Origin of the sequence: Phascolarctobacterium succinatutens, assembly GCF_023497905.1 — a bacterium.
Classification (GTDB): Bacteria; Bacillota; Negativicutes; order Acidaminococcales; family Acidaminococcaceae; genus Phascolarctobacterium_A; species Phascolarctobacterium_A succinatutens.
The window spans coordinates 766,029-996,714 of record NZ_CP097284.1; the positions used below are offsets into that span (position 1 = coordinate 766,029).

At 46.8% G+C, this 230,686-nt stretch carries 190 protein-coding genes, 14 tRNA genes, 3 rRNA genes, 1 other RNA gene, 4 pseudogenes and 1 riboswitch (1 of these 213 running past the window's edge); of the genes and pseudogenes, 176 read left to right on the top strand and 36 right to left on the bottom strand.

Annotated elements, in window-relative coordinates; all coding sequences use genetic code 11:
- The 3 genes from M5E81_RS03665 to M5E81_RS03675 form a co-directional block, all read left to right on the top strand.
- On the top strand, positions 1-139 hold the end of the coding sequence (locus tag M5E81_RS03665) for an IS30 family transposase (protein WP_249746999.1). Its footprint begins 902 nt before the window's first position; only the last 139 of its 1,041 coding nucleotides appear in the window; its start codon lies beyond the left edge, outside the window; it ends in the stop codon at positions 137-139.
- 633 nt (positions 140-772) lie between these two features.
- Entirely contained in the window at positions 773-1,186 is a 414-nt protein-coding gene (locus M5E81_RS03670) for an HTH domain-containing protein (RefSeq protein WP_009144403.1), read from the top strand.
- Entirely contained in the window at positions 1,162-2,130 is a 969-nt protein-coding gene (locus M5E81_RS03675; RefSeq protein WP_050787068.1) for an IS3 family transposase, read from the top strand. Before M5E81_RS03670 ends, M5E81_RS03675 begins: the two co-directional genes overlap by 25 nt.
- 215 nt (positions 2,131-2,345) lie before the next feature.
- Here M5E81_RS03675 and M5E81_RS03680 read toward each other — a convergent pair whose 3' ends face one another.
- A complete protein-coding gene (locus M5E81_RS03680) occupies positions 2,346-3,065 on the bottom strand; it encodes an RNA polymerase sigma factor (RefSeq protein WP_249747895.1) in 720 nt (239 codons plus the stop codon).
- Between the two features lie 134 nt (positions 3,066-3,199).
- On the opposite strand from M5E81_RS03680, the gene M5E81_RS03685 reads away from it, so the two are divergent.
- The 4 genes from M5E81_RS03685 to ileS all read left to right on the top strand — a co-directional run bounded on the left by M5E81_RS03685 (position 3,200) and on the right by ileS (position 8,615).
- A complete protein-coding gene (locus M5E81_RS03685) occupies positions 3,200-3,505 on the top strand; it encodes a helix-turn-helix transcriptional regulator (protein ID WP_210684105.1) in 306 nt (101 codons plus the stop codon).
- 180 nt (positions 3,506-3,685) lie between these two features.
- Positions 3,686-4,546, top strand: coding sequence for a zinc-ribbon domain-containing protein (locus M5E81_RS03690; RefSeq protein ID WP_009145828.1), 861 nt, complete (start codon positions 3,686-3,688; stop codon positions 4,544-4,546).
- A gap of 20 nt (positions 4,547-4,566) precedes the next feature.
- Positions 4,567-5,097, top strand: coding sequence for a hypothetical protein (locus tag M5E81_RS03695; protein WP_009145829.1), 531 nt, complete (start codon positions 4,567-4,569; stop codon positions 5,095-5,097).
- A 728-nt stretch (positions 5,098-5,825) separates the two neighbouring features.
- Complete coding sequence (gene ileS / locus M5E81_RS03700; RefSeq protein ID WP_249747896.1) at positions 5,826-8,615, top strand: isoleucine--tRNA ligase; 2,790 nt, start codon at positions 5,826-5,828, stop codon at positions 8,613-8,615.
- Between the two features lie 242 nt (positions 8,616-8,857).
- On the opposite strand, the gene M5E81_RS03705 is transcribed toward ileS, so the two are convergent.
- Positions 8,858-9,931: an ISL3 family transposase gene (locus M5E81_RS03705; protein ID WP_249747897.1), complete on the bottom strand. Its 1,074-nt coding sequence runs from the start codon at positions 9,929-9,931 to the stop codon at positions 8,858-8,860.
- A 410-nt stretch (positions 9,932-10,341) separates the two neighbouring features.
- Here M5E81_RS03705 and M5E81_RS03710 point away from each other — a divergent pair, with 410 nt between their 5' ends.
- Positions 10,342-11,694, top strand: a complete 1,353-nt coding sequence (locus tag M5E81_RS03710; protein WP_249747898.1) for a hemolysin family protein — start codon at positions 10,342-10,344, stop codon at positions 11,692-11,694.
- Between the two features lie 61 nt (positions 11,695-11,755).
- Here the strand turns inward: M5E81_RS03710 and M5E81_RS03715 are convergent, their stop codons facing one another.
- Positions 11,756-13,126 (bottom strand): pyruvate carboxylase subunit B, encoded by a 1,371-nt coding sequence (locus M5E81_RS03715; protein WP_249747899.1) that lies wholly within the window; start codon positions 13,124-13,126, stop codon positions 11,756-11,758.
- 150 nt (positions 13,127-13,276) lie between these two features.
- Positions 13,277-15,328, bottom strand: coding sequence for a transglycosylase domain-containing protein (locus tag M5E81_RS03720; protein ID WP_249747900.1), 2,052 nt, complete (start codon positions 15,326-15,328; stop codon positions 13,277-13,279).
- 624 nt (positions 15,329-15,952) lie between these two features.
- Between M5E81_RS03720 and M5E81_RS03725 the strand changes: the two genes are divergently transcribed.
- The 5 genes from M5E81_RS03725 to rrf all read left to right on the top strand — a co-directional run bounded on the left by M5E81_RS03725 (position 15,953) and on the right by rrf (position 21,224).
- Positions 15,953-17,610 (top strand): 16S ribosomal RNA (locus M5E81_RS03725).
- A gap of 101 nt (positions 17,611-17,711) precedes the next feature.
- Positions 17,712-17,787, top strand: a tRNA-Ala gene (locus tag M5E81_RS03730).
- A 6-nt stretch (positions 17,788-17,793) separates the two neighbouring features.
- Positions 17,794-17,870 (top strand) — tRNA-Ile (locus M5E81_RS03735).
- A 142-nt stretch (positions 17,871-18,012) separates the two neighbouring features.
- Positions 18,013-20,918 (top strand): 23S ribosomal RNA (locus tag M5E81_RS03740).
- Between the two features lie 189 nt (positions 20,919-21,107).
- Positions 21,108-21,224 (top strand): 5S ribosomal RNA (gene rrf, locus M5E81_RS03745).
- The 16S, 23S and 5S rRNA genes sit together here with 2 tRNA genes alongside, the layout of an rRNA operon.
- Before the next feature lie 838 nt (positions 21,225-22,062).
- Here the strand turns inward: rrf and M5E81_RS03750 are convergent.
- On the bottom strand, positions 22,063-23,805 hold the full coding sequence (locus tag M5E81_RS03750; protein ID WP_249747901.1) for an Rqc2 family fibronectin-binding protein: 1,743 nt from the start codon (positions 23,803-23,805) through the stop codon (positions 22,063-22,065).
- A gap of 279 nt (positions 23,806-24,084) precedes the next feature.
- Between M5E81_RS03750 and M5E81_RS03755 the strand changes: the two genes are divergently transcribed.
- The 12 genes from M5E81_RS03755 (at position 24,085) to M5E81_RS03810 (ending at position 37,921) form a co-directional block, all read left to right on the top strand.
- Positions 24,085-24,984: a YicC/YloC family endoribonuclease gene (locus M5E81_RS03755; protein WP_021719981.1), complete on the top strand. Its 900-nt coding sequence runs from the start codon at positions 24,085-24,087 to the stop codon at positions 24,982-24,984.
- 14 nt (positions 24,985-24,998) lie between these two features.
- Entirely contained in the window at positions 24,999-25,265 is a 267-nt protein-coding gene (gene remA / locus M5E81_RS03760; protein WP_009146168.1) for an extracellular matrix/biofilm regulator RemA, read from the top strand.
- A 7-nt stretch (positions 25,266-25,272) separates the two neighbouring features.
- The gene (gene gmk, locus M5E81_RS03765; protein ID WP_009146169.1) at positions 25,273-25,908 is read left to right on the top strand and encodes a guanylate kinase; all 636 of its coding nucleotides are present in this window, start codon (positions 25,273-25,275) and stop codon (positions 25,906-25,908) included.
- Between the two features lie 67 nt (positions 25,909-25,975).
- The gene (gene rpoZ, locus M5E81_RS03770; RefSeq protein ID WP_148495367.1) at positions 25,976-26,164 is read left to right on the top strand and encodes a DNA-directed RNA polymerase subunit omega; all 189 of its coding nucleotides are present in this window, start codon (positions 25,976-25,978) and stop codon (positions 26,162-26,164) included.
- An 18-nt stretch (positions 26,165-26,182) separates the two neighbouring features.
- Positions 26,183-27,391 carry a bifunctional phosphopantothenoylcysteine decarboxylase/phosphopantothenate--cysteine ligase CoaBC gene (gene coaBC, locus M5E81_RS03775; RefSeq protein ID WP_249747902.1) on the top strand — a complete coding sequence of 403 codons (1,209 nt, stop codon included), beginning with the start codon at positions 26,183-26,185 and terminating at the stop codon, positions 27,389-27,391.
- Positions 27,392-27,667: 276 nt separating this feature from the next.
- Positions 27,668-27,776: riboswitch (SAM riboswitch) on the top strand.
- Between the two features lie 102 nt (positions 27,777-27,878).
- Positions 27,879-29,057, top strand: a complete 1,179-nt coding sequence (metK, locus tag M5E81_RS03780; RefSeq protein ID WP_009146173.1) for a methionine adenosyltransferase — start codon at positions 27,879-27,881, stop codon at positions 29,055-29,057.
- A 203-nt stretch (positions 29,058-29,260) separates the two neighbouring features.
- Positions 29,261-30,379 (top strand): efflux RND transporter periplasmic adaptor subunit, encoded by a 1,119-nt coding sequence (locus M5E81_RS03785; protein WP_187363717.1) that lies wholly within the window; start codon positions 29,261-29,263, stop codon positions 30,377-30,379.
- Between the two features lie 2 nt (positions 30,380-30,381).
- Positions 30,382-33,465 carry an efflux RND transporter permease subunit gene (locus tag M5E81_RS03790; RefSeq protein WP_009146175.1) on the top strand — a complete coding sequence of 1,028 codons (3,084 nt, stop codon included), beginning with the start codon at positions 30,382-30,384 and terminating at the stop codon, positions 33,463-33,465.
- A 2-nt stretch (positions 33,466-33,467) separates the two neighbouring features.
- Positions 33,468-34,403, top strand: coding sequence for a ribonuclease HIII (rnhC, locus tag M5E81_RS03795; protein WP_249747903.1), 936 nt, complete (start codon positions 33,468-33,470; stop codon positions 34,401-34,403).
- Between the two features lie 5 nt (positions 34,404-34,408).
- Positions 34,409-35,257: a ChbG/HpnK family deacetylase gene (locus tag M5E81_RS03800; protein ID WP_009146177.1), complete on the top strand. Its 849-nt coding sequence runs from the start codon at positions 34,409-34,411 to the stop codon at positions 35,255-35,257.
- A gap of 42 nt (positions 35,258-35,299) precedes the next feature.
- Positions 35,300-36,319, top strand: coding sequence for a lysylphosphatidylglycerol synthase transmembrane domain-containing protein (locus tag M5E81_RS03805; protein ID WP_009146178.1), 1,020 nt, complete (start codon positions 35,300-35,302; stop codon positions 36,317-36,319).
- Positions 36,320-36,361: 42 nt separating this feature from the next.
- Entirely contained in the window at positions 36,362-37,921 is a 1,560-nt protein-coding gene (locus M5E81_RS03810; protein WP_249747904.1) for an ArnT family glycosyltransferase, read from the top strand.
- Positions 37,922-38,166: 245 nt separating this feature from the next.
- Here M5E81_RS03810 and ilvD read toward each other — a convergent pair whose 3' ends face one another.
- Positions 38,167-39,843, bottom strand: a complete 1,677-nt coding sequence (gene ilvD, locus M5E81_RS03815; RefSeq protein WP_040565360.1) for a dihydroxy-acid dehydratase — start codon at positions 39,841-39,843, stop codon at positions 38,167-38,169.
- Between the two features lie 471 nt (positions 39,844-40,314).
- Between ilvD and M5E81_RS03820 the strand changes: the two genes are divergently transcribed.
- Positions 40,315-41,259 carry a nitronate monooxygenase gene (locus M5E81_RS03820; RefSeq protein WP_249747905.1) on the top strand — a complete coding sequence of 315 codons (945 nt, stop codon included), beginning with the start codon at positions 40,315-40,317 and terminating at the stop codon, positions 41,257-41,259.
- 76 nt (positions 41,260-41,335) lie between these two features.
- Here M5E81_RS03820 and pdxR read toward each other — a convergent pair whose 3' ends face one another.
- Positions 41,336-42,745, bottom strand: a complete 1,410-nt coding sequence (gene pdxR / locus M5E81_RS03825) for a MocR-like pyridoxine biosynthesis transcription factor PdxR (protein ID WP_040565362.1) — start codon at positions 42,743-42,745, stop codon at positions 41,336-41,338.
- A 149-nt stretch (positions 42,746-42,894) separates the two neighbouring features.
- Here pdxR and M5E81_RS03830 point away from each other — a divergent pair, with 149 nt between their 5' ends.
- The 21 genes and pseudogenes from M5E81_RS03830 to M5E81_RS03935 all read left to right on the top strand — a co-directional run bounded on the left by M5E81_RS03830 (position 42,895) and on the right by M5E81_RS03935 (position 65,513).
- Positions 42,895-44,382 (top strand): aldehyde dehydrogenase family protein, encoded by a 1,488-nt coding sequence (locus M5E81_RS03830; protein WP_249747906.1) that lies wholly within the window; start codon positions 42,895-42,897, stop codon positions 44,380-44,382.
- Positions 44,383-44,728: 346 nt separating this feature from the next.
- Positions 44,729-46,147 carry an undecaprenyl-phosphate galactose phosphotransferase WbaP gene (gene wbaP / locus M5E81_RS03835; RefSeq protein WP_419720843.1) on the top strand — a complete coding sequence of 473 codons (1,419 nt, stop codon included), beginning with the start codon at positions 44,729-44,731 and terminating at the stop codon, positions 46,145-46,147.
- A gap of 170 nt (positions 46,148-46,317) precedes the next feature.
- Entirely contained in the window at positions 46,318-46,956 is a 639-nt protein-coding gene (locus M5E81_RS03840; protein ID WP_249747908.1) for an acyltransferase family protein, read from the top strand.
- Between the two features lie 387 nt (positions 46,957-47,343).
- Positions 47,344-47,805, top strand: a complete 462-nt coding sequence (locus tag M5E81_RS03845; protein WP_249747909.1) for a hypothetical protein — start codon at positions 47,344-47,346, stop codon at positions 47,803-47,805.
- Between the two features lie 92 nt (positions 47,806-47,897).
- On the top strand, positions 47,898-48,935 hold the full coding sequence (locus M5E81_RS03850; protein ID WP_002837184.1) for an IS1595-like element ISSag10 family transposase: 1,038 nt from the start codon (positions 47,898-47,900) through the stop codon (positions 48,933-48,935).
- A 23-nt stretch (positions 48,936-48,958) separates the two neighbouring features.
- Positions 48,959-49,453 carry a lincosamide nucleotidyltransferase Lnu(C) gene (gene lnu(C) / locus M5E81_RS03855; RefSeq protein WP_019543803.1) on the top strand — a complete coding sequence of 165 codons (495 nt, stop codon included), beginning with the start codon at positions 48,959-48,961 and terminating at the stop codon, positions 49,451-49,453.
- A gap of 173 nt (positions 49,454-49,626) precedes the next feature.
- Positions 49,627-50,667: an IS30 family transposase gene (locus M5E81_RS03860; protein WP_249746999.1), complete on the top strand. Its 1,041-nt coding sequence runs from the start codon at positions 49,627-49,629 to the stop codon at positions 50,665-50,667.
- A 126-nt stretch (positions 50,668-50,793) separates the two neighbouring features.
- Entirely contained in the window at positions 50,794-51,516 is a 723-nt protein-coding gene (locus tag M5E81_RS03865; protein ID WP_272881137.1) for a PHP domain-containing protein, read from the top strand.
- Positions 51,479-52,081, top strand: a complete 603-nt coding sequence (locus M5E81_RS03870; RefSeq protein WP_249747911.1) for a phosphoribosyltransferase family protein — start codon at positions 51,479-51,481, stop codon at positions 52,079-52,081. The genes M5E81_RS03865 and M5E81_RS03870 overlap by 38 nt, the downstream gene beginning before the upstream one ends.
- 5 nt (positions 52,082-52,086) lie before the next feature.
- Complete coding sequence (locus M5E81_RS03875; protein WP_249747912.1) at positions 52,087-52,941, top strand: LicD family protein; 855 nt, start codon at positions 52,087-52,089, stop codon at positions 52,939-52,941.
- Between the two features lie 2 nt (positions 52,942-52,943).
- Positions 52,944-54,008: a pyridoxal phosphate-dependent aminotransferase gene (locus tag M5E81_RS03880; RefSeq protein WP_249747913.1), complete on the top strand. Its 1,065-nt coding sequence runs from the start codon at positions 52,944-52,946 to the stop codon at positions 54,006-54,008.
- Positions 54,009-54,027: 19 nt separating this feature from the next.
- Positions 54,028-55,344, top strand: coding sequence for an adenylyltransferase/cytidyltransferase family protein (locus M5E81_RS03890; protein ID WP_272881138.1), 1,317 nt, complete (start codon positions 54,028-54,030; stop codon positions 55,342-55,344).
- A 15-nt stretch (positions 55,345-55,359) separates the two neighbouring features.
- Complete coding sequence (locus tag M5E81_RS03895; protein ID WP_249747914.1) at positions 55,360-56,073, top strand: LicD family protein; 714 nt, start codon at positions 55,360-55,362, stop codon at positions 56,071-56,073.
- A 102-nt stretch (positions 56,074-56,175) separates the two neighbouring features.
- Positions 56,176-57,165: a glycosyltransferase family 2 protein gene (locus M5E81_RS03900; RefSeq protein WP_249747915.1), complete on the top strand. Its 990-nt coding sequence runs from the start codon at positions 56,176-56,178 to the stop codon at positions 57,163-57,165.
- Positions 57,166-57,625: 460 nt separating this feature from the next.
- Positions 57,626-57,889, top strand: a pseudogene (locus M5E81_RS03905) (BCCT family transporter); the annotation flags it as partial.
- A gap of 63 nt (positions 57,890-57,952) precedes the next feature.
- Entirely contained in the window at positions 57,953-58,990 is a 1,038-nt protein-coding gene (locus M5E81_RS03910; RefSeq protein WP_249747917.1) for a glycosyltransferase family 2 protein, read from the top strand.
- Positions 58,984-59,961 carry a glycosyltransferase family 2 protein gene (locus tag M5E81_RS03915; RefSeq protein ID WP_249747918.1) on the top strand — a complete coding sequence of 326 codons (978 nt, stop codon included), beginning with the start codon at positions 58,984-58,986 and terminating at the stop codon, positions 59,959-59,961. The genes M5E81_RS03910 and M5E81_RS03915 overlap by 7 nt, the downstream gene beginning before the upstream one ends.
- A gap of 182 nt (positions 59,962-60,143) precedes the next feature.
- Entirely contained in the window at positions 60,144-61,700 is a 1,557-nt protein-coding gene (locus M5E81_RS03920; RefSeq protein WP_249747919.1) for an O-antigen ligase family protein, read from the top strand.
- The gene (locus tag M5E81_RS03925; protein WP_249747920.1) at positions 61,687-63,183 is read left to right on the top strand and encodes an oligosaccharide flippase family protein; all 1,497 of its coding nucleotides are present in this window, start codon (positions 61,687-61,689) and stop codon (positions 63,181-63,183) included. Before M5E81_RS03920 ends, M5E81_RS03925 begins: the two co-directional genes overlap by 14 nt.
- Before the next feature lie 74 nt (positions 63,184-63,257).
- A complete protein-coding gene (galU, locus tag M5E81_RS03930; RefSeq protein WP_249747921.1) occupies positions 63,258-64,127 on the top strand; it encodes a UTP--glucose-1-phosphate uridylyltransferase GalU in 870 nt (289 codons plus the stop codon).
- Positions 64,128-64,322: 195 nt separating this feature from the next.
- Entirely contained in the window at positions 64,323-65,513 is a 1,191-nt protein-coding gene (locus tag M5E81_RS03935) for an O-antigen ligase family protein (protein WP_249747922.1), read from the top strand.
- A 110-nt stretch (positions 65,514-65,623) separates the two neighbouring features.
- On the opposite strand, the gene M5E81_RS03940 is transcribed toward M5E81_RS03935, so the two are convergent.
- The 3 genes from M5E81_RS03940 to M5E81_RS03950 all read right to left on the bottom strand — a co-directional run bounded on the left by M5E81_RS03940 (position 65,624) and on the right by M5E81_RS03950 (position 67,649).
- Complete coding sequence (locus M5E81_RS03940; protein ID WP_249747923.1) at positions 65,624-66,376, bottom strand: pentapeptide repeat-containing protein; 753 nt, start codon at positions 66,374-66,376, stop codon at positions 65,624-65,626.
- Entirely contained in the window at positions 66,369-67,088 is a 720-nt protein-coding gene (locus M5E81_RS03945; protein ID WP_249747924.1) for an HAD family hydrolase, read from the bottom strand. The genes M5E81_RS03940 and M5E81_RS03945 overlap by 8 nt, the downstream gene beginning before the upstream one ends.
- Positions 67,089-67,166: 78 nt before the next feature.
- Positions 67,167-67,649 carry an S-adenosylmethionine decarboxylase family protein gene (locus M5E81_RS03950; protein WP_009146188.1) on the bottom strand — a complete coding sequence of 161 codons (483 nt, stop codon included), beginning with the start codon at positions 67,647-67,649 and terminating at the stop codon, positions 67,167-67,169.
- 210 nt (positions 67,650-67,859) lie between these two features.
- Here M5E81_RS03950 and recD2 point away from each other — a divergent pair, with 210 nt between their 5' ends.
- The 16 genes from recD2 to rd all read left to right on the top strand — a co-directional run bounded on the left by recD2 (position 67,860) and on the right by rd (position 84,490).
- Positions 67,860-70,025 (top strand): SF1B family DNA helicase RecD2, encoded by a 2,166-nt coding sequence (gene recD2, locus M5E81_RS03955; protein WP_249747925.1) that lies wholly within the window; start codon positions 67,860-67,862, stop codon positions 70,023-70,025.
- A complete protein-coding gene (locus tag M5E81_RS03960) occupies positions 70,025-70,750 on the top strand; it encodes a ComF family protein (protein ID WP_009146190.1) in 726 nt (241 codons plus the stop codon). The genes recD2 and M5E81_RS03960 overlap by 1 nt, the downstream gene beginning before the upstream one ends.
- 10 nt (positions 70,751-70,760) lie before the next feature.
- On the top strand, positions 70,761-71,858 hold the full coding sequence (locus tag M5E81_RS03965) for an SLC13 family permease (protein WP_249748090.1): 1,098 nt from the start codon (positions 70,761-70,763) through the stop codon (positions 71,856-71,858).
- 144 nt (positions 71,859-72,002) lie between these two features.
- Positions 72,003-72,542, top strand: coding sequence for a hotdog family protein (locus M5E81_RS03970; protein ID WP_249747926.1), 540 nt, complete (start codon positions 72,003-72,005; stop codon positions 72,540-72,542).
- A gap of 18 nt (positions 72,543-72,560) precedes the next feature.
- Positions 72,561-73,142: a biotin transporter BioY gene (locus M5E81_RS03975; RefSeq protein ID WP_419720855.1), complete on the top strand. Its 582-nt coding sequence runs from the start codon at positions 72,561-72,563 to the stop codon at positions 73,140-73,142.
- 81 nt (positions 73,143-73,223) lie between these two features.
- Positions 73,224-74,360 carry a thiolase family protein gene (locus M5E81_RS03980; RefSeq protein ID WP_249747928.1) on the top strand — a complete coding sequence of 379 codons (1,137 nt, stop codon included), beginning with the start codon at positions 73,224-73,226 and terminating at the stop codon, positions 74,358-74,360.
- Between the two features lie 5 nt (positions 74,361-74,365).
- Positions 74,366-75,583, top strand: coding sequence for an AMP-binding protein (locus M5E81_RS03985; RefSeq protein ID WP_249747929.1), 1,218 nt, complete (start codon positions 74,366-74,368; stop codon positions 75,581-75,583).
- 75 nt (positions 75,584-75,658) lie between these two features.
- Positions 75,659-75,735: transfer RNA gene (locus tag M5E81_RS03990), tRNA-Asp, on the top strand.
- 2 nt (positions 75,736-75,737) lie between these two features.
- Positions 75,738-75,812: transfer RNA gene (locus M5E81_RS03995), tRNA-Gly, on the top strand.
- A gap of 1 nt (position 75,813) precedes the next feature.
- A tRNA-Trp gene (locus tag M5E81_RS04000) sits at positions 75,814-75,887 on the top strand.
- Positions 75,888-76,154: 267 nt separating this feature from the next.
- On the top strand, positions 76,155-77,981 hold the full coding sequence (gene typA, locus M5E81_RS04005; protein WP_040565367.1) for a translational GTPase TypA: 1,827 nt from the start codon (positions 76,155-76,157) through the stop codon (positions 77,979-77,981).
- A 112-nt stretch (positions 77,982-78,093) separates the two neighbouring features.
- On the top strand, positions 78,094-78,468 hold the full coding sequence (sepF, locus tag M5E81_RS04010; protein ID WP_249747930.1) for a cell division protein SepF: 375 nt from the start codon (positions 78,094-78,096) through the stop codon (positions 78,466-78,468).
- 165 nt (positions 78,469-78,633) lie between these two features.
- On the top strand, positions 78,634-79,356 hold the full coding sequence (locus tag M5E81_RS04015) for an aspartate/glutamate racemase family protein (RefSeq protein WP_009146198.1): 723 nt from the start codon (positions 78,634-78,636) through the stop codon (positions 79,354-79,356).
- A gap of 146 nt (positions 79,357-79,502) precedes the next feature.
- Positions 79,503-82,352, top strand: a complete 2,850-nt coding sequence (gene uvrA, locus M5E81_RS04020) for an excinuclease ABC subunit UvrA (protein WP_009146199.1) — start codon at positions 79,503-79,505, stop codon at positions 82,350-82,352.
- The gene (gene uvrC, locus M5E81_RS04025; protein ID WP_249747931.1) at positions 82,349-84,196 is read left to right on the top strand and encodes an excinuclease ABC subunit UvrC; all 1,848 of its coding nucleotides are present in this window, start codon (positions 82,349-82,351) and stop codon (positions 84,194-84,196) included. Before uvrA ends, uvrC begins: the two co-directional genes overlap by 4 nt.
- Before the next feature lie 135 nt (positions 84,197-84,331).
- Complete coding sequence (gene rd, locus M5E81_RS04030; protein ID WP_009146201.1) at positions 84,332-84,490, top strand: rubredoxin; 159 nt, start codon at positions 84,332-84,334, stop codon at positions 84,488-84,490.
- Positions 84,491-84,565: 75 nt separating this feature from the next.
- On the opposite strand, the gene M5E81_RS04035 is transcribed toward rd, so the two are convergent.
- Entirely contained in the window at positions 84,566-85,660 is a 1,095-nt protein-coding gene (locus M5E81_RS04035; RefSeq protein WP_249747932.1) for a type II secretion system protein GspD, read from the bottom strand.
- Positions 85,661-85,866: 206 nt separating this feature from the next.
- On the opposite strand from M5E81_RS04035, the gene M5E81_RS04040 reads away from it, so the two are divergent.
- The 3 genes and pseudogenes from M5E81_RS04040 to M5E81_RS04050 all read left to right on the top strand — a co-directional run.
- Entirely contained in the window at positions 85,867-87,036 is a 1,170-nt protein-coding gene (locus M5E81_RS04040; RefSeq protein WP_249747933.1) for a GspE/PulE family protein, read from the top strand.
- On the top strand, positions 87,029-88,015 hold the full coding sequence (locus M5E81_RS04045) for a type IV pilus twitching motility protein PilT (protein ID WP_249747934.1): 987 nt from the start codon (positions 87,029-87,031) through the stop codon (positions 88,013-88,015). The genes M5E81_RS04040 and M5E81_RS04045 overlap by 8 nt, the downstream gene beginning before the upstream one ends.
- Before the next feature lie 164 nt (positions 88,016-88,179).
- A pseudogene (locus M5E81_RS04050) lies at positions 88,180-89,731 on the top strand (IS1182 family transposase); the annotation flags it as partial.
- Positions 89,732-89,874: 143 nt separating this feature from the next.
- Here the strand turns inward: M5E81_RS04050 and M5E81_RS04055 are convergent.
- A complete protein-coding gene (locus M5E81_RS04055) occupies positions 89,875-92,178 on the bottom strand; it encodes a monovalent cation:proton antiporter family protein (protein ID WP_249747935.1) in 2,304 nt (767 codons plus the stop codon).
- Between the two features lie 206 nt (positions 92,179-92,384).
- Here M5E81_RS04055 and M5E81_RS04060 point away from each other — a divergent pair, with 206 nt between their 5' ends.
- The 4 genes from M5E81_RS04060 (at position 92,385) to M5E81_RS04075 (ending at position 96,194) form a co-directional block, all read left to right on the top strand.
- Positions 92,385-93,269, top strand: a complete 885-nt coding sequence (locus tag M5E81_RS04060; RefSeq protein ID WP_249747936.1) for an aminotransferase class IV — start codon at positions 92,385-92,387, stop codon at positions 93,267-93,269.
- Positions 93,262-93,768, top strand: coding sequence for a hypothetical protein (locus tag M5E81_RS04065; RefSeq protein ID WP_009146207.1), 507 nt, complete (start codon positions 93,262-93,264; stop codon positions 93,766-93,768). The genes M5E81_RS04060 and M5E81_RS04065 overlap by 8 nt, the downstream gene beginning before the upstream one ends.
- A 348-nt stretch (positions 93,769-94,116) precedes the next feature.
- Entirely contained in the window at positions 94,117-94,962 is an 846-nt protein-coding gene (locus M5E81_RS04070) for a DUF2156 domain-containing protein (RefSeq protein WP_249747937.1), read from the top strand.
- An 8-nt stretch (positions 94,963-94,970) separates the two neighbouring features.
- Positions 94,971-96,194 carry a GNAT family N-acetyltransferase gene (locus tag M5E81_RS04075; RefSeq protein WP_249747938.1) on the top strand — a complete coding sequence of 408 codons (1,224 nt, stop codon included), beginning with the start codon at positions 94,971-94,973 and terminating at the stop codon, positions 96,192-96,194.
- A gap of 106 nt (positions 96,195-96,300) precedes the next feature.
- Here M5E81_RS04075 and M5E81_RS04080 read toward each other — a convergent pair whose 3' ends face one another.
- On the bottom strand, positions 96,301-96,780 hold the full coding sequence (locus M5E81_RS04080) for an OstA-like protein (protein ID WP_009146212.1): 480 nt from the start codon (positions 96,778-96,780) through the stop codon (positions 96,301-96,303).
- Between the two features lie 180 nt (positions 96,781-96,960).
- Between M5E81_RS04080 and dnaG the strand changes: the two genes are divergently transcribed.
- The 14 genes from dnaG (at position 96,961) to M5E81_RS04155 (ending at position 110,401) form a co-directional block, all read left to right on the top strand.
- Positions 96,961-98,742 (top strand): DNA primase, encoded by a 1,782-nt coding sequence (gene dnaG / locus M5E81_RS04085; RefSeq protein ID WP_249747939.1) that lies wholly within the window; start codon positions 96,961-96,963, stop codon positions 98,740-98,742.
- A gap of 16 nt (positions 98,743-98,758) precedes the next feature.
- A complete protein-coding gene (gene rpoD / locus M5E81_RS11350) occupies positions 98,759-100,363 on the top strand; it encodes an RNA polymerase sigma factor RpoD (protein ID WP_040565375.1) in 1,605 nt (534 codons plus the stop codon).
- 54 nt (positions 100,364-100,417) lie between these two features.
- Positions 100,418-100,492 (top strand) — tRNA-Ile (locus M5E81_RS04100).
- A 161-nt stretch (positions 100,493-100,653) separates the two neighbouring features.
- Positions 100,654-101,511 carry a polysaccharide deacetylase family protein gene (locus tag M5E81_RS04105; protein ID WP_009146216.1) on the top strand — a complete coding sequence of 286 codons (858 nt, stop codon included), beginning with the start codon at positions 100,654-100,656 and terminating at the stop codon, positions 101,509-101,511.
- Positions 101,508-102,344, top strand: coding sequence for a polysaccharide deacetylase family protein (locus tag M5E81_RS04110; protein WP_249747940.1), 837 nt, complete (start codon positions 101,508-101,510; stop codon positions 102,342-102,344). Before M5E81_RS04105 ends, M5E81_RS04110 begins: the two co-directional genes overlap by 4 nt.
- A gap of 120 nt (positions 102,345-102,464) precedes the next feature.
- Positions 102,465-103,301 carry an ABC transporter substrate-binding protein gene (locus M5E81_RS04115; protein ID WP_249747941.1) on the top strand — a complete coding sequence of 279 codons (837 nt, stop codon included), beginning with the start codon at positions 102,465-102,467 and terminating at the stop codon, positions 103,299-103,301.
- A gap of 16 nt (positions 103,302-103,317) precedes the next feature.
- Positions 103,318-103,974: an amino acid ABC transporter permease gene (locus tag M5E81_RS04120; protein WP_249747942.1), complete on the top strand. Its 657-nt coding sequence runs from the start codon at positions 103,318-103,320 to the stop codon at positions 103,972-103,974.
- Positions 103,967-104,692: an amino acid ABC transporter ATP-binding protein gene (locus M5E81_RS04125; RefSeq protein ID WP_009146220.1), complete on the top strand. Its 726-nt coding sequence runs from the start codon at positions 103,967-103,969 to the stop codon at positions 104,690-104,692. The genes M5E81_RS04120 and M5E81_RS04125 overlap by 8 nt, the downstream gene beginning before the upstream one ends.
- 10 nt (positions 104,693-104,702) lie before the next feature.
- Positions 104,703-105,434 (top strand): aspartate/glutamate racemase family protein, encoded by a 732-nt coding sequence (locus M5E81_RS04130; RefSeq protein WP_009146221.1) that lies wholly within the window; start codon positions 104,703-104,705, stop codon positions 105,432-105,434.
- Positions 105,435-105,510: 76 nt separating this feature from the next.
- Entirely contained in the window at positions 105,511-105,930 is a 420-nt protein-coding gene (locus M5E81_RS04135) for an OmpH/Skp family outer membrane protein (RefSeq protein ID WP_249747943.1), read from the top strand.
- Positions 105,931-106,023: 93 nt separating this feature from the next.
- The gene (gene yqeC / locus M5E81_RS04140) at positions 106,024-106,734 is read left to right on the top strand and encodes a selenium cofactor biosynthesis protein YqeC (protein WP_249747944.1); all 711 of its coding nucleotides are present in this window, start codon (positions 106,024-106,026) and stop codon (positions 106,732-106,734) included.
- The gene (gene yqeB / locus M5E81_RS04145) at positions 106,728-107,534 is read left to right on the top strand and encodes a selenium-dependent molybdenum cofactor biosynthesis protein YqeB (RefSeq protein ID WP_249747945.1); all 807 of its coding nucleotides are present in this window, start codon (positions 106,728-106,730) and stop codon (positions 107,532-107,534) included. Before yqeC ends, yqeB begins: the two co-directional genes overlap by 7 nt.
- Positions 107,535-107,536: 2 nt before the next feature.
- Positions 107,537-108,493 carry an XdhC family protein gene (locus M5E81_RS04150; RefSeq protein ID WP_249747946.1) on the top strand — a complete coding sequence of 319 codons (957 nt, stop codon included), beginning with the start codon at positions 107,537-107,539 and terminating at the stop codon, positions 108,491-108,493.
- A 501-nt stretch (positions 108,494-108,994) separates the two neighbouring features.
- Positions 108,995-110,401, top strand: coding sequence for a uracil-xanthine permease family protein (locus M5E81_RS04155; RefSeq protein ID WP_009146226.1), 1,407 nt, complete (start codon positions 108,995-108,997; stop codon positions 110,399-110,401).
- Here M5E81_RS04155 and M5E81_RS04160 read toward each other — a convergent pair.
- The 3 genes from M5E81_RS04160 to lgt form a co-directional block, all read right to left on the bottom strand.
- The gene (locus M5E81_RS04160) at positions 110,367-110,975 is read right to left on the bottom strand and encodes a nucleotidyltransferase family protein (RefSeq protein ID WP_009146227.1); all 609 of its coding nucleotides are present in this window, start codon (positions 110,973-110,975) and stop codon (positions 110,367-110,369) included. The two genes, M5E81_RS04155 and M5E81_RS04160, sit on opposite strands and share 35 nt — an antisense overlap.
- A gap of 150 nt (positions 110,976-111,125) precedes the next feature.
- Positions 111,126-111,202, bottom strand: a tRNA-Arg gene (locus M5E81_RS04165).
- Between the two features lie 77 nt (positions 111,203-111,279).
- Positions 111,280-112,095, bottom strand: coding sequence for a prolipoprotein diacylglyceryl transferase (lgt, locus tag M5E81_RS04170; RefSeq protein WP_009146228.1), 816 nt, complete (start codon positions 112,093-112,095; stop codon positions 111,280-111,282).
- 233 nt (positions 112,096-112,328) lie between these two features.
- On the opposite strand from lgt, the pseudogene M5E81_RS11410 reads away from it, so the two are divergent.
- The 5 genes and pseudogenes from M5E81_RS11410 (at position 112,329) to M5E81_RS04200 (ending at position 117,734) form a co-directional block, all read left to right on the top strand.
- Positions 112,329-113,363, top strand: a pseudogene (locus tag M5E81_RS11410) (alcohol dehydrogenase).
- Positions 113,364-113,400: 37 nt separating this feature from the next.
- Positions 113,401-113,973, top strand: a complete 573-nt coding sequence (locus M5E81_RS04185; protein WP_249747948.1) for a carbonic anhydrase — start codon at positions 113,401-113,403, stop codon at positions 113,971-113,973.
- 184 nt (positions 113,974-114,157) lie between these two features.
- On the top strand, positions 114,158-115,591 hold the full coding sequence (locus tag M5E81_RS04190) for an aspartate ammonia-lyase (protein WP_009146231.1): 1,434 nt from the start codon (positions 114,158-114,160) through the stop codon (positions 115,589-115,591).
- 230 nt (positions 115,592-115,821) lie between these two features.
- Positions 115,822-116,433, top strand: a complete 612-nt coding sequence (locus M5E81_RS04195; protein WP_249747949.1) for a hypothetical protein — start codon at positions 115,822-115,824, stop codon at positions 116,431-116,433.
- 101 nt (positions 116,434-116,534) lie between these two features.
- On the top strand, positions 116,535-117,734 hold the full coding sequence (locus tag M5E81_RS04200) for an IS256 family transposase (RefSeq protein ID WP_249747429.1): 1,200 nt from the start codon (positions 116,535-116,537) through the stop codon (positions 117,732-117,734).
- Positions 117,735-117,822: 88 nt separating this feature from the next.
- Here the strand turns inward: M5E81_RS04200 and M5E81_RS04205 are convergent, their stop codons facing one another.
- The 5 genes from M5E81_RS04205 to M5E81_RS04225 all read right to left on the bottom strand — a co-directional run bounded on the left by M5E81_RS04205 (position 117,823) and on the right by M5E81_RS04225 (position 124,845).
- Positions 117,823-119,010, bottom strand: coding sequence for a transposase (locus M5E81_RS04205; protein WP_249747950.1), 1,188 nt, complete (start codon positions 119,008-119,010; stop codon positions 117,823-117,825).
- Positions 119,011-119,349: 339 nt separating this feature from the next.
- Positions 119,350-120,636: a hypothetical protein gene (locus M5E81_RS04210; protein WP_249747951.1), complete on the bottom strand. Its 1,287-nt coding sequence runs from the start codon at positions 120,634-120,636 to the stop codon at positions 119,350-119,352.
- Positions 120,637-122,022 carry an IS4 family transposase gene (locus M5E81_RS04215; protein ID WP_249747153.1) on the bottom strand — a complete coding sequence of 462 codons (1,386 nt, stop codon included), beginning with the start codon at positions 122,020-122,022 and terminating at the stop codon, positions 120,637-120,639.
- Positions 122,023-122,138: 116 nt separating this feature from the next.
- Positions 122,139-123,524 carry an IS4 family transposase gene (locus M5E81_RS04220; RefSeq protein WP_249747014.1) on the bottom strand — a complete coding sequence of 462 codons (1,386 nt, stop codon included), beginning with the start codon at positions 123,522-123,524 and terminating at the stop codon, positions 122,139-122,141.
- A 97-nt stretch (positions 123,525-123,621) separates the two neighbouring features.
- Positions 123,622-124,845, bottom strand: a complete 1,224-nt coding sequence (locus M5E81_RS04225; protein ID WP_249747952.1) for a helix-turn-helix domain-containing protein — start codon at positions 124,843-124,845, stop codon at positions 123,622-123,624.
- Between the two features lie 299 nt (positions 124,846-125,144).
- Here M5E81_RS04225 and M5E81_RS04230 point away from each other — a divergent pair, with 299 nt between their 5' ends.
- Positions 125,145-126,722, top strand: coding sequence for an IS1182 family transposase (locus M5E81_RS04230; RefSeq protein ID WP_249747953.1), 1,578 nt, complete (start codon positions 125,145-125,147; stop codon positions 126,720-126,722).
- 117 nt (positions 126,723-126,839) lie between these two features.
- On the opposite strand, the gene M5E81_RS04235 is transcribed toward M5E81_RS04230, so the two are convergent.
- The 4 genes from M5E81_RS04235 to M5E81_RS04250 form a co-directional block, all read right to left on the bottom strand.
- Positions 126,840-127,646 carry an acetamidase/formamidase family protein gene (locus M5E81_RS04235; protein ID WP_249747954.1) on the bottom strand — a complete coding sequence of 269 codons (807 nt, stop codon included), beginning with the start codon at positions 127,644-127,646 and terminating at the stop codon, positions 126,840-126,842.
- A 108-nt stretch (positions 127,647-127,754) separates the two neighbouring features.
- Positions 127,755-128,972, bottom strand: a complete 1,218-nt coding sequence (locus M5E81_RS04240; protein ID WP_249747955.1) for an aromatic amino acid transport family protein — start codon at positions 128,970-128,972, stop codon at positions 127,755-127,757.
- 483 nt (positions 128,973-129,455) lie between these two features.
- Positions 129,456-130,337: an IS3 family transposase gene (locus tag M5E81_RS04245; RefSeq protein WP_249747005.1), complete on the bottom strand. Its 882-nt coding sequence runs from the start codon at positions 130,335-130,337 to the stop codon at positions 129,456-129,458.
- A complete protein-coding gene (locus M5E81_RS04250; protein WP_249747006.1) occupies positions 130,268-130,831 on the bottom strand; it encodes a transposase in 564 nt (187 codons plus the stop codon). The genes M5E81_RS04245 and M5E81_RS04250 overlap by 70 nt, the downstream gene beginning before the upstream one ends.
- Before the next feature lie 289 nt (positions 130,832-131,120).
- Here M5E81_RS04250 and M5E81_RS04255 point away from each other — a divergent pair, with 289 nt between their 5' ends.
- Positions 131,121-132,899: a TonB-dependent receptor plug domain-containing protein gene (locus M5E81_RS04255; protein WP_249747956.1), complete on the top strand. Its 1,779-nt coding sequence runs from the start codon at positions 131,121-131,123 to the stop codon at positions 132,897-132,899.
- A gap of 95 nt (positions 132,900-132,994) precedes the next feature.
- A complete protein-coding gene (locus tag M5E81_RS04260) occupies positions 132,995-133,807 on the top strand; it encodes a DUF4198 domain-containing protein (RefSeq protein WP_249747957.1) in 813 nt (270 codons plus the stop codon).
- 261 nt (positions 133,808-134,068) lie between these two features.
- Here M5E81_RS04260 and M5E81_RS04265 read toward each other — a convergent pair whose 3' ends face one another.
- The 3 genes from M5E81_RS04265 to M5E81_RS04275 form a co-directional block, all read right to left on the bottom strand.
- Positions 134,069-135,268 (bottom strand): IS256 family transposase, encoded by a 1,200-nt coding sequence (locus tag M5E81_RS04265; protein ID WP_249747429.1) that lies wholly within the window; start codon positions 135,266-135,268, stop codon positions 134,069-134,071.
- A gap of 513 nt (positions 135,269-135,781) precedes the next feature.
- Positions 135,782-135,856 (bottom strand) — tRNA-Glu (locus tag M5E81_RS04270).
- Between the two features lie 3 nt (positions 135,857-135,859).
- A tRNA-Gln gene (locus M5E81_RS04275) sits at positions 135,860-135,933 on the bottom strand.
- Between the two features lie 231 nt (positions 135,934-136,164).
- Between M5E81_RS04275 and M5E81_RS04280 the strand changes: the two genes are divergently transcribed.
- From M5E81_RS04280 to M5E81_RS04350, 15 genes are all read left to right on the top strand, one after another.
- Positions 136,165-137,331: an exonuclease SbcCD subunit D gene (locus tag M5E81_RS04280; RefSeq protein WP_249747958.1), complete on the top strand. Its 1,167-nt coding sequence runs from the start codon at positions 136,165-136,167 to the stop codon at positions 137,329-137,331.
- Positions 137,328-139,781 carry an AAA family ATPase gene (locus M5E81_RS04285; RefSeq protein ID WP_009145204.1) on the top strand — a complete coding sequence of 818 codons (2,454 nt, stop codon included), beginning with the start codon at positions 137,328-137,330 and terminating at the stop codon, positions 139,779-139,781. The genes M5E81_RS04280 and M5E81_RS04285 overlap by 4 nt, the downstream gene beginning before the upstream one ends.
- 144 nt (positions 139,782-139,925) lie before the next feature.
- Positions 139,926-140,513 (top strand): xanthine phosphoribosyltransferase, encoded by a 588-nt coding sequence (locus tag M5E81_RS04290; RefSeq protein ID WP_040565016.1) that lies wholly within the window; start codon positions 139,926-139,928, stop codon positions 140,511-140,513.
- On the top strand, positions 140,513-141,823 hold the full coding sequence (locus M5E81_RS04295) for a uracil-xanthine permease family protein (RefSeq protein WP_249747959.1): 1,311 nt from the start codon (positions 140,513-140,515) through the stop codon (positions 141,821-141,823). Before M5E81_RS04290 ends, M5E81_RS04295 begins: the two co-directional genes overlap by 1 nt.
- Before the next feature lie 33 nt (positions 141,824-141,856).
- Positions 141,857-142,747, top strand: coding sequence for an amidohydrolase family protein (locus tag M5E81_RS04300; RefSeq protein WP_249747960.1), 891 nt, complete (start codon positions 141,857-141,859; stop codon positions 142,745-142,747).
- A gap of 1 nt (position 142,748) precedes the next feature.
- Entirely contained in the window at positions 142,749-143,429 is a 681-nt protein-coding gene (locus tag M5E81_RS04305; RefSeq protein WP_009145200.1) for a hypothetical protein, read from the top strand.
- A gap of 65 nt (positions 143,430-143,494) precedes the next feature.
- Positions 143,495-143,571, top strand: a tRNA-Asp gene (locus M5E81_RS04310).
- Between the two features lie 5 nt (positions 143,572-143,576).
- Positions 143,577-143,652 (top strand) — tRNA-Phe (locus tag M5E81_RS04315).
- 4 nt (positions 143,653-143,656) lie between these two features.
- A tRNA-Gly gene (locus M5E81_RS04320) sits at positions 143,657-143,731 on the top strand.
- Between the two features lie 8 nt (positions 143,732-143,739).
- Positions 143,740-143,813 (top strand) — tRNA-Cys (locus M5E81_RS04325).
- 36 nt (positions 143,814-143,849) lie between these two features.
- Positions 143,850-143,938, top strand: a tRNA-Leu gene (locus tag M5E81_RS04330).
- Positions 143,939-144,052: 114 nt separating this feature from the next.
- Positions 144,053-144,658, top strand: coding sequence for a protein adenylyltransferase Fic (gene fic, locus M5E81_RS04335; RefSeq protein ID WP_249747961.1), 606 nt, complete (start codon positions 144,053-144,055; stop codon positions 144,656-144,658).
- Positions 144,659-144,828: 170 nt separating this feature from the next.
- Positions 144,829-145,521 carry a DUF3990 domain-containing protein gene (locus M5E81_RS04340; protein WP_249747962.1) on the top strand — a complete coding sequence of 231 codons (693 nt, stop codon included), beginning with the start codon at positions 144,829-144,831 and terminating at the stop codon, positions 145,519-145,521.
- Positions 145,484-146,125: a helix-turn-helix domain-containing protein gene (locus M5E81_RS04345; protein ID WP_249747963.1), complete on the top strand. Its 642-nt coding sequence runs from the start codon at positions 145,484-145,486 to the stop codon at positions 146,123-146,125. Before M5E81_RS04340 ends, M5E81_RS04345 begins: the two co-directional genes overlap by 38 nt.
- Positions 146,126-146,537: 412 nt before the next feature.
- Positions 146,538-147,578 carry an IS30 family transposase gene (locus tag M5E81_RS04350; protein WP_249746999.1) on the top strand — a complete coding sequence of 347 codons (1,041 nt, stop codon included), beginning with the start codon at positions 146,538-146,540 and terminating at the stop codon, positions 147,576-147,578.
- 3 nt (positions 147,579-147,581) lie between these two features.
- On the opposite strand, the gene M5E81_RS04355 is transcribed toward M5E81_RS04350, so the two are convergent.
- The 3 genes and pseudogenes from M5E81_RS04355 to M5E81_RS04365 form a co-directional block, all read right to left on the bottom strand.
- Positions 147,582-148,769, bottom strand: coding sequence for a recombinase family protein (locus tag M5E81_RS04355; protein WP_249747964.1), 1,188 nt, complete (start codon positions 148,767-148,769; stop codon positions 147,582-147,584).
- The gene (locus tag M5E81_RS04360; protein ID WP_249747153.1) at positions 148,766-150,151 is read right to left on the bottom strand and encodes an IS4 family transposase; all 1,386 of its coding nucleotides are present in this window, start codon (positions 150,149-150,151) and stop codon (positions 148,766-148,768) included. The genes M5E81_RS04355 and M5E81_RS04360 overlap by 4 nt, the downstream gene beginning before the upstream one ends.
- A 116-nt stretch (positions 150,152-150,267) precedes the next feature.
- Positions 150,268-151,652: pseudogene (locus M5E81_RS04365) on the bottom strand (IS4 family transposase).
- 163 nt (positions 151,653-151,815) lie between these two features.
- On the opposite strand from M5E81_RS04365, the gene queA reads away from it, so the two are divergent.
- The 26 genes from queA to M5E81_RS04495 all read left to right on the top strand — a co-directional run bounded on the left by queA (position 151,816) and on the right by M5E81_RS04495 (position 180,970).
- Complete coding sequence (gene queA / locus M5E81_RS04370) at positions 151,816-152,844, top strand: tRNA preQ1(34) S-adenosylmethionine ribosyltransferase-isomerase QueA (RefSeq protein WP_249747966.1); 1,029 nt, start codon at positions 151,816-151,818, stop codon at positions 152,842-152,844.
- Between the two features lie 58 nt (positions 152,845-152,902).
- A complete protein-coding gene (gene tgt / locus M5E81_RS04375; RefSeq protein WP_009146260.1) occupies positions 152,903-154,018 on the top strand; it encodes a tRNA guanosine(34) transglycosylase Tgt in 1,116 nt (371 codons plus the stop codon).
- Between the two features lie 159 nt (positions 154,019-154,177).
- Positions 154,178-154,450: a preprotein translocase subunit YajC gene (gene yajC, locus M5E81_RS04380; RefSeq protein WP_148495370.1), complete on the top strand. Its 273-nt coding sequence runs from the start codon at positions 154,178-154,180 to the stop codon at positions 154,448-154,450.
- A complete protein-coding gene (locus tag M5E81_RS04385; RefSeq protein WP_009146262.1) occupies positions 154,450-155,034 on the top strand; it encodes a 5-formyltetrahydrofolate cyclo-ligase in 585 nt (194 codons plus the stop codon). The genes yajC and M5E81_RS04385 overlap by 1 nt, the downstream gene beginning before the upstream one ends.
- Positions 155,035-155,078: 44 nt before the next feature.
- Positions 155,079-156,317, top strand: a complete 1,239-nt coding sequence (gene secD / locus M5E81_RS04390; RefSeq protein ID WP_009146263.1) for a protein translocase subunit SecD — start codon at positions 155,079-155,081, stop codon at positions 156,315-156,317.
- Complete coding sequence (secF, locus tag M5E81_RS04395) at positions 156,317-157,201, top strand: protein translocase subunit SecF (RefSeq protein WP_249747967.1); 885 nt, start codon at positions 156,317-156,319, stop codon at positions 157,199-157,201. Before secD ends, secF begins: the two co-directional genes overlap by 1 nt.
- Positions 157,202-157,345: 144 nt before the next feature.
- Entirely contained in the window at positions 157,346-158,122 is a 777-nt protein-coding gene (locus M5E81_RS04400; protein WP_249747968.1) for a YdcF family protein, read from the top strand.
- 106 nt (positions 158,123-158,228) lie between these two features.
- Entirely contained in the window at positions 158,229-159,164 is a 936-nt protein-coding gene (locus M5E81_RS04405; RefSeq protein ID WP_009146266.1) for an ABC transporter substrate-binding protein, read from the top strand.
- An 18-nt stretch (positions 159,165-159,182) separates the two neighbouring features.
- A complete protein-coding gene (locus M5E81_RS04410; RefSeq protein ID WP_009146267.1) occupies positions 159,183-159,914 on the top strand; it encodes a hypothetical protein in 732 nt (243 codons plus the stop codon).
- Between the two features lie 156 nt (positions 159,915-160,070).
- Positions 160,071-160,454, top strand: a complete 384-nt coding sequence (locus M5E81_RS04415) for a LapA family protein (protein WP_009146268.1) — start codon at positions 160,071-160,073, stop codon at positions 160,452-160,454.
- On the top strand, positions 160,451-162,805 hold the full coding sequence (gene recJ / locus M5E81_RS04420) for a single-stranded-DNA-specific exonuclease RecJ (protein ID WP_249747969.1): 2,355 nt from the start codon (positions 160,451-160,453) through the stop codon (positions 162,803-162,805). The genes M5E81_RS04415 and recJ overlap by 4 nt, the downstream gene beginning before the upstream one ends.
- Before the next feature lie 25 nt (positions 162,806-162,830).
- Positions 162,831-165,080, top strand: a complete 2,250-nt coding sequence (locus M5E81_RS04425; protein WP_249747970.1) for a RelA/SpoT family protein — start codon at positions 162,831-162,833, stop codon at positions 165,078-165,080.
- Positions 165,077-165,526: a D-aminoacyl-tRNA deacylase gene (dtd, locus tag M5E81_RS04430; RefSeq protein WP_009146271.1), complete on the top strand. Its 450-nt coding sequence runs from the start codon at positions 165,077-165,079 to the stop codon at positions 165,524-165,526. Before M5E81_RS04425 ends, dtd begins: the two co-directional genes overlap by 4 nt.
- A 37-nt stretch (positions 165,527-165,563) precedes the next feature.
- On the top strand, positions 165,564-166,190 hold the full coding sequence (locus tag M5E81_RS04435) for an MBL fold metallo-hydrolase (RefSeq protein WP_249747971.1): 627 nt from the start codon (positions 165,564-165,566) through the stop codon (positions 166,188-166,190).
- Positions 166,191-166,196: 6 nt separating this feature from the next.
- Positions 166,197-167,267 (top strand): AI-2E family transporter, encoded by a 1,071-nt coding sequence (locus M5E81_RS04440; RefSeq protein WP_009146273.1) that lies wholly within the window; start codon positions 166,197-166,199, stop codon positions 167,265-167,267.
- The gene (gene hemZ / locus M5E81_RS04445) at positions 167,268-168,734 is read left to right on the top strand and encodes a coproporphyrinogen dehydrogenase HemZ (protein ID WP_249747972.1); all 1,467 of its coding nucleotides are present in this window, start codon (positions 167,268-167,270) and stop codon (positions 168,732-168,734) included.
- 32 nt (positions 168,735-168,766) lie between these two features.
- Positions 168,767-170,026: a histidine--tRNA ligase gene (gene hisS, locus M5E81_RS04450; protein ID WP_009146275.1), complete on the top strand. Its 1,260-nt coding sequence runs from the start codon at positions 168,767-168,769 to the stop codon at positions 170,024-170,026.
- A gap of 15 nt (positions 170,027-170,041) precedes the next feature.
- Positions 170,042-171,838 (top strand): aspartate--tRNA ligase, encoded by a 1,797-nt coding sequence (aspS, locus tag M5E81_RS04455; protein ID WP_009146276.1) that lies wholly within the window; start codon positions 170,042-170,044, stop codon positions 171,836-171,838.
- A gap of 143 nt (positions 171,839-171,981) precedes the next feature.
- Positions 171,982-172,165: non-coding RNA, 6S RNA (gene ssrS / locus M5E81_RS04460), on the top strand.
- 48 nt (positions 172,166-172,213) lie between these two features.
- Entirely contained in the window at positions 172,214-173,500 is a 1,287-nt protein-coding gene (locus tag M5E81_RS04465; protein ID WP_009146277.1) for a replication-associated recombination protein A, read from the top strand.
- Positions 173,501-173,633: 133 nt separating this feature from the next.
- Positions 173,634-174,302: a transcriptional regulator CcpN gene (locus tag M5E81_RS04470; RefSeq protein WP_009146278.1), complete on the top strand. Its 669-nt coding sequence runs from the start codon at positions 173,634-173,636 to the stop codon at positions 174,300-174,302.
- The gene (locus M5E81_RS04475; RefSeq protein WP_040565411.1) at positions 174,283-175,119 is read left to right on the top strand and encodes a pyruvate, phosphate dikinase/phosphoenolpyruvate synthase regulator; all 837 of its coding nucleotides are present in this window, start codon (positions 174,283-174,285) and stop codon (positions 175,117-175,119) included. The genes M5E81_RS04470 and M5E81_RS04475 overlap by 20 nt, the downstream gene beginning before the upstream one ends.
- Before the next feature lie 115 nt (positions 175,120-175,234).
- On the top strand, positions 175,235-175,525 hold the full coding sequence (locus tag M5E81_RS04480) for a hypothetical protein (protein WP_249747973.1): 291 nt from the start codon (positions 175,235-175,237) through the stop codon (positions 175,523-175,525).
- A gap of 134 nt (positions 175,526-175,659) precedes the next feature.
- Complete coding sequence (locus M5E81_RS04485; protein WP_249747974.1) at positions 175,660-178,041, top strand: endonuclease MutS2; 2,382 nt, start codon at positions 175,660-175,662, stop codon at positions 178,039-178,041.
- A gap of 21 nt (positions 178,042-178,062) precedes the next feature.
- Complete coding sequence (locus M5E81_RS04490) at positions 178,063-179,307, top strand: pyridoxal phosphate-dependent aminotransferase (RefSeq protein WP_009146282.1); 1,245 nt, start codon at positions 178,063-178,065, stop codon at positions 179,305-179,307.
- Between the two features lies 1 nt (position 179,308).
- Complete coding sequence (locus tag M5E81_RS04495) at positions 179,309-180,970, top strand: nucleoside kinase (protein ID WP_009146283.1); 1,662 nt, start codon at positions 179,309-179,311, stop codon at positions 180,968-180,970.
- A gap of 121 nt (positions 180,971-181,091) precedes the next feature.
- Here the strand turns inward: M5E81_RS04495 and M5E81_RS04500 are convergent, their stop codons facing one another.
- Entirely contained in the window at positions 181,092-181,625 is a 534-nt protein-coding gene (locus M5E81_RS04500) for an ECF transporter S component (RefSeq protein ID WP_009146284.1), read from the bottom strand.
- A 215-nt stretch (positions 181,626-181,840) separates the two neighbouring features.
- On the opposite strand from M5E81_RS04500, the gene pyrH reads away from it, so the two are divergent.
- The 30 genes from pyrH to M5E81_RS04645 all read left to right on the top strand — a co-directional run bounded on the left by pyrH (position 181,841) and on the right by M5E81_RS04645 (position 210,888).
- Positions 181,841-182,569 (top strand): UMP kinase, encoded by a 729-nt coding sequence (gene pyrH, locus M5E81_RS04505; protein ID WP_009146286.1) that lies wholly within the window; start codon positions 181,841-181,843, stop codon positions 182,567-182,569.
- A complete protein-coding gene (gene frr, locus M5E81_RS04510) occupies positions 182,569-183,132 on the top strand; it encodes a ribosome recycling factor (protein ID WP_009146287.1) in 564 nt (187 codons plus the stop codon). The genes pyrH and frr overlap by 1 nt, the downstream gene beginning before the upstream one ends.
- Entirely contained in the window at positions 183,132-183,335 is a 204-nt protein-coding gene (locus M5E81_RS04515; RefSeq protein ID WP_009146288.1) for a hypothetical protein, read from the top strand. Before frr ends, M5E81_RS04515 begins: the two co-directional genes overlap by 1 nt.
- Before the next feature lie 17 nt (positions 183,336-183,352).
- Positions 183,353-183,517, top strand: a complete 165-nt coding sequence (locus tag M5E81_RS04520; RefSeq protein ID WP_009146289.1) for a 4Fe-4S binding protein — start codon at positions 183,353-183,355, stop codon at positions 183,515-183,517.
- A gap of 122 nt (positions 183,518-183,639) precedes the next feature.
- Positions 183,640-184,428 (top strand): isoprenyl transferase, encoded by a 789-nt coding sequence (locus M5E81_RS04525; RefSeq protein ID WP_009146290.1) that lies wholly within the window; start codon positions 183,640-183,642, stop codon positions 184,426-184,428.
- A gap of 175 nt (positions 184,429-184,603) precedes the next feature.
- Positions 184,604-185,482, top strand: a complete 879-nt coding sequence (locus M5E81_RS04530) for a phosphatidate cytidylyltransferase (protein WP_249747975.1) — start codon at positions 184,604-184,606, stop codon at positions 185,480-185,482.
- 10 nt (positions 185,483-185,492) lie between these two features.
- The gene (locus M5E81_RS04535; protein ID WP_249747976.1) at positions 185,493-186,644 is read left to right on the top strand and encodes a 1-deoxy-D-xylulose-5-phosphate reductoisomerase; all 1,152 of its coding nucleotides are present in this window, start codon (positions 185,493-185,495) and stop codon (positions 186,642-186,644) included.
- A gap of 43 nt (positions 186,645-186,687) precedes the next feature.
- Positions 186,688-187,704, top strand: coding sequence for an RIP metalloprotease RseP (gene rseP / locus M5E81_RS04540; RefSeq protein ID WP_249747977.1), 1,017 nt, complete (start codon positions 186,688-186,690; stop codon positions 187,702-187,704).
- Positions 187,705-187,720: 16 nt separating this feature from the next.
- Positions 187,721-188,794 (top strand): flavodoxin-dependent (E)-4-hydroxy-3-methylbut-2-enyl-diphosphate synthase, encoded by a 1,074-nt coding sequence (gene ispG / locus M5E81_RS04545; RefSeq protein ID WP_087942322.1) that lies wholly within the window; start codon positions 187,721-187,723, stop codon positions 188,792-188,794.
- Complete coding sequence (locus M5E81_RS04550; protein ID WP_009146295.1) at positions 188,794-190,503, top strand: proline--tRNA ligase; 1,710 nt, start codon at positions 188,794-188,796, stop codon at positions 190,501-190,503. Before ispG ends, M5E81_RS04550 begins: the two co-directional genes overlap by 1 nt.
- Positions 190,504-190,572: 69 nt before the next feature.
- Positions 190,573-191,304: an MgtC/SapB family protein gene (locus M5E81_RS04555; protein WP_249747978.1), complete on the top strand. Its 732-nt coding sequence runs from the start codon at positions 190,573-190,575 to the stop codon at positions 191,302-191,304.
- A 410-nt stretch (positions 191,305-191,714) separates the two neighbouring features.
- On the top strand, positions 191,715-195,440 hold the full coding sequence (locus M5E81_RS04560) for a PolC-type DNA polymerase III (RefSeq protein WP_249747979.1): 3,726 nt from the start codon (positions 191,715-191,717) through the stop codon (positions 195,438-195,440).
- 14 nt (positions 195,441-195,454) lie between these two features.
- Positions 195,455-195,841, top strand: coding sequence for a DUF3783 domain-containing protein (locus M5E81_RS04565; RefSeq protein WP_249747980.1), 387 nt, complete (start codon positions 195,455-195,457; stop codon positions 195,839-195,841).
- Positions 195,842-195,940: 99 nt separating this feature from the next.
- Positions 195,941-196,432 carry a YajQ family cyclic di-GMP-binding protein gene (locus tag M5E81_RS04570; RefSeq protein WP_009146299.1) on the top strand — a complete coding sequence of 164 codons (492 nt, stop codon included), beginning with the start codon at positions 195,941-195,943 and terminating at the stop codon, positions 196,430-196,432.
- Between the two features lie 35 nt (positions 196,433-196,467).
- Entirely contained in the window at positions 196,468-196,869 is a 402-nt protein-coding gene (locus M5E81_RS04575; RefSeq protein WP_009146300.1) for a YkvA family protein, read from the top strand.
- A gap of 194 nt (positions 196,870-197,063) precedes the next feature.
- Positions 197,064-197,324 carry an IreB family regulatory phosphoprotein gene (locus M5E81_RS04580; RefSeq protein WP_009146301.1) on the top strand — a complete coding sequence of 87 codons (261 nt, stop codon included), beginning with the start codon at positions 197,064-197,066 and terminating at the stop codon, positions 197,322-197,324.
- A gap of 17 nt (positions 197,325-197,341) precedes the next feature.
- Positions 197,342-197,764 carry a Holliday junction resolvase RuvX gene (ruvX, locus tag M5E81_RS04585; RefSeq protein ID WP_009146302.1) on the top strand — a complete coding sequence of 141 codons (423 nt, stop codon included), beginning with the start codon at positions 197,342-197,344 and terminating at the stop codon, positions 197,762-197,764.
- A gap of 83 nt (positions 197,765-197,847) precedes the next feature.
- The gene (locus M5E81_RS04590) at positions 197,848-198,195 is read left to right on the top strand and encodes a DUF1292 domain-containing protein (protein WP_009146303.1); all 348 of its coding nucleotides are present in this window, start codon (positions 197,848-197,850) and stop codon (positions 198,193-198,195) included.
- A gap of 65 nt (positions 198,196-198,260) precedes the next feature.
- A complete protein-coding gene (mltG, locus tag M5E81_RS04595) occupies positions 198,261-199,304 on the top strand; it encodes an endolytic transglycosylase MltG (RefSeq protein ID WP_009146304.1) in 1,044 nt (347 codons plus the stop codon).
- A gap of 67 nt (positions 199,305-199,371) precedes the next feature.
- The gene (locus M5E81_RS04600; RefSeq protein ID WP_009146305.1) at positions 199,372-200,619 is read left to right on the top strand and encodes a peptidase U32 family protein; all 1,248 of its coding nucleotides are present in this window, start codon (positions 199,372-199,374) and stop codon (positions 200,617-200,619) included.
- Positions 200,616-200,879 carry a DUF4911 domain-containing protein gene (locus M5E81_RS04605; protein ID WP_009146306.1) on the top strand — a complete coding sequence of 88 codons (264 nt, stop codon included), beginning with the start codon at positions 200,616-200,618 and terminating at the stop codon, positions 200,877-200,879. Before M5E81_RS04600 ends, M5E81_RS04605 begins: the two co-directional genes overlap by 4 nt.
- Positions 200,880-201,061: 182 nt before the next feature.
- Positions 201,062-201,697 carry a helix-turn-helix domain-containing protein gene (locus M5E81_RS04610; protein ID WP_249747981.1) on the top strand — a complete coding sequence of 212 codons (636 nt, stop codon included), beginning with the start codon at positions 201,062-201,064 and terminating at the stop codon, positions 201,695-201,697.
- 58 nt (positions 201,698-201,755) lie between these two features.
- The gene (locus tag M5E81_RS11415) at positions 201,756-201,923 is read left to right on the top strand and encodes a nucleotidyl transferase AbiEii/AbiGii toxin family protein (protein WP_302291567.1); all 168 of its coding nucleotides are present in this window, start codon (positions 201,756-201,758) and stop codon (positions 201,921-201,923) included.
- A gap of 146 nt (positions 201,924-202,069) precedes the next feature.
- On the top strand, positions 202,070-202,270 hold the full coding sequence (locus M5E81_RS04615; RefSeq protein WP_249747982.1) for a hypothetical protein: 201 nt from the start codon (positions 202,070-202,072) through the stop codon (positions 202,268-202,270).
- A gap of 176 nt (positions 202,271-202,446) precedes the next feature.
- Entirely contained in the window at positions 202,447-203,133 is a 687-nt protein-coding gene (locus tag M5E81_RS04620) for a winged helix-turn-helix domain-containing protein (RefSeq protein WP_249747983.1), read from the top strand.
- Positions 203,130-204,809: a sensor histidine kinase gene (locus tag M5E81_RS04625; protein ID WP_249747984.1), complete on the top strand. Its 1,680-nt coding sequence runs from the start codon at positions 203,130-203,132 to the stop codon at positions 204,807-204,809. Before M5E81_RS04620 ends, M5E81_RS04625 begins: the two co-directional genes overlap by 4 nt.
- Positions 204,810-204,910: 101 nt before the next feature.
- Positions 204,911-205,180: an ACT domain-containing protein gene (locus M5E81_RS04630; protein ID WP_249747985.1), complete on the top strand. Its 270-nt coding sequence runs from the start codon at positions 204,911-204,913 to the stop codon at positions 205,178-205,180.
- Between the two features lie 9 nt (positions 205,181-205,189).
- Complete coding sequence (locus tag M5E81_RS04635) at positions 205,190-206,551, top strand: PFL family protein (protein WP_249747986.1); 1,362 nt, start codon at positions 205,190-205,192, stop codon at positions 206,549-206,551.
- Entirely contained in the window at positions 206,551-207,186 is a 636-nt protein-coding gene (gene nth, locus M5E81_RS04640; RefSeq protein ID WP_249747987.1) for an endonuclease III, read from the top strand. Before M5E81_RS04635 ends, nth begins: the two co-directional genes overlap by 1 nt.
- 606 nt (positions 207,187-207,792) lie before the next feature.
- Entirely contained in the window at positions 207,793-210,888 is a 3,096-nt protein-coding gene (locus M5E81_RS04645) for a YadA-like family protein (RefSeq protein WP_249747988.1), read from the top strand.
- Positions 210,889-211,019: 131 nt separating this feature from the next.
- On the opposite strand, the gene M5E81_RS04650 is transcribed toward M5E81_RS04645, so the two are convergent.
- From M5E81_RS04650 to M5E81_RS04660, 3 genes are all read right to left on the bottom strand, one after another.
- Positions 211,020-211,235 (bottom strand): hypothetical protein, encoded by a 216-nt coding sequence (locus M5E81_RS04650; protein WP_249747989.1) that lies wholly within the window; start codon positions 211,233-211,235, stop codon positions 211,020-211,022.
- 276 nt (positions 211,236-211,511) lie between these two features.
- On the bottom strand, positions 211,512-213,236 hold the full coding sequence (locus M5E81_RS04655; RefSeq protein WP_249747990.1) for a [FeFe] hydrogenase, group A: 1,725 nt from the start codon (positions 213,234-213,236) through the stop codon (positions 211,512-211,514).
- Positions 213,230-215,080: an NAD(P)-binding protein gene (locus tag M5E81_RS04660; protein ID WP_040565416.1), complete on the bottom strand. Its 1,851-nt coding sequence runs from the start codon at positions 215,078-215,080 to the stop codon at positions 213,230-213,232. The genes M5E81_RS04655 and M5E81_RS04660 overlap by 7 nt, the downstream gene beginning before the upstream one ends.
- A gap of 283 nt (positions 215,081-215,363) precedes the next feature.
- On the opposite strand from M5E81_RS04660, the gene M5E81_RS04665 reads away from it, so the two are divergent.
- Positions 215,364-216,743, top strand: a complete 1,380-nt coding sequence (locus tag M5E81_RS04665) for a sodium:solute symporter family protein (protein ID WP_249747991.1) — start codon at positions 215,364-215,366, stop codon at positions 216,741-216,743.
- Between the two features lie 170 nt (positions 216,744-216,913).
- On the opposite strand, the gene M5E81_RS11305 is transcribed toward M5E81_RS04665, so the two are convergent.
- Positions 216,914-217,042, bottom strand: coding sequence for a hypothetical protein (locus M5E81_RS11305; protein WP_268257878.1), 129 nt, complete (start codon positions 217,040-217,042; stop codon positions 216,914-216,916).
- A gap of 194 nt (positions 217,043-217,236) precedes the next feature.
- Between M5E81_RS11305 and M5E81_RS04670 the strand changes: the two genes are divergently transcribed.
- The 12 genes from M5E81_RS04670 (at position 217,237) to rbsB (ending at position 230,487) form a co-directional block, all read left to right on the top strand.
- Complete coding sequence (locus M5E81_RS04670) at positions 217,237-220,644, top strand: DNA polymerase III subunit alpha (RefSeq protein WP_249747992.1); 3,408 nt, start codon at positions 217,237-217,239, stop codon at positions 220,642-220,644.
- Positions 220,645-220,778: 134 nt separating this feature from the next.
- Positions 220,779-221,573, top strand: a complete 795-nt coding sequence (locus tag M5E81_RS04675; RefSeq protein WP_009146322.1) for an electron transfer flavoprotein subunit beta/FixA family protein — start codon at positions 220,779-220,781, stop codon at positions 221,571-221,573.
- 8 nt (positions 221,574-221,581) lie between these two features.
- Positions 221,582-221,782: a 4Fe-4S dicluster domain-containing protein gene (locus tag M5E81_RS04680; protein ID WP_210684594.1), complete on the top strand. Its 201-nt coding sequence runs from the start codon at positions 221,582-221,584 to the stop codon at positions 221,780-221,782.
- Positions 221,783-221,794: 12 nt separating this feature from the next.
- Positions 221,795-222,775 carry an electron transfer flavoprotein subunit alpha/FixB family protein gene (locus M5E81_RS04685; protein ID WP_249747993.1) on the top strand — a complete coding sequence of 327 codons (981 nt, stop codon included), beginning with the start codon at positions 221,795-221,797 and terminating at the stop codon, positions 222,773-222,775.
- Between the two features lie 33 nt (positions 222,776-222,808).
- A complete protein-coding gene (locus tag M5E81_RS04690; protein WP_009146325.1) occupies positions 222,809-223,003 on the top strand; it encodes a hypothetical protein in 195 nt (64 codons plus the stop codon).
- A gap of 15 nt (positions 223,004-223,018) precedes the next feature.
- Entirely contained in the window at positions 223,019-224,770 is a 1,752-nt protein-coding gene (gene pyk, locus M5E81_RS04695; RefSeq protein WP_249747994.1) for a pyruvate kinase, read from the top strand.
- 4 nt (positions 224,771-224,774) lie between these two features.
- The gene (locus M5E81_RS04700) at positions 224,775-225,713 is read left to right on the top strand and encodes a hypothetical protein (RefSeq protein WP_009146327.1); all 939 of its coding nucleotides are present in this window, start codon (positions 224,775-224,777) and stop codon (positions 225,711-225,713) included.
- A 25-nt stretch (positions 225,714-225,738) separates the two neighbouring features.
- Positions 225,739-226,620, top strand: a complete 882-nt coding sequence (gene rbsK / locus M5E81_RS04705; RefSeq protein WP_009146328.1) for a ribokinase — start codon at positions 225,739-225,741, stop codon at positions 226,618-226,620.
- Positions 226,620-227,018, top strand: a complete 399-nt coding sequence (gene rbsD / locus M5E81_RS04710; RefSeq protein ID WP_009146329.1) for a D-ribose pyranase — start codon at positions 226,620-226,622, stop codon at positions 227,016-227,018. Before rbsK ends, rbsD begins: the two co-directional genes overlap by 1 nt.
- A gap of 31 nt (positions 227,019-227,049) precedes the next feature.
- Positions 227,050-228,531: a sugar ABC transporter ATP-binding protein gene (locus M5E81_RS04715; RefSeq protein ID WP_249747995.1), complete on the top strand. Its 1,482-nt coding sequence runs from the start codon at positions 227,050-227,052 to the stop codon at positions 228,529-228,531.
- 5 nt (positions 228,532-228,536) lie between these two features.
- Positions 228,537-229,466 carry an ABC transporter permease subunit gene (locus tag M5E81_RS04720; RefSeq protein WP_009146331.1) on the top strand — a complete coding sequence of 310 codons (930 nt, stop codon included), beginning with the start codon at positions 228,537-228,539 and terminating at the stop codon, positions 229,464-229,466.
- 106 nt (positions 229,467-229,572) lie between these two features.
- Positions 229,573-230,487: a ribose ABC transporter substrate-binding protein RbsB gene (gene rbsB / locus M5E81_RS04725; protein WP_009146332.1), complete on the top strand. Its 915-nt coding sequence runs from the start codon at positions 229,573-229,575 to the stop codon at positions 230,485-230,487.
- Positions 230,488-230,686: the final 199 nt, after the last annotated feature.

A 230,686-nucleotide genomic window follows, 5' to 3' on the forward strand; every position in this document is an offset into this window, starting at 1 on the left:
AAAGAGGATGGACAATTATAGCTACGAAGATATTATGTTTATCGCTGATTGGTGTAATTCACTTCCAAGGAAGATTCTGGGATATAAAACTCCAGATGAACTGTTTGACTTTGAGTTGGATAAGATCTATGCATCTTAATTTTCAAAAAGTGTGCAACTTCTTATTGCAATTTAGATTTAAAAAATTTTTTAGATTTTTTTTCTTTGTCTGACTTTTGATTGTTTTTTAGCCATTAATACATTGAGTTTTCTTTTTTCTCTCTTTCTTTTTTATAATTTTTTCTTTCTGTCTTTATTTCTTTTGGCTGTGATAAAAACTACTAGCGTAAGCTAGTAGTAACCTTGTTCTTTAGAGTACTACCTAAAGCATAGACGTAAAGTACGGTCGAAGTAGAGCGTAGGCAAAAGGCGCTCTACCTATACTGCGGTAGAACTATAATGTACTATATATAATGTACCCATAGTCATGGACAGTTTGGTAGGTAGTATAGAAAGCGATATGGGCATTAAAGCAACATAGTCTACATGAATTATATTTGCATTTATGACTTAAGTGTCCCTTTAACTTATTGTTTAAATCTGGACACTAAGAGAGAACGAAAAGAGAGTTACTTTGGACAGTTTTCAAGAAAAATACTAGAATTGGACAGCTTTCTTTTGGTCAATCCCTAAAAATGGACACTTTTTTCTTTTCCTTGGTCTTAAATCGTTTTTGAGCGACTTTTTCCCAAACTGTATGTTATACTATGGATAAAAGGCGGAGGTGCTCAAAATGGCTGTAAAGCGCTTTACTGAAGAGGAAATGGAGCTGTTACGTAAGAATCCATACACCTACAGAGTAACTTATAACATGTTATTATTGACGGTAGAGTTTAAGGAGAAATTTTGGAAACTTTACCTTCAAGGTTTTTCACCAGTGTCTATTTTTAAGGAGTTAGGATATGACCCTAATATTTTAGGTGCTTACAGAATAAACAACTTCACTTTTAAGCTAAAGAAGGCAATGGAATCTGGAAAACCTCTCACTCAGGGAGTTGGTGGTGAAGTAAAGCCTCCACCTAAGAATAAAAATTATAGCGATTTGCCATTCGAGGCAGCGATAGCATCTATGCAGTACGAACTCTCATATCTTAGACAGGAGGTAGATTTCTTAAAAAAGCTGTGCTCTTTGGACAAATCAGACTAGCACGTGAAATATCTCTTGGGTTGTCGAATAGAAAATTTCAATTGATTCATGATTTAGTATCTAAGCCAGATAATCAATTGAAAGTGTCCCATTTATGTAAACTCGCTCATGTTACTAGATCTGGATACTATAATTGGTTAAGCAATATGGATTCCCGTAATGAACATGAACAGAAGGATAGAGCAGATTTTAGTAAAATTCTTGAGGCATATAAATTTAAGGGCTATGACAAAGGCATTCGCGGCATCCATATGAGGTTGTTACATTTGGAGAAGCCAGTGCTGATGAATCTTAAAAAGATAAGGCGGCTAATGGTAAAGTACAATTTGAGATGCCCAATTAGAAAGCCAAATCCATACAGGCAAATGGTAAGAGCTTTGAGAACCAATAAGGTTGCTCCTAATCTTTTGAACCGGGAATTTAAAGAACATGGACCTAGAAAAGTATTGTTAACAGATATAACTTACATACCATTAAATGATAAATACTGTTATTTATCTACAATTCTAGACTCCTATACAATGCAAGTATTAGGATATTGTCTGAGTGATTCTCTGGCAATAGATTTTGTGTTGGAAACTGTTAATATGGTACTAGCAAAGCATGGTAATGAAATCTCTAGTGAAACTATAATTCATTCCGACCAGGGTTCACACTATACAAGTTATAAATTTATGCAGTTAGTCCATGATGCTAATCTTAGGCAATCCATGTCAAGAAGAGGAAATTGTTGGGATAACGCACCACAAGAGAGCTTTTATGGACACATGAAGGACGAAATACATATATCTAAATGCAAAGACTTTGAGGCCTTAAGAGCTGAAATAGATAGGTGGATGGATTACTACAATAACGATAGGTACCAGTGGAAGTTAGCCAAGCTATCCCCAAACGAGTATTATGAGTATGTAAAAACAGGCCTTTACCCATTGAGGATATTTTAATAAAAACTAAGAAGCAGCGGTTCCGGCAGGAACTGCTGCTTCTCTCTTTCTCTTAAAAATGTCCTTGACAAAGGGTACGGTTTAACTTGAAAAAGGAGATTTTCTTGATCCTTGACAAAAGAAAATATTGAATCCCGTTTACTTGACACTCTTGTTTTTATACTAGCGTAGAAATACAAAAACGTTCTGCTGAACTGGCAGCAGAACGCTTGTGTTTAACTTACTAAGACTTGTTTTATTTTTTTTAGCGCACGTTCTTTGTGAACATAGCCTGATTGCTTAGTTATTCCATATTTTTTACAATAGGATTGCATAGTTTTATCTTCAAAGAAAACTGTTTTGATAATATTTCTTTGTGCATCTGTAAGTTTTTTCATTGCTTCGGACAATAGCTGATTATGCACCAACTGGTCAATATAATTCTTTTCGTCAGCAATCTGTGTTTCTTCGCCTTCTTCCTCTGCGTCCAGATAATAGCAATCCTTGACAGATTTCCCGCGCGTAAACTTGTGCAGCAGTCCGTAATGGATATAGTATTGCAATAGTCCGGGCAGATGCCCGAAGTCGCGTCCGTCATACTTCTTGATTTGCTCTAAAAAGATTAACCAGGCAGTATTGACGGCATCCTCGCCCAAGGCTTCACGCACTTCGTAGCGATAGGCCTCCTTGTAGATTAAGGGCTTAAAGGCTGTGCATAATACATTGATAGCCTCGCGGTCACCCTTTTGGGCGCTGTGCACCAGCTCTTTAAATTCTGTGAGAGTGAAGGTTGTTTTTTCCTCCGTGCAGTCCTGCGGTTCGGTGCCTTCCGGCACGCAGCAGATTACCTGTTCGGTATTTTCCTGCTCAGGGCAGTTTTTTGTTGTTATGTTGTCCAGTTCCTTTCTGTGGCGGTCGCAATGCCGCGTATGGCAGAATTCTGTGCTGTACTGCATCAAGTCTTGATGGGGTTATTATAGCACAGAAAATTTAAAAGATTCGTATATGTATCAGATATGCTACATATACGTTTTCACCGTTCTTTTTGTAATAATCTGTTAGCAAAATAGTAATATTTTGAGGTGACAGTATGAGAAAAAGACTTAGAAATTTGTATTCTGAAGAGCTGGTGGATTCGGATTATTTGCCAGAACTGGTTGAACTGGGAGTGCTTATAGGATCGCATAGAACGGCATCAGGGATAAATCAGGAAGAGTTTGCCAGGATGATCGGGGTGTCGCGACGGACGATGACTAAGATTGAAAATGGCAGGCAGTCTTTGAGTTTTGTTGCTTTTTTGAGAATTGCTGCTGTGCTGGAGATGCGACCGGAGTATTTGCTGCAGGAGCTGACGCGGGTGACGCAGAGGAAGTGGAGTACGAAGGGGGAGGATTGAGAGAGAGGTGGCTTGTTAGAACATAAGTTAAACTGATAATTTAGGTTGAGTGCTTTTGACAGAGCACTATTATTTTTTAATTCGCAACCAAATGGATATTTGGTTGCGGGGGGGGGGACAAGATGATATAATAACGTTATAGCTATTCTTAAAATTTTATTAGGATAGGAGAGTGTGTTTATGTATTGTAAAGTTTGTGGAGAGAATCTTAAACCAGATGCTAAATTTTGTGAAAATTGCGGAACGAAAGTAGTAAAAGAGGCTGAAGCTGGTTCTAAGGGTGATATAAAAAATTGTGCTGAACCAATAAATAAAAAAGTAGAAATTGAAGAAACGAAAACTTCAAAAAAGAAAATTATTGTCGGAGTAGTTGTTGCTTTAGCAATTGTTGGAATGATATTTTCTCCTACGAGTAAAGTCACAACTGCTATACCAAAAGAGCATAGGGAGTTTTTAGCTAAAATTGGCTTAAAAGTTCCTGCTGATAATCAAATTAGCTTTACTGATGAAAATGGTAAATTACATTGCTATAAAATTTTATATCAAGATGGTGAGCAAGGGGATACTACTGTATTTGTTGATAATAAAGGAGCCATTGATAAAGTAAACGTATCCCATAAAGCTGAAAATTGCAATGGGTCGTTTAATTTAGTGGAAAATGGAAATGTTCTTGGCTCTTATAACGATATGTTAGCTAAGCATAAATTAGCAGATGCGCAGGCTGAACAAGAAGCTAAAGCAAAAGCAGTTAAAAGAGAAGCAACCGCAAGAGAAAATGCTAAGGATTTAGGGTGTACTTTAGAAGAATATAAAGAACATTTTGGTCCTATGCTCAGTGCTGGTTTTGACAAGGGAAGACTAGATGTATGGTATAGTGATAGCTCTTCAACTTCAGTTAATACATATGGAAAGCATATACAATATGTTCTCTATTTGGTTGGCCGTGGTAAAAATGGCAAGAGAGTTTATGTGAGTGTATATGAGTATTCAGACAAACCTGGAGATTATCAGATTGATGTTATGAATGCTCCTAATGAATAATTTTACAAGGGGGAATATATATGCCGTTTTGGGATACTGATTACAAAAAAGAAGCGATGAAAACTAAGGCTGCAAAGGAAGCTGCCGAACAAAAAGCAGCTGAGGCTAAGCAAAAAGCTCTTGAAGCTAAACAAAGAGCAGCTGAGTATCGGCAAAAAGTAAATGCCATAATTGTTACAACTGGTGACTTAAAAGAGGATTATGAAATTATTGGTCCGGTGTTCTTTCAGGTTTCTAATAAAGGATTGTTTAGCAGTACGTTAAGTGAACTCATAAATAAGTATAGCGCGGAAATTGAAGAGATGAGAAATAGTGCTTTAATAAATAAAGAAAGAATAGACTGGGGCGGTTTGTGGGGACAACGTTCTGTCGGGCAGAATGATTTCGAAAAAGCATTTTTTGTTGCTGTACAAGAATTAAAGAAAAGAGCAGTAGTGCTTGGAGGAGATGCTATCGTTTCTATGCGTCAGGATATAGATCTTGATACTAATGGGGTTCAATTTTTTTATTTGCAGATATATGGAACTGTTGTAAAAAGAATAAATAAGTAAAATTTTCCAGCTCCCCTGCTCTACGCTCGCGTAAGGCTGGGGAGATTTTTGTAAAAACAAAAAACATACAACACAAACTTCACAGTTTGTTCGTTGTATGTTTAGATTCGGTATGATAAAATACTATGCAAGACGACCGTGTTGCAGGGTGGCATTGCCGAAATTCTTAGGAATGGAGGTGATGTCTATGGTATATTTCAGTTTTCAGGACTTAATGTCCTTTGGAATTTTTATCGTAGTGTTGCTGACGTTCATTTGGATTGTTAACATATGACTTTAGCAGTAAGAAGTCTGAAGATGTGTATTATAAAATTTTGGCAGTGCAAGGCTCGTCACTCCTTGACTTATCACATTGTCTAATGTATAATATTAGCGTTTATTGATATTTGCTAACGCGATGAAAAAGACAGTAGCTTGCGGCGCAGGTTAAGCGAGCCGGGGTATGGTGCAAGCCCGGACGAAGTAAAGCAGGTGAAAATCACTTTGGAGTGGATGCGGCGAACCTGAGTAGCTGCATACGGGAGCGCCCGATATTGCGCACACGAGTGGCGTGCGGCAAAGGCTGTCGTCATGAGGGTGGTACCACGGAGTACACGTTTTGTTAATGATGCATGATACGCATGCGTATTAATCGTTGTTAGTCTACAGCTTCGTCCCTTATCTGAGGGACGAAGCTTTTTTTATTATTGCTATATTTTTTTGTTTAATAAAATTGGAGGTTATTAGTAATGGACTATGGTAAAACACTGAATCTGCCCGAAACAGAGTTCCCTATGCGTGCAGGTCTGCCGCAACGCGAACCTGATTTTCTGAAATTCTGGGAAGAAAACGATATTTATGGCAAAAAGCAGGCTCTGCATGCAGGCCACAAGAAATTTGTTCTGCATGACGGCCCTCCGTATGCAAACGGCAAAATCCACATGGGTCATGCCCTGAACAAAATCTTAAAAGATATCATTATGAAATACAAATATGCTCGCGGCTTCGATACCCCGTATGTTCCCGGCTGGGATACTCACGGCATGCCGATTGAGCACGCTGCTATCAAAGAGCTGGGCCTGAACCGCAATGAGCTGGATCCGCTGACTCTGCGCCGCAAATGCCACGACTTCGCTCTGCAATGGGTTGATATTCAACGCGAAGACTTCAAACGTCTGGGCGTTCTGGGTGATTGGGAAAATCCGTACATCACTCTGCATCACAGCTTTGAAGCTGAGCAGATCCGTGTATTCGGTACTATGGCTAACAAAGGCTATATCTATAAAGGCAAAAAGACCGTTTACTGGTGCCCGCACTGCGAAACCGCTCTGGCTGAAGCAGAAATCGAATATGGCGAGCAAAAAACTCCTACTATCTTCGTAAAAATGCCGCTGGTAAAAGACAACGGCCAAACTCCGGAAGCTGCTAAAGGCAAAAAGGCTTACATGGTAATTTGGACCACCACTCCTTGGACCATGCCTGCCAACGTTGCTGTTGCTCTGAACCCTGCTCTGGAATATGCCTGGGTTGAATGCGAAGGCGAAGTTCTCTTCATGGCAAAGGACCTGCTGGCTCAGGTTGGCGCTGTCTGCCATAAGGACCTCAGCAATATCCTCGGCACTACTCTTGGTAAAGATATGGAATTCGCTGAATGCGTGCATCCGTTCCCTGAATACAACAACCGCCGTTCTCTCGTAGTTATGGCTGACTATGTAACTACCGAAGCCGGTACCGGCTGCGTACATACCGCTCCCGGTCATGGCGATGTCGACTTTGAAACCGGCCTGAAATACAAGCTGCCGATTCTCTGCCCGGTTGATTCCCAAGGCAAGCTGACCGAAGAAGCCGGCGAACGCTTCAAGGGCATGTTTGTATTCGACGCTAATATCCCGGTACTGAAATATCTGGCTGAGCTGAACTGCTTGCTGGGCAAAGAAAACATTAAGCACCAATACGCACACTGCTGGCGCTGCAAAAACCCGATTATTTTCCGCGCAACCTCTCAATGGTTCGCTTCTATCGACGGCTTCCGTGATGAAGCACTGAAATCTATCGACGATGTACAGTGGATTCCTTCCTGGGGCCAACAACGTATCCACAACATGGTAAGCGACCGTCACGACTGGTGCATCAGCCGTCAGCGTGTATGGGGCGTTCCTATCCCGGTATTCTACTGCGATAACTGCGGCGAGCATCTGATCAACGAAGCTACCATCGATTCCGTTGCCAACTGGTTCGAAAAAGAAGGCAGTGATGCATGGTGGGCTCACACTGCAGAAGAGCTGCTGCCGGAAGGCACTGTCTGCCCGAAATGCGGCGGTAAGCACTTCCATAAGGAAAGCGATATCATGGACGTATGGTTCGACAGCGGTTCCTCTCACATGGCTGTTGCCGCAAAACGTCCGGAGCTGTCCTGGCCGGTTGCTATGTACCTCGAAGGCAGTGACCAGCATCGTGGCTGGTTCCAGTCCTCTCTGCTGACTTCCGTTGCTGTTGCAGGCCGTGCTCCGTACGAATCCGTACTGACTCATGGTTATGTAGTTGACGGCGATGGCCGCAAGATGTCTAAATCCGTAGGTAACGTTATCGTTCCGCAGGACGTAATCAAACAATACGGCGCTGATATCATCCGCCTGTGGACTGCTTCCTCCGATTACAAGGCAGATATCCGTATCTCCCCGAAAATCCTGAAGCAGCTGGCTGAGGTATACCGCAAAATCCGTAACACCATCCGTTACATCCTGGGCAACACCAACGATTTCAACTACGAAACAGATGCAGTTCCGTTCAACGAAATGCTGGAGCTTGACCAATGGGCTCTGATGCATCTGCAGCTGCTGAAGAAGGAAGTTACCGCTGCTTACGAAAGCTATGATTTCCATGTACTGTATCATGCAATCCACAACTTCTGCACCGTTGAAATGTCCAGCTTCTATCTGGATATCCTCAAAGACCGCCTGTATGCTTACAAGGCTGACAGCAAAGAGCGTCGCAGTGCACAAACCGCTATGCATGAAATCCTCATGGACCTCATCGTTATGCTGTCCCCGGTACTGAGCTTCACTATGGAAGAAGTATGGCAGTTCATGAAGAAACCTGCTAATGCTCCGGAATCCGTACAAATGCTGCCCTGGCCGGAAGTTAAGGAAGAATACATCAACGAAGAGCTGGAAACTAAATGGGATAACTTCATTGAAATTCGCAGCGAAATCACCAAGGTGCTGGAGCTGGCTCGTCGTAACAAACAAATCGGTCACTCCCTGGACGCTAAGGTTGAGCTGCATGCCGAAGGCGAAGCTCTTGCTATCCTGAAATCCGTAGAAAAAGACCTGGCAACTCTGCTGATTGTTTCTCAGGCTATTATTGTTGAAGGCGCTGCCGAAGGTGCCGAAGCAACCGGCCGCGAGGACCTGAAGGTTACCGTTGCTGCTGCCGAAGGCCACAAGTGCGAGCGTTGCTGGATTTACAGTGACGAGGTTGGTCAGGACGCTGAGCATCCGACTCTGTGCAAACGCTGCGCTGAAGCAGTTAAAGATTGAGTATAAGGCATCGTCTTTGCATAAAGTTGTAGCTGACATAAAATAAATACTTAAAGCCGTCGTATCATGTGAATTTTGCGGTTCTTTGTCAAGTTTTGGGGTATTCAAGACTTTAACATCATAGACCTAGACAACACATAATTATTTTTGCAATTCAACTAGCCTCTAGTATATTTATATTGGAGGCTGGTTTTATTTTTCTAAAATAAGACATAGTTATCCTAATGCATTTTCACAATATTTTATTGCAGATACAGTATTCTGTTACAAAACCTATCGAAATTCTGCACACCATAGCTGATTCGCTTCAATACTTTTATTTTATTATTACTGCCTTCAATAAAACCATTAGAAACTCTTTCGCCAATTATATTTGCGATTTCAGTTTTCCAATTACTAAAAGTCGTAATGCAATGCCTGAATTCAGGAAGTGATAAATCCGCAGCCAACAATAACCACTTTCCCAGTTCTTTTTTTGCTTCAGTTCTTGTTTGTTTCCTGAACACTTCATAAAAACGTTCTTTCAAAACATATGCTTTTTCAAGATCGTAGGATGAGTTAAGCATCCGAGCTAACTCTATTTTATCTTCATCTGTCAGCTTGTATTCCGGCTTAAGCAAAAGATAAAGACTTCGCTTGAACCATTTCCTTTTTGTTGCATGAAATTCTTTCTGGATGCGTTTTCTAACGTTTTCCAGGCTGTTTATAACTGCTCTGATAACATGAAACTTATCTGCTACTATCTTGGCTTCTGGAAACATGGACTTGGCAACAGAGCTGAACAAAGTACTTAAGTCCATAATTATCTTCTTGACCGCAGCACGTTCTTTATATGGATATTCCAAGAAATGTTTACAAAGATTCTCCATATTGCGACTCGGCAGAATATCTATTACTCGATGTTTTACAGGATCTGCAATATTGCACTGGAATTTTTCACCACCGGCATTACCTCTTAATTCATCTATTGCTATGCATTCCGGTAACTTAGGATGAGGGTAATTGAGATTGTCGAACCATCTTATTATACTGGTTACAGATACGCCAAATCTCTTAGCTATTGATGAAAAGCTCTGCAAGCAGAAAGTTTCTTTGATTGATTCAAGATAAAGCCTGTCTGGAAAATGGCAATATCTTTTTATATATGGATTTTCTTCAGTAAAAGTAGTATTGCAGTTTTTACAAATATAACGTCTTTTTCTTATTGTGACAATTAACGGCTTGCCTAAAACAACTAAATCTCTAACCGTTTGAAGTCTGTAATCCTTAATATAAGTAGTACTATTACCGCAGTGAGGACAACGATGTTCTTTCACAGGCATCTCTATAAAGGCTTTATATGATCCTGTTGATTAATCTTCCTCAAAGTATTTTGTGTTTACCCCTTTAAAAAAAGGAATGGATTGTGTATAATTGTCATGAAGCATAAGGTGTCTGGTCTCCTTTGTAGATTGTATTGTTTTGGTCGATGATATTTTACTACAATTCCAGCATTTTATGCTTTATTTTTTGCCTAAAAAATAAGTGTTGGAAGTATTGACTTAATTCAAGCCAATACCCCAACACTTATTATAGAACCAATTTTGCTGATACGGCGGCTTTTTTGCTACAAATTTTACAAAAAAATATTTTGCTTTATCGCCTATGTATGGTACAATACTGTTAATATTATATATTTTACGGAGGTGAAACTGTTTTTCTGCAATCTGCAGGATTACAGAGATTTTTGGACTATCTCATATGTTTGTTTAATGTTATAGCGATTTTATTTTTGGTGGCGCTGAACGGCTTTTTCGTTGCTTCGGAGTTTTCTATTGTCAAGGGGCGTCCTTCGCGTCTTGATGCGCTGATTAAAGAAGGCAATACTAGGGCAGAAAGCGCTAAGCAGGTAACGGAGCATCTTGATGCCTATCTTTCGGTTACGCAGCTTGGTATAACTATTGCTTCGCTGGGCTTAGGCTGGATCGGTGAACCGACAGTGGCTAAGCTGATGCATCCTGTATTTAATCTGCTGCAGCTGCCGCCGCAAGTTGAGCATACAATAGCCTTTGTTGTCGGCTTTGGTGTTATCACTGCTTTGCATATTGTTTTAGGCGAGCTGGTGCCTAAATCATTGTCTATTCAAAAGACAGAGCAGATTGTTCTGTTTGTGGCAGCTCCGCTGATTCTGTTTGATAAGCTGATGTATCCGGCAGTATGGTTCCTCAATCACGTTGCCAACTGGGTACTGCACAAATTGGGCGTTGAGGCTGCAAGCGAAGCAGAAGAGGCACACAATGAGGACGAAATCCGCATACTGATGGAAGAAAGCCATAAGCATGGCTATATTGATAAAACAGAGCTTACTTATCTGGACAATGTCTTTGACTTTTCCGACCGTCGTGCCAGCGATATCATGGTGCCGCGTACCGATATGATCTGCCTGTATCTGGAGGATTCCTGGGAGGATAACATCAAGACGGCGCTGGAGGAGCGCATGACACGTTATCCTATATGTGATGAGGACAAGGACCACATTATCGGCTTTTTGCATATCAAGGATTTGCTGCGCAGCTTAAATGCCGGCGAGCGTCCTGATTTGCGCAGTCTGGCGCGTAAGGTGCTGCTGGTGCCGGAATCTCTGCCTATCAGCAAGCTGCTGCGCATTTTGCAGAAGCATCGCAGCCAGCTGGCAATTCTGGTTGACGAGTACGGCGGTACTGCAGGTATGGTTACCGTTGAGGATATTCTGGAGGAAATCGTAGGCGAAATCCAGGACGAGTTTGACGAGGAACGTCCGGAGGTAGAAGAAAAGGGCAGTAAAACCTATTCTGTCGATGGCAAAATGCTGCTGGAGGATGTTAACGATACCTTTGAGCTGGCCTTAGATACCGAAAACTGTGATACTATCGGCGGCTGGGTTTACTCTCAGCTTGATTATCCGCCTAAGGTGGGGCAGAAGGTGCAGACACCTGCTGCAGCCTTTACGGTAGAGGAGATTGACAAGATGCGTATTGTGCGTGTCGGTATCCAGCTTTTGCATGAGCCGGAAAAGATTCACGAGGAGCTTCAGGAAGAACACCTGGAGGATGTAAAATAATATCTGCATAAAAAGAGAGCACGCTGAGATTGATTTCTCAGCGTGCTCTTTAGCGTTGTGCTTATAAATCGTGGAATTTCATACCGATGTTGCTGTGACGCAGGAAGTTAAGAGTTACCTCAGGGAAGGAGGCATAGCTTAAAACGTCTTCAATCGGTGCGTTGGGGAAGCCTTCCTCAGCCAGCTTTTCGCGCAGCTTTTTCATTTGCGGCGGAATATCGTCGGCAGGACGGTGGTCGATTTGCGGTGCGTCACCGATGGCCAGGCGTTTAACCTCAGGGTCAATCGGTCCCGGAGTACGGCCGTATTTGCCAAGGATTAAATCTTTAACCTCGCGGGGAATCATCTTATAGCGTCCAAGTGCAACGTTCAATACGGACATAGAGCCTACAATCTGGCTTGTAGGAGTAACCAGCGGCGGATAACCGAGCTCGGCACGCACGCGCGGCATTTCCTCAAGCAGCTGCGGATATTTGTCGGCAACGCCCATTTCCTTCATCTGGTTCAGCAGGTTGGAAAGCATACCGCCCGGAATTTGGAAGGTGAGCACCTTGGGATCGATGGGGATGTTGGCGTTCAGGTTGAAATCATGGATAAGGTTCTTGCGTACATCCTTGAAATAATCTGCCAAGCTGTTGAGCTCTGCAAGCTTGAGGCCTGTATCGTAGGGAGTGCCCTCCAACGTTGCTACCAGAGATTCGGTGCAGGGCTGGCTAGTAGATTCGGAGAACGGAGAAAGTGCGGTATCAATCATGTCCGCACCGGCTTCAACAGCCTTCAGGTAGGTCATATCGCCCATACCGCTGGTGAAGTGTGTGTGCAGGTCGATAGGCAGGTCAAGCTCCGCCTTCAGTCTGCGGATAAGGCTTTCGGCAGCGTAGGGACGCAGCAGGCCTGCCATATCCTTAATGCAGATGGAATCTGCGCCCATCTGCGCCAGTTCCTTACCTAATTGAACAAAGTCCTTGTCCTGATGGTAGGGACTGATGGTATATACAATACAGCCCTGAACGTGTGCGCCTGCTTCTTTAGCGGCACGCATTGCGCATTCCAGGTTGCGGGTATCGTTAAGAGCATCGAAAATACGGATAATAGATACGCCGTTGTCAACAGAGCGGTTTACAAATTCGCGTACAACATCATCGGCATAATGGTTATAGCCCAAAATGTTCTGACCGCGCAGCAGCATTTGAATCGGGGTTTTGCGCAGATGCTTTTTAAGCGTGCGCAGACGTTGCCAGGGATCCTCGTTAAGGAAGCGCAGGCAGGAGTCAAAGGTGGCGCCGCCCCAAGCCTCTAAAGCATAGTAGCCGGCATTATCCAGCTGTTCCAGAGCCGGCAGCATGTCGCTGATGCGCATTCTGGTGGCAGCAAGAGACTGGTGGCCGTCACGCAGGACGGTTTCAACTATTTTTACGGGTTTCTTCTCCATGGCAGTACTCCTTTTATTAGTATAGTTAGTTAATTAAAGCTGATTTATAGCTGTAATTATTATAGCATAAATCTGTATTCATGTATACAATATACGGAAGTCTGAAAATAAAAAATGGTGGGCACACTTGGTGACCACCATAAAAGTGAATTAGTTACGAGGAGTAGGCTGGTTGCTGACAACAGGCTTGCCCATGATTTCGTTAACGCGGTCCTTCATGCTGCGTTTCTTTTTAGTTGGCTGGCTGCTTACTACAGGTGCCTGGTTGGCATTGCCTTCGGTTGTTACCGTAGCGGGAGCCTGTTTGTCTTTGTCCTTATCTTTATCCTTGTCTTTATCTTTGTCCTTGTCATCCTGCTTGATTTCAGGTTCCGGCGGAACTGCTACGCCAGGATTGCTGAAGCCGGTGCGCGGAGTGGAGGCCAGAGCGTTGACCATGAAATCATGCCAGATAGAAAGCGGAGCGCCGCTGCCGTACATGCGGTTCATGGATTTATTGTTGTCATCGCCAACCCATACAGCAGTACTGAGGTCGGGAGTGTAACCAACAAACCAGGCATCGATGTAGGTATCGGTAGTACCGGTTTTACCTGCTGCCGGACGGCCGATTCCCATGCCGCCTGCAGTGCCGCTGATAAGAACATCCTGCAGCATATTAGTAGTCAGGTAAGCGGCTTCGGCATCAATAACACGTTTGGCTTCAGGCTTAGCTTCGTACAGAACCTTGCCCTCGCGGTCAACAATTTTTAGCAGAGCAATAGGCTTGCAATACATACCGTTGCTTGCCAGAACGCCGTAGGCTGCAGCCATTTCCAGGGGATTAACGCCCTTGCTGAGACCGCCGAGTGCCATAGCAAGGTTTGCATCGCTGTAAGCACCGGAATCAACCAGAGTAGTAATACCCATTTTCTCGGCATTGCTGATAATTTTGCTTACGCCAACCTCTTGGGCTAGCTTAACGGTAGGCACGTTAATAGAACGTGCCAGAGCAGTACGCAGGCTTACCTTACCATGCCATGCTCTGTCGGAGTTCTGCGGCTTCCAGCCGGGAGAGAATTCTTCTTCCTTATCTTCAATAACGCTGGCCGGAGAATAACCGTTCTGCATTGCAGTCAGGTAGACAAAAGGCTTGAAGGCAGAACCGGGCTGACGTACTGCAAGAGTAGCACGGTTGAATTTATCCTGGCCGCGGCCGCCGATCATAGCTTTAACGTAACCGTTATGCGGGTCAACTGCAACCAGAGCCATTTGCGGCTGAGTCAGCTTCTTGCCGTCTGTATAATAGCCCGGCAGATGCTTCATGGCATTTTCTGCAGCTTTCTGCATATCCGGGTCTAAAGTGGTGTAAATCTTAAGACCGCCCTTATAGAGAGCATCTGCACCAACCTCTTCGATAACCTTTTGGGTAATCATATCGAAGAAATAGGAGCGAGGATCGGAATTGGTTTTATGTGTTGTGCTGAAGACAAGCTTTTCTGCTTTGGCAGCATTACCGTCGGCAGCAGAGATAAAACCGTATTTAACCATCTGGTCGATAACAAGCTCCTGACGTTTTTTACTTTCCTGCGGATTTTCGAAAGGATTAAAATAGTTAGGGCTTTTGGGGATAGCTGCCAGAGTAGCAGCTTCAGCGATATCCAGATTCTGAACATGCTTATTGAAGTAATACATAGAAGCACTTTCAATACCGTATGCACCCTGACCGAAGTAAATCTGGTTCAGATACATAGTGAGGATTTCATCCTTAGTATATTTGTGCTCAAGCTCCTTAGCGATAAAAGCTTCCTTAATTTTACGGATGATGGAACGTTCCTGGGTAAGGAAAGCATTCTTTGCCAGCTGCTGGGTAATGGTACTGCCACCCTGTACTTCGTGACCGCTTAATGTAGAAAGCAGAGCACGTGCAGTACCGCGGTAGTCAATACCGCCGTGTTCATAGAAGCGATTATCTTCAATAGCAATAAAGGCACGCTGCACATGCTTAGGAATCTTATCAATAGTAACAGGTATTCTGCGTTCTTCCGAAAGCGTAGTATAGATTGCGTTACCATTGATATCATAGAACTGTGAAGCAGCGTCCGGAATCAGTGTTTCATCCATATTAGGAGGTGCAAAAAGACTGGAGAAGCCATAAAGCACTGATGCTCCCATTATAATGAGGCAAACAACACTGATGACAATGAATTTTAGTACTTTAAACATTTTCTACCTCTTCTTCATTATATTGACTGCGCAGCCAATACCAAAGGCTGCAAATAGAAGTCATCTTATTATAGCATTTTCAGACAACTTTGTCATAGAATTATTGAAAACTCAGCGTATTTATTTTAAAGGAAAGTATGTAAAAGCATGCTCCGGAAGAATATGTGATGAATCGGCAGCGTTCGGATAATGAAGCCGGAAAGAAAAACAAGCAATAATTTAAGAAAAAATCTGCGGAACAAAGAAAAAATTTGCTGATTTTCAGCGTTTTTTATGGAAAAAACAGCTAAAAATCCTACTTTTTTTGAGATTTTTTGAAGAAATTTTAATGCCGATAAAGGCTATAATCAAGCATGCTTCTTTTTCCACGAATCCTAGTGTTTCACAAAAAATCTTAAAAAAGTAACAAAAAAGGTGTTGACATAATGCGGGTCACATGGTATTATATACAAGTCGACGCGATACGGCAACAAAACAAAAGCCAAAATCGCTAGGCACTGAACCTTGAAAACTGAACATTGAACCTAGAAAAAGCGAATGTGCGGGTCGAGCGTGAAAACGCAAGACCAAGTCAAATAACTTCTTTTTTAAATAATAAGAGCTAGATTAGTTCTTCAATAAACTTTATTGGAGAGTTTGATCCTGGCTCAGGACGAACGCTGGCGGCATGCCTAACACATGCAAGTCGAACGGAGAAAGTTCAACACCAAGTATTTCATCCGCTGAAGTATAGCGGTAAAAATTGCGAAGCAATTTTTACTACGCATTAAAAGCATGAACTAACACGGTGGTTGAAGTATTAGGTGTTGAACTTTCTTAGTGGCGAACGGGTGAGTAACGCGTGGGCAACCTGCCCTCTAGATGGGGACAACATCCCGAAAGGGGTGCTAATACCGAATGTGACAGCAATCTCGCATGAGGATGCTGTGAAAGATGGCCTCTATTTATAAGCTATCGCTAGAGGATGGGCCTGCGTCTGATTAGCTAGTTGGTGGGGTAACGGCCTACCAAGGCGATGATCAGTAGCCGGTCTGAGAGGATGAACGGCCACATTGGGACTGAGACACGGCCCAGACTCCTACGGGAGGCAGCAGTGGGGAATCTTCCGCAATGGGCGAAAGCCTGACGGAGCAATGCCGCGTGAGTGATGAAGGAATTCGTTCCGTAAAGCTCTTTTGTTTATGACGAATGTGCAGGTTGTGAATAATGACTTGTAATGACGGTAGTAAACGAATAAGCCACGGCTAACTACGTGCCAGCAGCCGCGGTAATACGTAGGTGGCGAGCGTTGTCCGGAATTATTGGGCGTAAAGAGCATGTAGGCGGTTTTTTAAGTCTGGAGTGAAAATGCGGGGCTCAACCCCGTATGGCTCTGGATACTGGAAGACTTGAGTGCAGGAGAGGAAAGGGGAATTCCCAGTGTAGCGGTGAAATGCGTAGATATTGGGAGGAACACCAGTGGCGAAGGCGCCTTTCTGGACTGTGTCTGACGCTGAGATGCGAAAGCCAGGGTAGCGAACGGGATTAGATACCCCGGTAGTCCTGGCCGTAAACGATGGGTACTAGGTGTAGGAGGTATCGACCCCTTCTGTGCCGGAGTTAACGCAATAAGTACCCCGCCTGGGGAGTACGTCCGCAAGGATGAAACTCAAAGGAATTGACGGGGGCCCGCACAAGCGGTGGAGTATGTGGTTTAATTCGACGCAACGCGAAGAACCTTACCAAGGCTTGACATTGAATGACCGCTCCAGAGATGGAGCTTTCCCTTCGGGGACATGAAAACAGGTGGTGCATGGCTGTCGTCAGCTCGTGTCGTGAGATGTTGGGTTAAGTCCCGCAACGAGCGCAACCCCTATCCTATGTTACCAGCGGGTAATGCCGGGGACTCATAGGAGACTGCCAAGGACAACTTGGAGGAAGGCGGGGATGACGTCAAGTCATCATGCCCCTTATGTCTTGGGCTACACACGTACTACAATGGTCGGCAACAGAGGGAAGCGAAGCCGTGAGGCAGAGCAAACCCCAGAAACCCGATCCCAGTTCGGATTGCAGGCTGCAACTCGCCTGCATGAAGTCGGAATCGCTAGTAATCGCAGGTCAGCATACTGCGGTGAATACGTTCCCGGGCCTTGTACACACCGCCCGTCACACCACGAAAGTTGGTAACACCCGAAGCCGGTGGGGTAACCGTAAGGAGCCAGCCGTCTAAGGTGGGGCCGATGATTGGGGTGAAGTCGTAACAAGGTAGCCGTATCGGAAGGTGCGGCTGGATCACCTCCTTTCTATGGAGTACATGAGCAAGGAAACTTGTTCGTACGACAAGTCGACGCACATTCGCTTAGGTTAATGTTTAGTTTTGAAGGTTCAAATCCTTCTAAAAGTTGGGGGCGTAGCTCAGCTGGGAGAGCACCTGCCTTGCAAGCAGGGGGTCAGGAGTTCGATTCTCCTCGTCTCCACCAACTTTCGGGCCTATAGCTCAGCTGGTTAGAGCGCACGCCTGATAAGCGTGAGGTCAGTGGTTCAAGTCCACTTAGGCCCACCAAATATTGTACCTTGAAAACTTCAAACAGAAGAATAAAAAGTCCTTGTTATTGATGAGATGACAAGGCACCTCTAATCAATGCGAAAGCAAAGAAAATGAGTTAACGAGATCTAGGAACGCAAAGTTCTTAGTAAGCTGAAAAAGTCAAGCTACTAAGGGCATACGGCGGATGCCTAGGCGCCATCAGCCGATGAAGGACGCGGTAAGCTGCGAAAAGCTACGGGGAACTGCAAGCAAGTATTGATCCGTAGATGTCCGAATGGGGAAACCCACCTGCCGTCATGGGCAGGTATCCGAAAGGAAGGGAACCCGGGGAACTGAAACATCTAAGTACCCGGAGGAAGAGAAATCAAACGAGATGCCCACAGTAGCGGCGAGCGAAGAGGGCAGAGGGCAAACCGGTGAGCTACGGCTCGCCGGGGTTGAGGACTGCATTTAGTCTCAATGGTCTATCCGAACTACCTGGAAAGGTAGGCAATACAGTGTAAAAGCCACGTAGGTTAAAGACCGGAGAGATGAGCAGTATCCAGAGTACCACGAGGCACGAGGAATCTTGTGGGAAGCCGGGGGGACCACCCTCCAACCCTAAACACTGAATGGCGACCGATAGCGCATAGTACCGTGAGGGAAAGGTGAAAAGAACCCCGGGAGGGGAGTGAAAGAGAACCTGAAACCGTATGTCTACAAGCAGTCGGAGCGAAAGCGACGGCGTGCCTATTGAAGAATGAACCAACGAGTTACGTGCACTAGCGAGGTTAAGTGGAAGACACGGAGCCGAAGCGAAAGCGAGTCTTAAGAGGGCGGATAGTTAGTGTACGTAGACCCGAAACCGCAGTGATCTACCCATGTCCAGGTTGAAGCGCAGGTAAAATTGCGTGGAGGACCGAACCTGTGAGCGTTGAAAAGCTTTAGGATGAGATGTGGGTAGAGGTGAAATTCCAATCGAACGCGGAGATAGCTGGTTCTCCCCGAAATAGCTTTAGGGCTAGCCTCAAGTAGTAAGTATAGGCGGTAGAGCACTGATCGGGCTAGGGGCCATAAAGGTTACCGAACCCTGTCAAACTCCGAATGGTTATACTGTAGAGCTTGGGAGTCAGACTACGAGTGATAAGATCCGTGGTCAAAAGGGAAACAGCCCAGACCACCAGCTAAGGTCCCCAATGTCGTACTAAGTGGAAAAGGATGTGGGGTCTCTAAAACAACCAGGATGTTGGCTTAGAAGCAGCCACCATTTAAAGAGTGCGTAATAGCTCACTGGTCGAGAGACCCTGCGCCGAAGATTACCGGGGCTAAAGTACGAAACCGAAGCTGTGGCTACGACATATGTCGTGGGGTAGGGGAGCGTTCTGTGAGGGCTGAAGTCGTTCTGTAAGGAACGGTGGACTTCACAGAAGTGAGAATGTTGGTATGAGTAGCGAAAAGAATGGTGAGAATCCATTCCACCGAAAGCATAAGGATTCCTGGGCAACGATCGTCGTCCCAGGGTAAGTCGGGACCTAATCCGAGGCATGGAGCGTAGGAGATGGACAACTGGCAGATATTCCAGTACCGGTAATGATTGTTTGAGCGATGGAGTGACACAGGAGGGCAGGCAGGCAGGAGATTGGTTGTTCCTGTACAAGCGTGTAGGATGGGACGCAGGCAAATCCGCGTCCTGTGAGTCTGAGGCGTGATGTGGAGGTTCCGGAAACGGAACTGAAGCTGCTGACCCCACACTGTCGAGAAAAGCTTCTAGTTAGAGAATTACCGCCCGTACCGTAAACCGACACAGGTATGCGGGGAGAGAATCCTAAGGTGCGCGGGAGAACCCTCGTTAAGGAACTCGGCAAAATGTACCCGTAACTTCGGGATAAGGGTAGCCGCTGTTGTGAAGTCTGAACAGACGGAGCATGAGGCGGTCGCAGAGAAGAGGCCCAAGCGACTGTTTACCACAAACACAGGTGCCTGCTAAAGAGAAATCTGACGTATAGGTGCTGACACCTGCCCAGTGCCGGAAGGTTAAGGAAGGATGTCCGGAGCAATCCAAAGCATTCGACCGAAGCCCCGGTGAACGGCGGCCGTAACTATAACGGTCCTAAGGTAGCGAAATTCCTTGTCGGGTAAGTTCCGACCCGCACGAAAGGTGTAACGATTTGGGCACTGTCTCAACGAGGGACCCGGTGAAATTGAAGTACCTGTGAAGATGCAGGTTACCCGCGACTGGACAGAAAGACCCCATGGAGCTTTACTGTAACCTGACATTGGGTTCTGATACATCACGTACAGGATAGGTGGGAGGCATGGAAGCGAGGACGCTAGTCTTCGTGGAGCCGCCGTTGGGATACCACCCTTGATGTATCGGAATTCTAACCGTAGGAGTAACGAAACTCGGGACAGTGTCAGGCGGGCAGTTTGACTGGGGCGGTCGCCTCCCAAAGAGTAACGGAGGCGCCCAAAGGTTCCCTCAGCGCGGCCGGAAATCGCGCGAAGAGTGTAAAGGCAGAAGGGAGCTTGACTGAGAGCCAAACACGGCAATCAGGTACGAAAGTAGGGCTTAGTGATCCGGTGGCATCCAAGTGGAAGGGCCATCGCTCAACGGATAAAAGCTACCCTGGGGATAACAGGCTAATCTCTCCCAAGAGTCCATATCGACGGGGAGGTTTGGCACCTCGATGTCGGCTCATCACATCCTGGGGCTGAAGTCGGTCCCAAGGGTTGGGCTGTTCGCCCATTAAAGTGGTACGTGAGCTGGGTTCAGAACGTCGTGAGACAGTTCGGTCCCTATCCATCGCGGGCGCAAGAGATTTGAAGGGGGCTGCTCCTAGTACGAGAGGACCGGAGTGGACGAACCAATGGTGTACCAATTATCTCGCCAGAGGTATAGTTGGGTAGCTACGTTCGGAAAGGATAAACGCTGAAAGCATCTAAGCGTGAAACCAGCCTTAAGATGAGATCTCTCATAGAGCAATCTAGTAAGACACCTTGGAGAAGACGAGGTTGATAGGTCGGGAGTGTAAGTACAGTAATGTATTCAGCGGACCGATACTAATATGTCGAGGGCTTGACTTGAAGCAAGGACCCGATTTGTCGCAAGCAAAGCGAAGCGAGAAATCGAAAAGGTCGTGCAAACATCGAAAACAGCGACTGAATAAGGAGCGGTTTTCGATGAAGAAGTCAGCTTAAACAAAACGTTAAAAAGAACTTAACGGTTCATTCTTCTGTTGAAGTTTTGAGGGTACAAACCTCAAAATTAAATAATCCGGTGGTGATGGCTAAGGGGATCCACCTGTTCCCATCCCGAACACAGTAGTTAAGCCCTTATACGTCGAAAGTACTTGGCTGGAAGCGGCCTGGGAGGATAGATAGCTGCCGGTTAGAAAAAAGACATGTCATGTGACATGTCTTTTTTCTTTTACCGTCAGCTATCTTATGACCAGCAGCGGGCCTGGCTGACCAGCCACCGCATTTGAAGAAGCAACGCGACGAGCAAATGCGTTTGTGGCGAGGCGTATCGACGAGCTGATGTAATCAGCTTGTCGATTGAGGATAGAATCTACGATTATGCAGTAAAGTCGGCAGCGGGAGCTTCTTAATGAAGTATTGCTGCAAGGAGTATTTTTGGAGGGATAGATAGCCATGCTTGAAGGAGCGAAGCGACGCGCAAGCATGTGTCAGGCTTTCTACCAAACTTTCTATATTCGCGAGAGATATATCGTTCCGGTCAGGAGCAATTTTCCAGTGCCCAAAGGGCACAACGCAAATTTCGCATGGAATCAAGACGAAGTGTCGCAAAACTCGCGCTATGCAAAGAGATTTTATTATAGTAGATAGCTTAGCGCTCAGACAATGCAACACTTAGCGGTTCGTGTCAAACCAATCAGCTTCGATCTTCTAGCTTGCTGCTTGGGACACTATCGCATGGCGCGCATGAGCCAATCAGCATCGCCCTGCGGACTCGCTTCTTGGATGCGCCCGCAGATGATTCCGGACACTCATTCGCTAAAATTGCTATTCCTTGCACGATATTACCTCTCGCTCGATTTACTTGCCTTCTTATCAATCAGCATTGTTCTGCAGATTTGCTTTGACAAAAAAGATTGATACAACTATCTACACTCAAAAAACTTCCCATAAACTTCAACGCGCCCCGCTTCATATTTCTATGAATCAGGGCGCGTTTTATATACAGACGGATGAAGTTCTGACTAAATCCTTACTTTAAATATTTTTGGATTAACTCCATATCAGGTGTTGTGTAATAAGTATTCTGGTTTGTAAAAACAACAAAGCCGGGTTTGCTGCCTGCAGGCTTCTTTACATAGCGTCTTTGTACGCAGTCGACCGGAACATTGCTGCCGTCGCGCGCTTTGCTGAAATATGCTGCCAGCTGCACAGCAAGATTAATATCCTCCTGACGTGCTTCCGGCAGTGACGTTTTCAAAATAACGTGCGAGCCGGGGATATCTTTAGTATGGAACCATAAATCTTTAGGATTGCCCAAGGTAAAGGTAACATAATCGTTCTGCTTATTATTCTTACCGATATACAAATCTGCTTCAGGATTTAAACGGATATGCAGAGGCTGAGATTTTTGCAGTCCGGCATTTTTCTTCTTTTTATTCGTGTCCTTAAGCAAACCGCTGCCAAGCATTTCCTGATTAATCTCTTCAATTTCTTCCTTCGTTGTAGCGGTGAGCAGTGAAGCGTCCAGGCTTTCCAGATAAGCAAGCATTTCTTCCGTAGATTCCTGCTGGATACGTACTTCGGTTTGAGCGCGCTTGTACTTATTATAGCGCTTGTAATAGGCCTGTGCGTTTTCCGTAGGCGAAAGGATGGGGGAAAGGCTGACCGTAACCGGCTCGCCGTCATAAATATTGATCAGCTCGGCGCTTGTCTGGCCTTTTTTTATCTGGTAGATATTGGCCATGATAGTATCTGCCAGCATACGCTGTTCCTCGGCATTGGCTGCATGAGCTAAATCCTCTTGCAGGGCCTGTAGCTTTTTCTTGAGTTTGGCAGTTTCGCAGTTCACCAGCTTTTGCAGCTGTTCGTGACGCGGAAGCTGGATAGGCTTCAGGCTGACAGCAAAATTGAGCGCACTGTTGATATCGGTAAATTCTTTAACCTGCATGCCCTCCTGCACATTCTGCGGAGGCAATACTAGCAAGGTTTTTACCTGATTAGTACGGCTGATGAGCGCATAGACAGGATGCTTGGCGGCCTGCATCTGCATATCTGCCTGCAGCTTGCCGATAACCTGCGCTAGGGACTGGCAGGCGGAGCTTTCCAGACGCACCTCCTGCGGCAGGATATCCGCAGCGGCTAAAAGCTCCAGTGTTGTCATTTTGCCGACACCGGTGGTAGCACTGATAAAGGCCTTGGCGAAGTTGGCTGCAGGCAGACTGTTGGCAGTCTGCACAATTTTTGCCGGGTCATCAGTCAAAAGGTTAAGACCTTCCTGCGGCGGGGGCGCAATATAGGCTTTGCCAGGAAGGATAGTGCGATAGCTGCTCTGGGCTGCGCTTACATGCTTCAAAGAGTCGATAATAACATCATCCTGCGTAAGAATGATATTGCTGTTTTTACCGGTAAGCTCAAAAATCAGCTTTTTGGTAATAATTTTACTGGAGGCACCTAAAAGATCTATTTCCAGTGTAATAATGCGGTCCAGGCCGCTTTGGCTGATTTTCGTGATACGTCCTTCTTCCAGATGCTTGCGCAGAAGCATACAGAAGGTGGGAGGAGTTTCCGGGTTTTCCGGCAGCTGCTGCGGCAGATAAAGCACACAGCTGCCGTTATGCATATCCGCCAACAGACTGCTTGTATCGCGTGTTCTGCGGACGAGCAGCAGCAGTGACTGCGGATTAGGCATATATACCTTATATATTTTGCTGCCCAGCAGTTCTTCATTTAATGTATCTGTAAGAAGCTTTAAAGTTAAGCCTTCAATGTTCATAGGGACTCCTTTCGGTGCAGGCTCGGCAAAGTTTTTTGAACCTGCGAGAATACAATGCAATTTATTAATTTATCATATTATACTCCATTACCTGCAACAAGTATAGCAAAACAAAAATGGGCCATTTCTTTATCTAAGCGACGAAAAACGAAGAAAAATGCTGAAATCATTAGAGAAATATGGTATAATAAATTTTCAAGATAAGATTGAAGCAAAAAATACTTATCTTTTAAGCTGAAATAATATCACCTTTGCTGGTGAGGATGAAGGAGGAAGCCTGTGTTAAAAAGTATGACCGGTTTCGGCCGTGGTTCCTACGAGGATGCAGATTTTTCTGTTAACATTGAAATGAAAACCGTGAACCACCGGTATAACGAGGTTGCTATCCGTTTACCGCGATTTTTGAATCCTTTGGAGGATAAAATCCGCAAAACTATTTTAAAAACCGTTAGCCGTGGACGTATTGATGTGTTTATTACTGCTGATTATAATGTCAGCGGCAACTGTACTCTGAAGGTTGATAAAAACCTTGCTGCTGCCTATCATAAGGCATTGCAGGAGGTAGGCGTTGCTATCGGAGCCGACGCTGCAGGCATTAACGCTGCTGCAGAAATTCTCTATTTATCAAAATGCCCTGACGTGATTAACGTTAAGGAAGGCTTTTTTGATGTAGAAAGCGTTTGGCCCAAGGTTGAGCAGGCTGTTGAGCAGGCTGTTGCTAATTTGGTAGCTATGCGTGAAACAGAGGGTGGCAATATCTACGGTGATTTTATTTACCGTGCAGATCTGATTGCCGAAAAGCTGGCACAGATTGAGGAGCGTTCTCCCTTAGTTGTGGAAGAATACCAGGCTAAGCTGCAGGAGCGTCTGACTAATCTTCTGGCTGACAATAATATCAAGGTTGAGCCGGAGCGCTTGCTGCAGGAGGTAGCAATTTTTGCTGACCGCACCAGCATTACGGAAGAAATAGTCCGCTTGAAGAGCCATATCAAGCAATTCAAGACTATCATTGCTTCCGACCAGCCGGTAGGACGCAAGCTGGACTTCCTTATTCAGGAATTCAACCGTGAAGCAAATACTATTGCTTCCAAAGCCAACGATTATACTATGGCGCAGATAGTCGTAGAAATTAAGGCGGAAATAGAAAAAATCCGTGAGCAGATTCAGAACATCGAATAAAACTGGAGGAAGTTATGGATATAAAGCTAGTTAATATCGGCTTTGGCAACATTGTTGCAGCCAACCGCATTATTTCTATTATCAGTCCGGAATCGGCACCGATTAAACGTATTATCCAGGAAGCCCGCGATAAGGGCATGCTTGTGGATGCAACCTACGGACGTCGTACTCGTGCTGTAGTTGTTGTGGACAGCGGTCACATCATCCTGTCTGCGGTACAGCCGGAAACTGTAGCCAACCGTCTGGTAGCACAAACTGCTGATTCTGAAGAAGAGGAGTAATTGGATCATGAGCAACGATATTGATAATGTTACTCCTAAGGGAGTACTTCTTGTAGTATCCGGTCCGTCGGGAGCAGGCAAAGGAACTATTTGCCAGATGCTGAGAGACCAGCTGCCGGATTTAGGTTATTCTATTTCTGTTACTACACGCGCACCGCGCACGGGTGAGGTTGACGGAGAAAGCTATTTCTTCAAAACAATTCCCGATGTTAAGCAGATGATTGAAAAGGGCGAGCTGCTGGAATATGCCGAAGTATACGGCAATTATTACGGCACACCGCGCAAATACGTGGAAGAGCAGTTGGAATCCGGCCGTGACGTACTGTTGGAGATTGATATTCAGGGCGCTTTGCAGATTAAAAAGCGCTTCCCTGAAGGCGTATTTGTTTTCATCGTACCGCCTTCCTTAGATGAGCTTTCCGCACGTATTTATAAACGTGGTACAGACAGCGAGGATGTTATTAAGCGCCGTATGGCTTCCGCAGCCAGCGAGCTGACCTACGCAGCGGAATATGACTATATCATCGTTAATGATATTGCGGAAAAGGCAGCGCAAAAGGTACTTACAATTATGGAGGCTGAGCGTTACCGCGTAGCCAGAACATATTTTATTGTTGATAAGATTTGTAAAGCTAAAAAATAAATTTACATTATGCAGCAGTCTGCTGTGTGAAACATGAAATACTTAAAGGAGTGATTCTATAATGTCTATGGTAGATCCGTCTATTGACTATTTGGCAGAAAAAGTAGATAGCAAATACACTTTGGTTATTTTGGCAGCAAAAAGAGCACGCGAGCTCACTATTCCCGGTGTAAATTCCGCGGAAAAAGAGGTCAGCGCTGCGCTGAAGGAAATTGCTAACGATACTATTACCTACGAGCGTACTAAAAACGTATAACAGCGGGAGGGTAAAACCTTGTTAAAGGGCAAAAAAATTGTTTTGGGAGTAACCGGCGGTATTGCCGTTTATAAAGCTGTAGATCTTGTAAGCCGTCTGCGTAAGCAGGGCTGCGAGGTGCGTGTGGTCATGACCGAGCATGCGCAGCAGTTTGTTACTCCGTTAACCTTCAAGGAAATCAGCGGTAATGCTGTTGCTACCAGCATGTGGAACAGCAACCAGGAATTTAATGTTGAGCATATTGCTTTGGCAAATTGGGCAGATGCTTTCTTAGTTGCGCCTGCTACCGCTAATATTCTGGCTAAAATGACATATGGCATTGCGGATGATCTGCTGAGCACTACGCTTTTGGCAGCTCAGGCACCGATAGTTGTCTGCCCCGCAATGAATACCGGTATGTATCTTAATGCTGCAACTCAGGAAAATATCGCTAAGCTGCAAAGCCGCGGTATTACTGTAATGCCGCCTGCTTCCGGACATCTTGCCTGCGGCACCAGCGGCCATGGCCGTCTGCCTGAACCGCAGCAGATTGTGGAGTTCATGAGCAGCTTTTTTGCCGGCCGTGAGGGCGATCTGCGTGGCCTGAAGGTACTCGTTACCGCAGCAGGTACACGTGAACCGATTGACCCCGTTCGCTTTGTCGGCAACCGTTCCAGCGGTAAGATGGGCTATGCCGTAGCTCAGATGGCTGCCGAGCGCGGTGCAGAGGTATTGCTTATCAGCGGTCCGTCTGCGCTTGCCGTACCGCCTAATGTGAAGGCTGTGCAGGTTGAATCGACCAATGAAATGCTGGAGGCCTGCCTGGCAGCCTACGATGCAGTTGATATCGTTATTAAGGCAGCGGCTGTTGCCGATTACCGTCCGCGTGATGTGGCAGACCAAAAGATTAAGAAGAAAACAGACGATGCTCTGACTGTAGTTATGGATAAAAATCCGGATATCCTCAAAACCTTGGGTGCGAAGAAAACGCATCAGGTATTGGTTGGCTTTGCTGCAGAAACGCAAAACCTGTTGGCTAACGCCCGCGAAAAGGTAGTCAAGAAGAATCTTGATATGATTGTAGCTAACGATGTTACGGCTGCCGGTGCCGGATTTAACTCCGATACCAATATCGTTAAGTTCCTTTACGCCAACGGCGATGTATGCGAGCTGGAGCAGATGCCGAAGGTTGATGTGGCGAACCGTATTTTGGACGAGGCGTTGCGTATTCGTAGAGAGCGCGCTTGATAGAGCGCGTATAAGACCGCATCTGCGTCATGACCGCTCCTCGACGTACTAGAAGTACGTCGTCGTCGCAATCATTTAGCATCTGCAGCCTTCTCCGCGTTCTTTGGAGTAGGGATTGCAAGGATACGTATGCATTATGAATCCCTGTATAATAGAATTAAATTCTATTTAGTATCGGCCATTACGGAAAAGGCGTTTTCACATATTTTTCGTAAAAAAAGTACTTGTCATTATCTTGATTTTGTTATATAATGGCATCTGTAACCAATTTAATACAACTCATCAAGAGCGATGGAGGGAATGGCCCTGTGAAGTCGCAGCAACCATTGCAGCGTGACAGCTGTAAAACGGTGCTAAGTCCTGCAGTTTATCTGTAAGATGAGAATGCTAAGAGTAATAATTTAAGGCGTTCTCATAATGAGAACGCCTTTTCTTATACCATCTAAACACTCTCAACAACGTTTTTTATTTATGAAAGGAGCTACCAATGAGAAAATTATTTACTTCCGAATCCGTTACCGAAGGTCATCCTGATAAAATAGCAGACCAAATTTCCGATGCTGTGCTTGATGCCATCCTGGCTCAAGATCCTAAAGGCCGTGTTGCTTGCGAAACTATCGTTACTACCGGTCAGGTTCACATTTTCGGCGAAATTTCTACCCAATGCTATGTTGATATCGCACACATTGCTCGCGAAACTATCAACAATATCGGTTACAACCGTGCAAAATTCGGTTTTGACGGCAACACCTGCGGTGTGCTGATTTCCATCGACGAGCAGTCCCCTGATATCGCTATGGGCGTTGACAAAGCGCTGGAAGCTAAGGAAGGCCAGGCTGCTGAGGAAGAAACCGGTGCCGGCGACCAAGGTATGATGTTCGGTTATGCAACCAACGAAACCGAAAGCTACATGCCGATGCCTGCATATCTGGCTAACAAGCTGGCTCTGCAGCTGACCAAGGTTCGTAAGGAAGGCGTGCTGCCTTACCTGCGTCCGGACGGCAAAACTCAGGTTACCGTTGAATATGACGACGGCAAACCTGTTCGTGTAGATACTATCGTTATTTCTTCCCAACATGCACCGGAAGTTTCCAACGAGCAGATTCGCAAAGATATTATCGAAAAGGTTATTGCACCGATTGTTCCCGCAGAAATGCTGGATGCGGAAACTAAATACTACATCAATCCGACCGGCCGTTTTGTTATCGGCGGTCCTCAGGGTGATGCTGGTCTGACCGGCCGTAAAATCATCGTTGACACCTATGGCGGTATGGCTCGTCATGGCGGCGGTGCTTTCAGCGGCAAGGACCCCTCTAAGGTTGACCGCAGTGCTGCTTATGCTGCACGTCACGTTGCTAAAAATATCGTTGCCGCAGGTTTGGCAGATAAATGCGAAATCCAGCTGGCATACGCTATCGGCGTAGCACATCCGGTTTCCGTTCTGGTTGAAACCTTCGGCACCGGCAAAATCAGCGAGGACAAGATTGTTGAGCTGGTTCGTAAAAACTTCTCCCTGAGCCCGACCGGCATTATCCGTGAGCTGGATTTGCTGCGTCCTATCTACAAGCAGACTGCTGCTTATGGTCATTTCGGACGTACCGATGTAGATCTGCCGTGGGAGCATACTGAAAAGGCTGCTGCACTGCGCGAGCAGGCAGGCCTGTAAGATTAATTTAAAACTGTCGAAAGCACGCTGCTTGCAGCGTGCTTTTTCTATGCCTGCCTGTGGCTTTGCTCTTGCTAACTTATCTTGATAAGGGGTATAATATTATTATCTATAACTATAATTACTCCGTAATAAACTAAGCTAAAATTAAACTTACCCCATTATAATTTACCCCCAAGGGAATGGTGCAGGGAGGAAAGAAAGTGAATTTACAGAATCGCAAGGTTAAGATAGCATTTGGCCTGATGCTGGCGGTATGCGTAATTATCGGCTACCGTATTTACAGCAATATTCAGGCTGATAAGGCGCGTGCTGCCAGACTGTCGCAGGTACGCAATGTGGCGGTCGTTACTGCTCACCCCATAAGGCAGACGATTGTTCCCAGTCTGAGCTTTTCCGGCAGTTTGGACCCGGAATGGCAGGCAGAGGTTGCCGCTAAGGTGGACGGACGCTTGGAAAAGGTTTATGTCCGTGAAGGCGACCGTGTGAGCCGTGGGCAGGTGTTGGCAATTTTGGAGCAAGCTGATACCGATGCCAATCTGTTGAGCGCCAAGGGCAGCTTTTTGGATGCACAGACAAGCTTGCACAAGGCGGAAACAGATTTGCAGCGCTATGAAAAGCTATATGCTACGGGTGCTGTTTCGCAGCAGGTGGTGGATGATTACCGCTTTGCGCGTGATAATGCTGCAGCTAAGCTGGAGGCTGCCAGAGGCAGTCTGCGGGCGATGGAGTCTAAGTCTGAGGGCACGGTGCTGACAGCGCCGGCTGATGGCATTATTTCTAAGCGTTATTATCAGGAGGGCTATTACGCAAAGGCAGGTACGCCTATTTTTGCCGTTGCTGATATCTCTATGCTGAAAACTACGATTCATATTCCCGAAGGACAGATTGCCGGTGTACATGTCGGCAATGAAGCAAGTATTACCCTGCCTGCTTATCCCGGTAAAAAGCTGATAGGCAAAATTACCCGCATCGCTCCGGTTGCGGATTTGCCGGCGCATACTTTTGCGGCAGAGGTGAGCGTGGATAACAGCGAAGGTCTTTTGGCCGGCGTCTATGCCAACGTTACGCTTACAGCTTCACCTAAAGCTGATGTGCTGACTATTCCGGTGCAGGCTATTGTGATGCGTGATGACCAGCAGACGGTGTTTGTTGTTGATGATAAAGGCGTTGTACAGCGCCGTGTGCTGAATGTCGGCTATACGAATGATAAGCTTGCTGAAATAGTGAGCGGACTGGATGAAAAGGATACTATTGTTACCGAAGGACATAACAAGCTGCGTGAAGGCAGCAAGATAGATTTGAAAAAGGCTGGTAAATAACGATGATTGGAACATTTATCAAGCGGCCGGTATTTACCACCATGTTTATTTTGCTGTTGGTGGTGTTCGGTATCCGCTGCTATCCGGAAATCGGCGTTGATTTGAATCCTGATGTTGATTTGCCTATTGTCAGCGTGCGTGTTACTTATAGCGGTGCTTCGCCGCAGGAAATGGAAACGCTGGTTACCAAGCCGATTGAGAACCGCGTCAGTCAGGTTTCGGGTATCAAGACGCTGTCTTCAACTGTGCTGGAAGGCTACAGTGAAACAGTTCTGGAATTTAATATCGGTGTCGACCCGCAGGTTAAGGCCAGTGAGGTGCGTGAAAAGGTTGCCAGTGTGCGCAAGGCTCTGCCTGATGATATCGACGAGCCGGTAACGCAGACTGTTGACATCAACTCCCGCGCGATTGTGGCCTATACCTTTGCTTCGCCTTCGCGCAGCCGTGGTGAAATCCGCCGCATTGTGGAGGATAATATTAAGGATGAGCTGCAGATGGTGGAGGGTGTTTCCGAGGTTACTGTTGTCGGTGCCAGCCAGCGTGCTATCCGCATTGTGCTGAAGCCGGAAAAGCTGGCGGAATACGGTATTGCCTATCAGACAGTGCGCAGTAAGCTGAACGCCAATAACTATAATACTCCCGGCGGTAAGGCGAAAAATGACGCTATGGAAATCACTGTGCGTACCTTAGGCAAGTATAACAATATTAATGATATCAAGCAGGTGGTAGTTGCTAATCATACCGGCCGTCCTGTTTATATCAGTGAAATTGCCGATGTGCTTGATTCCTGGGAGGATGAGGATACCTTTGCCAGTGCTAACGGTGTTCCTTGCGTTATGACCTTTGTGCGCAAGCAGTCCAAAACCAATACTGTTGATGTTACCGATAATGTCAATGCCAAGATGGAGGAGCTGAAGCACAGCAATCTGCCGCCCGATATCATTGTTGATAAGGTGCGCGACCAGTCCAACTATATACGCGACAATATTGCGGATGTCTGGAATGCGATTCTTTTCGGCGGGTTTCTGGCGCTTTTGATAACATATTTATTCCTGCGCAATTTCCGTGCGACTATTATCGGCGGTCTGTGTATTCCTACGTCTATTATCGCCACCTTCTTTATGATGAAGGTTATGGGCTTTACATTGAATAATATGTCGCTGATGGCTTTGAGCCTGGCAGTCGGCATTTTGATTGATGATGCGATTGTAGTAATTGAAAATATTTTCCGCCATATTGAGATGGGACAGACGCCGTTTGTGGCAGCCAAGGAAGCGACGGAGGAGCTGACGCTGGCGATTTTGGCGACGTCCCTGAGCTTAATGGCTGTATTTGTGCCTATCGGCAATATGGGTGAAACCATCGGCCAGTTCTTCAAGCAGTTCGGTCTGACGGTTGCTTTTGCGGTAGCGTTCTCTACTATTGTAGCCTTTTCGCTTACGCCAATGGTTTCGGCGTACTGGATTAAGGCAGAAACCGAGGAGCAGAGCAGCAAGGAGCGCACGCATTTTGTGCAGAGGGCTCTCGATAAATTTGAAGCAGGCTTCCAGTCCGTGCGTGAAATGTATGACAGCTTAATGGCCTGGGCTTTGGAAAGACCTAAGAAGGTTGTTGCCGTAGGTATCATTTCGCTGTTGCTGAATTTGCTGCTGCTTCCATTTGTGGGTACGGAATTCCAACCTACATATGATTCGGGTGAATTCAGCGTCAATGTTAAAGCGCCCATCGGCACCAGTTTGCAGAAAACTGTAGAGCTGGCCAAGCCGTTGCAGCAGGAGATTTCGCAGTTGCCGGAGGTCAAAATCGTGGCGCTTAATATCGGCAACGGCCGCAATCCTGTTAACCAGGGTTCTCTGGATATCCGCCTGAAGCCAAGCAATGAGCGTGAACGCAGCATGCAGCAGATAATGGATGATTTGCGCGGACGCTTCCAAAATGTTGAAGGCCTGAAGGTTACCGTTGTATCAAACCAGGGCGGTGGCCGTGGTGACAGCCGTCCGGTGCAGATTGGTCTGCGCGGCAGCAATATCAAGGAGCTGAAAAATTACGCTCAGCAGTTGGCAGATATGATACGCCGGACTGAGGGTGCGACCGACGTTGATATATCCGATTCGGAAGAGCAGCCGGAAATCGTGGTCAAACTGGACCACGCCAAGGCCAGTGAATTCGGTCTTGATGCTACGGAGGTTGGCAAGGTTATCGAAATGGCTATTATGGGCAAAAGCACCAGCAACAGCTATACCATCGGTGACAATGACTATGATATTATTTTGCAGCTGGAGCAAAGTCAGCGCACTAATATCAATGATGTTATGAACCTGCGCATTTCTTCTTCCGCAGGTCAGTTCATCCGCTTGGGGGATATCGCAGATGTGCGCTACGGCAGCGGTCCTACACGCATTGAGCGTGAGGATAAGCAGCGTCAGATCGTTGTTTATGCCAACACAGTAGGTATTTCGCCCGGTGATTTAATCGGCAAGGTGCGCGATGAATATATTCCTGAGCTGAATTTGCCGCCGGGATATAACTATAAGATGATTGGTCAGGCCGATAACATGGCACGCTCCTTTAAAGAGGTTTATAAGGCCGTTATTCTGGCCATAGTTGTAGTATACATGGTGCTGGCGGCGCAGTTCGAAAGCTTTTCGCAGCCGCTGATTATCATGGTATCATTGCCGTTTGCGATTATCGGCGCTATCCTGGGCCTGCTTGTTGCAGGACAGACGGCGAACATGATGAGCATGATTGGCTTTACCATGCTTCTGGGTCTTGTTACCAAAAATGCTATTTTGCTGATTGACTATGCCAACCAGGAGCGTGAAAAGGGCATGTCTATCCGTGAAGCAGTGCTCTTGGCCTGCTCGCTGCGTCTGCGTCCTATTCTTATGACAACATTGTCTACGATACTTGGTATGCTGCCGATTGCTCTCGGCATCGGCGAGGGTGCGGAGCTGCGCCAGTCTATGGGCGTGGTGCTGATAGGCGGCTTAACAACCTCCACCTTACTGACGTTGGTGGTTGTTCCGTTGATTTATCTGCTCTTTGAGGAGTGGAAGGCGAAAAACTATGTGCAAAGAGGAGAATAGGAGTGAAACAGTTGACACCGAAGGCCTTTGCCGATTATCTGGCAGAGGCTGCAGAAAAAATCCGTCAGGATGGTTTCAGTATTGTTAAGGATAAGCCGATAAATTATGGCCAGCAGATTGCAGTACAGTTTTGTGAGGCTAAGGCATCCGTGAATATATATAACGGCAAAAAAGGACTGACGCATGTTTATAACGGTGACAGTGCCTTAAAGCAAAGATTAATGCTGGTGCTGGAGGGAGTGCAGAATGCGTCTGAGGAGCTGCAGCCTGCAGCCGCAGGAGCAACAGTAAGCAACGGCCTGTGGGCAGGCAGTGATGAATCCGGCAAGGGTGATTTCTTCGGCAGCCTGGTTGTGGCGGCCACAGTAGTGGACAACACAACGGCAGCTAAGCTGCAGGCTGCAGGCGTTAAGGACTGTAAGCTGCTGACTGATAAAAAAATCCTTGAGCTGGGGGATGTTATCAAGGCAACCGTTGTTGATTATAGTGTGCTGGAGCTGAAGCCCAAGATTTATAATCTGCGCTATGAGCAGGTAGCGGCTGCCGGAGGCAAGCTCAACCAGCTTTTAGGCTACGGACATGTGGCGGCGCTCAGTCAGGTGCTGGAGCGGCAAAAGGATTGCCACAGCGCTTTGATTGACCAGTTTACCCAGTCTACGGTAAATTTAAAGGCTTTGCAGCAGCGCTTCCCCGGCTGCAGCGTGCGCCAGCAGCCTAAGGCAGAAAGCAACCTGGCGGTTGCCGCTGCCTCGGTGCTGGCCCGCGCCCGCTTCTTGCGGACGATGGACGAGCTGGCGCAGCAGGCCGGCGTAGGCGAGCTGCCGAAGGGCGGCGGCGAGCAGGCAACGGCATGTGCCCGCCGCTTAGCAGAAAAATATGGCAAAGATGCTTTGCGTGAATATGTAAAGCTGCACTTTGCCAATTACAAAAGAGTGTAGAGATTATGAAAAAACTAATTGTTAACGCAGATGATTTCGGTCTGCATCCTTTGATTAACGCAGGTATTATTAAGGGCTATCGGGAGGGCTTTATTACCAGCACCTCGTTGATGCCCAGTGCTCCCTGCTGGCAGGAGGCGGTGCAGCTGGCGCAGGAAAATCCTCAGCTCGGTATAGGTGTGCATCTGACGCTTGTCGGCAGCGTGGCACCTGTACTTCCTGCAGGCAAGGTCAGCAGCCTTTTGGATGAGCAGGGATTGTTTTTGGCGGATTACGTTGCCTTTGCCAAGCGCTTTTACAGCGGCAGCGTCAAGCGCAGCGAGCTGGAAGCGGAGCTACGCGCGCAAATCGAAAGGGCGTTGGAAGCTAAAATAAACATTACGCATATCGACAGCCATCAGCATACGCATGTGCTGCCGGGAATTAATGCACTTGTATTAAAGCTCTGTAATGAGTATAATATTATAAGGGTACGTATACCTAAGGAAGCCTATACCTTTACCGGAGGTTTTCATACAGGTATCGGCAGAATGATCGGTCGCAGCGGGCTCAGCTTTTGTGCTCAAATGGCGGCGCAGCGCGCTGACAGCCTTGGGCTAAAGCATCCGCAGCATTTCTTCGGCATGCTGGCAGGCGGTCATCTGAATGCGGAGCTTGTAGGCAATATCCTGCATCAGCTTCCGGATGGCGTCAGCGAACTGATGACGCATCCCGGTCTTGATTCTGCTGCCTTGGGAAAAATATTTCCCTGGCAATATCATTGGCAGGAGGAAATGCAGGCGTACCTTGACAGCGGCAATAAAAAGCTGCTGCAGCAGGAGCATATTCAGCCTGTTAATTTTACGGCCTGCTAAAGCTCTTGTACTAAAAAAATAAGCTCATTTGGAGTCTGCTAGATGAATAAAAAATTATTGTTCCGCTTAGGTCTGCTTTTTGGCTTTGTCCTGTTGATTTCGGCGGCGGTTATTTATTTTACATTTGATATACGGACCTTGGAATACCTTACGATGTTCGAGCCTCGCTGTATTCTGCTGGCTTTGTCATGTCTTGCGATAGGCTTGATTTTTGACGGCCTGCGCCTGATAACCTTGGCTTCGGTGACAGACGAGAAGCTGACCTTTCATCAGATAGTGAATGTAGTTCTGAGCAACTACTTTTTGGCGTTGGTAACGCCGGGTGCCAGCGGCGGCGCCATTGCTCAGGTTATGTTTATGCGTAAGGCCGGGGTGCCTGTCGCCAAATCTACGGTAGTAGTTTTGGTGCGCACCGTTATGTCCATTATCTTCCTTATTCTGCTGGTGCCGGTGGTTCTGCACAGCGATGCGGATATAGTAAAATGGATGCCTGCGTCTGTACTGACAATTCTTTCGGTGCTGTTTATATCACTGCCGATCATCGTAATTTCCTTGCTGCAAACACGTTATCCCGAGAAGGCGATTATGTGGTTTACCCGTAAGCTTTCATTTACTACGCAGCGCAATTGCTTTATCTGGTATAACGAGTTTAAGAACGCCGTTGTAGTTATGGGCAAGCATCCGAAGATGGTTTTCCGTGCGTTTATCGAATCCGGTGTGAGCCTGCTCTTTATTTATGCCACTGTGCCTGCTTATTTTACCGGTCTGAATATTGATTTTGACCTGGGGCAGGTTATGGGACGCATGGTACTGCTGAATTTAATACTGTATTTTTCGCCTACACCCGGTGGCAGCGGTGTAGCGGAGGCAGGCTTCTTGGTGCTGTTTTCCAATATTTTGCCTAACGGTGTTGAAGGCATTATGGCAGTTCTCTGGCGCTTTACGGCAGAATATCTGCCCTTTATGCTGGGTGCGGTAGTAACAATCAGAGCCTTTGGCAGTGATGTGCTGAATATGGCTTCGATTAAGAGCAAAACTACCGAGGGCAAGAAAAATGAGTAGTTGGCATATGAATTTTGGAATTATTTTGAGGGATGGAAACTGATGAATCAGATTGAAAAAAACAGCCTGCTGATTGTAGCAGGCACTGCGTTATTTATGATTATGTTCGGTATCGGCAGCATTCCGCTGCTGGATCCGGATGAACCGGTATATGCGGAAACAGCTAGAGAAATGCTGGCTGCCGGTGATTTTTTGTCACCGAGAATTTTTGGTAATTTCTGGTATGATAAGCCGCCAATGTATTATTGGCTGGTTGCTGTTGCGCAATTTATTTTTGGTGACGGAGAGTTTGCGGCCCGCTTTCCTGCGGCTCTGATGGCCTGCGGTACTTCCGTTATGATGTATGTAGCTATTACCAGGCTGTTTAATGAACGTGCAGGCTTCTGGTCTGCGATGATTCTTACAAGCTGTGTAGAATTTTTCTATATGGGCAAGGCGGCGGTGACAGATACAACGCTGCTCTTTTTTATGACAGGTGCGCTGCTGAGCTTTATCCATAAGCGTTATTGGCTGATGTATGTGTGCATGGCGCTGGCTACTGTTACCAAAGGTCCTATCGGTATCGTCTTCCCGGGTGCGATAATTTTTCTGTATCTGGTGGTTATGGGCCAGCTGCGTGAGATTTTGCGCATGCATGTTATCCGTGGTCTGCTGCTGTATTTTCTCATTGCATCACCCTGGTATTACGCTATGTATACTGTGCATGGCATGGAATTTATCAATACCTTCCTGGGCTTTCACAATATAACGCGCTTTACGACGGCTGAACATGCTAACCGCGTTACCTTCTGGTATTATTTTCCTGTAATAATCTTAGGCTTGTTCCCCTGGACAGGTATGCTGTGGCAGGCTGCTAAAGCATCTGTAAGCGAAAGCCGTATAGATGATATGCGCAAGCTGCTGTTCTTCCACGTTTGGTGGATTTTCGTGCTGCTGTTCTTTACTATCTGCAAAACAAAGCTTGTATCCTATATTCTGCCGTTGTTCCCTGCTATGGCGGTAATTATCGGCTGGAATATAGCGAGAATGCAAAGCAGACTGCGCCATAATACAACCTTTTACGGTTGGGCGGCAGGCAGCGGTATTATGTTTGTACTGCTTGGCGTGGGCTGGATTATCGGTGCGCAGTATCTGCCGGAGGCTGACTTCAGCCTGGTGATGCTGGGTGTGCTGACCTTGCTTTTGGGTGCAGCGGCAGTTTTCGCTCTGCTGTATTATCGCGATATCGAGCTGGCATCCTGGCTGCATGTGATGATTGGCGCTGTGACGATGTGTGTTGCCTTTGCTTTTGTTTTGCCGGTAATTGCCGACCGATTCAGTGTAAAAACTATGAGCAGCGTGTATAAGGAACAATGTGAGCAGCAGACGCCTGTTTATGTAGACAAGTTCCTGCGCCCCGGCTTCATGTATTATGCAGGCAAACCCGGTATCGAAATGATTCCGCAGACAGGTGCTTTGACAGATGCTTTGCGTGACGGCAGCAAAAAATATCTATTGGTGCGCGGTTTGGAATACCGTCGCGTGCAGAAGGCGGGTCCGTTGCCGAATAATGTGCGCACAGTAAAGGAAATCAGCGATATCTATCTGCTGGAGCAAAATTGAGTATTAATAATCAATTGTTGAGATGCCGTGATAAAACCTAGCCTTTAACAGAAAAAACAGTGGAGGTTTACCGTCAGGTAAATTCCCACTGTTTTTTAGTGTAAAAAAATTTCTTAAACTTTAGCGATTCTATAATTTGTGAGGTTGGTTTTATCTCAGCCTCTTTTCTTATGCAAAAACTCCCCATCCGTCTTACCTTGCGGTAAGAAAGATGGGGAGTTGCTTTTTCAGCTTATATAATTCTTTTAGTCCTGACCGGGAACCTTCAGCACAGCACCGGTAGCAGCGGAGGTAACCAAAGCAGCATAACGTGCCAGGTAACCGCTCTTAACCTTCGGCGGCGGGCATACCCAGTTCTTACGGCGTTCAGCCAGCTCTTCGTCGCTCAGCTTAACATTCAGGGTACGGTTCGGAATATCAATTTCAATGATATCGCCGTTTTCAATCAATGCGATGTTACCACCCTCGCGTGCTTCCGGAGAAATGTGACCGATGCAGGCACCGCGGGTAGCACCGCTGAAACGTCCGTCGGTAAGCAGTGCAACGTCCTTGTCGTGGCCCATGCCTGCCAGTACGGAGGTCGGGTTCAGCATCTCACGCATGCCGGGGCCACCCTTCGGGCCTTCGTAACGGATAACGACAACGTCACCGGAAACAACCTTTTGTGCGCAAATTGCAGCAATAGCTTCATCCTCGGAATTATAAACCTTAGCCGGACCGCTGAAGACCTTCATGGAAGGATCAACAGCACTTTCCTTGACAACGCTGCATTCCGGAGCGATATTGCCCTTCAGAACAGCGATGCCGCCGGTTTTGTTGTACGGATTTTCTACGCTGTGAATAACTTCAGGACGCAGGATTTCCGCATTTTTGATAATCTGACCGACAGTTTTGCCGCTGACAGTCTGGCAGGATTTTTTAATCAGCTTCAGACGGTCAAGCTCGTGCATAACGGCAGGGATGCCGCCGGCTTCGTTCAAATCAACGATGTGGTGGCTGCCACCAGGGCTCATCTTAGTGAGGTACGGAGTTTTCTTGGAGATTTTATCGAACAGCTCCAGCGGCAGGTCGATGCCTGCTTCGTGAGCGATTGCCGGCAGATGCAGTGCGGTGTTGGAGCTGCCGCCGATAGCCATATCAACAGTAATAGCGTTCTTGAAGGCATTGAGCGTCATGATGTCGCGAGGCAGAACGTTTTCCTCCAGCAGACGCATAACAGCCATGCCTGCGTGCTTAGCCAAAGCAATACGCTTGCCGTTATAAGCAGCGGGGATAGTGCCGTTGCCAGGCAGGCCCATGCCAAGAACCTCAGTCAGGCAGTTCATGGTATTTGCAGTGAACAGACCGGAGCAGCTGCCGCAGCCCGGGCATGCACAATGCTCGATTTCTCTGAGCTCTGCTTTATCAATCTGACCGGACTCAAAACGGCCGGCAGCTTCAAATACAGTAGATACGCTGATATCTTTGCCATGGTAACGACCGGGCAGCATCGGACCGCCGCTGACAACAACGGTCGGGATGTTCAGACGAGCTGCTGCCATCAGCATGCCGGGAACAATTTTATCACAGTTCGGAATCAGGATTAAGCCGTCAAACGCATGGCCGTTAGCAACAGCTTCGATGCTGTCCGCAACCAGCTCACGGCTTGCCAGCGGATATTTCATACCGTCATGGCCCATGGCAATGCCATCGCAGATGCCGATAGCCGGGAACTCAATCGGAGTACCGCCAGCTTCCAGCACACCGTATTTGGCTGCCTTAGCGATGGTATCCAGATGCATATGCCCCGGAATGATTTCGTTAGCGGCACAGCAGATGCCGATTAACGGTTTCTTTAATTCTTCTTCAGTATAACCCATTGCATAGAACAGAGAGCGATGGGCTGCGCGGGTTGAACCTTTTTTTACTTGTGTACTGCGCATGTTTCTTTGACCTCTTTCCCTTAAGTAATAACTACTACCGTACTGGCTACTGATAAAGCACCGTATACTTCATCAGGTTTTCCTCGACGTACAGAATGTACGCCATCGTCAACCTTCTTCGTCTCCGGCACTTTCTGAGCAGCCTGCGTGGAATGAACTTAGCAAGCTGCTGATAAAGCACCATATACATCAAGTCGCCTCGACCTTAATGCTTTTTATTGCAGCCAATACGGTTAAAAATAAAAAACAACAGTCCTGAAGTCTTTCAGGGTACTCATAAAATTTTACAATTTTTATAGCCTGATGTCAAATTTTATGGACAAAAAACTACAATTAAGTGTAAGCTTGCACCTTAAAAACTGCATCTTAGTTACATTCTTTACAAACTTGGTAAAATTTAAAAATAATTCACGATTACTGCGTGGAGAATAGTATATAATAGGCGTGTAAAATTGTTGCGAGGTGATTATCATGAAAACTAAATTAACTGAGCTCTTAGGTATAAAATATCCTGTTATCCAGGGTGGTATGGCGTGGACGAGTGACGCTGTGCTGGCTGCGGCAGTTTCCAACGCCGGTGGTGCCGGTATCATCGGCAGCGGCGGCCGTACTGTGGAATGGACACGTGACGAGGTGCGCAAGGCAAAATCTCTGACCGACAAGCCCTTCGGCGTTAACGTTATGCTGATGGCTCCTAACATTGCGGAAATCATTGCTATGCTGTGCGAAGAAAAGGTAGCCTTTGTTACCTTGGGTGCAGGCAACCCTGTACCGCACATTCCTGCTTTTCATGCTGCAGGCATCAAGGTTATTCCGGTAGTGCCTAATGTTAAGCTGGCAAAGCGTATTGAAGCTGCAGGCGCTGACGCTATGGTTATTGAAGGTATGGAGGCCGGTGGTCACATCGGCAAGCAGACTACTATGGCGCTGATGGAAAACGTACTGCCGCAGATTAAATCTGTTCCGGTGCTTGTTGCAGGCGGTATCAGCGACGGTCGTGCGCTGGCTGCAGCTTTGCTGATGGGCGCTGCAGGTGTGCAGATGGGCAGCCGTTTCCTGCTGACTGAGGAATGCCCGGCAAATCCTGCTGCTAAGGAAGCAATTGTCAAAGCAACCGATACTGACAGTGTAGCAACAGGCTATAGCCGTAATCTTGGTGTACGCTGCCTGGCGAACGCTTTTACCGATGCGTATACTGCACGTGAAATTGCCGGTGCTCCCAAAGAGGAGCTGATGGCGATGGGTACAGGCACCAACCGCAGAGGTCTTGTGGAAGGTGATGTTACCAACGGTACCGTTATGTGCGGTCAGAGCCTGAACGTGCTGAATAATATTCTGCCCTGCAAGGATGTTATGGAGCGTATTATTGCTGAAGCCAAAGAGGCTATTGCCAACGTACAGAAAATCGAGCTGTAAGAATTAAAGCAAAAAGCATGCATTGCTGTGAGAAGCGGTGCATGCTTTTTTGCGTTTAAATCTGGTCTGTAATTATTCAGCTTATCTGGTTGCATTCGGGGAACAGGCTGCTTAATCGTTCTATTACTGCGGCAATTTTATCTGCCTCGATGGCAGCGTAATTGATAACAAGCGTGCAGCCGTTATTTTCTTCGGTATTATGACTGTAATCGGAATAGAAGGAAAGGCACATATCTGCTGCCAGTGCTGCCTTGCGTACTTCTGCTTCCGTCAGTTTGGTGTTGATATGCAGTACAAAATGCGTACCGGCGTTGCGTTCGGTTATCTGCGAAACAGCGGCTAGCGGCGAGGAGTGGATGGCAGCCAGAATTTTGTGGCGCTGCTCGCGGTAGTAGTTTTTCATTTTGTTGATATGGCGTTCAAAATAGCCTTCGGAAATGAAGCGTGCCAGCGTATACTGCTCAAAGCTGGATACGGTGCAGCTGTAAAAACTCATGGTCTGCTCATAGCGCTCCAGCAGACGCGGCGGCAGCACCATGTAGCTGATGCGCAGCGAGGGAACCAGGCTTTTGGAGAAGGTGTTCATGTAGATTACGCGGCTTTGCGTATCCTGCGCGTACAGCGGCAGGATAAAGCGACCGGTGTAACGGAATTCGCTGTCGTAATCATCTTCAATTATATAGCGCTTGCGGATACGGTTAACCCATTCAAACAGCTCCAGCCTGCGTGTTACGGGCATGACAATACCGGTAGGGAAATGGTTGGCTGGGGAAAGATGTACTACGTCGGCACCGCTTTCCTCCAGCTTGTCAATCATCAGGCCGTTGTCATCAATGGGGATGTACTTCCAGGGATTGCCGAAGCTGGCGGAGATGGAGGCGAATTTTTTATAGCCCGGTTCTTCGATGGCGAAGGTGCAGGCATGGCCGAACATCTGCAGCAGGCGGCCGTAAAGATATTCCGTACCGGCGCCGATGATAATTTGCGAAGGATCAACCTGCATAGCGCGGTTATGTGCCAGATAGTCGGCAATAGCCTTACGCAGTTCGTAGACGCCCTTGTAGGGAACGGTTTTGAGCAGCTCTTCGTTGTGCACGGAAAGTGTTTCGCGCATCAGGCGTGTCCATGTAGCGAGTGGGAAGTTTTGCAGGCTGATGCGGTTGGCCTTGAAGTCGGCAAAGTATTCACGCTCTGCTGCCTCCGGCAGCATCGCTGCTGCAGCCTTGCGGCGCACGCGGTAGCTGCTGACGTCTTCTACGAAGTAGCCTTTCTTTTCGCGCGAGGTGATGTAGCCTTCTACCGCCAGTTGGGCGTAGGCGTTGGCCACGGTGATGATGCCCACGCTCAGATGCTGTGCCAGCGTGCGCTTGGAGGGCAAGCGTTCGCCTGCCTGCAGCCTGCCGCTGATGATATCCTGACGGATGCATTGGTATAAGTAATCATAGAGCGGTGTGCTGCCGCGTTTATCCAAATCATATGTTAACATGAGTGATATTTCTCCTTGGTTCTAAAATATTTTTGCTTTTTGATTCTTTTAATAGGACCATTTTGATTATACAATAGTGACATCAAAAAAACAAGTCCCGTCACAATGGTGTGAAGGGCAAGAGCCAAATGAGGAGGTTTATCATTATTATGGAAAAAGTAAAATTACAAGCACAATATGGTTTATATATTAACGGAGAGTGGCGCAATGCATCCGACGGCGCAACCTATAATGCAGAAAGCCCTGCCGACGGCAGCCATCTGGCAGTTTGCGCCCAAGGCAGCCGTGAGGATGTAGAGGCAGCCTCCGCAGCAGCTTGGGAAGCGTTTAAAACCTGGAAAAAGACTACCCCGGCACAGCGTGCCGCTTTGCTGAATAAAATTGCCGATATTATTGATGCTAACAAAGAACATCTGGCAATGGTAGAAAGCATGGATAACGGCAAGCCGATTCGTGAAACCATGAACGTGGATATTCCGATGGCGGCGGAGCATTTCCGTTATTTTGCCGGCTGCATCCTGGCGGAGGAAGGTCAGGCTTCCGTACTTAACGAACAGTTCCTGTCTATCATCCTGCGTGAGCCTATCGGCGTAGTCGGTCAGATTATTCCCTGGAATTTCCCGTTCCTGATGGCAGCGTGGAAGCTGGCGCCGGTGTTGGCAGCAGGCGACTGCACCGTACTGAAGCCTTCCAAGGAAGCAAGCCTTTCTATTTTGGAATTTGCACGTCTGATTGACGGCGTATTGCCAGCAGGTGTTTTCAATGTTATTACCGGCGCGGGAAGCAAAACCGGTCAATATATGCTGGAGCACAAAGGCTTTGCCAAGCTGGCCTTCACCGGCAGTACCGAGGTTGGCCGCAATGTAGGTTTGGCGGCGGCAGAACGCATTATCCCGGCAACATTGGAGCTGGGCGGTAAAAGTGCCAACATTTATTTTGATGACTGCGATTTTGATCAGGCCATCGACGGTGCTCAATTAGGTATTCTCTTTAACCAAGGTCAGGTTTGCTGTGCCGGCAGCCGTATCTTCGTGCAGGATACCATTTATGATAAATTCGTACCGGCTTTAGTACAAGCTTTCAATAAGGTTAAGGTGGGCCTGCCGTGGAATGATGATACTCAGATGGGTTCTCAAATCAACGAAACCCAAATCAAGAAAATCCTGAGCTATGTTGAAATTGCTAAGCAGGAGGGCGCTACTATTGCCTGCGGCGGTGAACGCTTTACCGAGGGCGAGCTGGCCAAGGGTGCATTTATGAAGCCGACGCTGATTACCAATGTAACCAACGATATGCGTGTGGCGCAGGAGGAAATCTTCGGACCTGTTGCCGTAGTTATCAAATTCCACGATGAGGATGAGGTTGTGGCTATGGCTAATGACAGTGAATACGGCCTCGGCGGTGCTGTCTGGACTAAGGATATTAACAAGGCTATCCGTGTGGCACGCAACGTGGAAACCGGTCGTATGTGGGTGAACACCTACAATCAGATTCCGGAACATTCTCCCTTCGGCGGCTACAAAACCTCCGGTATCGGCCGTGAAACTCACAAGATGATTTTGAACCACTATACACAAGTGAAAAATATTATGATTAATCTCAGTTATGCTCCTTCTGGGTTTTATCCTCAGGACTGACGATTAATAAACAGGATTATTCCTGAATAGTTGCGCAAAAAAAGCTCCGGCGGTTGCCGGAGCTTTTTTGCTGGAAGACATTGCCGAAGGGCGCTGAAATTTTGATATAACAGGTGTTGCTAAATAATAAAAAACAAGAAGCCAGTTTTTCGATGCATAATAATGTTATAAATGAAATAGTATAAAGGTTTAACCTTGCAGTTGATTGACTATACAAGTACGTGAGTGTATAATAAATATTGGATAAATGGTTGTTAGATAAGTGTGCGGATAGCATGCCTTAAATAACAATCAAATTTATTTGCGCAAGGAATAGCAGATTTATCGATATTGAAAATAGGGGAGTATGGATGTGTATAAGAATAACCAAAAAATCGTTTTAATATTTTTATTTGTATTATTGGATTATCTGGCAATTGTAGCAGCGGAGCAGAGCGCAGTTTTTTTGCGCAATTTTTTCTTTAACGCAACAAGTTTGCATATTTCCTGGTTGAATTTCTGGGTAGTATTCCCAGTTCTTTATATGGTATTTTTTAATATGCGTCAGCTTTACAGCCGACGGATGCCTTTTTACAAAGAGGTTGAGCAGATTTTTCATTCCTGCCTGTATGGTACGGCAGCATTGGTATTTGTGCTTTATGTAGCGCAAATTGCGGAAAGGACCAGCAGGCTTTTTGTATTGCTTTTTGCCGTTTTGGTTTTCCTGTTTATTGCTATCCTGCGTTATGCAACTAAGAAGTACCTGATAAAAAAACAGCTGTTGCAGATTCCGGTGCTGATTATAGGCGCCGGCAAAACGGCAGAGCTGCTTGCGCAGGCAATTAGCAGTGACGTTGGCATGGGTTATAAGATTGTCGGCCTGTTAGAGGATAACAAGGTACAGCATGGTATTTTGGACCGATATCCGGTATTGGGAGGCTTTGCTGATGCCGAAAAGGTTATTGCCCAAACCGGTGTGAAGCGCGTGTTTATTGCTGCGCCGGGTTTGCGGGATGAGGCTTTGGGTTTGCTGATTTACCGAATTCAGCCTTTAGTGGAAAACATCGGTGTAGTTCCGAACTTTGTTGGTATACCGACGGGCGGTTTGGAAATTGAGAGCCTGTTTAATGAGAAGCTGGTTGTGCTGCGCTTGAAGAATAATTTGGCAAGACCGTTTAACAGAATGCTGAAAACTGTATTTGACTATACGCTGACAATTATCGGTACAATTGCGATTTCACCGATTTTGCTGTTTATCGCTGTTTGGATTTATAAGGACAGCCCCGGCCCCATAATTTTTAAGCATATCCGTATCGGTAAGGACGGCAAGCCGTTTCCTTGCTACAAATTCCGCAGTATGTGTGTGGATGCCAAAGAAAAGCTGGCAGAGCTTTTGGCTAATGATCCTGCGGCGCGTGAAGAATGGGAACGTGATTTTAAGCTTAAAAATGACCCGCGTATTACAAAAAGCGGTGCTTTCCTGCGTAAGACCAGCCTTGATGAGCTGCCGCAGATTTTTAACGTGCTGAAGGGTGAAATGAGCCTTGTCGGACCAAGGCCTATTATTCAGGAGGAGTTGGAGCGTTACGGCGAATATGTGGGCGATTACCTGATGGTGAAGCCTGGTATTACCGGCATGTGGCAGGTGAGCGGACGCAGTGATATCGAATATCACGAGCGCGTGCTGCTTGACAGCTGGTATGTGCGCAATTGGAGCGTGTGGATTGATATTGTGATGCTGTTTAAGACTTTTGCTGTTGTGGCGATGAGAAAGGGTGCGTATTAACTGTATATGTTTAACAAAATGAGGGAATTTAATACTGTAGAAGGCTGAATGATGAAAAACATAAATACAATTATGTGTTACGTAACAGAAGTAGTATTTGGATTCTTATTATGACATGAACTGTGTAATTTAAAGTGAGCTGAAATTTGCGGAAAGGGAATTGTGCTAAATTGAATAACAGAATTGAGTGGATAGATGCTTTAAAGGGATTTGCGATATTGACTGTCGTTATAGGTCATTGCGCTGACGGTATATTATCTGCAGGAATGTATAGTCAGTATAAATTTGAATTGCAGGCGCTTTATGATGCAATTTATTCATTTCATATGCCGTTGTTTTTTATAGTCAGCGGTTTTGTTTTTTGGCTTAGCAAAAGCTATAATAAATATAAATCTAAGGTTCTTGATTTTGTGATTGTTTATCTGATCTGGGATTTTTTGACATGGTTGGTGAAGTTTTTACTTGGTGCTAAAGTAAATAAGCAGGTTGGATTTGAGGAGCTTTTGGGTATTTTTTATCACCCTATTGCTCCAATGTGGTATCTTTATGTACTTATAATCTTTTATCTGATTTTTTCTGTTTTAAATATAAAAAAGGTTACGTTTCCTGTGGTTGCTTTATGTGGAGTTGTTGCAATTACTTCTAAAATCATGAATTTAAATATAGGAGTTATAAATCAACTTCTCTATCACGCATACTTTTTTATCATGGGGGTATATTGTTCAAACAAAATTATATACGAAGCTAAAAACACCGCATGTTTGTATGTCTTGTATGGTTTTGGCGTTCAATATATATCTGTACTTTAATCATTTCATGATAGGTGTCTATGTAAATGCATTTGAAATATTTGTCGTAGCCAATATAGCTTCGCTTATTTGTTTTTATACGATAGCTAAAATGAAAGTATATGAAGTACTGAAAGTAATAGGGGAGAACACTTTACAGATTTATGTAATTCACTGCTTTGTTACTGCAGGTTTGAGGTTGGTATTTAAGGTTGCGGGTATAAACAGTTTACTCTTATATATGGTTGTCGGAACTATTTTAGGCGTGCTTATTCCTGTGTTTATTGCTAAATTTTGTACAAGGATTTATTGCCTTAACTTTGTTTTTCAACCGACTAAAACTATACAATATATAAAGCGATAAAGTATTAATGAATTGGCATTGTTAGCCAGAAAGGGTGCGTATTGATGAGTGAAGTATTGCCTTGTAATGAATCTTTAAGAGAATTCAAGATTGCTTCAACAAAAGCTACACAAGACGCATATTTGAAATACAAGGAAAGTGAGAATAACAAGCTTATTCAGATATCACATATTACAACTTTGGTTATAATTGCTTTGCTTGCTGTAACAAAAGGGCATAAAATAGCAGCTTTATTGTTAATATTTAGTTTGATATCGGTATTTAGCTCATATATTTGTTTCTATTTTTATGACTTTCATAATGCTAATGTCAACACATATGCTATGTTGCAAGCTTATGCTGAAGCCTATGGTGTAAATGGGTTAAGCGAAAAAGATATCGTATTTTTTAGAGAAGAACAGAAGAGCTTTATTAAATATCGTACTATATACTGTTGTTTAATAGGATTTAGTTTTATCTTTATAGTATTAGCTACTATCTCTATTTATGATATTTTACCTGTTTAAATTAGGCTCTGTCACAACAAATGGTTGATTTTTGACGAGAAATAGCGTATAATAATAGTAAGAAACAGTACCACCGAAGGAGGTAATTGGATATGCCTACTATCAAAGACGCATTAGATATTATCGGTAAGTTGACTGTCGCAGAGCAGGAAAGCCTTAAAACAATGCTTTTAAGTCCTGCCTTTGTAAAGTCTTTGAATATTGAAGATTTCGTAGCAAAGGAACGCTTTGCAAATGGTCGTGTATGCCCTCTTTGTGGCTGTATCCATGTGGTTCGCAATGGTCATCGTAAAGATGGCACACAGCGATATGTATGTAAGGATTGTGGCAAGTCCTTCGTGATTGCTACGAACTCCATTGTGTCTGGTACAAGAAAAGACTTGTCCGTGTGGGAGCAGTACATTGATTGTATGATGAATGGCTTATCCATTCGTAAGACTGCTGTTGCTTGTGGGATTCACAGAAACACCGCATTCCTTTGGAGACACAAGATTTTGGATGCACTTCAGAATATGGCAGACGATGTTACCCTTGACGGCATTATTGAGGCTGACGAAACTTTTTTCGCCATCTCGTACAAGGGCAATCATAGCAAGAGTAAGACATTTGCTATGCCACGCAAGGCTCATAAGCGTGGTCATTCTACACATATCAGAGGCTTGTCCCAAGAAAAGGTATGTGTTCCTTGTGCGGTTAATAGGAATGGCTTGTCTATCTCCAAGATTACGAATACTGGTAGAGTTTCTACAAGAGATTTACATCATATTTATGATGGTAGGATTAAGACCAATTCCACTCTTGTTACGGACAAGATGAACTCCTATGTGAGATTTACAAATGCCAATGGCATTGACCTTGTGCAGTTAAAGACTGGCAAAGCCAAGAAAGGCATTTATAATATCCAACATATCAATAGCTACCATAGCCAGCTAAAGAGGTTTATGCGTGGCTTTAACGGTGTTTCTACCAAGTATCTGAACAACTATCTTGTGTGGAATAACCTTGTAAATTACGCCAAAGAAAGCGACATGGAGAAAAGGAACATCTTCTTAACTTTTGTTTTGGCAACATTGAAAACTGCTAAATGCAGAGATTTATCAAACAGACCAGCAGTTCCTCTGGTCGCCTAATTAGAATTTGTGGAGATGATAAGATGGTCAATATAACAGATGTAAAACAGATTCTTCAATTTGCAATAGATGCGGAGATTAAAGTCTTTCTTGATGGTGGATGGGGTGTAGATGCTCTTCTTGGATATCAGTCAAGAGCCCATAATGATATTGACATTTTTGTAGAAAAGAACGATTATCAGAACTTTATAGAAATAATGAAAGCTAATGGCTTTTATGAGATTAAGATGGAATATACAACATTGAACCATACTGTATGGGAAGATTTGAAAAACAGAATTATTGATTTGCATTGTTTTGAATATACGGACGAAGGTGAAATTCTTTATGATGGGGATTGTTTTCCGGTAGAAACTTTTTCGGGTAAAGGAAGAATTGAGGAAATAGAGGTTTCCTGTATTGAACCATATAGTCAAGTAATGTTCCATCTGGGATACGAGTTTGATGAAAATGATGCACATGATGTGAAGTTATTGTGTGAGACACTTCATATCGAAATTCCAAATGAGTATAGATAACTGCAAATAACAGTTTGTAGGGGAGTTCTGATACTCCCCTATAAAAATGGCTATTTATGGCTCATTGTATAATGAAATTGCACACCTGAAAAATTGAATAAAAAATAGTCCATTGTGATACCTTTGTGTTAAGATTAAGTTGCTACACAAAAACTAACTAAGGAGTAATCACAATGGACTACACCAAAGATATCACAAATCATCAAAAAGGTAAACACTTTTCTTTAGGAGACCGCAGGGAATTACAAGGAATTCTGTCTGACAGCTCTAAACAGTATTCTCTTCGTCAGCTGGCAAAGTATTTTAACTGTGCTCCAAATACTATCAGGAATGAACTCAAGCGTGGTGCTCATCCTCATACCGGTAGATATGGAGCTGCTCGTGCTCAACGTGCCTATATTGCTAGCCATAGCAACAGTATTTGCAAGTCTAAAAGATTTCTTACAAGTAATTTTGTTACTTGGACTGTTCGAAAAGTATTGCAAGAACACTGGTCTTTGGATGCCTGCCATGGCTATGCCCTAGACAATCATCTATTTCCTCTCAAAGAAATTGTGTGCGTAAAGACTCTCTATAACTATGTAGATTCCATGCTGCTTAGATTGCGCAACATTGACCTTCCATTAAAGGTAAGAAGACGTAGAACAACCCGCAGCATAAAGAAAAATCTGAAGCATATGGGTCGCAGCATAGACGAGAGGGATTCTAATGTGGATGAACGCAATGAATTCGGTCATTGGGAAATAGATACTGTTATAGGAAGTAAAAGCAAGAGTGACAACGTGGTGTTGACTCTTGTGGAACGTATAACACGCAAGTATATCGCACTGAAAATAACTAGTAAAACATCCTTTGCTGTTAACGAAGGCATTGCTTACCTAAAGGAATACTATGGTACTAAATTCAGTCAGGTGTTTAAGACAATTACTAGCGATAATGGAAGCGAGTTTGCAGAACTCTCGCAAATAGAGAATGACACTTCTATAAAAATATACTTCGCACATCCTTACAGTTCTTGGGAAAGAGGCAGTAATGAGCGCCATAATGGTTTGCTCAGAAGATTCATCCGAAAAGGAAAGAGGATGGACAATTATAGCTACGAAGATATTATGTTTATCGCTGATTGGTGTAATTCACTTCCAAGGAAGATTCTGGGATATAAAACTCCAGATGAACTGTTTGACTTTGAGTTGGATAAGATCTATGCATCTTAATTTTCAAAAAGTGTGCAACTTCTTATTGCAATTTAGAAAATGGCTATTTATCAACTGTTTGTTGTGACATAGCCTTAAATTATTATCAATTGTAACGTGTCATGAAAGGATATATTTTAATTAACTATGAGACAGTATAGATTAGAGTTGCACGTACACACGACATATTCACATGATAGCATAATGCCGTTTTGGTTGTTATACATGAAATGTAGGTTTTTAGGAATAACTCATGTAGCTATTACAGAACATAATAATATAAAAGGTGCATTAGCATTTAGAGATTATTGTCGTTCAAAAGGTGATTTTGTAAAAGTAATTATTGGTGAAGAAATTATGACTGATAAAGGTGAGATTATAGGTTTGTTTCTAAACAAAGAAATTAAGCCTATGCAATCACCGAAGGAAACAATAAATGCAATTTTAAAGCAGAAAGGCATCGTATATATACCTCATCCGTTTGATAAGAAACGCTATAAAACAGTTTTGGATGAGCAGTCTATTTCAGATAACTGTAAATACATTGATTGCATTGAGTGCCATAATGGGCGGAATATTGCTGATGAATACAGTATAAAGCAAGAAGAAATTGCTGATAGGTATGGCCTACAAAAGGTTATTGGCTCTGATGCGCATACTATTTTTGAAGTTGGGCGTAACTTTATGGATGTATTAATTGATCCTAAAGATGCTGAAAGCTTTAGATGTGCAATAAAATCAGCGACGTTTAATAAAAAAAAATGCTTGCGCTTTTGCCATATATTTACGAAAATAGATAGAGCAATAAAGTTTTTGAGAAAAGGAGATATCAATGGATTGTATAGAATTATCAATAAAAAAATTAGATGAAGTTTGTTGTAATTTTGCGCATGAAATAAAAAAAGAATATCAACCTGATATGGTTATATATCTTGCGAAAGGAGCATATCTTATTGGCAAGTCAATGAGTGATGTATTCGGTGTTCCTCTTATAGCAGTTGGCTCAACTAGAGATGGAAATGAATTAAAAGAAAAATTGGCTTTGTTATTAGGAGTGCTACCAAGATGGTTATGTAATTTTTTACGTCGAATAGAGTTAAAAAGTAATGTGCATGGGCATAAAAAAGAACGACATATTAAATTTTTAGATAATGTAGCATTTTTGAATATACAAAATAGTAACTTGAAAATTTTACTCGTAGATGATTCTGTTGATACTGGAAGTTCTATTTTAGCTGCAAAAAAACTCATAAAAAGTAATTTTTCTAACTATGTAATTAGGGTTGCAGCATTAAATGTTATGTCACAGAGTAGAGAAAATGTAAAAGTAGATTACTATTTATATACTGATAAAATGCTTAGAACGCCTATGTCTAAGGATTCTAGGGAGTATAGAAAATTTTTAGAAATGTATTCAAATAAGGCAAGGGAGTAATTTTGATGATTGAATTAAGTAATGAAGAACTTAAAGCGATAGAATTAGGAATTCTAAAAGATGTAGCTGCATTTTGCGATGAAAAAGGTATAAAGTATTTTTTGTGTGGTGGAACTTTATTAGGGGCAGTCAGGCATAAGGGATTTATTCCTTGGGATGATGATGTTGATATAGCTATGCCTAGAGATGATTATGATAGATTTTTAAGAGAATACAATAAAAAAGAATCTATATACAGGGTAAATTCAATTGAAAATAATTGCAAATGGCATATGTCATTTGCAAGAGTGGAAGACTATACAACTACATTAATTGAAGGGACTTTGAAAAAGAAGTATAGGAATTGTCATGCTTTCGTTGATGTTTTCCCTATAGATGGAATACCGGCTAATAAATTAAAAGAAAAAATATTTATGATTAAACAGAAAATTTGGGGTATCATTATTAATGCCTCTGCATTTTGCTTTTTGCCGAGTAAACATTATTCTGATTCCAAAGATAGTAATGTTTCGCTCAAAAATACGATTAGAACGTGTTTGAAGTTTGTTGCAATTTGCTTATTTTCAATGATAAATACGCAGTTTATTGCCAAAATCATTAATAAAAATTCTAGAAAATATAAATATAATGAAAGTGATTATATCGGCTTAACAGTTTTTGTATGGAATTGGAAGTTTGAGAAAGCTAAAGCTGTGTCTTTCGAAGAACGAATAAAATTTAAATTTGAGGATTGTGAGTTTTGGGGTCCAAAAGGTTATGATGAATACTTAACATCAACTTATGGTGATTATATGGTTCCACCGCCAGTTGAATGCCAAGTATCACATCATTCTTTCAAAGTATATAAAAACGAGGTGTGAAAATGGAATTATATGTTGATGAAAATATAAAAAATACAGAAAGAGTTTTTCCACAGCAAGGTAGATATGGGTATAAACGCTATGATATGAATGAAAATCCAGAAGGATTGCCTAAAGACTTTGTTGATAGCGTGTTAAAAGAGATAACACCTGAATTTTTAGCTGTATACCCTGAGCCAGACAGATTTTTAAATAAATATGCCGATTTTATTGGAGTTCAATATGAAAATGTATTAGCCACCAATGGTTCGGATATGGCAATACGCTATATTTTAGAAACTTTTGGAGAACAAGGGAAAGAGGTAATTACTGTAGCGCCATCTTTTGAAATGTATTGGGTTAATTGTTGTATTTTAGGGTTAAAACACGTTCCAATATCATATGAAGAAGATTTAAGTATGGATGTAAATAAAATTATTAATGCAATTAATCCAGATACGAGGATTGTAGTTTTATTGAATCCTAATAATCCTGTAGGAAATGTTTATACTGAAAAAGAAATACAATTAATTATCAATAAAGCTAAATCAATGAATGCTATTGTAATAATCGATGAAGCCTACCACTATTTTTATCCTAATACATTTTTACAATATGCTTTGCAAGAAAATAATGTAATTGTATTGAGAACTTTTTCTAAGTTATTTTCTCTTGCTGCATGTCGCTTGGGTGTAGTTATTAGTAATCCGGAGATCATTCATTATATAAAAAATGCCAAATTGACGTTTGATGTAAACTCTTTTGCATTATTATTTGGCGAAAAAATAATAGACAATCCGCAATTAATAGATAATCTGATTTCTACAGAGAAAGAGGGAAAAGATTTTACTTTAAAATCTTTAAAAGAAAAAAAATATGATTGTAAAGATTGTAGAGGTAATTTTATATTTGTAAAACCTAAACATGATGCTAGTATTATTGCTCAAAAATTAGAAACGGAAAAAAATATATTAGTACATCCATATTCTAATCCTCTTTTAAAAGAGTTTATTCGTGTTTCAACTGGATCAAAAAAATCTATGCAAGCTTTTTTAGATGCATTTTTTGAAGTAGATAGCAAAGATTAAAAGAAAAGGCGTGATAACTATGACAAAGGTAATCACATATGGAACTTTTGACCTTTTTCATGAAGGTCATTACAAATTGTTGCAAAGGGCAAAGGCTTTAGGTGATTACCTAATTGTTGCTGTCACCTCCGATTATTTTGATAAGTGCAGAGGTAAATTTAATGTTCATGATTCCTTAATGGCAAGAGTAAAAAATGTTGAAAAAACAGGATTTGCTGATGAAATTATCATTGAGGAGTATTTTGGTCAAAAGATAGATGATATAAAAAAATATGGAGTAGATATTTTTACAGTTGGCTCAGACTGGGTAGGTCATTTTGATTACTTGTCTGAATATTGTAAAGTGGTTTATCTTGATAGGACACAAGGTATTTCCAGTACTCAGATTAGAAACTCTCACAATATTAAATTAGGAATTATTGGTAATGAAGATATCTTAAAACGATTTTTAGATGAATTTAATTATGTTAGTGGTATGGAGATAGCAGGTATTTACTGCAATAACAAAGCAAAGCCTAAAAGTGAATTAAAACAGTTTATTGATGTGGTATCATTATTCGAAGAAGTTGATGCTGTATATATTAATCTTCCTTTAAAAGAGCGCTTTGATTTTATGAAAAAAGCGTTGTTGGCAGGAAAACATGTACTTACTGAATTCCCATTTTGTAATAATATTGAACAAGCTAAAGAATTGCTTGATATTGCAAGTTCAAAAAAACTTGTGTTAATGGAAGGATTGAAGACCGCTTATTGTCCGGCGTTCGGTAAACTGATTTCTTTAGCAAAAAGTGGTGTTATAGGTAACATTCTTAATGTAGAGGCTAGGTTTACACAGATTTTAGGAGAACACCTGCAAGAGCAGGTAAGAATAGCTGGTGGCAGTATAGAATCATTAGCAGCATATCCTTTGCTAGTCATTTTTAAATTATTAGGAACTAAGTATAAAGATATAAAATTTGCTTCTCATTATGAAAATGGTGTAGATGTTTTTTCAAAAATAGATTTTATATTTGATGGAGCAATTGCTAATGCTACAGTTGCAATTAATGCAAAAGCTGAAGGTAATTTGGTTATAACCGGTACCAAGGGTTATATTTATGTTCCTGCTCCTTGGTGGAAGACAGATTACTTTGAAGTTAGGTATGAAGATATAAACAAAAATACGAAATATTTTTACAAATTTGAGGGAGAGGGTTTGCGCTATGAGCTTGTTGAGTTTGTCAGAAGTATTCAAGATGGAAGGTTGGACAATATTATTTTAACAAGAGATGAAATATTTAGTGAGTGCATGGTTATAAGTAGATATAATGAACAAAGTGGAGTACAAGCTTTTTAACTGTGGGGTGAATTTATGAGCAAGCAGAGATTCTTAAAAGGCGAGGAAGTAGATGGATACTATATTGACGAAAATATGAAAAAATTTTGGTTAAGTGAACATGATATTTTAGAGAAGTTGATCGCAGTTTGTAAAAAATACAATTTAAAATATTTTTTAGCTAGAGGCACATTATTAGGATGTATTAGGCATAAAGAATTTACTGGGAAGTTTTTTTCCCAAACTGTGGATACTGATAAAAATTATTATAGACCGCATGTACAGATTAGAAACTCAGAAACTACAGCAATAGTTGAGCATGAAAAAGGACTAGAATTCAATCAAGGAATTTTTATTGATATTTTTCCTCTTGATGCTGCACCTAATAATAGAGTAAAATGGTTCTTTCATTCAAGATTGACATATTTAGTTAATGGTATAGGGTATGCTGCTGTTATGATAAATCCCAAGGTAAATGAAAGCATACTTAAGATTATAGCACATTATTTAGCTAAACCGATTTTCTGGTTTATAGATTATCATACATACTTTAATTGGTTTGAAAAAATCATAGCAAAGTATAATAATGAAAAGTATTTAGATATAGGAGAGATATCTTTTGACTACCATGACAAATGCATCTGGAAACGCGAATGGTTTAACGAAACAGTAGAGTTAGATTTCGAGTATATAAAAGCGTCATGTCCGGTAGGGTATGATTTAGTTTTAAGTAAGACTTTTGGTGATTAATTATATGACACCTGTAAAAGAACAATCATATCATGGAAATGTTATTTTTGATACGGAAAAGTCATATAGAGCGTATATAGTATCGTCAGAAAGGAAAAATCAATGATACAAAAGCCATTAATTAGTATAATTGTACCAGTATATAATGTTGAAAATTATATAAACAAATGTGTCGATTCAATAAAAAATCAAAGTTATTCAAATTTAGAAATAATATTGGTCGATGATGGATCTACAGACAGATCTGGAGAGATTTGCGATGAGTTAGCTATTAACGATAATAGAATAATAGTAATTCATAAGAAGAATGGTGGCTTAAGTGATGCTCGTAATAGTGGACTAAAAATAATGAAAGGAGAGTATATAGGATTTGTTGACAGTGATGATTATATAGATTCTAATATGTATGAACATATGTTGCGTTATATGTTAGATAATCAATTAGACGTTGTGATGTGCGGTACAAGTAGCGTTTTTGGAGAAAAAGAAGTAACTAGTAAAAAATTTGATTCATATATTTTAACTGATAAAGAAGATATTATAGAAGACGTATATGCTAAGTCTTATGAGGGTTCTACGACAACAGTTTGGAATAAGTTATTTAAAAGAAAAATTTTTAGCAAGTTATACTTCAAATTGAATACCACATTTGAAGATGATGAAATTGTTCTATCTTGGATTAATAGAGTTTCTCGTTATGGAAGAATTTCTAATCCGTTTTACAAATATGTTCAACGTGATGGATCGATAACACATAGAAAAAAATATAAATCATCTATCTTTGATGTGATTAATATTTATGAAAAAAGTCGTTCTATAATTTATAGAGATTATAGAAAAGTATCAGAATCAGTTAATTACAGATATTGGTGGGCGCATAGGTGTGCCTTAGATATGTTATTAGGATGCGTAGATTATAGAGAGCATATAAATGATGCATATCAAATACAATCAAGAATTAGAAAAAATATTATTAGCATTATTAACAATAAATACAATTCAGAAAAACAGTTACTTGCATATGTTTTAATAGCATTAAATTTAAATATTTACAAAAAAGCAAAAGATATATATGATAAAAACAGTGTATAATAATCATAGAGGTGTATCATAAAAATAAGTATAATGTCAATGCAAAGAGTCATAAACAATAGAACTCTACTTAGAACTTATGCTTTAAAAAGAATAATAGAAAGCTTAGGACATTTAGTTGAATTTTTTGATTTAGAGTAGAATCTTAAGGATTATCTAAGGAAGGCTTTAAAGATATGTTACGATCTTCCTTTCCTAATATATATATGGCGCTTTCAGAAAAACATTATGAAATTAAATTTAAAAAAGCAAATTAATTTTATTAATAAATAATATGAAGTGTAAAATTAAAAATAACTATATGAGTGTTTTGAAGTTATCACATAATTATAGTCCTGTATTAGACATATTAGTATTTGGAAGTGATGAAGTGTTTAATATGGTTCAGTATGTAAATTTATACAATGCCCATGTTTGGGAGTTGTATGGGGCTAATAACCAAGCTCAAAAACTTGTTAGTTATGCTACATCATTTGATTCCATAGCTTTAACGGCTTCCTGCTATAGCTATCATAAGTTAGCTGAAAATGAAATGCCCCATAAGTGTATTCAACTGATGTGGTGTGTGCTACTTATTTTATTACCCATAGCATTATTGTTCGCAGAAAGCTCAATGAGCAATTTACAGAGTGTGAGTATAATTGCTGCATTTCCAATAGGCATTGTTATTTTGGTGATAGCATGGAGTTTTTTGAAGGATGCTAGAGAGTATACAAATAAATAAAAATGAATTAATAGTTATACTGATACTGATACTGATACTGATACTCTAATCGGAGGTGAACTAATGCTCTTATCAATCATAATCCCCATATATAATTCAAAACTGTATTTAAATAAATGCATTTCGTCAATTGTAAGCCAACTTGATACTGATGCTGAAATCATCTGCGTTGATGATGGTAGTACAGATGGAAGCGAAGTAATATGCGATGAATTTGCTGCTAATTATGATAACGTAAAGGTTTTTCATAAGCCTAACGGTGGTGTGAGCAGCGCACGCAATCTTGGCTTAGAAAATGCCAGTGGAAAATACATTGCCTGGGTTGATTCTGACGATTATGTTGCTGATAATTGGTATTTAGCAATCAAGGAAATACTTTTGCAAGACTATGACATTGTGTGCTTTGATTATTTTCGTGTTGAAAATGACAGGTCTAAAAAGATGGCTTATGGTGGGAAATCCCGCATCCTGAATAAAGCAGCGTATATAGCGGAATTAACTCTTGACGAGAAAGTGCTTAGTTATCTTCCCACTCGTGTTTTTAAGAAGGTTTTGTTTACTGAGCTTAAGTTTCCAAGAGATATTTCCTTGATGGAAGATTACTCGATTATACATAAGCTATTTTATGATGCTGAGAAGATATACTATCTTGCAGAGCCATTATATTTTTATATTATAAGAAATGACAGTGTTTCTCATTCTGTTCATCTGGGCAATTGCTTTAAGGCTATGTTCATAGCTAAAGAACGCTATCAATGGCTTACTGCCAGAGGAGTAAAAGTATCTGATGTAGCTTATTTAAAGCACTATATTTATTTTGTAGTCGCAGTAATAAAAGAGCAGGAATGTGATAGCTGGAAAAAGGAACTGGAGCTTTGTCATCAGGAAATTTCTCTTAATATAAAAGCCTTGCTGCTTAGTAAAGATGTTAGCATAAAAAATAAAGTAAAATATGTCATGGAATATACTAACACACTAAATATAGCTTATAAAATATTATCTTTTGTAAAATTCGGGGGGGTAAACCATAAGAGTTTATCCTTTAACAGTTATGTGAGTAGTTATACATTTGTGGCAAGGTCTGGTGCTTTGCCATGCTGATAAGTGTAATTGTGCCTGTATATAACGTTGAAGCTTATCTAGAAAAATGCGTAAATTCTATTTTGCATCAGACTTATGAAAATATTGAAGTTATTCTCATTGATGATGGCAGCACAGATAATAGTGGAGCGATATGCGACGCGTTAGCTGCAGATGATTTACGTATAAAAGTTTTGCATAAGTCTAATGGTGGCGTGAGCAGTGCCCGTAATCTGGGGATTTCAGTAGCTTCTGGTGCTTATATTTGCTTTGTTGATAGTGACGATTGGCTTGATATAGATTATTTCGAGCTTGTTGCCCCTATATTAATCAAGCAAAAACCAATACTGTTGCAGAACAATTATGTTAAGGATGATGGCGAAGGAAAGATAACCTGTAAGTTTTTACCATCGGAAGATTTTAACTGTACTGCAAAACAGGCTTTTTACGAAATGGCAACTGGTTGTCATTATGGATGGGAACCGGTTGCTTCATTTTATGAAGCAACTGCCTGTAAAAAGGTTAAGTTTGATACAAATATTGTTTATGGTGAGGATTTACTGTTCAGGTTCCAATTTTGCCAATTGAATGATGGCCGGTATATTTATCATTATCTGCCCAAGTATCATTATTTTATTCGTGAAAATAGTGCTGTTAATAGCTATAGCATATATAAGAAGGTTAATGATTTAAAAGTATTTGAACGGATTATGCCTCAGGTGGAGAAGTCTACTAAAAAAATCTTACTAGAAGAAAGTTATATCCCAAGGCTTGTCGGCTATTATCGGTTAGGTATCAACAGCAATGAGCCTAAGGATATAGCAGCAGCGAAGATTATTAGAAATAAGATTAAGAAAAATGTTTTAACATATTGTAAAGATAACAATCTTAGTGCTGTATTGAAAATAAAGCTGATAGCTTCTTTACTGCCTAAAAGAGTGCTTGGTTTTATTTATTACTTGTACAAAGTAATAAATAAAGCAGCTCACTAAAGTAGTATGTAATAATACAAAAAACATCCATGTACTTGAGTGCGCAGGCGGAGGCAGAAAACTAAATCTTATATGCCTGTAGCACTAAGCTATGTAGTTATATTAAATAATATATTGATGTGTATAGAGGAGATTTATCGATTAGTTAATAAAATTCTGAAAAAGGTAGTGGTTTAATACATATGAACAAAAAAATCTGTAACGTTATTTTTGGGGTGCTGGTGTTTTCTCTCATATTCAACAACATCCCTAAACCAGTTCAGCTAAATTTCCTAGGCGGGCCAGTAGGCAGTAAGCTGGTTGTTTATCCTCTTATTGCAGCCTTTACTTATACATTCTATTGCCAATATAAGTATAAAAATGTATTTGTAGATACTAAACCGTTTCTAAAGTACATTCTTGCTTTTATCTCAATAATGCTTTGTTCTACCGTAGTAGGCTTATTTAACTATCCCTACTACGATTTAGTTCTCAATGGTCCGGTAAACCAAATTGAAAAGTTACCGAAAGTATTAGCCTTCTGCCATGCACATGGTTTTGACGTAGATAGTAAGCTGCTTATGCAGGCGTGGATTATTGCTCGTCAGCTTAAGAGTGTACTGATGGAAGCATTTTGGTGCTTTGGTGGTGCGTATATTATTTATTGCTGGTATAAAGATGATTGGCAACAAGCTGTAGATATTTTAATAAAAAGCCTAATAGCATCGTTTACAGTTTTGTTTTTGTATGCAGTTGTAGAAGTTGCATATCTCGGTGGAAACCTTACTAGCAGGAGCATATTAACAGCAATCAATCCTTACATTCATACAATAGTAACCAATCATGGTTGGTGGCCGCCATTGTTATGGAAAGATCAATTACGCTTAGTATTTCCTGAACCATCCCACGTTGGCAATTTTATTGCTTTAGGTCTACCTGTGATATGGTACAAGTATTTTAATAAAAACGAGAAAATATGGGTGATAAGTTTATTAATTACAATAATTATGTCATTCCTCGTGTTTATGACTAAGGCTAGAACAGCATACGCTATGTTGTTTGGTATGACTATTTTGTTGCTAGCACTTATTGTATTAGGCAAACAATGGAAGTTAATAAAACAATATATTGTTTTATGTGTTTGTATAGCTATTGGCTTTGGTTGCTTTGTAGGCTTTTCGTCTATAAAATCAAATAATGTTGCTAAGCCTAAAGATAATATTGCTGTAGAAGCGATTGAGAATAATTTTACCAGTCTGGCCTCAAGTAACAAGCGAAGCAATGGCGCACGTTATGCGCTTTTAAAATCACATTTCAGAACAGGTTTGCAGCATCCGGTTTTAGGTGTAGGTCAAGGCTTAACTAGTGCTTATGTTGAACATAACTTTACACCTGAAGAAGCAAAAAATATTGAAGTTGCCCAATGGATAAAATATCAACAGGAAAGAGGAGCGATGGCAGATGGTTATTCTATTCCTGATGCTATGAATGAATTTGTAACAAGATTTTCTACTAGCGGAATTTTAGGCTTTATAGTTTTCTTCTTCCCCTTTGCATATGTATTATTACGTTTATTAAAACAATGGCGTAATGATAAACAGCTTGCATCAATGTTTATGGCGTTTGCTTTAATATCTTCATTAGTGGCAGGTTGTAACGGTAGCGTAAATCTGCTTTATGCTATCTGGATTTTATTAGGCATTGCTTATGCTATGGCTTTAGGAAAACAAAAAGAAAAGGAATCTAATGAATCAGCGTAAATTAGGAATCTTAATCAGTTATCTGAATATCGTTCTCCAGGCGGTAATAGGCTTTGCCTATGTGCCCATCCTTTTGCACTTCATTGGCAAAAGTGAGTATGGCCTGTACCAGCTCATAGGATCTTTTATTGCATATTTTTCTGTCATGGATTTTGGCCTGACGGCTGCTGTAGTGCGCTTTTATACCAAATACAAGACCTTGCAGGATAAGGTTAACATGGAAAACATCTTGGCAATCGCCATGCGTGCTTATGCGGTAATTACGGTGTTTTTATTTATCCTTGGCTGTGCCTTTTATGCCTTTATTCCGGAAATGTTTGCCAACAGTATGACCGCAGCGGAAATATCCTCGGCACAAAAGCTGTTTATCCTGTTGCTGTTTAACATGGTGATAACCATTTCCACCATGATTTTCAGAGCAGTAATTAACGCCCATGAACGTTTCCTCTTCCTTAAGGGCTTGGAAACGGTGCAGCTTGTTTTGCAGCCTGTATTAGTTGTATTGGTGTTGCAAAGCCTGCCCAATGCATTGGCTGTCGCAGGGGTGCAAACTGTGCTGAATATATTTTTAATCATAGCACGCATATACTATTGTTTTGCAAAGCTGCGTATCAGAATTCACTATCACTTCTGGGACAAGGAAATGTTCAATGGCTTTAAAAAGCTGGCATTGAGTGTATTTGCTGTAACCATAATAGACCAGGTGTTTTTTAAAACCAATCAGGTAATATTGGGCGTAGTCAGTGGAACGGGCGCAGTAGCGGTATATTCTGTTGCCTCGCTTATTTACATGAACTACATGGCACTCTCTACAGCAATCTCCGGCGTATATCTGCCGCATGTGACGGAGCTTATTGCTAAGAATGAGCCGGGTAGCAAGCTTACGGATTTATTCGTAAGAATAGGACGTCTGCAGTATTTTTTACTGGCGTTAGTTGCTAGCGGGTTTATCATTTTCGGCAGGAAGTTTGTTCATATATGGGCCGGGGATAGCTTCGACGAAGCATATTATATTACGCTTTTGATTATCCTTCCGTTCACCATTGATCTTATCCAGAATATCGGTCTCGCAATTTTGCAGGCGCAGAACAAATATGATTTCAGAGCAAAGGTATACTTTGTTATGGGTATATTTAATTTGTGTCTGGCTATACCGTTGGCAATTAAATATGGCGGCGTTGGCTGTGCGTTTGCAACCGGTTTGTCTATGTTCATTGGCAATGGTTTAATTATGAACTGGTATTATCTGAAAATCACTAAATTAGATATTGCTAGATTTTGGTGTGAAATAGGCAGGATAAGCCTTCCGGTAGCGGTACTGACTGTTATAGGCTGGCTGTTGAACTTCCTGCTGTCGGCAAATAGCAAATTGCTTTTTGCGGCAAGTATAGCAGTATATATATTGTTGTATGTAATTATAACTTACATGTTTGCTATGAATGATGAAGAAAAAAGCAAGCTGCGCAGAGTACTTCGAAGATAATGAAGCCTTTGACAACAAATCATGTAATAGTTTTGTGCAAGGCTATAGAAAATAAAAGTTAGGAGAGAATGGAAATGAAACCAATCACTAAAGCAGTCATCCCCGCTGCAGGCTTAGGCACCCGTTTTTTGCCTGCCACCAAAGCTTGTCCAAAGGAAATGCTTCCTATTGTAGACAAGCCGACAATTCAATATATTATTGAAGAAGCACTTGCTTCCGGTATCAATGATATTCTTATTATTAGCGGTCACAACAAGCGTTCTATTGAAGATCATTTCGACCGCAATCCGGAATTAGAGTTAAACCTGGAAGAACATGGTAAAGCTGACTTGCTGGAGCAGGTGAAAGCTATAGCTGATATTAATATACACTATATTCGCCAAAAAGAACCTAAAGGCTTAGGACATGCTATTTTGTGTGCTAAATCCTTCGTGGGTGATGAGCCTTTTGCGGTGCTTCTGGGTGATGATGTTGTGTATAATGACGAAAACCCTTGTCTTAAACAGCTGATTGATGTTTATAATACATATGGCGGCAGTGTACTTGGCTGCCAGACTGTACCGCAAGAAAAGGTTTCTTCGTATGGTATTGTTGCAAGTGAAGATACCGCTGCTGAGCGTATTTTCAAAGTAACCGACATGGTAGAAAAGCCTGCAGTGGATGAAGCTCCCAGTCGTTTAGCTGTGCTTGGTCGTTATGTTATTACTCCGGAGATCTTTTCCATTTTGGAGCATACTGAACCTGGCCGCGGCGGTGAAATTCAACTGACAGACGCATTAAAGGTGCTTGCAAAACAGCAAAATATGTATGCGTATGATTTTATTGGCAGACGCTATGATGTTGGCGACAAGCAAGGATATCTGGAAGCGACTGTGGAGTATGCGCTGAGAAGAGAAGATTTAAAGGACAAGTTTTTGGATTATTTGAAGAAGGTAGTAAAATAAGGCAATGGTCCAAGTTTGGGGAATTGGTTCTAATTTGCGGGTTGGGATAGTCCAATGACTGAATTTAGTACCATAGTATTCCTCTAGGTAAGCAATGCCTTCTTTAACAGCAATGGACTATTTTTATTCAAATTTTCAAACGTGCGATTTCATGATATAATGAGACAGAGTTTTTTACACAAGAGGGGTGTTTTTTTGTTAACAAAATCTGATAAATACTGTGGTATCGCTATAACAGTTTTTGCGTTGATATCTTATGTTTCCATTGCTGCAGGGAATGTGATGCTTGGTATAGCGACGTTATGCTTTTTTCTTTATTTGTTAAAGCATAGAAAGACAATATATATAATAGATAAAAAATATTATCTTGCTATTGCTGCTTTCGTATTTACTATGTTTGTTTCAGCACTTGCTAGCGGAGATATTGGCAAAGGCTTAAAGGTATGGAGCGATTTATGGTTATGGCGTCTGATGCCGTTTTTTATTGTTACTTTGGCAATAAAAGAAGCAGAGACTGCTAAAAAAATATTAGTCTTTTCAATTATTGGTATTACAGTCGGCGGATTGTATTTGATATATCAAGGACTTGTGGATCATATTCGTGCTGCCGGTTTTTTTGGGCATCCCATGACATTTGCCGGTTATTTTTGCATATATCTGCCAATACTTTTTATAAGTTTTCTGGAAAAGAATATATCTGGAAGATGGCAGTGGTTAGCAGGGTGTTTGATTATTTTGAATTCTGTTGCTCTGATGTTTAACTTAACAAGAGGAGCTTGGTTGGCAGTAGCTTCTGTTGTTTTGCTAATATTAATATATTACATCTTAAAAGGCAATAAATTAGCGGTGCTTAGTTTAATAGTATTAATTGCTTTTGGCGCAAGCATAAGTTCCTATCCCCCATTTATCAAACGTCTTGGTTCAATTACCGATGCAAATTATCAGTCGAATACTGAGCGTATTTTAATATGGCACAGTGCGTTTAATATGTTTAAAGATCATCCTGTAACCGGTGTTGGTTTAGGACAGTATAAAGATAATTATCAGCATAAGTATATTTCTCATAAGGCAAAAGAGCCTAAGCTTAGCCATGCACACAATAATTTTATGCAAATGCTTGCAGAAAACGGCATTATTGGATTCGCAGGTTTTCTTACATTAATTTTCTGCTTTATATTTTATTCCTTTAAACGCTTTATTGAAGAAAATAATCCGTATGCTTTAATGATGTGTGTTTCCAGTTTAGCTTTAGTTTTACAAGGAATGACAGAATATAACTTTGGTAATTCTGCTGTTATGAAAAGCTTTTGGTTGGTACAGGGATGTTTGTTGGTATTGAGTGCGAATTGGAAGAAATCGCAAATTGCAAGAAATGAAGATTTTTGAGGCTGGGACAAAACTCAGCCTTAAACAGAAAAACCAGTGGAGTTTTACCGTTAGGTAATTTCCACTGGTTTTTTATGTACGGCAGATTTGACGCTTACATGTATTACGCTTTATTTATCCAATTTTGCATTATCCAAAAATGCTGTGCCGAACTGAGTATAGTTCATGTCCGCACCGCGCAGGTCAGCGTATTCCAAAAATGCTTTGTCCAGCAGCGCCTTGTCCAGCTTGCTGTTGTTCAAATTGCTGTGGCTCAGCTTGCTGCTGCGCAGGTCTGCTTCCGTCAGGTCGCTGCGCTCCAGATGGGCACTGTACAAGTTTGCTCCATGAAAAATTGTGTTTTTCAGACTAGCACGGCGGAGCCAGCTGTAGGGCAGGTTGGCAAAGCTGAAGTCGGCGTAATCGGCCTGTACGCCATCCATAGAAGCCTCTTGCGCTTTGACCTGCTGCAGATTAGCGTTCAGCAGATGTGCGCCACGCAGCTGGCAGCGGTTGAGATATGCTCCCTGCAGGCTGGCGTTGGTAAAATCACTGCCGGAGGCATTGGCATAGCGGAAGTTGGCATATGCCAAATTGGCACCGCGCAGGCTGGCGTTGGGCAGCAGAGCGCTTTGAAAGCAGGCATCCTGCAGCTTGGCTTTGTCCAGCTTGGTAGCATCAAGGCGTGCTTCCGTAAAATCGGTGTTGGTAAAATCGCGGCCGGATAAATCCATTCCCGATAAATCGGCACCGGAAAGGTCGCCGCCAGGGCAGCTTGCTCCGTTCAGTACCGCATTTAAATCACTGTTACTGTAAGCAAGGCATGTGCTGCTTAAGCCGAGCGCCAGGAGAGTAAGCACAGTCTTGAAAATATTCTTACGCATTTTGCCCTCCTGTATAGTTTTCTACTTCGTCCAGCAGAAGCTCCAGCTGTTTGGGATCATCCGGCAGACAGTCGATAATCTTCCAAGGCTTAACCTCGGCAAAATCCTCAGGCTTATAGCCGGAGCCTTCCAAAATAATCAGGCAGGGTGCGCCGATGGCATTGGCACAGCGCACGTCATTAGGCGTATCGCCGATGAAAATCAGCTCGTTCGGCTTAGCTTCTTCATTTTGCATATACAGACGGTGGAAGGCAACCTTAGCAAGCATTTCGCGGTTTTCGCTTATTTCGCCGAAGACGCTGTGTTCGTGGTTAAAATATTGGTCCAGATCGAAATGCTGCAGTTTGAGATGGGCACCGGTGCTGGTGTTGCCGGTGAGCAGGCAGTTGCAGTAACGGCTATCAGGCCGGCAGAAGTATTGCAGCGTTTTCTCCACGTTTTTCAAAACACGGCCCTTATGCAGCGGCAGCTGTTTGGGAAGCTCCATATGGTAACGTATAAGCAGGCCTGCTGCTTCCGCACTGTTGCAGCGTCCGCGCAGACGGGTAACAACGCTTTTGATGATATCCGAGTCAGTGCGTCCTGCCAGCGATTTGTTGAAATCGAAGGCATCCAGAAAATAATAATCCTTGATAACCTTAATCATGGCATCCTTGCCGGCACCGCCGGACAGAATGAGGGTGCCGTCTACATCCCACATTAAATATTTCATGTGAAAAATCTCCTTTGGTTTAAGAAAAAACAGGGGCTGTTCATACAACCCCTGGAAAAGTTTATCTTATAGTCCCGCTTAGATGCCACGGGGCTTGAGCATCATTTTTTTCAGTTGAGCGCCGACGTTTTTGGTAACGTTCTGGGTACGGCGGATGAATTTGATGTTGGAGCGGTGGTTAGGCTTCATATCGTATTTGCTGCCGAAATCGCCACGGTCCAGCAGGGTAATCTTGGCTTTGTCGCAGTCAAAAGCGCTGCGCAGATAGCGTGCCATGCCCGCAGGGTCGGCATCGTCGTAGCAGCTGAAAATATCCGCAGCAATAAAACCGAGCTTAGGATATACATGCAGAGTTACATGACCTTGTTTGCAGAGTGCGGAGATGGAATATTCGCTCTGGCCTTCTTCCTGACAAACAAGCAGCTCGCGGCTGTTCATCTGGTATTTGTCACAGCCTTCCTGCAACAGAGTCTTTGCCTTTTCGGTGTCGTTGACTTCGTTTACGCCGCAGTTATACATATCTATGGCTATTAATTTTCCTGTAAATTTTTTGGGTTGCATGTGTAAAACTCCTCATGTTTATAGTTACAATAATACAAAGCCGGTTCAGGCGCAGGGCGCTGATTTGCCGGAGACAATATATAGTGCATATCTCATTTAATTATAGCGAAAATTATAATACTTGTAAAGTCAAATTACTATCCTAATTGAGAAAACTATGTTATAATAATAGCTATAGTTAAAACATTTGTTTTGTGTGGCGGTGAGAAAATGGAAAAGCTGGAAGCGATAGTTGATGATATAGTGTTTCAAAGCGATGACGGCATGTTCAGCGTGCTGCGTATGGAAAGCAAGGCGCAGGGACGATTTACTGCCGTTTATCATGGCAATGCGCCGTACATGGGCGAAAATGTGGCTATGGAAGGCAACTGGATTGAGCATGCCAGATTCGGCAGACAATTTGATATACAGGCACTGCAGGTTTTGCAGCCAACTTCGGTAGCAGGCATTGAACGCTTTCTGGCTTCCGGCGCTGTGAAGGGTGTAGGGCCGGTGACGGCGGCAAGAATTGTGGAGGCCTTTGGAACGGATACGCTGGAGATTTTGGGAAGCTATCCCGAGCGCCTGGCACAGGTACGCGGCATCAGCGCCAAAAAGGCTGCCGCTATCGGTGAATCGTACAGCCAGCTTTCCGGTCTGCGCGAGCTGATGGTGTTTTTGGAAGCGCACGGCGTGAGCAGCGGTTACGCAGCTCGCCTGCAGGCAACCTACGGCGCTACGGCGATTACCCGCATTAAGGAGAATCCCTATAGCCTGGCGGAGGATATTACCGGCATAGGTTTTAAAACTGCGGACAGAATTGCTATGGCTATGGGCATGGAGCATGACTGCGAGGAACGCTTGCGCGCAGGCATTGCTTATGCGTTGACGCAGGCCGCAGGCGTGGGACACACCTGCGTGCCGGAGGAGCTGCTGGTGCGCGAAACGGCAAGAGCGTTGGCGGTAGATACTTCCATGGTGCAGGATGTTTTCAGCAGCCTGCTGGAGCAGGATTTGCTGCGCACTGAAGAAATGGGCGGTATTCGCCTGATATATCCGGAATATCTGTATACGGCTGAGGTGCAGACTGCGCGCCGTCTGCTGAAGCTGCGCGATCAGGCAAAGCCGGTGACGCGCGTGAATGCGGATGAGGTTATTGCCAAGTGGGAGCGTGATGCCGGTATTACGCTGGCGGAGGCACAGCGTCAGGCAATTTATGCTTCGCTGGAGCATGGTGTCTTTGTGCTCACCGGCGGTCCCGGTACAGGTAAAACAACTGTTGTCAAAGGCATTCTGAATGTGCTGGAGCAGGCTGGCTGCCGCATTCTGCTGGCTGCGCCTACCGGTCGCGCTGCACGCAGGCTGGCTGATTCTGCCGGTCATCCGGCGGCAACGGTGCATCGTCTGCTGGAATACCAGCCTACGGGTGACGGCCTGTGCTTCGGCAAGGATGACAGCGATCCTTTGGATGCGGAAGCAATTATTATCGATGAGGCTTCGATGCTCGATATCAGCCTGACCTATCATCTGCTTAAGGCAATTCCCGGCGGCTGCCGTCTGATTTTCGTCGGTGACGTGGACCAGCTGCCGTCCGTGGGTGCAGGCTCGGTGCTTAAGGATATGATCCGTTCGGGCAGAATGCCTGTTGTACGTCTGGAAAATGTTTTCCGTCAGGCAGAGGTCAGCCCGATTGTCCGTAATGCGCATAAGATTAACCGTGGCCAGATGCCGGAGTTTCTTGCCGGTGCCGACAGCGAGTTTGCGCTGGAGGAGTTTGCCAATGAGCAGGATGCTGCGGAATTCGTAGCGCGTACCTATGCCCAGCTTACGTCCGGCGGTGACTGGCGCAGGGTGCAGGTGTTGACGCCGATGCATAAGAATCCCTGCGGCGTGCAGAATCTGAATAAGCTGCTGCAGAAATATCTTAATCCGCCGTCTGCTGTCAAGCCTGAGGTTAACATACCCGGCAACGTGCTGCGTATTGGCGACAAGGTTATGCAGATTCGCAATAACTACGAAAAAGATGTTTTCAACGGCGACATCGGCCGTGTAATTAAGATAGACGGGAAAAATGTTACGGTAGCCTTTCCGGAGCGTCCTGAGGGTGATTACGTTACCTACGCTCAGGGTGAGGTGGAGGAGCTGCAGCTGGCCTACGCTATGAGCGTGCATAAGTCGCAGGGCAGCGAATATCCCTATGTTATTTTGCTCATGGTGCAGAGTCATTACATCATGCTGCAGCGCAATCTGCTATATACGGCTGTGACCAGAGCTAAGGAAAAAGTGCTGATTGTCGGCAGCAAAAACGCGGTGCGTACCGCTGTGGAAAACGACAAGACAAAAAGGCGTTACAGCTTGCTGGCTGAGCGTCTGCAGGAAAGCAGCGAGGTGTTCTGATGCATCGTTTGTTAAGAGATTTTGCTTATTACGGGCGTGTAGCGAAGGAGCTTATTTTTCCCCGTCGCTGCGCTGTGTGTGCGACTAATATTGACAACGGCTATGTCTGTGAGCAGTGCCGCAAAGAATATCTGCTGCAGCGTCAGCTGCCATGCTGTCCGCGTGAGGAATATCTGGCGGGACAGGCAGCACCGCTGCCGACTGATGTTCTGTACAGTGCGTTGCTGCTCTATAAATATGATGGCGTGTTTAAGGATGCGCTGCATAAAATAAAATTTGACGGTGAGGCAGGCTGGCTGCCGTTGCTGCGTGAGGAAGCGGAGCTTGCGTTGCCTGCGGCCAAAATGCGCTGGCTGCAGCAGTTTGACCTTATTACCTGCGTACCGACGGCGCCCGAGCGACGCAAGCAGCGTGGCTTTGATGTGCCGCAGGAGCTGTTTGCGGGCCTTTTGGAAGGACGCAGCGTGGGCATGGAGGTTTTGCTGGAGCGGGTGCGCCACACGGAGCCTTTGTACGAGCTGAAGCCGGAGGAGAGAAAGCAGGAGCTGGCAGGCTGTTTTGCCATGCTGCCGCATGCCAGGGTGAGCGGCAAGCATGTACTGCTTTGCGACGATATCTATACTACGGGCAGCACCTTTGCGGAAGCGGCACAGGTGCTGCTGGACGCAGGTGCGGCGCGTGTATCGGCGTTGGCGCTGTGCGCGGCGCAGGCTAATTGGGAGTGACTTTTTGTTGATGCAGAAATTGAAGAATTATTGGCGGCGTGAGCCTGTTTTGTGCATAGCAGTTATTTTGGCTGCGGTAAGCAGCCTTTACAGCAGGCCGCAGCTTGCCTATATAGATTTTGACGTGTTGGCGATACTGCTTTCACTGATGCTGGTGGTAGCGGTGCTGAAGGAGATACGCTTTCTGGACTGGCTGGCGGTGGAGCTGCTGAACAAATGCCGCAGCAAGCGTCAGCTGGAGCTGGTGCTGTTGGCAGTTACCTATATCAGCTCGATGTTCGTGACGAATGACGTGGCTTTGCTGACCTTTGTGCCGTTGGCGCTGGTTATCGGCAAAACCTTAAAAATGGATATGGAGCGGATTATTATCCTGCAGACGCTGGCTGCTAACCTTGGCAGTATGCTGACGCCGCCCGGTAATCCGCAGAATTTGTTTTTATACGCGCATTATGCTTATAGCGCCGGCAGCTTTTTCGCCGTAATGGCTGTGCCGGGAGTGATTTCGTTGGCATATCTGCTATTGTTATTATTCCATGGCAAGGACAGCGTGCTGAAGCTGGAGCTGCCTAAGCTGCAGCAGCCTCCCAAGGGAATATTGCTGCTCTTTTTGGGACTGCTTTTGTTAAACATCGGTGCAGTGCTGCATTGGTTCGACAAGCTGTGGGCCTTGCTGCTGACGGCAGGCGTAGTTGCCCTGTGCGACTGGCGTCGCCTGCGGGAGGTTGATTACAACCTGCTCGTGACCTTCGCCGGTTTCTTTGTATTCATCGGCAACATCAGCCACAGTCCTGCGGTAAGCTATTTGCAGCAATCGCTGATGGGCAGTGCGGCAGGCACCTATTTAACCGGACTGCTGGCCAGCCAGTTTCTCAGCAATGTACCGGCGGCTATGCTGCTGGCAGGCTTGACTAAGGAAGCAGATGCGTTGCTTTTAGGTGTTAATATCGGCGGTCTGGGTACGATGATTGCTTCGATGGCGAGCGTTATTTCCTATAAACTTTATGCTGCAGAGCATCCCTCGCAGGCAGGAAAATATGTAAGAACTTTTTTGTACTACAATTTTCTGGGCCTGCTGCTGATAGGAGGAGCGGTTTACTTCCTTCTGTGAGCGGGGAAATGCTTTGCGGCATTTCTTTTGACACAATGGTAAACCAATACTGTATAATAAGTTGACTATTTACATCACTTGCATTATAATAAAGCACGTGAAGCAGATAACAATAAGCTGCTCAGATGAAAGGAAAATGCAAAAATGTTAGAGCTTGCACATAAGCTGGCGGACAGCGATGCCAAATTCTTCGGCGGCTGGGTACTGGCAGGAGCAGAAGCACATATTCATCAGCCTGCGGAGGCTATGGATAATCAGGTGCTGTTGGCGAAGGAACGCAAATCAATCATCCGTGTAGCGGGAACTGCGGCAGATGGCAGTCTGGCTAAGGAGATGCGGGTGTTTTTGGTACTGCCTAAGCATAAATTAGGCACGAAGCCGCTGGAGCCTGAAGCAATTAAGGGCGATTTGCTGACAAAGCACTTCTTCACAACACAGGAGATAGCGGATTATGTTGCTTATACAGGTGACGAAAACGTCATCCATAAGGGTGAGCATCCCATCGTGCCGGGACTGTGTATGGCTGCCTGGCTGCAGCGTGAGCTGGCGCTGACGGAGCTGGACTGGCGCATTACCTTTGTCGCTCCTGTTTACGCAGGCGACGAGCTGTGCATTTACAGGACAGAAGGTCAGCTTGCTGCTTATGTGGGAGCAATAAATGTTTTTGTGATTAAAGAATTATAGTAAGGCTGGTGTATGAAAATGACAACTTCTGGTACAGAAATCAATAAGAATCATAGAGGAGCAAGCGTCAACAAGACTGCGGAAATGACTAAGATGGCGCTGATGGTAGCAATGAACTGCGTATCTGCGTATATTATTATTCCGCTGCCGTTTTCACTTTCTCCGCTTGCATTGCAAACTTTGATTGTAAATCTTACAGGCTATGTGCTGAACGCTAAGCAGGCCTTTATGACCATGCTGGTTTATCTTTTGGTAGGCTTGGCAGGTGTGCCGGTATTTACCGGCGGCAGTGCGGGACCGGGCAAGCTTTTTGGTCCTACCGGCGGTTACATCATCGGCTTTTTGTTTACCGCTGTTTTCCTGGCATATTTCAAAGGGGAAAAATACAACTTCAAGCGTTACGCTCTGCTTGGCTGTGTTATCGGCATTCCGCTGATTTATGTGTTCGGCGTTGTCCAGCTGAAGCTGATTACCGGTATGGGCTGGGATAAGGCAATTATGACCGGCGCATTGCCCTTCATCCCGCTGGATATTGTTAAATGTCTGGCTGCTGCCGTAATTGCAGGACCGATTAACCGTATTTTTGCCAACAACAGATAAATAAGGTATAATTTTAGAGCTGTCAGCTATTTGCCGCAAGGCAGGTGGCAGGCAGCTCTTTTCGGATATAGAGGTGTTAAGATGGAAAATGCATATATTTTAGGTGGCCTGCGCAGCTACGTGGGCGTAGTCAACGGTATGTATCGTCATATCCCGGCGGAGGTGCTGGGTGCGGAAGTGCTTAAGCAGGTGATGGAAAAATATCAGCTGCGCGAGCCTGATTATATCATTGCCGGCAACGGTGTGGGCGCCGGCGGCAACATTGCGCGCTTGATGGCATTGACGGCGGGCGTAGATATTTCGGTGCCGGCCTTTACGGTAGATGTGCAATGCGGCAGCGGTTTGGAAAGCATTGCTGTTGCCGCAGCCAAGATTAACAGCGGCGAAGCAGATGTAATTATTGCCGGTGGCTTTGAAAGCAGTTCTACGCAGCCAAGACGCGGTTATAATCCCAATCATCCCGATTATGCAGGCGATACTTGGTACAGCGTAGCCAAGTTTATGCCTGGCATCCACCGCGAAACAGTAATGCTGGAGGGTGCGGAGCTTGCCGCCAAGCGCGAAGGCATTACTAAAGAAGAAATGGACAGTTGGGTATTGCGCAGCCATGCGCTTGCAACGCAGGCGCGCGAGCAGGGATTGCTGCAGAATATTATCGCTCCGGTCTGCGGTGCCGTTAAGGACGAAGGCATCAGACCGCGCATGAGCCAGCGCCTGCTCGACAGAATGCCCAAGGTGCTGGAGGGCGGCGAATTTATTACAGCGGCCAATTCCTGCCTGATTAACGATGGTGCGGCCTTTGTAGTGCTGTGCTCGCAAAAATATCTGCATGAGCACGGCTTAAAGGCGCAGGCCAGAGTGCTGGGCAGCACAGCCTGCGGCGGCGATCCCTTGGTAAGTCCGCGTACTGCAGTTACCGCACTGCAAAAGCTGTTGGCCAAGCATGGACTGCAGGAGCAGGATATCGCAGACTTTGAGCTGAATGAAGCCTTTGCCGTAATTGATGTGCTGTTTGCCCGCAGCTTTCCGAATAGCATTGACAAATACAATGTGTTCGGCGGGGCGCTGGCCTACGGTCATCCATACGGTGCCAGCGGCGGCATAATTACGCTGCATCTGTTGGAGGCACTGAAGCAGAAGGGCGGTCACTACGGCGCCGCAAGCGTAGCAGCAGCAGGCGGCGTAGGTACGGCGCTGCTGTTGGAAAGAGTGGAGTGAAGCAAATGGATTACTTGACCTTAATCACACAACAAAAACAGGATAAGCTCGCTCTTATAGAGGACGAAGAAGAATATACCTACGCAAGACTGGCGCAAGCAGCGCGTGAGCTGCGCAGTCAGGCGGATTTTAGCGCTCCGGCGGTTTTTATCTATGAAAGCAGCATCGCCCGTCAGTTAATCAGCTTTCTGGCATATAGCGGTACAAAAACTGTGCCGGTTATCGCTACCGAGGTGAGCAAAAATCAGCAGTTCAGCTGCGAGGCTATTCCCGAAGCGGCCTGCATGGGCGTTATGACCAGCGGCAGCACCGGCAAAAGCAAGCTGTTGTGGCGCAGCTATCATAGCTGGGCGGACTTTTTTTCGGAGCAGAATCGTGTTTTCGGCGTTGATGAGCAGACGGTAATTTTTTGTCAGGGAAGCCTGGCCTTTACCGGTAATCTTAATATTTATATGGGAGTGCTGGCGGCAGGCGGCACTTTGGTAGTTACAGAGCGCTTCCGTCCGCGCCATTGGCTGCAGCTGATGCAGCGCTATGCGGTGAACGCAATCTACCTGATTCCATCCAAGCTGCTGCTGCTGCCTAAATTTTTGCGTGAGCCTGATTTGCGTGTGCGCAGTATCATCAGCGGCTCGCAGAGCATGGGCAGGCAGGAGGCGGACAAACTGCTGCAGGTATTCCCCAATGCTGATATCACGCTGTACTACGGCGCCAGCGAACTGAATTACATTACCTACATCAAGGCCGAGGAAATGACGGATGACCGCACACTTATCGGCCGTCCGTTCAAGGGCGTGCAGGTGAGCGTTTGTAATGAAGAAATTTTCATTGATACGCCATATCATGTGGAGAAAATTTCGCTGCCGTTTTCCCTGAAGGACAGGGGACATCTGGATGCGGAAGGACGTTTGCACTTTTTGGGGCGCACGGATGATATTGTGAGCGTCAACGGACGCAAGGTTTCTGCCGTTAAGGTGTGCACTGCTTTGACTGAACTGGAGGGCATTGAGGAGGCTGCAGTAATCTGCCGTCATGTGGACGATGTCGATGCGCTTATTGCTTTTGTGGGGGCGGCGCGCGAATACGGCAAGCAGGAGCTGGTTAAGCTGCTGCGGCAAACCTTAGAGGATTACGAGCTGCCCAAGCAGTTTGTTTTCATGGAGCAGCTGCCGCATAATGAAAGCGGTAAGGTGGATAAATTGGCGCTGAAAAAATTTCTCTAAAATTTTTTCAAAAAAACCTCTTGCCAAAACGCAAGACGTATGGTAATATATATAACTGTCAGACACACTGACATTGGCCCGGTGGTTCAGTTGGTTAGAATGCCGCCCTGTCACGGCGGAGGTCGTGGGTTCGAGTCCCATCCGGGTCGCCAATGCGGAAATAGCTCAGTGGTAGAGCACCTCCTTGCCAAGGAGGGGGTCGCGAGTTCGAATCTCGTTTTCCGCTCCATAGGGGCATAGTTCAATGGTAGAGCAACGGTCTCCAAAACCGTCGATCTGGGTTCGAGTCCTAGTGCCCCTGCCATAGCAAGCGTAGCCTGAGAGTTCAGCTCTCAGGCTTTTTTCATGTCTGCGTTTAGCAAGATACTACTTTATTAGCAAATAGTTTATGCAAGGCTTTGTCGCTAATCCCTTTACCTTGCATCTTACAAGCTTTTCTGTAACTTTCAAGACAATTTTATTGACAGTATGACGGAAAAAGCATATAATAAAATAGTTTAGTAATACTGTGAAAGGATGCACTTGACAAGCATCCTTTTTCTTGTCTTTTATGAAGGAGAGAAAAGGAATAATGATTAGAAACGATATTCGTAATATAGCAATTATTGCCCACGTTGACCATGGCAAGACTACCCTGGTTGATGCTATGCTGAAGCAAAGCGGCGTTTTCCGTGCTAACGAGCGCGTTGAAGAACGTGTTATGGACTCCAATGCTCTGGAGCGTGAACGTGGTATCACCATTCTGTCTAAAAACACCGCTGTTATGCACAACGGCGTAAAAATCAACATTCTGGACACCCCGGGCCATGCTGACTTCGGCGGTGAGGTTGAACGCGTACTGACCATGGTTGATGGCGTACTGCTGCTGGTTGATGCTTATGAAGGCCCGATGCCGCAGACCAAATACGTACTGCGTAAAGCATTGGAACAGCACCTGAAACCGATTGTTGTAATCAACAAGATTGACCGCCCTGACCAACGTGTTGATGAAGTTATTGACGAAGTTCTGGACCTGTTCATTGAACTGGATGCAGATGAAGATCAGCTGGAGTTCCCGGTTGTTCTGGCTTCCGCCCGTAACGGTATTGCCAAACTGTCCATGGACGAGGAAAGCAATTCTTTGGAGCCTTTGTTCAAAGTAATTCTGGAAAACATTCCTGCTCCGGATGTTGACGTTAATGCACCGCTGCAGATGCTGGTTAACACCCTGGACTATGATGATTATGTAGGCCGTATCGTTGTAGGCCGTGTAGTTCGCGGTACCATCCACAACGGCGAAAACATCATTCTGATGGACGAAGCAGGCAACCGTAACGGCAAAATCGGCCGTCTGTACACCTACCAGGGCCTGAAGCGTGTAGAAGTGCCTGAGGTTGAAGCAGGTGATATCGTTGCTCTGATCGGTCTGCAGGACGCTAACATCGGCGACACTATCGCTGACAGCGAAAATCCGGAAGCTCTTAAGGGCATCAAGATTGACGAACCTACCCTGTCTATGATTTTCTACGTTAACAACAGTCCGTTTGCCGGCCGTGAAGGTGAATTTGTTACCAGCCGTCATCTGCGTGACCGTCTGTTCAAAGAGGTTAAGACCAACGTTTCCATGCGTGTTACTGAAACCGAAAGCCCGGATGCTTATGAGGTTGCCGGACGTGGCGAGCTGCATCTGTCTATTTTGATTGAAACTATGCGTCGTGAAGGCTTTGAGCTGCAGGTTGGTAAACCTAAGGTTATTATGCACCGCGATGAAAACGGCAAGCTGATGGAGCCTATGGAAGCATTGACTATCGATGTACCGCAGGACTTCATGGGCGCTGTTATGGAAGGCCTGGGCCTGCGTAAGGCTGAGCTGCAGAACATGACCGAAATGGCAGGCTATCTGCGTATGGAATTCAAGATTCCTGCTCGCGGCCTGATCGGTTTCCGTAACCAGTTCCTCACCGATACTAAAGGTAACGGTATTATGAACCACGTATTTGCCGGTTACGAAGAATATAAGGGTGAAATCCCCGGCCGTACCCGTGGCAGCCTGGTTGCTTTTGAAACCGGCGAAACCACTTCCTATGGTATCGGCAACGCTCAGGAGCGCGGTACCATGTTCGTTGTTCCTGCAGAAAAGATTTACGAAGGCCAGCTGGTTGGCGAAAACAGCCGTGAGGACGACATGGATGTTAACCCCTGCAAGAAGAAACATGTCAGCAACATGCGTGCTTCCGGCAGTGATGATGCTATTCGTCTGATTCCGCCTCAGACCTTCTCTCTGGAGCAGGCTCTGGAGCATATCAACGACGATGAGCTGGTTGAGGTTACTCCGAAGAGCATCCGTATGCGTAAGAAGGTTCTGGATCGTCTGGAGCGCGGTAAGATGCGTGGCCGTATGAAGAATGTTCAGGCATAATTTTTGACAATCTGTTAAAAATCTGCTACAATTAATATTACTAAGCAGGACTTTTGCCTATAGGCAGCGAATAATAGTCTAAATAACTGTTTTGGTTTGGAGGCTGATGGCCATGGGTTTAAAAAATACAGCAATGAAATTCTTTTGGTCTGATGAAATGGAAGAGCAGCAGGAGGAATATACCCGTCCGCGTCTGCTGAAATCCGGACATCTGAATATTATGGTGCGTACACCGAAATCCTTTGCGGACGTGCGCGAATATGCTGATTCGCTGATGAACGGCAGTGCCATTATGGTATGCTTTGATGCAGTTGATGAAGCACTCAGATATCGTATTTTCGATTATCTGAACGGTGTAAGCTACATCATTAATGCCGATGTGAAAAAAATTAACGATGATTTGCTGCTTTATGCGCCTGAACAGGTGCAGGTCAACAAAGAGGAAGCAAGAACTTCTTCTAATGTACGTTCCTGGCTTAGCAAATAAATAACAAAAGTTAGCCGTTGCTTGTCACCTTGCGGGGTGGCCGGCAACGGCTTTTTGTGTACGCAGATAGGCTGATGATATTTGCAAATAACAGCCCGGTGTGCTAAAATGATAAGAAATTTACTAATCTTATAAGCGAAACTGAATGGGAAAGAAGAGGTATATATGAGCGAAAAGAAAATGATGAAAAACGGTAAAAAATTAGGTGTTGTCGGTGGCCTTGGCCCTGCAGCCGCTGCAGAGTTCTTGCGTCAGTTCACTATGAGATGCCCGGCGAACTGCGACCAGGAGCATCCTGTTGTATATATGATCGGTGACTGCGATATCCCGGACCGCGGCACAGCAATTTTCGGCAAGGGTGAATCTCCGCTGCCGAAGCTGAAGGCTGATTTGCTGCAGCTGTGCGATATGGGTGCGGATGTACTTGCTGTTCCCTGCAATACCGCACACTTCTTTATCGACCAGTTTGCTGATGAATTGCCGGTACCGCTGCTGCATATCGTTGACGAAACCGTTAAGGCTGCCAAAGAGCTTTCTCCGGAAAAGGGTGCCTGGATGCTGTCTACCAAAGGCACACGTGCTTGCGGACTGTACCAGAAATATGCAGAAAAGCGTGGACTGACACTGTATATTCCGAATGAGGAGCAGAGCGATAAATCTCAGGAGGTTATCAACTGCGTTAAGGCTAACCAGCTGGCAAAGGCCGGCGCTATTATGAAAGAGCTGGTAGAGGAGCTGTGGGCTGAGCGCGACATCCCTGTAATGACCGCCTGCACCGAGCTGCCGCTTGGCTATGATGCATCCGGACTGCCGCAGGAGCGCAGCGTTTCCAGCATCGGTGCGTTGGCAGATGCCTGCGTGCGCGCGCTGTATGAAGAAGTAAAATAATATTTGAGGACTGCAACCACCTTGGATTGAGGCTGAGGTGGTTTTTATTTTACTGCGTTTATCCTAGCAGTGTGCTATAATATAAACATACTATCGCCGGCAGCAGCTGGAGCAGCTTCTGCCTTTTGTTAACAGAGGTAAAAAATATGCAAGAATTTTTAATTGTAAAGGGTGCGCGTCAGCACAACCTGAAAAATATAACGGTAGAAATACCACGCAATAAAATGGTAGTTATCACAGGCCTAAGCGGCAGCGGCAAAAGCAGCCTGGCCTTTGATACAATTTACGCCGAAGGCCAGCGCCGCTACGTGGAATCACTTTCGGCCTACGCCCGCCAGTTTTTGGGACAGATGGACAAGCCGGATGTGGACTACATCGAGGGCCTGAGCCCGGCAATTTCTATCGACCAGAAGACCACGAGCCGCAATCCGCGTTCTACCGTAGGTACGGTTACGGAAATTTACGATTACCTGCGCCTTTTATTCGCACGCGCAGGTGAACCGCACTGCCCTAAATGCGGCAAGCTCATCGAGCAGCAGAGCGTGCAGCAGATAGTCGACAAGGTGCTGGAGCTGCCGCAGGGAGCCCGTTTTATGGTTATGGCACCGCTGGTGCGCGAGCGCAAGGGCGAGCATATGCGTGTGCTCGACGATATGCGGCGTGCAGGCTATGTGCGTATGTTTATCGACGGTGAGGTGCGCACGCTGGATGAGGATATCCGTCTGGAGAAAAACAAAAAGCACAGCCTTTCCGTGGTCATCGACCGCTTGGCGGTGCGCGAAGGCATCAGGCAGCGTCTGACGGATTCCGTGGAAACAGCGCTGAAGCTGGCAGACGGCTTTGCCGAGGTGGAAACGCTGGGAGAAGCAACGGAAACGCAGCTTTTCAGTGAGCATTTTGCCTGCAATGACTGCGGCATCAGTCTGCCTGCGATTGAACCGCGCCTGTTTTCCTTTAACAATCCCTTCGGTGCCTGCCCAGACTGCACTGGCCTTGGTATGCATATGGAGTTTGATAAGGCTTTGATAGTGCCTGACGCTGACAAGAGCTTTGCCGACAGGTGTATTGCCTGCTTCAGCAACAATCTGAATTCCTATTTTATGAAGCAGCTGGGCGCAGTGCTTGCTGCCTACGGCTATAGCTACGACACCAAATGGAATGAGCTTTCGCCCGAGATGCAGCAGCTTTTGTGGGACGGTGCCGGCGAGAGCAAGTTTAAGTTTATGTACGAAAACCTGCAGGGAGAAGTCAAGGAGCATAACACAACCTTTGACGGCATTTTGAATGTGCTGCGCCGTCGTTACCGTGAAGCCTTCAGCGATGCTATGCGTCAGGACTTGGAAGAGTTTATGACGAGCACTCCCTGCGCTGCCTGCCACGGCAGCCGCTTGAAGCCGGAGGCACTGGCAATTCTTATCGGCGGCAAAAATATCTGCGAGGTGACGGCGCTGACAGTGCGCGACTGCCTGCAGTTCTTTAAAAAGCTTGTGCTGACGCCGAAGCAGCAAATAATTGCGCATCAGGTGCTGAAGGAGATTATGGCGCGTCTGCAGTTCCTTAACGACGTAGGCCTTGATTACCTGACGCTCGACAGAAGCGCCGGTACGCTCAGCGGCGGCGAAGCGCAGCGCATCCGTCTGGCAACGCAGATAGGCAGCGGCCTGACAGGCGTACTGTATATTCTGGACGAACCGAGCATCGGCCTGCACCAACGCGATAACGGTAAGCTGCTGGAAACACTCAAGCATTTGCGCGATTTGGGCAATACGCTGATTGTTGTTGAGCATGACGAGGAAACGATGTATGCTGCCGACCAGATTATCGACATCGGTCCGGGAGCAGGCGAGCATGGCGGTGAAGTAGTAGCTCAGGGTACGGTAGAAGAAATTAAGCAGGTGCCTGCATCTGTTACCGGTACCTATCTTAGCGGCCGCAAATTTATCCCGGTTCCCAAGCATCGCCGCGAGTGCGATGGCAGGATGCTGACGATTTACGGCGCCCGCGCCAACAATCTCAAAAATATTGATGTCAGCATTCCGCTCGGAGTCTTTACCGTGGTGACAGGCGTGAGCGGCAGCGGAAAATCCACTTTGATAAATAATATTCTCTATAACTCCCTGGCTGCCAAGCTCAACGGTGCGCGTTTGCGTGCTTCGGAGCACGACAGCATCGAGGGCATAGAATATACGGATAAGGTAATCAACATCGACCAGTCCCCAATCGGACGCACACCGCGCTCCAATCCCGCAACCTATACCGGCGTCTTTGATTTTATCCGCGAGCTCTTCAGCCAGACCAATGAGGCCAAGCTGCGCGGCTATAAGGCAGGCCGCTTCAGCTTTAACGTCAAGGGAGGACGCTGCGAGGCCTGCAAGGGCGATGGCATGAATAAGATAGAAATGAACTTCCTGCCGGACGTTTACGTTCCCTGCGAAGTTTGCCACGGCGCACGCTACAACCGCGATACGCTGGAGGTGCATTACAAGGGCAAATCCATCGCTGAGGTTCTTGATATGACGGTAAGCGAGGCCTGCGAGTTCTTTAAGAATCAGCCGCGCATTTACCGCAAGCTGGCAGTGCTGGAGGATGTAGGCCTTGGCTACATTCATCTGGGACAGGCAGCGACGACGCTGAGCGGCGGTGAAGCACAGCGCGTAAAGCTGGCAACGGAGCTTTCGCGCCGCAGTACGGGACGCACCGTATATATCCTGGACGAGCCTACGACAGGCCTGCATATTGCGGACGTCCACAAGCTACTGGATGTGCTGCAGCGTCTTGTAGAAGGCGGTGACAGCGTTATCGTCATCGAGCATAATCTGGACGTTATCAAGGTGGCGGATTACATTATCGACCTCGGTCCCGAGGGCGGCGACAAGGGCGGTACTTTGGTGGCTAGCGGTACGCCGGAGGAGGTAGCGAAGGTCAAAAAATCTTACACCGGACAGTACATCAAGCAGGAGCTGGCTAAGGCGAAGAAGAACGGGTGGTATGTATGACAGAATTAGCCGCAGACTTTAGCGATAATATAAAAAATGCCTTGGCCGTACTGCCGGAAAAGCCCGGCGTTTACCTGATGCATGATGCCTCCGGCAAGGTTATCTACGTCGGCAAGGCTGTTGTACTGAAAAACCGCGTGCGCAGCTACTTCCGCAATCTGGCCAGCCATACGCCGAAGGTGAAGGCGATGGTGGCAAAAATCGCGGAGATTGAAACGATTGTAACCTCCAGTGAGGTAGAAGCGCTGATTCTGGAGTGCAACCTGATCAAAAAATATCGCCCGCGTTACAACATCAGCCTGAAGGACGATAAAACATATCCTTATCTTAAGGTTACCATGCAGGAGGATTTCCCTCGTTTATATGTGACGCGCAGGCAGCTGCGTGACGGTGCCCGTTATTACGGACCGTATGCCGACGCCGGTGCTATGCATGCTACGGTAAAGCTGCTGCGCAGCATGTTTCCTCTGCGCACCTGCCGCAAAATGAACCCGGACAGACCATGCTTGAACTATCACATCAAGCGCTGTCTTGCGCCTTGCGCCGGTTACATCAGCAAGGCGGATTATCACAAGATGATTAAATCCATCTGTATGGTGCTGGACGGACGCACCACGGAGCTGGAGCGGGATTTGAAGCAGCAGATGCAGGAGGCGGCAGATAACTACGCCTTTGAGGAGGCTGCCCGACTGCGCGACCAGCTGCAGGCTGTGGCACGTCTGAATGAAGCGCAGAAGGCTGTCACCAATAATGGCGGTGACATGGATATCTTCGGCCTGGGGCAGGATATGACGGGCCTGTGCGTGCAGTTGTTCTTCGTGCGTAAGGGCAAGCTCATCGGCAGAGATAACTTCTTCTTGCCCGACGGCGGCGATACGCCGCAGGAGGTTATGACAGCCTTTGTGAAGCAATATTATAACGAAGCAACCTTTATTCCCAAGGAAGTGGTGCTGCCGTACCTGCCGGAGGAGGATGAAAAGCAGCTTATTGAAACCTGGCTGGCAGACAAGGCACAGCGACGGGTGGAGCTGCTGCTGCCGCAGCGCGGCGTGAAAAAGGACCTGCTGAAGCTGGCGAATGAAAATGCTGTCAAGCTGCTGAATGAACGCCTGCGTAAGGGCAGTTTATCACTCAAAAATGACCTGCAGGCAGCCGAAGAGCTGCAGCAGGCCTTGGGCTTGGAGCATCCCCTGGAGCGCATGGACTGCTTCGATATCAGCCATACGCAGGGCAGCGAAACTGTTGCTTCCATGGTTGTGTTCCGCAACGGCACCAGCAGTAAAAAAGATTACCGCAGATATAAAATTGTCTCGGCAGAAGGCAAGCCTGATGATTTCAAATCCATGCAGGAGGTTGTCTACCGCCGTTACAGAGATTATGAGGACTTGCCAAGCCTAGTGGTTATCGACGGCGGCAAGGGTCAGCTGAGCTCGGCGTTGGAGGTTATCCGCGGCCTTGGTCTTGATGATTTGCCGGTTGTAGGTCTGGCTAAGCGCGAGGAGGAAATCTTCAAGCCGCACCAGAGCGAAAGTATTATGCTGGACCGTGAAGGCGCTGCGCTGCACCTCATTCAACGCATCCGCGATGAGGCGCACCGCTTTGCCATTACCTACCACCGCAAGCTGCGCGGTAAGCGCAATCTCGTTTCTGTGCTCGACCATGTGGAGGGTATCGGGCCTAAGCGCCGGCAGGAGCTGTGGAAGGCTTTCAAAACGCTGGACGCTATGCGGGCAGCCAGCGTTGAAGAGCTGGCTGCGGTAGAAGGCATGAACCATGCGGCGGCGCAGACGCTGTACGATTTCTTCCGTCTGGATTTGCCGGAAAAGCAGCAGGCGCTGCAGTAAAAGGTTCACAGCTATTTTGCAGAATATCCTCGCATACTATGCTATAATAATTATAGGTCAAAAATAATTATTATTTTGTAGCTCGCGCTTAGCTTTCTTAAAAGCGCAGGCTATGGCAAGAGGAGGACGAAGCTAATGGCAAAATGGGTATGTGATGTTTGTGGTTATGTGTATGATCCTGAGGTTGGCGATCCCGATAACGGTGTTGCTGCAGGCACTGCTTGGGAAGATGTACCGGAAGAATGGGTTTGCCCTCTTTGCGGTGTAGGCAAGGATCAATTCTCGGAAATGTAAAATTGCATAGGATATAGCAAAATCAGCCTTTGAGCAAAAGCTCATTGGCTGATTTTGTGTTATGCAGCTTTTTATCTAATGATTATTTGTCTGCGGCTTTCCTTCCCCCTTCATCAGCCCCTCATTATAAATCGCCGGTGAAGCGCCTGCTTCCGTAATGTGCGGTGTTAAAAGCAGCAAAACCTCCGTCTTATTGTGCGAACGCGAACGGTTTTTAAACAGCTCACCCAATAGAGGAATTTTGCTCAAAAAAGGCACCTTCTGCATTGTACGATGCTGCTCCTCACTGATAAGACCGCCGATTACCAGCGTTTCCCCGCTGTACATGCGCACGTTGGTGTCAGCGGTGCGGCTGGTGATGCGGTAGTTTTTCAGCTCGCTGATGAGCACAGGCGTGCTCACCTCAGTGTGGACGCTGGCGGTCACCATTTTACCATCCTCGCTGATGATGGGCGCGTATTGCAGCTTGATGCCGGCGTCAAGATATTCCGTTGCCGTGTAGCTGCCGCTACTGTCATGCTTTTCTGTCTGCACGGGGATGTGGTCACCGATGAAAATGCTGGCCTCCTTGCCGGGTATGGTGATGATGCGCGGTGTTGCCAAAATGCGCGCTTTACCGTTGCTTATGAGAGCATTAAGCGTAGCGTTGAAACGGAAGGCAAACCCGCGCCAAAATTTAAAGCTGCCGTCATAATTGCTGCTGTCACTGTTACTGTCGTTCGTTTCCTGCTTGCTCTGGGGAATAGTGTCCCAGTCCCAGCGTACGCCCAGGTTTTTACTGTCCTCGCGGCTGACGGCGATGATTTTTGCTTCTAGTGTTACCTGCCTTGTAGGGATATCCAGCTTGGGCAGCAGCTGCTTTAAGCGTGCGTGGCATTGTTCGTCGCCCAAAAGGATGAGGCTGTTGGTGATATTGTCAAGACTGAGCTTGGAGCCGAAATGCGGAGCCAATGCTTCCTGTACATCCTTGGCTCTGGCGTAGCTTAAGGGATAGCAGGCTAGGCGTTCGCTGATGGGCTGCGGTAGTGCGGGAACGTTTACTGCAACAGTTTGGCCGACGTTGGCGGGGGAAGGCAAAAAGGGATTGGCGAGCTTATTTTGGGCATTGCAGGGCAGAGCTAAGGCAAGCAGCAGACTGCTGAGTATTAACGGGAAAAATCGTTTTAGCATAATGGCTCCTTTCAGTGTTATCCGTTAAGATGACGGCAACAAGCATTGCATAGTAAATTTCATTTTTCATTTTAGCGCAAGCAGGGAATAATTTCAAGTGAAAATTTAGAAAATAGAGAAAATTTTGAATTATCATATTGCATTTCGCTTTTTTTATGCTACAATGAATGCAACACAAGAAAAAATGAGGTGATACAGTGGAGGGTTTGCGTAATAATAAACTGGCGGAGGATTTGCTGCATCTGGCATTGGTTCAGGGAGCGAGTGATTTACACATCGAGCCTGACGGACAGGGAGTGCGTGTGCGCATCCGTGTTGACGGCCTGCTGCAACAACTGTGCGTGCTGCCGCACTCACAGCAAAGTACGCTGCTGACGCAGCTGAAGGTGTGGAGCGGTATGGATATTGCCGAAAAAAGAGTGCCGCAGGATGGCAGGCTGCTGCTGGAGCATGAAGGCAGCAAGGTGGATTTGCGTTTATCCAGCCTGCCGACAGTGAACGGCGAAAAGCTGGCGATTCGTTTTTTGCAGCGTCAAGATAATTTGCTGCAGCTGGAGCAACTGCAATTCAGCGATGATAATTTGCAGCGTTACCGCCGGCTTTTTCATCAGCCGAACGGTTTAGTGCTTCTGACGGGACCGACGGGCAGCGGCAAAACGACGACGCTTTATGCTACGCTTCAGGAGCTTGATGCTGCTGCCAGTAATATTATAACCTTGGAGGATCCGGTGGAATATAAGCTACCGGGAATCAATCAGGTGGCAGTCAACCGCAGGAGCGGACTGACTTTTGCGGCAGGATTGCGTTCGGTGGTGCGTCAGGATCCGGATGTTATCATGCTGGGTGAAATCAGAGATGAGGAAACGGCGGCGATGGCGGTGCATGCAGCGCTGACAGGTCATTTGGTGCTGAGCACACTACATACGAATGATGCTATCGGTGCGGTCTATCGTCTGCTGGATATGGGGATTGCAGATTATCTTTTGGCTGCCGGTTTGCGCGGTGTGCTGGCACAGCGTTTGGTGCGCCGTCCGTGCCGCTATTGCGGCGAACGGCGCTTGGCAACGGCAGCGGAGCTGCAGTATCTTGGGTACAGTGCGGATGAAAAACTGCAGGTGGTGCAGGCTCACGGCTGTGAGCATTGTCACGGCACGGGCTACAGAGGGCGTTTGGCCTTGCATGAGCTGGTTGTGTTTGATAAACGAATGCAGCAGCTTTTGGTAAACGGCGCCGATGAAGCAGAGCTTTTGCAGGAGGCGCGCAAGCAGGGATGGCGCAGTCTGTACGCCGATGCAGTAGCAAAGGTACTGCAGGGTGCAACTACGGTTGAAGAATTGTGGCGCGTCGGTATCACCGGGGAGGCTGATTATGCTTGATAAGCTGCTGCTCTGGGCACGGAATATGGAAGCAAGCGATTTGCATATTAGGCCTGCGAGTGTACCGATGGTGCGCGTAGATGGCAGTCTGCAGCCTTTGCAAAACGAATTTATTTCCCGGGAAAAGCTGGAGAAAGCGTTGCTTGCCCTGCTGCCGGAGCAGGAAAAACAGCAGCTGCTGCAGACAGGTGAGATTGATACTGCTTTTAGTGACAGTTTACAGGAGCGCTGCCGTCTCAATGTTTATCGTCTTGGCGGCGGCTATGCGGCGGCGATTCGTCTGCTTCCGAAGGAAATTCCTGACTGCAACAGTCTTGGCCTGCCGCAAACTGTTTGTCAGCTTGCTGAGAGCAGCAGCGGTTTGCTGCTCGTTACAGGTGCCACAGGCAGCGGCAAAAGCACCACGCTTGCCTCGCTGGTACAGCAGATAAATCAAACGCGCGCTGTACACGTGCTGACGCTGGAGGACCCGATAGAGTACGTGTATCCTCCTGGTCTGGCGCTGATTAACCAGCGGGAGGTGGGGCGTGATACAAGGAGCTTTGCCAGCGGGTTGCGCAGTGCTCTCAGACAGGACCCGGATGTGATTATGGTGGGCGAGCTCAGAGATGCGGAAACAATCGGTATAGCACTGACGGCGGCGGAAACAGGTCACCTTGTTTTAGCTACGCTGCACACGCAGGATGCGGTTGGTACGGTAAACCGTATTCTTGATGTGTTGCCCGACAGGCAGCATGTGTGTACGCAGCTGGCTGACTGCTTGCTGGGAATTTGCTGCCAGAGGTTGCTGCCGCGCTGTGACAGAGCAGGCAGAGCGGCGGCCTTTGAGGTGCTCGTTGCAACGCCTGCCTTGCGCAATCTTATTCGTGAGGGGCGCACGCATCAGCTGCAGTCCTATTTGCAGACCGGCGCGCGCTACGGTATGCAGACAATGGAGGACGCAGTAAAGGCCTTGCAGCTGCGAGGAATAATCGCATGAAAAAAGAGGCTGGGACAAAACCCAACCTTAAACAGAAAAACCAGTGGAGTTTTACCGTCAGGTAAATTTCCACTGGTTTTTTAGTGCTAAAAGTACACAACGAGTTGCTTTTCTGTTAGAATTAAATCACCACAAAATAACAAAAACAAGGAAAGGAACTCGTCATGTACAAAAATTATAACATAAATCAGCTGGTTTTGCCTCTAAATTTAGAAATAAAAATTCAGGATAACGATATCGCAAGACACGTAAACAATTTGGTTGAAAGTATTCCCAAAAAGGCCTTTGATAAATATTACAAAGAAACGGGCTGCCCGGCATATCACCCGAGAATGATGCTCAAAATATTATTGTGTGCCTACTCTCAGTCGGTATTTTCCGGTAGAAAAATAGAAGCGTTGTTATCTGACAGCATTCGTATGATGTGGTTAGCTCAGGGATATTCACCCAGCTACCGCACTATTAACAGATTCAGAAGCAACAAAGACATGCAGGAACTGCTTTGTCAGTGTTTTATTCAGTTCAGAGCCCAACTTATAAAAGAAAAGATAATAAATAATGAAGCTATTTTCATAGACGGAACAAAGATAGAAGCCAATGCCAACAAATTCAGCTTTGTATGGAAAAAGGCTGTAGAAAAATATGGTATAAGTCTGATAGAAAATTCCAGACGGATATACGATGAATTGGTTGAGCAGGAAATAATTCCTGCCATGGAGCTTGAGCAAGAAGCTACGATTAACGAAAAAGAGATGGTTGAGGTGGTCGAAAAGCTTGATTCAGCTATTGAGGTTATGGACAAAGAAATAGCTGAATCTGATTCTGTCGAAAAACGTAAACGAATAAGGCACAAAAGGAAACGTCCGAAGCAACTCAGAAAAATCTTAAAAGATAATATTGCCCGAAAACAAAAATACGACAGACAACTTGCTATTATGGAGAATAGAAACAGTTATTCCAAAACAGATCCAGATGCTACTTTTATGCGTATGAAAGAAGATTATATGAAGAACGGCCAGCTGAAGCCAGGTTATAACGTACAAATAGCAACAGAAGGCCAATACGCTCTTGCATATGACTTATTTCCCAATCCTACAGATACTCGCACACTCAAACCATTTCTAGATGTTATTGAAAGCAGTTATTTTGCTTTGCCGGAATATATTGTAGCTGATGCTGGATATGGCAGCGAGGAAAACTATGTCGACATTATTGAAAACAGACAACTGACACCGTTAATTACTTATGGCATGTATCTGAAAGAGCAGGAAAGAAGATATAAAAGATGCTTTCAAGACCGCTAATTGGGATTATGATAATGCTGATGATTACTATACGTGTCCAAACGGCAAAAAATTGATATTTAAATATAATTCCCAAAGAAAAGATAAGAACGGCTTTGCGAGAAACTTTAGAGTATACGAATGCGAAGATTGTTGTAATTGCCCATACCGCAGTCAGTGTTGCAAGGCCAAAGAAGGCAATAACAGAAAAATAAGTATAAACGTAAAATGGGAACAGCAAAAAGAATATATTAGAGCACAGCTTTCAGACAATAAGACTGGTAAAATCTACAAGAGAAGGAAATTTGATGTAGAGCCAGTCTTTGGATTCTTGAAGGCTAATTTGCGTTTCAACAGATTTACGGTAAGAGGAAAATTCAAAGCAAAAATAGAAATAGGTTTGGCTTTGATGGCAGTAAATTTAAGAAAATATATGCAGCATACAGCTGCAGCTTAATTTTACGCGAAGTAAAAGGACTGGAATTTGAGAAAAAACTCAAATTCCAGTCCTTTTTTAGTTTGAGAGGGTGGTTTTGTCCCAGCCTCTTAATATATACAGATATACTGTAAACGGTATTACAAAATTTCTTCTCTGATTAAAGTGTTCATCATTTTTTGCTTGCCTAATACCCAGAGCAGGTCGTTTTCTTCGAAAACAAGTGAAACGTGGGGGTTGGTAATGGTAAAGGCGCCACGCTCCAGACCGACAACGAGGCAGCTCCATTTGTTGCGCAAATCCGCAGCCTTCAGTGAGGTTCCCAAAATAGGCGAATGCTTGTCGATAGTAATCGCCAGTGAGAGGAATTGCTGCTCCGGTTTATTTTGGTGGTTATCCAGCATGAATTCACGCAGGCTTTGCGGCAAATCGCAGCGTTCAAGGCCTAAGCTGCGCTGTCTTACGGCAGCGTCAAAAACCTGCAGCTGGCTGCTTGTACCGATGAGCAGCAGCTTATCTCCCTGCTCTACTATCTGCTCGCCGCCGGGCATATCAACAGTGCGGTGGGTACCCAAAAGCTGCAGAACGTTGCAGCCGTAGCTTTCGCGGAAGCCAAGACTGCGCAGGCTGCGTCCTTTGATGGGAGAATCCTTTTGCAAATCGTAGTAAACAAGCTGCAAATCCTCGTCGAACCAGGTACGGCTGTCATCGGGAGCGCTTTCGCGATGCTTGCGCATGTGCTTTTCGTTAAGGTTTACCAAAAAGCGTGATTCGATACGCAGGTATTCGCTCATCAGCCAGTCGGAGGAGGAGATGAAGTACGCTGCCAGCAGGACAGAAACGCAGGCCAGGAAGCCGTGCAGATTCAGCAGAGTGTGGAAGATGAAGTACAGCGAAGCAGATGCTACAAGCAGCTTGCCGAATACAAGGAACATTAACGGCAGATGGTTAGCACGCTTTTTGAACCAGAGCTTGGAGAATAAATCACCGTTGCCGGCGCGGTTAACCAAAACGGCACGCAGAATCGGCGACATAATGATAAAGGTGGCAGCGGCGGTCAGCAGTCTGCTGTACGGCAGCTTCAGCGTGTTGCCCAAATAAGGCAGCAGGTAATATTCCGCACCCAAGGCAATGGCTGCCAGCAGGGTGATGAAAATCAACATACGCATGGTGTAACCGGTCAGCAGGTTCTTCCAGTCCTGATCCTTGTCATCGTCAGTATTGGTGCCGGTATAACGGTCAAGCCAGCTTTTAGCCTGCGGCGGCAGCAGCTTCAGCACCAGCTGGTAGAAGGGCTCGGCTGCCATGATGCAGAAGGGTGTGGTAAAGGTAGTGATTACGGATACCGCTACGATAATCGGATATAAAAAGCTGCTGATTACGCCCAGGCTCATGCCGAGGGAAGCAATAATAAAGGAGAATTCACCGATCTGTGCCAGGCTGAAGCCGCAGTGTACAGAGGTGTTGAGGCTCTGGCCGGAGGCCAGTACGCCGCCGGTGGAGAAAATCAGCTTGCCGATAATTGTTGCTACTACCAGCACGAAGATGGGCAGCGCTTGCTCCAGCAGGATAGCGGGATCTACCATCATGCCGACGGATACGAAAAAGATTGCGCCGAACAAATCCTTGATAGGAGCAACGAGGTGCTCGATTTTTTCTGCGTTAGGTGCTTCGGCAATCAAAGAGCCCATGATGAAGGCACCCAAAGCGGAGGAGAAGCCGAGCTGAGTTGCCAGCACCACCATACCGAGGCACAGGCCGATGGAAATAACTACCAGAGTTTCTTCGTTCATCAGCTGTTTGGCCCATTTAAAGAAGCTGGGGACAAGGTACATACCCAGAACAAACCATAAAACGAGGAAGAAAATCAAGCGTCCGATGCTGAGCAGCAGCTCCGTTGTGGAAACATTGGCGCTGGCTACGGCCATGGTTGCAAGCAGTACCATCATCACGATACCGGCGATATCTTCAATAATCAGCACGCCGAAAACAATTTCCGTAAAGCGCTGCGCCCTGAGCTTTAAATCGTCAAAGGCTTTGATGATAATCGTGGTGGAGGACATTGAAAGCATGCCGCCCAGGAAAAGGCTGTCCATATGGTTCCAACCGAGCAGCATACCGGCGAAGTAGCCCACGGCCAGCATACCGCCGATTTCTACCGCGGTGGCGATGAAGGCTGTACTGCCTACGCTTTTCAGCTTGTAAAAGCTGAACTCCAGTCCCAGTGCGAACAGCAGGAAGATAACACCGATTTCGGACCAGGCGTGGACGTTGGCCTTATCGGTAATCGTCGGGAAGAAGTTGAAATGCGGACCGGTGATGAAGCCGGCAACAATGTAGCCAAGTACCAACGGCTGATTGATTTTCTTGAAAAGAATTGTTGTGACGCCGGCTACGAGCAAAATCATTGCTAAATCATTAATAATAGTAGGCAGATGAGTCATGGTAAGCTCCTTTGAGATATTTTTTGCCAAAATGGCTTTAAATGGTGTATAATAATTGAAATGTAGTCATTAGCTTTTTACAAGCTCTGCAGACTGCAAAACAAATAATCTCAATTATATTATACAATATTTTTGACTGAAATTATTGCATAAATAATGCTTTATTATGTTAATTTATTGTGACTTGCGCAATTGGAGGAATAAAGATGAACGAAAATCAACAAGAAAAATTAGTTTTGGTAGACGGCGAGATTATGCCGGAAGCTGAAGCATTTATTGACGTTAACGACCGCGGTCATAACTTCGGCGATGGCGTTTTTGAAATTGTACCGGTTTATAACGGCCGCTGCTTTGCTTTGCTGCCGCATATGAACAATTTATTCGATTCTGTAATCGCAGTAAAAATTCCCGGCGTTTATATGATTGAAGAGCTGGTAGAGTTCCATGAAAGCCTGTTGGCCGCAACCGGTCTGAAGGACTGCGAAATCTATACTCAGGTAACTCGTGGCAGCGGTGCTTATGCCCTGTCCTATCCGGAGCAGAGCATTCCGCATCTGACTATGTATGCTGTACCGGTTGACCGCGAGGCACTTGCTGAGAAACGTGCCAAGGGCGTAAATGTTATCACTGTTGAGGATGTGCGCTGGGCACGCTGCGATATCAATACTCTGAACCGTCTGCCGGAAGTAATGGCTAAACAGAAGGCTGTTATCGGCAATGCTTTTGATTCCCTGTTTGTTCGCGACGGCAAAATTACCGAAAGCACGGAAGCAAGCTTCTTCATTTATAAAGACGGTATTCTGTGGACTCATCCCGAAAACAACTTTATCCATAAAAATATTACCCGCCGTCTGCTGATGGAACGCCTGTCCAAAGACCTGAATCTGCAGATTATCGAAAGAGCTTTTGATAAGGATTTTGCACTCAAAGCAGACGAAGCCTTCCTTTGCGGACCGCGTTGCGAGTTTATGCCTGTTACAAAAATTGACCGCAGCTTCGTTGCTGACGGCAAGGTTGGCGAGCTGACACAAAAGCTGCAGGATGCATATATGGCATTTGTAGCTAAGGAATGCCCTGCTAAGCATGAATAACAGCAAGCTGGTGCGTGGAGCGTTATTGGTGGCTTTGGCGCTGGCGCTGCAGTCGCTGCGTCTGGTGCTGCCGATGCCGCAGCTGCTTTCCACATTTATCATCGGTACTCTGGTGCACATGATGCTGGTGCTCACGCTGCAGCTCAGCGGCCTGAAGACAGCGCTTTTGCTGGCGTTTTTGCTGCCACTGACTGCTTACGTGCAGGGGCAGGTGCTGCTGCCGTTTCTGATTCCCGTAATTTGGCTGGGTAATTTTATCTTTGTGCTGCTTGTGCGTCAGTTTAAGGACAGTCGTAAGCTGTCTTTATCTATACCGCCACTGGCGAAGGCCTGTGTTATGTTGCTGGCAGCCTGGGCTGCGCTGAGCTTCTTGGCGCTGCCGAATCCTGCGCTGCGCAAGACGGTTATGTTTGCGATGAGCGTACCGCAGCTGCTGACGGCTGTTGCCGGTATTTTGCTGGCAGAGCAGGTCAAAAAGCGTCTGCGTCAGTTTGATTAATACAGGTTTGGCAATAATATAATGTATTTATGCGCGTAGTATTTAACCGACAGCGAAAATAACCGCCGGTGTAAAAGCTGAGCGGTTATTTTGTTTAATGCTTCGGCTTTGCTCAGTAACCTTTTGGTAACTGAAGCACTTTTTTGTGCATACTTTACAAATGAACGGCAACAGCATATTATAATATAGGCAATGGATAGTAGTTATCTGTTTTGTGAAGTTAATGTTAAAAATGCCAATGCAGTGCCGCAAGCTATATTTCATATGCTATAATATACAAGCAGTAATGAGTTTTAGGGGGTTATCAGTATTTTAGAATTTAAACCTGTAACATTGGCGGAAAAGCCTTTGTTTGAAAGCTATATATCAAAATCACATCAAAATGGCAGCGAATGTGCCTTTTCCAATCTTTTTGTCTGGCGTGACTGCTATCATATTTATTGGTGCGTAGCGCACGATTTCCTTTTGCTGAAGGTTAAACGCAACAACGTTGATTTTTATATTCAGCCCTTTGGCGGACGTGATGAGGATTTGCCGCGTCTGATGCAGGAGCTGAAGGAGGAGCATCATGGTAAACCGTTTGAGATGCACGGTATCTATGATTTTACCAAGGAGCGCTTTGAGCGCGTAATGCCCGGTCTGACATATGAAGAAGACCGCGATAACTGGGATTATGTATATCTGCAGGAAAAGCTGGCAACGCTTTCCGGCCGCAAGCTGCACGGGCAGAAGAATCACTACAATGCTTTTGTCAAGGCGCATCCGGATTTCGTTTATGAGCCGATTACTATGGATAATATGATGGAATGCCTGAACTTCGGCGAGCGCTGGTGCGACGAGCATATGGCAGAGGACCCTTCGCTGCTGTGCGAAAAATATGCTATCCAGGAGGCCTTTCTGAGCTTCGAGCAGCTGGAGCTGCGCGGCGGTGCAATCCGTTTCGACGGTAAAATTCAGGCCTTCAGCTTTGGCAAGAAGATTAACGACGATACAGCGGTGCTGCATGTAGAAAAGGCGCGTCATGATGTGCGCGGCTTGTATACTGCTATTACCAAGGAGTTCGCCGCTCATGCCTGGACGGATGTAAAATATCTCAACCGTGAGGAGGATATGGGACATCCCGGTCTGCGTGAGGCAAAGCTGGCGCTGCATCCGGAATTTATGGTGAAAAAATATAATGTAATTATTGGGTGAGGTAGCTTATGATTTACCGTGTCTTGAGCAAGGAGCGTATGTACCAGGCGGAAGAGCTTTGGAATTACTGCTTTGAAAAAAAGACGGAGCCTTTCTTTCGGTACTATTTTGAGCAGTACTGCGGCAAGGACAATATGGTTATCGGTGGCTTTGACAAGGTCGGCGAGGAAGAAAAGCTGCGCACGATGCTGCATGTAAATCCCTATATGCTGCGTTTGCGCGGGCAGGAGATGCTGGTGCCGTATCTTGTGGGCATTGCCACCGCTCCGGAAGCACGTGGACAGCATCTTTTGCGTCCGCTTTTGGAAACTGCTTTTGAGGTGCTGCGCTCGCAGGGATTCCCTTTTGTGACGCTGATGCCTATAAGTGCCGGTATTTATCTGCCGTATGAATTTGCTTACTGCTATTATCGTCATGAATATAAAATGCCTTTGGCAAAGTTGCAAATTCCTGCAATTGGTGATGACCTGTCGGTAGAACGTCTTGATTTAGCTTCTTTGCTGCAAGCTGTGACGGATGAGGAAACGCAACCTTGCAATCCTTTGGCAAATATTTACGCAAGTGTTACCGCAGCATGGAACGGCGTACCGCAGCGCACTGCGTTCCAATGGCGCAAGCTGTTGTCGGTAGTTACGCAGGAAAATGTGCTGTGCGCTGTTGTTTACCGTGCGGGGAAAGCAGTTGGCTATATGCTTTACTCACTGACTGACGGCACGTTCAACTTGCAGGAGCTGCTTACGCAGGATGCTGCGGCGAAGAACCGTCTGTTGCAATATGCCGCGGGACACAGAAGCGAAGCGCAGGAGTTTTGCTGGCTGGCGGAGCCGTGGGATAAAACATATCTTGGCTTTGAGGACCAGGCGCTTACGGGCAGACTGCAGCCGTTTATGATGGCACGTTGCCTTGATGCGCGTTTAGCGCTCGCTAAGCTGCCGGTAGCAGAAAGCATGAGCAGCGGCAGCGTTGTCGTACTGCTTACGGATAAGATGATTGAGCGCAATAATCATCTGCTGCAGCTGCGCACGTCACCGGGCAAGCTGGAAGCAGTCAGCACGCTGGAGCAGGAGGAGGTTACCATGGATATGGGAGCCTTTACCCAGCTTTACTTCGGTGCGTTCAGCGCCAGCGAGCTGTGGGAGGCAGGGCACATCAAATGCAGCGATGTGCGGAAGCTGCAGCTGCTCGACGAGCTCTTTCCTAAATGCCGCACCTATAATAACGAATATTTTTAAAGCTTATGCAGGCTGTCGGATGTTCCGGCAGTCTGCTTTTTTGACAACAGAAAAACCCATGCCTTACTTAGCGTAAAACATGGGCTATTTTGGTTAGTGCAAATATTTACTGCGCTGTTATTCTATTTTCTATAACGTTATAGGCTACATCACCGTCATGCGGCTGACCGTTGACCGTTACATTACCATGGAAGGCTGCAATTTTCGTCTTCCAGCAGTAGCTGCCGCTGTCTGCGGTAATTTTATTGCTGTTATCATTAAAAACAAGATTGCCGTTTACATAGGCAGTTCTGCCGGAATGATATACATCTACCTTATCGCAGGCAAAGCTCATATCACCGAAGCTCAGACGAATATTGCCCTGGCCGTGAACCTCCATAGCATAAAGATATACCTTGGTGGCGTCTCCGGTAATGGTTAAGGTAGTATCATGTGCAGGAAACTGTACGAAAACATTTCCCTGCAGGTCATATACACCGGTGAGCGGGTTAAAGGTACGGCTGTCACTCTTGATTACCGGATCGGCAAAGCACATAGAAGGCAGCATCATAACAAGCATAGTTAATATTAAAAGCAATTTCTTCATGAATAAATCACCTCTTGTAGCATGAAAAACAGGAGAAATTTTAAGTGTACTCTTTATTATAGTATTTTTAGAGAATCGGCGCAAGCATTAAAAAAGATTTTTTTAGAAAAAAAGAGGATTTTTCCTTTATACATTGAATATAAATTATGTGTGATATAGTAGTTGGAGGCGGAGAGGGTAATGAACGGAGATTTTGAAAACTTTAAAGAGCAGGTGCGCAGCACAGCTGATATGGTAGAAATAATCTCCGGTTATGTGCCGTTGAAAAAGAAAGGCCAGAACTACTGGGGCTGTTGCCCGTTTCACGGAGAGAAAACGCCGTCCTTTTCGGTGAACCCCGGCAAGAGCATGTTTTATTGCTTTGGCTGCCATGAGGGCGGAGATATTTTTAAGTTTATTATGAAAATCGAAAACTGCAGCTTTATGGATGCATTAAAGCTGCTGGCCGGCAGATACGGTATTCCGATACCTGAGAAGCAGAAGACGGCCGCCGAAATTGCGCGCGAGAAACAAAGGGACAGCATTTATAGTGCTAATGAGCTGGCGTCAAAATTTTTTCAGGCCTGTCTGACAAAAACTGCTTACGGTGAACCTGCCCTGGCTTATCTTGCCGGGCGCGGAATAGGCAAAGAAATTATTGCCGGCTTTGGCATAGGCTATGCGCTGAATAATTTTACCGCGCTTGTCAGCTCTCTTGCTAAGCGCGGCTGTCAGCCGCAGGTGCTGGAGGCTGCCGGACTGGCGGCCCGTGGGCGCGACGGCTATTATGACAAGTTCCGCAACCGTGTGATTATTCCTATCCGCGATGCGCGCGGACGTATAGTCGGCTTTGGCGGCAGAGTGCTGGACAACAGCACGCCTAAATATCTGAATACAGCGGAAACGCAGTGGTTTAATAAGCGAAGGCTGCTTTTTGGTCTGGATATAGCTTTGAAGGCTATCCGCAAAAGCGGTCGGGCTGTAGTTGTCGAAGGTTATATGGATGCTATCAGCTTGCATGCGGCAGGCTTTGATAATGTTGTAGCATCTATGGGAACGGCCTTTTCCCAGGAGCAGGCTAAGCTGCTGCAGCGTCTGGCGGATGAAGTAATCTTCTGCTATGACAGCGACAGCGCAGGCCGCAAGGCTTCGGTGCGTGCCGTGAGCATTGCTCGGGAAGCAGGCTTGAAGGTGCGCATAGCAGGTGTACCTGACGGTAAGGATCCCGACGAATATGTACGTCAGCATGGCAGCGCTGCTTTTGCACAGGTGCTGGCGGCGGCGCAGAATGGTATTGATTTTCAAATAGATGAAACTATCCTGCAAAATAATATTGCTAATTTAGCAGGAAAAGTAGAGGCTGTGTCGAATATACTACCATTCCTATTAGAATGTCAAAATGAAATTGAAGCGTCGGAGCATATCCGAAGGCTGGCACAGCGGCTGACTATTGATGAAGGCCTGATTGCGGAAGAATACCGCAAGGCAGCACGCAGAGGTGGCAGACAGCAGACTGGGCAGCCGACGGTGATTCCGGAGGAAAAAAGCGCCGGTATCGGTCAGCAGGCGGAAGAACTGCTTCTGAGATTGCTTTTGGAGCAGCCGCAGCTGTGTGACGAATGCCGTGCGGAGGTAAAGGAAACAGGCTTTGAAGATGCTGTGCTGGCACAGCTGTTTGACAGGTTGTGCGAGCTTGGCACCGCTTATACAACGGATAAGCTGAATAATGTCCTGGACGATGCGGCGCAGACAGCGTTGGCGCGTATTTTGGCACATCAGCTTCCGGAGGGAGATATGGATAAGCTTATGCAGGACTGCCTCAGGCAGATGCGGCGGCTTCGTCTGGAAAAAGAATATGAAAAGCATCGTCTGCTGGCGGATGAATACGAAAGATCGGCAGATGAGCGTTTTCTCAGTGAATTAATGGAAAGTCAAAGGATAAAGAATGAAATCAAAAAACTCTATGGAAACCAAAATAAATAAGGAAGGAGGGGACACCATGGCTGCAGCTACTAAAATAACGCAGGAGCAAATTGATGAGCTTATCCGCAAGGGTAAAGCTAATAAGGGTGTTCTCACCTATGGCGATGTAATGAACCTCACCAATACTTTGGAAGATATCACGCCCGAAGATGTTGAGCATATCTATGAGGTTATTACACGTAAAGGTCTGGAGCTTGTTGATGATGACAACGCCTCCGACGAAGATATACTGCCTTTGGTAGGAAACGACGAAGATAATGATGAGCCCAGCAGCAGTGAGCTGGAAAACATGAGCGTTCCCGAAGGCATCAGCATTGACGATCCTGTACGCATGTACCTTAAGGAAATCGGCAGAGTACCGCTGCTTATCGGTGAGGATGAGGTTAAGCTCGCTAAGCGTATGGATAAGGGCCGTCAGGCAGAGCGTATTCAGCGCGGCAGAATGATTGAGCTGGAGGAGCCTGCTTTTACTGCTGAGGACAGCGGCAGCGCATTGATTGAAAAGCTGCGTCATAGCCTGAAAGAGGAATGGCAGATTACCAATATGCGTTCTGTTTTCCGTGTGGCGCAGATGATTAAAAAGCGTCAGAGCGTAGGTCAGCCTTATACTGTTGAAGATTACGAGGACCTGATTTTTGAATTTACCAAGGATGAGCGCCTGCATCTGCAGCGCCTGATGGCAGAACAAAGATGTCTGATTCCCGGCTGCGAGCAGTTCGTAGTAACGCGTGAAACAAGCGATATAGATGATCACAAGCTGTATCAGATTAAGGCTATTCTCAACGAGCTCAGAGAGCGTATGAGCGACGGCAGAGAAAAGGATTCCGCTGTTGTCGAAGCCTACTGCAATCTGGATGAGGATTTCGAAAAGCTGTTGAAAGCAGTTGCGCATCAGGGTGACGAAGCTAAGCAATGCTTGTCCGAAGCCAACCTGCGTCTGGTAGTAAGTATTGCCAAGCGTTATGTCGGTCGCGGTATGCTGTTCTTGGATTTGATTCAGGAGGGTAACCTGGGACTGATTAAGGCTGTAGATAAATTCGATTATAACAAGGGCTTTAAATTCAGTACCTATGCTACATGGTGGATTCGTCAGGCGATTACCCGTGCGATTGCCGATCAGGCACGTACTATCCGTATTCCCGTACATATGGTGGAAACCATTAACAAGCTTATCCGTGTTTCCCGCCAGCTGCTGCAGGAGCTTGGCCGCGAGCCTTTGCCGGAAGAAATTGCCAAGGAAATGGATACCTCTGTTGACAGAGTACGCGAGATTATGAAAATTGCGCAGGAGCCTGTTTCTCTGGAAACTCCTATCGGCGAAGAAGAGGATTCGCATCTGGGCGATTTCATTGAGGACCACGATGCACCGGCGCCTGCCGACGCTGCTTCCTTTACTCTGCTGCGTGAACAGCTGGAGGAGGTTCTGGAAACGCTTACTATCCGTGAAAAACGGGTATTGGAGCTGCGCTTTGGTCTGGAGGACGGCCGCAGTCGTACTTTGGAAGAGGTTGGCCAGCACTTTGGCGTTACCCGTGAGCGTATCCGTCAGATTGAGGCTAAAGCGTTGCGTAAACTGCGTCATCCCAGCCGCAGCAAAAAGCTGAAGGACTTCTTGGAATAATAGTTGACAAACAACTGTAACTATTATAAAATAATAATGTTTGGTAGCTTGCATGGGCCTATAGCTCAGTGGTAGAGCCGCCGGCTCATAACCGGCTGGTCGTAGGTTCGAACCCTACTGGGCCCACCAATACCTTACATCAGCAAAACGAAGTGAACGCAGGTCGAAAGGCCTGCGTTTTTAATTCTATGAGTTGACATTTATCTGCTTATAGTGACATAATTAAATAGTTATCAAGAATATGGATTCATTTCACTGAATATGTTTGAATAATTACCAAGGAGGCAAGAATGTTTACTTTAAAAAATGGTGACGGTATGGTTTGGCCTGACGGCAAGCGTATCGCCGTGATGGTTACCTTTGATTTTGATGCGGAGTTGCTGCGTAAATCTGTAATCGGCAAGCGAACAATCGGCTTTTCGGACACAAGCAGGGGCCAATACGGTCCTGATGAGGGCTTAAAGCGTTGTCTTGATATGCTTGAACGCCAACAGCTTAAAACTACTTTTTTTGTTCCCGGACGCATTGCGGAGCTTTATGCCGATAAGGTGCAGCAAATAGCGGATGCAGGCCATGAGCTTGCCTATCACGGCTATCTGCATGAAGCCTCTGTAGATATGCCTGCTGCCGAGGAAAGAGAAAATATGGCCAAGAGCGAGGAACTGTTGGAAAAAGTAAGCGGACGTAAGGTTGTCGGCTATCGCGGTCCGCTGGATTTGCTGCCCAACTGTGCCATGCAGCTGATGGCTGAACGTGGATATTTATACGGTTCTACGCTTAAGGATTGCGACTGGGCGTACGTGCATGAGGACTATCCGATTGTGGAGCTTCCTACTGAGCCTACGCTGGATGATTTCTCCTGGTTCTATTTTTCCTATGCGGATGAAGCTACTATCACCTGTAGTTATCCGGTGGACTATGTTTACGATATCTGGAAGGATAATTTTGACGAGCTTGCCAATGAGGGCGACAAAATTTTTGTTCTCAAGCTGCATCCGCAGCTTATCGGCCGCAGCAGCCGCGTGCGCATGCTGGAGCGCTTTATTGCCTATATGAAGGCGAACGGCGCATGGCTTGCCAGCTGCGAAGAGGTAGCTCGTTACGTAAAGGATTTTTACGCTAAACGTGCGGAAGGAGGCGAAGCATGATGAACTGGAACTGGCCTGATAATAAGCGCATTGCTTTCCTGCTTTCCTTTGATATCGATGCGGAAACTCTGTGGCTTACACGCAACGATATCAATGAACGTCATCTGGTGCACATGTCCCGTGGTCTTTATGCCACGAAGCAGGGCTTGCCGCGCATCCTGAAGATGCTGGAGGAAGAAGGCCTTAAGGCAACCTTTTTCACTACTGCCTATACTGCGGAGATTCATCCGGAAATCATTCAATACATTGCAGCGCAGGGACATGAAATCGGCTATCACGGTTATCTGCATGAAGTAAAGGATACTTATGAAGAAGAAAATGCACTGATGGATAAGGTTGATGCTATCTTCCGCAGCCTTACTGGCAAACGTCCCGTAGGTGTGCGTATGCCTGATGGTATCTTGCATGATTTTCATAAGCAGCTGTGGCTGGATCGCGGCTGTATTTATTCTTCTAACTGGCGCAATAATGACGGTCCTTTCCTGCTGAAGATAGACGGCAAGGAAATACCTATCGTGGAGCTGCCGAAGGACGGTATTGTTGATGATACCTCCTATGACATGTACACTCTGCAGCATCCGGAGCATCATTACCTGCGCAGCGGGCGCGAAATGGTGCAGATTTGGCAGGATGAGTTTGACGGTCTGGCAGATGAAGGACGCATCATTAATTTCGTTATGCATCCGCAGTTTGTCGGACGTCCGGGATATGTTCGCGCATTGCGTTCATTTATTCATTATGCAAAAGAAAATGGAGCCTGGATTACTACTGACGAATCCTGTGCTAAACATGTTTTAAAGCAGAAGGGTTATGACATTGAGGTTCGTTACTGAATTAAAAAATTCTGTTGGCAGTGTCGTTAATTCTATGGTATAATAATTCATTATATGAGCAAGTTTACTCATTAAATGTACGGAGTAAACAGATATTAAAAATTGAGAGGGGTTTTTCTAATGAAAAAATTTAAAATGAAAAGTATTTTTGCTTTCCTGGCAACAGCAATGCTGGCTATGATGCTGGTAGGCTGCGGTGGCGAGAAAAAAGATGCTGCAGCTGATGCAGGCAAGGGTGACAAATGGGTTGTTGCTATCAACTCCACCTTCCCGCCGTTTGAATCCGTAAAGGAAGGCACCAAGGATTATCAGGGTGTCGATATTGATATTGCTCACTACATCGCCAAGAAGATGAACAAGAAAATCGAATTCACCGATATGAAATTTGCTTCTTTGGTGCCGACTTTGCAAAGCGGCCGTGCTGATGTTATTATTTCTGCAATTTCTCCGACTTCCGAGCGTGAAAAGGTTGTATCCTTCTCCAAGCCTTATTATTTCCCGATGAAGGCTATTCTCTGCAAAAAGGGTGCAGGCTATGACGCTATGGATAAACTGAAGGGTAAAAAAGCCGGTGCTTCTATGGGTACTACCTATGCTAAAGAGCTGAAGGCTGTCGGCGGTATCGAAGTTGTTGAAATGGATACCACTCCGCTGGTTGTTCAGGATATTAAAAACGGCCGTCTGGCTGCAGGTCTGTTCGATTCTTCCCAAGCTGCTGTTTTCGTAAAACAAAATCCTGATCTTGAGCTGCACGTTCTGCAAGGAGCTGTAGTGAAAGACGATACCTTTGCTATCGCTTTGCCGAAGGATTCCAAGGATGTTGAAAAAATCAACGAAATCCTGAAAGAAATGCGCACCAATGGCGAGCTGCACAAAATTCTCGTAGCTCATCTGGGTGAAGAAGGCACTAAAGAATACGAAGCTGCAATTGAAAAGCTGGATATTGCAAAGCTGTAAGAGGTGAATTGAGCAGATGTTAGATTTTTCCGTTCTGGAACCTTATATACCGCTTTTGGCAACCGCTGTCTGGATTACGCTTAAATTTACTTTCTTTTCTACAATTATGGGCTTTTTCGGAGGCTTTATCCTCGCGCTGATAACATTGTCCAAGAACAGAGTACTTTCCTTCCTGGCGAAGGTTTATATATCTGTATTCCGCGGAACGCCGCTTTTAGTACAGCTGATGCTGATTTACTTTGCAACACCGCAGCTGACGAGCTATACTATTTCCGCTTTGGAGGCAGGCGTGCTTTCCTTTGGCCTGAACAGTGCCGCATATATTTCCGAAGCACTGCGCGGCGGTATTCTTGCTGTCGACAAAGGTCAGTGGGAGGGAGCAATGTCCTTGGGCGTGCCTAAGCATCGTTTCCTGCTGGATATTATTCTGCCGCAGGCTATTAAGAATGCTTTGCCTTCCTTGGTAAACGAAAGCATTATGCTGCTGAAGGATTCCAGCCTTGTTTCCGTTATCGGTGTTGCCGATACGCTGCGTTGGGCGGATCTGATTCAGGCAAAAACCTTCCGTGCGTTTGAAGCCTTTATCGTAGCTGCTGCTGTTTATTATGTTTTGGTTATGGCCCTGAACTTTTTGGGCGGTTTGTTAGAAAAGAAGGTGCGCGTCAGTGATTGAGATTCAACACCTGTCTAAAAGCTTTGGCAATTTAGAGGTCCTTAAGGATGTTTCCCTGACAATAAAAAAAGGTGAGGTTGTGACCATTATCGGGTCTTCCGGTTCAGGAAAATCTACGCTGCTGCGTTGTATCAATCTGTTGGAGCAGCCTACCGGCGGAGCGATTTTATTCGAAGGTAAGGACATCGTAAATTCCAAAATTAAAATTGAAGATATCCGCAAGAATGCCTGCATGGTGTTCCAGCATTTTAATCTTTTTGCTAATATGACTGTTCTGGAAAATATGACCTACGCTCCCCGTGTAGTAAACGGTCTGTCCAAGCAGGAGGCCAAGGAAAAGGCTATGAAGCTGTTGGCTAAGGTCAATCTTTCCGATAAAGCCAATGAATATCCCAGCCGTCTGAGCGGCGGCCAGAAGCAGCGTGTAGCGATTGCGCGTGCTTTGGCGATGGAGCCGAAGGTACTGCTTTTGGATGAGCCTACCTCCGCACTTGATCCGGAAATGGTCAAGGAGGTACTGGATGTTATCAAGCAGCTTGCCAATACCGGTATAACCATGGTTCTTGTTACCCATGAAATGGGTTTTGCCAAGGACGTATCGGATACAGTTTATTTCATGGACGGCGGGTACCTGATTGAAAGCGGTACGCCGGATGAAGTATTCAATCATCCGAAAACGGAACGTGCGAAGAAGTTCCTTGCTTCTGTTTTGGTATAAGGATACACTAATGAAAATATTTATAATTAATCCTGACTTTGGGGTTACTCCTGAGCAGATGGCAGCACGCTGTCATCTGCTCAGTGTGCATGTAGGTCCGGATGTGGAGCTGCACATGGAGTGCCTTGTTGAAAATCATATCGAAATTGATTCTGCTCTGGATGCTGCGCTTGCTGCGCCCGAGATTATCAAAATGGCTGTGCGTGCGGAAAGCGAAGGCTATGACGCAGTCGTGCTGTACTGCTTCAGTGACCCCGCGGTGGATGCCTGCCGTGAGGTGGTGAGCATACCTGTAGTGGGCGGCGGTCAGGCTAGCTGTCTTCTGGCACCGCTGGTAGGCAGGCAGGCCGGGCTTTTGCTGGCAGATACGACACGCTATGCGGAAAAGCAGCTTTTTGTTGCTCAATGCGGTGTTGATTCTGCGCGTATTGCTGCAATTGGTGGTATTGAGGCCCGTGGTGTCGATTTGTGGGCAGAGCGTGAGCGGGTTCTGGACCTGCTTACGGAAGCCGGCAAAAATTTGCTGGCGGTAGGCAGAGTGCAGGTACTGCTTTTGGGTTGCTTATCCTTTTTAGGTTTGGCGCACCCGCTCAGTGAGCGTCTGGGCGTTCCTGTTGTTGACCCGGCGGTGGCACCTGTGGCGCTGGCGGAATGCCTTGTGCGGCAGGGGCTCAAAACAAGCCGCAAGGCTTATCCTGCGCCGCCGTTGCGTAAACGGACATGGCAGAGCGGCCAATTATAAACAGCTTGCTTTTCTATAGGAAATAGTGTAAGATAATATTAGTATCAAAATCTTAAGAAGAGAGGTTACTGTTTTAATGAAAAAGAGCTTATTGACTTTGATTATGGCTTTGGTTATGGCTTTAGCTTGCGCAACCAGTGCTTTTGCGGAAGATTTGGGTTATGTAAATGTTGAACGTGTTTTCCGCAGCTATCCTGATATTCAGACTACTATGAGCGCTATCAATCTGGAGCGCCAAAAGGCTGAAAATGAATTCAACCAAAAGGCTCCGAACCTTGACGAAAAGGGCAGACGCGAGCTGGGCGAAAAATTATCCGCTCAGGTAGATAAGAAGGAAGCTTCCCTGCTGAATCCTATCCGCGAAAAAATCCGCAAAACTATCGGCCAGGTTGCAAAAGCTCATGGCATTGCTAATGTAGTTGATGCAGGTGCTGTTGTATTCGGCGGCAAGGATCTGACTGAAGAAGTTATCGCTGCTGTTGCTCAAGGCAAATAAAGACTAATGTTATTAAAGGCTGTCGCAGGCAAGCGACGGCCTTTTTTAGTGAGTGTGTTATAATATAAGTGTATTTGGTGGGAGGTGAAGCAGATGGCTGATTGTCCCTTTGATTTTGTAAATGACGGGAAAAAACATACTATCTGCCTGGTCGGCGGTGGCGGTAAAACGACGGTTATGTACGAGCTGGCAGCGGCATGGGCAGCCTGCGGATGCAAGGTGCTGGTGTTGACGAGTACGCATATCCTGCAGCCTGCGGATGGCAGCTTTGCTGCCGACGCAACAGCGGTACATAATTTGTGGCAGCAGGGGCGTTATGCCGTTATCGGTACACCGGAACTGTCAACAGGTAAGCTGACAGCGCCGCCGCAAGATTTATATGAAGCGCTGCACCTGCAGGCAGACGTAATTTTGTGTGAGGCTGATGGCTCCAGACATCATCCCTGCAAGGTGCCTGCGGAGAATGAGCCTGTACTTTTGCCTGACAGTGACATAGTGCTGGCTGTTGCGGGCATGGACGCCTTGGACAATTCGCTGCAGCAGGCTTGCCAGCGTCCGCAGCTGGCGGCAGAGCTTTTGGGCTGCAGCTTAGATTCTGTTATTGATGAACAAATGCTGGCTGCTTTGCTGCTTTCAGAGCAGGGGGCACGCAAAAATGTCGGTGCACGCACTTATTATATTGTCTTGAATAAATGCGACCTGATAAAAGCAGCGCAGCAGGAGGAAATGCTTCGGCTGTTAGTGGGTGAAGGAATAGACGAGCGAAGAATATGGCTTCGTGAAAGGGGAGATAGCAAATGCTGAAGATTATTGTACGCGGTGGCGGTGACCTGGCAACAGGCGTTATCCATCGCTTGTGGGGAGCAGGTTTTAAGATTTTAGTGCTGGAATGTGCCAAGCCTGCGGCAATTCGTCGACAGGTAGCGCTGTGCGAAGCGGTGTATCAGGGCAGCGCTCAGGTAGAAGGCCTGACTGCAAGATTGATAAATTCACTGCCTGAGGCAGACGCTGTCTGGGAGCATGATGAAGTACCGGTGCTGGTTGACGCAGCAGCGGACAGTGTGCGTGCTTTTGCGCCTGATATTGTGATTGATGCGATTATTGCCAAGCGTAATTTGGGTACGAACAGCGCAATGGCACCGCTCGTTATTGCTTTAGGCCCCGGCTTCAGCGTGGGCGCAGATGCCGACGTAATTGTAGAAACGAAGCGCGGTCATAACCTGGGACGCATTATCCGCAGCGGCAGTGCAGCGCCTAACAGCGGTGTGCCCGGTAATATCGCAGGCTATAGCAAGGAGCGTGTGCTGCACGCACCCTGCGCAGGTGTTCTGCACGTTGTTCATGACATTGGCAGCATTGTGGAAAAGGGCGAAACTATTGCAACTATTACCGATGGCAGTAATCAGGTGGCGGTAAAGGCAACACTGTCCGGTCTGATTCGCGGCATGATTCGCGATGGCTTTGCTGTTACCGAAGGCTTTAAAATTGCCGATATCGACCCACGTAAGGAGGAGCTGGCCAACTGCTTTACGATTTCGGATAAGGCGCGCTGCATTGCTGGCAGCGTTCTGGAATTAGTCTGCCGTTATGCACAGGAGAAATAAAAATGAAGGATTTAATGAAAAAAATACAGGTGCAGGCTTTGGATTCGCAGCCTTGCTATCTTGTTGCATTGATTGAGAGTGAAGGCTCTACTCCGCGCACCAGCGGCGCCTATATGCTGGTCGGAGAAAAGGGTTTGCTTTACGGAACCATCGGCGGCGGCGGTATGGAATATGCGGCGCAGCAGCTGGCACAGCAGCGTCTGCGCTGCGGTGGCGGCAGCTTTGTCAAAACATTTGACCTTTCTCCGGCAGCAGGCATGGCCTGCGGCGGCAGTTGCCAGGTGCAGTTCTGCTACCTGCCTGTGGGGGAAGAAACGGGGGACTTGCCAGAGGAAGCTCTTAGTGCAATGAAGCAGCGTGCTCCCTGGTGGTTTTTACTGCCTTTGGGTGAAGGCAATGCACTGCCGCAAATAAAAAAAGACCTGCAGCTTGCAGGTCGCAGAGGTGTAATCAATATAGATGGCTGCACTTATTATGCGGAGCACTATGATTATGACGGTTCGGTTTATGTTTTTGGCGCAGGTCATGTTGCGCGTGAGCTGGTGCCGCTTTTGAGTCATCTCGGGTTTAAATGCATCGTGCTGGATGACAGGGCGGAGTTTGCGGATGCGGCGGCCTTTCCGCAGGCGGAGCATGTACAGCAGGTTGATTTTACTAAGCTGCAGGAGGTTTGCAGCCTGACGGCAAAGGATTATGCGGTAGTTATGACGCGCGGTCACGTGCATGACGCCAATGTGGAGCGCTATCTGTTGACTACGCCTGTGGGTTATATCGGCATTATGGGCAGTAAAAATAAAGCAGCCATGGCCAGAGCCGCTTTGTTGGCGGACGGTTACAGCGAGCAGCAGCTCGCGCGTGTTATTACGCCCATCGGCATCGACATAGGCAGTGAGACGCCGGCGGAGATTGCGGTGAGTATTGCAGCACAATTAATCCAAACTAGGGCAGAACGCGTATAAAGCACCGTATACTTTATCGAGAGGGCCTCGACGTAGCAGTAGTACGTCGTCGGCCCTCTCTCTTCGTCTCCGGTACTTTCTCCGCGTTCTGTTGATTATAAAGTATAATGCATCATATACTTTCATCAGGAGGCCTTTGACGTAACGGGAGTACGCCGTCGGGCCTCCTTCTTCGTCTCTGATACCTTCTTCGCGTTCTGTTTAATGGTAAAGGTATCAAATATTTTCTTCGTGTTCTGTTTAAATAGTAAAGCGTTCTGGTACCTTCTCTGCGTTCTGCTGATGAGTAAAGGGGAATGTACCACATACTTTATCTATATAAAAATGAGCATCTCGACGTAGCAAAAGTACGTCGTCGGTGCTCATTTTTATATTTCTCTTTTGAATTGCGAACGAAAAAGGCTATCTGATAAAATTTATACGGATTTTCTCTGTAATTTTCTTTACAATATTGCCTGATATGCGATAAAATATATGCATGAAAAATGAAGGGGTGCTTATATGTCTAAGTTTGTTAAACTGTCTGAGGAAGCTTATAAGTTTGAAGGCAAGCTGTCTTTGAGCTCGGCTATTCCTTTAGGTCTGCAGCATGTTTTGGCTATGTTTGTCGGCAATCTTACACCGGTTCTGATTATTGGTGGTGCCTGCGGCATTGTCGGCGGTGCCGGTTTTGAACAGCTGCAGGTTGTTTTGATTCAGAATGCGATGATTGTTGCAGGTCTGGTAACTCTGTTGCAATTATATTCCGTTGGTCCCTGCGGTGGCAAGGTGCCCATTATCATGGGTACAAGCTCCGGCTTTATCGGCGTATTTGCCGGTATCGTTGCAACCTTGGGAAGCGGTGTTGTCGCCTATGGCGCTATTATGGGTGCTTCGATTATCGGCGGTGTTTTTGAAGCAGTGCTTGGTCTGGTGCTCAAGCGTATCCGCCGTTTCTTTCCGCCTGTTGTCTGCGGTACTGTTGTACTGTCCATCGGTCTGTCGCTGATTTCCGTAGGTATCAATTCCTTTGGCGGCGGCTTCAAGACGAGGGATTTCGGTTCTATTGAAAACCTGCTGCTTGGCTTGTTTGTGCTTTGCGTTATTCTTTTCTTCAAGCATGGCACCAAGGGCTTTTTGAGTTCTTCTTCCATTCTGCTTGGTATTATCGCCGGTTACATTGCTGCTATTTTCATGGGCTTTGTACTGCCTACAACTGCAGTTACGCCTGACGGAGTGGAATACACCAAATCCTGGGTACTGCATTGGGACAAGGTAGCGAACGCCTCCTGGTTCGCTGTGCCTCAGCTTATGCCTGTTGATATCGTATTTGATATGCGTGCTATTATGCCTGTATTGATTATGTTTGTTGTTACTGCGGTTGAAACTGTCGGTGATATTTCCGCCGTTGTTGAAAGCGGTCTGAACCGTGAAGCTACGGACAAGGAATTGTCCGGCGGCGTTATTTGTGACGGCATCGGCTCTGCTATTGCTGCTGTCTTCGGCGTACTGCCCAATACTTCCTTCTCTCAGAATGTCGGTCTGGTTGCGATGACGAAGATTGTTAACCGTTTTGCTTTGGCAACCGGTGCGGTATTTTTGATTCTCTGCGGCCTGATTCCTAAGCTGGGCGCTTTGGTTTCCATTATGCCGCAATCCGTTCTGGGCGGCGCTGCCGTAATGATGTTCTCCTCGATTGTTGTCAGCGGTATTCAGCTGGTTACTAAAGAGAAGCTTAACCCGCGCAGCCTGACGATTATTTCCGTTGCTTTAGGCGTTGGCTATGGCATGGGCGCTACACCCGGCATTCTGGCACACTGCCCGGAGGCTATGCGCATGATGTTCGGTGAATCCGGTATCGTTCCGGCAGCCTTTGTAGCAATTCTGCTGAATGTTATTCTGAATAGGGGCGAAGACGCTCAAGCGTAATTTTATCCTGCTGGGTATCGATATCCAGCAGCTCGTTGATATCCTGAACCGGTACTTTTACTACCAGTTCAGGATATTTTTTTGTCAGTACGGAACCACCTTTGTCCTGCGGCAGCTGCTGCAGCTCGTCGGCAAATTTTGCAGGGAAGATGATGGGGTTACCGGGAGTTTCTTCGTAATACAGGCGATGGATTTTTTGCGGTTGCGCTAAAAAGCTTTCGGTGAGGCGGATGAGCGAAGCCTGTTGTAAAAGCGGTTGGTCGGCAACGGCGAAAAGCAGGCCTTCGGCCTGAGGCAGGTGCTGTTCTATATAAGCTGTGCCCAGGCGCACGGTATCGCTCAGATAGGGCTTGTCGTGGAGCAGGCAGGGGATTTGCTGCTGCGCGCAGATATCCGCAACCTCCTTATGGCGTGTAACAACGATACGCTTGGCGAAAAGTCCTTGGCTGATATCAAGGATGTGCTGCAGCATGGGCGCTCCGTCGATGGCTGTCAGCAGCTTGTTGACACCGAAGCGGCGGCCTACGCCGGACGCCAGGATGATGCAGGCTATTGTAGAATATTTTACGTTCATAGGTCTACCTCACGGTTTTGATTATATATCTTTATTATAAGACTGAATGGTAGAGCTAACAAGCGGGTGAGTACCGGTTAGCGGAAGAATATATTTTGTACGCAAAAACAAAAAAACTCTGTAACCAAAGTTACAGAGTTTAGTTTCAATTGGTGGCCCTGGCAGGATTCGAACCTGCGACCTTTTGATTCGTAGTCAAACGCTCTATCCAACTGAGCTACAGAGTCACATCAGCGTTGCTGTTGTTTCAAGCAACAATGATATTATAGCGAAAAGTACGCTTCTTGTCAACACTTTTTTGCAATTATTTTTTAGATTTTTTGCCGACAGCTTTTTCTTTGGCAACAGGCTGATGTTTTTCTAGCCAACCGCAGTAAATGAAGAAGCCTAAGGCAACGAGGAAGAAGCCTAAGCTGGTTGCCTGAGCGGACTTCAGTCCGAACATCCAGGGTTCGGCATAGTCACCGCGCAGCATTTCCAAAAAGAAGCGGACTACGGAATAAAGCATGGCGTACATACATAAAGCTTGACCGCGTGCATGCTTGGTGGTGCGGAATAAAAGCAGCAGGGCAAAGATTACGATATCCAGCTGACCTTCCCAGACCTCCGCCGGCCACAGGGGGACAGGGCCGTAGGTTTTGTAGGCCAGAGTACCTTCCGGGTACAGAATACCGAAGCTGCCGCCGGTAGGTGTGCCGAAGGCGTCACCGTTGAGCAGGTTGGCCATGCGTCCGATGGACTGGCCGATAAGCAGAGAAGGCGAAACGATATCCGCCAAGGCTACCCAGTCGATGTTATGCAGCTTGCAGTAAACAATGCCGGCAGCAATGCCTGCCAGCATACCGCCCTGCACGGCCATGCCTCCCTGCCAGACGAAGGGGATTTCCAGAAGATGATGACTGTAGTAATCCCAGTCGAAGAAGAAAACATCCCACAGCCTGCCGCCGATGAGGCCTGCGAAGCCGCCGTAGATACCGATGTCTAAAATGTGCTCGTGCCAGCGTCCGTCCTGCTTAGCCAAAAAGTAGGCAGTGCCGGTGGCCAGAAAAATTGCTGTACAGAGCATCAGACCATACATGCGTATGGGAAAATCGCCGATAAAAAAGAGATATTGATGCATTATGGATAAAGCCTCCTAAAAAATCTAACTAATATTTTAACACATTCCGGCATTTTTATCAGCGAAAAAGTTGTGATTTCTTTATTTAGAAAGCTTATTGAATTTAACAGCGAAGGTAGTACTGCGTGACATGTTGCTTATGTCATTATTCACAGCGTCAATATTATGATATAATGAGGGAAGCGATATGAGCTTTATTGAAGCAAAAATAGAGAAAGAAGGCCTGCAAATTTATGAAGGGATTGACTTATATTGAACACGGAAAGTTTGCTCTGCAGGAAAAGGCCAAGCCGCAGCTTGTTTCTGCGCGTGATGCTCTCGTGCGCGTAACCTTGGGAAGCATCTGCACCAGTGATTTGCATATTAAGCATGGCTCGGTACCGCGTGCTGTGCCGGAAATTACCGTGGGCCATGAAATGGTTGGCGTGGTGGAAGCGGTCGGCGCCGACGTAAAAACCGTGAAGCCCGGTGACCGCGTGACGGTAAACGTAGAAACGTTCTGCGGCGAATGCTTCTTCTGCAAGAAGGGCTTTGTCAACAACTGCACCGATCCTCATGGCGGCTGGGCGCTTGGCTGCCGCATTGACGGCGGACAGGCGGAATTTGTGCGCGTGCCCTATGCTGACCAGGGGTTGAACAAAATTACCGACAGCGTTACCGATGAGCAGGCACTTTTTGTAGGTGATATTCTTGCTACCGGCTTTTGGGCAACACGCATTTCGGAAATCACCGAGGAGGATACGGTGCTGATTATCGGTGCGGGACCGACGGGTATCTGCACCCTGCTGTGTGTTATGCTGAAGCAGCCGAAGCGCATCATCATCTGCGAAAAAGATGCAGCCAGAGCGGAGTTTGTCAGAAAGCATTATCCCGATGTACTGCTTTGCGAGCCTGAGGAATGCTAAGCCTTTGTTAAGGAGCATTCCGACCATGGCGGTGCGGACGTTGTTCTGGAGGTTGCCGGCGGTCGCGACACCTTCCAGCTCGCGTGGAAATGCGCGCGTCCGAACGCTATCGTAACGGTTGTGGCGCTCTACGATGAAGCGCAGAGCCTGCCTTTGCCCGATATGTACGGCAAAAATCTTATTTTCAAAACCGGTGGCGTGGATGGCTGCGACTGTGCGGAGATTCTGCACCTGATTGAAGAAGGCAAAATTGATACTACGCCGCTGATTACGCATCGCTTCAAGCTGGCGGATATCGAGGAAGCTTACCGCATTTTCGAAAACAGATTAGACGGAGTTATCAAGATAGCGATTACCGAGTGATTTTTTTTGCAAAGCATGTTCTAAGAGGGGCGATTTTATGATTAAGCATATAACAACAACACCGGCAAAAGCCTTAGAAAAATTAAAAGCAGGCAATGCCAGATATATTGATGCCATGGTCAACAGCGAGGACATTTCGCAGGCAAAGAGAACAGATACCTTGGTTAACGGTCAGAAGCCTTACGCGATTATTATTACCTGCTCTGATTCCCGCGTGATTCCGGAGAATATTTTTATGACAGGTATCGGCGAGCTGTTTGTTATCCGTATTGCCGGTAATGTGATTGATGAGCATCAGCTGGGCAGTATTGAATACGCTGCCAGTCATCTGGGGGCGCCGTTGATTGTTGTTATGGGGCATACGCATTGCGGTGCGGTGCATACTGCAATCAATCATGATCCGGAGGGTTATATCAAATTTATTACGGATAAAATCAAAGCAGCGATTGGCGACGAGTGCGACCCGTATAAGGCTGCCTGCCTGAATGTCAAAAGCTGTGAAGCGGAAATCGAAGCAAGCTTGGAGATTCAAAAGGTTGAGCATCAGGAAGGCCTGCGCGTTATCGGTGCTATGTATCATCTGGAGAACGGACTGGTAGATTTTATCTAAAGCAGATTATTTTGAGCTGCCTTAAGCTTAGCGTCTTAAGGCAGTTCTTTTTTGTAAGTAAATTTCTCAAAATTCGCAATAATATGCTTGACAGAATGGTAGCTTGAATGTATTATGTATACATAATACAGATTTCGATTAAAAGCAGCTTTTGCACGCTTTTGAAGAAGGAGGCAAATGTATTATGCGTAAAGAACACGACTTTTTAGGTGAATTAGAAATTCCCGATAATGCATATTATGGTGTACAGACCATGCGTGCCATGGAAAACTTCCAGATTACAGGCTATACTGCCGATCCGCTTTTTATCAAAGCCTTGGGTATGGTCAAAAAGGCTGCGGCCTTGGCCAATATGAAAATCGGTCTTTTGGATGAAAAAATCGGCAATGCTATGGTGCAGGCCTGCGATGATATCATCAGCGGCAAGCTGAACGACCAGTTCCCGACCGATCCGATTCAGGGCGGTGCCGGAACATCCTTCAATATGAATACGAACGAAGTAATCTGCAACCGTGCTTTGGAAATTCTCGGCCGTCCGCGCGGCGATTATAATTATATCAGTCCTAATAACCATGCCAATATGTCGCAGTCCACTAACGATGTTATTCCTACATCCATCCGTGTCTGCGCTCTGATGCGCGCTGAACAGCTTATTATTGCCTTGGAAAACCTGGCGGATTCCTTTGATAAGAAGGGCGAGGAATTCAAGGATGTGCTGAAAATCGGCCGTACCCATCTGCAGGATGCTGTGCCTATTACCTTAGGACTGGAGTTTAAAGCTTTTGCTTCTTCCATGCGCAGACGCAGTAACTACATTCGCCGCAGCTGTGAGCTGCTACACACCATGAATATGGGCGCAACAGCAGTCGGCACCGGCCTGAATGCCGATCCCGAATATATCAAAGAGGTTTGCGAACAGCTTACGCTTGTTACCGGCGAGAGCTTCACTACCGCGGACAATCTTGTTGATGCTACCAGTAACACCGATATCTTCACCGATTTATCCTCCAGTTTGAAAACATCGGCACTTTCGCTGATTAAAATTTCCAATGACCTGCGTCTGATGGCCTCCGGTCCGAGGGCAGGCTTCTGCGAAATTACGTTGCCGCCGCGTCAGCCCGGTTCCTCTATCATGCCGGGTAAGGTTAACCCCGTTATCCCCGAGGTAGTGGATCAGACCTGCTATCAGGTAATTGCCAACGATTTGGCTGTGGCCTTTGGCGTAGAAAACGGCCAGTTCCAGCTTAATGTTATGGAGCCTGTTATGGCTTACAATATTTTCAATTCCTTACGTTTCCTGACCAATGCCGTTAATACTCTGCGCACCCGCTGCGTAGACGGAATTAAGGCTAACCGTGCCCAATGCGCGGAATGGCTGGATAAGAGCGTGGGCATTGTTACGGCGTTGCTGCCGCATATCGGTTACGAAACCTGCTCCGTTCTGGCGAAGGAGGCGTTGGCAACCAACAGAAACATTAAGGACCTGCTTATTGAACGCAAGGTGCTGAGCAAAGAGGACTTGGATGTTATCCTTGCTCCTGCGGAAATGACTAGACCGGGTATTGCCGGTAAGGAGCTTTTGAAGAAGATTCATGAGTCCAGAGAGGAACTGGTGTAAAGCACAAGAGAGCAGTTCTGTTATAATAGTAGAATAAAAGCAAAAGCTGCAGCTATGCTCCTGAGTACGGGAGCAAGCTGCAGCTTTTTAATTTGAGCTTTGGGAAATTTGCTTGTCAGCACAAGAAAACTTCTTCCGTCCTACCTGAAATCATGCTTTGGGGTGGGGGAAAACGAGTTTCTTGTTGCTATAATTATAATGACAGAAACTAATTTAGGAGGTTGATGAATATGCGTATAGGTAAGAAATTGTTTTCCTGCTTAGCTTTATTTTTACTTTGCATTCTGTGCTTGTTTGCAGATGCTCCCAAGGTTCGGGCAGCGGAATTTCTGACTGCTGATGACGGAACATTTCTCTATATGAACAGCAGAGAACTGGAAATCAGTGATGAGGAGGAAGGCGTGCAATTCTTCCTTGCTGATGACGGCACTCTGCAGCTGATGAACAAAAATACCAAAGATGTTTATAAGACCTTCGTTCCTGCGGAGAATGGAATGGTTGGCTATAGGGTGCGGGATGTTTTTACCGCCAATCCCGAAAATATATTTTTTGAAATAAATGCCACTATCGGTGCTCATGAGCAGAACTGCGGTTATTGGCTTATCGGTAAGGAAAACGGACAATGGGTGACATATGTAGCCTTGGAAGATTTGGCTAAAAACGGCTATGCCATTGACCAATGGCGGCAAATTGTGACCAAGATTAATACGGATGGCAGCGGACGTTTTATTCTGCTCAGCCAATATGAATATATGCCTCCGGAAGCTACCTTCGGCATGCAGAGAAGATATTTCACGGATTTGCAGCTGGAGCTTTTGTGGGATGATACTACGCAAAGATAACGTATAATAAGTTGCGCAAATTCAATTCAAAAAGATAGACATAGAGACTACCTTTGCTTACAATTAAGTTACCACACAAAACATGAAAGAAGGTAGAATCTATGTCTGGTAACATTATACAATTAAACGAGCAATTTATCCACAACGAATTGAAAACTATTGTAAAAAATAGTGTAGAAGAAACTCTCAATGCTCTTTTGGATGCAGAAGCTGACAAACTTGTACAAGCTGAACGCTACGCACGTGAGCAAACAAGAAAAGGTTATCGCGCCGGTCATTACGAAAGATCATTCTCTACTCAAGCTGGTGACGTTACTTTAAAAGTGCCTAAATTAAAAGGTCTTACTTTTGAGTCTGCTATTATTCAGCGCTACCAAAGACGTGAATGCTCCGTAGAAGAAGCCTTGGTAGAAATGTATCTTGCCGGCGTTTCTATGCGTCGTGTTGAAAGTATTACAGAGATTCTCTGGGGACAGAAGGTTTCAGCCGGAACCATTAGCAATCTGAATCAAAAATGCTTTGCTCAAATTGAAGAATGGCGCTCCAGGAAGCTTACAGAAAAGTACCCCTATGTCTTTGTAGACGGTATTTTTCTAAAAAGATGTTGGGGAGGCTCCTTTGAAAACGCCTCTGTATTAGTTGCTATTGGCGTCACAGAAGACGGATACAGAGAAGTTATAGGTACAGCCGAGGGCCTCAAAGAAGATACTGAAAGCTGGAAAAATTTCTTTGTATGGCTGAAAAGCCGTGGCTTAGATGGCGTAAAACTTATAATTGGCGATAAAAATTTAGGCATGGTAGAAAGCATAGGTGAAGTGTTTCCAAATGCCAGATACAAACGCTGCACGGTGCATATGTACCGTAATATATTCTCTGTAGTACCACGTAAAACTGTCAAGGAAGTTGCCAAGATGCTCAAAGCAATTCATGCTCAGGAGAATAAAGCAGCAGCTAAAGAAAAGGCAAAATCAGTAATTTCCAGATTACGTGAGATGAAACTTAACAAGGCTGCAGACAAACTAGAAAATGGTTTAGAGGAAACCTTGACCTATATGGATTTTCCGTCAGAGCATTGGCTACGTATACGTACCAATAACGTTATTGAACGTGTAAACAGAGAAATAAAGCGTCGCACAAGAGTGATTGGCACGTTTCCTGATGGTGAATCAGCATTGATGCTTGTATGTGCAAGATTGCGTTATATAGCCAGCAATGATTGGGGCAAAAAACGTTACTTGAACATGAAACATCTAACAGATATGCTTGCCGAAGAACTGTATTGTGAAGCAAAAATATCTTAAAAACAGCTAACTTAATAAGCAAAGGTATCTAAAGCAGAAGCTAGTTGATATTTAACGGTGAAGTGCACTAACCGTTAAACTTATATAACTAAACTTCTGCTAGGATGTCTGAAGAAATTTGCGCAAAACTATTGACAGTACCTAGTATTTCTTGTTTCCAATTAACTAGAAGGCCATAAAATTCATTGTATTCAGGTATTCCGAAGTCACCAAATCGGTTCTTAAGTATATCATAGTTTTCTTCGAGACTGCCGGAAGCTTTGTAATATTCTCCACTCTGATTAAATTTCAGATACAATTCTTTTAAGTTATAAGCAATTTCCAACTCTGGAAATTGAGCAAACAGTAAGTCTCGGATATCTCTTAAATTGACATAACGGCCTAAGGCTTTGTTGTATTTTGGTTCATTATCTAAGTCCGTAGTATGGTTAAATACAAAATTAAATTTTCTTAGAAGATACTCATAGGTATGGTTTTCAGTATTTCGTGCACATCTTAGCCTAATCTTATTAAAGTCATCTGTAAGATGTTTGGTTACATGAAAGCTGTCTGCACAAACAATGGCATCCGGGAAACATATCTGTGCAACATCCCTAAAATTGTCATACAGATCCATAGATATATACTTTACGTTATTGAGTTCGCTGCGTTTGAGAGTGTAATTATGTATATCTCCACGGATAGAGGCAAAATAATCAATAAGGTAATGCTTTCTGCGAGTAGGAAGTACATCTATTACTTCACCCGTGATAAAATTCATGAGCAGGCAGCAGTAAAGAGAATCCATATCAGATTCAGGGAAATAGTGCTCATCCATGGATAATACCATTGGTAAAGGCTTACGCATAATATCTACGTGTTTGTCAAATAATCTTAGAACAGTAGCTTTGGAAACATGGTATCGTTCAGCAACACTGGTATAAGTGTCTTCGGGATGCTTTAAATCTTTCAAAATATTAATTTTGGTTTCGTGAGTTAGTCCGTCATTGGCTTTAGTAAAGGGATTAAGTTCGTTAAAAGAATAAGAACACTTGGGACAACGGAATCTTCTTTGGCGATAAACAATGCTACATTTACGGTTGACCAGTGTAGAGTGTGTGAGAGTTCGTGGGTAGTATCCATGAACTTTTACAGGTCCGGAACAGAACGGACAGATCTTAGAGGTAACCTTTAGCTTAAGATTAATAATGATTGAGCCGTCGGACTGCGCAATGGTTTGTAGTTCCTCAATCTTATCCTCTTGAATGTTAAGCATATTTGTGATAAACTGACGCATAGATAAAAAATCCTCCTTCGTCTTAGTAATATAGGCAATTACTATTTTAACGAAGGAGGATTCATTTGTTTAGATGTGGTTTGTGTAGAAATTTTTGTCTGTGCAAGCCATTATTTTTTGTTGAACAGAGAATGCTTGCCTATGACCACAAAGATTGTACTAGGTTGACCCACAGATTTGGAATAGCTTGAGCACAAGAAAGTACTAGCGAAACCACAAAATGTACTAGGTCTTAATCGAGCACAAAAATTGGACTAGGTCGACCCAACCACAAGTAATGGACTAATGCAAAAAAACGCAGGCGCTCGTGTACCTGCGTTTTTTTATAATTAATATGTTTTAATCCTTCAGTAACCAAGCAACTTTGTTAATAAAGCCTTTAGGCTTTTCAGCTTCAACTTCTTTGATGACTTCAACAGGTATCGGCTTTTCAATTACTCGTTCCACAATACGCTCTGGAGCCGTGATATCATTACAATGTTCAATAAAATCGTAATCGAAAAATTCTTTAGCCCAATCTAATTTGATACGTACTTTATTGCCTACAGCTGTGATGTTACCATATTGGTTCATTGCATCAGCAAATTCCTTGGCTTTAGATTTGCCATCAAATCCGTCAAATACTTTGAATAACAAATTATGGGAAGTGTCAAGCTTCCAATCACCGAACTCAAAATCATCTATAAACTTTTTCTTACGCTCATCAAGATTACTCTTGCCATCTCTAAAGAATGATGAATCATATACCTTGATGTAACTAGCATCATCAATAGAATCGTATTCTTCAAAAATATCTTTCAATACTTCAGAGCCAAGTTTGAAAATATCTGGAATATCTTTATTCTTGCTTTCGTTAGAATATCTGATTTCACTTAATTCATTCAACAGTTCCTGAAAACGCTGAGAAAAACGGCTATAAAAGCATTTGTATAAGTCACCGGTAAGGTTATTCAAATTGGAAATAAAGGAATTTACCTTTTGGTTTCCTGAACCATTATTGCTTATATCAATGTTAAATAAAACCGATCGCTTCACAATATAATCCGATATCTCAAAATCATCATTACAGGTAAAAATCACACAAGAACAGGGAGCTTTAAAAATCTCCGGATTTTTGATGACACCTTCATAGTCTTTGGCTCTGCCTCTGGTCAACTCATCAATTACAACAGGGAAACCCTGTCCGCTGAGCATAGCTGGGATTAAACCTTCTTTAGGAGAAACGTTTTCAGATTTACGCATAAGACCAGACATTTCGTCGAAGTTAAGCTTATACTGTCTAAACATAAGCTTTAAAAGAAAGCTGCAGAAAGGAGTCTTGCCAGCAGATTTAGGACCTCTTAAAATCAGATATCCTGGAAAAGAATATGGCGCAACACCATTGCCGGATAATTTAATACAAAAATGCATAAAAGGAGAGATGAAACCATAGATAACAGAAGCGTAATACTTCTCGACTGCAAGATTAAGGCTTTGCTCCAGACTTCCAACAAAACTGCCGTTATGATAGCCTGAAAAGAAATTCTTAAAGATTTTAATGTCATTAATTACATTACTCAAACTTCGCACACGGAAAACATCCCGTATGCCTTGATAAATCAGCTTGAACTGAATGTCGAAAGCCATTCACGCACACTTCTGTGCACGCAGACGACTCATCCAAAGAGCGGGCAGATCGTTCAGGAATCGTTCCAAGAGCGATTCGACCAGCAAGACTTCTGACGGATATTCTGCCCGAAGCTGCTCCGCAAACTCCTGCAACACGAGGCGAAGCGCTTCCATGTACTTCAAGTCCGGAAGCTCATCAAGCCCCAGATAGAAGAGCTCGCCGAGGCTTCGCCCATCCGTGTTCTCACGTTCCTCGACAGCCAGGAGCATATATCGTGTGCAGACGACGGCGACATGCGCCGTCATCGCATCGTAGGAGACGGAACGACAATCCTTGCCGAGCCGCAGGTAGGACTTGCACGCTTTGAAGAACACCTCGATGCCCCAGCGCTTCCCGTAGAGCTGGATGACTTCTTCCTCCGAAAGCGAGAGGTCTGTCGTGACGAGGACGAGATAATCCTTCCGCTTGTTGCGGTTCCGCACGAAGACCAATCGCACAGGCACGAGGGATTCTCCCTGTTTCGTCGCGACAGCATCGACGGACAGGAGGTAACGCGAGCGTCCGCGGCGTTTCTTGTGTTCCTTGTAGATGGCCTTGACGTTCGAGATCTTCCCTTCGCAGAGGTAGCGCACCTTCTTGCTCTTCTTTGCCATAGCGGTGACGTCATAGCCGAGGTCATGGATGGCTTTCAGCGACGACGGCGAGCAGAACCATGTGTCGAAGAGGACGTACTGCGCGGGGATTCCTGTCGCCTTGACCTCCTGCAACAAATTGAGGACGACGGCTGGCGCTTCCATCTGCGCGAGCTTGCGCTGCTTTCCGCCGTTGCTCCTGGCATCGACGGACGCGTCGGCCTCGTTGAGACGATTCTTTCCCTTCGATGTCGAAAGGAGGCAGAACGTGAGCGGCAGGAAGGTGTTCCCATCCGTCCAGCCAAGGACGAGCAGGCGGAAGCCCTTCGTATAACGGTGGCTCACATGGTCGTAGACGTTCGCCAAGAGTTCCACGCGCTTGGAGCGCGAGCGGCTGAAGAGCGAATCGTCGACGATGATAGCGCAACGACGTCCGGCGTCTGTCAACGGTTTGATGGTTTCGTTGATGATCCGCGCCGCAAGGAGCAGCGTGAACCTGCGCCAGTTCGTGTGACAGGAGTTCAAGAAGCGGTAGGCCGTGTCCTTGCCAAACGGCAGGGATTCCTCGTGAAGCCGGCGTTGCATGTAAAGCGAGCGGTTCTCGAAGATGATGCTGACGAGCACAAGGAACACCAGAATAGCGGAAAAGCCCTTGAGTTTGCATGCGTTGGCAGACCGCAAAATCTGGCCGATGCGATATTGGTGGAAGAACAGCGAAGTTTTCTTCGAAATGGATTCCATCTGATGGGTGGTTTGTGGTATAATTTGCATAGCATGAACCTCCGCTTTAGTATGTTTTGTTTCACATCTTAATTACTCAAACTTCGCACACGGAAAACATCCCGTATGCCTTGATAAATCAGCTTGAACTGAATGTCGAAAGCCATTCACGCACACTTCTGTGCACGCAGACGACTCATCCAAAGAGCGGGCAGATCGTTCAGGAATCGTTCCAAGAGCGATTCGACCAGCAAGACTTCTGACGGATATTCTGCCCGAAGCTGCTCCGCAAACTCCTGCAACACGAGGCGAAGCGCTTCCATGTACTTCAAGTCCGGAAGCTCATCAAGCCCCAGATAGAAGAGCTCGCCGAGGCTTCGCCCATCCGTGTTCTCACGTTCCTCGACAGCCAGGAGCATATATCGTGTGCAGACGACGGCGACATGCGCCGTCATCGCATCGTAGGAGACGGAACGACAATCCTTGCCGAGCCGCAGGTAGGACTTGCACGCTTTGAAGAACACCTCGATGCCCCAGCGCTTCCCGTAGAGCTGGATGACTTCTTCCTCCGAAAGCGAGAGGTCTGTCGTGACGAGGACGAGATAATCCTTCCGCTTGTTGCGGTTCCGCACGAAGACCAATCGCACAGGCACGAGGGATTCTCCCTGTTTCGTCGCGACAGCATCGACGGACAGGAGGTAACGCGAGCGTCCGCGGCGTTTCTTGTGTTCCTTGTAGATGGCCTTGACGTTCGAGATCTTCCCTTCGCAGGGGTAGCGCACCTTCTTGCTCTTCTTTGCCATAGCGGTGACGTCATAGCCGAGGTCATGGATGGCTTTCAGCGACGACGGCGAGCAGAACCATGTGTCGAAGAGGACGTACTGCGCGGGGATTCCTGTCGCCTTGACCTCCTGCAACAAATTGAGGACGACGGCTGGCGCTTCCATCTGCGCGAGCTTGCGCTGCTTTCCGCCGTTGCTTCTTGCATCGACGGATGCGCTGGCCTCATTGAGCCGGTTCTTTTCCTTCGAGGTTGAAAGAAGGCAGAACGTGAGTGGCAGGAACGTGTTCCCGTCCGTCCAGCCGAGGACGAGCAAGCGGAAGCCCTTCGTATAGCGGCGGCTCACATGGTCGTAGACGTTCGCCAAGAGTTCCACGCGCTTGGAACGCGAGCGGCTGAAGAGCGAATCGTCGACGACGATGGCACAACGCCGGCCGGCATCCGTCAGCGGCTTGATGGTTTCGTTGATGATCCGCGCCGCAAGAAGCAGCGTGAACTTGCGCCAGTTCGTGTGGCAGGAGTTCAAGAAGCGGTAAGCCGTGTCCTTGCCGAACGGCAGCGAATCCTCGTGAAGTCGGCGCTGCATATAGAGCGAGCGGTTCTCGAAGATGATGCTTACGAGCACGAGGAAAACGAGAATGGAGGAAAATCCTTTGAGCTTGCAAGCGTTGGCCGCGCGCAGAATCTGGCCGACATGATAACGACGGAAGAACGCCGAAGTTTTCTTCGAGATGGATTCCATCTGCTGGGTGGTTTGTGATATACTTTTCATAGCATGAGCCTCCGGTGCTTGGTATGTTTTTGAGCCAACATAATTATACCAAACTGGCAAGACTCATGCTATTTTTCTGTTTACAAAGCCTGGACTTTCAAGGGGTGCAGGGGATTTTTACCTGCGAAGTTTGAGTTACATTATCTTCTTTATAATCAGTAGCAAAGAACTCATTATTAAAAAAAGCCTTCATATCTGGTTCAACACGGAATTCGGGATATGGTAAAGATTTTTGCTTATCCTTATACAAAGAAAGCTTATAAGAATTAATAACACTCTTACACTTTTCAGGAGAAAGTGCAAGGACATTTCTAGCATCTGCCTTACTTTCAAAGAAACTCTTTTCCATCGTTTCAGTATACTTATCTAGAATTGCCTTCATATTCTCCTTATTGGTAGCGTAGTAGCCGTCAAAATCCTCCGTATCGTCTTCCATGGTGGTATCAACATATATAGTATTTTTGGTTTCGACTACGCCGACAATAATAGGATTATCAGACACAAGATTTTCAGAAGTAAGCTTCTTCATACGTTGCGGTTCAATTTTGCAAATTGTGTTTTCAAGAAAGGAATCAAACCTGTTATAGAAATAATCGAAAGCTGTATCATCATTATCGTAAACAATAATATTCTCTTTCTGTCTACCAGAATAAGCTCTAAGAGTCATATTGGCACTACCAGTAATAACTCTTACCTTATTATCACTGTCATTCCACAAAATATAAATCTTCTCATGGCTCAATGCATTAGGATTAGCTATATAGATATTTAGGCTGTTGTCAGAAAGCCTTTTTTTCAGATAATCAACATAATCAGGCTCATTTCCTACAAGTACATTAATGATAGCATTGCTGTCCATAATCAGCTCTTTCATGTAAGGCATGCCGTCAAAGACCTTTTTATTGCCGAAAATGATATCAACTGAGTTAAAAGAGCATTCACGGATCATCTTTGCGATAAAGGCTGCACTAGAGCTGAAAGTGATTACACGCATATTATCGAATCCTATAAAAAGCTCCTTATAATCATCAACAGTAGCAGTTGATTCAATTTTGGAATAGCAGACGTCCAGTTTCTTTGGTTCTTCAAATATGTCCAATAAACCTTCCTTAAGCATTGTTCGTTTAGTACACAAATTGTTAATAACCTCAATATCTACATTGTATAAATCGGCCAAGTCCTGCTCCATATCGATACTGAGATTTCTTTCTCCACGTTCAATTTTGGCATAGGAAGAAACAGTCATATTCAGCTTTTCTGCTACATCTTTCTGCTTCAGACCATTGCTCCGTCTTAGCTCTTTTAAACTATTGTTAGACATAAACAAGTCACCTCACAATACTACAAATAATAATAAAACATACTGTAAAAAAATCATCAAGCCTTTAACTTTAATTATACACATAGCTCTATAAAAATCAATGTCCAATTTGGACACTTGATGAACTGAAGTATAAAAAAGAGGCTGGGACAAAACCCAACCTTAAACAGAAAAACCAGTGGAGTTTTACCGTCAGGTAAATTTCCACTGGTTTTTTAGTGCTAAAAGTACACAACGAGTTGCTTTTCTGTTAGAATTAAATCACCACAAAATAACAAAAACAAGGAAAGGAACTCGTCATGTACAAAAATTATAACATAAATCAGCTGGTTTTGCCTCTAAATTTAGAAATAAAAATTCAGGATAACGATATCGCAAGGCACGTAAACAATTTGGTTGAAAGTATTCCCAAAAAGGCCTTTGATAAATATTACAAAGAAACGGGCTGCCCGGCATATCACCCGAGAATGATGCTCAAAATATTATTGTGTGCCTACTCTCAGTCGGTATTTTCCGGTAGAAAAATAGAAGCGTTGTTATCTGACAGCATTCGTATGATGTGGTTAGCTCAGGGATATTCACCCAGCTACCGCACTATTAACAGATTCAGAAGCAACAAAGACATGCAGGAACTGCTTTGTCAGTGTTTTATTCAGTTCAGAGCCCAACTTATAAAAGAAAAGATAATAAATAATGAAGCTATTTTCATAGACGGAACAAAGATAGAAGCCAATGCCAACAAATTCAGCTTTGTATGGAAAAAGGCTGTAGAAAAATATGGTATGAGTCTGATAGAAAATTCCAGACGGATATACGATGAATTGGTTGAGCAGGAAATAATTCCTGCCATGGAGCTTGAGCAAGAAGCTACGATTAACGAAAAAGAGATGGTTGAGGTGGTCGAAAAGCTTGATTCAGCTATTGAGGTTATGGACAAAGAAATAGCTGAATCTGATTCTGTCGAAAAACGTAAACGAATAAGGCACAAAAGGAAACGTCCGAAGCAACTCAGAAAAATCTTAAAAGATAATATTGCCCGAAAACAAAAATACGACAGACAACTTGTTATTATGGAGAATAGAAACAGTTATTCCAAAACAGATCCAGATGCTACTTTTATGCGTATGAAAGAAGATTATATGAAGAACGGCCAGCTGAAGCCAGGTTATAACGTACAAATAGCAACAGAAGGCCAATACGCTCTTGCATATGACTTATTTCCAAATCCTACAGATACTCGCACACTCAAACCATTTCTAGATGTTATTGAAAGCAGTTATTTTGCTTTGCCGGAATATATTGTAGCTGATGCTGGATATGGCAGCGAGGAAAACTATGTCGACATTATTGAAAACAGACAACTGATACCGTTAATTACTTATGGCATGTATCTGAAAGAGCAGGAAAGAAGATATAAAAAAGATGCTTTCAAGACCGCTAATTGGGATTATGATACTTCTGATGATTACTATACGTGTCCAAACGGCAAAAAATTGATATTTAAATATAATTCCCAAAGAAAAGATAAGAACGGCTTTGCGAGAAACTTTAGAGTATACGAATGCGAAGATTGTTGTAATTGCCCATACCGCAGTCAGTGTTGCAAGGCCAAAGAAGGCAATAACAGAAAAATAAGTATAAACGTAAAATGGGAACAGCAAAAAGAATATATTAGAGCACAGCTTTCAGACAATAAGACTGGTAAAATCTACAAGAGAAGGAAAATTGATGTAGAGCCAGTCTTTGGATTCTTGAAGGCTAATTTGCGTTTCAACAGATTTACAGTAAGAGGAAAATTCAAAGCAAAAATAGAAATGGGTTTGGCTTTGATGGCAGTAAATTTAAGAAAATATATGCAGCATACAGCTGCAGCTTAATTTTACGCGAAGTAAAAGGACTGGAATTTGAGAAAAAACTCAAATTCCAGTCCTTTTTTAGTTTGAGAGGGTGGTTTTGTCCCAGCCTCTTTTTTTATATATTAATATCAGTGATAATCAGAATAAGGAGTCAATTTGTAAGTCCAATTTAGGAACATGCACACGTACAGTAAGTGTATCGTTTACAAGTTCACTTATCTGTATATCACAGGTGGCGCTAAGAAGACGATAAGCGATAGTAAAGGAGATATTCTTTTTACGCATTAAAAAGTCCACAGTATCCTTAACTGCAACATGTATTGCATCATGTATGTCCTCACGGCTTGCCATGAAATAAAAGCCTTCTTTAGTTTCTATTATTGGTCGGTTAATCATATGACCTTTAATAACAGTGACCTTGAGACACACGCGACCAGCTATCTCTATGCCAGTACCATCTAATTCGCCATCTCCCATACAGGCGTGCAAATCACCTAAAGCAATACCTGCTCCGTCTTTAAAGACTGGGAAGTATACTGACGAACCGACACGAACTAACTTGGTATCCATATTAGCACCATGATCACCGGGTATAGCGCAATGTATATCTTCTTCATCACGCGGATATACACCCAATACACCCATCATAGGAGTTAATGGGATGCGGATTTCTGAAGTGATATATGCAAAACCATCTTTGACAGGGATGATTTTGGTGTCAGGTATAACTACATCGTCACCTAAAATTCCCATACCTTTTTTTGTTACCATAACGCCATAATCTGCTGTTTGAATAGCAATGATATCTATTTTAAGTATATCGCCCTTTTGGGCTCCAGCTACAGCGATAGGGCCTACAGCGCAATCCATAATGGATATATCTATATCAGTACGCAGAGTTTTTTCGTCCTTAATCTGGCCATTATAACAGTCATCTGTTTCCACCTAAAAGGTTTCACCATTTGCTACTTCATAAACAGGTGGATTTTTTTGTGAAAAACTGTAAATTACTTTATCTTTTCCTAGAATCTGCATTTTTAAGTACCTCCTATATTACCATGCGGCCGGCAACAGGCTGAAAAGACTTAAAATAGCATATACGGCTGCTGCACAGAACAGGATGATCATAATGACTTGAATCCAGCTGTTAGCAATCCAACCACAGGTCCAGGAAGGCTCGACATCACCATTCTTACGAGCGTTACGTAACATAAGTACTGGAAGTACTGACATAATTACTCCACCAAATGTACCTGCAAGATAAATTGCATCAACAAAGCTTACAAGTCCGCTATAAGCTAGGAAAAAAGGAGGAATAACTACACAACAAATGCACAGAAGACGAGTCTTGGTGTCACGTTCTGATTTAAAGTGGAACTTATCGACGATGCTGGTCAGAAAACTTTCGCCTACAGCCCAATAGGAAGTCATCATAGCACATAAAGCAAAGATGTTGGCTGTAAAGAATGCCCATTGACCTAATGCTTTACCCCAGGCAATAGTAGCAACTTGAGATACTTTTTCCGGACCAGTAAGTGAAACGACAGCCAAAGGAACCAATGCTAACAGAATCATTGTAATAAACATACCTGTAGAGATAGCTGGAGCAAGCTTCTTTTCGTCATGGGATAAACCGCGAGCAAGCTCTGGCACTGCATACTGCGCAATATAGCAGAAAATGGCAACATTGAATACTGGAACGGCATAGGTCCAATTTGTAAACAGGGCTTGAGAAATATTAGCTTGAGGTGCAAGGAAAGAGGCGACAATGATAATTGCCAATAAGATAATCATACCAAAGCTGATAAATTTTTCTGCGATACCAGTAACTTTAAGACCAAGCCATACAACTAGAACAGCTGGTACAGCAAATAAAATACTACCAATCTGCGTGGATACACCTATCAATTCAGAAAGAATGCGCCCACTGCCATTTGTGTATGCGATAAGACAACCAATCGCATTAGCGGCAACAGATATAAAGACGAGCCAAGAACCGACTTCACCAACGTAACGTTTCGCAAGACCTGGAAGCTGCATGGGCTTTTTAGTACGCAGAGTTGTTTCGGCAACATAAAGCATAGAAATCGTAGTAAAGAAGCCTGCAATTAAAAGCCAGATCATAAGTATTGGCCAACCAGACTTGCGAATAGAATAAGCAAGTCCTAAAATGCCAGAACCTATGTTGGCTCCAACAATAATCATAGCAGCTTCCCAAAATGTTAGCTTGTGTACCTCTAGGGCACTTTGAACTTTTTCTCCTGTAGACATGTAAATCCCTCCAAACACAAAAAATAAAAAAACACTAAAATCAAAGAAAATCTTCGTTGATTTCAGTGCTTACTGGATAGGGAACAATTCCCTAACAATATAATGATATAGCATTTACTATAAAAAGTCAAAGCTTTTCTTGATTTTTTATGGTGATTAGATAATATACGGCTTTATGTATCAGATTTTACTATATTAAAGCTTTTGTTGCTGCCAGTTTCGCTTACTTATGGTATTTATATGCTTTTAAAGTTTTATTTCACTGGTAAATTATCAATGAAAGATAGGTGTAGTGCTTCTTAGTATACGCTGTTAATGGATTAATACACGGTAACTTCTCAATGAAGATTTAAAGTACTGCTGAGAGATTTTCATTATTACAGATGGAAACATAAAGAAAATATATTAATAAAATTAAAAACCTAGCTGGAATTGATATGTACCCAGTTTTCTGGACACCGCTAAAAATTTGAATAATTATATTTACATCATGGATGCTTCTCTGAATTTAGAGGGAGGCATCCATTTTGTTTTAGCTTGAATTCTTTTGTTGTTATAATAATCGATGTACTCAGCTATAGCGTTTGAAAAAGATTCAAACGAAGGGTAATCTTTTTCAAATCCGTAGAACATCTCGTTTTTTAATCTGCCAAAGAAAGTTTCCATAATACAGTTGTCATAGCAGTTACCTTTCCTAGACATTGATTGAATGATTCCGTGCTTTTGCAATTCATTCCTATAAAATGCATGCTGATATTGCCATCCTTGATCTGAGTGCATAATAAGACCTTTTACAGAAGGAAAACCTTTAAATGCCTTTTTCAGCATGTCCTTTATTTGCGCCATATCTGGATGTAGAGAAAGATTGTAAGAGATTATTTCATTGCTGTTCATATCCAAAATCGGAGAAAGATAACATTTGCCCCAAGGCAGATTGAACTGCGATACATCGGTTGTCCACTTTTGCAAAGGTTTTTCGGTATTGAAATCTCGATTGATGATATTATCAGCAACTTTGCCAACATCGCCTTTATAGGAGTGGTATTTTTCCTTGGGACATTTTCCAAACAAGGTAAGCTGATTCATGATTCGTTGGACACGCTTGTGATTTACTCGAAAACCTCGATTCAGAAGCTCCTTATGTACGCGCCTTACACCATATCGCTTTTTGTTCTCGTTGAAGATAACAATAATTTCGGATGATAAGTCGGCATTTCGTTCGCTAACTTTATCTGTCTTGCTAAGCTCGTAATAGTACGTTGAACGCGACAGTCCAATCGCATCCAGCAAATAATTCAGTTTGTAACCTTCTTCACGCAGTTTTTGGACGAGCGCAGCTTTTTCGCCTTGAGTTGCGCTGCGCATCTCTCTTCTCTCAAGGCAATCTCTTTTTTTACAATAGCAATCTCCGCTCTCAAGCGCTCATTTTCTGCTCTGAGCAGAATCATTTCTTCTCGTTCTGATGGAGTAAGTTCTGCCGGCTCTATTTTTTTCTTCATTTCAGGCTCCTTGGGTGGTCGTCCTTTTCGTTGTGCGACCAATCCCTGATACCCTTTAATTTTATAGCATCTAACCCACTGATACAAGAGTCCAGCGTTAATTCCTGCAGAAATAGCTGTTTCCTTATTTGACGCACCAGCTAATACTTTGGCTACAAGTTCATATTTCTCTTCTGCTGACCAAGTTTTTCTCTGATTTTTATGTCTTAATGCTTCTGGACCACATTTATCTTCTATCCGAACCCAAACTCGGATTGTATTGTGGAAATTTTTTTCTGTTATATCTTTAGGCGTTTCAGGCCATTTACCTTGTCGATATAATTCTACACACTGTCTTTTGAACTTATAGCTGTATTTCATTAAAATACCCCCAATACTGGGTGTCCAGTATTGGGGGTACATATCAAATACTGTTTTTATGGTATAATAACAGCAAATAAGAATTATTTTCAAAACGAGTAAATCTGTGCGAATGAAAATGATGATTGATTCTTATTTTACATTTAACAGGTGTTACAAGGAGTGATTTGTGATGGAAAAAAGGATTAGTAAAGCTTTATTGATGACTGCTTTAATAACTAACTCTTTGCTAGTTAGTTCTGTAACTGCTTTTGCATAAGAGAGTTTAAACGAATATTCTCTTGATACTATGGTGGTTACTGCAACAAGAACAGAAAAACGTGATGTAGATGTACCTGCTAGTACAGAGATTATAACTTATGAAGATATAGTAGATAGCGGATCTGTTAATGCTATGGAAGCTGTATCTAAAATGTTAGGTGTTGATTATAACACTTATTTGCCTGGTGGTTCAGCTCAAACTTCTATGACAAATGAAATCAATGTACGTGGATTTAGTTATGGTACTTTGATTTTAGTGAATGGTAATCCTATAAATTTGAATAATACATATGTTATTGATGCTATTCCGGCGGAAGCTATTGAACGCATTGAAGTAGTTAAGGGTGGAGGCTCTGTATTATATGGATCTGAAGCTCAGAGTGGAGTAATTAATATTATTACGAAGAAAAAGGTATCCAATAAAGTAAGAGTTGGTTTTGGCAATTATAAACAGCAGCAATATAATGTAGCTGTTGGCAATGATAAGTTGAAGATCAATTACGATTTAAAAAAATGGGGATATGTTAAAGAAGCAAGATATACGGCAGCTAATACATATACAAATTTAAAAGAAAGTTCAAATGAAAATATTGGGATAGGTTATAATTTTAATGATCAATTGAACTTTGAATATAATCATCTAGATACAGAAGTTTCTTATGAGTCGCTAAAAAAAGGTCGTTTAAACAGCTTTACTGATTCGTCAAACAAACAAGATTTAATTCAATTAAACTATAATGGAAATAAGACAAAAGGCCATGCTTGGTTTAATAAGACTAAATTAGATTATGATGGTTCCAGTGCAAGAAATCTGTTTGAAAATGAGTCTTTCGGTGCTGATTTACAACAGAATATTGAGTTAAATAATAAATCTCTATTGACTGTAGGTGGTGTTTACAAGAGGGAAGTGTATAATTCCAAGCTGAAAAAAGGGAAGCCTAGCATAGGTAAAAAAGCTAGAAATCAAATGGGATTATTTGCACAATTGGATTATAAATTTAATGATAAGGACAATGTAATTATCGGTGGAAGGGGTACTTGGACATCTAGTGAAAGCAACGGACAAAGTTATGATAATTTTAGTACTTCTGCACAATATATACATAAATTTGATCAAGATAAAAGTTTTTATGTTAGTGTTGCGGAATCTTTTGTTATGCCATCATTCAAGCAAATGTTTCCATCTAGTTGGGTTGAGACAAAACCTAATCCTGACTTAAAACCACAAGAAGGTATTAACTATGAGATGGGTTATAAAGAGATTTCTGGTAATCATGCTTGGAAAGTTGCTTTATTCCATATGGATATTAAGGATAATATTAGTGCTACATTGAACAAAGACGATACATATGAATATAGTAATCAGGATTTTAAAAATACTGGTTTTGAAGCAAGCTTACGGGTAGATGCATCAGAAAAATTTGACTATGATTTAGGCTTATTAGTTCACAACCCTAAATATAAATGGGACACTGATATTAGAAATGGCTGGCATAATAAATTTGGTAAATATCAAATTACTGGTGGAGTAGGATATAAGATTGATAAGTTTAGAGCCAAATTAACCGGTAGTTATATCGGTGATAGATATTCTAGTCCTTCAACAATGTCTTATTCATACAAGCTGAAACCATATTTCTTGACTTCTTTAACAGCAACTTATTCGCCGGATAATAATAGTGAAGTTTCTTTATTGATTAACAATTTGTTAAACAGAAGTGATATTCTTTCTTATTCTAATAAAGTTGGCTTTGGTAGTCTGTATACTCCTACTAATTTCATGCTTAGTTATACATACAGATTCTAAATGATATCTACACAGAGATTCATGCATATTTTAAATAGAAACTTATAAGTGCAATAATGCTTACTTACAAATATGTTATAGGAGGATTTGCTTATATGAAATTAAACAAGAAACTCACAACGGTTATAGGAACTATTTTGCTTTGCGGAGCAGCTGCTGTTGGCAGTACTCATACGTTATGGGTGAATTGTACTGATTATAATCTTGATTTTAATGAGAAAATGGGTGCTAAAACTAAAATCTATATGGGATGGGGACATCATTTTCCTGTAGATAGTTTTGTTAAGGCTGACGATTTTACTGATATTACGTTGTTGACACCTTCTAAAAATAAAGAAAACGTAAAATTGGAAACTACTGGGTTCGCAGCAAAGCAAATAGAGTTAAAAGAAAAGGGATTGTACGTTGTAGCTGTAACAAGAAAGGATGCTTACAATACATCATATCTGGACACTGGTAAGTTAAAAACAATAAAAGGAACCAAGGAAGGTTTAAATAATATTGTCAGCAGTACATATTCACAGCAATTTGCAAAATCACTAATTAATGTTGGCAAAGGTGAGGCAAAAAATTTATCTCATATTTTTGGTCAAAAATTGGAAATCATTCCTTTGACTAATCCGTATGAAATTACTAATAATAGTGGTGCTGTGATGAAGTTCTTGGTTTTGTTCAAAGGTAAACCAGTGCAACACAAAAAGGTTTTCGCAATGTATGAAGGTTATTCTAACTATGATGCTGCTTCATGTACTGCATCTACCGATGCTAAAGGTATTGCGGAAATACGTATAGATCGTTGGGGAACTTGGGTAGTAAAAACTAAATTAGAGTTACCGGCTACTGAAGAATTCGCTGATAAAGTTAATCAAGAGAATTATTTTGCATCGTTAACTTTCTATGTTCCTTAAAGTTATGAGGATGGGACAAAAGTAACCTCATAAACTGAAAAAACGGCTATAATTTAAGTATTTTGATATGTACCCCCAATACTGGACATTCAGTATTGGGGACATTTTTATGAAACATTAAATTGCAATAAGAAGTTGCGCAAATTTCTTCAGACATCCTAGCAGAAGTTTAGTTATATAAGTTTAACGGTTAGTGCACTTCACCGTTAAATATCAACTAGCTTCTGCTTTAGATACCTTTGCTTATTAAGTTAGCTGTTTTTAAGATATTTTTGCTTCACAATACAGTTCTTCGGCAAGCATATCTGTTAGATGTTTCATGTTCAAGTAACGTTTTTTGCCCCAATCATTGCTGGCTATATAACGCAATCTTGCACATACAAGCATCAATGCTGATTCACCATCAGGAAACGTGCCAATCACTCTTGTGCGACGCTTTATTTCTCTGTTTACACGTTCAATAACGTTATTGGTACGTATACGTAGCCAATGCTCTGACGGAAAATCCATATAGGTCAAGGTTTCCTCTAAACCATTTTCTAGTTTGTCTGCAGCCTTGTTAAGTTTCATCTCACGTAATCTGGAAATTACTGATTTTGCCTTTTCTTTAGCTGCTGCTTTATTCTCCTGAGCATGAATTGCTTTGAGCATCTTGGCAACTTCCTTGACAGTTTTACGTGGTACTACAGAGAATATATTACGGTACATATGCACCGTGCAGCGTTTGTATCTGGCATTTGGAAACACTTCACCTATGCTTTCTACCATGCCTAAATTTTTATCGCCAATTATAAGTTTTACGCCATCTAAGCCACGGCTTTTCAGCCATACAAAGAAATTTTTCCAGCTTTCAGTATCTTCTTTGAGGCCCTCGGCTGTACCTATAACTTCTCTGTATCCGTCTTCTGTGACGCCAATAGCAACTAATACAGAGGCGTTTTCAAAGGAACCTCCCCAACATCTTTTTAGAAAAATACCGTCTACAAAGACATAGGGGTACTTTTCTGTAAGCTTCCTGGAGCGCCATTCTTCAATTTGAGCAAAGCATTTTTGATTCAGATTGCTAATGGTTCCGGCTGAAACCTTCTGTCCCCAGAGAATCTCTGTAATACTTTCAACACGACGCATAGAAACGCCGGCAAGATACATTTCTACCAAGGCTTCTTCTACGGAGCATTCACGTCTTTGGTAGCGCTGAATAATAGCAGACTCAAAAGTAAGACCTTTTAATTTAGGCACTTTTAAAGTAACGTCACCAGCTTGAGTAGAGAATGATCTTTCGTAATGACCGGCGCGATAACCTTTTCTTGTTTGCTCACGTGCGTAGCGTTCAGCTTGTACAAGTTTGTCAGCTTCTGCATCCAAAAGAGCATTGAGAGTTTCTTCTACACTATTTTTTACAATAGTTTTCAATTCGTTGTGGATAAATTGCTCGTTTAATTGTATAATGTTACCAGACATAGATTCTACCTTCTTTCATGTTTTGTGTGGTAACTTAATTGTAAGCAAAGGTAGTCTCTATGTCTATCTTTTTGAATTGAATTTGCGCAACTTATTATACGTTATCCTACATAAAGGCTCACAAGCAGTCTATTATTACGGAGTTTTTAAATCAGGCTGAGAATAGAGAGGAAAAAGTGCGTGCAGATGAACTGCGTAAAAAAATCGGGGTACAAAAAAACAAGGCTAAGAACCTTCTTGCCTTGTATGATGGAACAGATGATATGGTTTTAAGCGCTTATAAACAAGCTAAGAAAACTTTAGATATGATGGAGACAGAACTGATTGATTTGAACAAGAACGACTATACTCCTATCAACAAAGATATTCTGGAAGCTTTTATTGATTCATTCATTACTGAAGTAGGGGTTTCTGACGCTTTCCTGAAGAAGTTTTTTGACTCCTTGGATGTCAAAGTAATTGTAAATAATAAAAACGCTGAAATTCAGTTGAATCTCAGCGTTTTGCCTTTCGTGGTAGCGCTAAAGGGAATCGAACCCTTGATTTCGCCTTGAGAGGGCGACGTCTTAGCCGCTTGACCATAGCGCCATTTGGCTCCGGGACTAGGACTCGAACCCAGACCGAATGATCCAGAGTCACTTGTGCTACCATTACACCATCCCGGAGTAGCAATTCTTTTTGAGCACGCTCATCAGAACAATAACAATTATAGCAGATAGATAGCAGTTGGTCAAGTACTTTTTTTGAAAAAAGAAGAATTTTTTTAGAAAAAGTTTTGGAGGACTAGCAACGTTTGTTTGAAGTATAGATTGACGCATATGCTTTAGCATGATAAAATCAAGATAATATAACGATTAAATAACAGTGAATAAATATTCGTGACAGGGAGTGATAGCATGAAGCTTTTACATTTGTCGGATCTGCATTTAGGAAAAAAACTCGATGAATTTTCTCTTTATGAGGATCAAAAATATATTTTACAACGTATTGTACAGATGATTTGCGCCAAGCAGCCTGATTGCGTACTGCTTGCCGGAGATATTTATGATAAACCGGTGCCGCCGGCAGAAGCTGTCGTTTTGTTTGATAATTTTCTGAATCAGCTGGCGGAGCTCAAGGTGCCTGTGTGCATCATCAGCGGCAACCATGATTCGGCGGAGCGCTTGGCATTCGGTGCGCAGCTGATGAGCGGCAGCGGCATTCATTTTGCGGGCAGCTACAACGGTGAGGAGCAGAAGCTCGTGTTGGAGGATGAATTCGGCAGGGTGAATATTTTCCTGCTGCCTTTTTTGAAGCCTGCTGTTGTGAAGCATTGGGCACCGGAGGAGGCTGCAGCTGAGATTACAAGCTATCATGATGCGGTGAAATATGCTGTGTCGCAGCTACCGCTGGTACAGGAGGAGCGTAATGTGCTTGTTGCGCATCAGTTTGTCACCGGCGCTGTTACCGCAGGCAGCGAGGCTGTTAATGTGGGCGGACTGGATAATATCGGTGCGGAGGTTTTTGCTGCTTTTGATTATGTGGCTTTGGGGCATATCCATAATCCGCAGAATGTCGGCGGTAATGAGCGTATCCGCTATTGCGGTACACCGCTGAAGTATTCCTTCAGCGAGTTGCAGCAGCAAAAGTCTGTAACAATGGTTGAGCTTGCCGAAAAAGGCAATATGAAGGTTACGCAGCTGCTGCTGACGCCGTTGCGTGAGGTGCGGTATTTAAAGGATACCTTTGAGAATTTAATGACAAAGCCGAACTACGCTATGTTCCCTATGGATGAAAATGGCTTCCTGCAGGATTTTTATTATCTGACGCTGACGGATGAAAACGATGTTCCTAATGCTATGCAGCGCCTGCAGACTGTATATAGGAATTTGCTGCAGCTTGATTATGACAATAAGCGCACGCAGGCGAATGCGGAGCTGAAGGTAACGGAAGATTTGGTAGAAAAAACACCGTTAGAGCTTATTGATGATTTTTATCGTCTGCAGAACAATCAGAAGCTGAGCGAGGAGCAGAAGCAGTATCTTACTAATCTGCTGTCGGAAATGGGAGGTGACGTATTATGAGACCGCTGAAGCTGATTATGAGTGCGTTTGGTCCGTATGCGGGGCAAACCGTGATAGATTTTTCCCAGCTCGGAGAGCAGGGACTGTATCTGATTACCGGTGATACCGGTGCCGGCAAAACCGTAATTTTTGATGCCGTTTCCTATGCCTTGTACGGGCAGACGAGTGGCGGTGTGCGTGATGCCAACATGCTGCGCAGCCAATATGCGGATGCTGATACGCCGACCTTTGTGGAGCTGGAGTTTTCCTTCCGCGGCAAGTGCTACAGGGTAAAACGCAACCCGGAGTACCGTCGTCCGGCGAAGCGTGGCACCGGTATGACGAAGGAGAAGGCCGGTGCCGAGCTGTACTATCCCGATGACCGCGTTCCGGTAACCAGAATGTCGGAGGTAGATAAAAGCATAGTGGAGCTGTTGGGGCTTAATCACAAGCAGTTTACGCAGATTACGATGATTGCTCAGGGACAGTTCCGCAAATTTTTGGATACCAATACGGATGAGCGCAGTAAAATCTTCCGTGATTTATTTCATACATATTTCTTCCAGCAACTGCAGGATAAGCTGAAGCAGGATGCTGCGGCTAAGCGTAACGAATTTGCCGAGCAGCAGCGCCGAAGCGAGCAGGCGCTGAACGGCATCAGCTGCATTTATCCCGCATATACGGAGCAGCTGCAGAGCTTTGCTTTGCGTCATTACGAGGGCTGTGTTGAAGAAGTACTGACTTTGGTTGATACGATTACTGCTCTGGACGAAAAGGAACAGCAGCAGGTGGCGGCAGCGGCGGCTATCGTGACGAAAAATCTGACTGCGCTGCAGGACAGCCTGGGCGCTATTGCTAAAAAGCAGCAGCTTGAAAAATATATGCAGACAACAGAAGCAAAAATGGTAAGCATGCAAAAGCAACTGGAGCAGGAAGCAGCTGCAGCAGTGCAAAGACAGGAGGCTCTGCAAAAGCTTGAGGCAGAGGTCAACGAAGCGCAAAAGGGCGAGGTGGAGCTGGCACAGCTGCAAACAGAAAGGCAGCAGCTGGCTGCACGTCAAAGGGAGCTGCTGCAACTGCAGGATATGCAGCAGCGTTACCAAAGGCAGGAGGTTGTTCTGCTGCAGAAGCGTCAGGAGTATAAGCAGGCCTGTGATAATTTCAATCATCTTAATGAGCTGAGCGATACTTGCTTTGACAGATTTTTGAGCGCGCAGGCGGGCCTTCTGGCGCACGATAAGCTGAAACCAGGCAAGCCCTGCCCGGTTTGCGGTTCCTGCGAGCATCCGCAGCCTGTGCAGCTGGCGCAGGATGCACCTACCGAAAATGATGTTGAGCAGGCACGCGCTAAAGCTGAGGCTGCTCAGAAAATAAGGGATGGCCTTATAGGTGAAGGCAAGGCTTTAAAGGAGCATCTGGAGCTGGATAAAACCTTGCTGCTAGGCAAGGGAGTAGAGCTGCTTGGCTGTGACGATTTGAAGCTGATTGCCGAAAGAGCGCAGTCAGAGCTGAAGGATGTTAACAATAAGATTACGGCTCTGCGCCTGAAGATGGGCTTTTTGCAGGAAAAGGTGGAGCAATACCGTAAGCTGGCGAAAACTTTGGAGCAGCAGAAGGCTGTCGACAAGCAGGCGGAGGCTGCGGCGCAGAGCATAAGGCAGCAGCTGGCAGGTGCCGAAGGACAGCTGCAGGAGCTGAAAAAGCAGCTTGCCGAGCAGAATGAGCTGCTGACGGATGTGGATGAACAGAAGCTGCAGCAGGAGCATGAAAAGCTGCTGGTGCAACAGCGTGAGCTGGAGCTGCAGGATAAGCGGCTGTATGCCGCCATTAAGAATAACCAGCGGATTAAGCAGGAGGTCAGCGGCTACGAAGCGCGCAGGGCAGCCTGCGAAGCGGAGTACAGCTTGATCAACAGCCTTTCCGCAACGCTGAACGGAACCCTGACCGGCAAAAAACGTGTTAATCTGGAAACCTATGTGCAGATGCACTACTTCGATAAAATTCTGCAGCGCGCCAATGTAAGGCTGCTGCACATGAGCCGCGGCCAGTACGAGCTGTGCCGTGACAAAATGCAGGATGCGGACAGCAAGACGGGCAACAGCAAAACAGGCCTTGATTTGGAGGTTAAGGATTATTACAGCGGTAATCTTCGCAGCGTCAAAACCTTAAGCGGCGGCGAATCCTTCATGGCATCGTTGGCGTTGGCGCTGGGGCTGGCGGATGAGGTGCAGTCCTGTGCAGGCGGTATTCAGTTGGATACGATGTTTGTCGACGAAGGATTCGGCTCACTGGATGACAGCAGTCTGCAGCAGGCTATTGCTACACTTCAGGGACTCAGTGAAGGCCATCGCCTTGTAGGTATAATTTCGCATGTACACGATTTGCAGGAAATGATTGACAAAAAAATTCTCGTCAGGAAAAAACGCGGCCAACAGGGGACAGGCAGCGAAGTCGCACTGGTGGTGGATTAAGGTAAAAATATCACTGCGGAAGCAGAAAATTACTTTACCATATATTGTCAGTGTGATAAAATAATCTTTATACTTAAAAGGCAAATCGATTGCTGACATGTTCGTAGCAGCAGTTAAAAAACAAAATGTATGGAGGGCTTGACGATGAAATTATTGGAAGAAAAAATTGTTAATGACGGTGTTATCAAAAGCGGTAATGTCCTGAAGGTTGACAGCTTTTTAAATCATCAGATTGATGTGCCGTTTGTTGCGGAGCTTGGTAAAGAATTAAAGCGCTTGTTTGCAGACAGGAATATTACTAAAATCCTGACTATTGAAGCCTCCGGCATCGGTATTGCCTGCGTTGCGGCAATGTATTTTGGCGTTCCGGTAGTGTTTGCCAAGAAATCCAGCGGCAGCAATATGGATAAGGATGTTTACTTCACTCAAATTTATTCCTATACCCATAGCAAAACAAACGACGTTGTTGTTTCTAAAAGATTCCTGTCTAAAAACGACCACGTGCTGATTATTGATGACTTCCTGGCTAACGGTTGTGCTCTGGAAGGTCTTATTGACATTGTGCGTCAGTCCGGCGGCACTGTTGAGGGCGTTGGCGTTGCTGTAGAAAAAGGCTTCCAGGGTGGCGGCGACAAGCTGCGCAAAGCCGGCTACAACCTGCATTCCTTAGCTATTATTGATAAGATGGATGCCAAAACCAACACAGTAGTGTTCAGACATGAGGAAGAGTAATGAGCGAAAAACAATATACTGATCCGATATACGACTTAGACGGAAAAATTTCTGTAAGCAAGGCGATTCCCTTCGGCCTGCAGCATATTCTGGCGATGTTCGTAGCGAATATCGCTCCGATTCTGATTGTAGCCGGTGTGGTAAAAATGCCGGTAGAGCAGAGCGGTGCGCTGGTGCAGTCGGCAATGCTGGTAGCAGGCATCGGTACGCTGATACAGCTTTATCCTGTCTGGCGTGTCGGCAGCGCTTTGCCTATCGTTATGGGCATCAGCTTCACCTTTGTATCCATCGCCTGTGTTATCGGTGCTAAATACGGTTACGGCGGCGTTATGGGTGCGGTGCTGGTTGGCGGTTTGCTGGAAGGCTTTTTAGGTCTGGGAGCAAAATATTGGCGCCGTCTGATTCCACCGATTGTTGCTGCTACCGTTGTTACCTCCATCGGTTTCTCTCTGTTGGCGGTAGGTGCTAACTCCTTCGGCGGCGGCTTCGGTAACCCCAACTTCGGTGATGCTCCTTATATTATTGTAGGTACGATTACTTTGGTAAGCTGCATTGCCTACAATATTTTCGCCAAATCCTTCTATAAACAGCTTTCCGTGCTTTTTGGTTTGATTGTCGGCTATGTAGTTGCTTATTTTATGGGCATGGTAAACATGAGCAAGCTCGCTGAGGTTAAGCTGATTGCTATTCCTCAGCTGATGCCTTTTACCATGGAATTCCATCCCGATGCAATTTTTGCATTCTTTTTGATTTTCCTGGTTTCCGCAACCGAAACCATTGGTGATACCTCCGCAATGACTGCTATCGGTCTGTGCCGCGATGTTAAAGAAAAAGAAATTTCCGGTTCTATTGTCTGCGATGGTCTGGTAAGCAGCTTGTCTTCCGTTTTCGGCTGCCTGCCTATTACCTCTTTCAGCCAGAACGTAGGCCTGATTGCTATGACAAAGGTTGTTAACCGTTTTGCTATCATGACAGGCGCTGTTATTATGATTATGGCAGGTCTGTTCCCAGCGCTGGGCGTGCTGCTGGCATCTCTGCCGGAGGCTGTTTTGGGCGGTTGCACCTTGATGATGTTCGGTTCTATCGTAGTCAGCGGCGTGCAGATGATTGCCAACTGCGGCTACAACACCCGTAATGTAACGATTGCTTCTTTGGCACTCAGCATCGGTATCGGCTTTACTCAGACACCGGCAATTTTTAAGATTTTCCCTGATTTGATTAAGAATGTTTTTGCAGAAAACTGTGTAGCTGTAGTTTTTATCGTGGCTATGGTATTAAATATCATTCTGCCTAAAGAGGAAGAAGAATAACGATACGTGTTTTAAAATAAAGAGGGGTTACAAATGAAGATTATTGATGCCCATATGCATTATTACAATGTTGATGGTTTTGTGCAGGTTGCAGCCAATGCAGGCTATGAAAATACAGCGGCCTGCTGGCAGAAAATATGCGAAGAAAACAATATCGCTTTTTCCGTAGCTATGGGCAACACTAATTATACGTCTTCGAAATACGGCGGTGTCACACCGCGCATGATTGACCTTGCAGCGCCTTTTGACGAGGCGCATTACAATCAGCCGCAGAACATGGGTTACTGCATGGGTGTAAACAGCGAGGCTATAACCGAAGCAAATGCGGAAAAAACAGCGCAGGAATTTGAACGCTTTATTAAGGACCCGCATTGTTTGGGCATCAAGCTCTATCCCGGTTATAATGCTGTCTATGTCAACGATAAAAGGCATTGGCCGCTGTTTGAGCTGGCGCGTGCCTATAATATGCCAGTTGCAATTCACACAGGCGATACAGCCTGGCCCAGCGGTCTTTTGAAATATTCGCATCCGCTTACTGTTGATGAAGCGGCAGTGGCGTTTCCTGATGTAACCTTTGTTATAGCGCACTGTGGTTGCCCCTGGTTTGCTGATGCGGCAGAGGTGGCCTGCAAGAACGCCAACGTATGCATTGACCTTTCAGGTCTGGTGGAGGGCAATCCCAAACCGCTGATGCTGCTCGAAAGACAGCGTGGCTTTTTGCGCCAGCTGCATACTTGGCTGAATTATCTTGGTAATTATGAAAAAATCATGTATGGCAGCGACTGGCCGCTTGTAAATATTCCCCTGTATATCTGGATGATTAGCCACGTTGTTCCCGAATGCTATCACGAGGATGTATTTTATAACAATGCAGTAAGGATTTACAGTAAAATCGGCAAGCTGCTGGAAAAGTGCGGAGGTTGAGATGGGACAGCCTGATATCAAAGAAATAGAGACAGGGCTTAAGGATTGGGACTTTGTGCGCAATCTGCCTGCAGCAATCGGTGATTATACCCTTGTGCCGGGCTCCGGTATCAACGGGCAGATTTTGAATATTGCAGCCTATGTGCATGAAGCATCGCACTGCCGTCTTGATTTGACTTATACAAAAGAAACATTTGACTATGTGCCGGTAAAAACCGTTGGCCTGCATACGTTCCGCGACGTGCGTTTCTTTTGTCGTGACCGCGAGCATTTTGCTGACATGATGCGCAAGAGTTTGCCGGATATTCTGGCCAGCATGGATAAGAAAACCGTGCATACGCTGCCGTATGAAGCGAAAGCGCTGCATTTTGAGCAGTGGGACTATTGGCGTACGCTGCCTGCTCAGGTAGGCGATTATGAGCTGTATATTACGCCCGATAATCCCTTGCCTTATATCAATGGTTCCTTTATCTTTTTGGATTATACTGATTTTAAGCATGGCAATCAGATATACTTTTCCTATAATATTTTCCGTGATGAGCTGTTTGCGGAAATGCGCAAGAATCATCTGCCCTTGACCACAGACGCTTTTGACGTGCTTGGCAACGTGCCGGCGGAGGATAAGCTGCAGGCTTTGCAGGTGCATATAGAGGAAAAACTGATGGCTGCATTGGAAGATTAAAAAAAAGTATAAAAAGATGTTGACAAAATAGGTTTAAGCCTGTATAATGTAATTCGTAGTTGATTGGCCCGGTGGTTCAGTTGGTTAGAATGCCGCCCTGTCACGGCGGAGGTCGTGGGTTCGAGTCCCATCCGGGTCGCCAATCATGCCTCGGTAGCTCAGTTGGTAGAGCAAAGGACTGAAAATCCTTGTGTCCACAGTTCGATTCTGTGCTGAGGCACCATATTGCGGAAATAGCTCAGTGGTAGAGCACCTCCTTGCCAAGGAGGGGGTCGCGAGTTCGAATCTCGTTTTCCGCTCCACCTTTTAAGGCGACATAGCCAAGCGGTAAGGCAGAGGTCTGCAAAACCTTTATCCCCAGTTCGATTCTGGGTGTCGCCTCCATTTTTATTTCTTAAAAGGTGTTAAGTAGTTATGTCTGCCGCGGTGGCGGAACTGGCAGACGCAAGGGACTTAAAATCCCTCGGGTAGTGATACCCGTACCGGTTCGATTCCGGTCCGCGGCACCAAACAATGATATACGCTTATTATCATTTATAAATGATTTAAGTAAAGAAGGCTGATTGAATTCTTAGAGAGTCAATCAGTTTTTTTGTATTCTCAAGATGACTAAGGAGATTCCTATGACCATAGAAAATAAATTGGGCATTACTAATTCTGCGGAGCTGGCCAAGGAAGAAGAGCGACTCAGCAAAATGCAAGCTATAAAACTATTTGAGAGTGATGCTTTGGCGAATCTACCGGCCGGGAAATTTTCGACACTGGCTTTCATTCATGAGTATCTTTTTCGCGATATCTATAGCTTTGCGGGAGAGATTCGTGATGTGAATATTGCTAAGGGTAACTTTCGCTTTGCTCCCTTGATGTACCTGCGGGAGGCTCTGCAGCATTTGGACGCCATGCCCCAGGGCAGCTTCGACGAGATCGTGGAAAAGTATGTGGAGATGAATATTGCTCATCCTTTTCGCGAGGGTAATGGCCGCAGCATGCGCATTTGGCTGGATGATATGCTGAAAAAGGAGCTGGGGCAGTGCATTGACTGGTCCATTGTGGATAAAGAGGATTATCTTTTGGCTATGGAGCGGAGCCCCATTCGTGATATCGAAATCAAGCATGTGCTTGGCAAGGCTTTGACCAATAACATTGCTGACCGCCTCACCTACATGAAGGGCCTAGACGTAAGTTATCATATCGAAGGCTACAATGCTTATAAGGCCGAAGAGCTGTGAGGATGCAAAGTACAACTATATCACTTTGGTAATACAAATATATAAAGATAAAAACAAGAGCTAGGAGACAGCGCGCTCCTAGCTCTTATTTTATTAGTAGCACAAAAGCAATTGCATCTATATCACTTTGGTGATATAATAACCATGAGGATATAAAAGAGGGGGTAATTATGGATAAGCTTATAACTATCTATCATGGTTCTGAAAATATCATAGCAAAACCGGAGTATGGCAAAGGTCGCTTAAACAATGATTTCGGACAGGGTTTTTATTGCACCGCTAGCGAAGCTTTAGCCAAGGAATGGGCTGTGTCCTCCATGCGCAATGGCTTCGCCAATTGTTATACGCTAGATACAGAGTTTTTAAATGTTTTAAATCTTAATACTCACCAATACACTATTCTTAATTGGATAGCAATATTGGTAGAACATCGTCTTTTCACTGTTAAAACACCTGTGGCCAGAAGAGCTAAACAGTACTTAATTGATAATTTTACAGTAAACGTGAATGCATACGACTTAATCATCGGCTACAGAGCAGATGATTCCTACTTTGATTACGCAGAGTCATTTATCAATAATGGTATTTCGGTTCAGCAATTAGCAAGGGCTATGCGCTTAGGAAAATTAGGTGAGCAAATTGTCGTTAAATCTAGCTTTGCTTTTTCAAAATTGCAGTTTCAAGGCTATAGCGTAGCTGAAAGAGAGCGCTACTACCAATTGCGCAAGGATAGGGATGATGAAGCTAATCGATTGTATTGGGAACTACTGGAAGAAGAAAATGACGGTCTCTATATACAGGATATAATAAGAGGGGGCATAAAAAATGACGATGCGCGCATACCAAGAAATATATCTGAGTAATGCCCAAGCTGTGTTAGGGGATGCTTTTGATTATGCCGTCAATGTTTGCCATTACTCTGGAGAAGATTTTATAAAAATGTTTGTTGTAAGCACCATTAGTACAAAAATCGCCAATGGCGAGCCCGCCTACACTAAAGGAAAAAGTGGCATAGAGGTGCTCATAGACATAGTATACGAAACTACCAGCAAATATATCCCAATAATACCTGAGGCAAGATTTTCTCGGTCTCCTGAATATTGGATTGGTTGGGCGATAGCTTATTATCAATGGTACTCCTGCAGAAAATTCGGGGAGATTTTTAGGGCAATTAGCTTTGCCGATTTAAAAAGCCTCTATCATGCTTTACACGAAGCAGACATTAGCAAATTCGTGGATATAGTTGATGCGAAAATGAAGGAGTATTATCCAGAAACAAGGCTTAAAAGCTTTAGAAGTACGAATGGATTAAGCCAAAATGAGCTAGCTAGAGTTTCTGGTGTTAATTCTCGCTCCATCCAAATGTATGAACAGCGCCATAAGAATATCAATAAGGCTAGTGCAGAGACAGTTTGGCGGTTGGCTAAGGCCTTGAATTGTGGTATGGAGGATTTGCTTGAGGTTTAAAAGTTGTTTTTTAAAGGTCCGTGTCAAGAATAAAGCCTTTTAACAGGTATTCTTTCAATGTGCTATTGGCCCATAACCATATTAGTAATTTTGTCTGCATCTAGGATAATTTCAATGTTTTTGTCAGTAACAATAACTTTGATTAAGAATAATTCGACTAACAATTTTTTGGCGGAGTTAGTATCAAGTGAGCATATTTTAGATTCAAAAAGTTTAAAGGCTTTAATTATGGCCTCGTCAGTTAGCACCTTAAGGTTCTTTTTATCTTTAAGATTGTCAATCTGGGCTTTTAATTTTTGGCTCATTGTATAATGAAATTGCACACCTGAAAAATTGAATAAAAATAGTCCATTGTGATACCTTTGTGTTAAGATTAAGTTTCTACACAAAAACTAACTAAGGAGTAATCACAATGGACTACACCAAAGATATCACAAATCATCAAAAAGGTAAACACTTTTCTTTAGGAGACCGCAGGGAATTACAAGGAATTCTGTCTGACAGCTCTAAACAGTATTCTCTTCGTCAGCTGGCAAAGTATTTTAACTGTGCTCCAAATACTATCAGGAATGAACTCAAGCGTGGTGCTCATCCTCATACCGGTAGATATGGAGCTGCTCGTGCTCAACGTGCCTATATTGCTAGCCATAGCAACAGTATTTGCAAGTCTAAAAGATTTCTTACAAGTAATTTTGTTACTTGGACTGTTCGAAAAGTATTGCAAGAACACTGGTCTTTGGATGCCTGCCATGGCTATGCCCTAGACAATCATCTATTTCCTCTCAAAGAAATTGTGTGCGTAAAGACTCTCTATAACTATGTAGATTCCATGCTGCTTAGATTGCGCAACATTGACCTTCCATTAAAGGTAAGAAGACGTAGAACAACCCGCAGCATAAAGAAAAATCTGAAGCATATGGGTCGCAGCATAGACGAGAGGGATTCTAATGTGGATGAACGCAATGAATTCGGTCATTGGGAAATAGATACTGTTATAGGAAGTAAAAGCAAGAGTGACAACGTGGTGTTGACTCTTGTGGAACGTATAACACGCAAGTATATCGCACTGAAAATAACTAGTAAAACATCCTTTGCTGTTAACGAAGGCATTGCTTACCTAAAGGAATACTATGGTACTAAATTCAGTCAGGTGTTTAAGACAATTACTAGCGATAATGGAAGCGAGTTTGCAGAACTCTCGCAAATAGAGAATGACACTTCTATAAAAATATACTTCGCACATCCTTACAGTTCTTGGGAAAGAGGCAGTAATGAGCGCCATAATGGTTTGCTCAGAAGATTCATCCGAAAAGGAAAGAGGATGGACAATTATAGCTACGAAGATATTATGTTTATCGCTGATTGGTGTAATTCACTTCCAAGGAAGATTCTGGGATATAAAACTCCAGATGAACTGTTTGACTTTGAGTTGGATAAGATCTATGCATCTTAATTTTCAAAAAGTGTGCAACTTCTTATTGCAATTTAGAGCTTTTAATTTTTCGACTTCTGCATTGACAGCAGAAATCCTATCTAAAGTGTAGTCATCGTTTATGCCTTGTTCGACAAGACAATACAAATTATTTCTGCGTTTGATCGCGTCGGTCATTTGAGAAGTTTTAGCATGAATTTCATCCTTAACATCATCCTTGAGTGTAGCGTATTGTTGACGCATTTTATCTGCAATCCGCAACAATGCTTCAGAATTGAGAAAAGTGTGCTTGATTTTGTTGATTACAGCTGTATCTACAATTTCAGTATTAATCTGCTTCTGCGCGCATTTGTGGGCAGGGGTTCTATCTTTGTCCAAGCAACCATAGTAACTATACGATTTTTTGCGGGGAGTGATTGTGTGCCCTCCCATGGCACTCCCACAATGCCCACAAAAAATTTTGCCCGTTAAAAGATACTGGCGTTTCCCGTTATATATTCCAGGTCTGGACTTGTTTTGTCGCCTGCGGGCTTGTGCTGCCTCGTATAACTCCTTGCTGATTATTTCAGGGATGGCGCTGTCTATATTAATGTAATCTTCGGGGAAAGATTTAGCATGCATATTGCGGCCTTTACCTTTTTTTGCTCGAGGGTGTTTATTGTAGGAATAGATTCCGCAATATTTTTCATTTCCAATAATATCAAAAAGTGAATTCTTGCCAAAATCTCCGCCCGTTTTCGTTTTGTATCCAAGCTCATGTAGTCTTTCTGCTATTTTTTTGTAGCCTATTCCCTCAATATACAGCTTAAAGATAAGCTTGACGATTTCTGCCTCCTTGGTATTAATGACATAACGTTGGTTTTGATCTATATCATACCCTAACGGAGGGAGACCGCCATTAAACAAGCATTTATGGGCATTTTCATTGAGGCCTTTTTTTGTCTCCTTGGACAGATTGCGGGAATAATAGGCGGCGAAACCTACAAGCATGTTTTCCATCATTTGACCTTCTGGTGAACCGTCGATGTTTTGCACTGCGTACTCATAGCGCACATTGTTTTTAACCAGCATATCCTTGGTCAGGTAATAATCCAGCTCATTGCGGGCATTGCGGTCGATTTTGTGGAAAATAATAACCTCAAACTTCGCACACGGAAAACATCCCGTATGCCTTGATAAATCAGCTTGAACTGAATGTCGAAAGCCATTCACGCACACTTCTGTGCACGCAGACGACTCATCCAAAGAGCGGGCAGATCGTTCAGGAATCGTTCCAAGAGCGATTCGACCAGCAAGACTTCTGACGGATATTCTGCCCGAAGCTGCTCCGCAAACTCCTGCAACACGAGGCGAAGCGCTTCCATGTACTTCAAGTCCGGAAGCTCATCAAGCCCCAGATAGAAGAGCTCGCCGAGGCTTCGCCCATCCGTGTTCTCACGTTCCTCGACAGCCAGGAGCATATATCGTGTGCAGACGACGGCGACATGCGCCGTCATCGCATCGTAGGAGACGGAACGACAATCCTTGCCGAGCCGCAGGTAGGACTTGCACGCTTTGAAGAACACCTCGATGCCCCAGCGCTTCCCGTAGAGCTGGATGACTTCTTCCTCCGAAAGCGAGAGGTCTGTCGTGACGAGGACGAGATAATCCTTCCGCTTGTTGCGGTTCCGCACGAAGACCAATCGCACAGGCACGAGGGATTCTCCCTGTTTCGTCGCGACAGCATCGACGGACAGGAGGTAACGCGAGCGTCCGCGGCGTTTCTTGTGTTCCTTGTAGATGGCCTTGACGTTCGAGATCTTCCCTTCGCAGAGGTAGCGCACCTTCTTGCTCTTCTTTGCCATAGCGGTGACGTCATAGCCGAGGTCATGGATGGCTTTCAGCGACGACGGCGAGCAGAACCATGTGTCGAAGAGGACGTACTGCGCGGGGATTCCTGTCGCCTTGACCTCCTGCAACAAATTGAGGACGACGGCTGGCGCTTCCATCTGCGCGAGCTTGCGCTGCTTTCCGCCGTTGCTCCTGGCATCGACGGACGCGTCGGCCTCGTTGAGACGATTCTTTCCCTTCGATGTCGAAAGGAGGCAGAACGTGAGCGGCAGGAAGGTGTTCCCATCCGTCCAGCCAAGGACGAGCAGGCGGAAGCCCTTCGTATAACGGTGGCTCACATGGTCGTAGACGTTCGCCAAGAGTTCCACGCGCTTGGAGCGCGAGCGGCTGAAGAGCGAATCGTCGACGATGATAGCGCAACGACGTCCGGCGTCTGTCAACGGTTTGATGGTTTCGTTGATGATCCGCGCCGCAAGGAGCAGCGTGAACCTGCGCCAGTTCGTGTGACAGGAGTTCAAGAAGCGGTAGGCCGTGTCCTTGCCAAACGGCAGGGATTCCTCGTGAAGCCGGCGTTGCATGTAAAGCGAGCGGTTCTCGAAGATGATGCTGACGAGCACAAGGAACACCAGAATAGCGGAAAAGCCCTTGAGTTTGCATGCGTTGGCAGACCGCAAAATCTGGCCGATGCGATATTGGTGGAAGAACAGCGAAGTTTTCTTCGAAATGGATTCCATCTGATGGGTGGTTTGTGGTATAATTTGCATAGCATGAACCTCCGCTTTAGTATGTTTTGTTTCACATCTTAATTACTCAAACTTCGCACACGGAAAACATCCCGTATGCCTTGATAAATCAGCTTGAACTGAATGTCGAAAGCCATTCACGCACACTTCTGTGCACGCAGACGACTCATCCAAAGAGCGGGCAGATCGTTCAGGAATCGTTCCAAGAGCGATTCGACCAGCAAGACTTCTGACGGATATTCTGCCCGAAGCTGCTCCGCAAACTCCTGCAACACGAGGCGAAGCGCTTCCATGTACTTCAAGTCCGGAAGCTCATCAAGCCCCAGATAGAAGAGCTCGCCGAGGCTTCGCCCATCCGTGTTCTCACGTTCCTCGACAGCCAGGAGCATATATCGTGTGCAGACGACGGCGACATGCGCCGTCATCGCATCGTAGGAGACGGAACGACAATCCTTGCCGAGCCGCAGGTAGGACTTGCACGCTTTGAAGAACACCTCGATGCCCCAGCGCTTCCCGTAGAGCTGGATGACTTCTTCCTCCGAAAGCGAGAGGTCTGTCGTGACGAGGACGAGATAATCCTTCCGCTTGTTGCGGTTCCGCACGAAGACCAATCGCACAGGCACGAGGGATTCTCCCTGTTTCGTCGCGACAGCATCGACGGACAGGAGGTAACGCGAGCGTCCGCGGCGTTTCTTGTGTTCCTTGTAGATGGCCTTGACGTTCGAGATCTTCCCTTCGCAGGGGTAGCGCACCTTCTTGCTCTTCTTTGCCATAGCGGTGACGTCATAGCCGAGGTCATGGATGGCTTTCAGCGACGACGGCGAGCAGAACCATGTGTCGAAGAGGACGTACTGCGCGGGGATTCCTGTCGCCTTGACCTCCTGCAACAAATTGAGGACGACGGCTGGCGCTTCCATCTGCGCGAGCTTGCGCTGCTTTCCGCCGTTGCTTCTTGCATCGACGGATGCGCTGGCCTCATTGAGCCGGTTCTTTTCCTTCGAGGTTGAAAGAAGGCAGAACGTGAGTGGCAGGAACGTGTTCCCGTCCGTCCAGCCGAGGACGAGCAGCGGAAGCCCTTCGTATAGCGGCGGCTCACATGGTCGTAGACGTTCGCCAAGAGTTCCACGCGCTTGGAACGCGAGCGGCTGAAGAGCGAATCGTCGACGACGATGGCACAACGCCGGCCGGCATCCGTCAGCGGCTTGATGGTTTCGTTGATGATCCGCGCCGCAAGAAGCAGCGTGAACTTGCGCCAGTTCGTGTGGCAGGAGTTCAAGAAGCGGTAAGCCGTGTCCTTGCCGAACGGCAGCGAATCCTCGTGAAGTCGGCGCTGCATATAGAGCGAGCGGTTCTCGAAGATGATGCTTACGAGCACGAGGAAAACGAGAATGGAGGAAAATCCTTTGAGCTTGCAAGCGTTGGCCGCGCGCAGAATCTGGCCGACATGATAACGACGGAAGAACGCCGAAGTTTTCTTCGAGATGGATTCCATCTGCTGGGTGGTTTGTGATATACTTTTCATAGCATGAGCCTCCGGTGCTTGGTATGTTTTTGAGCCAACATAATTATACCAAACTGGCAAGACTCATGCTATTTTTCTGTTTACAAAGCCTGGACTTTCAAGGGGTGCAGGGGATTTTTACCTGCGAAGTTTGAGTAATATATAAGAAAAGAGAGAATTTTGCATGTTAGTAACTGATTTTGATTATGATTTGCCACAGGAGCTTATTGCTCAGCATCCTATGGAGCCGCGCGACCATTCGCGCCTGCTGGTTGTTGACAAAAAGACCGGTGAAATTGAGCATAAGCATTTTTATGATCTGGTAAATTATCTTAAGCCCGGCGATGTGCTGGTGTTTAACGATACCCGCGTTATTCCCGCGCGCCTGCACGGCACGAAGGATACCGGTGCCCATGTCGAGGTATTTCTGCTGACCCGCAGAGATGCAACCGACTGGGAGGTTCTGGTGCGCCCCGGTAAAAAGCTGCAGGTTGGTGCCAAGATTAACTTCAGCGATGAATTGAGCTGCGAGGTTATTGAGCACACCGACTTCGGCGGACGCGTAGTACGCTTTAAGTATGACGGTATCTTCGAAGAAATTCTTGATCGTCTGGGCGAAACTCCTCTGCCGCCGTATATCACGGCACCGCTGGAGGATAAGGAGCGTTATCAGACTGTTTATAACCGTGAGCGCGGCAGTGCTGCCGCTCCGACTGCAGGCCTGCACTTTACCAAGGAGCTGCTGCAGAAAATCAAGGAAATCGGCTGCGAAGAGGTTTTTGTAACGCTGCATGTAGGCCTTGGTACCTTCCGCCCCGTAAGCGAGACGAAGATTGAGGACCACAAGATGCATAAGGAGTTCTACACCGTATCGCAGGAGGCTGCGGATGCAGTAAATAAGGCGAAGGCCGAAGGCCGCCGTATTATTGCGGTTGGCACTACGGCAGTACGCACTCTGGAGGCTGCGGGCGCTGACGGTCAGCTGCACGCTGGCAGCAGCTGGACGAATATCTTCATCTACCCCGGTTACAAATTCCGTCTGGTGGATGACCTCGTAACCAACTTCCATCTGCCGCAGAGCACGCTGCTGATGCTGGTAAGCACTCTGTCTACCCGTGAGATTATGCTGCAGACCTACAAGAAGGCGGTTGAAGAAAAATATCGCTTCTTCTCCTTTGGCGATGCCATGTTTATTACAGACCTCAATAAATAAGATTTTTTGCCTTCGACGAAAAGCCGAAGGCGCTGATAAATATTTTTAGGAGTTGCATATGACTAAACACGCAGTAACCTACGAACTAATTAAAGAATGTCCGCGCAGCGGTGCGCGTCTTGGCCGCTTGCATACGCCGCATGGTACCTTTGAAACTCCGATGTTTATGCCTGTAGGCACACAGGCAACGGTAAAAACTCTGGCACCGGAAGAGCTGTACGATATGGGTAGCCAGGTTATTTTGTCGAATACCTATCATCTGTTTTTGCGTCCCGGTCACGAGCTGGTGCGCAAGGCAGGCGGTCTGCACAAGTTTATGAATTATAAACGCGGTATGCTTACCGACAGCGGCGGCTTCCAGGTATTCAGCCTGGGCGCTATGCGCAAAATCACCGAAGAGGGCGTAATGTTCCGTTCGCATATCGACGGCAGCAAGCAGTTCCTTTCGCCGGAGGTTTCTACTCAGGTGCAGGAGGCATTGGGCGCTGATATCGCGATGGCCTTTGATGAATGCATCCCGTATCCCGCCGATTTTGATTATGCCAAGCGTTCTACCGAGCGTACCACACGCTGGGCCAAGCGTTGTCTGGAAACTCATACGCGTGAGGATCAGTCCATGTTCGGTATCGTGCAGGGCGGTATGTATCCCGAGCTGCGCCGCATGAGCGTACAGCAGCTGACAGAGCTTGACTTCGCCGGCTACGGTATCGGCGGTCTGTCCGTAGGCGAGCCTAAGTCGATGATGTACGATATCCTTTCACATACCACCGAGCTGATGCCGAAGGATAAGGCACGTTATCTGATGGGCGTAGGCACTGCAGACTGCATTGTAGAGGCAGTAAACCTTGGCGTTGATATGTTTGACTGCGTATTTCCGACACGTGTTGCCAGAAATGGCACCGCTATGACGCACACCGGCCGTCTGGTAGTACGCAACGCAACCTACGCAGAGGATTTCCGTCCGATTGAGGAAGGCTGCGACTGCTATGCCTGCCGTAACTTCAGCCGTGCTTATATCCGCCATCTGTTCAAGGCAGAGGAGATTTTCGGTCTGAGACTCTTGTCTATTCACAATCTGCATTTCCTGCTGCATTTTGCCAAGGAAATACGTGAGGCAATCGCTAATGACTGCTTCCCTGAGTTCCGCGAAAGATTCTTAGAAAATTATCGTTGATAACAAGGATTTTTCCGATTTACAGAGAATATATAAAAATGGTATAAATAAACTGAACTATTGCATACTAAAATGTTTGCAAGAGGAACCTGCAAATATGTCCGAATTTGCGGGAAGTGATAAAATGTGGAGGTGTTCAATATGCAAGGTGGAGATACAATGGCTTTGCTCAATTCTCTCTGGCCCTTCTTTTTAATGGGCGGCATATTCTATTTCATGCTCTGGAAACCCCAGAAAAAAGAGCAGCAAAAAAGACAGGATTTGTTAAACAGCCTGAAGGAAGGCGACGAAATCATTACCATTGGCGGTATCTATGGTAAGATTACCGCTATTTCCGAAAAACGCGTTAAGGTAGAGGTTGCCGAAGGCGTAGTAATCGAAATGGCGCGCAATGCTGTCAGCGGTTTCCAAAACCCCGCTAAAAATTCCTGATGGTGATTGCAGAAGAAAAAGTTGAGCTGCGCAAGTATTTTAAAAGGCTGCGGTCGCAATTGACCGCAGAGCAGGCTGCTTCCGGCAGTCTGCTGACTGCCCGTCAGATACTGGCCTGTGATGCATATCGCAAAGCGAACTGCATCATGGGCTATTTGGCTTTCGGAAATGAGCTGTCTGTGGACCTGGTTCTGCAGCAGGCCTTGGCCGACGGCAAGACTGTTGCCGTGCCGCTGGTGCAGTCGGCAACGGAGATGGCTCCTGTTCAGCTGGAAAACATGCTGGAGTTTGAGCTTGACCGTTACGGCATCCGCAGCGTCCGCCAACCGGCGAAGCTGCTGCAGCCGCAGCAGCTTGACCTTGTACTGGTGCCCGGAGTGGCCTTCGGCCGCGACGGCAGCAGACTGGGGATGGGCGCGGGTTATTATGACCGTTTTCTGCCGCAGGCGGAAAACGCATTGCTCATGGGCATCGCTTACGATGCTTTTATTCAGCCGAATCTGCCGCGGGATGAATTTGACGTGCTTGTACAGCTTTTAGCAAGTGAAAGCGGGATTACCACTCTCAGTCCGCTTAGCTTATAAATTAAATCCAGTTAATCCAAAAAAATCTTAAGGAGGAAGTTATTTTGCGTTGGAATGAATTCGGGAAATTTCTGATTGTCGCTTTGGCGATTATCGGCGGTTTCTGCGTATACATCTCGCCTCTGGCTAATTCCATTAAACAGGGCTTGGATCTGCAAGGTGGTACTCATGTAGTTTTACAGGCTGTGGATACGCCGGAACTTAAGGTTGACGATGACGCTGTCAACCGCAGTGTAAAGGTTATTGAGCGTCGTGTAAATGAGTTGGGCCTGACCGAGCCTGTTATTCAGCGTCAGGGCAAGGACCGTATTATTGTTGAGCTGCCGGGCGTAAAGGATCCTGAAAAGGCTATTGCTATGCTGGGCCGTACCGCTATGCTGCAGTTCAAGGATGAAAGCGGCAAGGTTGTTCTCACAGGCAGTGACCTGAAGGACGCTAAGGCACAGGTTTCCCAAGGGAATCAGGCTGTAGTAGGTCTGGAATTTAATGATGAGGGCGGCAAAAAATTTGCTGACCTTACTGCCCGCAATGTAGGCAAAAAAATCGCTATCGAGCTTGACGGCCAGGTACTGACCGCTCCTGTAGTACAGGAAGCTATCACCGGCGGCCATGCACAGATTTCCGGCTCCCGTAACGTTGAGGAAGCCGAGCATCTGGCAATCCTGCTGCGCAGCGGCAGTCTGCCGGTTAAAATCGAAGTTATGGAAAACCGTACCGTTGGCCCTACCCTCGGTCAGGATTCCAAAGACAAGAGTGTTAAGGCCTTCAGCATCGGTATCATCGGCGTATTTGTATTTATGCTGCTGTTCTACCGTCTGGCAGGTGTAGTTGCGGACATTGCTCTGCTGCTGTACGTAATGCTGCTGCTTTTGGTAATGCGTTATCTGGGTGCAACACTGACACTGCCCGGTATCGCAGGTATTATCCTGTCTGTCGGCATGGCGGTTGACGCCAACGTACTGATTTTCGAACGCTTCAAGGAAGAAGTTAAGCGCGGCAAAACTCTGCGCAGTGCGATGGATTCCGGCTTTGGCCGCGCTATCGTAACCATCCTTGACTCCAACCTTACTACTATCATGGCTGCAGCCGTACTGTTCTACCTGGGCACCGGTCCTATCAAGGGCTTTGCTGTTACCCTGGCACTTGGTACCTTGCTGAGTATGTTTACCGCAGTAACCGTTACCAAATTCCTGCTGCGCTTTTTGATTTACAGTAACATCACCAAGAGTCCCTTCCTGTTTGGTGCAAGAGCACCGAAAGCAAAAGAGGAGGTGGCTAAATAATGAAGTTCTCTATCGTTAAGCGTTATAAAATTTTCTTCGCTATTACCATCACCTTCCTGATTATCGGTATCGGCTCCATGCTCTTCAAGGGCTTCAACCTGGGCATTGACTTTACCGGTGGCAGTATCATGGATTTGGAATTCAAAAATCCTGTTACCGTTTCTCAGGTACGTGAGGTGCTTAAAGAAAAGGATCTGGGCAATGCTATTATCCAGCTGGAAAGCAGCGACAGCAATGCCAAAAGCTCTAAGGGCGTGCTGATTCGTACCGGCGTTATCAGCGACGAGCAGCGTCAGCAGGTAATGACCGACCTGAAGAGCAAGGTTGGCGACTTTGCTATCCAGCGTGTTGAAAACGTTGGTGCTACTGTCGGCGGCGAGCTGATTCAACAGGCTGTGATGGCGATTGTGCTTTCCTGGTTCCTGATGATTGCTTATATCACCATCCGCTTTGAATTCCGCTTTGCTCTGGCAGCGATTATTGCTTTGATTATCGACGTACTGGTAACCCTGAGCTATTTCTCCCTCTTCCATATGGAGCTTGATTCCTCCTTCGTTGCAGCTTTGCTGACGGTTGTTGGTTATTCTGTCAACGGTACCATCGTTATCTTCGACCGTATCCGTGAAAACCTGAAAATCCATCGCCGCAGCGAAAGCATGACGGAAATGGTAGACAACAGTATCTGGCAGACCATGGGACGCAGTATCTATACTGTAGGTACCTCTCTGTTCGCTGTTGTAGCTATCTTCATCTGGGGCGGTGAAACTATCCGCAACTTCTCCTTTGCTATGCTGGTAGGCTTCTCCAGTGGTGCTTATACCTCCACCTTCCTCGCAGGTCCGTTATGGATGATGCTGCGTAAGCTGAAACCCGGCAGAGATTAAAATTAAAACTATAGCCTGTGTGCATTAGGAAAAATGAATGCCGCAGGCTATTTTTCTTGTTTTTGACGGCTGAAAAAGCTACAATAATAGGTGATATTGCAAGAGAAGCTTTTGTTTTTATCGGTACTGTTAAGGAGAACTGGAATGATTTATATTTTGAAATTTATCGCAGCCTTTTTGCTACCTCCGGGTTTGTTTGTGCTGCTGGGAATCATACTGAGTGTTTATTTGTGGCGGCGGCGGCAAAACATCGGCCGTTTTGCTTTCAGCTTAAGCGCTTTTTTGACGCTGCTGTTATATTTCAGCTCTACCTTATTGGGAGCAAAGCTGCTGGGACAGCCGTTGGAGAACCGTTATATTCAGCAGCAGCCTTACGCTGCACAAGTGATAGTTGTTCTTGGCGGCGGCAGCGTCGGTTCCGCACCGGACGGCACTGAGCGCGGAGGCCTGATGTCCGCCGGAGCGGCGCGCCTGCTGACGGCAGCACGCCTGGCAAAGCAGCATTCGCTGCCGGTGCTCATCAGCGGCGGGCAGGTGTTCAGGGACGGCGTGAGCGAGGCGCTTGTCGCCGAGCGTATTCTGCTGCAGCTGGGGCTGCCGCAGGAGCAGATTATTGTTGAAACGCGGGCCAGAACAACGAAGGAAAATGCTGCCTATACTGCCATGCACTGCCGTGAGCGTGGCTACCAAAGCGTGCTGCTGCTGACAAGTGCGCTGCATATGCCTCGCAGCATGCAGTTCTTTGAACGTTATTTAGGTGAGCAGGGCGTAAAGGTTGCCGCCTATCCCTGTGATTACACACTCAATCCGCAGGGCAAGTTTAACCCGCGTTGGCTGGTGCCTCAGCTGCAGGCCTTTGACGTTACCTGTATGGCTTTGCATGAATATGTGGGGATGGCCGGTGCCTTTTTACAGCGTTAATTTGCAGCGGCAAGCTGACTTCGACCGGCTAATTTGCATAATTTCCGCCTTTTTTGTATAATAAGTAACAGATAGAAACAAATATTATTTTTGGGTGGGTTATATTATGAAAAAAATTCTGTTCTTAGTTTGCCTGCTGCTTTGTCTGCTGCTTGCCGGCTGCGGACCGCAGGAGAAGAATACCTCTGGCAGCGGTAAGGTTTTGTACACAGTGACGGATGCAACTGGCACTAAGCTGAGCTTCAGCGAAAAGCCGCAGCGTATTGTGAGCCTGAACGTATCTGCCGACGAAATTTTGCTGGATATGGTTGACAGTAAGCGCTTGGCAGCCTTGTCGCTGCTGGCCGATGATCCCGGTATCTGCAGTGCCGGTGACAAGGTGAAATCCGTCAAGGGCAGAGCGCAGGGAAGCAACCTGGAAAGTGTGCTGGCCATGCAGCCTGATCTTGTTATTATCCCGGATTATACTGTGGAGCCGATTCAGGGACTGCGCAGCGCGGGACTCAAGGTTTATGTGTGCCATACGCCGAATAATGTGCAGGATATCTTTAAGTTTATCAGGGAAATCGGCTCTGCCGTAGGCGAAGAAGCCAAGGGTGAGGCGATGGCCAAAAACATGGAAGCGCAGCTGGAGGCTGTGCGTAAGCAGGCGCTGCAGGCTGCAGGCGATAAGCCGCTTAATGTGCTGGCACTTTCCTTTACCGGACCGCTGGGCATGAGGGGCACCTTCAGCGGCCTGTGCTATTATGCAGGCGTGCATAACGTGCTTGATGGCATGGATATTCCGTATCAGAGCAACCTGTCGGAGGAAAAAATGCTGGAGCTTAATCCGGAGCTGATTATTACGCCGAGCTGGGATTACAGTAAAAAAGGCGACCCGGAGCAATTCCGTCAGCGCATTTTACAAAATCCGGCCTATAAGAGCATTAAGGCTGTAAAGAACGGCCGCGTGCAAAGTTTGCATGATAATTATTTATACAGTACTTCGCAATATACAGTTAAGGCGGTGCAGGAATTGGCACATGCCGCTTATGGAATTTAGTTAGGAGATGCAGTGGCAATGAGACTAGTCAAAACAATTGGTCTGACACTTTTATTGGCAGCGGGAATGCAGCTGTGCGCTGCGGCCAAGGAGCAGGAAGCGTTTTATACAGGTGAAAAAATTAAGGGATATGATAAGGGCAGCTTTGTAGTTTTGGAGGCCGATGATATTAACTTCCGCAGTGCCGCTGAGGACGGCAATGTTTTAAAGGTACTGCCGCATCATTCGCTGCTGCGTGTTATCCGCCAAAGCGGTGACTGGCTGGAGGCCGAATCGGACGGTGTGGACGGCTTTATCTACGCGCCCTATACCGTTGCCGGAAGCAGGGACGAGCTGACGCAGGAGGATTTTGCTCTTGGCTATGCCGCACTCGGACAGAAGTTTGACGAGCAGAAGGCCGAGGAGCGCCTTGGTGCCGTCAAGCAGGAGAAAATAGATAAAAAGCGTAAGCAGATAAACTATACATTTGAGGGCGCCGTAATCAGTGTTGCCCGCAAAAAACAGGCAGTAGATGCAATCCGTGTTGTTGATCCCAAGTATATTACGATGCGCGGCGTAAGCATCGGGGACAGTGCCGGCAGAGCTGTAGGACAGTACGGCCTGCCTGATGCGGTTGTTTATGCTGCCGATAATACCACCTACGAATATTTTTGGGAGGACGACAAGGAGCAGCCGTTGCGTTTTGCGCTGGAGGTTGACAAGCAGAGCCGTGTGACAGCCTTTATTTTGGAGAAGCTGAAGAAAAAATAGCAGTCTGCTGTCAGTCTTTGTGAAATAGGTAAAATTAAGCCTTAAATGAGTATGTATACACTAAAAATCCTGCCGCATAAGCAGGATTTTTTTATATGCTGGCAGAATTATAACAGTTATAATATATTAAAATTTATACTAAAGGAGTTGAGCTGAATGCCGTTTTTAATCTTAGTTATAATTATTTGTATGATAGTAGCATTGTTTGCCGTGCAGAATGCGGTAGCAGTATCCTTGAACTTTGTTTTCTGGAGCTTCAGCGCCTCACTGGTGCTGGTAATTCTCGGTGCGTTTTTAATGGGCGTGCTGGTTGCCACCTGCTTTTTGCTGACGATGAAGGCCAAGCATTATCTGAAGGATAAAAAGATGCGTGAGGAAATGCAGCAGCTGCAGGCAGAAAACAAACGCCTGCAGGAGCGCGTTGCCATGCTGCAGCATACCCAGCTGCTGCACAACGAAGCAGCACAGGCCGAGGCTGTAAAAAAGGCAGAGCCGGCTGCAGCAGACAAGACTGCTGTCGAGAGCGGTAGCCGCCAATGATGCACAAGGAACGAATTTGGGATATAAAAGAATATAACAGTCAGAAGGCAGACTATTTGGCGGAGGAGCTGAATATTTCGCCGATGGTCACCGGTATTTTATTGGAGCGCGGTCTGCAGGATGCAGCTTCGATGCGTGATTTTCTCTACGGCAGCGCTGCTCCCTTTCATGATCCGTTTTTGCTGAAGGATATGCAGCGCTCGGTTGAGCGTATAGAGCGGGCCTTGGAGGCGGGAGAGCAGATTACGGTTTACGGCGACTATGATGTGGACGGAATCAGTGCTTCCTCCTTGCTGTACCTGTATCTGAAGCAGCGCGGCGGCAGGGTTGCCACCTACATCCCGCAGCGTAAAAGCGAAGGCTACGGCCTGAATGACGAAGCGTTGAAAAATATTGCGGAAAAGGGTACAACGCTGGTGATTACCGTGGACTGCGGCATCAGCGGCCTGCACGAGGTAGCCAATGCGCCGAAGTCTCTGGATATTATTATTACGGACCACCATACGGTGCCTGAGGTTCTGCCTCCTGCCTACGCAATTATCAACGCCAAGCAGCGTGACTGCGGCTATCCGTTTAAGCATTTGAGCGGTGTAGGCATTGCCTTCAAGCTGTGTCAGGCGCTGGAGCAGCGCGAGCCGGGAAGGCTGCCGAAGTGGCAGGAACTTACAGAGCTGGCGGCACTGGGAACGGTAGCGGATATTGTGCCGCTAATAGGCGAAAACCGCGAGCTGGTGCGCCGTGGCCTGAAGGCTATGGAAACAACGAAGCTGGTTGGCCTGCGTGCTTTGATTAAGGCCAGCGGCTGTCCGGAAACGGGAATTGCTTCCGATAACATCGGCTTTGGCCTGGCGCCGCGCCTGAACGCCGTGGGCAGGCTGGAGCATGCGCAGCTGGCGGTGGAGCTTTTGGTAACCGACGATAGCGTGAAGGCGGAGAAGATTGCCGCCGAGCTTAATCGTGAAAACACACTGCGGCAGGAAATCAGCCGTCAGATTATGGAAGAGGCGGAAGCACAGCTGGCGCAGGAAAAGCATATCGATACGGCAATCGTGCTTGCTTCCGAAGGCTGGCATCAGGGCGTTATCGGTATCGTGGCTTCACGCCTGGTAGACAAGTACCATCTGCCGACGATTCTGATAAGCCTGAACAACGGCGTTGCCAAGGGCAGTTGCCGCAGTATTCCGGCGCTCAATCTTTACGAGGCGATAGATGCCGAACGTGATTTGCTGACGCAGTACGGCGGTCACCATCAGGCTGCGGGCCTGACGCTGCCGGCAGAGCTGTTGCCGGAATTCAAGCGCCGCTTCCACGAATACGTTGCGCAAAAGCTGAGTCCGGAGGATTATCTGCCGCATCAGGCAATTGACTGTGTTTTGAGCGGCAGCAGCGAAATCAGCATCAGGGATTTGGAGCAGCTGGCACTGCTGGAGCCCTGCGGCTGCGAAAATCAGGCACCTGTTTTTGCCTTCCGTCAGGCGCTGCTGCATAATCAGCGCGCTATGGGCAAGGAGCGCAATCATTTGCAGTTTGTGCTGGATAAGGGCTATAATTCTTATCGCGGCCTGATGTGGAACAATGCGGATTTGCTGCCGTATATGTTTGAAAATATGGTGGCTGATGTTGCCTTTCAGCCGAAAATAAATGTCTGGAATAACGAAACGAGCGTGCAACTGCAGGCCGTAAGCATTCATCAGCAGGTGACGCTGGGGGATATGCGTCAGGCTGCCGATGATAAATGGCGTCTGCTGCTGGGCTTGGTCAAGGTGCATAACAAGGTGCTTGCTTATACCGAAGATAAGCAGTCGCTGCCCGCCGAGGTGCTGCAGACTGCGGGGGATTATCTGGAGCTGGCTTCTTATGAGGAGGCTGCCGGGATGAGCCAGGAAAGGCTGCAGCAGGCCGAAGAAATAGTGCTGTTGGATTTGCCTGCTTATCCGCTGGCGGATATTATGCGCAGATTGCGGCAGCAGGGAGCAAAACATGTAACGCTGCTCTTTAATCAGCCGGATTTAGAGGAGCGCTTGCAGCGCCTGGCTTTAACGCATCCGGACAGGGATGCGATGATGCAGGCCTATAAGCTGGTGATGAATGCACTTAAAATGCGGACAACTGTGAGCGTCGAAGAGCTTTTGTCTGCTCATGCGGAACAAATAAGTGAACAAGCTGTAAAAATTATGGAAGAGCTTGGCTTTATCAGCTATAATAATGGTATAATAGAAAAAGCTGCTATTAAACGTTGCTCGCTGGAGGATGCACCCCTATATGTAACCCTGCAGCAGGAAAGAGAGCGTTTGGAGCACATTTATAAAGAAAATTACCGCCTGAGTCAGCACGAGTTGTTGCACTGCTGATGAAGTGCAGATGGGAGTGGGGAGAATGCCCTCAACAAACGCAATAACTAATATTACTGATATAGATGAATTGTTTGCGCGTATAGAAGAATATCTTGCGCCGGAGCAGGTAGATTTTGTCCGTAAGGCCTATGAGCTGGCAGCCAAGGCGCACGCTGCGCAGACACGTAAATCCGGTGAACCGTATATTATCCATCCGATTGGTGTTGTCAGCATCCTTGTGGGATTGCAGATGGATGACAAAACACTGGCTGCTGCCTTTCTGCATGATGTAGTAGAGGATACGGATTATAAGCTGGACTATATCAAAGAGCAGTTCGGCACCGTGGTAGCAAACCTGGTAGACGGTGTTACCAAGCTGGGTAAAATCGAATATATTTCCAAGGAAGACCGCCAGATTGAAAACTATCGCAAAATGTTTCTTGCGATGGCACGCGATATCCGCGTTGTACTGATTAAGCTGGCTGACCGTCTGCATAATATGCGCACGATGAAGTATATGCCTGTGCATAAGCAGCAGTCTATTTCTCGGGAAACATTGGAGATTTATGCGCCGCTCGCACATCGTCTTGGTATCTATACCATTAAATGGGAGCTGGAGGATCTGGCCTTCCGTTATATGGAGCCGGATATTTATTACGACCTGGTAGAGCAGGTAAAAATTAAACGCCGTGAGCGTGAGGATATGATTAACGAGGCTATGACAACGTTGAAGGACGCTGTCGAGAAGGCCGGTATCCGCTGCGAAATTCAGGGCAGACCGAAAAACTTTTACAGCATTCATAAGAAAATGCTGCGTGACCATAAGCAGCTGAGCGAGATTTATGATCTGCTGGCCATCCGTGTGCTGGTAGACACCGTTAAGGATTGCTATGGAACGCTGGGTATCGTACACAGCATGTGGCGTCCTATTCCGGGCCGCTTCAAGGACTATGTAGCGGTGCCGAAATCCAATATGTATCAGTCCTTGCATACGACAGTGCTTTCCAATGGCGGTCAGCCGCTGGAAATCCAAATCCGTACCTTTGAGATGCACCGCATCAGCGAATACGGTATCGCTGCGCACTGGCGCTATAAGGAAAGCGGCGGCAGCAAGCCTGCAGCCGGCGGTGACAAGGGCTTTGATGCCAAGCTGAGCTGGCTGCGTCAGCTGCTGGAATGGCACAAGGATATGAATGATTCGCGCGACTTTGTCAACACGGTCAAGATGGATATTTTTGCCGATGAGGTCTTTGTCTTTACGCCGCGCGGTGATGTTATCGACCTGCCTGTAGGCAGTGTGCCGATTGACTTCGCTTACCGCATCCATACGGACGTAGGCAACCGCTGCGTAGGTGCCAAGGTCAACGGACGCATCGTACCGCTTGACTACCAGCTGAAGAACGGCGATATCGTAGAGGTTATCACCTCCAAGCAGTCCAACGGCCCGAGCCGTGACTGGATTAATGTTGTCGGCTCTTCCGATACACGCAACAAAATCAAAAGCTGGTTCAAGAAGGAGCGCCGTGAGGAAAATATCGTCAAGGGCCGTGAAATGCTGGAGCGTGAGGTTAAACGCCTCGGCTACGAGCCTAAGGTGCTGATGTCTCCGGAAAAGCTGAAGGAAGCAGGCAGCAAAATCCGCATTGATACGGATGAAAATCTGCTGGCAACACTGGGCTACGGCGGTGTTACACTGAACACTGTTATGTCCAAGCTGGTGGAAATCTATAAAAAAGAGCAGAAGCTGGAAACCGCCAAGGACCTGGCGCAGGTACTGGCAGAGCTGAAGCCGCGAAAATCTAAGGCTAAGGCCAGCCACGGCATCCTCGTTAAGGGCGAGGAAGGCATCATGGTTAAGCTGGCGCGCTGCTGCAACCCGATTCCCGGTGACCCGGTAATCGGTTATATTACGCGCGGCAGCGGCATTTCCGTACACCGTGCGGACTGCCCCAATATCCTGACCAATAACCCCGAGGAGCAGCGTCGCTTAATTGAGGTTGCCTGGGATGTAGGCATTGATGATGTCTATAAGGTTAATATCGTGATTACGTCCGTAGACAGAACCGGACTGATGAGCGATATTATGAATGTGACGAGCGAAACGAAGATTAATATTTTCTCGCTTGCCTGTCACACAGATAAGAATAAAATTGCTACCATGCATATGGGACTTGATATCATGAGCCTGGAGCAGCTGGAATATTTTATGAACCGTATCCGCCGCATGAAGGGTGTTTATTCTGTTGAGCGCCTGATTTCTACGGCGAACGGCAGCGGAGGCAAGAAGAAATGAGAGCAGTTGTACAGCGTGTAGACCGCGCCAATGTTACTGTAGATGAAAAGATTACCGGCGAGGTACAGAAGGGCCTTCTGGTGCTCCTGGGGGTGGCCGAGGGTGACACCGATAAGGATCTGGCCTATATTATCGACAAGGTGTGCGGTATGCGCATTTTTGAGGATGAGGCAGGCAAGATGAACCTGTCGGTGAAGGATGTAGGCGGTGCGATTCTGGCGGTTTCTCAGTTTACCCTGTGCGGTGACTGCCGCCACGGCAAGCGTCCGTCCTTTACGGCGGCGGCAGCGCCTGATGTGGCCAACGCCTATTATGAGCGCTTTGTCGACGGCTGCCGCAAGGCAGGCCTGCCGGTAGAAACTGGCGTATTCCGCGCGCATATGCTGGTAGAGCTGGTGAACAACGGTCCGGTAACTATTTTGCTGGACAGCACGAAGCTGTTATAATTATATTGTGCATAGATTTATCAACGGAGGTTGAAGAATGAAGATTTATCATGTTGAAGCAGGTATGCTTGCTACCAACTGTTATTTTGCCGTAAACGAAGCTATCGGTGAAGGCGTTATTTTCGATCCGGGCGGAGATTGCCCGACCATTCTGAGAATGATTGAACAGGCTAAGGCTAAGGTTGTCGCTATCGTGCTGACTCACGGTCACAGCGATCACATCGGTGCGCTGGCAGAGCTGCGTAAGGCTACCGGTGCGCCGGTATATATCGGCGAGGATGATGCTGACTGCCTGACACAGCCGAACAGAAACCTTTCCTTCTTTATCGGTGAAGAATTGAAAAATGAGCCTGCGGACCACCTTGTACATGACGGTGATGTGCTGGAGCTGGCAGGCATGAAGTTTGAAGCTTTTGCTACGCCGGGACATACCAAAGGCGGCTTCTGTTATTACTACGCGCCGGGCAAGGTAGTTTTTGCCGGTGATACTATTTTCTGCGAATCTATCGGACGCACCGATTTGCCGGGAGGCAGCTATCGCGCACTAATCCAGTCCATCAAAACAAAGCTGATGGTGCTTGATGACGACGTTAAGCTGCTGCCGGGCCACGGACCTGCTACTACCGTGGGCTGGGAGCGTCGCAGGAATCCTTTCCTGCAATAAAACATTATGCTGAAATATTGGCCTCAAATACGTAAAAGCACCTTCTTTAAGCTGGGTGTTGTTACAGCAATCTCTTATGTTTTATATTTAATGGCAGGCTTTTTACTGCCGCTGCTGCTGGCAGTAGGCCTGGCCTTCGCACTTTATCCGCTGGTTAATGCTATCGCGCAGGTGCGCATGGCGCATGGCATGATTAAGCTGTCGCGCGTGGTGGCGATTATCCTGGCATTAATGGCCTTTTGTATCTTTATTTTTATGATTATCGGCTTCATTATTCTGCCGCTCTTCGGGCAGATGAACGAGTTCCTGCAAAAGCTGCCGGCATTGGCCGTCAAATCCAATCTTCAGGATTTGGACAGCATGCTTAAGGACCCGTCTACCATTCCGCTCTTGCCGTCCGATTTCAATATGCTGGTCAACGGTCTGCTGAACTGGGCGATGGGCTTTGTAGGAACGGTGCTGCGTAATCTTGTCCAGTCCAGTCTGGGGATTGTGCAGAGCTTGATAGGACTGATTATCGTGCCCTTCCTTGCCTTTTATTTTCTTAAGGATTGGCGCGAGCTGCGCTTGATGGTGATTAATCTGTTCAACTACGACGCGCAGGAGAAGGCGGCGGAGGTTGTGGACGAAATCGGCAGAACCATGAGCGCCTATGTGCGCGGCATGGGCAAGCTGAGCCTGATTTCCGGCTTCGTGATTACCATCGGCACGGCTTTTTTGGGTATTGATTTTCCGCTGGTGCTTGGCTTTTGGGCCATCCTTGCCGAAACGGTACCTGTAGTCGGCCCGCTGATGGGCGCTGTGCCTGCTGTATTTATCGCTTACGGTCAGGCGCCGGAGGCTGCCTTTCATGTAGCGCTTTTTTATCTGGTATATTATCAGCTGGATGCCAATTTTATTATGCCTAAGCTCATGGGACAGAAGATTGATTTGCATCCTGTAGTTTTAATTATCAGTCTGCTCATCGGTGCTAAGCTGTTCGGTATTCTCGGTATGGTTTTTGCCGTACCTGTAGCAGCGGTTTACAGAGTGCTGTACAAGCAGTTGTGGCATGCCGGTGAAGGACGGGAGAATTAAATGTTTTTTTGCTTACGTAATACATTGGAGCTTGATGCTGCGCGGCCTGTGAGCGACATGGCCGCATTTTTTGGCTATCAGCCGGCGCCGTCCGCTGCGCTGACGCTGACGCTTGCGCGCGAGCACGGCTGTATCAGCGCCTGCCTGCAAGGTGCGGAGCAAAGCTTTACAGCGAGCGAGCCTTGCAGCGAAGCTGCGGCGAGCGGTGATATAACACGTTGCGTGAAGCTCGTCGTGCTGAAGGTTTTTGCCGAGCTTACCGGTCTGCAGCCTAAGCTGCCATGGGGTATTCTTACGGGCGTGCGGCCGACGAAGCTGGCGCATAAGCTGCTGGACGGCGGTGTAGAGGCTGCGGCCTTGCCGGAATATCTGAGCGAAAACTATTTGCTGCCAATGTCGCAGGGAAGGCTGCTTACGGACATTGCTCTTAAGCAGAATCATATCCTCAGCGACAGTACGCGCCTTACGGATACCGGTATTTATATCGGCGTGCCGTATTGTCCTTCGCGCTGCAGCTATTGCTCGTTCCCGGCGGGAATTGTGCCGCAGGATGAAGAATCTCAGCAAAACTTTGTAAATATGATTGAACAAGACCTGCAAAATGTGGTACAATTAATAGGTATGCATAGCTTGCGTGTAAAATCACTTTATATCGGCGGCGGTACGCCCACGAGCCTGAGTGATAAGGTATTTGCACGTTTGCTGCAGGCTGTGGAACGAAGACTGCTGCAAAGCAACTGCGAAGGCTTGCGGCATCTGCGCGAGTTCACGGTGGAGGCCGGTCGCCCGGACTGCTTCAGTGCGGCTAAATTGGCGGCGATGGAGGCGGCGGGAGTGAACCGCATCAGCGTCAATCCGCAAAGCTTCCATGACAAAACACTGCAGCTGATTGGCAGGCGTCATAGCGTTAAGGATTTCTACAATGCTTATGAGCTTGTGCGCAAAAGCAGGATTCCTGTTGTGAATGTGGATCTGATTATCGGTCTGCCGCAGGAAACGGAGCAGGAGATTGCATATTCTTTGGAGCAGGCAGTAAAGCTGGCGCCGGAGAATCTTACTGTGCATACGCTTACGCTGAAGCGCAGCGCACCGCTCTTTCAAAAGCAGGAGCAGGCAGTGCTGACTACGCAGGCAGCGGAAAAAATGGTGCAGCGGGCCGCTGAGATGGCTGCTGCGATTGGGTTAGAGCCTTACTATCTGTACCGCCAGCATTATATGCTGGGGCATCTGGCAAACATCGGTTATGCCAAGCCGGGTACGGAAAGTATCTATAATATCCAGATGATGGAGGAACGTCATCCGGTGATTGGTGTGGGACCTGCATCTGCCAGCAAGGTGCCTTTGCCTGACGGACACCATCTGCATAAACTGAATATGCCGAAAAATGTGGCAGTGTATGGAGCGCGCCTGCAGGAACTGGCAGAGCGTCGCCGTGATTTGTTTAATATAGAAGGCACAGACCTGTAATAGGCATGAGTGCCGTTAGGAGAGGATAGACTATGCTGACAACAGCACCCAGAGGTACGAAGGATATTATGCCTTCCGACGTTAACGCATGGCGTTATCTGGAAGAAACCATGCGCAAAATTTGCGCACAATATGGCTACAAAGAAATCAGAACTCCTGTGTTTGAGCATACAGAGCTCTTCCAACGCGGTATCGGTGATACCACCGACGTTGTTGAAAAGGAAATGTATACCTTTACCGACCGCGGCAACCGCAGCATTACCCTGCGTCCGGAAAACACCGCCAGTGCTGTCCGCGCTTACGTTGAGCATAAGCTGAGCAAGGATGACGCTGCCACGAAGTTCTATTACATCGGACCTATGTTCCGTTATGACCGTCCGCAGGCAGGCCGTCTGCGTGAGTTCCACCAGTTCGGTGTAGAAGCTCTGGGCGTAACCGGTCCGAATGTCGATGCGGAAATCATTCTGCTGGCTGTGCAGGTACTGCAGAGTCTGGGCCTGAAGGATTTGAAGCTGAAAATCAATTCCGTAGGCTGCCCCAAATGTCGTCCGCAGCACAGAGAAAAGCTGCAGGCTTTCTTCAAGCCTAACTTCGACGAGCTGTGCAAGGATTGCCAAGGCCGCTTCGACCGCAATCCGCTGCGTCTTTTGGACTGCAAAAATCCGCACTGTCATGAGCTGGGCGAGGGCGCACCGAGCCTGGAGGAATGCCTGTGCGATGAGTGCAAGGAACACTTTGAGGGCCTGAAACAGCTGCTGACCGCTGCTGGTGTTGAATATGAGGTTGACCACAATCTTGTGCGTGGCCTTGATTATTATACAAAAACTGCTTTTGAAATCCAGTACGCTCCGCTGGGCGCACAAAGCGCTGTTTGCGGCGGCGGCCGTTACGACGGACTGGTACAGGAAATCAGCGGTGACGAAGCCCGCCCCGGCATCGGCTTTGCTATGGGTATGGAGCGCGTGCTGCTGGCTCTGGAGAAGCAGAATCTGCTGCCCGAATTTGATGAAAGCATTGACGCATATGTTGTCTGCCCCAAGCAGGAAAACTTTGCGCTGGCTTTCAAAACCGCCATCGAGCTGCGTCGTGCAGGCTTTAAGGTTGAATATGACTTTAACGGCCGCAGCATGAAGTCCCAGATGAAGCAGGCCAACAAATTCCAAGCTAAGCAAGTGTTAATATTTGGCGAGGATGAGCTCAGCCGTAATGCCGTTACTGTGCGTAACATGGCAACAAGCGAGCAACATGAAATCGCTGTTAATGATATTATTAGTTATTTCAATACTTTATAAGTAGAGGTGCTAAAGATGATTAATGAAAAACGCAGCCATCATTGTGGTGTGCTGACCAAGGAGCAAGCCGGCGAACAGGTTGTACTGTGTGGCTGGGTTGCTAAACGACGTGACCACGGCGGATTGATTTTTATCGATTTGCGTGACCGCAGCGGTATCGTGCAGGTTGTTGCCGATCCCGAAAGCGCCGGCAGCAGCTTCAAAACTGCCGAGGACATCCGTAACGAATATGTTATCAAAGTAATTGGTAATGTACGTCTGCGTGATGAGGACACCATCAACGAAAACATTCCTACCGGTACTATCGAAGTACTGGCACATGATATCGAAGTGCTGAACGGTGCAAAAACTCCTCCGTTCTACATCAAAGACGGCATTGATACCGATGAAAACCTGCGTCTGAAATACCGTTATCTGGACCTGCGCCGTCCGGAAATGCAACGCAATCTGATTCTGCGTCACAAAGTTGCTAAACTGATGCGCGACTATCTTGATGATAACCATTTCCTCGAGATTGAAACTCCGATGCTGTGCAAATCCACTCCGGAGGGTGCTCGTGACTACCTCGTTCCGAGCCGTGTAAACCCCGGCAAGTTCTATGCACTGCCGCAATCTCCGCAAATCTTCAAACAGCTGCTGATGGTAGCCGGTATGGAGCGTTATTTCCAAATCGCCCGCTGCTTCCGTGATGAGGACCTGCGTGCAGACCGTCAGCCGGAATTCACCCAGCTGGATATGGAAATGTCCTTCATGGAAGTTGACGAAATCCTGGAGCTGATGGAAGGCTTAATTCACCACATCTTCAAGGGTGCTCTGGGCAAGGATATCCAGATTCCTTTCCAACGTCTGACCTGGGACGATGCTATGGATCGTTTCGGCAGCGATAAACCGGACCTGCGCTTCGGCATGGAGCTGAAAAATGTCAGCGAAGCTGTTCAAGGCTGCACCTTCCAGGTATTCAACAATGTTATCGCTAACGGCGGTCAGGTAAAATGCATTAACGTAAAAGGATATGCAGATATTCCGCGTCGTCAGCTGGATGAGCTCGTTAAATTCTGCGGCATCTACGGTGCTAAGGGTATGGCTTGGCTGCAATTCCCGGCAGAAGGCGGCGTAAAATCCTCCATCGCTAAATTCTTCAGCGATGAAAACATCGAAGCAATCAAAAAAGCTGCTGAAGTTGAAGCAGGTGACCTGCTGCTCTTCGTTGCCGATAAACCGTCTGTAGTTGCTGCTTCTCTGGGCGCACTGCGTATCGAAATGGCTAAACGCCGTGGTCTGATTGATCCGGATAAGCTGGCCTTCACCTGGGTAGTTGACTTCCCGATGTTCGAGTACAATGAGGAAGAAAAACGTTATGTTGCAATGCACCATCCGTTCACCGCTCCGCGTGACGAGGACCTGCCGCTGCTGCTGACCAACCCCGGCAAGGTATATGCTAAGGCTTATGATATGGTTCTGAACGGCACCGAAATCGGTGGCGGTTCCATCCGTATTCATCGCCGCGACGTACAGAAGAAGGTATTCGAAGCTATCGGCCTGTCCGATGAGGAAGCACAAGAGAAGTTTGGCTTCATGATGAACGCATTCGAATACGGTGCTCCGCCACACGGTGGTCTGGCATTCGGTCTGGACCGTCTGATCATGATTATGGCTCAGCGCGATTCTATCCGCGACGTAATTGCTTTCCCGAAAACTCAGAGCGCATCCGACCTGATGACTCAGGCTCCTAACGATGTTGATGAAAAACAGCTGCGTGAGCTGCACATCAAGACCAGCCTGCTGATGAAGAAGGACAAAGAAGACAAATAAGCACTTTAGCCTGCTTCTGTCAAGTGGATAAAGCGAAATAAATATTCAAAAATTTTTAATGGAAGCGTTGAAAAACGCTTCCATTTTTGGTATTATATGTATGTCGATAGAAGTTAAAGACAATTGAAGAATAGTTGTTAATTATACCCCTGCGATGTTCGTTACATTGCTCCAAAGGTTTTGAGCCAACACTCTAACCTAGGGAGCCTGATACTCCTTCTTTCAAAAACATGCCTCCTTTGAGTGGACGTTTGCGATTGGTAGGGAAGGCACCCACCTGCACATGCAGGTTCAAAACACGGAGCTGGACGGCATTGTGGGGATTAATTTTTTTATGAGATAATTTTCGTCACAGAAAGATACAGGTAAAAAGCGATGGAAAATCTATTCGGTAATTTATTTGAAACTGAAAAGCGACAGACGAAGCCTTTGGCTGACCGCATGCGTCCAGAACGCCTCAGCGATTTTGTGGGGCAGGAGAGCGCCGTGGGCGCAGGCAGTCCGCTGCGCCGTATGATTGAGCGTGATGTACTGCAGTCCGTACTATTTTACGGACCTCCTGGAACCGGCAAAACAACACTGGCGAAGGTCATCGCGCATGTCACCGGCGAAAAGTTTGAGGCCATTAACGCCGTTTCCAGCGGTGTGCCCGAGCTGCGCAAGCTCATCGCCAAGGCGCAGGAGGACAGGCGTAGCGGACGCGGCCGTACTATCGTGTTTATCGACGAGATTCATCGCTTCAACAAGGCGCAGCAGGATGTACTGCTTCCTTACGTGGAAAACGGCACGATAGTGCTCATCGGTGCTACTACCGAAAACCCTTTCTTCGAAATCAATTCGCCGCTGCTTTCGCGCATGAAGGTGGTGCGCCTGGAAAAACTGCAGGCACCGCAGATTCAGCAGATTCTGGAGCGTGCGATTGCCGACCCGGAGCGTGGTTTTGGCAACAGCTTTAAGGCGGAGCCTGAGGCGCTGAGGATTATTGCCGATTTTGCGGCAGGTGATGCTCGCAGTGCGCTGAACATTCTGGAGCAGGCCGAGTTCATGCTGCCGGAGGAGGGCGAGCGTGTGCTGACGGTAGCAACGCTGCGCAGTGTTATCGGTACGGCGCTGCAGCGTTATGATAAGAAGGGCGACCAGCATTACGATATCATCAGCGCCTTTATCAAGAGCATGCGCGGCGGCGATGCGGATGCTGCGCTGCATTATCTGGCGCGCATGATTGAGGGTGGCGAGGACGTGCGCTTTGTGGCACGTCGCGTCGTTATCTGTGCGGCGGAAGATGTAGGCCTGGCTGACCCGCAGGCGCTGGTGGTAGCCAATGCTGCGGCGCAGGCTGCGGATTTTGTAGGCTGGCCTGAGGCGCAGATACCGTTGGCGGAGGCAGTATGCTATATTGCCAACGCACCCAAGAGCAACACAGCCTATATGGGCATTGCCAAGGCGCGTGCGGATGTGCGCAGCCGTAACTGCGGTAGTGTGCCCAAGCATTTGCGTGATGCGCATTATCCCGGTGCTGCCAAGCTGGGGCACGGCATAGATTACAAATATCCGCACAACTTCCCCGGAGGCTGGGTGGAGCAGCAGTACCTGCCGGATGAGCTGGTGGGAACGCGCTATTACATTCCCAGCGGTCACGGTCAGGACAAGGGGCGCAGATAAAAATAACACAATTAGAAATTTAAGCTATACAGCTAAAATTTGCAGAAATTATTTGTGTCGCAATCTAGCATTTTTTCTGTTAATAGTGTATACTATACCTATATTATAGACTATTGTATTAGACAGAAAGGGTGTGAAGATCATAGCTTTAAGCAACAGGCAGAAGCAAATTGCTGAAATTGTACGTCTGGACGGACCTATTACCGGCGAGCATATAGCCGAAAGGCTGAATGTAACCCGCGCTGCCTTACGCAGTGATCTGGCAATCCTTGTTATGGGCGGTATTCTTGATGCGAGACCGAAGGTTGGTTATTTTTATACCGGTAAAAATACTTTGGGTATGCTGATGGAAGAAATTTCTGCTATTACTGTGCAGGATCTGCAGTCGGTACCGGTAGCGATTAAACATGACAAGAGCGCCTACGAAGCAGTTGTTACCATGTTCCTTGAGGATGTCGGAACGGTGTTCGTGCTGGATGAGGAAGGCATGCTGAACGGCATTTTGTCGCGAAAGGATTTACTGAAGGCTGCTATCAATAATAATGATTTGCGTGATATTCCCGTGGTCATGGTAATGACGCCGATTTCCAAAATCATCGTAGCTACTCCGGATGAGCCTGCCGCTTCGGCAGCTCGCAGACTGATTGATAATGAAATCGACTGTCTGCCGGTAGTAAAAATCATTGATGAAAAGAAGCGCATGTATCAGGTTCTGGGACGTATCACAAAAACTAATTTTACTCGTCTGCTGGTAGATCTGGCTGAGGGTAAGGGGGGTAATTATCATAATAACGAAGCTTAATCCGGTTATTTATGCTGTATCTGACTCTATTGGTGAAACTGCGGAGTCCGTAGTTAAGGCAACAACCAGTCAGTTCGTAGAAGAAAAATTTGATGTTATCCGTGTTCCTTACGTAAAGGACAAGGAACAGATTGATAAAATTGTAGAAGAGGCTGCAACAAATCATGCGGTTATCTGCTATACAATCGTATCGCCGGAGCTGCGCGAGCATATGGCGGACAAGGCTATGAGCAGTGATGTTGAGGTAGTTGACGTTTTGGGACCGATGCTGAAATCCATCGAAAAGTCTACCGGTCTGCTGCCGAAGAATCAGGCCGGCCTGATTCACTCTCTGGACCACGAATACTTTAAGCGGGTTGAGGCTGTGGAATTTGCTGTTAAATACGATGACGGTAAAAATCCTCTGGGTCTGTTGAAGGCGGACGTTGTCATTATCGGCGTTTCCCGTACCTCCAAAACTCCGCTGAGTATGTATCTGGCGCATAAGCAGATTAAGGTTGCCAACGTGCCGCTGGTACCGGAGCTGGCTCCGCCCGAGGAGCTTTTCAAGGTGCCGCCGTATAAGATTATCGGCCTGTTGATTGACCCGTTCAAGCTGAACGAAATCCGCAGCGAGCGCCTGAAAACCATGGGCCTGTCCGATACTGCGACCTATGCCGATATGAAGCGTATCGATGACGAGCTGGCTTATGCTAAAGGCATTATGCGGCGTCTGCACTGCCAGATTATCAACGTTTCCAACCGCGCGATTGAAGAAACCGCCGGTATTATCATGGAGTATGTTCGTAAGAACAAGGAACGCCATCACGAAAACTAAATTAGTGTAGCTCTGAGCTGCTGTTGCAGTGAGTCAGAAAAATAAACGGCCATTGGCAGCAAAACGTCTGTCGGTGGCCGTTTTTGGATAAAGAGGGTTGAAGGAGGTTGCCTTAGTGCACAGATATGTTTTTCATATTCCCTGCGCTGTTTATGATAACGGTGCTTTGAAGCCTGCTCCGTGGCAGCAGGTGATAGACGATTTCGCCGAGGTGCTGTATAAGCATACGGACGGCTTTTTCGTGCAGGATGCCGTGGGCTATTATAAGGGACGCAGCTATGCGGAAAAGATGCTGGTGGCTTATACTGATGCCGATATAACAGATGATTTTGTGCGTATTGCCCGCATTTTGCAGCAGGAATGCTATGCCTACGAGCGTGACGGCGAGCTTTTTATCGCCAAGTGATGCCTGCGCTTTCAACGGATTACGTTTTTATGCAGCCTCGGTAAGAGGGAATAGCTGTTGCAGGCAGTAGCACAAAGCTTTGCAAATATGCTATAATAATATATTATGATTTAGATTTAGAGGTGCAAAAAACTATGGCACGCTTTGCTGTAAAGACATTAGAATTTGATAAAGTAAAAAATATGCTGGCCTCCAAGGCCGCAACCTTTTTAGGCAAGCAGGCAATAATTTCCCTGCAGATTGAAAGTGAATTCAGTAAGGTTAAGCGCCTGCAGGAGGAAACTGCGGAAGCGCTGCGCATTCTGGATGAAGGCAGACGTTTTCCCTTCGGCGGTGCTTTCAATATTACCGCTGACGTGAAGCGCGCGGAGCTTGGCAGCGTATTGGAGCCGGAGGAGCTGCAGCATATCCAGACAACGGTGCAGGCCTTTGCTTCGATGAAGGATTTTACTGCGGAAAATGCGGAAACTGCGCCTAATCTGGCTGAATACGGAGCGGAGCTGACGCAATTTAGTCGTCTGGAAAAGCAGATTGGCAGTGCGATTGATGAGTATGGCGAAATCAAGGACAACGCTTCGCCGAAGCTCGGCGGATTGCGTACAGCGATTCAGATTGCCAAAAATCGCGTGAAGGAAAAGCTCGACAGCATCCTGCATGACCCCAATAACCAGAAGTACTTCATGGATAACATTGTGACGATGCGCGGCGACCGTTACGTTATCCCTGTAAAGCAGGAATATAAGATGAATTTCCCCGGTATTGTGCATGACCAGAGCGGTACGGGTGCAACGCTGTTTATCGAGCCGCTGGCTGTTGTCAACCTGAACAATGATATCAAGCGTTATGTTGCAGAGGAGCACGAGGAAATGGAGCGTATTCTGCGTCAGCTCACGCAGAACGTGGGCGCGGAGGCGAAGGCGTTGCTGGCTTCGTTGGAAATCTTTACTACGCTGGACGTTATCTGCGCCAGAGCTTTGCTGGCGCAGGAGCAGCATGCGGTACGCCCGATGCTGGTGCTGTCCGGCGGCGTAGAAATTGCGCAGGGACGTCATCCGCTGCTGCCGAAGGATACGGTAGTGCCTTTGAATGTACAGCTGGGCGATAAATTTACCATGCTGCTGATTACCGGCCCTAACACAGGTGGTAAAACGGTAGCGCTGAAGGCTGTAGGCCTCTTTGCGCTGATGGCGCAGATTGGTCTGTTTATCCCCGCAAGCAGTGCAAAAATGCCGGTGTTCCGCGCAGTTTATGCGGATATCGGCGATGAGCAGAGCATTGAGCAGAGCCTGTCAACCTTCTCTGCCCATATGACGAATTTAATCAGCATTTTAAACGAGGTCAAGGCAGGAGATTTGGTGCTGATTGACGAAATCTGTGCCGGTACGGACCCGAACGAGGGCGCTGCGCTAGCTATGGCGATGCTGGAGCACCTGCATGAGCAGGGCGTGCTGACGATGGTAACAACCCACTACAGTGAGCTGAAAACCTTTGCCTACGGTCACGAGGGCATGGAAAATGCCAGCGTGGAGTTTGACCCTGTATCACTGCGTCCTACCTATCGCTTGCTGATGGGCGTACCGGGAAGCAGTAATGCCTTCAACATCAGTCGCCGTCTGGGTTTGGCTGAGGATATTATCAAAAATGCCGGTGAGCTGCTGAACCAGGAGCATGTGCATATGGAAAATGTACTGCAGGAGTTGGACAGCGAACGTCGCCGTTATGAAAGCGGCAGTAAGGAGATTGAGGACCTGCGCCGCGAAAGCGAGCAGCTGCGCAACGCGCTTGCTTATTCCAAGAGCGAGTTTGAGCGCCGTAAGAATGAAATGCTGCGCAAGGCGCGTGAGCAGGCGGATGAAATCTACCGCCGCAGCCGCCGTGAATCCGAAGCCGTACTGAAGGAGTTGCGCTCCATGAAGGCTGACTTCGATACGAAGCGCCTGGAGCAGGCGGCAGAGGAAGCGCGCAAGAAGCTCAACAAAACATTGAGCGAGGACGCACCGCTGCCGGAGGGCGCACCGTTATCTGCCAAGACGGCCAAGAAGGGCCTGAATGTCTTTGTTGTTTCCTTAGGGAAGAACGGTATTATCACCGATGTCAACGGCAACGATGTAACAGTGCAGGTTGGTATTCTGAAAATGACGGTGCCGGCAAAAAAATGCCTGCTGACCAAGGCACAGCCTGCGCATACCGATGCTGCGCCTAAAAAGCGTAAGGGCTTCAGCAAGAATGCTGCTGCCAATTACGCACACCAGATGTTCATTGCCAAATCAGGCAGTGCCAAACAGGAAATTGATTTGCGCGGGATGACGCTGGATGAAGCAATTCCCGTTGTAGATAAAGCTATTGATGATGCGCTGATTGCCGGTATCGGCCAGCTGCGCCTCATCCATGGCAAGGGAACCGGTGCCTTGCGCGCCGGCCTGACAGCATATCTGTCGACCAACCGCTTTGTCAAAAAGCTGGAAACGGCGGCGCTGGAGGCCGGTGGCAGCGGCGCTACGGTTATTGATTTGTAATTTTGAAAGGAGTATTTAACTATGACTATGAGTATTGCTGCAAAACACGCTAAGGGTAAATCTGCCCAAGATAAAATTTTCGGTGCTAACGCTGCTGCAGTGGCAGCTGCTGCCAAATACGGCAAGGATGCCGTTACCAACGCTACTATCGGCGCTATTTTGGACGAGGATGAAAAGCTCGTCTGCCTGCCGACTGTAGAAGAGGTTTTCCGCGGTCTTTCCACTAACGAAATGATTGCTTACGCACCTATCAGCGGTCTGCCTGAATATCTGGACTGCGTACTGACTGCTGCCTTCGGCAACTCCCGTCCGGAAGGCTACATTGCCGCAGTTGCAACCGCAGGCGGCACCGGTGCTATCCACCATGCTATCTGGAACTACACCGACAACGGTGATACCGTGCTCTGCTCCGACTGGTACTGGGGTGCTTACAAGGTGCTGTGCCAGGATATGGGCCGCAATTTCACCACCTATAAAATGCTGGACGAAAACAACAAATTCAACCTGCCTGCTTTAAAGGAAAAGGTTGACGAGCTGCTTGCTAAGCAGGATAACCTGCTGTATCTGCTGAACACTCCGGCGCACAATCCTACCGGCTACAGCCTGAGCGGCGAGGATATGGACGGCGTGCTGGCAATTCTGAAGGAAGCTGCCGTACCGGGCAAAAACATCGTTTTCTTCCTGGACGTTGCATACATTGATTATGCCGGCGAAAAAGAAGAAGTACGCAAAATCTTTAAAAAGCTTTCCGGCTTGCCTGCCAACATTCTCTGTATTGTAGGCTACAGCATGTCCAAAGGCTTCACTATGTACGGTCAGCGTACCGGCGCTATGATCGGCGTTTCCTCCGACAAGAGCGTTATTGACGAGTTCGCTGCTATCAACCAATACACCAGCCGTGCAACCTGGTCCAACATCAACCGTCCGGCTATGCGCACTCTGGCAACCATTTACAGCGATCCCGAGCTGCTGGCAAAGGTTTGCGCTGAGCGTGATTACTATTATCAGATGATTAAGGCACGTGCCGATCTGTTCGCTAAGGAAGCGGAAGAATGCGGTTTGCCGATGCTGCCGTATGTAGCAGGCTTCTTCCTGTCTATCCCCGCTAAAAACCCGGATGCAATCTGCGAAAAGCTGCATGAGGACAACATTTTTGCAGTTCCTCTGGCTGCAGGCGTGCGTATCGCTGTCTGCGCCGTACCTCTGAAGAAAATCAAGGGTATGGCTGTCAAGGTCAACGCTGCAATGCAAGCCGTTGGCGAATAAAATGCTTAAGCTGCAGTTGTCCAATGGACAAATTATCGAAGTAGAGGAGGGCAGCACTCTGCTGCCTTTAGCTCAAAGATTGAGCGATAAATATGCTTCTCCCATCGTTATGGGACTTTATAACGGTGAGGAATGTGACCTGCAGCGTCCGCTTACTGCCGACGGCACTGTTGATTTCGTGGAAGTCAACAATTCCGTAGGCATGCGTGTTTATGTGCGCACGCTGCTGTTTATGCTGATTGCGGCAACCAAAAAGCTTTATCCCGATGTACATCTGGAGGTGCGCAACTCTCTGGGAAGCGCACTCTACTGTAAGGATAACAGCGAGCGTAAGCTTACCGCTGAGGATATCCGCAGCATTGAAGAATATATGCACAAAATGGCAGAACGCAAAGAGTCTATTAAGCTGCTGCGTCTGCCTAAATCCGAGGCTATTGATATGGCCTGCGCCATCTGCAGCGATGATAACCTGGCGCTGCTGGCTCAGGTGCCGGATGACACCGTGCTGACGATTAACCTTCTGGAGGGCGTACCCGGTTATCTTTTCGGCCCCATGTGCCCGGATGCCGGTTATGTGCCTTGCTTTGAGCTGCTGCCGTATGCTGACGGCGTGATTATCAATTACCCTGACAACGGTAACTGGCAGGTGCTGCCGCCCTTTGTAGACCAGCCGCGCCTTAACGATGCCTATCAGGAGGCAGAAGAATGGTCGGCCATGATTCACTGCAATACTGTGGGCAAGCTCAATAAAATTATTGATTTAGGCTATGCCGAAAAGATTATTCAGGTAGCGGAAGCGCTGCATGAAAAGAAGCTGGCTAATATTGCCGATATTTTGGCAAGTCACCATGAGCTGAAGCTGGTGCTGATTGCAGGTCCGTCCTCCTCCGGCAAGACCTCTACGGCACAGCGTTTGAGCATTCAGATGGCAGTTAACGGCCTGCGTCCGATTGCCGTTTCTATGGATGACTATTATAAAAACCGTGTCGATTCGCCGCGTAAGGCTGACGGCAGCTATGACTTTGAATGTCTGGAGGCTATCGACCTGGAGCTGTTCAACGATCATCTGCAGCGTCTGCTGGCTGGTGAAAAGGTCAAAATGCCCAAGTACAATTTCCGCACCGGCTGCCGTGAATATCGCGGTAACGAGCTGCAGCTGCAGGAAAATTCCGTGCTGGTTATCGAAGGCATCCACGGCCTGAATGAGAAGCTGACACCGTCCGTACCGGCGGAACATAAAATAAAAATTTATGTCAGTGCGCTCACACCGATGTCCTTTGACGAGTATAACCGTATCCGTACTACCGATATGCGTCTGCTGCGCCGTATGGTGCGCGACAGCCAGTTTCGTTCGCATGATGCGGAAACTACGCTGAGAACCTGGTCCGACGTGCGTGATGGTGAAGAAAAATACATCTTCCCGTATCAGAGCAGTGCCGATATCATTTTCAACACTACGCTGATTTACGAATTAGCTGTGCTGAAAAAATATGCGGAGCCGCTGCTGCGTGCTGTACCGCAGTCCGCAGGCATGGCCTACACTACTGCGCACCGTCTTCTGAACATTTTAAGCTACGTTAAGCCGTTGGAGGATAATGTTATTCCTAATAACTCTATCCTGCGCGAATTTATCGGCGGCAGTGTGTTTAAGGACGCACTGTAATTGTAAAAAAAATAATGTTGTCATAGACCTGCTGCCCAAGCCGTGGCAGCAGACAGACGCAAATAAAAAAGCTGTTGTACGTGTGCTTGCGTACAACAGCTTTTGTGTTATGTGGTAAAAATTATTTGCGGACCATTTTGTCGAAGCGCTCCAGCAGGCCTGCCTTGAAGCAAAGCACCAGGCCGCCGACAGCGCCGACTGCTGCCTGCAGAATCTGGTAGGGCAGCTTGATGTAAGCGTAGTGCGGTGTGCTGTAAATAAAAGCACGTCCCAGAGAATAGCCTACAACCATAATAACAGCGCCAAGAATTACGCCGAGAGCAGCGCCCTTGAAGCTGACCTTGCCGCCGCGGTGTGCCAAGAGGCAGATAACAACAGCCTGAATGCCGTGAGTAACCAGAGAAACGAACATCGGTGTCGGGTAGAAGAATAAATCGCCCAAGAAAGCACCCACGCCGCCAACGATGAAGGCTGCTTTAGGATCGTCCAGCAGAATTGCTGCCGTGCAGATGATAACATCATTGAGATATAAGTGACCGCCCGGTACCGGCAGACCGAAGGAGCTCATCATAATATTGAGCGACATAAACAGTGCGGTGATACAGATTGCCAGGGTGGCATTGCTTTTTTGTGCTTTGTGTTCTATATGTTCCATATAAACATTCCCCTCTTTATAAGATGATAAAGACTATTATATCGCTGTTTGGTTATAATAATATTGCCAGAACAGAAAAATTATCTATGGTCAGATTAGCCGGGGAATTTCTTTCGCTAATTCTTCATAAAATTTTTGGTAGAATAAAGCAGGTATTTTTGGTATAATTATTGAATAGAGTATAGGAATAAGTAAAAAAATGGGAGGTCGCTATCGTGACAGAACTTAAGAAATTCAAACGTGTAGTTTTAAAGCTTAGTGGTGAAGCCCTGGCCGGTGAAAAAGGCTTTGGCATTGATCCGACAGTAGTATATGCTATGGCCAAGCAAATCAAGGCTGTAGTTGAGACAGGGGTAGAGGTTGCTATCGTTAACGGCGGCGGTAACTTCTGGCGCGGACTCAGCGGCAGCAACAAAGGCATGGACCGTGCTACTGCTGACTACATGGGAATGCTGGCAACCGTTATCAACTCTTTGGCGTTGCAGGATGCTTTGGAAAACTTAGAGGTTCCGACCCGTGTGCAGACCGCTATTGAAATGCGTCAGATTGCAGAACCCTACATTCGTCGCCGTGCTATCCGCCATATGGAAAAAGCAAGAGTCGTTATTTTTGCCGCAGGTACCGGTAACCCCTATTTCTCCACCGATACCACCGCTGCTCTGCGTGCTGCGGAAATCGAAGCAGATGCTATCCTGATGGCTAAAAAAGGCGTAGATGGTGTTTATGACAGCGACCCGGCAGTTAATCCGGATGCGAAGAAATTTGATGAGCTGCCTTACATCGAGGTTATCAAACGTCATCTCAGCGTAATGGATTCCACTGCAATCAGCCTGTGCATGGATAACAACATTCCTATTGTAGTATTTAATATTGATGAACCGGGTAACATTCTGCGTGCTGCTGCAGGCGAAAAAATTGGTACCCTGGTAGGAGGTAAGGAATAATGGCAACAGTTAATGAAATTATCAGCGGTATCGAGAGCAAGATGGAAAAATCCGTTGCTGCTCTGCGTGTGGATCTGGCAAGCCTGCGTGCTGGCCGTGCAACTCCCTCTCTGCTGGAGAAGGTTATGGTTGATTATTACGGTTCCCCGACACCTGTAACTCAGGTGGCAAGCGTAACCGTACCGGAACCGCGTATGATTGTTATTCAACCTTGGGAGAAAAACATTCTGAAGGATATCGAAAAAGCAATTATGAAATCCGACCTCGGTCTGAACCCGAACAGCGACGGTATCTGCATTCGTCTGAACCTGCCGCAGCTGACCGAAGAGCGTCGTAAGGACCTGGTTAAGGTTGTACATAAAAAAGCTGAGGAATACCGTGTTGTAGTCCGCAACCTGCGCCGTGATGCCAACGATGCTATCAAAAAGACCGAAAAGGCTAAGGAAATCACTGAGGACGAGGCTAAGAAGGGTACTGAAAAGGTACAGAAGCTGACAGATAAGGTTATGAAAGAAATCGACGCTGCAGCTGCTAACAAAGAAAAAGAAGTAATGGAAGTATAATGGAAATTCCACAGGTTTTGGCACTGCCTCTCAAGGAGGCTGCCCGTCGCCTGGAGGCCGCAGGCTGCAGCTATGAGGTGCAGTCTCTGCTGCCGCCGCGTGCAAGCGAGGCAGACTTTGAAGGTCGCGAGGTGCGCAGATATGTAGTAAGACAACAGCAGTTGTCTGCTAATAGATTAGCTCTTACCATTGTGTATAGATAAGGAAGGAGGTGCGACGAATGGCTCTGAAAATTGATAAGGATTCTTGCGTAGGCTGCGGTACTTGTGCTGCTACCTGCCCCGTTGGCGCTATTACTGAAGTTGACGGTAAATACGAAATCGGTGAAGACTGCGTAGAATGCGGCGCTTGCGCTGCTAGCTGCCCGGTTGGCGCTATTGAGTAATTCAAGACTGCAATGCAAAATCAGGAAGGCGGCCTCCCGCAAGAGGGAGGCACGCCTCTTCTTTAATCAGGGGAAAAGTAAAGAAAACTAAAAGCAAGTTACAAATTTTAGCGAAAGGCTTGATGCTTGTGTTTAGAGGCTTGTTTCAAACAAAAAATAAGACTAAGAATAATATCGTAATGCATACTGAGGATCTGGATATGCAGAATATTCCTCAGCATATTGCTATTATTATGGACGGTAACGGTCGCTGGGCTAAGGCTCAAGGCAAGGTGCGCACCTTTGGCCATCAGGCCGGAGCGGAAACACTGAAAACTATTGTCCGTGCAGCTGATAAGCTGGGAGTTAAGGTTATCAGTGCTTATGCATTTTCGACAGAAAACTGGAAGCGTCCGGTGACGGAAGTAAACTTCATCATGGAGCTTTTAAGCCGTTATCTGACCAATGAGATTGACGAATTTAACGAAAATAACGTACAGGTGCGTTTTATCGGCTCGCGTAAAGGTCTGCCAGAGATTGTGCAGCAGAAGATGGAGCACGCAATAGAGGCAACGAAAAACAACACCGGTATTATTTTGAATTTGGCTATAAACTACGGCGGACAAGCAGAAATCCTGCATGCTGTGCGTACTATTGCGGCGGAAGCTGCCAACGGTACTCTGGCCGTAGACGATATAGATAATAATGTAATTGAAAACCATTTGTATACCAAGGGCCTGCCTGCGCCGGATCTGCTTATCCGTCCGGGTGGTGATTTGCGTATCAGCAACTTTTTGCTCTGGCAGATTGCTTATGCGGAAATCTGGACGACCAAGGTGTTCTGGCCGGAGTTTACACCGGATCATCTGGTGGAGGCGATTTTGGCTTATCAGGGGCGTGAGCGCCGTTTCGGCGGCCTAATCAGCCGGTAAGACACCATATACGTCGTCAGTTCTCCTAGCAGTACGAGTATGTACGGCGTCGTCGCCCTTCCTCGTCTCCGGCATCTTCCCGGCTGCCTAGAGAAAGGTGAAAATAGGTAAGACGCCATATACTTCGTCAGGGCTCCAATTAATTTTATAATTCAAAGAAGGATGTATTTTAACTATGTTAACACGTATTATTACCGGTGTAATCGGTATTATTGCGGCAGTCGGCATTATCACCAAGGGTGGTATGCTTTTTAATGCTGCTGTTGCTGTTTTGGCTGCTGTGGCCTGGTACGAATACAACAAGATGGTGGAGAACAAGGGCTATCATGCCTACACGCTGACCGGTGGCGTGGGCGCACTGCTGATGGTGCTGGTTGCCGGCGCAGGCTATTATTTTGAGCTGGAGGGCGTTTATACGTTGGCATTTATTGTGATGCTCACAGCGCTGTTCTTCATTTTCAGTACGATTGAGGGCCTGTGGCTGCATTGCAACAGAGGCGAGCAGCATTGGGCAGAAAACAGTGCGCTTACTGCCTGGGGCATGCTGTACTGCGGTCTTTTGTTTGCGCACATTATTTTGCTGCGCACCTTTGACGGCGGTCCGCATATCGATTTGGGCTTCCGTGTATTTGAGTACGGCGAAATCTGCCTGTGGATTGTGCTTTTGGGCACCTGGGCAAGCGATACCTTTGCTTATTTCTTCGGTCGTGCCTTCGGTAAGACACCGTTCTGCAGCGTCAGCCCGAAGAAATCCTTTGAGGGCGCTGTTTGCGGCTTTGTAGGCTGCTTTGTGACCGTACTGTTTTTATGTATTATCTGCTTGGGCATTGCCCTGTGGCATGCTGTGGCAGTGGCGCTGGCGGTGGCAATTTTTGCTCCGGTCGGCGATTTGATCGAATCTATTGTCAAACGCAGCTTTGATATTAAGGATTCCGGTAAGATTTTCCCCGGTCACGGCGGTGTGCTGGACCGTTTCGACAGCCTGCTGTTTACGGCACCGGTTGTGTATTACCTGCTGATGATTATCAGCGCTTTATCTATGTTTCAAGAATAGAGGATAGCAAATGAAGAATATTTCTATTTTGGGCAGTACAGGCTCTATCGGTCGTCAGACCTTGGAGGTGGCTGCTGCCAATCCTGAAAAGCTGAAGGTACGCGCGTTGGCTGCGCATAAAAGCGATGAGCTTTTAGAGCAGCAGATTAAGCAGTTTGAGCCTGATATTGCCGTTTTGACGGATAAGGACGCTGCTAAGCGCTTGGTTGACCGCTATCACGGCAAGACGGAAATCTTAGCCGGGGAGGAAGGCCTTCTGACTGCCGCTACCTACGAGGGAGCGGATACGGTGCTTGGTTCTATGGTAGGCTATGCCGGCCTGCGCCCGACGTTGGCTGCTATTGCCTGCGGCAAGAACATTGCGTTGGCGAATAAGGAAACACTTGTTGCTGCCGGCAGCATTGTAATGGAGGCTGTGCGTAAGCATGGTGTAAGCCTGACTCCTGTGGATAGTGAGCACAGCGCTATTTTCCAATCTCTGCGCGGCGGTACGCAAAAGGAAGTCAAGCGTCTGATTATTACGGCGAGCGGCGGTCCCTTCCGCGGCAAAAAACGCAGTGAGCTGAAAAATGTAACTTTGGCGCAATGCCTCAATCACCCAAATTGGAGCATGGGGCAGAAGGTAACGCTTGATTCCTCTACACTGGCCAACAAGGGCCTGGAGGTTATGGAGGCACATTGGCTGTTTGATATGCCTTATGATAAAATTGCGGTCGTTGTGCATCCGCAGAGCATTGTACACAGCTTGGTAGAATTTTGCGACGGCAGTGTGATTGCTCAACTGGGTGTGCCTGATATGCGTTTGCCGATTCAGTTCGCTTTGAGCTGGCCGGAGCGCTATAATTACAGCTTTGAACAGCTTGATCTTGTTGCTGCGGGTAACCTTACTTTTGAAGCACCTGATTTAGAAGCATTTCCTTCCTTGAAGATTGCTATTGACTGCGGTAAGGCCGGCGGCACTCTGCCATGTGCCTTTAATGCTGCCAACGAGGAGGCTGTATATGCCTTTTTGGCAGGCAAAATTAAATATCTGGATATCCCTTATATCACTGCTACGGTTACAGCGCAGCATAACAATGTTCTGCGTCCGCAGCTGGAGGATATTGAAGCAACGGATGCCTGGGCGCGTGCTGCTGCCAAAGGGGTTATTGCTAAATTATAGACTGAAGGCCGGCAAAGCTTGCCGGCTATCGTAAGGAGGTAAAATGCTAACAATATTAGCCGCTGTTTTTGTTTTTGGTGTGCTGGTTACGGTACACGAATTCGGTCATTTTATTACGGCGAAGCTCACAGGTATGCGTGTTGATGAATTTGCCATCGGCTTTGGTCCTAAGCTGTATCAGCAAAAGGACGGCGATACTCTGTACAGCCTGCGGGCTATTCCGTTGGGTGGCTATAATAAAATCGCAGGCATGGATCCTGACGATCCGCCTGAACCGGGAACCTTTAAATCTAAGCCGATACCGTCCAGAATGCTGGTTATTCTGGCAGGTGCGCTGATGAATTTCCTGTTGCCTATTATTCTTTTCAGCGGTATTTTTATGCTGGAGGGCAGACAGGAGCTGGTGAATGAGCCAATCCTGGGTACTGTTGTAGACGGCATGGCTGCGGAAAGAGCAGGCCTGCGTAACGGCGACCGCATTCTGACGATTAACAATAAGCCTGTCGCTACCTGGACGGATGTTGTTACCAATTTGCGTGCGAGCGGAACTAATCCGGTAACGCTGACTGCAGAAAGTAAGGGCGCTGTAAAAAGCTACACCATGACTCCCGTGTATGACAGAGAGGCAGGCCGTCCCTTAATCGGCATCAGCCCTAAGTTCAACAAGGTCAGCCTTGGCTTTTTCGGCTCGATTAAAGAAGGCTGCGTCTATACAAAAAATATTATCGTTTCTATGCTGAACGGCCTGTACAAGATTGTTTCCGGTAAGGCTCCGGCTGAGGTGGCCGGTCCTATCGGTGTGGCGCAGATGGCCGGTCAGGTGGCGGAAAAGGGCATGCTGCCGTTGATTACCTTTGTTGCCTTTTTGAGCATCAATCTGGGCGTTATCAACCTGCTGCCGCTGCCGGCTCTGGACGGCGGACATTTTGTACTGCTGCTTTTGGAAGGCCTGCGCGGTAAACCGCTCGGCAGCAAGGCTATGACTAACATCCAGATGGTTGGTATTGCGCTGATTTTAGCGCTGACAGTATTTTCCACCTTTAAAGATATAACACGTTAAGAGGTGAACGAAAGTGATAGAACGTAGAAAAACCCGCCAGCTGCACGTAGGCAGCGTGGCTGTGGGCGGCGATGCTCCGATTGCCGTTCAGTCTATGACTAACACACATACAGACGATGCTGCTGCAACCTTGGAGCAGATTCAGCGTCTGGCAGATGCAGGCTGCGATATTATCCGCTGTGCCGTGCCTGATATGGCAGCGGCGGAGGGCCTGAAAACTATTTGTAAGGAAAGTCCGGTTCCTGTCATTGCCGATATTCATTTTGATTATAAGCTGGCTCTGGCAGCGATTGAAGCAGGTGTTGACGGCCTGCGCTTAAACCCCGGCAATATCGGCGGTGAAGAAAAGGTGCGCGCTGTGGTGGAAGCAGCGAAGGAACGCAATATTCCTATCCGCATCGGTGTCAACGCCGGCTCTCTGCCGAAGGATTTGCTGGAAAAATACGGCCATCCCACCGCGGAGGCTCTTGTGGAGGCGGCTTGGCGCCACGTGCGCATTCTCGAAGCGATGGATTACCGTAACATTAAGATTTCACTCAAAGCGCATGATGTGCCGCTGACACTGGAGGCTTATCGTCTGATGGCAGCGCAGTGTGATTATCCGCTGCATGTCGGCATTACGGAGGCAGGCACTGTCAACAGCGGTATTATCAAATCCGCAGTAGGCATCGGTACGCTGCTTGCCGAAGGCATCGGCGATACTATTCGCGTTTCGCTGACCGGTGACCCGGTGAACGAGGTGCGTGTAGCGTATGACATTCTGAAATCCCTTGGCCTGCGTGAGCACGGACCGACCTTAATCAGCTGTCCGACCTGCGGACGCACCCGCATCAGTCTGGAAAAGCTGGCGCTGGAGGTTGAACGCCGTCTGGCGGATGTTGAAGAACCCATTACGGTTGCCGTTATGGGCTGTGTGGTCAACGGACCCGGTGAAGCACGTGAGGCTGACGTCGGTATTGCCGGCGGCATCGGCGAGGGACTGGTATTCCGCAAGGGCGAAATCCTGCGCAAGGTTCCCGAAGATCAGCTTGTAAGCGAGCTTTTTGCTGAAATAGATAAAATTTTACTTGAGAGGAAGGTATCCCGTTAATGAAAGTTTCTAAAATGTATGCACCCACTCTGCGTGAGGTTCCGTCCGAGGCTGAAATCCCGAGCCATCAGCTGCTGCTGCGTGCCGGTTTTATGCGTAAATCCACCAATGGCATGTACACCTATCTGCCACTGGCTTGGCGTGTTATTAAAAAAATCGAAAATATTATCCGTGAAGAGATGGACCATGCAGGCTGCCAGGAAATCATGATGCCGATTATGCAGCCGGCAGAAATCTGGAAGGAAAGCGGCCGTTGGGACGCTTACGGTGCAGAAATGGTACGCTTGAAGGACCGTCACGGCCACGAATACTGCCTTGGTCCTACCCACGAGGAAATGGTTACTACTCTGGTTAAGAACGATGTGCGTTCCTACCGCCAGCTGCCGCTGAACCTGTACCAGATTCAGGACAAATTCCGTGACGAACGCCGTCCGCGCTTCGGCCTGATGCGCAGCCGTGACTTCATTATGAAGGATGGCTATTCCTTCGACCGTGATGAAGCAGGTCTGGACGTTTCCTATAAGGCTATGTATGATGCTTATGACAAAATCTTTACCCGCTGCGGTCTTAACTTCCGTCCGGTAGAAGCAGACAGCGGTGCTATCGGCGGTACCGGTAGCCATGAGTTCATGGTGCTGGCAGACAGCGGTGAAGCAGAAATTACCTACTGCACCAAATGCGATTACGCTGCCGATATCGAAAAGGCAGAGCTGTATCCGATAAAGGCTCCGGCAGAAGAAATGCAGGAGCTGAGCGAGGTTGAAACTCCGAACTGCAAGACTATTGCCGACGTTTGCGCTTTCCTCAACGCTCCGATTGAAAAATCCGTAAAAGCTGTTGCATACCAATGCGAAAAAGGCCTGGTACTGTGCTTCGTTCGCGGTGACCACGAGGTTAACGAAACCAAAGTACAAAACACCGTAGGCGCAGTTGAGCTGGAAATGGCTGAGGCAGAGCTGTTGGCTAAGGCTGGCACTGTCGGTGGTTATATGGGCCCTGTAGGCCTTGATCCCGAAAAGGTTATTATCGTTTGCGATGCAACCGTTATGAATATGCACAATGTTTGCTGTGGTGCTAACCATGAAGGCTTCCACTACATCAACGCTAATCCGGGCCGTGACTTCACTCCGACCTACGTTGCCGATATCCGTCTGATGGCTGAAGGCGATCCCTGCCCGCACTGCGGCGCTCCGATTGCTAAGGCTCGCGGTATCGAAGCAGGCCAGGTATTCAAGCTGCACACCAAATACAGCGCAGCTATGAAATGTACCTATCTGGATGAAAACGGCAAAGAGCAGCCGATGGTAATGGGCTGCTACGGTATCGGCGTTGGCCGTACTATGGCTGCCTGCGTTGAACAGAGCCATGATGCCGACGGCATGATCTGGCCTGTTGCTATTGCTCCGTATGAAGTACTTGTTGTACCTGTAAACGTAAAGGACGAAGCATCCTTTGCTAAGGCTGAGAAAATTTACAACGAGCTGCACAAAGCAGGCGTTGAGGTTGTTATCGACGACCGCAAGGAGCGTCCGGGCGTAAAATTCAAGGACGCAGATTTGATCGGCTATCCGCTGCGCGTAGTTGTAGGTCCTAAGACTCTGCAGACCGGCGAGCTGGAAGTAAAAGTTCGTAAGACCGGCGAAGTAAGCATGCTGCCGCTGGACGGTGATTATATCACTGCTATCAAGGAGATGCTGCAAAAGCTGTAAAAATAACTCAGTTCCCGTGTCTGCGCCCGGCGCAGGCAGAGGGAACAGAAGCTGTGAGGTGATACTGGCATGGATTTAATTAATACTTCTTTTTTGCATAACAAAGAGGTTGTTATGGTTATCAGGCTGGTTGTTGCTGCAATTCTCGGCGGTATTGTCGGTATAGAAAGAGGCAGTGGTGACCGTCCTGCCGGTTTCCGTACACATATTCTTGTGTGCGTGGGCTCGGCGCTGTTTATGCTCGTTTCGCTTTACGGCTTTGATGATGTCTATCCTCAGACTGCCAAGCTGGAGGAGGATATCGGCCAACGCCGTGACTCGGCGCGTATTGCAGCCCAGGTTGTCAGCGGCATAGGCTTTCTCGGTGCAGGCACCATTCTGCACGAGGGTTTAACTATTCGCGGTCTGACAACTGCTGCCAGTCTGTGGATGGTTTCCGCAATCGGCCTTGCTGCCGGCAGCGGTATGTACTTCCTCAGCAGCGTGGCAACCATTATCACCATGATAACTCTGGTTACATTCCATACCTGGGAAAAGCGCTTTGCTGCCAACAGCCGCAGTGACCGCAAGTTTATCCGCATCATTACTACAAACCGTTCCGGTGCTATCACCGATGTTACCGGTTATCTGTCGCTCAACGGCGTGCAGGTAAAATCACTGAACGTAAAGCGTGATAAGGAAAAGAATCGTCTGGTGTTGGAGGTCTTTCTGAAGCTCGGCAAGACTGCGCCCGATGGCGGAGATTTGGTTAGAGGGTTGCAGGGGATTGAGGGTGTTGTTGGTGTCGAAAATATGAGATAACCTATAGCACGCCATCTGCGGTGTTGCGTCGCCTCGACGTACTAAAAGTACGCCGTCGGCATCCGCGCCTAGCATCTGACGCACTCTAGCTTATCTCAGAAAAATAGAAGATAGCACACCATCTGCGTTGTTGCGTCGCCTCGACGTACTAAAAGTACGCCGTCGGCATCCGCGCCTAGCATCTGACGCACTCTAGCTTATCTCAGAAAAATAGAAGATAGCACACCATCTGCGTTGTTGCGTCGCCTCGACGTACTAAAAGTACGCCGTCGGCATCCGCGCCTAGCATCTGACGCACTCTAGCTTATCTCAGAAAAATAGAAGATAGCACACCATCTGCGTTGTTGCGTTGCCTCAACGTACATCATAATCCAACAACTTCTCCCGTCATTATTAGGAAAGGATTTAATGTGAATAAAAAATATTGCCTGATTCCTGATGAAGAAAAATTTTATAGTTTTTTAGCTTCGATGACCTTTTCCTCGGTGGAACTGATGCAGCTGAAGCTGATGCATATCAATCAGATTTGTGTAGACGAGTCTGCCTGTCAGTGGGAGGTGCACTTTAGCTGTGCCGCCCATCTTACCGGCGGTTTGCTGCAGAAGGCGGCGCAGCAGCTTGCAGCCGCTTTTTCTTTGCAAAGCGTAGATATGATTTGCGACGGCGATGGCTCCAAATGCCAGGTGATGCAGCGTGAGCCGCAGGCAGAGGTAGAGATTACCGACTGCACCGGCGAGCCGTTGCCGGAGGAAATTCCTTTACCGCCGGAGCCGCCTGATATTGAAATCGGCGAAACTCTGCCGCCGGAGCCTCCTTGTGAAGTGTCCTACAACAATCCGGAGGAGGACCCCGAGTATCTGCAGGCCATGGCAGCCTTATACGGTGAAAAGAAGGCTGACGGCCAGCTGTGGGGCAAAAAAATTAAGGGTACGCCACGTAAGCTGGATACCGTGACAGAGGAAGAGCGCAACGTTGTTATCGAAGGCACCTTTGTCAAAAGTCTGGATAAGGACGGTGCGCTGCAGACCTTTATTGATAAGGAAACGCGCGTGGGTTCTATTGTGCTTACCTTTAACGTTAGTGATGATACCGGCGGTATTTTCGTTAAGCTGCGTTTTGACAAGCGTGACGGCGGCGATCCTCGCAAGGAATGCAACGAGTTCAAAAATCTGCTGAAGCCCGGTATGCGCCTGCGTCTGCAGGGTGATGTTGCGCCAGACCGCTTTGCCTTTGACGAGATGTGCATGGTGCCTCGCGGCATTATGAAGCTCGATGCTAAGGAGGAGCGCATGGATAATGCCGAGGTCAAGAGGGTTGAGCTGCATTGCCATACGAAGATGAGTAAGCTTGATGGCCTGACGCCGATGGAGGGCCTCGTCAAGCAGGCAATCCGTTGGGGCCACAAGGCTTTGGCGATTACCGACCATGGCGTAGTGCAGGCCTTTCCGTTCTGCTTTGATGCGGCGGAGGGCAGTGACCTGAAGCTGATTTTCGGCATGGAGGGTTATCTTATCAGCGACCGCCAGACGAAGGACGATGCCGTTGATACGGAAAATCCCGATGCTGCGACTAAGGGTAAGAGTAAAATCAGCAGTCACCATATTATTATTCTGGCGAAGAATGAAATCGGTCTGCGTAACCTGTACCAGCTCGTTACTATCAGCCATCTGCGTTATCTGAATAAGCGTCCGCTGCTGCCGCGCGCTGTTATCGAGGAGCATCGTGAAGGTCTGGTTCTCGGCTCGGCCTGCGAGGCGGGCGAGCTGTATCGCGCGGTGCGCTTAGGTGCGAGCGATGAGGAGCTGGAGGAAATAGCCGGCTTTTATGATTATCTGGAAATTCAGCCTACGGGCAATAACCAGTTTTTGGTGCGCGAAAATTACTGCACGGAGGAGGATTTGCGGGAGCATAACCGCAAAATCTATGAGCTGGGCAAACGCTTGGGCAAGCTGACTGTAGCAACCTGCGACGTGCATTTCCTCAATCCTGAGGATGCGCAGCTGCGTGCGATTCTGCAGGCCGGTCAGGGTTATAAGGATGCGGATTTGCAGCCGCCGCTGTATCTGCATACTACAGAGGAGATGCTTGAGGAGTTCTCTTATCTGGGAGAGGAAGCAGCCTACGAGGTTGTTGTTACCAATACCAATAAGATTGCGGATATGATTGAACGCATTAAGCCTGTTCCCGACCGCGATCAGCTGTATTCGCCTTCTATTCCCGGTGCGGAGGATGCCGTGCGTGATTTGTCCTATGCCAAAGCGCATGAATGGTACGGCGAAAAGCTGCCGCAGATTGTTGAGGACCGCTTGAAGATGGAACTGGACGCTATTATCGGCCACGGCTTCTCTGTATTGTATTACATTGCGCATAAGCTGGTTAAGCATTCTATCGACCGCGGTTACTTGGTAGGCTCGCGTGGCAGCGTAGGCTCGTCCTTTGTTGCTACGATGTTGGATATTACCGAGGTTAATGCGCTGAAGCCGCATTACCGCTGTCCGAATTGCCGTCACAGCGAATTCTTTATGAACAATGAGGTAGACAGCGGCTTTGACCTGCCGCCGAAGGATTGTCCCGAATGCGGTACGAGGATGCTGCGCGACGGTCACGATATCCCGTTCGCGGTTTTCCTGGGCTTCCACGGTGATAAGGTTCCTGATATTGATTTGAACTTCTCCGGCGGTATCGATCCCGATGATCCGTCCGCTATGTCCGACCAGAGCGTAGCGCACAAGTACACCGAGGAGCTTTTCGGCCGCGATAACGTTTGCCGCGCCGGTACGATTGCTACTATCGCCAATAAAACGGCGATAGGCTTTATCAGAAAATATTACGAGAGCAAGAATCTGCATGTGCATCCGGCGCATGTGGCTGCGCTGGTTGAAGGCTTTGCCGGCATCAAGCGCACTACAGGCCAGCATCCCGGCGGCATCATGGTTGTGCCGCGTAATATGGATATCCATTATATTACGCCGATGAACCGTCCTGCCGATGATAAGGATGGCACTACGATTACTACTCACTACGATTATCACAGCATCAATGATCGTCTGGTTAAGCTGGATATTCTGGGCCACGATGATCCGATGGTTCTGAAGATGCTGGAAAAATATCTGCAGGAGGACGTAGATCCTAACTTTGATCCCAAGAAGATTCCTGTGGGCGATGAAGAAACGATGCGTATCTTCCAGGATACAACCTCCCTCGGCGTTACGCCGGAGCAGATTGACAGTGCCGTAGGCACCTTCGGTATCCCAGAATGCGGTACGAAGTTTGTGCGTCAGATGATCAGCGACGTACAGCCGAAAAAATTCAGTGAGGTTGTGCGTGTATCCGGTTATTCGCATGGTACGGACGTATGGCTGAACAATGCGCAGGATTTGATTAAGGAAGGCAAGCCTGTTGCCGAAACTATTTCTACACGTGACGACGTTATGACGCACTTGATTTCCAAGGGCGTGGAACCCAGTCTGGCGTTTAAGACGATGGAGCACGTGCGTAAGGGCAAGGCGGCGAAAAAAGGTCTGGAGCCGAAGATGCTCGAGGCTATGCGCGCAGTAAATATTCCCGAATGGTATATCAAGTCCTGCGAAAAGGTACAGTATCTGTTCCCGAAGGCGCACGCCGTTGCGTACGTTCTTATGGCCTACCGTATTGCCTATTGCAAGGTGCATTATCCGAAAGAGTTTTATGCGGCGTACTTTACGGTACGTGCCAAGGATTTTGACTACACCCATGTTTCCAAGGGCAAGAGCTATGTAAAGAATTTTATCAAGAATGTTTACCAGCAGGGCTTCAAGGCTTCGCCTCTGGATAAAACGACTGTCACCTATCTGGAGCTGGTAAATGAGATGCTGGAGCGCGGTCTGAGCTTTGATAAGATGGATTTATATAAGTCGGACCCGATTAAATTCCTGGTTACGGAAAACGGCCTGCGTCCGCCTTTGGCTGCCTTGGGCGGTGTAGGTGAAAACGCTGCCAAGAGCATTGCTGCGGCGAGGGACATCAACCGGCCGTTTATCTCTCAGGAGGATTTGCGCCAGCGTTCCGGTGTCAACAAGAGTGTCATCGAAAAGCTGGCAGACATGGGCGTTTTGGGCGATTTGCCGGAAAATAACCAGATTGATTTGTTTGCCTGAGATAGGAGATACATATGCAAAAAATAATTTTGGCCTATAATTTTACGCCTGAGCGTCTGCAGGCGCTGAAGCTGATTTGCATGATGCTGCGCACACAGCTGCGCGCCGTGACGCGTGAGGAGCTGCTGCAGCCTGTAGGCTATCTGACAGGCTTGCCCGAGGTGGCGTCTGTCAGTGAGGCTTACAGCGGTGACGAGGGGCAGGAGGAAATGCTGCTCATGTGCGGCTTCAGCCGTCAGGATCTGGACAGGCTGCTGGCTGCCATTAAAAAGGGCAAGCTGCGTCAGGTGGCGCTGAAGGCGATGCTGACACCCACCAACTGCACCTGGAGCGGCCTGCAGCTTTTGCAGGAGCTTAGCCAGGAGCATGCTTATATGCACGGTAAAAATGCAGGCAAATAAGCAAAATTGCCGCTGCCGGTAGTTTTACTGGCGTTAAAGCGCTTTCTCTGATATAATTAGGCATGATAAACTTTAGCTACATTTAGGAGGATAATAATAATGGCAAAAGATAGTTCCTTTGACGTTGTTTCCCAAGTTGATATGCAGGAAATGGATAACGCTGTCAACCAGGTTAAGAAAGAGATTGACCAACGTTATGATTTTCGCGGCAGCAATGCTTCCATCGAGCTCGGTGAGAAGGAAGTAAAAATTGCAGCTGAGGACGAGTACAAGCTGGGCGCAATTTTAGATATGCTGCGCCAAAAAATGGCTAAACGCGGTATTCCTCTGCGTTGCCTGGTTCCGGGCAAGATTGAGCCCGCTGCCAAAGGCACCGTTCGCCAATCTCTGGAAATCCAACAGGGTATTTCCAAAGAGAACGGCAAAAAAATCGTGGCAGCTATCAAAGCTTCCAAGCTGAAGGTAACTGCTCAGATTCAGGATGACCAGGTACGTGTTGCCGGTGCGAAAAAGGATGACCTGCAGGCTGTTATCCAACTGCTTAAGGCCGGAGATTTCGGCGTTGATCTGCAATTCATCAACATGCGCTAAGCATTTGTCCACGGTTTGGAAAAGAGTGGAGCAAAATGACAGAACACAAAGACTTTGACAAAAAGAAAATCAATGACGGCGAGCTGCAGAAGTATTCCGGAAGCTACAGCGAGGAAGGCCTGCTGCATAAAATCAGCCGCTACGGTGCTCACATCGGCATCGAGCTGCTGTACAAGGTCGTGCAGCTGTGGTGCGTACTGCAGAAGCCGGAGGTTCCTGCGAAGGAAAAGGCGTTGATTATGGGAGCTTTGGGGTATTTAATCGCTCCCCTGGATTTTGTGCCGGATATGACGCCGGTGCTGGGATACAGTGATGATCTGGTGGCAATTACCTTTGCGCTGCTGAAGGTGCAGGGGTATATTGATGAAGAGGTTGATGCCAGAGCCAAGGAACTGTTGGCGAAGGTTTTTGATAAGGATGTCGTTGCGAAGCTGTAATTACAAGCAAGAAGGCACATTGCCTTACTCACATTTATGAGTAAAGAGTAATGTGCCTTTTGTTTTCAAACTATGCTTTTTGCTTAATATTAAATTGCTGTTGCTCTCTATCTGTTAAATTAACCAGAAAAACACAGCTTTTTTACTCAAAATGTGCTACAATATATTTACGAAAAACGAAGGGAGTGTTTCGTATGTCTGAAGTATCTCAAGAAACTATGATGTTCAAACGTGAGCCGGAAAAGCTGAACGTTGCCGAAACTATAAAAGAAGTATATGCTGCCCTGGAAAAGAAGGGCTATAATCCTGTGGACCAGCTGGCAGGCTATCTGCTGAGCGGTGACCCCACTTATATCACCAGCTTTGAGGATGCACGCACCAAGCTGCGCCGTCACGAGCGCTATGAGCTGATTGAAGAGCTGGTAAAGAATTATCTGCAGCAGATTAACAAATAAAAGGAGAAATTGACTTAATGCGTAAAATGTCCCTTGATGTAGGAACAAGAACTATCGGTATCGCTGTGAGCGATTTGCTGGGCATGATTGCCAACGGCGTGGAAACTATTCATCGTACTACCGAAGAACGCGACTATGCCCGCATTGCCGAGCTGATTGCCGAGCATGAGGTAGATACATTGGTTGTAGGCTATCCCAAAAACATGAACGGCACTATCGGTGAACGCGCGCAGGCCTGTGAAGCAATGGCTGAAAAGTTACGCACCATGTTCCCGAAGGTGCAGGTTGTGCTTTGGGATGAACGTCTGAGCACAGTGGCTGCCGAAAAGGTGCTGGTTGATGCGGATTTACGCCGCAAAAAGCGTAAGAAGGTTATTGATATGATGGCGGCAGTTGTTATTCTGCAAAATTATCTGGACAGCAAGAGCTTTAAAATTTGACAGATTAGCGTCCCTATTATACAATATGTTTAGATTAAAATTGAGCTTTTTATTTATTGAGCTATGACGAAAGAGGTGCCTTTATGGAAAAAGACATTAGAGATGAAGAATTAGCAGCTATGCAAGCTGAAGGTGAAGAAGAAGTTATCTGCGTTGTTCTGACTGACGAGCAAGGCAACGAGCACGAGTTCTATCAGGACATGGTTATCACTGTTGATGATAAACAATTCGCAGTACTGGTTCCGATGGAAGACTGCTGCTGCGAGGATGACGACTGCGATTGCCACGAGCATGATGAAGAAGAAGATACCTGCGTTATCGCACGCATGGACTTTGACGAAAACGGCGAAGCTGTTTACACCGCTCCGACTGACGAAGAATATGAAGCAGTTGCTGCTAAGTATGACGAAATGTTTGAGGACGAGGAGTAATTCACAGTCAGCAATTTTACCGGACTTCGGTCCGGTATTTTTATGCGATGTGACGATGTTTTCTGATGGATATAGAAAAGCTTAAAACGCTGGTGCGCGACAATCCGGTGCAGGCTGCAGCAGGTGCTTTGGCGGTGCTGCTGATTGCCGGCGTGGTAGCATTTACAATTTATCTTAACGGACAGGGCAATAATAAGGGCTTTGCCGTAGAAGGCTCACGACTTATTGTTGTCAAGGACGGCATGACTACGGCGGATATCGCCGAGCTGCTGCATGAAAAAAAGCTGGTAAAAAATCCCGCTGCCTTTAAAATGGAGGCGCGCTGGAAGGGATTGGCTACTAAGCTGCAGGCAGGTGCCTACCAGATTGACGGCGGCATGAGCAATCAGCAGATTGTTGATGTTATGGTTAAGGGACGCATCAAACAGGTGCGCTTTACCGTACCGGAAGGCTACAGCGTGGCGAAAACTGCGAAGAAGCTGGAGGCCGAAGGGCTTGGCAGTGCTGATAAGTTTATGGCAGCGGCGAAGGATTATGCACCCTATCCTTACATGCAGACCGATGACAGCAATGTGCTGTTTAAGGCAGAGGGCTTTATCTACCCGGCAACCTATGATTTCCCGGTGGGAATCAGCGAGCAGGAGATGCTCAAAATGATGGTTGCGCAGTTTGATAAGGAAATGCAGAGCAGCGGTATTGCCAAAACTGTGGCAGAACGTAACCTGCCCTTGCGTGATGTAGTAAATATGGCTTCGATGGTGGAGCTGGAGGCAGTATTTGCCGAAGAGCAGCCGAAAATCGCCGGCGTTTTTCTCAAGCGTGTGGCTATCGGCATGCCTATTCAGTCGGATACGACCATCCAGTATCTTTTGGGAACGCAGAAGGAAGTAGTTACCTTTGCGGATACCAAAATTCAGAGTCCGTATAACACCTACCAAAATCCCGGCTTGCCTCCGGGACCGATTGGCAGTCCGGGACTGACCGCGATTAAGGCTGTGCTGCAGCCGGAGCAGACAGATTATCTGTACTTTGTTGCGGAAAAGGACGGGCACCATCGTTTTACCAAAACCTACGCCGAGCATCTGAAGGCGATTGAGGAAATAGGTTAATAACAGGTTATTACATATTTCTGCGCTGTCAGTGTGGCGGAGCAGAGAAGTGTTTTAAGGAGAATTAATGAGCAGAAATTTAGTTAAACCCGAATTACTGGCTCCTGCCGGTAATATGGAAAAAGGAAAAATGGCCCTGCTGTATGGTGCTGATGCTATTTATCTGGGCGGCAAGCTGTTTGGTCTGCGTGCCTTTGCCAACAATTTCTCTTTAGAGGAAATTGCGGAGATGGCAGAGTATGCGCACAGCCTCGGCAAAAAGGTTTATGTAACGGTAAATATTTTTGCGCACAACGAGGATATCGACAGACTACCGGATTATCTGCGCGGTCTGCAGCAGGCCAAGGTTGACGCACTGCTGATCAGCGATTTTGGTGTATGGAGCACTGCCCGTCAGGTTGTGCCTGATATGCCGCTGCATGTGAGCACGCAGGCTAATACCACCAACTACGCCGCTGTACAGGCGTGGGAGCAGCTTGGCGCTGAACGCGTTGTGCTGGCACGTGAGCTGTCCTTGGCAGAAATCAGCGAAATCAGCGAAAAAACCTCGGTAGAGCTGGAAACCTTCGTGCATGGCGCGATGTGCATTTCCTACAGCGGACGCTGCCTGCTGAGCGCCTATCTGACAGGGCGCGACGGCAACCGCGGTGCCTGCACTCAGGCTTGCCGTTGGGAATATAATATGTATAAACTGGGCGAGCAAAAGCGCCCAGGCGAATACTTCGACCTCGAGGAGGACGAACGCGGTACCTATGTGATGAACTCCAAGGACCTGTGCCTGATTGAATATCTGCCGGAGCTGATGCGTGCCGGTGTGTGCAGCCTGAAGATTGAAGGCCGCATGAAGAGCGTGCATTATGTAGCAACGGTAGTCAGCGTTTACCGCAAGGCTATCGACCAATGTTGGGCAGATATGGAGCATTACAGCGTGCCGGAAGCGTGGATTACCGAGCTGAACAAGGTTTCCCACCGCCAGTACACCACAGGCTTTGCTGTGGCCAAGCCTGACAGAAATGCGCAGGTTTACACCAGCTCGAAGTATGAGCAGACACACGATTTTGTTGGTATCGTTACAGGCTATGATGCTGAGAAAAAGCGCGCTTATTTTGAGCAGCGCAATAATGTAAAGGCAGGCGAGCCGCTGGAGCTTTTGATGCCCGACGGCAGCACTATGCCCTTTGTTTTGACAGAAATGCTGGATGAAGCAGGTACGTCGATTGACTGCGCACCGCATGCCCAGCAGAAATTTTCCGCAGCCAGCGACAAGCCGCTGCTGCAATTCAGCTTATTACGCAGAAAGGTTGTAAAAGAATGAGTGACAATGACCCCGGACCCCACAGTATGATCTACGCGCAGGTTGAGCCTGAGCGTATTGCAGATGTTAACTGGATTATGGAAGGCTATGAGCATCTGGCCATGGTGAGCACCGTAGACGGCACTAGCGGACTGATTAAGTTTTATGCTACGCCGGATACGTATTTTGATACACTGGATATTATTGAAAATATGCCGTTTAAGGTAGATGTAATCGATAATATGGAAAACGGAGTGTATCACAGACTTTGGCAGATTTAAACTGCAGGGAAAGGATTGCTGTAAGCAGCTTTCGTTTTTTCTACAATCGCATATAGTAAATAGTACAAGGCTGGGAGCGTTGCTCTCAGCCTTTTTTGTATGTTTACTGTTCCTTGCTTTTTTGATATAATGGTAACAAAAAGGCAGAACAATACTGCTATATTGTGAAAGAAGAGAGAAAAATGGAAGCTTTATATGATTACTTGTTGAAAAACTTTGAACCCAATAAGCCTATCTTCTTAAGTGATGTTAAGACTAGCGGTATCAATTATGCTAATATCAGAAAACAGATGAAAAATCTGGTTGATTCCGGGAAAATCAAACGGTTTGATAGTGGCATTTATTTTCTTACGACTAAGACTATTTTTAAGTCAGGTTCTGAGCTTTCTACTGATGATGTTCTTGAATATAAATATCTTTTGAGTGACAATAAGCGCTGTGGTTATATTAGCGGCCTTATGTTTTTTAATCAGCTTGGCCTGTCGACGCAGCTGCCGATGGTTTATGAGGTGGTTTCCAACAAGGCTACAAAAGACCGCCGCGAGACTACTCTCGGAGGCTCAAAGGTTGTTGTTCGTCGCCCTAAGGTGACTGTAAATGATGGGAACTATAAGATCCTGCAGTTTTTGGATCTTCTCAGGGACATTGATATGTATTCTGAGGTTACTGGCGATTCTTTAAAGGAAAAGCTTTACTGGTACATGGATAAGTCCGGGCTGACTGTCAACGAAATGAAACCTTATTTTTCTTATTATCCCGATAAGCTGTATAAGAATCTTGTGGAAACGGGGGTTATCTTTAATGGTATATTTGCATGAGGATCGTGAACAATTTCTTCAGGCGCTCAGATTAACATATAAACAGACCAGGCAGATGATGCAGATTATAGAAAAAGATTATTATGTTACTGTATTGCTTAAACTGCTAGCCGAAAAAATTCCTTTTATTGTTTTCAAAGGCGGGACTTCACTCAGTAAATGTCATAAGGTAATTCGTAGATTTTCCGAGGATATAGATCTTACAATTGATGTTTCTTTATCTTAAGGACAGAAAAAGAAAGTCAAAAAAGCAATACTTGATTCAGCTTTTGTGATTATTATTTATCTGGAAAGGTTGCTAAGCATTCTCGTCATCTTTATGACATTTATAAATTATTACCGTTAGTATCGCAAGATGATAAGTTCAAAGATTTGATTAAGGAAGTGCGCGAAGTTCGAGCACAATCCTCTATTTGTTTTTCTGCTTTGCCAGATGTTGATGTAAGTGGATTGCTTAAAGAAATAATTAAGGAAAATGTTTACAGGAAGGATTATGAAAATCTGACAATACAGTTATTAGAAGAAAATATTTCGTATGATATGGCTATAGAAGCATTAAAAAAAATTGGCTGAAAGCAAGTTTTTTGATTCTTAGCTTCCCCCAAAAACTCAACACCGCCCGACAGTATTACCAAGTGATGCTGTCGGGCTTTTTTACGCCTGTTAAATTTTTTACCTAAATTTAACAGGAAAAAATTCGGCTTTGCGTATATAATAATGCATAAGAGTATTGATAGGTGGTGTTTTGCATGATTTTCTGCGTGGAGGATGAACAAAATATTTGCGAGCTGGAGGTTTATACCCTGCAGTCCGTTGGCATGGAGGCACAGGGCTGCGGCAGCGGCCGAGAGCTTTTCGCTTTGCTGGAAAAGCAGGTGCCTGAGCTGATTGTTTTAGATATTATGCTGCCGGATGAGGATGGCGTAAGCATTCTCAGACGTTTGCGTGCTGATAAACGTTATTCGAATATCCCCGTGATTATGGCTACAGCCAAGGGCTCGGAGTTTGATAAGGTCAAGGGTCTGGACAGCGGTGCCGACGATTATATTGCCAAGCCCTTCGGTATGCTGGAGATGGTGGCGCGCATCAAGGCTGTGCTGCGCCGCTGCACAGCACCACGCCGCGATGAGGACGACGAGGAAACTATCCGCATCGGTCGCCTGGAGGTCAAACAGATGGAGCATAAGGTGAGCGTAGGCGGCAGTGAGGTTGTGCTGACGCTGAAGGAATACGAGCTGCTGCGTAAGTTTTTGCAGCATCCGGGTATTGTCTTTTCGCGCGACAAGCTGCTTAACGATATCTGGGGCTATGAATTCAGCGGTGAAACTCGCACCGTTGATGTGCATATCCGTACTCTGCGCCAGAAGCTTGGTGAGGCAGGCGAGCTGATTGAAACTATCCGTGGCGTTGGCTACAGAATGGCGGCCGTAAAATGAAGCAGAGGCTTTTTCGCAGTATACTGCTGCTGACAGGGGCAGCGGTAGGCCTTGTTTTGCTGCTCTTCTTCTGGGTTTCCTGCCAATATATTACGCAGGACAGCTTCGCCAGCCTTAAGCGTGAGGCTAATCTGCTGATTGTGGCTGACGGAGAGGGCAATGTGCCGGTGAGCGAGCTGCAGCGCTTGCAGCTTACCGACCGCGTAACGCTGATTACACCGGACGGTCACGCCTTGTACGACAATTATGCTGACGCTGAATCAATGGAGAACCATCTGCAGCGCGAGGAGGTGCAGGAGGCACTGAAAGGCGGTGAGGGCCGCAGCCAGCGTGCGTCCGAAACCTTGGGCAAAAACATTCTGTACTATGCCGTGCGCTTGCAGGACGGCAATGTACTGCGCCTGTCGCGCACGAATGACGCCGTTTTTCAACAGTATAAAATAATTCTTGGTTATTTTGTGCTGCTGGCACTGGCAGTTTTGTGCGGTGCCTTTTGGGCAGCCAAAACAATTACCGCCAGAATACTGCGACCATTGGAAAACCTTAATCTGGAGCAGCCTGATTCTGAAGCTGTAGTTTACCCTGAGCTGAAGCCGATTGTGGAGTATTTTGAGCTGCAGCAGGAAAAGCTGCAGAAGGAAATGCGCCGTTACAAAAATAAAAAGCAGGAGCTGAAGGCCGTAACTAACAATATGGATGAAGGCTTGCTGTTCCTTAATCCGGTTTGGGAAATCGAATCGATTAATAAAAGTGCCGTAAAATTCTTTGGCAAGGAAAAGCAGGAGCTTTTGGGAACGAGCTTTTTTATGCTTGATGACAGTGACGAAATCCGTCAGCTTTTGGCAAAAATTGAGCAGGAGGGCAAGGGGCGCCTGGTAATCAACCGCGGCAGCAGCTATTATCAGCTAAACGGCAGCAGAATTACCGATAAGGGCTTTGTGCTGCTGATTATGGATGTGACGGCGCGTACTGCTTCGGAAAAAATCCGCCGTGAGTTTTCGGCTAACGTTTCGCATGAGCTGAAGACACCGCTGCAGTCGGTGCTGGGCTATTCGGAAATTATGCTCAGCGGCCTGGTGAAGCCGGAGGATACCAAGCGCTTTCTGCAGAAAATCAACGATGAGGCGCACAATCTGCTGCGTCTGATTGATGACATCATGCAGCTGTCGAAGCTCGATGAGCTGACGCATGATATGATGGAGGAATTTACGCTGCAGGATGTGGCGCAGAGTGCGCTGGCACGACTGAAGGACAAGGCATGCAGATTGCAGGTCAGCCTGCAGCTTGTTGACAGCACCGGCGGCGACAGCAAGCTGCTTGGTATTTCTTCTCTGATGGAGGAAATTTTCTTCAACCTGTTGGATAACGGTCTGAAGTATAATCATCCCGGTGGTGAGGTTACGCTGCGCCTGAGCGAAGGAGAAAATAAGTATACGGTGAGCGTAGCTGATACCGGTATGGGCATTCCCGGCAGCGAGCTGCCGCATATTTTCGAACGCTTTTACCGTGTCGACCGCAGCCGTCATAAGGCGATTGAGGGTACTGGCTTAGGTCTTTCCATCGTCAAGCACGGCGTCGGCTTCCATGGCGGCAGCATACGTGTGGTGAGCACTGTAGGGCAGGGGACGGAGTTCATCATGAAGTTTCCCAAACCGAAGTATGAGGCGGAAAAATAAGCGCTTTATTTATGTATACAACACAGAGCGCCTAAGATGTGATACAATAGGAGCAGTACTATGAGTGCTGCTCTTAATTTATTTTGAAGGAGGACGCAGATATGCGAGTTGTTTTAACTATCGTAGGCAAGGATAAGGTAGGTATTACCGCTAGGGTGAGCAATGCTTTAGCAGAAATGAATATTAACATCATCAACATCAACCAAAACATTATGCAAGGCTTTTTCAATATGGTGCTGATTGCTGATATGGCAGAGGCTAACGTGCCTATTGCCGAAGCAGGCGACAAAATGGCTGCTTTGGGCGAAGAAATCGGCGTAGAAATCCGTCTGCAGAGCGAAGAAATTTTCAGCGCAATGCATCGTATATAGGAGGCTGTCATGTTATTTAATACTGACGATATTTTAGAAACTACGCGCATGATTACCCAAAATAAGCTGGATGTGCGTACTATCACCATGGGCATCAGCCTGCGTGATTGCGGTCATCCGGATATCAAGGTAACAGCGCAGAAAATTTATGATAAGATTTGCCGTAAGGCAGAGCATCTGGTAAAAACCGGTGAGGATATCGAGGTTGAGTTGGGCGTGCCCATTATCAACAAGCGTATTTCCGTAACGCCGATTTCCATGGTTGGGGAAAGCTGCGACAGCAACGATTATGTACCGCTGGCACAGGCTTTGGACAACGCAGGCAAGCAGGTTGGCGTTAACTTCATCGGCGGCTTTTCCGCTCTCGTGGACAAGGGCTATACCAAGGGCGACCGCAATCTGATTGCGTCTATTCCGGAAGCATTGGCAGTTACCAACATTGTTTGCTCTTCCGTAAGCGTTGGCTCTACCAAATGCGGTATCAATATGGATGCTGTAAAACAAATGGGCGAGGTTGTAAAGGCTGCTGCCGAGCGTACTGCTGACCGCGATGCAATCGGCTGTGCTAAGCTTGTTGTATTCTGCAATGCTGTGCCTGATAACCCGTTCATGGCAGGTGCCTTCCACGGCGTAACCGAACCGGAAAGCGTTATCAACGTTGGCGTAAGCGGACCGGGCGTTGTTAAATACGCACTGGAGCAGGTGCGTGACGGCGATATCGGTATGGTAGCCGAAACGATTAAAAAGACTGCCTTCAAGATTACCCGCGTCGGCCAACTGGTAGCACAGGAGGCTGCACGCCGCTTGAATACCCAGTTCGGCATTATCGACTTGTCTCTGGCTCCGACTCCGGCAATCGGCGACAGTGTTGCGCATATTTTGGAGGAAATCGGTCTGGAAAGCTGCGGCGGCCCCGGCACTACCGCTACCCTGGCTATGCTGAACGACGCAGTTAAAAAGGGCGGCCTTATGGCTTCCAGCTATGTTGGTGGCCTGAGTGGTGCGTTTATCCCCGTAAGTGAGGACGCCGGTATGATTGCTGCGGTAGAACGCGGTGCTCTGTCCTTGGAAAAACTGGAAGCTATGACCTGCGTATGCTCCGTTGGCCTTGATATGATTGCTATTCCCGGTGATACCACGGCAGCTACTATTTCCGCAATTATTGCCGATGAGGCTGCTATCGGTATGATTAACAATAAAACTACTGCAGTACGTCTGATTCCTGTTCCGGGCAAGGACGTAGGCGACCGCGTTGAATTTGGCGGTCTGCTGGGTTATGCGCCTGTTCTTGGCGTGAAGAAGTTCAGCGCTGAAAAGTTCATCAACCGCGGCGGACGTATTCCTGCACCGGTAAGGAGCCTGACGAACTGATGCGCAAGGCTCAAAGAGAAGCTATTCTGGCCAAGCTGGAGGAAACCTACAAGGGCAGCAAGACGGCGCTGAATTATAATTCACCGTTTGAGCTTTTGGTAGCTGTAATTCTTTCGGCCCAATGTACGGATGAACGCGTAAATGTGATTACGGCGCGTATGTTTCCGCGTCTAAATACGCCGGAAAAAATGGGCGCGCTGACGCAGGAGGAAATGGAAGCGGAAATCCGCGACTGCGGTCTGTATCATGCCAAGGCCAAAAACCTGCTTGGCATGTGTCATATGCTGACGCAGCGCTTTAACAGCGTGATTCCGAATGATATCAAAACGCTGATGGAATTACCCGGCGTGGGGCAGAAAACGGCGAACGTTATCGCCAGCATTATCTATAACATTCCGGCGCTGGCAGTAGATACGCATGTTTTCCGTGTGTCGCACCGTTTGGGATTGGCAAAGGGCAAGGACCCGCTGGCTACCGAAAAGGAGCTGGAAAAAATTATTCCGCGTGAAAAGTGGAGTGACGCGCATCACTGGTTTATCTGGCATGGGCGCAAAATCTGTAAGGCACGCAAGCCGCTGTGTCGCGGCTGTGTGGTCGTAGAGGAATGCCCGTTCAAAGAGAAAAACTTTGAGTAAGTCTGCCTAGTGCTAAACGCGTAAGCGTTTACAGGCGGTGCTTGCGGTAGAAGTGCTGACATAGGTGATAAATACAAAACGAAGCAAAAAAGGCCTGCGGCCCGTAAGGGTTGCAGGCCTTTCGGCATGCGTTGATTTACTTTCCTTGTGTCCGCAGAAGATGGACTTTTTTGGTGGATTTTATGCTGTCTTTTTATGACGCACACAGTTAGCAATGGCTTTGCCTTGCTATGAGTGCAGTTCACATTTTTGTCAAGAAATTGTCTACTGTGACAAAAATATTTTACATTCTTTTCTTTGTAATAATTATTAAAGTATAAAATATATAAAAGAGAAAATTCTAACAACTATGATTAATGCGTAAAAGTGACGAATGAAAAATTGTTTATGAATATTTTACTATTTAGTGTCTTTATAAAGAATACGAAAGTTTGACGTACGGAGACGAAAAGAGTACAATTAAAGCAGGTAAAGGAGATAAACTGCTAAATTTTCAAGGCCTTGAATTTTAGTACCACCTTATCTGAGTTATATGGGGATGTTGAAAATTTATAACGAGGATTAGTCCGGCGCAGGCCGGGCGCATTACGAAAAGGGGGTCTGAAAATGAAAAAGACTAGAAAACAGACTGTTTTAGCAAAGTGTGTGCTGGCAACAATTATGGCAATGGGCATGATGGGTTATACTACTGTTTGGGCTGACACGCCTACCCCGTCTCCTGTTGACAAGACTGTTTCCAAAGACGCTGCAGGACAGATTTATGATGCTGCCTATGGTACTGACGGATGGAACAGAAAATATTTCTGGACTGACTTGGGACATGCGCAGGTACAGATCGGCTCCGGCGAGCAGATTGAATTGTTCACACCTTTTATTTATCATACCTATAACGATCAATGGAATCCGCAAGGCAATGGTTACAGACCTGTACATACAGGTGATAATTCCGAAATGCAGTGCAAAGAGTCTATGAGCAATATTACCGTAGGCGAATTTGACAGAATTATCAAATCTCTCTATACAAATGATATTACCATGGCAAAGACCATTTACGGTGAAGCAGGCCAGGCAGGCCTGAAGGATACAGTTATTAAAGCGGTTAGAGCAACTCCCGGTCAGGGCAAGACAGTCAATACCTATGAGTTGGTAAGATCTAATGATGAGGTACTTGCTGCAGCCATTGTTGATACCGATACCAAGATTACAGCCAATAAATTGACCTTTGCAGACGGCACGCTGACTTCCAATATTACTGATAATGCCGGCGGAGTTTACACCGACAGCGTAGATGGCATTGCTTCCCGCAGCTGGGTAACCAATCAGCTGGAAGACATTGCCGGGACCGATACTGTTACTACCGTAGAAGCAAAAACAAATATGCTGAAAATCACCGATGAAGGCACCAATGGCAATCATGCGTATAAGGTTGATATCAACGGCGACCAGCTGGGTGACTTTGTAAAGCAGTATGATACTAACACTGTTACTACTGCAAAGGCAGACGGCAAAGGTTATGTAAATGTTGCTGAAATGGTTGATGATAACGGTAATTACAATTATACCGTGGGTATTAACGAAGATAAGCTCATCAATACCATTAAGGCCAATGATAAGGATACCATTACAACTGCTGAATCTGTTCACGATATCATTACTGTAAATAATAGCATGGAAGGTCAGGAAGACGGTAAGCATTATCAAATCGGTATCAATGAGGACGCTCTGAATGGCTACATCAAGGAAACAGCACAGGATACCGATACTGTTACTACCGTAGAATCTCAAACCAATATGCTGAAAATCACCGATGAAGGCACCGATGGAAACCATGCGTATAAGGTTGATATCAACGGCGATCAGTTAGGTGATTTTGTACAGCAATATGATACTAACACCGTTACTACCGCAAAGGCAGACGGCAAAGGTTATGTGAATGTTGCCGAAATGGTTGATGATAACGGTAATTACAATTATACCGTAGGAATTAATGAAGATAAGCTCGTTGAAACTATTCAGGCAAATGATACTAACACCGTTACTACCGCACAGGCTGACGGCGACGGTTATGTAAATGTTACCGAAATGGTTGATGATAACGGTAATTACAATTATACCGTAGGAATTAACGAAGATAAACTCATTCAAACCATTCAGGAAAATGATACCAATACTATTACTACTGCAGAATCCGGTCATGCTATCATTACTGTAAATGACAGCGTAGGCGGTAGCGGTTTGGATGATAAGAATTATGTAATTGGTATTGATGAAGATGCTTTGAAGGGCTTCATTCAGGAAAACACCCAAGATACTAATACCGTTACTACCGTTGCTGTAAATACCAATATCCTGACGATTGAAGATAAAGGTGAAGACGGCAACCATGCATATGAGCTTGGCATTAATAGCGACCAGCTGGGCGATTTTGTTAAGCAGTATGATACTAACACTATTACTACCGCGCAGGACGATGGCAATGGTTATGTAAATGTTGCTGAAGATGTTGATGCAGACGGTAACTACAAATACACCGTAGGGTTTGATGAAGCTAAGCTCATTAACACCATCAAAGAAAACGACACCAACACCGTTACTACCGTAGCAGATGATGGCAAGGGTTATATTGGAGTAACCGACGCAATGGATGCTGACGGCAATCATAACTATACTGTAGCATTTGATGAAGGCAAGCTGATTCAGACCATTGAAGCGAAGGATAAGTTCGTTAACGGCGGCAGCATCGGTGCAGACGGCAAAATCACTCTTAAAGTAAGAAACGGCGAAGATGTTAAGCTGGATGGCCAGCTGAAGGATGCACAGCTGACTGAAATTGAGAGAGACAAGGCAGCCGGAACCGCTACTCTGGTAGTAAAAGACGGCTACACCAATGAAGAAGTACGCAGACTGACGATTGACGATATCGCAAGCAAGGCACAAAACGATAAAGAGCATGCTGAATTCAGAGAGCATTTCAGCGAGCTTGATCATCGTGTTGACAATCTCGGCAGCCGCGTTGACAAGGTTGGCGCCGGTGCTGCCGCTCTCGCAGCGCTGCACCCGATGGATTTCGATCCCGATGACAAACTGACCTTTGCAGCAGGCTACGGCAACTACAAGGGCAGAAACGCTGCTGCGGTAGGTGCGTTCTACCGTCCGGATGAAAAGGTTATGCTGAGCGTAGGCGGAACCTTCGGCAATGGCGAGAATATGGTGAACGCAGGTATCTCCTTCTCCCTGGACCGTACCGCACGCGTAAGCAATTCCCGTACGGCGATGGCTAAGGAAATCGTGGACCTGAGAGCTAATGTAGCTAACCTCACCGCGCTTGTAGGTCAGCTGACCGCAGGCATGGGCGGCACGATTGAGATGGACAGAATGAAGCTCTTCCCGGATGTTCCCGAAAACCACTGGGCTTACGAATACATCGGCCGTCTGGCGGCAGCAGGCATCGTTGAGGGTTATCCTGACGGCATGTTCAACGGCAACCGCATGATGAGCCGCTACGAATTCGCAGCAATGCTGTACAGAGCGCTTGAAAAAGGCGTGAAGCTGGATCACAAGCTGGTTCGCGAATTTGAACCTGAAATGGGCCGCATCCATGTTGCCCGCATCTCCGGTGCGGATGGCGACAGAGGAAAGATTGAACGTGTACGCGTATACGGCGGCGACAATCGTGACCACTACGGCAGCAAGCTGAAATGAAAATGCAGACAGCTGCATAATCTAAACCTTAAATAAACACTCCCTTTTCTATAATTAAAAGAGGAGAACACCCAGTCCTTTACAGGATAAAAGGTGTTCTCCTCTTACTTTTGTTTTACACAGTTTTTTGCTTAATCCCAGCGCTTGAGCATGTCCTCAATAATTTCCTTATTGGTTTTGCGGCGCTTCTTCTCGTAGTTACGGAAGTTGTTATCTCTGTGGTCGGTGGAGTAGTCGGCGTAATCGAAGTCATCGTAGCTGCGTTCGTAGCTGCGGTTGTAGTCGCCGTGGCCATCGTCCAGGGAGAGGGGGATTTGCTGTGTGTAGGTATAGGGTTGTGTGTACATGATTGACCTCATAGATTTTGGAAGAATTGGCTGTGCAATTAATATATCCTTACGCCTGGTTTTCGAGAGAGCCTCTCCTTGGGGAGAGGTGGCATCGCAAAGCGATGACGGAGAGGGGATTTCTCTAAAGCAACGTTGCCGGCTTTCCCCTCTCAGTCACCCTATCGGGTGACAGCTCCCCCTAGGGGAGCCTTCTCTTGCCCTATTGGTAATGCATCTTGCCTCTCTAATGAAGACATTGCAGTTTGCGAGTCGTTTTCTTCTTCCCGTTTCCTATTACATATAATTATGCTCTTTTACATGGTCGGAGTGCAGCAGCTGCTCTGCTTTTTCACTCAGCGGTTTTTCCAGGAAGTCCTTATAAAGCTCCTGTACATCCGGATTGTTGTGGGACTGGTGCAGAGGACGGTTGCTGTCGATGGTATAGAGCTTATTGCCAAGTACGTCGGCACGCTCTTCGCCGTCATGAATCGGCTGGCCGCCGCCGCCAACGCAGCCGCCGGGGCAGGCCATAACTTCCACAAAGTCATAATGAACCTTGCCTGCTTTCAGCTCGTCAAGCAGCTTGCCTGCATTACCCAGACCGCTTACCGTGCAGGTACGCAGAGTTGCGCCTCCGAGGGTGAATTCACGTACCTTGCGGCCTTCTGTGCCGCGGACGTCGGTGAAGGCATCTTCGGGAGCTTCCTTGCCTTCGATTACATGGTAGGCAGTACGCAATGCTGCTTCCATTACGCCGCCGCTGGCACCGAAGATAACTCCGGCGCCGGTGCTCTGGCCCAGCGGATTATCAAAGGGCTGTTCGTCCAGCATTGCCGGGTTGATGTGCTCGGCACGCAGCAGGCGGATAAACTCGCGCGTGGTGAGTACAATATCTACATCATGGGTGCCGCTGCTGCGCATAGAGAAGAGAGCGGCCTCGCGTTTTTTGGAAACGCAGGGCATGATGGAAATAGAGCAGATTTCCTTCGGCTTCAGGCCCTTCTTCTGTGCAAAATAGGATTTTGCCAGCGCACCGAAAATCTGTTGCGGAGATTTGGTGGTAGAAAGGTTAGGCACGAAGTACGGATGAGTTTTGTTTACATAGCTTACCCAGCCGGGGCAGCAGGAGGTGAACATAGGCCAGCTGTGGTCCTGCGGCTTTTGCAGATGCTCTAAAAGCTCGCTTGCTTCCTCCATTATGGTAACGTCGGCAGCGTAGCAGGTATCGAAGACATAATCGAAGCCGATTTTCTTCAGTGTTGCTACCATGCGGCCTTCGGTTGCCAGCTCGGGCGGCAGGTTAAAGGCTTCGGCCCAGGCGGTGCGTACTGCAGGTGCAACCTGTACTACTGTTACCTTATTGGGATCGGCCAATACGTCATAAATTTTGGGAACATCGTTACGCTCCTTCAGCGCGCCAACGGGGCAGTGGGTGATACACTGACCGCAGAGGCTGCAGTCACTGTCCTCAATGGAAACATTGCCGGCAACGTCTACGGTAGTACGGGCACCGGTGTTCTGCACATCCCAGATATGCAGCTTTTGCACCTTGTCACAAATCTGGACGCAGCGCATGCATTTGATGCATTTTTTGGAATCGCGGATGAGCGGGAACTCCTGGTTCCAGGGAGTGTCGACAACATCGCGCTCATAGGGAATATCGTAAATACCAAGATCATTGGCCAAAGTCTGCAGGCTGCAGTTGCCGCTGCGCACGCAGGTTGCGCACATGCAGTCATGCTGGGATAAAATCAGCTCCACGTTGGTGCGGCGGATGCTGCGGGCCTTAGGGGAGTTGGTATAAACTACCAGACCTTCCTGTACCGGAGTGGTACAGGCGGTAACTACACGGTTCTGTCCCTGAATTTCAACTACGCAGACCTTGCAGGCACTGATTTCGTTGATGCCTTTAAGATAACACAGGCGGGGGATTTCGATGCCGACAGTGGCAGCAGCCTGCATGATTGTTGTCCCCTGGGGAACGGAAACTTTTTGTCCGTCGATTGTCAGGTTTACCATTTTAAGGTTCTGCCTCCTTTCAGTGTGCTGAAGCCGAATTTGTCGCAGCGCAGGCAGCGTCCTGCTTCCTGGCAGGCTTCCTGCTTGGTCATGCCGCATTCAATCGGCTCAAAGGTATGTTTACGTTCGCCTGCTTCGGTTTCGTGCATTTGGATACGGCCGCAGGGACGTTTATCGTCAATAGACGGGTCGGGAATAACTACATCACAGGAAATGGTGTGATTATAGCCCAGATATTCATCAATATTAGCGGCAGCAACCTTACCGGCAGCAATAGCACGGATTACGGTTGCAGGACCGGTTACGCAGTCGCCGCCGGCGAAGACGCCTTCATTGTTGGCAAGCTCACTGCTTGAGAGTGCGGAAATAGTACCGCGTTTGATTTTGATGCCGGCTTCCTCGAACGGACGCAGCTCAATGCCCTGACCGATAGCAACAACGATAACGTCGCAGGGAATGCGCTCCAACTCTACGTCAGCGTGAATCGGACGTGCACGTCCCCAGGCATCGATAGGACCGATGATTTGCGGTTCAGCCCAGAGAGCGGCCACATTACCTTCGGCATCTGCTTCAATGTGATGCGGAGCCTTTAAGCCGTACAGCTCAGCGCCCTCGGCAATAGCACCTTCGATTTCTTCGGGCAGCGCTGTCATGTCATCCTGACGACGGCGGTAGGCGATGATAACCTTTTTGGCACCGAGACGGATGGAGCTGCGGGTGCAGTCCATAGCAACGTTGCCGCCGCCGATAACAACAACGGTTTTATCCTTAAAGTCAGGCATTTTTTCCTCACCGATGTTGCGCAGCATTTCTACCGCACTGATAACACCGTGGGAATCCTCGCCTTCAATACCGATTTTTTTGTCGGTGTGAGCACCGATGGCAATATAAACCGCGTCAAACTCCTCACGCAGCTTTTCGAAGGGGATATCGCCCTCCTCGTTACCGATTCTGGTGTTGAGATGTACTTCTACGCCGGTGGACAAAATAGCGTCTAGGTCCTCCTGCAGGCGTTCACGCGGGAAGCGGTAAGCAGGAATGCCGTAGCGCAGCATGCCGCCGAGCTTGCTCTTTTCTTCGAACACAACAGCATGATGGCCCATCAGCTCCAGATAGTAGGCTGCGGACATACCGCTGGGGCCACCGCCGATGATAGCGATACGTTTGTTGGTAGCAGGCTGCTTTTCGGGCAGCGGAACAGTGTTGCTGGGCGCGTTATCGACAGCCATACGCTTCAGACCGCGGATATTGATAGGAGCATCAATCATGCTGCGGCGGCAGCGTGCTTCACAGGGATGCTCGCAGATAAGACCGCAGGCAGTCGGGAAGGGGTTATCCTTGCGGATGAGCTTGACAGCGTCGGCATAACGGCTTGCGCCAACCAGTGCAATGTAACCGGGGATATCAACCTGTGCCGGGCACAAAGCAACGCAGGGGATAGAATGATGGACGTTGACAGAGCATTTGCCCTTCTTTATGTGGTTAATGTAATCTTCACGGAAGCCTTCCAGACCGGCCAAAACCATTTTGGCTGCTTCGAAGCCGATGGCGCAGTCAGCGCTGTTGGCAACATTTTGCGCAGTGCTTTCGATTAAATCCAGAGTGTGCATGTCAGCCTTGCCGGCGAGCACGTCTTCCATAAGATTCTGCAGCTGCGCGAGGCCTACACGGCAGGGTACGCATTTGCCACAGGTTTGTGCGTGGCAGACTTTGAGGAACGACAGCTGCAGGTCAACAGGGCACAGTCCCGGGGGGCTGGCGATGATGTGTCGTTCCAGGTCCTTGTACAAGCGCTCGACCGTAAGCTGTGCCTGGTCGGGTGTTTCGATTCTTAAACGGCTCATAATTTTCCTCCAAAAAGCATACACTAAATATATAAAGGTATAAACTATATTATACAGAAAAAAGCTGAATTTCGCAATAATAAAGAAGATAGTTTTTATGTAACAATCTGAGCAAAACAAGCTCGCAAGCGCTTTTTTCGTCTGCTGCCGCAGCAAAGCATTCTTGCGGAGGCTATGCTTTTTTTGCCGTATTTTTTGTGTTATACTAATACTGAGCTTTTTAGAATTAATGCTGTCGGCAGAACGTTTGCATCCGGCAGCTTAAAATATTGGAGGGTTGGATATGCAGCTTACTGCTACACATTATATAAGCCTGGCTGTAACGCTTCTGGTGACGCTGCTGCCGGGGCTTTTGGCAGCCAGAAGGGTGAAGTCTGCCGATGATTATAACGTAGGAGGCCGCAGCTCGGGCGCAGGCCTTGTCGCGGGCACGATTATCGGCACGATTGTCGGTGGCGCTGCTACCGTTGGTACGGCGCAGCTTGGCTTTAAGCTGGGGCTGACGGCTTGGTGGTTTACGCTCGGCAGCGGCATTGCGCTTTTGCTGATGGCGGCGTTTTATGCTGTGCCCTTGCGCCGCAGCTCACTGACCACCATAGCGGAGTATCTCGTTACGGATTATGGCAAGCCTGCGGGGTGGCTGGCGACCTTCAGCGCCTGCGCCGGTATTTTTTTCAGCATCGTAGCGAGCACGCTGACGGCGTTGCATCTCATTGCAGGCTTGTTCGGCGTACCGCTTTTGGCTGCAGCTGCCATTGTTATCGCTGTTACTTTGCTGCTGGTGTTTTTCGGTGGCCTCAGCAGCAGCGGAATGGCCGGGATTTTTAAGATTGTGCTGATTTTCGCCAGCATTTTCGTCGGCGGCGTGATGGCCTACGCCGATATGGGACATTGGCAGGGCTTGACGCAGAGCTTTGCGGCATATCCCTGGTTCAGCCTTTTCGGACGCGGCGTGGAGGACGGTCTTGTCAGCCTCGGTTCGATGATAGTGGGCGTTATTTCTACGCAGACCTATGTGCAGGCGCTGTTTTCGGCGCGCGATACCAAAACTGCAGCTGTTGGCTGCTGTGCTGCCGCACTGATAGTAATTCCCGTGGGATTGCCGTCAGTAATGATCGGTATGTTCATGCATCTGCACCATCCGGAGATAAATTCTATTGACGCACTGCCGCTGTATCTCGTTACCTATCTGCCGCAATGGCTCGGAGGTATCGGCCTGGGCGCCGTGCTGCTTTCGGCCCTGGGCTCAATCGCAGGCCTGGCGCTGGGCGTAGGTACGATGATTTCGCGTGATATCGTCAGCAAAATATGGCTTAAGGCTACGGCTGCAGCCCAACTGTGGGCAAGCCGCCTGAGCGTGCTGGCCGTTTCTGTCACTGCGATGGTGTTTGTCTTTATGCACCTTGATTCGTCGGTGCTGGAGTGGAATTATCTCTCCATGGCGCTGCGGGGCAGTGGTATCTTTCTGCCGCTGACGTTCTGCATTTTCTTCCCGGGCAGGGTGCGCGCTTCAATGGGCGTGGCTGCTATGGGTGCAGGCATTTTTGCGGCGCTTTTCTGGAAGCATATCAGCCCGTGGGAAATCAACAGTCTGTTGCCGGCGCTCGTGTATAATCTGTTCTTTTTACTTATCGGTCTGGCGTGGGGTAAAAAAGGGGAATAGAAGCGAAAAAGCTGCTTTTACAGCAAGCGGTTTGCTTGCAAAAAGCAGCGTAATATGCTATATTATAGACAAAGGACAACCGCCCACGTCGGTGGGTTGCCAAAGCTTTTATTGCGGAAGAACCGCCCTGTCACTAGGCAAAGATTAAGGGCGGTTTTCCTATGTCTGGGTTATTTACTGAACTGAAAAATAAATGTCAGCAACGCCAGAATGAATACGCCAAAGGCCATCAGGTCCTTAAAGTCGTAGTTCTTCATAGGCATCATCTCCATTCTGTTGGAGAATGATGGCAATGCCACCCGTAAGCACGATTGTCCAAAGTCTGAATATATTGTAACATAGATAAAGAGAACATACAACGAACGAATTGTGAATTCACGGTTGTATGTTTTTTCAGTTTTAGGCAGGAATTTTATCTGTAATGCTAGAATAGTTTTACATACATTTGCCGCAGATTTGCGCGGCAGCGGTCTTTTAATTTAAGGAGCAAGAGATGACAAAACGCTTTACTCATTTACATGTACATACGGAATACAGCTTGCTGGACGGCGCTTCGAAAATCCACGAGCTGGTGGCCTACGCTAAGGAGCTGGGCATGGACAGTCTGGCGATTACCGACCACGGCGCAATGTACGGCGCAGTGGAATTTTATCAGGAGTGTACCAAGGCAGGCATCAAGCCGATTATCGGCTGCGAGGTTTACCTGTCCAAAGGCTCGCATCTGGAAAAAAATAACCGCGGCATGTACCATTTGATTCTGCTGGCGGAGAACGATACAGGCTACCATAACCTGATGAAAATCGTTAGCATTGGTCAGCTGGAGGGCTTTTATTATAAACCGCGCGTAGACAAGGACGTGCTGCGAACGTATCACGAGGGCGTTATCTGTCTCAGTGCCTGCGTTGCCGGCGAGGTGCCGCAGATGATTTTGCAGGACAACCTGGAGGGAGCACGTCGCTGCATTCAGGAATATATCGATATTTTTGGCAAGGAAAATTACTTTTTGGAAATTCAGGACCATGATCTTGATGAGGAGCACAAGGTCAGCGCGGAGCTGAAGCAGCTGGCGCAGGAGTTCGGTCTTGGCCTGGTAGCGACAAATGATTTGCATTATGTGCAGCAAAAGGATGCCGCAGCGCAGGATATTCTGCTGTGCATTCAGACGACCAGCACGGTTGATGAGCCGGACCGTATGCGCTTTAACAACGACAGCTATTATCTGAAAAGCTATGATGAGATGGAGGCGCTGTTCGGCGATTGTCCGGAGGCTTTGAGCAATACCAATAAAATTGCTGACCGCTGCAACGTGAAGATGGTGTTCGGCCATCTGCTGCTGCCGGAGTTCCCGGTGCCGGAGGGCTTTGATGCCGTGAGCTATCTGCGTCACCTGTGCGAGGAGGCCTTGCCTAAGCGCTACGAGGTTGTGGATGAGAAGGTCCGCAAGCGTCTGGATTTTGAGCTGGACATCATCAACACTATGGGCTATGCTTGCTATTTCCTCATTGTCTGGGATTTTATCAATTATTGCCGTAGCCATGATATTCCGGTCGGTCCGGGACGCGGCAGTGCCGCAGGCAGTATCGTGGCCTATCTGCTGCGCATAACGAATATCGAGCCCTTGCGTTACCATCTGCTGTTCGAACGCTTTTTAAATCCTGAACGCGTCAGCATGCCTGATATTGATACCGACTTCTGCTATGTGAAGCGTAATCAGGTGCTGGATTATGTAGTGCGCCGTTACGGACAGGAGCGTGTGGCGCAGATTATTACCTTCGGCACACTGCAGGCGCGCGCGGCAGTGCGCGACGTCGGCAAGGCGTTGGGCATGAGCTACGGCGAGGTAGACGAAATCGCCAAGCTGATTCCGCGTGAGCTGGGCATTACGTTGGAGAAGGCGCTGAACGGCAGCAAGGACTTCCGTCAGGCATATGACTCGCGCCCGGAGGTCAAAAAGCTGATTGACCTTGCGCAAAGCGTGGAGGGCCTGCCGCGTAACGCAGGCACGCATGCCGCCGGTGTTATTATCGCGCCGCATAATATGAAAAATTACGTACCGCTGCAGCAGGGCAGTGAGGGTGGCGTCATCACCCAGTACGATAAAAATAAGGTAGAAGAGCTGGGTCTGCTGAAGATGGACTTTTTAGGCCTGCGCACGCTGACAGTTATTGGTGACTGCATTCGCTTTATCCGCGAAACTACGGGTGAAGAGGTTGATATTGATAATATACCGTTGGCAGATGAGGCGACCTGCGCAATGCTGCGCCGAGGTGAAACGGCCTGCGTTTTCCAGCTGGAGTCGGCTGGCATCACCAAGCTGGTTATGGATTTGGCTCCCGAAAGCTTTGAGGACCTGATTCCGTTGGTGGCTCTGTACCGTCCGGGTCCTTTGGGCACCGGTATGGCAGAGGACTTTATCGCCGGCCGTCACGGACAGCGCACGGCGAAGGTATTACATCCGCTGATGGAGCCTATTTTGAAGGATACCTACGGCGTTATTCTGTATCAGGAGCAGGTTATGCAGATAACCTCCGCACTGGCAGGCTTTACGCTCGGTCAGGCAGATATTCTGCGCCGTGCGATGGGCAAGAAGAAGGCCAAGGAGCTGGATTCTATGCGCCAGTCATTTATTGACGGTGCCAAAAAGCTGCATGATATCCCCGAAGAGCTCAGCGACCAGATTTTCTCGCTCTTGCAGCACTTCGCCGGTTACGGCTTCAACAAATCACACTCCGTAGCCTATGCGCTGGTAGCCTATGAAACCGCTTATCTGAAGGCGCACTGGCGTCCGCAATTCTATGCGGCCTTCCTCAACAGCATTATCGGTGATGCGGATAAGGTGAGCTGGTATATCAACGTCTGTCGTAATGATAATGTCAAAATCCTGCCGCCGGATGTCAACGAAAGCGGTCACAACTTTACGGTACATAAAAATTCGTCTATCCGCTTCGGCCTGGCGGGCATCAAAAATACTGGTGATGCCGCAGTAGATGCCATTATCAGCGCCCGTAACGAGGGCGGTCCGTTCAAGAGTCTGACGGATTTCTGCTGCCGTGTGAATATGCGCGTGGTCAACAAGCGTGTTATCGAAAATATGATTAAATGCGGCGCAATGGATTCCTTCGGCGCCAGACGCTCGCAGATGCTGTCTATTATAGAGCAGGCGGTTGATTTGGGTGCCGCCTGCCAGAGGGACAAGGCTAACGGCCAGCTGGGGCTGTTCGGTGACGATAGCTTCGGCGTGACGGAAATCAAGCTGCCGCCGCTGCCGGAAATCCCCAAGCAGCTTATTCTGCAGAACGAAAAGGAAATTATCGGCTTTTACGTTACCGATCATCCGCTGAGCGATTACAAGCAGATGCTGCAGCGCTTCATGCCGCTGCACCAGTTCGGCGGTGAAACGCAGGTACAGGACGGACAGTTCGTGCGCGTGGCCGGTATTATTACGGACTGCACAATTAAAAATACCAAGCGCGGTGATACGATGGCCGTTCTGACGCTGGAGGATTTCAGCGGACGCTTCCCGGTTATCGTTTTCCCGCAGGCTTATCATACAAATGTCAAGGATATCTATGAGGACAGTATTGTGGCGATTGAAGGACGCTTCAGCGTGGATGAGCGTGAAAGCAAGATTATTGCCAACAGCGTGCGCGCTCTGCCGTCCAAGCCGCCTACGGAAATCCGCCTGCGCATCGAAGCGCATCTGGAAAATCCGCTGGTGCAGCGTGAGCTGATGCAGCTGTTTCAAAAATACAAGGGTGATGACTGCGTATACCTGCAGCTGATGGGCTCGCGTAAGCTTATCAAGACAACGCCTAACTTCTGGGTGAACAGCGAAGCACCGGGCTTTGCCGAGGATGTGGTCAAAATACTTGGTGAAAACTGTGTGGTAAAGAAAGATTGATGTAATTATTTGAGCTGTTTTTCATAAACTTTCATGATATACTTGCAAGTTTAAGTACAAAAATGCTAAAATAAAGAGAAGAATGTAAAAAAGCCGGAGCAGCAGCTCCTGTAATAAGCTTAAGGAGGCAGCAAATGAATATTCTCGTTTGTTTAAAACAAGTGCCGGATACGGCAAAAGTAAAATTTAACCGCGAAACCAATACCTTAGACCGTACGGGTGTAGAAAATATTATGAACCCCTATGACCGTCAGGCATTGGAGGTAGCACTGTGCCTGAAGGATAAGGAAGGCGCTAAGGTAACTGTACTGACCATGGGCCTGCCCCAGGCAACCGATATTCTGAAGGAAGCAATCGCTATGGGCGCTGATGACGGCGTTCTGCTGAGCGACCGTGTTCTGGGCGGCAGCGATACTCTGGCAACCAGCCTGGCTCTGGCTGCTGCTGTAAAACATCTGGGCGAGTTCGACCTCGTGCTCTGCGGTAAGCAGGCAGTAGACGGCGACACCGCACAGGTTGGCCCGGAAATGGCAGAGCATCTGGGAATTCCTCAGATTACCGGCGCTCTGAGCCTGAGCTATGAAGACGGTAAATTTGTTGTTGTCCGCGAAAATGAAAACTATCAGCTGACTCTGGCTTGCGCCGCACCACTGCTGGTTACCGTAACCAAATCCGAAAAAGAGCCGCGTTTTGCCAGCATTAAAGGCAAAATGAAAGCACGTAAGGCTCAGATTCCTACTCTTACCGTTGCTGACCTGGATATTGATCCTGCAACCGTAGGCCTGAAGGGCTCTCCGACTAAGGTTAAAAAAGCCTTCACCCCGACCCCGCCTGAAATCAATGGCGAAATCATTACCGAAGCAGATGCTGATGCAGCAGTAGATATGCTGTTTGAAAAGCTGGTTAAGGCAGAGGTTATTACCCGCTAAGGTGAACCATGCTGATAAAAGTAAACAGGCAGCTTTGCTGTGGCTGTGAGGAATGTGTGGCGGTATGCCCGATGGGCGCTGCAACGCTGCGTGAGGGCAAGGCGCAGATTGATATGCAGCAGTGTGTCTGCTGCGGTGCCTGCATCCGCGAATGTCCCATGGAGGCTATAGCTATTGCCGAAACTGACGATACTGAAGATAACGAATAGGAGTGTGTAAATATGTGGGTTATTGCTGAACAGGAAAATGGTCAGCTGATGAATGTTACCTTTGAGCTGTTGGGCGCTGCCAAAGAGCTGTGTGCCAAGCTGGAGGAAAAATGCTGTGCGGTACTGGTGACCGCTGCTGCAGGCGAGCTGCCGCAGCAGCTGATTGCTGCCGGCGCTGATGTTGTTTATGTTGTTGAGGATGCTAAATACGCAGATTATGATACCGAGTTATATACCGATGCTATCTGCCAGCTGTCCAAAAAATATGATCCGGCTTCCATTATGTTCGGTGCTACCGATGACGGGCGTGACCTGGCTCCGCGTGTTGCAGCACGTCTGCATACCGGCCTGTGCGCTGACTGCACTGCTCTGGATGTAACCGATGACAAGCTCGTTGCCTGGACTCGTCCCGCACTGGGCGGCAATATCTGCGCTACCATCATCTGCGACGTTAACCGTCCGCAAATGGGTACCGTTCGTCCTAAAGTATTCAAACCGGCAGAAATGGACAACAACCGCACCGGTGAGGTTATTGCCTTCACTCCGGAAGCAGGCGCTGTAAGCCGTGTTGAACTGGTTAAAAAAGAAGCTCTGAGCAGCGAAAACGCTGTTAAGATTGATGAAGCTGATATGATCGCAGCAGGCGGCCGCGGCTTCGGCAGCAAGGAAAATTTCGACGTGCTGGAACAGCTGGCTGCTCTCTTTGAAAATTCCGCAGTAGCAGGCACCCGTGCCGCTATTGATGAGGGCTGGCTGACTCACTCCCAACAGGTTGGCCAATCCGGTAAATCCGTTACTCCGCATATCTACTTTGCCTGCGGCATCAGCGGTGCTATCCAGCATCTGTCCGGCATGAAGGACAGCGATATCATCATCGCTATCAACAAGGATGCAGAGGCACCGATTTTCACCGTTGCTCATTATGGCATCGTAGGTGATGTAAACGTAATCCTGCCGAAGCTGATTGAAAAAATCAAAGCTTACAAGGCTTAATACAATTACCTGATTTACAGGAGGCATTCTAGTATGTGGAAAACAATTTATATTGCCCACACTGAGGAACAAGCCCAAAAAATAAAGCAAATGCTGACGGAAAACGGCTTTTTGGTACAGCTGAAAAGTGCCGGAGGCAAGCATAATAAGGCTTATGAAATCTGCCTGCCGGTTTCGGAGGCAGAGGATGCCTATGAGGTTTTGTGTGAGAATAAGTTTCAGTACTGAGGAGGCGCAGTCCTGATGAAGAAAACGAAGATTATCTGTACAGTAGGTCCCAGCACGGACAATGTAGAGCTGTTGCGTAAGATGATGCTTGCAGGCATGGATTTGGCACGCTTCAACTTTTCGCACGGCAATCATGAGGATCATAGCAAAAGGCTGCAGCTGGTGCGCCGGGCATCAGAAGAGGCCGGTAAGGTAATTGCTACGATTGCAGATACCAAAGGCCCGGAAATGCGCCTGGGCATGTTTGCCGAAAGCAAAATCGAGCTGAACGAGGGCGATGATTTCTGCCTGACTACCGAGGATTATCTGGGCGACCGCCATATGGCATACGTCAATTATGCCGGTCTGCCGCAGGAGGTAGAAATAGGCAGCAATATTCTGCTGGCCGACGGACTGCTTTCCTTAAAGGTTGTGCGCATTGACGGCTGCAAGATTTATACCAAGGTGGTCAACGGCGGTGAGCTGAGCTCGCGCAAACGTGTGGCCTGCCCCGGTATCGAGCTGAAGCTGCCGTTTTTGTCGGAGCAGGACAAGGCAGATATTCTTTTTGCTGTCGAGCATGATATGGATTACATTGCGGCATCCTTCGTGCAGAAGGCCGATGATGTTATCGCTATCCGTAAAGTGCTTGAGGAAGCAGGCTCTTCCATCGGGATTATTTCCAAAATCGAGAATGAGGCCGGTGTGCAGCATATCGATGAAATTATCGGCGTATCCGACGGCATTATGGTTGCCAGAGGCGACCTGGGCGTAGAGATACCGACCGAGGATGTACCTTTGGTACAGAAGGATATTATCGCGCGCTGCAACAAGGCGGGCAAGCCTGTTATTACGGCTACGCAGATGTTGGAAAGCATGATTAACAGCTATCGTGCAACCCGTGCCGAGGCCAGCGACGTTGCCAACTCTATTTTTGACGGCAGCGACGTTATTATGCTGAGCGGCGAAACTGCCAGCGGCAAATATCCGCTGGAGGCTGTGCAGACGATGGCTAAGATTGCCGTTCGCACGGAAAATGCGCTTGATTATGTTCATATCTTTCAGAAAAAGGGCATCAGCGAGCGCATCCATTCTACCGATGCCATCAGCCATGCTACAGTGCAGATTTCTCAGGAAATAAAGGCAGATACTATTCTTACGATTACCGAATCAGGCTTTACGGCGCGTATGATTGCCAAATATAAGCCTCAATGTACTGTTGTTGCTGTATCACGCTTGCCTGAGCGCGTGCGTGCGATGCAGCTTTATTGGGGTGTGCTGCCGCTTTTGGGGCCATACTCCACAAATACTGATGAAATGATAGAGCTGTCTTTGCAGTGTGCTTTGCATCACTCCGTGATTAAGGACGGCGCATCTGTTGTTATAACTGCCGGCGTGCCTATCGGTACTCCGGGCAGTACAAATCTGATTAAGGTGGTTACAGTGGGTACCAAACTTATCAGCGGTACCGGTATCGGCAGCAAGACTGTCACCGGCCGTATCTGCGTAGGCAGAACTGCGGCAGATTTCAAGGACAAGCTCCAAAAGGGCGATATACTTGTAGTTGATGTGCTGAACGATGAGTTTGTACCGCAGGCTGCTGCCAAGGCAGCAGCGATTATCGCCGAAGAGGGCGGCCTGACATCCTCCACCGCTATTGTTGCCGTAACCTGCGGTCTGCCTGTTATCGTAGGCGTGGAGAAAGCAACCTCCAAGCTGGCCGACGGCCTGCTGGTAACGGTGGATCCTGTTTCCGGTGACGTCTACGAAGGCGATATTAACCTGTAGGAATATGGTAACAGAACTTATTTTAGAAACATGTATTGCTCTGCGTGACGGCAGAGAACAAAACGCCTGCACAGCTTTTTCGGGTATTATTGCTGAAGCAGCAGATAATGAAGCATTACAAGCAATCAGCTGCTGTCTGCTGGTGGCCTTACGCCACCGGCAACGGCAGCTTTTTGCGGCTTGGATGCAGGAAAGCAGGCCGCGTTTGGAGCAGCTGTTGGTCAATCCGCAGCTGGCACATCAGGGCGGCAGCGTTCTGCTGCGGCTGACGTTTGCCGTGTGCGACAGGCGCCTGGATGAAGTGCGTCCTATGCTTGCACTGCTGGTGCGGTGCTGGCTGCGGACGTACGCCGGCGATACTGCAGTGCTGCAGGAATTTATGGGCGAATGGCTCAGTCTGGCGGCGCGTATGGCACGCAGGCGGTGGCGCGAGGAGACGGCGTTTCTGCTGCGTGAGGCCGGGCGCTGGCTTTTAAAGCAGCAGGACCTGCAACGGTGGGCGTGGAGCCTGCAGCAGCTGCAGCTGCATTTCGTCGTGTACGCACGCTGGGATGGCTTTGACAAGGCCTGCAGAATTTACAGGGAGCTGACGCTTCTGTACCGCCTGCTGCTGCGGCGTGTGCCGAAGGCACAACCTGCGCGGCAGACAGCGCTTCTGCAGCTGCTTTTGCGTCACCTGCGTGATGTAACCGCTAACGTATCGCGTTCGGCGATGCTGGATGATGCGGATATCTTTCGCCAATGGTACAGCTTTTTCTGGCAGCTGACTGCCGACGACAAGAGCGCCAGAGAGGAGCTGCTGCGGCTGCTGCAGCTTGCTATCACCTATTGGCAGCAGACCATGCCCAAAACCAGCCGCAAGCAGGCAGTACTCCTTAAGGATTTGCTGCAGCCGAACCTGATTGACGGGCAATACGCATTGTTATTACAAAAAATTATATAAATCCTGAAGACAGGAGGTAGAAAATATGTCAAAGATTGTCGTAGTAGGTAGCTGTAATATTGATATTACTGTTGAATGTGACCGCTGGGTGCATCCCGGAGAAACTATTTTCGGCAACCGCCTGACCGTTTCTCCCGGCGGCAAGGGTGCCAACCAGGCTGTTGCTGCAGCCCGCCTGGGAGCAGATGTTATGATGGTCGGCTGCATCGGTGATGATGTGTACGGCCAGCTGGTATTGAAGGCTTTAAAGGAAAATAACGTTGATTCCACCTATGTGAAGGTGCTGCCGGGTGAAAACAGCGGTACCGCACACATTACCGTAGCGGAGGACGATAACACGATTATCGTTATCAAGGCTGCCAATGACCTGGTATCCCCGTCGCTGATTGATGAAGCGTGGGAGGATATCAGCAAGGCAGACATGGTGCTATTGCAGCACGAAATTCCTGCCGCTACTAACGCTTATGTTATCGAAAAATGCGCAGCGCACGGTGTACCTGTGCTGCTGAACCCCGCACCTGTTGCTCCGGTGCCGCAGGCTCTGCTGGATAAGATCACTTATCTGACTCCCAACGAGCACGAGGCAGCAACATTGTTTGCCGGTAAGGGCAAGGCGGATATCCTTGATCAGAACCAGGGCAAGGTGATTATGACGCTGGGCAGCAAGGGTGTTGCCTATGCAGAAAAGGGACAGGTTATTACTGTTCCCGGCTTTAAGGTAAAGCCGGTTGACACTACGGGTGCAGGCGACACCTTTAACGGTGCCTTTGCTGTTGCCCGTGCAAATGGCAAATCCATGCAGGAAAGCATCAGCTTTGCCAATGCTGCCGCAGCTCTTTCGGTGCAAAAGCTGGGAGCACAGGGCGGTATGCCTTATTTACATGAAGTAGAGGAGATGCTTAAGTAATGCAAAAGGGTGGAATGTTGAACAGCTCTATTGCGAAGGTGCTGGCTGATTTGGGCCACACCGACACTATCGTTATCGGTGACTGCGGTCTGCCTGTGCCTGCAGGCGTGCAGAAAATCGACCTGGCTCTGAAGCCGGGAACTCCTTCCTTCCTGGAGGTTGTTGAGGAAGTAGCCAAGAATATGGTTATCGAAAAGGTAGAAATTGCAGCGGAAATGGAAGGCAGAAATCCTGCTGTCTACGGCGCTATGAAGCAGCTTTTCACTGAAGAGCAGTGGATTATCGATGCAGACCACGAAGCCTTCAAGGAGGCAACCAAGCATGCAAAATGCATTATCCGCACCGGCGAAATTACTCCTTTTGCCAATGTGATTCTGCACAGCAATGTTTTCTTTTAAAAATTAGCGTAAGGTAGGAATAAGGAAAAGTATGGAGATTGAATTAAGAAATATCCATAAGGCCTTTGGTTCTAATGAGGTGCTCAAGGGTGTTGACCTGAAGCTTAAAAGCGGTGAGGTACACGCTCTGATGGGTGAAAACGGTGCCGGCAAATCAACACTGATGAATATCCTGACGGGTATTCACAGGCAGGATAAGGGACAGATTTTTGTCGACGGCAAGGAAATCAGCTTCAAAAATCCTCTGGAGGCAGAAGCTTACGGCATCGCCTTCATCCATCAGGAGCTGAATATCTGGCCGAACCTGAGCATTCTGGAAAACCTGTTTTTGATGCACAGCGTAACCAACGGCATGGGTATCCTGGATTTTAAGGCTATGCGTGCTATGGCAGAGCAGAAATGCCGTGAAATTGAAATTGAGCTGCCACTGGATATGGAAGCCGGCGAATGCTCGGTAGGACAGCAGCAGATGACGGAAATCGTCCGTAACCTTCTGCTGGATGCCAAGGTTGTTATTATGGACGAGCCTACGGCGGCGCTGACCGAAAGAGAAACAGAAAAGCTCTTTGAGGTTATGCGCTCCCTGAAAAAACGTGGTGTAGCAATGGTGTATATTTCGCACCGTATGGAAGAGGTTACGCAGAACTGCGACACGATTACCGTTATGCGTGACGGCGTATCCGTTGCAACCAAGCCTGTTAAGGAATACAGCATGGAGCAGATTGTCCACGATATGGTAGGACGCTCCATTACGGAATTTTATCCCGACCGCCGCAATAAGCCGGGCGAGGTGCTGCTGGAGGTTAAGCACTTTGAACAGCCGGGAGTTTTCCATGATATTAACTTTAACCTGCGCAAGGGCGAGATTTTGGGCTTTGCCGGCCTTATGGGCAGCGGCCGTACCGAAATCATGCGCGCCGTTTTCGGCGTTGATCCTCATGCAGGCGGCGAGCTGGTTTTCAAGGGCGAGCCTTTGAAGATTACCAAGCCTGAGGATGCTATTAAGGCAGGATTGGGCTTCGTAACCGAAAACCGCAAAACAGAGGGCCTGATTCTGGACTTCTCCATTTTGCGTAACATTGCTCTGCCGAGTGTTGACAGCTTTGCCCAAAGCGGTGTCATCAATTTTAATATTCTTAATGATTTTGCCGATAAAATGGCAAAAAAGCTGGGCGTAAAGACCAGCAGCCTGGACCTTGAGGCCGGTGCGTTGTCCGGCGGTAACCAGCAGAAGGTGGTTATTGCCAAATGGGTTGGCAGACACCCGGAGGTCATTATTATGGATGAGCCTACCCGTGGTATCGACGTAGGTGCAAAACGCGATATATATGAGCTGATGAACGAGCTTACTGCAAGTGGCGTTTCGATTATTATGGTTTCTTCGGAGCTGCCGGAGGTATTGGGCATGAGCGACCGAATCGTCGTTGTCCACGAAGGCCGCATTGCCGGCGAGCTGCTGCACGATGAAGCAGACCAGGAAAAAATCATGACACTTGCAACGGGAGGGCAATAAAAATAATGGATGTAAAAGCAATCTTAAAAAAATCCGGTTCCATAATCGGACTTATTGTGTTGTTTGTGGTCATTTCCTGCCTTAACAGCAGCTTTATCGATCCCAGCAACCTGAAAAACCTGCTGCGTCAGGTTTCTATCAATGCCTTAATTTCCTTTGGCATGACCTTTGTTATCTTAACCGGCGGTATTGATTTGTCCGTCGGCAGTATTCTGGCGCTTTCCAGTGCACTCATGGGCAGCTTTATCAAGGGCGGTATGGATCCTGTATTCGGTATCGTGCTGGCCTGCCTCATCGGTGCTGCACTGGGCAGTGTCAACGGCCTGGTAATTACCTACGGCAAGGTGGCGCCCTTTATCGCAACCTTGGCGACGATGACTATTTTCCGTGGTCTGACTTTGGTATATACCAACGGCAACCCTATCAGCAGTCTGTCCGAGGATGACCGATTCCTGGAATTTGGCCAGGGCTATGTTGCCGGTCTGCCGGTTCCTGCTATTATGATGCTGATTATGTTTTTCATTTTGTGGTTCATCCTGCACAAAACTCCGCTGGGACGCAAAACCTATGCTGTCGGCGGTAATGAGAAGGTTTCCTTCATTGCAGGTATCAAAATCAACCGCATTAAAATATTTGCTTATACCGTAACAGGTTTCCTTTGCGGTATGGCAGGCGCTATTCTTACCAGCCGTCTGAACAGTGCTCAGCCTACTGCCGGTACCGGCTATGAGCTGGATGCTATCGCAGCTGTAGTATTGGGTGGCACCAGTCTTTCCGGCGGTAAGGGCCGCATCTTCGGTACCATTATCGGTGCGCTGATTATCGGCACTCTGAACAATGGTCTGAATATCTTAAACGTATCCAGCTTTTACCAACAAGTTGTCAAAGGTATAGTAATTTTGCTGGCTGTGCTGATGGACAGAAAGAAAAACTAAGCGTGATGCGGACGTAAAGCACCATCCAGTGCTTTTCAGCCGCAGCCTGCTTAATTCAAGTTTTTGTCTGCATAGTAATTTCTAATTCCGGGAGGTATTTTCTCACATGAAAAAAATTTTATTGGTATTAACCTGCATTGTAGCAATGGCTATGATGATTGTCGGCTGCGGCGGCAGCGACAAGAAGGATGCTGCAAAAGGCAACGACAAGAAAATCACCGTTGGCTTCTCCGTATCCACTCAAAACAATCCGTTCTTCGTTTCCCTGGCTAAAGGCGTAGAAGCTAAGGCTAAGGAGCTGGGCGTAACTGTAAAGGTTGTTGACGCTCAGAACGATCCTGCAAAGCAGGCTAATGATATTGCTGACCTGCTGCAGCAAAACATCAGCGTTCTGCTGGTTAACCCTGTTGACTCTGATGCAATTTCTACGTCCGTAAAGGCTGCCAACAAGGCTAACATCCCTGTTATCTGCCTCGACCGCAGTGCTAACCAGGGTGATGTAGCATGCCTGGTTGCTTCCGATAACGTAAAGGGCGGCGAAATGGCTGCTGATTACATTATCAAAAAGCTGGGCGAAAAGGTTAAGGTTGCTGAGCTGGAGGGTATCCCCGGTGCCAGCGCTTCCCGTGAACGCGGCGAAGGCTTCCACAAGCTGGCTGACAGCAAGCTGACCGTTGTTGCTAAACAGACTGCTGAATTTGACCGCAGCAAGGGCCTGACTGTAGCAGAAAACATGCTGCAGGCTAACCCGGACATCAAAGCTATTTTCGCTCAGAACGACGAAATGGCTTTGGGTGCAATCGAAGCTGCTAAGAGTGCTGGCAAGCAAATCTTCATCGTTGGCTTTGACGGCACTGCTGACGGCGTAAAGGCTGTAGAAAGCGGCGCTATGAGCGCTACTATCGCTCAACAGCCGGAAATCATGGGCCAGCAAGGTCTGGAAGTAGCTGTTAAAGCTGCTAAAGGCGAAAAAGTAGAAGCTAAGATTTCTGCTCCGCTGAAGCTCATCGAAAAGAAATAATAGCCGCTTAATTTATATTAACCTGACAACTTGAAGCAATAATGCCTCTGCGCGTTCGCGTGGGGGCATTTTGTTATGGTGAAAGATGATACATTTTTGTGAGCGTTATTTACAAAATTATTTGCCGCACTTGACAAAAAGCGCTGCATTTTATATACTAACAGTTAAGCTAAGAAGAAGAGTAGTAGTCTGCAACCTC

Bases quoted from the DNA above. Each gene is read 5' to 3' on its own strand.
- M5E81_RS03910 (WP_249747917.1), top strand. From the start codon at position 57,953: ATGCTCTTATCAATCATAATCCCCATATATAATTCAAAACTGTATTTA.
- M5E81_RS04300 (WP_249747960.1), top strand. From the start codon at position 141,857: ATGAAGATTATTGATGCCCATATGCATTATTACAATGTTGATGGTTTT.
- M5E81_RS04345 (WP_249747963.1), top strand. From the start codon at position 145,484: ATGACGATGCGCGCATACCAAGAAATATATCTGAGTAATGCCCAAGCT.
- hemZ (WP_249747972.1), top strand. From the start codon at position 167,268: ATGTTTTTTTGCTTACGTAATACATTGGAGCTTGATGCTGCGCGGCCT.
- M5E81_RS03895 (WP_249747914.1), top strand. From the start codon at position 55,360: ATGAGCAAGCAGAGATTCTTAAAAGGCGAGGAAGTAGATGGATACTAT.
- M5E81_RS03900 (WP_249747915.1), top strand. From the start codon at position 56,176: ATGATACAAAAGCCATTAATTAGTATAATTGTACCAGTATATAATGTT.
- M5E81_RS04305 (WP_009145200.1), top strand. From the start codon at position 142,749: ATGGGACAGCCTGATATCAAAGAAATAGAGACAGGGCTTAAGGATTGG.
- recJ (WP_249747969.1), top strand. From the start codon at position 160,451: ATGATGCACAAGGAACGAATTTGGGATATAAAAGAATATAACAGTCAG.
- M5E81_RS04630 (WP_249747985.1), top strand. From the start codon at position 204,911: ATGCGAGTTGTTTTAACTATCGTAGGCAAGGATAAGGTAGGTATTACC.
- M5E81_RS04340 (WP_249747962.1), top strand. From the start codon at position 144,829: ATGGATAAGCTTATAACTATCTATCATGGTTCTGAAAATATCATAGCA.
- M5E81_RS04225 (WP_249747952.1), bottom strand. From the start codon at position 124,845: ATGTCTAACAATAGTTTAAAAGAGCTAAGACGGAGCAATGGTCTGAAG.
- M5E81_RS04720 (WP_009146331.1), top strand. From the start codon at position 228,537: ATGGATGTAAAAGCAATCTTAAAAAAATCCGGTTCCATAATCGGACTT.
- M5E81_RS03880 (WP_249747913.1), top strand. From the start codon at position 52,944: ATGGAATTATATGTTGATGAAAATATAAAAAATACAGAAAGAGTTTTT.
- M5E81_RS04065 (WP_009146207.1), top strand. From the start codon at position 93,262: ATGAATAACAGCAAGCTGGTGCGTGGAGCGTTATTGGTGGCTTTGGCG.
- wbaP (WP_419720843.1), top strand. From the start codon at position 44,729: ATGGATGTGTATAAGAATAACCAAAAAATCGTTTTAATATTTTTATTT.
- secF (WP_249747967.1), top strand. From the start codon at position 156,317: ATGAAGTTCTCTATCGTTAAGCGTTATAAAATTTTCTTCGCTATTACC.
- M5E81_RS03865 (WP_272881137.1), top strand. From the start codon at position 50,794: ATGAGACAGTATAGATTAGAGTTGCACGTACACACGACATATTCACAT.
- M5E81_RS04210 (WP_249747951.1), bottom strand. From the start codon at position 120,636: ATGGCTTTCGACATTCAGTTCAAGCTGATTTATCAAGGCATACGGGAT.
- ruvX (WP_009146302.1), top strand. From the start codon at position 197,342: ATGCGTAAAATGTCCCTTGATGTAGGAACAAGAACTATCGGTATCGCT.
- frr (WP_009146287.1), top strand. From the start codon at position 182,569: ATGGCAACAGTTAATGAAATTATCAGCGGTATCGAGAGCAAGATGGAA.
- rbsK (WP_009146328.1), top strand. From the start codon at position 225,739: ATGTCAAAGATTGTCGTAGTAGGTAGCTGTAATATTGATATTACTGTT.
- M5E81_RS03950 (WP_009146188.1), bottom strand. From the start codon at position 67,649: ATGCAACCCAAAAAATTTACAGGAAAATTAATAGCCATAGATATGTAT.
- M5E81_RS04570 (WP_009146299.1), top strand. From the start codon at position 195,941: ATGGCAAAAGATAGTTCCTTTGACGTTGTTTCCCAAGTTGATATGCAG.
- M5E81_RS03820 (WP_249747905.1), top strand. From the start codon at position 40,315: ATGAAAACTAAATTAACTGAGCTCTTAGGTATAAAATATCCTGTTATC.
- typA (WP_040565367.1), top strand. From the start codon at position 76,155: ATGATTAGAAACGATATTCGTAATATAGCAATTATTGCCCACGTTGAC.
- M5E81_RS04485 (WP_249747974.1), top strand. From the start codon at position 175,660: ATGGCACGCTTTGCTGTAAAGACATTAGAATTTGATAAAGTAAAAAAT.
- M5E81_RS04265 (WP_249747429.1), bottom strand. From the start codon at position 135,268: ATGTCTGGTAACATTATACAATTAAACGAGCAATTTATCCACAACGAA.
- M5E81_RS03790 (WP_009146175.1), top strand. From the start codon at position 30,382: ATGATTGGAACATTTATCAAGCGGCCGGTATTTACCACCATGTTTATT.
- M5E81_RS04220 (WP_249747014.1), bottom strand. From the start codon at position 123,524: ATGAAAAGTATATCACAAACCACCCAGCAGATGGAATCCATCTCGAAG.
- M5E81_RS04610 (WP_249747981.1), top strand. From the start codon at position 201,062: ATGGAAGCTTTATATGATTACTTGTTGAAAAACTTTGAACCCAATAAG.
- M5E81_RS03680 (WP_249747895.1), bottom strand. From the start codon at position 3,065: ATGCAGTACAGCACAGAATTCTGCCATACGCGGCATTGCGACCGCCAC.
- M5E81_RS03975 (WP_419720855.1), top strand. From the start codon at position 72,561: ATGACAACTTCTGGTACAGAAATCAATAAGAATCATAGAGGAGCAAGC.
- rbsB (WP_009146332.1), top strand. From the start codon at position 229,573: ATGAAAAAAATTTTATTGGTATTAACCTGCATTGTAGCAATGGCTATG.
- M5E81_RS03805 (WP_009146178.1), top strand. From the start codon at position 35,300: ATGAATAAAAAATTATTGTTCCGCTTAGGTCTGCTTTTTGGCTTTGTC.
- M5E81_RS04520 (WP_009146289.1), top strand. From the start codon at position 183,353: ATGGCTCTGAAAATTGATAAGGATTCTTGCGTAGGCTGCGGTACTTGT.
- M5E81_RS03720 (WP_249747900.1), bottom strand. From the start codon at position 15,328: ATGTTTAAAGTACTAAAATTCATTGTCATCAGTGTTGTTTGCCTCATT.
- M5E81_RS04290 (WP_040565016.1), top strand. From the start codon at position 139,926: ATGAAATTATTGGAAGAAAAAATTGTTAATGACGGTGTTATCAAAAGC.
- M5E81_RS04230 (WP_249747953.1), top strand. From the start codon at position 125,145: ATGTACAAAAATTATAACATAAATCAGCTGGTTTTGCCTCTAAATTTA.
- pyk (WP_249747994.1), top strand. From the start codon at position 223,019: ATGAAGAAAACGAAGATTATCTGTACAGTAGGTCCCAGCACGGACAAT.
- M5E81_RS04500 (WP_009146284.1), bottom strand. From the start codon at position 181,625: ATGGAACATATAGAACACAAAGCACAAAAAAGCAATGCCACCCTGGCA.
- M5E81_RS04635 (WP_249747986.1), top strand. From the start codon at position 205,190: ATGTTATTTAATACTGACGATATTTTAGAAACTACGCGCATGATTACC.
- recD2 (WP_249747925.1), top strand. From the start codon at position 67,860: ATGGAAAAGCTGGAAGCGATAGTTGATGATATAGTGTTTCAAAGCGAT.
- M5E81_RS04530 (WP_249747975.1), top strand. From the start codon at position 184,604: ATGTTAACACGTATTATTACCGGTGTAATCGGTATTATTGCGGCAGTC.
- M5E81_RS04415 (WP_009146268.1), top strand. From the start codon at position 160,071: ATGCCGTTTTTAATCTTAGTTATAATTATTTGTATGATAGTAGCATTG.
- metK (WP_009146173.1), top strand. From the start codon at position 27,879: ATGAGAAAATTATTTACTTCCGAATCCGTTACCGAAGGTCATCCTGAT.
- fic (WP_249747961.1), top strand. From the start codon at position 144,053: ATGACCATAGAAAATAAATTGGGCATTACTAATTCTGCGGAGCTGGCC.
- queA (WP_249747966.1), top strand. From the start codon at position 151,816: ATGTTAGTAACTGATTTTGATTATGATTTGCCACAGGAGCTTATTGCT.
- rd (WP_009146201.1), top strand. From the start codon at position 84,332: ATGGCAAAATGGGTATGTGATGTTTGTGGTTATGTGTATGATCCTGAG.
- M5E81_RS04135 (WP_249747943.1), top strand. From the start codon at position 105,511: ATGAAAAAGAGCTTATTGACTTTGATTATGGCTTTGGTTATGGCTTTA.
- M5E81_RS04150 (WP_249747946.1), top strand. From the start codon at position 107,537: ATGAAGGATTTAATGAAAAAAATACAGGTGCAGGCTTTGGATTCGCAG.
- M5E81_RS03960 (WP_009146190.1), top strand. From the start codon at position 70,025: ATGCATCGTTTGTTAAGAGATTTTGCTTATTACGGGCGTGTAGCGAAG.
- lgt (WP_009146228.1), bottom strand. From the start codon at position 112,095: ATGCATCAATATCTCTTTTTTATCGGCGATTTTCCCATACGCATGTAT.
- M5E81_RS11415 (WP_302291567.1), top strand. From the start codon at position 201,756: ATGCAGATTATAGAAAAAGATTATTATGTTACTGTATTGCTTAAACTG.
- M5E81_RS04240 (WP_249747955.1), bottom strand. From the start codon at position 128,972: ATGTCTACAGGAGAAAAAGTTCAAAGTGCCCTAGAGGTACACAAGCTA.
- M5E81_RS04250 (WP_249747006.1), bottom strand. From the start codon at position 130,831: ATGAAATACAGCTATAAGTTCAAAAGACAGTGTGTAGAATTATATCGA.
- M5E81_RS04620 (WP_249747983.1), top strand. From the start codon at position 202,447: ATGATTTTCTGCGTGGAGGATGAACAAAATATTTGCGAGCTGGAGGTT.
- M5E81_RS04575 (WP_009146300.1), top strand. From the start codon at position 196,468: ATGACAGAACACAAAGACTTTGACAAAAAGAAAATCAATGACGGCGAG.
- M5E81_RS04120 (WP_249747942.1), top strand. From the start codon at position 103,318: ATGTTAGATTTTTCCGTTCTGGAACCTTATATACCGCTTTTGGCAACC.
- M5E81_RS04255 (WP_249747956.1), top strand. From the start codon at position 131,121: ATGGTGGTTACTGCAACAAGAACAGAAAAACGTGATGTAGATGTACCT.
- M5E81_RS04605 (WP_009146306.1), top strand. From the start codon at position 200,616: ATGAGTGACAATGACCCCGGACCCCACAGTATGATCTACGCGCAGGTT.
- rbsD (WP_009146329.1), top strand. From the start codon at position 226,620: ATGCAAAAGGGTGGAATGTTGAACAGCTCTATTGCGAAGGTGCTGGCT.
- M5E81_RS03800 (WP_009146177.1), top strand. From the start codon at position 34,409: ATGAAAAAACTAATTGTTAACGCAGATGATTTCGGTCTGCATCCTTTG.
- M5E81_RS03695 (WP_009145829.1), top strand. From the start codon at position 4,567: ATGCCGTTTTGGGATACTGATTACAAAAAAGAAGCGATGAAAACTAAG.
- M5E81_RS03685 (WP_210684105.1), top strand. From the start codon at position 3,200: ATGAGAAAAAGACTTAGAAATTTGTATTCTGAAGAGCTGGTGGATTCG.
- M5E81_RS04525 (WP_009146290.1), top strand. From the start codon at position 183,640: ATGCTTGTGTTTAGAGGCTTGTTTCAAACAAAAAATAAGACTAAGAAT.
- M5E81_RS04280 (WP_249747958.1), top strand. From the start codon at position 136,165: ATGAAGCTTTTACATTTGTCGGATCTGCATTTAGGAAAAAAACTCGAT.
- M5E81_RS04195 (WP_249747949.1), top strand. From the start codon at position 115,822: ATGCGTATAGGTAAGAAATTGTTTTCCTGCTTAGCTTTATTTTTACTT.
- rpoD (WP_040565375.1), top strand. From the start codon at position 98,759: ATGGCTGCAGCTACTAAAATAACGCAGGAGCAAATTGATGAGCTTATC.
- sepF (WP_249747930.1), top strand. From the start codon at position 78,094: ATGGGTTTAAAAAATACAGCAATGAAATTCTTTTGGTCTGATGAAATG.
- M5E81_RS04295 (WP_249747959.1), top strand. From the start codon at position 140,513: ATGAGCGAAAAACAATATACTGATCCGATATACGACTTAGACGGAAAA.
- M5E81_RS04350 (WP_249746999.1), top strand. From the start codon at position 146,538: ATGGACTACACCAAAGATATCACAAATCATCAAAAAGGTAAACACTTT.
- M5E81_RS03915 (WP_249747918.1), top strand. From the start codon at position 58,984: ATGCTGATAAGTGTAATTGTGCCTGTATATAACGTTGAAGCTTATCTA.
- ilvD (WP_040565360.1), bottom strand. From the start codon at position 39,843: ATGCGCAGTACACAAGTAAAAAAAGGTTCAACCCGCGCAGCCCATCGC.
- rseP (WP_249747977.1), top strand. From the start codon at position 186,688: ATGCTAACAATATTAGCCGCTGTTTTTGTTTTTGGTGTGCTGGTTACG.
- M5E81_RS04600 (WP_009146305.1), top strand. From the start codon at position 199,372: ATGAGCAGAAATTTAGTTAAACCCGAATTACTGGCTCCTGCCGGTAAT.
- M5E81_RS04700 (WP_009146327.1), top strand. From the start codon at position 224,775: ATGGTAACAGAACTTATTTTAGAAACATGTATTGCTCTGCGTGACGGC.
- M5E81_RS03850 (WP_002837184.1), top strand. From the start codon at position 47,898: ATGCCTACTATCAAAGACGCATTAGATATTATCGGTAAGTTGACTGTC.
- M5E81_RS04205 (WP_249747950.1), bottom strand. From the start codon at position 119,010: ATGCGTCAGTTTATCACAAATATGCTTAACATTCAAGAGGATAAGATT.
- M5E81_RS04200 (WP_249747429.1), top strand. From the start codon at position 116,535: ATGTCTGGTAACATTATACAATTAAACGAGCAATTTATCCACAACGAA.
- M5E81_RS03965 (WP_249748090.1), top strand. From the start codon at position 70,761: ATGCAGAAATTGAAGAATTATTGGCGGCGTGAGCCTGTTTTGTGCATA.
- M5E81_RS04105 (WP_009146216.1), top strand. From the start codon at position 100,654: ATGTTTACTTTAAAAAATGGTGACGGTATGGTTTGGCCTGACGGCAAG.
- M5E81_RS04385 (WP_009146262.1), top strand. From the start codon at position 154,450: ATGGTGATTGCAGAAGAAAAAGTTGAGCTGCGCAAGTATTTTAAAAGG.
- M5E81_RS04490 (WP_009146282.1), top strand. From the start codon at position 178,063: ATGACTATGAGTATTGCTGCAAAACACGCTAAGGGTAAATCTGCCCAA.
- M5E81_RS04045 (WP_249747934.1), top strand. From the start codon at position 87,029: ATGCTTGATAAGCTGCTGCTCTGGGCACGGAATATGGAAGCAAGCGAT.
- M5E81_RS03945 (WP_249747924.1), bottom strand. From the start codon at position 67,088: ATGAAATATTTAATGTGGGATGTAGACGGCACCCTCATTCTGTCCGGC.
- M5E81_RS04645 (WP_249747988.1), top strand. From the start codon at position 207,793: ATGAAAAAGACTAGAAAACAGACTGTTTTAGCAAAGTGTGTGCTGGCA.
- M5E81_RS04515 (WP_009146288.1), top strand. From the start codon at position 183,132: ATGGAAATTCCACAGGTTTTGGCACTGCCTCTCAAGGAGGCTGCCCGT.
- M5E81_RS04590 (WP_009146303.1), top strand. From the start codon at position 197,848: ATGGAAAAAGACATTAGAGATGAAGAATTAGCAGCTATGCAAGCTGAA.
- M5E81_RS04440 (WP_009146273.1), top strand. From the start codon at position 166,197: ATGCTGAAATATTGGCCTCAAATACGTAAAAGCACCTTCTTTAAGCTG.
- remA (WP_009146168.1), top strand. From the start codon at position 24,999: ATGGATATAAAGCTAGTTAATATCGGCTTTGGCAACATTGTTGCAGCC.
- hisS (WP_009146275.1), top strand. From the start codon at position 168,767: ATGCTGACAACAGCACCCAGAGGTACGAAGGATATTATGCCTTCCGAC.
- nth (WP_249747987.1), top strand. From the start codon at position 206,551: ATGCGCAAGGCTCAAAGAGAAGCTATTCTGGCCAAGCTGGAGGAAACC.
- M5E81_RS04425 (WP_249747970.1), top strand. From the start codon at position 162,831: ATGCCCTCAACAAACGCAATAACTAATATTACTGATATAGATGAATTG.
- M5E81_RS04285 (WP_009145204.1), top strand. From the start codon at position 137,328: ATGAGACCGCTGAAGCTGATTATGAGTGCGTTTGGTCCGTATGCGGGG.
- M5E81_RS04130 (WP_009146221.1), top strand. From the start codon at position 104,703: ATGAAAATATTTATAATTAATCCTGACTTTGGGGTTACTCCTGAGCAG.
- M5E81_RS04495 (WP_009146283.1), top strand. From the start codon at position 179,309: ATGCTTAAGCTGCAGTTGTCCAATGGACAAATTATCGAAGTAGAGGAG.
- M5E81_RS04535 (WP_249747976.1), top strand. From the start codon at position 185,493: ATGAAGAATATTTCTATTTTGGGCAGTACAGGCTCTATCGGTCGTCAG.
- gmk (WP_009146169.1), top strand. From the start codon at position 25,273: ATGAGCAACGATATTGATAATGTTACTCCTAAGGGAGTACTTCTTGTA.
- M5E81_RS03920 (WP_249747919.1), top strand. From the start codon at position 60,144: ATGAACAAAAAAATCTGTAACGTTATTTTTGGGGTGCTGGTGTTTTCT.
- M5E81_RS04675 (WP_009146322.1), top strand. From the start codon at position 220,779: ATGAATATTCTCGTTTGTTTAAAACAAGTGCCGGATACGGCAAAAGTA.
- yajC (WP_148495370.1), top strand. From the start codon at position 154,178: ATGGCTTTGCTCAATTCTCTCTGGCCCTTCTTTTTAATGGGCGGCATA.
- M5E81_RS04655 (WP_249747990.1), bottom strand. From the start codon at position 213,236: ATGGTAAACCTGACAATCGACGGACAAAAAGTTTCCGTTCCCCAGGGG.
- yqeC (WP_249747944.1), top strand. From the start codon at position 106,024: ATGGCTGATTGTCCCTTTGATTTTGTAAATGACGGGAAAAAACATACT.
- M5E81_RS04260 (WP_249747957.1), top strand. From the start codon at position 132,995: ATGAAATTAAACAAGAAACTCACAACGGTTATAGGAACTATTTTGCTT.
- M5E81_RS03985 (WP_249747929.1), top strand. From the start codon at position 74,366: ATGGATTACTTGACCTTAATCACACAACAAAAACAGGATAAGCTCGCT.
- M5E81_RS03670 (WP_009144403.1), top strand. From the start codon at position 773: ATGGCTGTAAAGCGCTTTACTGAAGAGGAAATGGAGCTGTTACGTAAG.
- M5E81_RS04550 (WP_009146295.1), top strand. From the start codon at position 188,794: ATGAAAGTTTCTAAAATGTATGCACCCACTCTGCGTGAGGTTCCGTCC.
- M5E81_RS03870 (WP_249747911.1), top strand. From the start codon at position 51,479: ATGGATTGTATAGAATTATCAATAAAAAAATTAGATGAAGTTTGTTGT.
- M5E81_RS04190 (WP_009146231.1), top strand. From the start codon at position 114,158: ATGCGTAAAGAACACGACTTTTTAGGTGAATTAGAAATTCCCGATAAT.
- M5E81_RS04435 (WP_249747971.1), top strand. From the start codon at position 165,564: ATGAAGATTTATCATGTTGAAGCAGGTATGCTTGCTACCAACTGTTAT.
- M5E81_RS03940 (WP_249747923.1), bottom strand. From the start codon at position 66,376: ATGCGTAAGAATATTTTCAAGACTGTGCTTACTCTCCTGGCGCTCGGC.
- M5E81_RS04685 (WP_249747993.1), top strand. From the start codon at position 221,795: ATGTGGGTTATTGCTGAACAGGAAAATGGTCAGCTGATGAATGTTACC.
- M5E81_RS03690 (WP_009145828.1), top strand. From the start codon at position 3,686: ATGTATTGTAAAGTTTGTGGAGAGAATCTTAAACCAGATGCTAAATTT.
- uvrC (WP_249747931.1), top strand. From the start codon at position 82,349: ATGACAGAATTAGCCGCAGACTTTAGCGATAATATAAAAAATGCCTTG.
- M5E81_RS04035 (WP_249747932.1), bottom strand. From the start codon at position 85,660: ATGCTAAAACGATTTTTCCCGTTAATACTCAGCAGTCTGCTGCTTGCC.
- tgt (WP_009146260.1), top strand. From the start codon at position 152,903: ATGACTAAACACGCAGTAACCTACGAACTAATTAAAGAATGTCCGCGC.
- uvrA (WP_009146199.1), top strand. From the start codon at position 79,503: ATGCAAGAATTTTTAATTGTAAAGGGTGCGCGTCAGCACAACCTGAAA.
- M5E81_RS04185 (WP_249747948.1), top strand. From the start codon at position 113,401: ATGATTAAGCATATAACAACAACACCGGCAAAAGCCTTAGAAAAATTA.
- M5E81_RS04715 (WP_249747995.1), top strand. From the start codon at position 227,050: ATGGAGATTGAATTAAGAAATATCCATAAGGCCTTTGGTTCTAATGAG.
- M5E81_RS04060 (WP_249747936.1), top strand. From the start codon at position 92,385: ATGAACGAAAATCAACAAGAAAAATTAGTTTTGGTAGACGGCGAGATT.
- M5E81_RS04160 (WP_009146227.1), bottom strand. From the start codon at position 110,975: ATGAACGTAAAATATTCTACAATAGCCTGCATCATCCTGGCGTCCGGC.
- M5E81_RS04665 (WP_249747991.1), top strand. From the start codon at position 215,364: ATGCAGCTTACTGCTACACATTATATAAGCCTGGCTGTAACGCTTCTG.
- M5E81_RS03845 (WP_249747909.1), top strand. From the start codon at position 47,344: ATGAGTGAAGTATTGCCTTGTAATGAATCTTTAAGAGAATTCAAGATT.
- mltG (WP_009146304.1), top strand. From the start codon at position 198,261: ATGGATATAGAAAAGCTTAAAACGCTGGTGCGCGACAATCCGGTGCAG.
- M5E81_RS03980 (WP_249747928.1), top strand. From the start codon at position 73,224: ATGGAAAATGCATATATTTTAGGTGGCCTGCGCAGCTACGTGGGCGTA.
- M5E81_RS03875 (WP_249747912.1), top strand. From the start codon at position 52,087: ATGATTGAATTAAGTAATGAAGAACTTAAAGCGATAGAATTAGGAATT.
- M5E81_RS03715 (WP_249747899.1), bottom strand. From the start codon at position 13,126: ATGGAGAAGAAACCCGTAAAAATAGTTGAAACCGTCCTGCGTGACGGC.
- M5E81_RS03925 (WP_249747920.1), top strand. From the start codon at position 61,687: ATGAATCAGCGTAAATTAGGAATCTTAATCAGTTATCTGAATATCGTT.
- M5E81_RS04660 (WP_040565416.1), bottom strand. From the start codon at position 215,080: ATGAGCCGTTTAAGAATCGAAACACCCGACCAGGCACAGCTTACGGTC.
- M5E81_RS04015 (WP_009146198.1), top strand. From the start codon at position 78,634: ATGAGCGAAAAGAAAATGATGAAAAACGGTAAAAAATTAGGTGTTGTC.
- M5E81_RS04670 (WP_249747992.1), top strand. From the start codon at position 217,237: ATGACAAAACGCTTTACTCATTTACATGTACATACGGAATACAGCTTG.
- M5E81_RS04650 (WP_249747989.1), bottom strand. From the start codon at position 211,235: ATGTACACACAACCCTATACCTACACACAGCAAATCCCCCTCTCCCTG.
- dtd (WP_009146271.1), top strand. From the start codon at position 165,077: ATGAGAGCAGTTGTACAGCGTGTAGACCGCGCCAATGTTACTGTAGAT.
- pdxR (WP_040565362.1), bottom strand. From the start codon at position 42,745: ATGTTAACATATGATTTGGATAAACGCGGCAGCACACCGCTCTATGAT.
- M5E81_RS03750 (WP_249747901.1), bottom strand. From the start codon at position 23,805: ATGAACATTGAAGGCTTAACTTTAAAGCTTCTTACAGATACATTAAAT.
- yqeB (WP_249747945.1), top strand. From the start codon at position 106,728: ATGCTGAAGATTATTGTACGCGGTGGCGGTGACCTGGCAACAGGCGTT.
- M5E81_RS03890 (WP_272881138.1), top strand. From the start codon at position 54,028: ATGACAAAGGTAATCACATATGGAACTTTTGACCTTTTTCATGAAGGT.
- M5E81_RS04680 (WP_210684594.1), top strand. From the start codon at position 221,582: ATGCTGATAAAAGTAAACAGGCAGCTTTGCTGTGGCTGTGAGGAATGT.
- M5E81_RS04110 (WP_249747940.1), top strand. From the start codon at position 101,508: ATGATGAACTGGAACTGGCCTGATAATAAGCGCATTGCTTTCCTGCTT.
- M5E81_RS04400 (WP_249747968.1), top strand. From the start codon at position 157,346: ATGATTTATATTTTGAAATTTATCGCAGCCTTTTTGCTACCTCCGGGT.
- M5E81_RS04410 (WP_009146267.1), top strand. From the start codon at position 159,183: ATGAGACTAGTCAAAACAATTGGTCTGACACTTTTATTGGCAGCGGGA.
- M5E81_RS04080 (WP_009146212.1), bottom strand. From the start codon at position 96,780: ATGAAGAAATTGCTTTTAATATTAACTATGCTTGTTATGATGCTGCCT.
- aspS (WP_009146276.1), top strand. From the start codon at position 170,042: ATGATTAATGAAAAACGCAGCCATCATTGTGGTGTGCTGACCAAGGAG.
- M5E81_RS04555 (WP_249747978.1), top strand. From the start codon at position 190,573: ATGGATTTAATTAATACTTCTTTTTTGCATAACAAAGAGGTTGTTATG.
- M5E81_RS04075 (WP_249747938.1), top strand. From the start codon at position 94,971: ATGATTTACCGTGTCTTGAGCAAGGAGCGTATGTACCAGGCGGAAGAG.
- M5E81_RS04360 (WP_249747153.1), bottom strand. From the start codon at position 150,151: ATGCAAATTATACCACAAACCACCCATCAGATGGAATCCATTTCGAAG.
- rpoZ (WP_148495367.1), top strand. From the start codon at position 25,976: ATGGTAGATCCGTCTATTGACTATTTGGCAGAAAAAGTAGATAGCAAA.
- M5E81_RS03810 (WP_249747904.1), top strand. From the start codon at position 36,362: ATGAATCAGATTGAAAAAAACAGCCTGCTGATTGTAGCAGGCACTGCG.
- dnaG (WP_249747939.1), top strand. From the start codon at position 96,961: ATGAACGGAGATTTTGAAAACTTTAAAGAGCAGGTGCGCAGCACAGCT.
- M5E81_RS04055 (WP_249747935.1), bottom strand. From the start codon at position 92,178: ATGACTCATCTGCCTACTATTATTAATGATTTAGCAATGATTTTGCTC.
- M5E81_RS04580 (WP_009146301.1), top strand. From the start codon at position 197,064: ATGTCTGAAGTATCTCAAGAAACTATGATGTTCAAACGTGAGCCGGAA.
- M5E81_RS03970 (WP_249747926.1), top strand. From the start codon at position 72,003: ATGTTAGAGCTTGCACATAAGCTGGCGGACAGCGATGCCAAATTCTTC.
- M5E81_RS04215 (WP_249747153.1), bottom strand. From the start codon at position 122,022: ATGCAAATTATACCACAAACCACCCATCAGATGGAATCCATTTCGAAG.
- M5E81_RS04465 (WP_009146277.1), top strand. From the start codon at position 172,214: ATGGAAAATCTATTCGGTAATTTATTTGAAACTGAAAAGCGACAGACG.
- M5E81_RS04245 (WP_249747005.1), bottom strand. From the start codon at position 130,337: ATGCGCAGCGCAACTCAAGGCGAAAAAGCTGCGCTCGTCCAAAAACTG.
- M5E81_RS04405 (WP_009146266.1), top strand. From the start codon at position 158,229: ATGAAAAAAATTCTGTTCTTAGTTTGCCTGCTGCTTTGTCTGCTGCTT.
- M5E81_RS03860 (WP_249746999.1), top strand. From the start codon at position 49,627: ATGGACTACACCAAAGATATCACAAATCATCAAAAAGGTAAACACTTT.
- M5E81_RS04690 (WP_009146325.1), top strand. From the start codon at position 222,809: ATGTGGAAAACAATTTATATTGCCCACACTGAGGAACAAGCCCAAAAA.
- M5E81_RS04155 (WP_009146226.1), top strand. From the start codon at position 108,995: ATGTCTAAGTTTGTTAAACTGTCTGAGGAAGCTTATAAGTTTGAAGGC.
- M5E81_RS04565 (WP_249747980.1), top strand. From the start codon at position 195,455: ATGCAAAAAATAATTTTGGCCTATAATTTTACGCCTGAGCGTCTGCAG.
- M5E81_RS03830 (WP_249747906.1), top strand. From the start codon at position 42,895: ATGGAAAAAGTAAAATTACAAGCACAATATGGTTTATATATTAACGGA.
- M5E81_RS04115 (WP_249747941.1), top strand. From the start codon at position 102,465: ATGAAAAAATTTAAAATGAAAAGTATTTTTGCTTTCCTGGCAACAGCA.
- galU (WP_249747921.1), top strand. From the start codon at position 63,258: ATGAAACCAATCACTAAAGCAGTCATCCCCGCTGCAGGCTTAGGCACC.
- M5E81_RS04625 (WP_249747984.1), top strand. From the start codon at position 203,130: ATGAAGCAGAGGCTTTTTCGCAGTATACTGCTGCTGACAGGGGCAGCG.
- ileS (WP_249747896.1), top strand. From the start codon at position 5,826: ATGGACTATGGTAAAACACTGAATCTGCCCGAAACAGAGTTCCCTATG.